At 67.8% G+C, this 203,790-nt stretch carries 206 protein-coding genes, 2 tRNA genes and 7 pseudogenes; 121 read left to right on the top strand and 94 right to left on the bottom strand.

Annotated features, from left to right (window positions below):
* Positions 1 to 149: 149 nt before the first annotated feature.
* The gene (locus JWQ81_RS19900; protein WP_297543677.1) at positions 150 to 1,334 is read right to left on the bottom strand and encodes a TetR/AcrR family transcriptional regulator; all 1,185 of its coding nucleotides are present in this window, start codon (positions 1,332 to 1,334) and stop codon (positions 150 to 152) included.
* Between the two features lie 129 nt (positions 1,335 to 1,463).
* Between JWQ81_RS19900 and JWQ81_RS19905 the strand changes: the two genes are divergently transcribed.
* Both JWQ81_RS19905 and JWQ81_RS19910 read left to right on the top strand, forming a co-directional pair.
* Complete coding sequence (locus tag JWQ81_RS19905; RefSeq protein ID WP_297543679.1) at positions 1,464 to 2,675, top strand: acetyl-CoA C-acetyltransferase; 1,212 nt, start codon at positions 1,464 to 1,466, stop codon at positions 2,673 to 2,675.
* An 11-nt stretch (positions 2,676 to 2,686) separates the two neighbouring features.
* On the top strand, positions 2,687 to 4,858 hold the full coding sequence (locus JWQ81_RS19910; RefSeq protein ID WP_297543681.1) for a 3-hydroxyacyl-CoA dehydrogenase NAD-binding domain-containing protein: 2,172 nt from the start codon (positions 2,687 to 2,689) through the stop codon (positions 4,856 to 4,858).
* Between the two features lie 60 nt (positions 4,859 to 4,918).
* On the opposite strand, the gene JWQ81_RS19915 is transcribed toward JWQ81_RS19910, so the two are convergent.
* The 3 genes and pseudogenes from JWQ81_RS19915 to JWQ81_RS19925 all read right to left on the bottom strand — a co-directional run.
* On the bottom strand, positions 4,919 to 5,290 hold the full coding sequence (locus tag JWQ81_RS19915; RefSeq protein ID WP_297543682.1) for a YciI family protein: 372 nt from the start codon (positions 5,288 to 5,290) through the stop codon (positions 4,919 to 4,921).
* Complete coding sequence (locus JWQ81_RS19920; protein WP_297543684.1) at positions 5,287 to 5,505, bottom strand: hypothetical protein; 219 nt, start codon at positions 5,503 to 5,505, stop codon at positions 5,287 to 5,289. Before JWQ81_RS19920 ends, JWQ81_RS19915 begins: the two co-directional genes overlap by 4 nt.
* Positions 5,506 to 5,666: 161 nt before the next feature.
* Positions 5,667 to 6,896, bottom strand: a pseudogene (locus JWQ81_RS19925) (MMPL family transporter); the annotation flags it as partial.
* Here JWQ81_RS19925 and JWQ81_RS19930 point away from each other — a divergent pair.
* Positions 6,841 to 7,254, top strand: coding sequence for a hypothetical protein (locus JWQ81_RS19930; protein WP_297543688.1), 414 nt, complete (start codon positions 6,841 to 6,843; stop codon positions 7,252 to 7,254). The pseudogene JWQ81_RS19925 and the gene JWQ81_RS19930 overlap by 56 nt on opposite strands.
* A 74-nt stretch (positions 7,255 to 7,328) precedes the next feature.
* On the opposite strand, the gene JWQ81_RS19935 is transcribed toward JWQ81_RS19930, so the two are convergent.
* From JWQ81_RS19935 to JWQ81_RS19950, 4 genes are all read right to left on the bottom strand, one after another.
* Positions 7,329 to 8,882: an acetolactate synthase large subunit gene (locus tag JWQ81_RS19935; RefSeq protein WP_297543690.1), complete on the bottom strand. Its 1,554-nt coding sequence runs from the start codon at positions 8,880 to 8,882 to the stop codon at positions 7,329 to 7,331.
* 21 nt (positions 8,883 to 8,903) lie between these two features.
* Positions 8,904 to 10,277 carry an FAD-linked oxidase C-terminal domain-containing protein gene (locus JWQ81_RS19940; protein WP_297543692.1) on the bottom strand — a complete coding sequence of 458 codons (1,374 nt, stop codon included), beginning with the start codon at positions 10,275 to 10,277 and terminating at the stop codon, positions 8,904 to 8,906.
* Positions 10,278 to 10,839: 562 nt separating this feature from the next.
* Positions 10,840 to 11,346, bottom strand: a complete 507-nt coding sequence (locus tag JWQ81_RS19945) for a DUF3830 family protein (RefSeq protein WP_297543694.1) — start codon at positions 11,344 to 11,346, stop codon at positions 10,840 to 10,842.
* Position 11,347: 1 nt separating this feature from the next.
* Positions 11,348 to 12,604, bottom strand: coding sequence for an aminotransferase class III-fold pyridoxal phosphate-dependent enzyme (locus tag JWQ81_RS19950; protein ID WP_297543696.1), 1,257 nt, complete (start codon positions 12,602 to 12,604; stop codon positions 11,348 to 11,350).
* 99 nt (positions 12,605 to 12,703) lie between these two features.
* Between JWQ81_RS19950 and JWQ81_RS19955 the strand changes: the two genes are divergently transcribed.
* The 3 genes from JWQ81_RS19955 to JWQ81_RS19965 all read left to right on the top strand — a co-directional run bounded on the left by JWQ81_RS19955 (position 12,704) and on the right by JWQ81_RS19965 (position 15,933).
* Positions 12,704 to 14,167, top strand: a complete 1,464-nt coding sequence (locus JWQ81_RS19955) for an NAD-dependent succinate-semialdehyde dehydrogenase (RefSeq protein WP_297543698.1) — start codon at positions 12,704 to 12,706, stop codon at positions 14,165 to 14,167.
* Positions 14,164 to 15,222, top strand: coding sequence for a tartrate dehydrogenase (locus JWQ81_RS19960; RefSeq protein ID WP_297543700.1), 1,059 nt, complete (start codon positions 14,164 to 14,166; stop codon positions 15,220 to 15,222). Before JWQ81_RS19955 ends, JWQ81_RS19960 begins: the two co-directional genes overlap by 4 nt.
* A 219-nt stretch (positions 15,223 to 15,441) precedes the next feature.
* Positions 15,442 to 15,933 carry a DUF4262 domain-containing protein gene (locus JWQ81_RS19965; protein WP_297543702.1) on the top strand — a complete coding sequence of 164 codons (492 nt, stop codon included), beginning with the start codon at positions 15,442 to 15,444 and terminating at the stop codon, positions 15,931 to 15,933.
* Positions 15,934 to 15,940: 7 nt separating this feature from the next.
* Here JWQ81_RS19965 and JWQ81_RS19970 read toward each other — a convergent pair whose 3' ends face one another.
* The 3 genes from JWQ81_RS19970 to JWQ81_RS19980 are packed head-to-tail and all read right to left on the bottom strand — an operon-like array spanning position 15,941 to position 18,122.
* A complete protein-coding gene (locus tag JWQ81_RS19970; RefSeq protein WP_297543704.1) occupies positions 15,941 to 16,612 on the bottom strand; it encodes a GntR family transcriptional regulator in 672 nt (223 codons plus the stop codon).
* A gap of 2 nt (positions 16,613 to 16,614) precedes the next feature.
* Positions 16,615 to 17,334: a maleate cis-trans isomerase gene (locus tag JWQ81_RS19975; RefSeq protein ID WP_297543706.1), complete on the bottom strand. Its 720-nt coding sequence runs from the start codon at positions 17,332 to 17,334 to the stop codon at positions 16,615 to 16,617.
* A gap of 47 nt (positions 17,335 to 17,381) precedes the next feature.
* On the bottom strand, positions 17,382 to 18,122 hold the full coding sequence (locus JWQ81_RS19980; protein WP_297543708.1) for an Asp/Glu/hydantoin racemase: 741 nt from the start codon (positions 18,120 to 18,122) through the stop codon (positions 17,382 to 17,384).
* 92 nt (positions 18,123 to 18,214) lie between these two features.
* Between JWQ81_RS19980 and JWQ81_RS19985 the strand changes: the two genes are divergently transcribed.
* Together JWQ81_RS19985 and JWQ81_RS19990 are read left to right on the top strand one after the other, a co-directional pair.
* The gene (locus tag JWQ81_RS19985; protein ID WP_297543710.1) at positions 18,215 to 19,201 is read left to right on the top strand and encodes a D-2-hydroxyacid dehydrogenase; all 987 of its coding nucleotides are present in this window, start codon (positions 18,215 to 18,217) and stop codon (positions 19,199 to 19,201) included.
* An 8-nt stretch (positions 19,202 to 19,209) separates the two neighbouring features.
* Positions 19,210 to 20,595 carry an amidase gene (locus tag JWQ81_RS19990; RefSeq protein ID WP_297543712.1) on the top strand — a complete coding sequence of 462 codons (1,386 nt, stop codon included), beginning with the start codon at positions 19,210 to 19,212 and terminating at the stop codon, positions 20,593 to 20,595.
* Positions 20,596 to 20,674: 79 nt separating this feature from the next.
* Here the strand turns inward: JWQ81_RS19990 and JWQ81_RS19995 are convergent, their stop codons facing one another.
* The 8 genes from JWQ81_RS19995 to JWQ81_RS20030 form a co-directional block, all read right to left on the bottom strand.
* Complete coding sequence (locus JWQ81_RS19995; protein ID WP_297543714.1) at positions 20,675 to 21,880, bottom strand: MFS transporter; 1,206 nt, start codon at positions 21,878 to 21,880, stop codon at positions 20,675 to 20,677.
* A complete protein-coding gene (locus JWQ81_RS20000) occupies positions 21,877 to 22,389 on the bottom strand; it encodes a helix-turn-helix domain-containing protein (RefSeq protein ID WP_297543716.1) in 513 nt (170 codons plus the stop codon). The genes JWQ81_RS19995 and JWQ81_RS20000 overlap by 4 nt, the downstream gene beginning before the upstream one ends.
* Before the next feature lie 106 nt (positions 22,390 to 22,495).
* On the bottom strand, positions 22,496 to 23,374 hold the full coding sequence (gene pqqB / locus JWQ81_RS20005) for a pyrroloquinoline quinone biosynthesis protein PqqB (RefSeq protein ID WP_297543718.1): 879 nt from the start codon (positions 23,372 to 23,374) through the stop codon (positions 22,496 to 22,498).
* Complete coding sequence (pqqE, locus tag JWQ81_RS20010; RefSeq protein WP_297543720.1) at positions 23,371 to 24,459, bottom strand: pyrroloquinoline quinone biosynthesis protein PqqE; 1,089 nt, start codon at positions 24,457 to 24,459, stop codon at positions 23,371 to 23,373. Before pqqE ends, pqqB begins: the two co-directional genes overlap by 4 nt.
* Positions 24,450 to 24,722, bottom strand: a complete 273-nt coding sequence (gene pqqD / locus JWQ81_RS20015; protein ID WP_297543722.1) for a pyrroloquinoline quinone biosynthesis peptide chaperone PqqD — start codon at positions 24,720 to 24,722, stop codon at positions 24,450 to 24,452. Before pqqD ends, pqqE begins: the two co-directional genes overlap by 10 nt.
* Positions 24,719 to 25,417: a pyrroloquinoline-quinone synthase PqqC gene (gene pqqC / locus JWQ81_RS20020; protein ID WP_297543723.1), complete on the bottom strand. Its 699-nt coding sequence runs from the start codon at positions 25,415 to 25,417 to the stop codon at positions 24,719 to 24,721. The genes pqqD and pqqC overlap by 4 nt, the downstream gene beginning before the upstream one ends.
* A 74-nt stretch (positions 25,418 to 25,491) precedes the next feature.
* A complete protein-coding gene (gene pqqA / locus JWQ81_RS20025; protein ID WP_297543725.1) occupies positions 25,492 to 25,590 on the bottom strand; it encodes a pyrroloquinoline quinone precursor peptide PqqA in 99 nt (32 codons plus the stop codon).
* Positions 25,591 to 25,816: 226 nt separating this feature from the next.
* On the bottom strand, positions 25,817 to 27,184 hold the full coding sequence (locus tag JWQ81_RS20030; protein WP_297543727.1) for a wax ester/triacylglycerol synthase family O-acyltransferase: 1,368 nt from the start codon (positions 27,182 to 27,184) through the stop codon (positions 25,817 to 25,819).
* 216 nt (positions 27,185 to 27,400) lie between these two features.
* On the opposite strand from JWQ81_RS20030, the gene JWQ81_RS20035 reads away from it, so the two are divergent.
* The 7 genes and pseudogenes from JWQ81_RS20035 to JWQ81_RS20060 all read left to right on the top strand — a co-directional run bounded on the left by JWQ81_RS20035 (position 27,401) and on the right by JWQ81_RS20060 (position 34,969).
* Positions 27,401 to 29,032, top strand: a complete 1,632-nt coding sequence (locus JWQ81_RS20035; RefSeq protein WP_297543729.1) for a thiamine pyrophosphate-binding protein — start codon at positions 27,401 to 27,403, stop codon at positions 29,030 to 29,032.
* On the top strand, positions 29,029 to 31,092 hold the full coding sequence (locus JWQ81_RS20040; RefSeq protein WP_297543731.1) for a hydantoinase/oxoprolinase family protein: 2,064 nt from the start codon (positions 29,029 to 29,031) through the stop codon (positions 31,090 to 31,092). The genes JWQ81_RS20035 and JWQ81_RS20040 overlap by 4 nt, the downstream gene beginning before the upstream one ends.
* The gene (locus tag JWQ81_RS20045) at positions 31,089 to 32,804 is read left to right on the top strand and encodes a hydantoinase B/oxoprolinase family protein (protein ID WP_297543733.1); all 1,716 of its coding nucleotides are present in this window, start codon (positions 31,089 to 31,091) and stop codon (positions 32,802 to 32,804) included. Before JWQ81_RS20040 ends, JWQ81_RS20045 begins: the two co-directional genes overlap by 4 nt.
* 2 nt (positions 32,805 to 32,806) lie before the next feature.
* On the top strand, positions 32,807 to 33,598 hold the full coding sequence (locus tag JWQ81_RS20050; protein ID WP_297543735.1) for an SDR family oxidoreductase: 792 nt from the start codon (positions 32,807 to 32,809) through the stop codon (positions 33,596 to 33,598).
* A 5-nt stretch (positions 33,599 to 33,603) separates the two neighbouring features.
* Positions 33,604 to 34,293: a GntR family transcriptional regulator gene (locus tag JWQ81_RS20055; protein WP_297543737.1), complete on the top strand. Its 690-nt coding sequence runs from the start codon at positions 33,604 to 33,606 to the stop codon at positions 34,291 to 34,293.
* Positions 34,294 to 34,397: 104 nt separating this feature from the next.
* Positions 34,398 to 34,709: pseudogene (locus JWQ81_RS45035) on the top strand (maleylpyruvate isomerase N-terminal domain-containing protein); the annotation flags it as partial.
* Between the two features lie 35 nt (positions 34,710 to 34,744).
* The gene (locus JWQ81_RS20060; RefSeq protein ID WP_297543739.1) at positions 34,745 to 34,969 is read left to right on the top strand and encodes a hypothetical protein; all 225 of its coding nucleotides are present in this window, start codon (positions 34,745 to 34,747) and stop codon (positions 34,967 to 34,969) included.
* Positions 34,970 to 35,061: 92 nt separating this feature from the next.
* Here the strand turns inward: JWQ81_RS20060 and JWQ81_RS20065 are convergent, their stop codons facing one another.
* Positions 35,062 to 37,038, bottom strand: a complete 1,977-nt coding sequence (locus tag JWQ81_RS20065) for an NPCBM/NEW2 domain-containing protein (RefSeq protein ID WP_297543741.1) — start codon at positions 37,036 to 37,038, stop codon at positions 35,062 to 35,064.
* A 177-nt stretch (positions 37,039 to 37,215) separates the two neighbouring features.
* On the opposite strand from JWQ81_RS20065, the gene JWQ81_RS20070 reads away from it, so the two are divergent.
* On the top strand, positions 37,216 to 38,385 hold the full coding sequence (locus JWQ81_RS20070; protein ID WP_366942320.1) for a CoA transferase: 1,170 nt from the start codon (positions 37,216 to 37,218) through the stop codon (positions 38,383 to 38,385).
* Between the two features lie 4 nt (positions 38,386 to 38,389).
* On the opposite strand, the gene JWQ81_RS20075 is transcribed toward JWQ81_RS20070, so the two are convergent.
* A complete protein-coding gene (locus JWQ81_RS20075; protein WP_297543745.1) occupies positions 38,390 to 38,782 on the bottom strand; it encodes a VOC family protein in 393 nt (130 codons plus the stop codon).
* Between the two features lie 58 nt (positions 38,783 to 38,840).
* The gene (locus JWQ81_RS20080; RefSeq protein WP_297543747.1) at positions 38,841 to 39,788 is read right to left on the bottom strand and encodes a ribose-phosphate pyrophosphokinase; all 948 of its coding nucleotides are present in this window, start codon (positions 39,786 to 39,788) and stop codon (positions 38,841 to 38,843) included.
* A gap of 126 nt (positions 39,789 to 39,914) precedes the next feature.
* On the opposite strand from JWQ81_RS20080, the gene JWQ81_RS20085 reads away from it, so the two are divergent.
* Positions 39,915 to 41,195: an aspartate aminotransferase family protein gene (locus JWQ81_RS20085; RefSeq protein WP_297544049.1), complete on the top strand. Its 1,281-nt coding sequence runs from the start codon at positions 39,915 to 39,917 to the stop codon at positions 41,193 to 41,195.
* Positions 41,196 to 41,284: 89 nt separating this feature from the next.
* Here the strand turns inward: JWQ81_RS20085 and JWQ81_RS20090 are convergent, their stop codons facing one another.
* Positions 41,285 to 42,019, bottom strand: a complete 735-nt coding sequence (locus JWQ81_RS20090) for an FCD domain-containing protein (RefSeq protein WP_297543749.1) — start codon at positions 42,017 to 42,019, stop codon at positions 41,285 to 41,287.
* 102 nt (positions 42,020 to 42,121) lie between these two features.
* Here JWQ81_RS20090 and JWQ81_RS20095 point away from each other — a divergent pair, with 102 nt between their 5' ends.
* The 3 genes from JWQ81_RS20095 to JWQ81_RS20105 all read left to right on the top strand — a co-directional run bounded on the left by JWQ81_RS20095 (position 42,122) and on the right by JWQ81_RS20105 (position 45,374).
* Positions 42,122 to 43,000 (top strand): carbon-nitrogen hydrolase family protein, encoded by an 879-nt coding sequence (locus tag JWQ81_RS20095; protein WP_297543751.1) that lies wholly within the window; start codon positions 42,122 to 42,124, stop codon positions 42,998 to 43,000.
* The gene (locus tag JWQ81_RS20100) at positions 42,997 to 44,325 is read left to right on the top strand and encodes an APC family permease (protein WP_297543753.1); all 1,329 of its coding nucleotides are present in this window, start codon (positions 42,997 to 42,999) and stop codon (positions 44,323 to 44,325) included. The genes JWQ81_RS20095 and JWQ81_RS20100 overlap by 4 nt, the downstream gene beginning before the upstream one ends.
* A gap of 125 nt (positions 44,326 to 44,450) precedes the next feature.
* Positions 44,451 to 45,374: a proteasome assembly chaperone family protein gene (locus JWQ81_RS20105; protein WP_297543755.1), complete on the top strand. Its 924-nt coding sequence runs from the start codon at positions 44,451 to 44,453 to the stop codon at positions 45,372 to 45,374.
* A 1-nt stretch (position 45,375) separates the two neighbouring features.
* Here JWQ81_RS20105 and JWQ81_RS20110 read toward each other — a convergent pair whose 3' ends face one another.
* From JWQ81_RS20110 to JWQ81_RS20120, 3 genes are read right to left on the bottom strand one after another with little or no spacing between them, the layout of a single operon-like run.
* Positions 45,376 to 46,056, bottom strand: coding sequence for a rhomboid family intramembrane serine protease (locus JWQ81_RS20110; protein WP_297543758.1), 681 nt, complete (start codon positions 46,054 to 46,056; stop codon positions 45,376 to 45,378).
* A gap of 56 nt (positions 46,057 to 46,112) precedes the next feature.
* Positions 46,113 to 46,625, bottom strand: a complete 513-nt coding sequence (locus tag JWQ81_RS20115) for a hypothetical protein (RefSeq protein ID WP_297543760.1) — start codon at positions 46,623 to 46,625, stop codon at positions 46,113 to 46,115.
* A gap of 38 nt (positions 46,626 to 46,663) precedes the next feature.
* Positions 46,664 to 47,044: a helix-turn-helix domain-containing protein gene (locus JWQ81_RS20120; protein ID WP_297543762.1), complete on the bottom strand. Its 381-nt coding sequence runs from the start codon at positions 47,042 to 47,044 to the stop codon at positions 46,664 to 46,666.
* A 96-nt stretch (positions 47,045 to 47,140) separates the two neighbouring features.
* Here JWQ81_RS20120 and JWQ81_RS20125 point away from each other — a divergent pair, with 96 nt between their 5' ends.
* The 3 genes from JWQ81_RS20125 (at position 47,141) to JWQ81_RS20135 (ending at position 49,527) form a co-directional block, all read left to right on the top strand.
* Positions 47,141 to 47,722 (top strand): hypothetical protein, encoded by a 582-nt coding sequence (locus JWQ81_RS20125; RefSeq protein ID WP_297543764.1) that lies wholly within the window; start codon positions 47,141 to 47,143, stop codon positions 47,720 to 47,722.
* Entirely contained in the window at positions 47,709 to 48,617 is a 909-nt protein-coding gene (locus JWQ81_RS20130; RefSeq protein WP_297543766.1) for a hypothetical protein, read from the top strand. Before JWQ81_RS20125 ends, JWQ81_RS20130 begins: the two co-directional genes overlap by 14 nt.
* A 70-nt stretch (positions 48,618 to 48,687) precedes the next feature.
* Entirely contained in the window at positions 48,688 to 49,527 is an 840-nt protein-coding gene (locus JWQ81_RS20135) for an LLM class F420-dependent oxidoreductase (protein ID WP_297543768.1), read from the top strand.
* Here the strand turns inward: JWQ81_RS20135 and JWQ81_RS20140 are convergent.
* Both JWQ81_RS20140 and JWQ81_RS20145 read right to left on the bottom strand, forming a co-directional pair.
* Entirely contained in the window at positions 49,520 to 50,137 is a 618-nt protein-coding gene (locus JWQ81_RS20140; RefSeq protein ID WP_297543770.1) for a maleylpyruvate isomerase family mycothiol-dependent enzyme, read from the bottom strand. The two genes, JWQ81_RS20135 and JWQ81_RS20140, sit on opposite strands and share 8 nt — an antisense overlap.
* Before the next feature lies 1 nt (position 50,138).
* On the bottom strand, positions 50,139 to 50,474 hold the full coding sequence (locus tag JWQ81_RS20145) for a YciI family protein (RefSeq protein WP_297543771.1): 336 nt from the start codon (positions 50,472 to 50,474) through the stop codon (positions 50,139 to 50,141).
* A gap of 216 nt (positions 50,475 to 50,690) precedes the next feature.
* On the opposite strand from JWQ81_RS20145, the gene crcB (JWQ81_RS20150) reads away from it, so the two are divergent.
* From crcB (JWQ81_RS20150) to JWQ81_RS20170, 5 genes are all read left to right on the top strand, one after another.
* Complete coding sequence (gene crcB / locus JWQ81_RS20150) at positions 50,691 to 51,158, top strand: fluoride efflux transporter CrcB (protein WP_297543773.1); 468 nt, start codon at positions 50,691 to 50,693, stop codon at positions 51,156 to 51,158.
* Positions 51,155 to 51,523, top strand: a complete 369-nt coding sequence (gene crcB, locus JWQ81_RS20155; protein WP_297543774.1) for a fluoride efflux transporter CrcB — start codon at positions 51,155 to 51,157, stop codon at positions 51,521 to 51,523. Before crcB (JWQ81_RS20150) ends, crcB (JWQ81_RS20155) begins: the two co-directional genes overlap by 4 nt.
* Positions 51,524 to 51,617: 94 nt before the next feature.
* Positions 51,618 to 52,391 carry a PadR family transcriptional regulator gene (locus JWQ81_RS20160; protein ID WP_297543776.1) on the top strand — a complete coding sequence of 258 codons (774 nt, stop codon included), beginning with the start codon at positions 51,618 to 51,620 and terminating at the stop codon, positions 52,389 to 52,391.
* A gap of 129 nt (positions 52,392 to 52,520) precedes the next feature.
* Positions 52,521 to 53,702, top strand: coding sequence for an SPFH domain-containing protein (locus JWQ81_RS20165; protein ID WP_297543779.1), 1,182 nt, complete (start codon positions 52,521 to 52,523; stop codon positions 53,700 to 53,702).
* Positions 53,703 to 53,707: 5 nt separating this feature from the next.
* A complete protein-coding gene (locus JWQ81_RS20170) occupies positions 53,708 to 54,856 on the top strand; it encodes a hypothetical protein (RefSeq protein WP_297543781.1) in 1,149 nt (382 codons plus the stop codon).
* A 188-nt stretch (positions 54,857 to 55,044) separates the two neighbouring features.
* Here the strand turns inward: JWQ81_RS20170 and JWQ81_RS20175 are convergent, their stop codons facing one another.
* From JWQ81_RS20175 to JWQ81_RS20180, 3 genes and pseudogenes are all read right to left on the bottom strand, one after another.
* Entirely contained in the window at positions 55,045 to 56,268 is a 1,224-nt protein-coding gene (locus JWQ81_RS20175; RefSeq protein ID WP_297543783.1) for a cytochrome P450, read from the bottom strand.
* A 586-nt stretch (positions 56,269 to 56,854) separates the two neighbouring features.
* Positions 56,855 to 56,905 (bottom strand): annotated as a pseudogene (locus tag JWQ81_RS45040) (hypothetical protein); the annotation flags it as partial.
* A 91-nt stretch (positions 56,906 to 56,996) separates the two neighbouring features.
* A tRNA-Arg gene (locus tag JWQ81_RS20180) sits at positions 56,997 to 57,072 on the bottom strand.
* 205 nt (positions 57,073 to 57,277) lie between these two features.
* Here JWQ81_RS20180 and JWQ81_RS20185 point away from each other — a divergent pair.
* Positions 57,278 to 58,201 carry a cation diffusion facilitator family transporter gene (locus JWQ81_RS20185; protein ID WP_297543785.1) on the top strand — a complete coding sequence of 308 codons (924 nt, stop codon included), beginning with the start codon at positions 57,278 to 57,280 and terminating at the stop codon, positions 58,199 to 58,201.
* Between the two features lie 27 nt (positions 58,202 to 58,228).
* Here the strand turns inward: JWQ81_RS20185 and JWQ81_RS20190 are convergent, their stop codons facing one another.
* Both JWQ81_RS20190 and JWQ81_RS20195 read right to left on the bottom strand, forming a co-directional pair.
* Entirely contained in the window at positions 58,229 to 58,954 is a 726-nt protein-coding gene (locus JWQ81_RS20190) for a DUF305 domain-containing protein (protein WP_297543787.1), read from the bottom strand.
* Positions 58,955 to 58,967: 13 nt separating this feature from the next.
* A complete protein-coding gene (locus tag JWQ81_RS20195) occupies positions 58,968 to 59,828 on the bottom strand; it encodes a DUF3105 domain-containing protein (protein ID WP_297543789.1) in 861 nt (286 codons plus the stop codon).
* Between the two features lie 153 nt (positions 59,829 to 59,981).
* Here JWQ81_RS20195 and argS point away from each other — a divergent pair, with 153 nt between their 5' ends.
* From argS to rho, 6 genes are all read left to right on the top strand, one after another.
* Complete coding sequence (gene argS, locus JWQ81_RS20200; RefSeq protein ID WP_297543792.1) at positions 59,982 to 61,640, top strand: arginine--tRNA ligase; 1,659 nt, start codon at positions 59,982 to 59,984, stop codon at positions 61,638 to 61,640.
* A 2-nt stretch (positions 61,641 to 61,642) separates the two neighbouring features.
* Positions 61,643 to 63,076: a diaminopimelate decarboxylase gene (lysA, locus tag JWQ81_RS20205; protein ID WP_297543794.1), complete on the top strand. Its 1,434-nt coding sequence runs from the start codon at positions 61,643 to 61,645 to the stop codon at positions 63,074 to 63,076.
* Between the two features lie 5 nt (positions 63,077 to 63,081).
* Positions 63,082 to 64,389 (top strand): homoserine dehydrogenase, encoded by a 1,308-nt coding sequence (locus JWQ81_RS20210; RefSeq protein ID WP_297543796.1) that lies wholly within the window; start codon positions 63,082 to 63,084, stop codon positions 64,387 to 64,389.
* Position 64,390: 1 nt separating this feature from the next.
* A complete protein-coding gene (gene thrC, locus JWQ81_RS20215; RefSeq protein ID WP_297543797.1) occupies positions 64,391 to 65,455 on the top strand; it encodes a threonine synthase in 1,065 nt (354 codons plus the stop codon).
* Positions 65,452 to 66,342: a homoserine kinase gene (gene thrB / locus JWQ81_RS20220; RefSeq protein WP_297543799.1), complete on the top strand. Its 891-nt coding sequence runs from the start codon at positions 65,452 to 65,454 to the stop codon at positions 66,340 to 66,342. The genes thrC and thrB overlap by 4 nt, the downstream gene beginning before the upstream one ends.
* Positions 66,343 to 66,728: 386 nt before the next feature.
* On the top strand, positions 66,729 to 68,804 hold the full coding sequence (rho, locus tag JWQ81_RS20225) for a transcription termination factor Rho (protein ID WP_297543801.1): 2,076 nt from the start codon (positions 66,729 to 66,731) through the stop codon (positions 68,802 to 68,804).
* Between the two features lie 158 nt (positions 68,805 to 68,962).
* On the opposite strand, the gene JWQ81_RS20230 is transcribed toward rho, so the two are convergent.
* Positions 68,963 to 69,550 (bottom strand): CHAP domain-containing protein, encoded by a 588-nt coding sequence (locus JWQ81_RS20230; RefSeq protein ID WP_297543803.1) that lies wholly within the window; start codon positions 69,548 to 69,550, stop codon positions 68,963 to 68,965.
* A 238-nt stretch (positions 69,551 to 69,788) separates the two neighbouring features.
* Here JWQ81_RS20230 and rpmE point away from each other — a divergent pair, with 238 nt between their 5' ends.
* The 16 genes from rpmE (at position 69,789) to JWQ81_RS20310 (ending at position 83,953) form a co-directional block, all read left to right on the top strand.
* On the top strand, positions 69,789 to 70,019 hold the full coding sequence (rpmE, locus tag JWQ81_RS20235; protein WP_297543805.1) for a 50S ribosomal protein L31: 231 nt from the start codon (positions 69,789 to 69,791) through the stop codon (positions 70,017 to 70,019).
* 89 nt (positions 70,020 to 70,108) lie between these two features.
* Positions 70,109 to 71,176, top strand: coding sequence for a peptide chain release factor 1 (gene prfA / locus JWQ81_RS20240; protein WP_297543807.1), 1,068 nt, complete (start codon positions 70,109 to 70,111; stop codon positions 71,174 to 71,176).
* Between the two features lie 140 nt (positions 71,177 to 71,316).
* On the top strand, positions 71,317 to 72,183 hold the full coding sequence (gene prmC / locus JWQ81_RS20245) for a peptide chain release factor N(5)-glutamine methyltransferase (RefSeq protein WP_297543809.1): 867 nt from the start codon (positions 71,317 to 71,319) through the stop codon (positions 72,181 to 72,183).
* Between the two features lie 22 nt (positions 72,184 to 72,205).
* The gene (locus JWQ81_RS20250; protein ID WP_297543811.1) at positions 72,206 to 72,856 is read left to right on the top strand and encodes an L-threonylcarbamoyladenylate synthase; all 651 of its coding nucleotides are present in this window, start codon (positions 72,206 to 72,208) and stop codon (positions 72,854 to 72,856) included.
* A gap of 354 nt (positions 72,857 to 73,210) precedes the next feature.
* Positions 73,211 to 74,365: a glycosyltransferase family 4 protein gene (locus JWQ81_RS20255; protein WP_297543813.1), complete on the top strand. Its 1,155-nt coding sequence runs from the start codon at positions 73,211 to 73,213 to the stop codon at positions 74,363 to 74,365.
* A gap of 791 nt (positions 74,366 to 75,156) precedes the next feature.
* A complete protein-coding gene (locus JWQ81_RS20260) occupies positions 75,157 to 75,645 on the top strand; it encodes a hypothetical protein (protein WP_297543814.1) in 489 nt (162 codons plus the stop codon).
* Between the two features lie 342 nt (positions 75,646 to 75,987).
* On the top strand, positions 75,988 to 76,782 hold the full coding sequence (atpB, locus tag JWQ81_RS20265) for a F0F1 ATP synthase subunit A (protein ID WP_297543816.1): 795 nt from the start codon (positions 75,988 to 75,990) through the stop codon (positions 76,780 to 76,782).
* Between the two features lie 68 nt (positions 76,783 to 76,850).
* Positions 76,851 to 77,108 (top strand): ATP F0F1 synthase subunit C, encoded by a 258-nt coding sequence (locus JWQ81_RS20270; RefSeq protein WP_297543818.1) that lies wholly within the window; start codon positions 76,851 to 76,853, stop codon positions 77,106 to 77,108.
* 29 nt (positions 77,109 to 77,137) lie between these two features.
* Positions 77,138 to 77,689, top strand: a complete 552-nt coding sequence (locus tag JWQ81_RS20275) for a F0F1 ATP synthase subunit B (RefSeq protein WP_297543819.1) — start codon at positions 77,138 to 77,140, stop codon at positions 77,687 to 77,689.
* 6 nt (positions 77,690 to 77,695) lie between these two features.
* Positions 77,696 to 78,514: a F0F1 ATP synthase subunit delta gene (locus JWQ81_RS20280; RefSeq protein WP_297543822.1), complete on the top strand. Its 819-nt coding sequence runs from the start codon at positions 77,696 to 77,698 to the stop codon at positions 78,512 to 78,514.
* A 72-nt stretch (positions 78,515 to 78,586) separates the two neighbouring features.
* Positions 78,587 to 80,230, top strand: a complete 1,644-nt coding sequence (atpA, locus tag JWQ81_RS20285; RefSeq protein ID WP_297543824.1) for a F0F1 ATP synthase subunit alpha — start codon at positions 78,587 to 78,589, stop codon at positions 80,228 to 80,230.
* Positions 80,231 to 80,241: 11 nt separating this feature from the next.
* The gene (locus JWQ81_RS20290) at positions 80,242 to 81,186 is read left to right on the top strand and encodes a F0F1 ATP synthase subunit gamma (RefSeq protein ID WP_297543826.1); all 945 of its coding nucleotides are present in this window, start codon (positions 80,242 to 80,244) and stop codon (positions 81,184 to 81,186) included.
* 1 nt (position 81,187) lies between these two features.
* Entirely contained in the window at positions 81,188 to 82,612 is a 1,425-nt protein-coding gene (gene atpD, locus JWQ81_RS20295; protein WP_297543829.1) for a F0F1 ATP synthase subunit beta, read from the top strand.
* 129 nt (positions 82,613 to 82,741) lie between these two features.
* Entirely contained in the window at positions 82,742 to 83,107 is a 366-nt protein-coding gene (locus JWQ81_RS20300; protein WP_297543831.1) for a F0F1 ATP synthase subunit epsilon, read from the top strand.
* A gap of 25 nt (positions 83,108 to 83,132) precedes the next feature.
* The gene (locus JWQ81_RS20305) at positions 83,133 to 83,567 is read left to right on the top strand and encodes a DUF2550 domain-containing protein (protein WP_297543832.1); all 435 of its coding nucleotides are present in this window, start codon (positions 83,133 to 83,135) and stop codon (positions 83,565 to 83,567) included.
* Between the two features lie 2 nt (positions 83,568 to 83,569).
* A complete protein-coding gene (locus JWQ81_RS20310) occupies positions 83,570 to 83,953 on the top strand; it encodes a RidA family protein (protein WP_297543833.1) in 384 nt (127 codons plus the stop codon).
* A 51-nt stretch (positions 83,954 to 84,004) separates the two neighbouring features.
* On the opposite strand, the gene JWQ81_RS20315 is transcribed toward JWQ81_RS20310, so the two are convergent.
* Complete coding sequence (locus JWQ81_RS20315; protein ID WP_297543835.1) at positions 84,005 to 84,577, bottom strand: cob(I)yrinic acid a,c-diamide adenosyltransferase; 573 nt, start codon at positions 84,575 to 84,577, stop codon at positions 84,005 to 84,007.
* Positions 84,578 to 84,638: 61 nt separating this feature from the next.
* Between JWQ81_RS20315 and murA the strand changes: the two genes are divergently transcribed.
* Entirely contained in the window at positions 84,639 to 85,913 is a 1,275-nt protein-coding gene (murA, locus tag JWQ81_RS20320; RefSeq protein WP_297543837.1) for a UDP-N-acetylglucosamine 1-carboxyvinyltransferase, read from the top strand.
* Here murA and JWQ81_RS20325 read toward each other — a convergent pair.
* Positions 85,910 to 86,509: a TetR/AcrR family transcriptional regulator gene (locus JWQ81_RS20325; protein WP_297543839.1), complete on the bottom strand. Its 600-nt coding sequence runs from the start codon at positions 86,507 to 86,509 to the stop codon at positions 85,910 to 85,912. The genes murA and JWQ81_RS20325 overlap by 4 nt on opposite strands.
* 93 nt (positions 86,510 to 86,602) lie before the next feature.
* Here JWQ81_RS20325 and JWQ81_RS20330 point away from each other — a divergent pair, with 93 nt between their 5' ends.
* From JWQ81_RS20330 to JWQ81_RS20340, 3 genes are all read left to right on the top strand, one after another.
* Complete coding sequence (locus tag JWQ81_RS20330; protein WP_297543841.1) at positions 86,603 to 86,998, top strand: nuclear transport factor 2 family protein; 396 nt, start codon at positions 86,603 to 86,605, stop codon at positions 86,996 to 86,998.
* Positions 86,991 to 87,824, top strand: coding sequence for an NAD(P)H-binding protein (locus JWQ81_RS20335; RefSeq protein ID WP_297543843.1), 834 nt, complete (start codon positions 86,991 to 86,993; stop codon positions 87,822 to 87,824). Before JWQ81_RS20330 ends, JWQ81_RS20335 begins: the two co-directional genes overlap by 8 nt.
* 182 nt (positions 87,825 to 88,006) lie before the next feature.
* Positions 88,007 to 88,237: a hypothetical protein gene (locus tag JWQ81_RS20340; protein WP_297543845.1), complete on the top strand. Its 231-nt coding sequence runs from the start codon at positions 88,007 to 88,009 to the stop codon at positions 88,235 to 88,237.
* Here the strand turns inward: JWQ81_RS20340 and JWQ81_RS20345 are convergent.
* A complete protein-coding gene (locus JWQ81_RS20345) occupies positions 88,234 to 88,863 on the bottom strand; it encodes a LysE family transporter (RefSeq protein ID WP_297543847.1) in 630 nt (209 codons plus the stop codon). The genes JWQ81_RS20340 and JWQ81_RS20345 overlap by 4 nt on opposite strands.
* A gap of 260 nt (positions 88,864 to 89,123) precedes the next feature.
* On the opposite strand from JWQ81_RS20345, the gene JWQ81_RS20350 reads away from it, so the two are divergent.
* Positions 89,124 to 91,148, top strand: a complete 2,025-nt coding sequence (locus tag JWQ81_RS20350; RefSeq protein WP_297543849.1) for a protein meaA — start codon at positions 89,124 to 89,126, stop codon at positions 91,146 to 91,148.
* Between the two features lie 170 nt (positions 91,149 to 91,318).
* Here the strand turns inward: JWQ81_RS20350 and dapA are convergent, their stop codons facing one another.
* On the bottom strand, positions 91,319 to 92,209 hold the full coding sequence (dapA, locus tag JWQ81_RS20355; RefSeq protein ID WP_297543851.1) for a 4-hydroxy-tetrahydrodipicolinate synthase: 891 nt from the start codon (positions 92,207 to 92,209) through the stop codon (positions 91,319 to 91,321).
* A gap of 70 nt (positions 92,210 to 92,279) precedes the next feature.
* Here dapA and JWQ81_RS20360 point away from each other — a divergent pair, with 70 nt between their 5' ends.
* A complete protein-coding gene (locus JWQ81_RS20360) occupies positions 92,280 to 93,179 on the top strand; it encodes a LysR family transcriptional regulator (RefSeq protein WP_297543853.1) in 900 nt (299 codons plus the stop codon).
* Positions 93,180 to 93,185: 6 nt separating this feature from the next.
* Here JWQ81_RS20360 and JWQ81_RS20365 read toward each other — a convergent pair whose 3' ends face one another.
* A complete protein-coding gene (locus tag JWQ81_RS20365; RefSeq protein WP_297543855.1) occupies positions 93,186 to 93,749 on the bottom strand; it encodes a cysteine hydrolase family protein in 564 nt (187 codons plus the stop codon).
* A 72-nt stretch (positions 93,750 to 93,821) separates the two neighbouring features.
* Here JWQ81_RS20365 and JWQ81_RS20370 point away from each other — a divergent pair.
* Together JWQ81_RS20370 and JWQ81_RS20375 are read left to right on the top strand one after the other, a co-directional pair.
* Positions 93,822 to 94,840 (top strand): annotated as a pseudogene (locus JWQ81_RS20370) (helix-turn-helix domain-containing protein).
* A complete protein-coding gene (locus tag JWQ81_RS20375) occupies positions 94,786 to 95,559 on the top strand; it encodes an enoyl-CoA hydratase-related protein (RefSeq protein ID WP_297543856.1) in 774 nt (257 codons plus the stop codon). Before JWQ81_RS20370 ends, JWQ81_RS20375 begins: the two are co-directional and overlap by 55 nt.
* Positions 95,560 to 95,578: 19 nt before the next feature.
* On the opposite strand, the gene JWQ81_RS20380 is transcribed toward JWQ81_RS20375, so the two are convergent.
* Entirely contained in the window at positions 95,579 to 96,118 is a 540-nt protein-coding gene (locus JWQ81_RS20380; protein WP_297543858.1) for an NUDIX hydrolase, read from the bottom strand.
* 37 nt (positions 96,119 to 96,155) lie between these two features.
* Here JWQ81_RS20380 and nucS point away from each other — a divergent pair, with 37 nt between their 5' ends.
* On the top strand, positions 96,156 to 96,815 hold the full coding sequence (gene nucS, locus JWQ81_RS20385) for an endonuclease NucS (RefSeq protein WP_297543861.1): 660 nt from the start codon (positions 96,156 to 96,158) through the stop codon (positions 96,813 to 96,815).
* Positions 96,816 to 96,828: 13 nt separating this feature from the next.
* On the opposite strand, the gene JWQ81_RS45045 is transcribed toward nucS, so the two are convergent.
* On the bottom strand, positions 96,829 to 97,200 hold the full coding sequence (locus JWQ81_RS45045) for a DUF4265 domain-containing protein (protein WP_366942318.1): 372 nt from the start codon (positions 97,198 to 97,200) through the stop codon (positions 96,829 to 96,831).
* A gap of 98 nt (positions 97,201 to 97,298) precedes the next feature.
* On the opposite strand from JWQ81_RS45045, the gene JWQ81_RS20390 reads away from it, so the two are divergent.
* The 9 genes from JWQ81_RS20390 (at position 97,299) to JWQ81_RS20430 (ending at position 105,752) form a co-directional block, all read left to right on the top strand.
* Positions 97,299 to 97,724, top strand: a complete 426-nt coding sequence (locus tag JWQ81_RS20390) for a hypothetical protein (protein WP_297543863.1) — start codon at positions 97,299 to 97,301, stop codon at positions 97,722 to 97,724.
* Positions 97,725 to 97,876: 152 nt separating this feature from the next.
* Positions 97,877 to 99,574, top strand: coding sequence for a sodium:solute symporter family protein (locus JWQ81_RS20395; RefSeq protein ID WP_297543865.1), 1,698 nt, complete (start codon positions 97,877 to 97,879; stop codon positions 99,572 to 99,574).
* 14 nt (positions 99,575 to 99,588) lie between these two features.
* Complete coding sequence (locus tag JWQ81_RS20400) at positions 99,589 to 99,858, top strand: hypothetical protein (RefSeq protein ID WP_297543867.1); 270 nt, start codon at positions 99,589 to 99,591, stop codon at positions 99,856 to 99,858.
* A 47-nt stretch (positions 99,859 to 99,905) separates the two neighbouring features.
* Positions 99,906 to 100,916 carry a hypothetical protein gene (locus tag JWQ81_RS20405; protein WP_297543869.1) on the top strand — a complete coding sequence of 337 codons (1,011 nt, stop codon included), beginning with the start codon at positions 99,906 to 99,908 and terminating at the stop codon, positions 100,914 to 100,916.
* Between the two features lie 77 nt (positions 100,917 to 100,993).
* Entirely contained in the window at positions 100,994 to 101,995 is a 1,002-nt protein-coding gene (dhaK, locus tag JWQ81_RS20410; protein WP_297543870.1) for a dihydroxyacetone kinase subunit DhaK, read from the top strand.
* Between the two features lies 1 nt (position 101,996).
* Positions 101,997 to 102,626 (top strand): dihydroxyacetone kinase subunit DhaL, encoded by a 630-nt coding sequence (gene dhaL, locus JWQ81_RS20415; RefSeq protein WP_297543872.1) that lies wholly within the window; start codon positions 101,997 to 101,999, stop codon positions 102,624 to 102,626.
* A gap of 28 nt (positions 102,627 to 102,654) precedes the next feature.
* Complete coding sequence (gene dhaM / locus JWQ81_RS20420) at positions 102,655 to 103,326, top strand: dihydroxyacetone kinase phosphoryl donor subunit DhaM (RefSeq protein WP_297543874.1); 672 nt, start codon at positions 102,655 to 102,657, stop codon at positions 103,324 to 103,326.
* 18 nt (positions 103,327 to 103,344) lie between these two features.
* Positions 103,345 to 103,863 carry a hypothetical protein gene (locus JWQ81_RS20425; RefSeq protein ID WP_297543876.1) on the top strand — a complete coding sequence of 173 codons (519 nt, stop codon included), beginning with the start codon at positions 103,345 to 103,347 and terminating at the stop codon, positions 103,861 to 103,863.
* Between the two features lie 116 nt (positions 103,864 to 103,979).
* The gene (locus tag JWQ81_RS20430; RefSeq protein WP_297543877.1) at positions 103,980 to 105,752 is read left to right on the top strand and encodes a 3-hydroxyacyl-CoA dehydrogenase family protein; all 1,773 of its coding nucleotides are present in this window, start codon (positions 103,980 to 103,982) and stop codon (positions 105,750 to 105,752) included.
* A 120-nt stretch (positions 105,753 to 105,872) separates the two neighbouring features.
* On the opposite strand, the gene JWQ81_RS20435 is transcribed toward JWQ81_RS20430, so the two are convergent.
* Positions 105,873 to 106,361, bottom strand: a complete 489-nt coding sequence (locus JWQ81_RS20435; protein WP_297543879.1) for an Lrp/AsnC family transcriptional regulator — start codon at positions 106,359 to 106,361, stop codon at positions 105,873 to 105,875.
* Between the two features lie 58 nt (positions 106,362 to 106,419).
* On the opposite strand from JWQ81_RS20435, the gene JWQ81_RS20440 reads away from it, so the two are divergent.
* On the top strand, positions 106,420 to 107,547 hold the full coding sequence (locus JWQ81_RS20440; RefSeq protein ID WP_297543881.1) for an aminotransferase class I/II-fold pyridoxal phosphate-dependent enzyme: 1,128 nt from the start codon (positions 106,420 to 106,422) through the stop codon (positions 107,545 to 107,547).
* On the opposite strand, the gene JWQ81_RS20445 is transcribed toward JWQ81_RS20440, so the two are convergent.
* Positions 107,544 to 107,750 carry a zinc ribbon domain-containing protein gene (locus tag JWQ81_RS20445; protein WP_297543883.1) on the bottom strand — a complete coding sequence of 69 codons (207 nt, stop codon included), beginning with the start codon at positions 107,748 to 107,750 and terminating at the stop codon, positions 107,544 to 107,546. The two genes, JWQ81_RS20440 and JWQ81_RS20445, sit on opposite strands and share 4 nt — an antisense overlap.
* Positions 107,751 to 107,794: 44 nt before the next feature.
* Between JWQ81_RS20445 and JWQ81_RS20450 the strand changes: the two genes are divergently transcribed.
* Both JWQ81_RS20450 and JWQ81_RS20455 read left to right on the top strand, forming a co-directional pair.
* Positions 107,795 to 108,922: an alkaline phosphatase family protein gene (locus JWQ81_RS20450; protein ID WP_297543885.1), complete on the top strand. Its 1,128-nt coding sequence runs from the start codon at positions 107,795 to 107,797 to the stop codon at positions 108,920 to 108,922.
* 321 nt (positions 108,923 to 109,243) lie between these two features.
* Positions 109,244 to 109,540: a hypothetical protein gene (locus JWQ81_RS20455; RefSeq protein ID WP_297543887.1), complete on the top strand. Its 297-nt coding sequence runs from the start codon at positions 109,244 to 109,246 to the stop codon at positions 109,538 to 109,540.
* A gap of 146 nt (positions 109,541 to 109,686) precedes the next feature.
* Here JWQ81_RS20455 and JWQ81_RS20460 read toward each other — a convergent pair.
* Positions 109,687 to 109,983, bottom strand: a pseudogene (locus tag JWQ81_RS20460) (aminoglycoside phosphotransferase family protein); the annotation flags it as partial.
* 136 nt (positions 109,984 to 110,119) lie between these two features.
* Between JWQ81_RS20460 and ctaD the strand changes: the two are divergent.
* The 4 genes from ctaD to JWQ81_RS20480 all read left to right on the top strand — a co-directional run bounded on the left by ctaD (position 110,120) and on the right by JWQ81_RS20480 (position 114,389).
* Positions 110,120 to 111,901: a cytochrome c oxidase subunit I gene (gene ctaD / locus JWQ81_RS20465; RefSeq protein WP_297543889.1), complete on the top strand. Its 1,782-nt coding sequence runs from the start codon at positions 110,120 to 110,122 to the stop codon at positions 111,899 to 111,901.
* 61 nt (positions 111,902 to 111,962) lie between these two features.
* On the top strand, positions 111,963 to 113,192 hold the full coding sequence (gene serB, locus JWQ81_RS20470) for a phosphoserine phosphatase SerB (protein WP_297543891.1): 1,230 nt from the start codon (positions 111,963 to 111,965) through the stop codon (positions 113,190 to 113,192).
* Positions 113,189 to 113,968, top strand: coding sequence for a peptidyl-tRNA hydrolase (locus JWQ81_RS20475; RefSeq protein WP_297543893.1), 780 nt, complete (start codon positions 113,189 to 113,191; stop codon positions 113,966 to 113,968). The genes serB and JWQ81_RS20475 overlap by 4 nt, the downstream gene beginning before the upstream one ends.
* 16 nt (positions 113,969 to 113,984) lie before the next feature.
* Positions 113,985 to 114,389: an OsmC family protein gene (locus JWQ81_RS20480; protein WP_297543895.1), complete on the top strand. Its 405-nt coding sequence runs from the start codon at positions 113,985 to 113,987 to the stop codon at positions 114,387 to 114,389.
* Between the two features lie 37 nt (positions 114,390 to 114,426).
* Here the strand turns inward: JWQ81_RS20480 and JWQ81_RS20485 are convergent, their stop codons facing one another.
* The 3 genes from JWQ81_RS20485 to JWQ81_RS20495 form a co-directional block, all read right to left on the bottom strand.
* On the bottom strand, positions 114,427 to 114,783 hold the full coding sequence (locus tag JWQ81_RS20485) for a hypothetical protein (protein WP_297543897.1): 357 nt from the start codon (positions 114,781 to 114,783) through the stop codon (positions 114,427 to 114,429).
* A 56-nt stretch (positions 114,784 to 114,839) separates the two neighbouring features.
* On the bottom strand, positions 114,840 to 116,888 hold the full coding sequence (locus JWQ81_RS20490) for an ATP-dependent DNA helicase (protein ID WP_297543899.1): 2,049 nt from the start codon (positions 116,886 to 116,888) through the stop codon (positions 114,840 to 114,842).
* Between the two features lie 114 nt (positions 116,889 to 117,002).
* Positions 117,003 to 117,587, bottom strand: coding sequence for a biotin transporter BioY (locus JWQ81_RS20495; protein WP_297543901.1), 585 nt, complete (start codon positions 117,585 to 117,587; stop codon positions 117,003 to 117,005).
* A 216-nt stretch (positions 117,588 to 117,803) separates the two neighbouring features.
* Here JWQ81_RS20495 and JWQ81_RS20500 point away from each other — a divergent pair, with 216 nt between their 5' ends.
* A complete protein-coding gene (locus JWQ81_RS20500; RefSeq protein ID WP_297543903.1) occupies positions 117,804 to 118,508 on the top strand; it encodes a choice-of-anchor P family protein in 705 nt (234 codons plus the stop codon).
* A gap of 2 nt (positions 118,509 to 118,510) precedes the next feature.
* Here the strand turns inward: JWQ81_RS20500 and JWQ81_RS20505 are convergent, their stop codons facing one another.
* From JWQ81_RS20505 to JWQ81_RS20515, 3 genes are all read right to left on the bottom strand, one after another.
* Positions 118,511 to 119,149 (bottom strand): bifunctional 4-hydroxy-2-oxoglutarate aldolase/2-dehydro-3-deoxy-phosphogluconate aldolase, encoded by a 639-nt coding sequence (locus JWQ81_RS20505; protein ID WP_297543905.1) that lies wholly within the window; start codon positions 119,147 to 119,149, stop codon positions 118,511 to 118,513.
* A gap of 67 nt (positions 119,150 to 119,216) precedes the next feature.
* Positions 119,217 to 119,789 carry an isochorismatase family protein gene (locus tag JWQ81_RS20510; RefSeq protein ID WP_297543907.1) on the bottom strand — a complete coding sequence of 191 codons (573 nt, stop codon included), beginning with the start codon at positions 119,787 to 119,789 and terminating at the stop codon, positions 119,217 to 119,219.
* A 52-nt stretch (positions 119,790 to 119,841) separates the two neighbouring features.
* Complete coding sequence (locus tag JWQ81_RS20515; RefSeq protein ID WP_297543909.1) at positions 119,842 to 121,140, bottom strand: nicotinate phosphoribosyltransferase; 1,299 nt, start codon at positions 121,138 to 121,140, stop codon at positions 119,842 to 119,844.
* A 75-nt stretch (positions 121,141 to 121,215) separates the two neighbouring features.
* Here JWQ81_RS20515 and clpS point away from each other — a divergent pair, with 75 nt between their 5' ends.
* The 11 genes from clpS (at position 121,216) to rdgB (ending at position 128,744) form a co-directional block, all read left to right on the top strand.
* Positions 121,216 to 121,515, top strand: a complete 300-nt coding sequence (clpS, locus tag JWQ81_RS20520) for an ATP-dependent Clp protease adapter ClpS (protein WP_297543911.1) — start codon at positions 121,216 to 121,218, stop codon at positions 121,513 to 121,515.
* Entirely contained in the window at positions 121,512 to 122,069 is a 558-nt protein-coding gene (locus tag JWQ81_RS20525; protein WP_297543913.1) for a DUF2017 domain-containing protein, read from the top strand. The genes clpS and JWQ81_RS20525 overlap by 4 nt, the downstream gene beginning before the upstream one ends.
* Positions 122,066 to 123,058 (top strand): P1 family peptidase, encoded by a 993-nt coding sequence (locus tag JWQ81_RS20530; RefSeq protein WP_297543915.1) that lies wholly within the window; start codon positions 122,066 to 122,068, stop codon positions 123,056 to 123,058. The genes JWQ81_RS20525 and JWQ81_RS20530 overlap by 4 nt, the downstream gene beginning before the upstream one ends.
* Before the next feature lie 53 nt (positions 123,059 to 123,111).
* Positions 123,112 to 123,519 (top strand): M67 family metallopeptidase, encoded by a 408-nt coding sequence (locus JWQ81_RS20535; protein ID WP_297543917.1) that lies wholly within the window; start codon positions 123,112 to 123,114, stop codon positions 123,517 to 123,519.
* Between the two features lie 67 nt (positions 123,520 to 123,586).
* Complete coding sequence (locus JWQ81_RS20540; protein WP_297543919.1) at positions 123,587 to 123,865, top strand: MoaD/ThiS family protein; 279 nt, start codon at positions 123,587 to 123,589, stop codon at positions 123,863 to 123,865.
* A 2-nt stretch (positions 123,866 to 123,867) separates the two neighbouring features.
* Positions 123,868 to 124,818, top strand: a complete 951-nt coding sequence (locus JWQ81_RS20545; RefSeq protein WP_297543921.1) for a cysteine synthase — start codon at positions 123,868 to 123,870, stop codon at positions 124,816 to 124,818.
* A gap of 71 nt (positions 124,819 to 124,889) precedes the next feature.
* A complete protein-coding gene (locus JWQ81_RS20550; protein ID WP_297543923.1) occupies positions 124,890 to 125,543 on the top strand; it encodes a rhomboid family intramembrane serine protease in 654 nt (217 codons plus the stop codon).
* Positions 125,544 to 125,678: 135 nt separating this feature from the next.
* Positions 125,679 to 126,485: a glutamate racemase gene (murI, locus tag JWQ81_RS20555; RefSeq protein WP_297543925.1), complete on the top strand. Its 807-nt coding sequence runs from the start codon at positions 125,679 to 125,681 to the stop codon at positions 126,483 to 126,485.
* A 30-nt stretch (positions 126,486 to 126,515) separates the two neighbouring features.
* On the top strand, positions 126,516 to 127,292 hold the full coding sequence (locus JWQ81_RS20560) for an MBL fold metallo-hydrolase (RefSeq protein WP_297543927.1): 777 nt from the start codon (positions 126,516 to 126,518) through the stop codon (positions 127,290 to 127,292).
* Between the two features lie 70 nt (positions 127,293 to 127,362).
* Positions 127,363 to 128,142, top strand: a complete 780-nt coding sequence (gene rph, locus JWQ81_RS20565) for a ribonuclease PH (RefSeq protein WP_297543929.1) — start codon at positions 127,363 to 127,365, stop codon at positions 128,140 to 128,142.
* The gene (gene rdgB / locus JWQ81_RS20570; protein WP_297543930.1) at positions 128,139 to 128,744 is read left to right on the top strand and encodes an RdgB/HAM1 family non-canonical purine NTP pyrophosphatase; all 606 of its coding nucleotides are present in this window, start codon (positions 128,139 to 128,141) and stop codon (positions 128,742 to 128,744) included. Before rph ends, rdgB begins: the two co-directional genes overlap by 4 nt.
* A gap of 100 nt (positions 128,745 to 128,844) precedes the next feature.
* Here rdgB and bcp read toward each other — a convergent pair whose 3' ends face one another.
* From bcp to JWQ81_RS20595, 5 genes and pseudogenes are all read right to left on the bottom strand, one after another.
* Positions 128,845 to 129,315, bottom strand: a complete 471-nt coding sequence (bcp, locus tag JWQ81_RS20575; protein WP_297543932.1) for a thioredoxin-dependent thiol peroxidase — start codon at positions 129,313 to 129,315, stop codon at positions 128,845 to 128,847.
* A gap of 20 nt (positions 129,316 to 129,335) precedes the next feature.
* Positions 129,336 to 129,911 carry a hypothetical protein gene (locus JWQ81_RS20580; protein WP_366942319.1) on the bottom strand — a complete coding sequence of 192 codons (576 nt, stop codon included), beginning with the start codon at positions 129,909 to 129,911 and terminating at the stop codon, positions 129,336 to 129,338.
* A gap of 194 nt (positions 129,912 to 130,105) precedes the next feature.
* On the bottom strand, positions 130,106 to 130,282 hold the full coding sequence (locus JWQ81_RS20585) for a hypothetical protein (RefSeq protein WP_297543934.1): 177 nt from the start codon (positions 130,280 to 130,282) through the stop codon (positions 130,106 to 130,108).
* Between the two features lie 54 nt (positions 130,283 to 130,336).
* Positions 130,337 to 130,733 (bottom strand): annotated as a pseudogene (locus JWQ81_RS20590) (NUDIX domain-containing protein).
* Positions 130,734 to 130,757: 24 nt separating this feature from the next.
* Positions 130,758 to 131,291, bottom strand: coding sequence for a hypothetical protein (locus tag JWQ81_RS20595; RefSeq protein WP_297543936.1), 534 nt, complete (start codon positions 131,289 to 131,291; stop codon positions 130,758 to 130,760).
* A 214-nt stretch (positions 131,292 to 131,505) separates the two neighbouring features.
* On the opposite strand from JWQ81_RS20595, the gene JWQ81_RS20600 reads away from it, so the two are divergent.
* On the top strand, positions 131,506 to 132,378 hold the full coding sequence (locus JWQ81_RS20600; RefSeq protein ID WP_297543938.1) for an ESX secretion-associated protein EspG: 873 nt from the start codon (positions 131,506 to 131,508) through the stop codon (positions 132,376 to 132,378).
* On the opposite strand, the gene JWQ81_RS20605 is transcribed toward JWQ81_RS20600, so the two are convergent.
* From JWQ81_RS20605 to JWQ81_RS20615, 3 genes are all read right to left on the bottom strand, one after another.
* Positions 132,311 to 132,745, bottom strand: coding sequence for a type II toxin-antitoxin system VapC family toxin (locus JWQ81_RS20605; RefSeq protein ID WP_297543940.1), 435 nt, complete (start codon positions 132,743 to 132,745; stop codon positions 132,311 to 132,313). The two genes, JWQ81_RS20600 and JWQ81_RS20605, sit on opposite strands and share 68 nt — an antisense overlap.
* Complete coding sequence (locus JWQ81_RS20610) at positions 132,742 to 133,044, bottom strand: hypothetical protein (protein ID WP_297543942.1); 303 nt, start codon at positions 133,042 to 133,044, stop codon at positions 132,742 to 132,744. Before JWQ81_RS20610 ends, JWQ81_RS20605 begins: the two co-directional genes overlap by 4 nt.
* A 136-nt stretch (positions 133,045 to 133,180) precedes the next feature.
* Positions 133,181 to 134,170, bottom strand: coding sequence for a DUF5937 family protein (locus tag JWQ81_RS20615; protein WP_297543944.1), 990 nt, complete (start codon positions 134,168 to 134,170; stop codon positions 133,181 to 133,183).
* 66 nt (positions 134,171 to 134,236) lie between these two features.
* Here JWQ81_RS20615 and JWQ81_RS20620 point away from each other — a divergent pair, with 66 nt between their 5' ends.
* From JWQ81_RS20620 to JWQ81_RS20630, 3 genes are all read left to right on the top strand, one after another.
* Complete coding sequence (locus JWQ81_RS20620; RefSeq protein ID WP_297543946.1) at positions 134,237 to 135,445, top strand: MFS transporter; 1,209 nt, start codon at positions 134,237 to 134,239, stop codon at positions 135,443 to 135,445.
* A 72-nt stretch (positions 135,446 to 135,517) separates the two neighbouring features.
* Positions 135,518 to 136,405: a helix-turn-helix transcriptional regulator gene (locus JWQ81_RS20625; protein ID WP_297543948.1), complete on the top strand. Its 888-nt coding sequence runs from the start codon at positions 135,518 to 135,520 to the stop codon at positions 136,403 to 136,405.
* A 75-nt stretch (positions 136,406 to 136,480) separates the two neighbouring features.
* Entirely contained in the window at positions 136,481 to 137,449 is a 969-nt protein-coding gene (locus JWQ81_RS20630) for a hypothetical protein (protein WP_297543950.1), read from the top strand.
* Positions 137,450 to 137,667: 218 nt separating this feature from the next.
* Here the strand turns inward: JWQ81_RS20630 and JWQ81_RS20635 are convergent, their stop codons facing one another.
* Together JWQ81_RS20635 and JWQ81_RS20640 are read right to left on the bottom strand one after the other, a co-directional pair.
* Positions 137,668 to 138,093: an SRPBCC domain-containing protein gene (locus tag JWQ81_RS20635; RefSeq protein ID WP_297543952.1), complete on the bottom strand. Its 426-nt coding sequence runs from the start codon at positions 138,091 to 138,093 to the stop codon at positions 137,668 to 137,670.
* Positions 138,090 to 138,425 carry a metalloregulator ArsR/SmtB family transcription factor gene (locus JWQ81_RS20640; RefSeq protein WP_297543954.1) on the bottom strand — a complete coding sequence of 112 codons (336 nt, stop codon included), beginning with the start codon at positions 138,423 to 138,425 and terminating at the stop codon, positions 138,090 to 138,092. Before JWQ81_RS20640 ends, JWQ81_RS20635 begins: the two co-directional genes overlap by 4 nt.
* A gap of 66 nt (positions 138,426 to 138,491) precedes the next feature.
* Here JWQ81_RS20640 and JWQ81_RS20645 point away from each other — a divergent pair, with 66 nt between their 5' ends.
* Positions 138,492 to 139,196 carry a DUF899 family protein gene (locus JWQ81_RS20645; RefSeq protein WP_297543956.1) on the top strand — a complete coding sequence of 235 codons (705 nt, stop codon included), beginning with the start codon at positions 138,492 to 138,494 and terminating at the stop codon, positions 139,194 to 139,196.
* 18 nt (positions 139,197 to 139,214) lie between these two features.
* Here JWQ81_RS20645 and JWQ81_RS20650 read toward each other — a convergent pair whose 3' ends face one another.
* The 4 genes and pseudogenes from JWQ81_RS20650 to JWQ81_RS20665 form a co-directional block, all read right to left on the bottom strand.
* Positions 139,215 to 140,330, bottom strand: coding sequence for a family 2 encapsulin nanocompartment cargo protein terpene cyclase (locus JWQ81_RS20650; protein WP_297543958.1), 1,116 nt, complete (start codon positions 140,328 to 140,330; stop codon positions 139,215 to 139,217).
* A 35-nt stretch (positions 140,331 to 140,365) separates the two neighbouring features.
* Positions 140,366 to 141,226: pseudogene (locus JWQ81_RS20655) on the bottom strand (geranyl diphosphate 2-C-methyltransferase).
* A gap of 46 nt (positions 141,227 to 141,272) precedes the next feature.
* Complete coding sequence (locus JWQ81_RS20660; RefSeq protein WP_297543960.1) at positions 141,273 to 142,661, bottom strand: family 2B encapsulin nanocompartment shell protein; 1,389 nt, start codon at positions 142,659 to 142,661, stop codon at positions 141,273 to 141,275.
* The gene (locus JWQ81_RS20665; RefSeq protein ID WP_297544053.1) at positions 142,658 to 144,079 is read right to left on the bottom strand and encodes a family 2B encapsulin nanocompartment shell protein; all 1,422 of its coding nucleotides are present in this window, start codon (positions 144,077 to 144,079) and stop codon (positions 142,658 to 142,660) included. Before JWQ81_RS20665 ends, JWQ81_RS20660 begins: the two co-directional genes overlap by 4 nt.
* A gap of 598 nt (positions 144,080 to 144,677) precedes the next feature.
* On the opposite strand from JWQ81_RS20665, the gene JWQ81_RS20670 reads away from it, so the two are divergent.
* Together JWQ81_RS20670 and JWQ81_RS20675 are read left to right on the top strand one after the other, a co-directional pair.
* Entirely contained in the window at positions 144,678 to 145,490 is an 813-nt protein-coding gene (locus tag JWQ81_RS20670) for a metalloregulator ArsR/SmtB family transcription factor (RefSeq protein ID WP_297543962.1), read from the top strand.
* The gene (locus JWQ81_RS20675; RefSeq protein ID WP_297543964.1) at positions 145,487 to 146,086 is read left to right on the top strand and encodes a dihydrofolate reductase family protein; all 600 of its coding nucleotides are present in this window, start codon (positions 145,487 to 145,489) and stop codon (positions 146,084 to 146,086) included. The genes JWQ81_RS20670 and JWQ81_RS20675 overlap by 4 nt, the downstream gene beginning before the upstream one ends.
* 138 nt (positions 146,087 to 146,224) lie before the next feature.
* Here JWQ81_RS20675 and JWQ81_RS20680 read toward each other — a convergent pair whose 3' ends face one another.
* From JWQ81_RS20680 to JWQ81_RS20695, 4 genes are all read right to left on the bottom strand, one after another.
* Entirely contained in the window at positions 146,225 to 147,640 is a 1,416-nt protein-coding gene (locus JWQ81_RS20680; RefSeq protein WP_297543966.1) for an aldehyde dehydrogenase family protein, read from the bottom strand.
* Positions 147,641 to 147,649: 9 nt separating this feature from the next.
* Positions 147,650 to 148,108, bottom strand: coding sequence for a nitroreductase/quinone reductase family protein (locus JWQ81_RS20685; protein WP_297543969.1), 459 nt, complete (start codon positions 148,106 to 148,108; stop codon positions 147,650 to 147,652).
* Between the two features lie 135 nt (positions 148,109 to 148,243).
* Positions 148,244 to 149,149 carry an AraC family transcriptional regulator gene (locus JWQ81_RS20690; RefSeq protein ID WP_297543971.1) on the bottom strand — a complete coding sequence of 302 codons (906 nt, stop codon included), beginning with the start codon at positions 149,147 to 149,149 and terminating at the stop codon, positions 148,244 to 148,246.
* 188 nt (positions 149,150 to 149,337) lie between these two features.
* The gene (locus JWQ81_RS20695; protein WP_297543973.1) at positions 149,338 to 150,171 is read right to left on the bottom strand and encodes an isocitrate lyase/phosphoenolpyruvate mutase family protein; all 834 of its coding nucleotides are present in this window, start codon (positions 150,169 to 150,171) and stop codon (positions 149,338 to 149,340) included.
* A 109-nt stretch (positions 150,172 to 150,280) separates the two neighbouring features.
* Between JWQ81_RS20695 and JWQ81_RS20700 the strand changes: the two genes are divergently transcribed.
* The gene (locus JWQ81_RS20700; protein ID WP_297543974.1) at positions 150,281 to 151,189 is read left to right on the top strand and encodes a LysR family transcriptional regulator; all 909 of its coding nucleotides are present in this window, start codon (positions 150,281 to 150,283) and stop codon (positions 151,187 to 151,189) included.
* On the opposite strand, the gene JWQ81_RS20705 is transcribed toward JWQ81_RS20700, so the two are convergent.
* The 4 genes from JWQ81_RS20705 to JWQ81_RS20720 all read right to left on the bottom strand — a co-directional run bounded on the left by JWQ81_RS20705 (position 151,186) and on the right by JWQ81_RS20720 (position 153,671).
* Positions 151,186 to 152,076, bottom strand: a complete 891-nt coding sequence (locus JWQ81_RS20705) for a hypothetical protein (protein ID WP_297543975.1) — start codon at positions 152,074 to 152,076, stop codon at positions 151,186 to 151,188. The two genes, JWQ81_RS20700 and JWQ81_RS20705, sit on opposite strands and share 4 nt — an antisense overlap.
* 138 nt (positions 152,077 to 152,214) lie before the next feature.
* Positions 152,215 to 152,688, bottom strand: coding sequence for an SRPBCC domain-containing protein (locus tag JWQ81_RS20710; RefSeq protein ID WP_297543976.1), 474 nt, complete (start codon positions 152,686 to 152,688; stop codon positions 152,215 to 152,217).
* A complete protein-coding gene (locus JWQ81_RS20715) occupies positions 152,685 to 153,020 on the bottom strand; it encodes a metalloregulator ArsR/SmtB family transcription factor (protein WP_297543977.1) in 336 nt (111 codons plus the stop codon). The genes JWQ81_RS20710 and JWQ81_RS20715 overlap by 4 nt, the downstream gene beginning before the upstream one ends.
* Before the next feature lie 69 nt (positions 153,021 to 153,089).
* Positions 153,090 to 153,671: a TetR/AcrR family transcriptional regulator gene (locus JWQ81_RS20720; protein WP_297543978.1), complete on the bottom strand. Its 582-nt coding sequence runs from the start codon at positions 153,669 to 153,671 to the stop codon at positions 153,090 to 153,092.
* Between the two features lie 123 nt (positions 153,672 to 153,794).
* On the opposite strand from JWQ81_RS20720, the gene JWQ81_RS20725 reads away from it, so the two are divergent.
* A complete protein-coding gene (locus tag JWQ81_RS20725) occupies positions 153,795 to 154,634 on the top strand; it encodes an alpha/beta hydrolase (protein WP_297543979.1) in 840 nt (279 codons plus the stop codon).
* Between the two features lie 468 nt (positions 154,635 to 155,102).
* Here JWQ81_RS20725 and JWQ81_RS20730 read toward each other — a convergent pair.
* Positions 155,103 to 155,176, bottom strand: a tRNA-Leu gene (locus JWQ81_RS20730).
* A 120-nt stretch (positions 155,177 to 155,296) separates the two neighbouring features.
* Here JWQ81_RS20730 and JWQ81_RS20735 point away from each other — a divergent pair.
* Positions 155,297 to 155,518, top strand: a complete 222-nt coding sequence (locus tag JWQ81_RS20735) for a DUF3618 domain-containing protein (protein ID WP_297543980.1) — start codon at positions 155,297 to 155,299, stop codon at positions 155,516 to 155,518.
* Between the two features lie 20 nt (positions 155,519 to 155,538).
* On the opposite strand, the gene JWQ81_RS20740 is transcribed toward JWQ81_RS20735, so the two are convergent.
* Both JWQ81_RS20740 and JWQ81_RS20745 read right to left on the bottom strand, forming a co-directional pair.
* Positions 155,539 to 156,030, bottom strand: coding sequence for a hypothetical protein (locus JWQ81_RS20740; protein WP_297543981.1), 492 nt, complete (start codon positions 156,028 to 156,030; stop codon positions 155,539 to 155,541).
* 243 nt (positions 156,031 to 156,273) lie between these two features.
* Complete coding sequence (locus tag JWQ81_RS20745; RefSeq protein ID WP_297544055.1) at positions 156,274 to 156,831, bottom strand: TetR/AcrR family transcriptional regulator; 558 nt, start codon at positions 156,829 to 156,831, stop codon at positions 156,274 to 156,276.
* Between the two features lie 122 nt (positions 156,832 to 156,953).
* Here JWQ81_RS20745 and JWQ81_RS20750 point away from each other — a divergent pair, with 122 nt between their 5' ends.
* Positions 156,954 to 158,420 carry an NAD(P)/FAD-dependent oxidoreductase gene (locus JWQ81_RS20750; RefSeq protein WP_297543983.1) on the top strand — a complete coding sequence of 489 codons (1,467 nt, stop codon included), beginning with the start codon at positions 156,954 to 156,956 and terminating at the stop codon, positions 158,418 to 158,420.
* 50 nt (positions 158,421 to 158,470) lie between these two features.
* Here JWQ81_RS20750 and JWQ81_RS20755 read toward each other — a convergent pair whose 3' ends face one another.
* From JWQ81_RS20755 to JWQ81_RS20765, 3 genes are all read right to left on the bottom strand, one after another.
* Positions 158,471 to 158,941 (bottom strand): helix-turn-helix domain-containing protein, encoded by a 471-nt coding sequence (locus JWQ81_RS20755; protein ID WP_297543985.1) that lies wholly within the window; start codon positions 158,939 to 158,941, stop codon positions 158,471 to 158,473.
* Positions 158,942 to 159,120: 179 nt separating this feature from the next.
* Positions 159,121 to 160,506, bottom strand: a complete 1,386-nt coding sequence (locus tag JWQ81_RS20760; protein WP_297544057.1) for an LCP family protein — start codon at positions 160,504 to 160,506, stop codon at positions 159,121 to 159,123.
* Positions 160,507 to 160,961: 455 nt separating this feature from the next.
* Entirely contained in the window at positions 160,962 to 163,148 is a 2,187-nt protein-coding gene (locus tag JWQ81_RS20765) for a phospholipase A2 (RefSeq protein WP_297543987.1), read from the bottom strand.
* A 410-nt stretch (positions 163,149 to 163,558) separates the two neighbouring features.
* Here JWQ81_RS20765 and JWQ81_RS20770 point away from each other — a divergent pair, with 410 nt between their 5' ends.
* The 3 genes from JWQ81_RS20770 (at position 163,559) to JWQ81_RS20780 (ending at position 168,695) form a co-directional block, all read left to right on the top strand.
* Positions 163,559 to 164,620: a hypothetical protein gene (locus JWQ81_RS20770; protein WP_297543989.1), complete on the top strand. Its 1,062-nt coding sequence runs from the start codon at positions 163,559 to 163,561 to the stop codon at positions 164,618 to 164,620.
* 134 nt (positions 164,621 to 164,754) lie between these two features.
* Complete coding sequence (locus tag JWQ81_RS20775) at positions 164,755 to 165,162, top strand: helix-turn-helix transcriptional regulator (protein WP_297543992.1); 408 nt, start codon at positions 164,755 to 164,757, stop codon at positions 165,160 to 165,162.
* Complete coding sequence (locus JWQ81_RS20780; protein WP_297543997.1) at positions 165,159 to 168,695, top strand: BTAD domain-containing putative transcriptional regulator; 3,537 nt, start codon at positions 165,159 to 165,161, stop codon at positions 168,693 to 168,695. Before JWQ81_RS20775 ends, JWQ81_RS20780 begins: the two co-directional genes overlap by 4 nt.
* Before the next feature lie 31 nt (positions 168,696 to 168,726).
* Here JWQ81_RS20780 and JWQ81_RS20785 read toward each other — a convergent pair whose 3' ends face one another.
* Entirely contained in the window at positions 168,727 to 169,956 is a 1,230-nt protein-coding gene (locus JWQ81_RS20785; protein WP_297544059.1) for a GGDEF domain-containing protein, read from the bottom strand.
* A 461-nt stretch (positions 169,957 to 170,417) separates the two neighbouring features.
* A complete protein-coding gene (locus tag JWQ81_RS20790; protein WP_297544061.1) occupies positions 170,418 to 171,632 on the bottom strand; it encodes an MFS transporter in 1,215 nt (404 codons plus the stop codon).
* Positions 171,633 to 172,018: 386 nt separating this feature from the next.
* Here JWQ81_RS20790 and JWQ81_RS20795 point away from each other — a divergent pair, with 386 nt between their 5' ends.
* Positions 172,019 to 172,921: an SDR family oxidoreductase gene (locus tag JWQ81_RS20795; protein WP_297543998.1), complete on the top strand. Its 903-nt coding sequence runs from the start codon at positions 172,019 to 172,021 to the stop codon at positions 172,919 to 172,921.
* A gap of 5 nt (positions 172,922 to 172,926) precedes the next feature.
* On the opposite strand, the gene JWQ81_RS20800 is transcribed toward JWQ81_RS20795, so the two are convergent.
* Positions 172,927 to 174,759: a long-chain fatty acid--CoA ligase gene (locus tag JWQ81_RS20800; RefSeq protein WP_297543999.1), complete on the bottom strand. Its 1,833-nt coding sequence runs from the start codon at positions 174,757 to 174,759 to the stop codon at positions 172,927 to 172,929.
* A 209-nt stretch (positions 174,760 to 174,968) separates the two neighbouring features.
* On the opposite strand from JWQ81_RS20800, the gene JWQ81_RS20805 reads away from it, so the two are divergent.
* The 3 genes from JWQ81_RS20805 (at position 174,969) to JWQ81_RS20815 (ending at position 178,219) form a co-directional block, all read left to right on the top strand.
* Entirely contained in the window at positions 174,969 to 175,619 is a 651-nt protein-coding gene (locus tag JWQ81_RS20805) for a transcriptional regulator (protein WP_297544000.1), read from the top strand.
* Between the two features lie 3 nt (positions 175,620 to 175,622).
* The gene (gene kynU / locus JWQ81_RS20810) at positions 175,623 to 176,798 is read left to right on the top strand and encodes a kynureninase (RefSeq protein ID WP_297544001.1); all 1,176 of its coding nucleotides are present in this window, start codon (positions 175,623 to 175,625) and stop codon (positions 176,796 to 176,798) included.
* Positions 176,799 to 176,974: 176 nt separating this feature from the next.
* Positions 176,975 to 178,219 (top strand): ThuA domain-containing protein, encoded by a 1,245-nt coding sequence (locus JWQ81_RS20815; protein ID WP_297544002.1) that lies wholly within the window; start codon positions 176,975 to 176,977, stop codon positions 178,217 to 178,219.
* 46 nt (positions 178,220 to 178,265) lie between these two features.
* Here JWQ81_RS20815 and JWQ81_RS20820 read toward each other — a convergent pair whose 3' ends face one another.
* Positions 178,266 to 178,847: a TetR family transcriptional regulator gene (locus JWQ81_RS20820; protein ID WP_297544003.1), complete on the bottom strand. Its 582-nt coding sequence runs from the start codon at positions 178,845 to 178,847 to the stop codon at positions 178,266 to 178,268.
* Positions 178,844 to 179,491 (bottom strand): dienelactone hydrolase family protein, encoded by a 648-nt coding sequence (locus tag JWQ81_RS20825; RefSeq protein ID WP_297544004.1) that lies wholly within the window; start codon positions 179,489 to 179,491, stop codon positions 178,844 to 178,846. Before JWQ81_RS20825 ends, JWQ81_RS20820 begins: the two co-directional genes overlap by 4 nt.
* 257 nt (positions 179,492 to 179,748) lie before the next feature.
* Between JWQ81_RS20825 and JWQ81_RS20830 the strand changes: the two genes are divergently transcribed.
* Positions 179,749 to 180,543 (top strand): SDR family oxidoreductase, encoded by a 795-nt coding sequence (locus tag JWQ81_RS20830; RefSeq protein WP_297544005.1) that lies wholly within the window; start codon positions 179,749 to 179,751, stop codon positions 180,541 to 180,543.
* On the opposite strand, the gene JWQ81_RS20835 is transcribed toward JWQ81_RS20830, so the two are convergent.
* Positions 180,537 to 181,196: an NAD(P)H-binding protein gene (locus JWQ81_RS20835; RefSeq protein ID WP_297544006.1), complete on the bottom strand. Its 660-nt coding sequence runs from the start codon at positions 181,194 to 181,196 to the stop codon at positions 180,537 to 180,539. The genes JWQ81_RS20830 and JWQ81_RS20835 overlap by 7 nt on opposite strands.
* Positions 181,197 to 181,455: 259 nt before the next feature.
* Between JWQ81_RS20835 and JWQ81_RS20840 the strand changes: the two genes are divergently transcribed.
* The gene (locus JWQ81_RS20840; protein ID WP_297544007.1) at positions 181,456 to 182,010 is read left to right on the top strand and encodes a TetR/AcrR family transcriptional regulator; all 555 of its coding nucleotides are present in this window, start codon (positions 181,456 to 181,458) and stop codon (positions 182,008 to 182,010) included.
* Here the strand turns inward: JWQ81_RS20840 and JWQ81_RS20845 are convergent.
* Entirely contained in the window at positions 182,007 to 182,642 is a 636-nt protein-coding gene (locus JWQ81_RS20845; protein ID WP_297544009.1) for a TetR/AcrR family transcriptional regulator, read from the bottom strand. The two genes, JWQ81_RS20840 and JWQ81_RS20845, sit on opposite strands and share 4 nt — an antisense overlap.
* Positions 182,643 to 182,824: 182 nt before the next feature.
* Between JWQ81_RS20845 and JWQ81_RS20850 the strand changes: the two genes are divergently transcribed.
* The 3 genes from JWQ81_RS20850 to JWQ81_RS20860 are packed head-to-tail and all read left to right on the top strand — an operon-like array spanning position 182,825 to position 186,369.
* The gene (locus JWQ81_RS20850; RefSeq protein ID WP_297544011.1) at positions 182,825 to 183,628 is read left to right on the top strand and encodes an SDR family NAD(P)-dependent oxidoreductase; all 804 of its coding nucleotides are present in this window, start codon (positions 182,825 to 182,827) and stop codon (positions 183,626 to 183,628) included.
* Positions 183,629 to 183,658: 30 nt separating this feature from the next.
* Positions 183,659 to 184,780: a DUF5938 domain-containing protein gene (locus JWQ81_RS20855; protein WP_297544012.1), complete on the top strand. Its 1,122-nt coding sequence runs from the start codon at positions 183,659 to 183,661 to the stop codon at positions 184,778 to 184,780.
* Positions 184,781 to 184,833: 53 nt separating this feature from the next.
* On the top strand, positions 184,834 to 186,369 hold the full coding sequence (locus tag JWQ81_RS20860) for a long-chain fatty acid--CoA ligase (RefSeq protein WP_297544014.1): 1,536 nt from the start codon (positions 184,834 to 184,836) through the stop codon (positions 186,367 to 186,369).
* Between the two features lie 221 nt (positions 186,370 to 186,590).
* On the opposite strand, the gene JWQ81_RS20865 is transcribed toward JWQ81_RS20860, so the two are convergent.
* Genes JWQ81_RS20865 through JWQ81_RS20875 form a run of 3 tightly spaced genes read right to left on the bottom strand, consistent with a single transcriptional unit; the run spans position 186,591 to position 189,264 of the window.
* Positions 186,591 to 186,737, bottom strand: coding sequence for a hypothetical protein (locus tag JWQ81_RS20865; protein WP_297544016.1), 147 nt, complete (start codon positions 186,735 to 186,737; stop codon positions 186,591 to 186,593).
* A gap of 9 nt (positions 186,738 to 186,746) precedes the next feature.
* The gene (locus tag JWQ81_RS20870; protein WP_297544017.1) at positions 186,747 to 188,564 is read right to left on the bottom strand and encodes a HAMP domain-containing sensor histidine kinase; all 1,818 of its coding nucleotides are present in this window, start codon (positions 188,562 to 188,564) and stop codon (positions 186,747 to 186,749) included.
* Positions 188,554 to 189,264: a response regulator transcription factor gene (locus JWQ81_RS20875; RefSeq protein WP_297544018.1), complete on the bottom strand. Its 711-nt coding sequence runs from the start codon at positions 189,262 to 189,264 to the stop codon at positions 188,554 to 188,556. Before JWQ81_RS20875 ends, JWQ81_RS20870 begins: the two co-directional genes overlap by 11 nt.
* A gap of 112 nt (positions 189,265 to 189,376) precedes the next feature.
* Between JWQ81_RS20875 and JWQ81_RS20880 the strand changes: the two genes are divergently transcribed.
* The 9 genes from JWQ81_RS20880 to JWQ81_RS20920 all read left to right on the top strand — a co-directional run bounded on the left by JWQ81_RS20880 (position 189,377) and on the right by JWQ81_RS20920 (position 197,416).
* Positions 189,377 to 189,982 (top strand): hypothetical protein, encoded by a 606-nt coding sequence (locus JWQ81_RS20880; protein ID WP_297544020.1) that lies wholly within the window; start codon positions 189,377 to 189,379, stop codon positions 189,980 to 189,982.
* Positions 189,960 to 191,108, top strand: a complete 1,149-nt coding sequence (locus JWQ81_RS20885) for an HlyD family secretion protein (protein ID WP_297544022.1) — start codon at positions 189,960 to 189,962, stop codon at positions 191,106 to 191,108. Before JWQ81_RS20880 ends, JWQ81_RS20885 begins: the two co-directional genes overlap by 23 nt.
* Positions 191,105 to 191,809, top strand: coding sequence for an ABC transporter ATP-binding protein (locus JWQ81_RS20890; protein ID WP_297544024.1), 705 nt, complete (start codon positions 191,105 to 191,107; stop codon positions 191,807 to 191,809). Before JWQ81_RS20885 ends, JWQ81_RS20890 begins: the two co-directional genes overlap by 4 nt.
* Positions 191,810 to 191,871: 62 nt before the next feature.
* A complete protein-coding gene (locus JWQ81_RS20895) occupies positions 191,872 to 192,456 on the top strand; it encodes a hypothetical protein (protein WP_297544026.1) in 585 nt (194 codons plus the stop codon).
* Between the two features lie 118 nt (positions 192,457 to 192,574).
* The gene (locus JWQ81_RS20900; RefSeq protein WP_297544028.1) at positions 192,575 to 193,555 is read left to right on the top strand and encodes a Gfo/Idh/MocA family oxidoreductase; all 981 of its coding nucleotides are present in this window, start codon (positions 192,575 to 192,577) and stop codon (positions 193,553 to 193,555) included.
* 368 nt (positions 193,556 to 193,923) lie between these two features.
* Positions 193,924 to 194,481 (top strand): hypothetical protein, encoded by a 558-nt coding sequence (locus JWQ81_RS20905; protein ID WP_297544030.1) that lies wholly within the window; start codon positions 193,924 to 193,926, stop codon positions 194,479 to 194,481.
* A gap of 14 nt (positions 194,482 to 194,495) precedes the next feature.
* Positions 194,496 to 195,842, top strand: coding sequence for a carotenoid oxygenase family protein (locus tag JWQ81_RS20910; RefSeq protein ID WP_297544063.1), 1,347 nt, complete (start codon positions 194,496 to 194,498; stop codon positions 195,840 to 195,842).
* Positions 195,835 to 196,983 carry an aminotransferase class V-fold PLP-dependent enzyme gene (locus tag JWQ81_RS20915; protein WP_297544032.1) on the top strand — a complete coding sequence of 383 codons (1,149 nt, stop codon included), beginning with the start codon at positions 195,835 to 195,837 and terminating at the stop codon, positions 196,981 to 196,983. The genes JWQ81_RS20910 and JWQ81_RS20915 overlap by 8 nt, the downstream gene beginning before the upstream one ends.
* A gap of 58 nt (positions 196,984 to 197,041) precedes the next feature.
* Positions 197,042 to 197,416, top strand: coding sequence for a VOC family protein (locus tag JWQ81_RS20920; protein ID WP_297544034.1), 375 nt, complete (start codon positions 197,042 to 197,044; stop codon positions 197,414 to 197,416).
* A gap of 38 nt (positions 197,417 to 197,454) precedes the next feature.
* Here JWQ81_RS20920 and ribA read toward each other — a convergent pair whose 3' ends face one another.
* Together ribA and JWQ81_RS20930 are read right to left on the bottom strand one after the other, a co-directional pair.
* On the bottom strand, positions 197,455 to 198,084 hold the full coding sequence (ribA, locus tag JWQ81_RS20925) for a GTP cyclohydrolase II (RefSeq protein ID WP_297544035.1): 630 nt from the start codon (positions 198,082 to 198,084) through the stop codon (positions 197,455 to 197,457).
* Positions 198,085 to 198,241: 157 nt separating this feature from the next.
* On the bottom strand, positions 198,242 to 198,718 hold the full coding sequence (locus tag JWQ81_RS20930; protein ID WP_297544036.1) for a helix-turn-helix domain-containing protein: 477 nt from the start codon (positions 198,716 to 198,718) through the stop codon (positions 198,242 to 198,244).
* Positions 198,719 to 198,817: 99 nt separating this feature from the next.
* On the opposite strand from JWQ81_RS20930, the gene JWQ81_RS20935 reads away from it, so the two are divergent.
* Positions 198,818 to 200,230: an MFS transporter gene (locus JWQ81_RS20935; protein ID WP_297544040.1), complete on the top strand. Its 1,413-nt coding sequence runs from the start codon at positions 198,818 to 198,820 to the stop codon at positions 200,228 to 200,230.
* Between the two features lie 3 nt (positions 200,231 to 200,233).
* Here JWQ81_RS20935 and JWQ81_RS20940 read toward each other — a convergent pair whose 3' ends face one another.
* The 4 genes from JWQ81_RS20940 to JWQ81_RS20955 form a co-directional block, all read right to left on the bottom strand.
* On the bottom strand, positions 200,234 to 200,449 hold the full coding sequence (locus tag JWQ81_RS20940; protein ID WP_297544042.1) for a hypothetical protein: 216 nt from the start codon (positions 200,447 to 200,449) through the stop codon (positions 200,234 to 200,236).
* 291 nt (positions 200,450 to 200,740) lie between these two features.
* Positions 200,741 to 202,129, bottom strand: a complete 1,389-nt coding sequence (locus JWQ81_RS20945; RefSeq protein WP_297544043.1) for a sugar porter family MFS transporter — start codon at positions 202,127 to 202,129, stop codon at positions 200,741 to 200,743.
* A gap of 295 nt (positions 202,130 to 202,424) precedes the next feature.
* On the bottom strand, positions 202,425 to 203,276 hold the full coding sequence (locus JWQ81_RS20950) for a class I SAM-dependent methyltransferase (protein ID WP_297544045.1): 852 nt from the start codon (positions 203,274 to 203,276) through the stop codon (positions 202,425 to 202,427).
* Between the two features lie 287 nt (positions 203,277 to 203,563).
* Positions 203,564 to 203,790 (bottom strand): HNH endonuclease (locus tag JWQ81_RS20955; protein ID WP_297544047.1); only part of this gene is annotated, 227 nt, incomplete at its 5' end.

Here is a 203,790-nt window from a genome sequence, read left to right on the forward strand (position 1 = left end):
ACCCCTCACCCCGAGACGTCCTGGGCCGGCCCAAGGGCCGACCCAGGACACACCGGTATGAGAAACTGTTCACGATGTCGTGGGACACATGTGTTCACGAAGTCCTGAGACAGCACAGCCGGTTCTAGCCGGTCTAACACTCACGAGTCCTACAACCCGACCACCGCGGTCAGCACCGTCGTCAGCTCGGCTTCCAGGCCCACCCGGCCGGCGACGCGGCGGGTGCGGGCGAGGTCGTTCGCGATGGTCAGGGCCGCGTGGACGGTGATCTTCGCTTCGCGTGCGGGCAGTTCGGGGCGGACGGCGGAGAGCAGGTCGGTCCACTGCTTGACGTAGTCGCGTTGGATGCGCAGCAGGTCGGCCTTGTCCTTGTCCGGCATCGCCACCGGGTCACCCGAGAACGAGACCACCAGCTCGGGCGTGTGCAGCAGCGTGTGGACGTACGAGGCGACCAGGCGCCGCAGTGCGTCGTGTTCGTCGGTGGCGCGCAGGGCCTCGTCGGCGGCGATCGCCAGGCGGTCCGCGGCACGACGTCCGATCGCGGCCAGTAGCGCGGCCTTGCTGGGGAAGTGGCGGTAGACGCTGGGGCCACTGATGCCCGCGGCGGCGCCGATCTCCTCGATGCTCACCGCGTGGAAGCCGCGCGCGCCGAACAGTGTCGTGGCCGCCGTGAGCAGCTGCTCACGGCGTGACGGCGTCCCGAGGCTCGCTGCCGGAGCTTCCGGAGGCTCGTCGACGCGCTCGGGCAGTGTGACATGCAGCACGCGAAGGGCCAGCTCGACGAGCAGTGCAGCGAAGCGCTTCTTCGCGACCGTCGTGTGGTGGACCGCGACGCTGCCGAACACGCTCAGCCCTGCCCAGCACAGCAGCTCGGCGTCCTCCGGGTCGAGTTCCGGCCGGAGCCCGAGCAGTGCCTTCGACCAGGCTGTGAGCACCGTGCTCGACCGACTGCGGATCTCGCGCTGGTCCTCTTTCGGCAGGTGCCTGCCTTCCCAGCGCCACAGCGCCGCGATCTCCCGGCGTTCCACCGCCTGCGCGGCCAGGCCACTGAGCAGGGCCTGGACCTGCGCGGGAAGCGGGGCGTCGAGGTCGGTCAGCGTCTCGGCAGTCGCGGCTTCCATGTCGTCGATCCCGGACAGCACGACGTAGGCGAGGATCGCCTGCTTGTCGGCGAAATGCCGATACAGCGCCGGCCCGGTGACCCCGGTCGCGGCGGCGATGTCGTTGATCCCGACCCCATGGAAGCCCCGGGCGCGGAACAGCTCCGCGGCGACCGCGGCCAGCTGGGCCTTGCGGTCGCGCGGACGTTGGGCGCGCACGGTCGAGTGATCCATAGGTGAACTAACCCTAGCGCGTGTTGACTCCATCGCAACCCATTGACACCATGGGGTTATCGAGGCATAAGTTAGTCAGTATTAGCATGAGCCCTCAGAATCACAACGCGGTGCGCGGAGGAGTTTTCAGTGAGTAGCGAGGCCTACATCTACGAGGCGTTGCGTACGCCTCGCGGTAAGAACAAGGGCGGTGCCCTCCACGGCACCAAGCCGGTCGACCTGGTCGCCGGCCTGATCAACGAGCTGAAGGTCCGGCACCCCAACCTGGACCCGGCCGTGATCGACGACATCATCCTGGGCGTCGTCTCGCCCGTCGGCGAGCAGGGCGCGGACATCGCTCGCACGGCCGCGCTGGTCGCCGGCCTGCCGGAGACCGTCGCCGGCGTGCAGCTCAACCGCTTCTGCGCCTCCGGGCTCGAAGCCACCAACATGGCCGCCCAGAAGGTCCGGTCCGGCTGGGACCAGCTGATCATCGCCGGCGGTGTCGAGTCGATGTCGCGGGTGCCGATGGGCTCCGACGGCGGTGCGCTGTTCACGGACCCGACCACGGCGTACGACAACTACATCGTCCCGCAGGGCACCGGCGCCGACCTGATCGCCACGATCGAGGGCTTCTCGCGTGAAGACGTCGACGGCTGGGCCGTCCGCTCGCAGGACAAGGCCGAAGCGGCGTGGTCCGGCGGGTACTTCGCGAAGTCCGTCGTCCCGGTCAAGGACATCAACGGCGTCACGATCCTCGACCACGACGAGCACCGCCGCCCCGGCTCGACCGTCGAGAGCCTCGGCAAGCTCAAGCCCGCCTTTGCCGCGATCGGCGAGATGGGCGGCTTCGACGCCGTGGCACTGCAGAAGTACCACTCCGTCGAGAAGATCAACCACGTCCACACCGGCGGTAACTCCTCGGGCATCGTCGACGGCGCGGCCGTCGTGCTGATCGGCAGCGAGCAGATCGGCAAGACGTTCGGCCTGACCCCGCGTGCCCGCATCGTGGCTACCGCGGCGATCGGCTCCGAGCCGACGATCATGCTCACCGGCCCGACCCCGGCCACCGAGAAGGTGCTCAAGACCGCCGGTCTCACCATCGACGACATCGACCTGTTCGAGCTCAACGAGGCCTTCGCGTCCGTGGTGCTCAAGTGGATCAAGGACCTGAAGCTCCCCGAGGAGAAGGTCAACGTCAACGGCGGCGCGATCGCCATGGGCCACCCGCTCGGCGCCACCGGCGCGATGCTGGTCGGCACCGTGGTCGACGAGCTGGAGCGCCGCGACGCACGTCGTGCGCTGGTCACCCTGTGCATCGGCGGCGGCATGGGCGTCGCGACCATCATCGAGCGGGTCTGAGGGATAACGACATGAGTGAAGCGAAAACCATCCGCTGGGAGCAGGACGCGGACGGCATCGTCCTGCTGACGCTCGACGACCCCAAGCAGTCCGCGAACACGATGAACGCCGACTTCCGCGAGTCGCTCGGCGTCGTCGTCGACCGCTTGGAGGCCGAGAAGGACGCCATCACCGGTGTTGTGCTCACCTCGGCGAAGAAGACCTTCTTCGCCGGCGGCGATCTCAACGACCTGATCAAGGCACAGCCCGAGAACGCGGCCGAGTTCACCGCCAGCAGCACCCTGATGAAGGGCCAGATGCGGCGGCTCGAGCAGCTCGGCAAGCCGGTCGTCGCGGCGATCAACGGCGCCGCGCTCGGCGGCGGTCTCGAGATCGCCCTCTCGACGCACCACCGCATCGCGGCCGACGCCAAGGGCAGCGTCATCGGCCTGCCCGAGGTCACCCTCGGCCTGCTGCCGGGCGGTGGCGGCGTGGTCCGCACCGTGCGTCTGCTCGGCATCCAGAGCGCGCTGCTGAACGTCCTGCTGCAGGGCACGCGGCACAAGCCGCGCAAGGCGCTGGAAATCGGTCTGGTGCACGAAGTCGTCGACACCGTCGAGGAGCTCGTGCCCGCCGCGAAGGCGTGGATCAAGGCGAACCCCGAAGGCGGCGTCCAGCCCTGGGACGTCAAGGGCTACAAGATCCCGGGCGGCACGCCGTCCAACCCGAGTTTCGCGGCGAACCTGCCCGCGTTCCCGGCGAACCTGCGCAAGCAGATCAAGGGCGCCAACATGCCTGCCCCGCGCGCGATCCTCGCCGCGGCGATCGAGGGTGCGCAGGTCGACTTCGACACCGCGATCCTCGTCGAGACCCGGTACTTCGTCAGCCTCGCGACCGGCCAGGTCTCGAAGAACATGACAAAAGCGTTCTTCTTCGACCTCCAGCGCATCAATTCCGGTGGTTCGCGGCCTGACGGCTACGAAAAGTTCACCGCGAAGAAGGTCGGCGTAGTCGGCGCCGGGATGATGGGCGCGGCGATCGCGTACGTCTCCGCGAAGGCCGGCATCGACGTCGTACTCAAGGACGTCACGCAGGAAGCCGCCGACAAGGGCAAGGGTTACGCGGTCAAGATCGAGGAGAAGGCGCTCTCTCGTGGCAAGACCACGAAGGAGCGTTCCGAGGCTCTGCTGGCGAAGATCAAGCCGACCGCCGACCCGGCCGACTTCGCGGGCGTCGACTTCGTGATCGAGGCCGTGTTCGAGAGCGTCGAGCTGAAGCACAAGGTGTTCAGCGAGATCGAGAGCGTCGTGAACGCGGACGCCGTCCTCGGCTCCAACACCTCGACGCTGCCGATCACCTCGCTGGCCGAGGGCGTGCAGCGGCAGGAAGACTTCATCGGGATCCACTTCTTCTCCCCGGTCGACAAGATGCCGCTGGTGGAGATCATCCGCGGTGAGAAGACGTCCGACGCCACGTTGGCGAAGGTCTTCGACTACACGCTGCAGATCAAGAAGACTCCGATCGTCGTCAACGACAGCCGCGGGTTCTTCACCTCGCGGGTCATCGGCACCTTCATCAACGAGGCCGTCGCGGCTCTCGGCGAGGGGGTCGAGCCCGCTTCGATCGAGCAGGCCGGTGCGCAGGCCGGGTACCCGGCGCCGCCGCTGCAGCTGATGGACGAGCTGACGCTGACCCTGCCGCGCAAGATCCGGCTCGAGTCCCGCGCGGCCGTCGAAGCCGAGGGCGGCACCTGGCACGGGCACGCGTCCGAGGCTGTCATCGACAAGATGGTCGAGGAGTTCGACCGCAAGGGCCGCTCGACCGGGTCCGGTTTCTACTCCTACGGCGAGGACGGCAAGCGCACCGGGCTTTGGTCCGGTCTGCGTGAGGCGTTCAACTCGGGCAGCGCGACTGTGCCGTTCGAGGACCTCAAGGAGCGGATGCTGTTCGCCGAGGCGCTCGAGACCGTCAAGTGCTTCGACGAGGGCGTGCTCAAGACCGTGGAGGACGCCAACATCGGGTCCATCTTCGGCATCGGGTTCCCCGCGTGGACCGGTGGGGTCATCCAGTACATCAACCAGTACTCCGGTGGCCTGGCCGGCTTCGTCGCCCGCTCGCGTGAGCTGGCGGAGCGCTACGGCGACCACTTCCTCCCGCCCGCCTCCTTGGTCGAGAAGGCCGAAAAGGGCGAGATCTTCGAGTAGTCCCAACCACAGCTCGTGAGTGTTCAGGCCGGTTCTATCCGGCCTGAACACTCACGAGCTCTAGAGGCCGAGGTGGCTGAGGTCCCGGACCGGGGTGACGTCGACCAGGCCGTAGGCCGCTTCGGGGATCTGCCCGGCGAGTTCCAGCGCGCGGTCCAGGTCCGCGCAGTCGACGAGGTAGAAGCCGGCAAGATGCTCCTTGACCTCGGCGAACGGCCCGTCCGTCGACATCGACTGCCCGGCGCGGGCCGGAACGCGCTTCGTCGTCGACGGGTCGTCCAGCGACTCGTGGGCGAGCACCTCCCCGGACGCCTCGAGCTTCTCGTTCAGCACGGCGTACGCGCGAGTGGCCTCGACGCGCTGTTCGTGAGAAAGCCTTTTCCAGTACTGCAGGGTCGCCTCGTTGCCGCGGATCAGGATCAGGTACTTCACGGCACGTCGGCGAGCCGCGAGGACAGGCTGGTGGGCCGCTCCGGCGGCCACCACACCGACCTGGGCGGCGCGGCCGCGTCGTCGTCGGGAAGGTCGATCGCGTCGTCGCCCTGCTGCCAGGCCGTCCAGTGCGGCGTGCACAGTCCTCGCCACAGTGCCGGTTCGGTGCATTCGTGACGACGGCATGTGCTGCCGTGGGCTTCTGCGTTCACCATGGGCCTTCCCCTCGTCGTGGACCCCTCCCCGAGTGGCGGGTCGACACTAATCCGGTTATCTGGTGAGACGCCGCAAGCGAGCAAGGTGTTACTGGAGATTGACGTGAGATCGGATTTTTGTCGAGATGCCCGGGAACCACCAGGCCAGGGACCCGAACAAAGGCCAGGCCGAGGCCGAACTGCTGCAGCATCCGCGACGGGTCCAGCAGGAACGCGCCGAACACCGCGACCATGATCGCGGCCGCCGCGGTGATGACCCCGCCCGTCGCCGCCAGGCCTTCGCGGACGGCAGCCCGCGCGTCGCTGTCGCGTCGCCACTCCTCGTGCATGCGTGACACCAGGAACACCTCGTAGTCCATGGACAGCCCGAACACGATCGCGAAGATCATCACCGGTACGTACGCCTCGATCGGTCCGGCCTGCGCGCCGAACAAGCCGTACCCGAACACCAGCGTGATCACACCGAGCGACGCCCCGATGCTCAGGAGGTTCAGTACCGCGGCTTTGAGCGGGATGAGGATCGAGCGGAACACGAACATCAGCAGCAGCGCGGACAAACCGACCACTACCAGGATGAACAGCGGCAACCGGCCGGCAACGGCGTCCGCGTAGTCGTCGGCGGCCGCCACCGATCCTCCTACCAGGTGTTTTCCGGGCAGTGAAGGCAAAACCTGAGTGCGCAACCGGGTTACCAGGTCGTAGGCCTGCCTGCTCGTGGACGACGTCGGGTCGGTGCCGGAGTCGGCGAACCCGAGCCGCATCCCGAGCGCGGGCAGGGACAGGGCCGCCAGCGCGACCACGCCGCATACCAGCGGTACCAACGGACGGCGTTGCACTCGATCGGCGAGCCGACGCCAACCGTTGCCCCGCTCTCGCGTTGCCTTTGCCGCGTGTCGCCGGATTCCCCGCTCGATACGGGCCCCGAAGAGCGACAGCAACGCCGGCAGTAGGGTGATCGACGCGAGCATGGTGACCAGGACCGTCAGCGCGACCGCGAGCGCGACACCCCGCAGCGAACCGAGTCCGAGCGCGAGCAACCCGAGCAGCGTGATCATCACCGTGCTTCCGGCGAATAGGACGGACCGCCCAGCCGTGTCCAGGGCCCGCCGAGCAGCGGTCTCGCGGTCGAGCCCGGCGAGGAGTTCGGTGCGGTAGCGCGAGAAAATCAACAACGCGTAGTCGACGCCGACGCCGAGCCCGACCAGCATCATCAGCGGTGCGGTGTAGGAGGCGATGTCGACGAAGTGGGAGACCAGGATGATCACGCCGAGCGTGCTGCCGACGGCGAACACCGCGGTGATCACCGGAAGCCCCGCCGCGAGCAGCGAGCGGAACATGAACACCAGGATCACCAGTGCGGCGAGCAGGCCGATTCCTTCGGACGCGCCGCCGCCGCAGGGACGTTCACTCGACGGCCATGCCGCGCTGTCGTTCGACGCAGCCGAGGTGATGATCACCGCGACCGCGTACCTGCGCGAAACCGCGGCGACGATCCCGGTCACGCCGGGCTCGATCTGGCGTGAGATCACCGCGATCCACACGTCGCAGCCGGACGCCCAGCAGACCAACAAGTACATCGAGGGCGTCACCGGCACGATCGACTACGGCGGCGACATCGGCCGAAACGTGCCGGAGAACAAGCCCGTCGCCGTCATGCGCGTCGAAGGCGGCGAAGTCGACCACCACATCCCCGCCTTCTGCGGCACCGCGAGCGGCCGACAACAGGACCCCTGGTGCCCCGCCGGATAGGACTCGTGAGTGTTCCGGCCAGCCCGGGTGCGGGTGTCCCGCAGGGCGCAGTAAGCGGCCGGAACACTCACGAGTCAGAACAGCGGCGGGATGATCGCGTCGATGAGGTGCGGGCCGGGCTCGGCGTAGGCGGCGGCGAGCTGCTCGGCGAGTTCCTCGGCGGTGGTCGCACGGGTGGCGGGGACACCGAGGCCTTCGGCGATCTTGACGAAGTCCATGTCCGGCCCCGAAAGGTCGAGCAGGGCCTTGGCCTTCGGGCCGGAACCCTCCGCGCCGACACGCTGCAGTTCCAGCCGCAGGATCGCATACGCGCGGTTGTTGAGGATGACCGTCGTGACGTTCAGGTTCTCGTGGGCCTGCGTCCACAGGGTCGAGATCGTGTACAGCGCGCTGCCGTCGGACTGCAGGTTGAGCACGGGCCGGTCCGGCGCCGCGACGGCCGCGCCGGTGGCGACCGGAATGCCGTAGCCGATCGCGCCGCCGGTCAGCGTCAGGACGTCGTGGCGGGGCGCGCCGGCCGTCGCGGTCGGCAGCAGCAGGCCGGACGTGTTGGCCTCGTCGGCGATGATCGCGTTCTCCGGCAGCGTCGCGCCGATGACGTCGACCCAGTTCTGCGGTGTCAGGTCGCCGGTCGGTAGCGCGGGTCGGCTTTCAGCCTGCAGCACGGGTTCGGTGCCCGCGGCGACCAGCTCGGCGAGGTCGGTCAGCGCGCCGACCATGTCCTCGTCGACCTCGGCCAGCACGTGTACCTTCGCGCCTTCGGGGACGAGATCGCTCGGCTTGCCCGGGTACGCGAAGAACGACACAGGCGTGCGCGTACCAGCGATGACGAGGTGCTTGATGCCGTCGAGCTGGTAGGTGACCTGCTCCGCGAGGTAGCCGAGACGGTCGATCGCCGGCACGCCCGCACCGCGCTCGAGCCTGCTCGGGAACGTTTCCACAAAGGACTTCGCACCGGTGGCGGCGGAAATCCGGCTGACCGCCCGCAAACCCTCTTCGCGGCACGCGCGGCCGCCGATCAGGACCGCGACCGATTCACCGCTCTTGAGGATGTCCGCGACCGCCTTGACAGTGGCCTCGTCGACCTTCTTCGGCGCGCGCGGCGTCACCGGCGAGCTGGTTTCCCCGCCCTCGCCCCAAGAAGCGTCCGCCGGCAGGATCAGCGTGGCGATGCGCCCCGGCGCGTCTTGCGCGGCGGCAACGGCCGCGGCGGCGTCGACCGCGACCTCGGCCACCGTCTCCGAGCGCTTCACCCAGCCCTTCAGCCAACCGGCCAGCGCGTCGATGTCCGACTCCAGCGGCGCGTCGTACTTCTTGTGGTAGGTCGCGTGGTCGCCGACGATGTTCACGATCGGCGAGTTCGCGCGCCGCGCGTTGTGCAGGTTGGCGAGCCCGTTGCCGAGCCCCGGGCCGAGGTGCAGCAGCGTGGCGGCGGGCTTGTCCGCGATACGTGCGTAACCGTCCGCGGCACCGGTGACCCCGCCCTCGAACAGCCCGAGTACGCCGCGCATTTCGGGGACGGAATCGAGCGCGGCGACGAAGTGCATCTCCGAGGTGCCCGGGTTGGAGAAGCACACATCGACGCCCGCGTCGACGAGGGTGCGGATCAGGGACTGCGCGCCGTTCATGGTTCTCCTAGAAAAAGGGGGTCAGTCGAACAGAACACCGGGGTTGAGGATCCCGGCGGGGTCGAAACTCGTCTTGAGGCGCCGCATGAGGTCGATCTTCGCCGGGTCCTCCAGCGCGAGGAAGTGTGCCTTCTTGGCGTGCCCGATCCCGTGCTCACCGGAGATGGCTCCGCCGAGTTCCATCGCGAAGGCGAAGATCCCGTGCAGCAGTTCGTCGCGCTTGGCGACGTCCTTCTGGAACACCGCCAGGTGCACGTTTCCGTCACCGGCGTGCCCGCAGCCGACCACGCCCGATCCCGACGCCGTGCCGAGTTCCCTTGCCTTGGTGAGGAACTTCGACATCGCGGAGCGGGGGACGACGACGTCGATCACTTCGTCGGCACCGGCGGACTTCGCGGTCCAGAAGGCGTTCTCTCGCGCTTCGATGAGTTTGCGCGCGGAGGGCCCTTCAAGCACGTAGACGTCTGCGGCGCCGAGTTCGCTCAGCAGCTCTCCGGCGATTTCGACGTCCACGTCGAGCCGGTCGCTGTCGCGGTTCTCGAGGCCGACGACGAGATACGCCTGCGACGCGTCGCGAACGGCGTCAGGGATGCCGAGCGAGAGTTCCGCCGTGTAGGTGATCGCGGCCATGGTGAACGCGTCGATGTACTCGAGGATGTGCGGCGCGAGCCCGCTCGAGATGATCCTCGGAACGGCCGTCATGACCTCGTCGAGGTCGTTGAACGGCGCCAGCAGTGTTGCGCCGTGGGCCAGCCGGGGGTGGAGCTTCACGATGACTTCGGTGGCGAGCGCCAGCGTGCCTTCGGAGCCGATGATCAGCTGGGTCAGGTCGTACCCGGTGGACGTCTTCGCGGACTTGCCACCGGTCCGGATGATCTCGCCGGTGGCCAGGACGGCCTGCAGGCCAAGGACGTTGTTGCGGGTCACGCCGTACTTCACCGCACGCATGCCGCCCGCGTTGGTGCCGACGTTGCCGCCGACGCTCGCGCTGAGCTCGCCGGGGTACACGGTGTAGCTGAGGCCGGCCGCGGAGGTCTTTTCGTCCAGTTCCAGCAGCGTCACGCCAGGCTGGACGACGGCGACGTGGTCGTCGGAGTCGATCTCGAGGACGGCGTTCATCCGTTCGAACGAGATGACCAGTGCGTCGTCGCTCGGCCTCGCGGCGCCGGAGAGGCCGCTGCCGGAACCGCGCGCGGTGACGGGGATGTTGTGTTCTGTCGCAAGCTTCAGCAGCGCGGAGACTTCTTCCGCGGTGGCCGGCTTCGCGACGTACGCGGGCTTACCCGGTTCGAGGGACAGGCCCTCGTCGTGCGTGAAGTCCTCGGGGATCGCGTCGCCTGCCAGCAGGTTCTTCTCGCCCACGATCTCGGCCAGCTGTGCCTCGACGGTTCCCATCGGCAGCCCTCTCCCTCACGCGCCCTTGCCTGGTTACCGCAGCGTAGTACGTACGCCGGACAGGCCGCCATGAAAGTGATTCATGTTTCGCCGGGAGGACTTTCGCGGGGAGGACTTTGCGGGGGCCGACCCGCGCCAACGCGCCGACCCCCGCCTAACTGGTGCCGCTAGATCAGACCAGCCAGCCGATCAGGTGCGCCACGCCGGCAAGGATGTTGGTGAGGATGTTGCCGCAGTGGTGCGCGTGCTCGAAGAACAGCTGCATGTGAGGGGCTCCTAAATCGGATTCGTGTGCAGAAATGCTTTCGAAAGCGAAAAGGAGATTTTCACCGCCGCGGCGGGTTGTCAAAGATCGTCGCGGGGCTCTCAGGTTGACTTCGGCGGCATGTTAAACACGTAACTCTTTCGGCTTTTACCCAGGGGTCGTCACTCGGTTGTGGACCACGTTCGGTGATCATTGTGACGGCGACCACCCCCGGTGATCCGGCGCATTGCCCGGCATCTGGGGGGCAGGCTGCCACGAACGGGTTTTTCCGTGACACGAAAGGTTAACCCTCCAGTATCACTCGTCCGAGTGACGGCGAAACGAAAGAGATTCGCCTTCGACCCCGCGGAGCCACAGATCCTGGGCTGCCGCGGCCATCTCGGCGAGCCCTTCGTCGATCGTGGCGAACACGTTTCCGGGCACCCACCCGGCGTCACCATTGATTAACAGATTGTTTCGGCCATAAAAAATAGCCAGATCTGTTGCCCCCTGATCACCGTGTGCTTCGCTCTCCGTTTCGTAGCCGTACGCGGGATTGCCGATTTCCCAGGCTTCGAACCCGAAATACACGACATCGCCGGGGATCGGCGTGACGGTCGGGTTCTCCCGGCCCGGTTTCGGCTCCGCGAAGGGCGGGACCAGCGTGTACACCTCGTTGCGGGCGTACTTCGCGTGATATGCCGAACCGCTGTGCGGCAGCGCGTCCCACACCGCCTTGCAGGTGCGCGGCGCCTCGGCGTCGAGCAGCCGGGCGCGGCACGAGACGCCGCGCTTGTCCAGGCTGATCGTGATGTACCGGCTCATTTCAGCTCCCCGTGACGGCGGCGACGGTTTCCGTCCAGATGGCCAGCGCGTCGTCGATCTGGCTCGCGTCGACGACCAGCGGCGGGATCATCCGGACGACGTTCGAGTACGCGCCGCAGGTCAGCAGGAGGAGTCCGCGTTCGGCGGCGGCTTTCTGGACGGCCGACGCGGTGGCGGGGTCCGGGTCGCCGTCGGGCGTGGTGAACTCCGAGCCGACCAGCAGGCCGAGGCCGCGGACGTCCCCGATCCCCGGAGTCTTGTCGCTGACCAGGCGGGCGCCGGTGATGAGCTGGCGACCGCGTTCGGCGGCGTTTTCGACCAGGCTCTCGTCCTGGATGACGTCGAGGGTCGCGATGGCCGCCGCGCACGAAACCGCGTTGCCGCCATACGTCCCGCCCTGCGACCCCGGCCACGCCTTGCCCATCAGCTCCTCGGACGCGGCGATGCCAGACAGCGGGAAGCCGCTGGCCAGGCCCTTGGCGATGAGGACGACGTCCGGGTGGACGTCGAAGTGGTCGTGGCCCCAGAACTTGCCGGTGCGGCCGAACCCGGTCTGCACCTCGTCCATCACCAGCAGGATCCCGTGGGCGTCGGCGCGCTCGCGCAGTCCGGCGAGGAACTCGGTGTTCGCCGGCACGTAACCGCCTTCGCCGAGGACCGGCTCGATGAAGAACGCGGCGGTCTCGTTCGGCGCACTGACCGTGGCGAACAGGTAGTCGAGCTCGCGCAGGGCGAACTTCGTCGCGGTCTGCTCGTCCCAGCCGTAGTGGAACGCGTACGGGAACGGCGCGACGTGGACGCCCGCCATCAGCGGTGAGATGCCCGCGCTGAAGCGGGTGCCGGACGTCGTCATGGACGCGGCGGCGACCGTGCGGCCATGGAAACCGCCCTGGAAGACGATGACGTTCGGGCGCCGAGTGGCTTGACGAGACAGGCGTAGCGCGGCTTCGACAGCTTCGCTGCCGGAGTTGGCGAAGAACAGCGAGTCCAGGCCCGCGGGCAGTACGCCGCCCAGCTTCTCGGTGAGTTCGAGGAGTGGCTTGTGCATGACTGTCGTGTACTGGCCGTGGATCAGCTTGCCGATCTGCTCGCGCGCGGCTTCGACGACGCGGGGGTGGCAGTGGCCAGTGCTGGTCACGCCGATGCCGGCGGTGAAGTCGAGGTGGCGGCGGCCTTCGGTGTCGTAGAGGTACACGCCCTCACCGTGGTCGACGACGACGGGCGTGGCCTGCTTGAGCAGCGGGGAGAGCTGGGCCATGGGAGCGTGACTCCTAAGTCTGCCGGGTTGGTTGTCGATTGTTGACAATATTCGTAGCATGGTCCCCGGCACACTGCAATGAACCGAGGAGCGGTCTGAATGAGCTCGATCAGCGAGTCAGGGGTAGTCGAGGCGGTCGGCAAGGAACTGTTCATCGGGGGCAAATGGACCGCGGCGGCCGGCGGGAAGACGTTCGCCGTGTCCGATCCGTCGACGGGGAAGGTGCTCTGCGAGATCGCGGACGCGTCGCCCGCGGACGGCATGGCCGCGCTCGACGCCGCTGTCGGCGCTCAAGCCGCGTGGGCCGCGTACGCGCCGCGTGAACGCGGGGAGATCCTGCGACGCGCGTATGACCTGCTGCTTCACCGCGCTGACGAGCTCGCCCTGCTGATGACGCTCGAGATGGGCAAGCCGCTCGCCGAGGCAAAGGGCGAGATCACCTACGCCGCCGAGTTCTTCCGCTGGTTCGCCGAGGAAGCCGTCCGCATCGACGGCGGGTATGCCGTGGCGCCCAACGGCGTCGGCCGGTTCCTGGTCACCAAGCAGCCCGTCGGCCCGACGCTGCTGATCACCCCGTGGAACTTCCCGATGGCGATGGGCACCCGCAAGATCGGCCCGGCGATCGCCGCCGGCTGCACGATGGTGATCAAGCCCGCCGCGCAGACCCCGCTGTCGATGTTGGCGCTGACCGGGATCCTCGTCGAGGCGGGGCTGCCCGAAGGCGTGCTCAACGTGCTGACCACGACCGACTCCGGCGGCGTGATGGAACCGCTGATCCGCGACGGACGCGCGCGCAAGCTGTCGTTCACCGGGTCCACCGCGGTCGGGCGCAAGCTGCTCGAACAGTGCGCGGACAAGGTACTGCGGACGTCGATGGAGCTCGGCGGCAACGCGCCGTTCGTGGTGTTCGACGACGCGGATCTCGACGCCGCGATCGACGGCGTCATGCAGGCGAAGATGCGCAACATCGGTGAAGCGTGCACGGCGGCGAACCGGATCTACGTGCAGAGCGGCATCGTCGACGAGTTCTCACGGCGGCTGACCGAGCGCATGTCGGCGCTGCCGATGGGGCGTGGCACCGAACCGGGCGTCGTCGTCGGCCCGCTCATCGACGAAGCCGCGGTGAAGAAGGTCAGCGAGCTGGTCAAGGACGCGACGGACCGAGGTGCGCAAGTGCTCACCGGTGGGTCCGCTGTGGACGGTCCTGGCCACTTCTACCCGGCGACAGTGCTGGTCGGGGTCTCCGCGGAGTCACGGTTGACGCAGGAGGAGATCTTCGGCCCGGTGGCACCGGTTTTCACCTTCGACACCGAGGACGAGGCCGTGACGGCCGCCAACAACACCGAATTCGGGCTGGTGTCGTACCTCTACACGTCCGACCTGAAGCGCGGGTTGCGGGTTTCCGAGCGGCTCGAAGCCGGGATGATCGGGCTCAACCAGGGCGTCGTGTCCAACCCGGCCGCGCCGTTCGGCGGGATCAAGCAGTCCGGCCTCGGACGTGAGGGCGGCACCGTCGGCATCGACGAGTTCCTCGAGGTCAAGTACATCGCGGTGAGCCTGTGAGCGACTACCGCATCGCGTCGATCCCCGGTGACGGGATCGGCGTCGACGTTCAGATCGAGGCACGCAAGGTCCTCGACACCGCGGCGCGGCTGCACGGGTTCGGTCTGAAGTGGACGGAGTTCGACTGGAGCTGCGAGCGGTACACGAAAACCGGGGCGATGATGCCGGCGGACGGTATCGAGCAGCTGTCGGCGTTCGACGGGATCCTGTTGGGCGCGGTCGGTTTTCCCGGGGTGGCGGACCATGTTTCGTTGTGGGGCCTGCTCATTCCGATCCGGCGCGCGTTCTCGCAGTACATCAACCTGCGGCCGGTGCGGTTGCTGCCGGGCACGACGTCGGTGCTGGGCGGCCGGTCGGGCGACGAGTTGGAGATGGTGATCGTCCGGGAGAACTCCGAGGGCGAGTACTCCGCGATCGGTGGGCGGCACAACGCCGGCCGACCGGACGAATTCGCCCTGCAGGAGTCGGTTTTCACCCGGGTCGGGGTGGAACGCGTCGTGCGGTTCGCGTTCGAACTGGCCCGCACGCGGACGAGTCGGGTGTGCTCGGCGACGAAGTCGAACGGGATCATCCACACCATGCCGTTCTGGGACGAGATTTTCGCCTCGGTGGCGAAGGAGTACCCCGATGTGGCCGCCGAGCAGTGCCACATCGACGCGCTCGTCGCGCGCATGGTGCAGGATCCGGGCCGGCTCGACGTCGTCGTCGGGTCGAACCTGTTCGGGGACATCCTGAGCGACCTGGCGGCGGCCGTGACCGGCGGGCTCGGGATGGCGCCTTCGGGCAACATCAACCCGCCTGGTGAGTTCCCGTCGATGTTCGAGGCCGTCCACGGCAGCGCGCCGGACATCGCCGGACAGGGCATCGCGAACCCGGTCGCGCAGATCCTGGCCGCCGCGATGATGCTCGACCATCTCGGGGAAACCGTTGCGGCGCAGGCGATCAACGCCACGGTGGAGCAGGTGCTGACCGAGGGTGCCGTGCTCACCCCCGACCTCGGCGGCCGCGCGACGACGTCCGACCTCGGCTCGGCGGTGGCGGCGGGACTCGGCTAGGGCGGCCGTTCGCGCACGTGCCGTTGTGTCGGATTCCGGTCTACGGCAGCAGGGGCTGGCCGGCCCCGGCTGACGTTACAGACCTAGCGAAATTGGCTGTGCGAAAGGGTGTCTCGCGCGATTTTCGGTGCGAGACACCCTTTCGTGACGCTGGGGGCCTGTTTCTGTCGGTGCCCGTCCGCACAGTGGTCGCACATCCACTACCGCGGAGGAGCACCGATGTGCTGGCAATGTGACAACCCCGAAGCGACGTATGGCGACTACCTCGACCATCTGGACGGCATCATCGCCAAGTGCGGCTGGGCGGTGCAGTGCATCCGGCGCGACAAGCTGTACCCGCCTTGGGCGTACACCGTCGGGCTCAGTGCGCAGGATGAGCCGGAGTTGGTGATCACCGGTCTGCACCATAAGAAGGCACACCGATTACTCAACAGCATCGCGCACACCGTCTTTGAGACCAGCTTCGCACCGGAACCCGGCCAACGGATCACGATGCACGGAGGCTCGGTGATCGAGATCGTCGAGGTGGCCGAGCCGACGGCGCATCTGCATACCGCGGTCAATATGTACGGGCCGTATATCGCCGCGATCCAACTGGTGTACACCGACGATCGCGGGCACTGGCCGTGGGACGTCGGCTACCGGGGTGGGAATGGGGGCCAGCCGGTGCTGGGACCGCGAGGATTTCCCGGCGCGAGCCCGGATTCCTGAGTCCTGGTCAGGAATGCAGGCTCGTGCCGGGCGCCAGTCGTTGGACAGCGTCTTCCATATGTGCTTCCAGTAACGAAAGGAGGGTTTCCAGGTCGTCGTCGCGAATGGCCTCGATGATCCGGTTGTGTTCGCTCACGCGTTCTTCGACGCGCTGGTAGGTACCCTGCAGCGCGGCGAGGCACATCCGGGTCTCGATCAGCAGCGTGCTCGCCATGCGGACCAGGCGTTTGCTCCCCGAGGCGTTGATCAGCGCCTCGTGGAACCGGAGGTCCGCCGCGGACAGCGCCGTCGGGTCGTCCTCGTCGGCGGCGGCGGACATCGCCGCCACGGTCTCGTCCAGCGCAGCCGCGGCGGTCTCCCGGTCGCCGCGCATGATGCGGAACGCCGCCGCGCGCTCGATGGCCCAGCGTGCCGAGTAGATGTCGAAGACGTCGCCGGGTTCGAGGTCGATCACGAACAGCCCGCGATGCCGTTCGCTGCGCAGCAGACCCTCCGAGACCAGTCGTTGCATCGCCTCACGCAACGGTCCCCTGGACACTTGGAACCGCGCGGCGAGCTCGGTTTCGCCCAGCTGCGTGCCGGGTGGCAGTGTGCCGGTCATGATCGCGTCGCGCAGTTGCCGCGCGATGATCCCGGCCGTCGACTCCCGGCTGACCGGCTCGATATCCGCCAAGGACATGGTCATTCGCCCCTTCGCCTGAACAGTGCGCCCAAGGTGCGCACGAGCCGGTGTTCGCCGAGAAGCCGCAGTCCTTCCCACACGGTGACCTGGTTGGCGGTCAGGACGGGTTTGCCCAGTCTGTCCTCGACGGTGTTGACCTCGGCCAGCGTGCGCATCGCGGTGTCCGGGACGAGCACGGCCTGCGCGTCGGGATGGTCGTGGGCCAGCGCCAGGTTCACCACGGCTTCGGGGGTCAGTCCGCCGACCTCCGCCGCGGTGGCGATGTCCGCGCTGGCCATCGAAACCACGTCGATCCCGGCTGAGCCCAGGAAGTCGACGAACAGCTTGGCGACGTCGTCGGGGTAGCTCGCCGCGACGGCGACGCGATGGATCCCGAGTGCGCGCGCCGCGTGCACGAACGCGAAGGAGGTGCTCGAAGCCGGTACCCCGGCCACGGCCGCCAGTTTCTCGACCTGCTCGCGGGCGCCGTCCCAGCCGTAGACAAAGCTGCCGCTGGTGCACGCCCAGATAACCGCGTCCGGTTGGTGTTTCGCCAGCAGCGACGCGCCTTCGGCGAGCCTGGTTTCGCTGCCGAGGTCCAGCAGCTCCGGCACGGCGTGCAGGTCGGTGCCGTAGATGTGTTCGACCGGCAGCGCGATGTCGTCCCCGAGCAGCCGTTGCGCGAGGAGGTACTCGTCCTCGGCGGCGTGGTCGGGGTAGATGAAGCCGATCGTGGCCATGCGCGCTCCCTGGGAATGAAGATTGTCGACAATCCTAGTAGGTCGGGTCAAGACACCTCGCGCAGCCACTTCCCCGGGCCGACGATGGGCAGGCCCATCCGTTTGAGGCAGGCCCACATGGTCAGCTGGTTGGCGGTCAGTACGGGTTTGCCGAGTGCGGCTTCGAGCGGCTCGATCACGTCGTAGGTCGGCAGGTTGGTGCAGCTCACGAAGATCGCCTCGGCGTCCGGGTGGTCGGCGGCAAGGATGCGCTCGGCGATGGTCCGGTAGCTGACCTTCCAGATCCCGCCACCGAGACCGAGGTGATCGCTCGACACCGTCCGCACGCCGAGCTCGGCGAGGAAGTCATGCAGCTTCTCGGTCAGGTCTTCGACGTACGGGGTGAGCACCGAGACGTTCCGCAGGTCGAGCTGGCCGAGCACCTCCGCGAGCGCGCCGGATGTGGTGACGGCGTCGGGGGCGCCGGCGTCGCAGATGGCCTTGGTGAGCGAGCGTTCGTAGTCGACGCCGTTGATAAAGCTCCCTGAGCTGCACAGATAGGCAACGACCTCGGGCTCGACGTGTAGGACGTCGCGCGTCGCGGCCGCCAGGTGACGGCTGTCGCTGACGAGCTGGGCCATCTCCATGCTCACCGGCACGGGTTCATACGGCGTACGCGCCAGATGCAGGGAGACCTCCATCGGCACCCAGCGCCAGAGTTCGCGTTCCAGCGCCAGGTCGAACGGCGCGATCACACCGATGCCCCGCTGGGCCAACGGGCCCTCGAACGCGAGTAGGTCGAATTCCAAGCTCCAGCCTCTCCGCCGAGGACGCGCTGCCGATTGTTGACAATCATACGAACCGCTCATACCGTGTCAATGTGATCGGCCCGGATTCCTCAATGCTTGTTTCCCCCTTGCGCGAGTCCCTGGTGCTTGCTGTGCTCTGCGGCGACCAGCGCCCACCGGACATGCACAGCATCGAAAAGCTCGCCTCGGTTCGTTACACCGACGCCGCCGGCTTGGCCGAGGCGCTGCGCGGAGCGGACGCACTGTTCGTCTACGACTTCCTCTCCGACGCCGTACCTGGTGCGTGGCACGCCGCCGATCGTCTTCGCTGGCTGCATATCGCGAGTGCCGGCGTCGATCCCGTGCTGTTCCCCGCGTTGCGCGAGAGCGACGTCGTCCTCACCAATTCGAAGGGCGTGTTCGACGACTCGATCGCCGAGTACGTCCTCGGCGTCGTGCTGGCCTTCGCCAAGGGCTTCGCCCGTTCGCTGGATCTGCAACGGGAAACCCGTTGGCAGCACAGGGAGAGCGAGCGGATCGCCGGCCGACGCGCATTGGTCGTCGGCACCGGGGGCATCGGCCGCGCCATCGCACGCCTGCTGCGCGCGGCGGGGATGACCGTCGCCGGAGCGGGCCGTCGCGCGCAGGACGACGACCCCGACTTCGGCACGGTGTACGCGGCAGACGAGCTCGACAAGCATCTCGGCTACGTCGACTACGTGGTCGCCGTGGCGCCGTTGACCGAGCAGACCAAAGGCTTGTTCGACGCGCGCGTGTTCGCCGCGATGAAGCCGTCCGCGCGCTTCGTCAATGTGGGCCGTGGCGAGCTGGTCGTCACCGCGGACCTCATCGACGCGCTGCGGGCGGGCAAACTCGCCGGTGCCGCGCTGGACGTCTTCGAAACCGAGCCGCTTCCCGCCGAAAGTCCTTTATGGACGTTGGACAACGTGCTCGTGTCCCCGCACATGTCCGGCGACTTCGTCGGCTGGCGGAACACGCTGGTCGAGGTCTTCGCCGCGAACTTCCAGCGCTGGCTGGATGGCAAACCGCTCGAGAACGTCGTGGACAAGAAGCTGGGCTACGTGCCCTCAGTGCGCTAGGGAGGCCAATGAACAACGTCGGCACCTCGTTGACGGCGAGCGAGCTCGTCGCCGCCTATTCGACCGGGGAGTTTTCGCCCGTCGAAGCCACCGAGCTCGCGCTCACCGCGATTGCCGAGCGCGATCCCGAACTCAACGCGTATTGCCTGGTCGATGCGGACGGCGCGCGAGAGCAGGCGAAGGCGTCCGAGGTCCGCTGGCGCGACGGCAACCCGATCGGCGGACTCGACGGCGTCCCGTCCTCGGTGAAGGACATGTTCCTCACCCAGGGCTGGCCGACGTTGCGCGGTTCGAAGTGCATCAGCCCCGATCAGCCATGGGAGGTCGACAGCCCGGTTACCGCGCGGATGCGGGAAAACGGCCTCGTGCTGCTCGGCAAGACCACCACCCCGGAACTGGGTTGGAAAGGCGTCACCGAAAGCCCGCTGACCGGCATCACCCGCAACCCGGCGGACCCGTCGAAGACGTCCGGCGGTTCCAGCGGCGGCAGCGCGGCGGCGGTCGCGACCGGGATGGGCGAGCTGTCGGTGGGCACCGACGGCGGCGGGTCGGTGCGGATCCCGGCGTCGTTCTGCGGGATCGTCGGGTTCAAGCCGACCCACGGCCGGATCCCGCTGTACCCGGCGAGCCCGTTCGGGCCGCTCTCGCACGCCGGTCCGATGGCGCGCTCGGTCGACGACGTCGCGCTGCTGCTCGACGTCCTCGCGACACCCGACTACCGCGATCCGGCGGCCCTCGCGCCGCCGGTCGGGACGTACCGCGAAGCCGTCCGGCGCGACGTCCGCGGGTTGATCGCGGCGTTCTCGCCGACCCTTGGCTACATCGACGTCGACCCCGAAGTCGCCCGGATCGTGGCCGACGCCGTCGCGGGACTCGGCGAGGCGGGGCTGCACATCGAGAACGCCGATCCCGGGTTCACCGATCCGGTCGATTCGTTCGGCGTGTTGTGGTCGACCGGAGCGGCGAAGTGGCTCGACACCTTTCCAGCCGGCTCGAAGGAGCTCGTCGACCCAGGTCTGCGCAAGGTCTGGGAGAAGGGCCGGACGTTTTCGGCGAGCGACTACCTCGACGCCAGCGCGGAACGGGCGGCGCTGGGCATCCGGATGGGCGAGTTCCACACCCGTTACGACGTCCTCATCACGCCGACCATGCCGATCACCGCGTTCGAAGCCGGGCACGACGTGCCGCCGGGCAGCGGGCTGTCGAGCTGGCCGGAATGGACGCGGTTCACCTACCCGTTCAACATGACCCAGCAGCCCGCGATCACCGTTCCCGCCGGTCGCACTGTGGCGGGTCTGCCCGTGGGCCTGCAGATCGTCGGTCCGCGCCACTCCGACGACCTCGTCCTCGCCGTCGCGAAACTCCTCGAAGAAACCCGCCCCTGGCCCACCTGACCCTTTCGCAACTCGCCGTCGAGTTGCGATAGGTAAGTACTGAGAGACCCCACAAAAGCGCAAAAGTGGGACGCCCGGGTCAGTGGCGGGTGAGCGTGCGGATGTCGCGGCTGAGGAGGGCCAAGAGCGTCGTCGCGACGACGAGGGCGGCACCAGCGAGCAGGGTGGTGCCGGTGCCGAAGTGGGCGGCGAGCGGGCCGACGGTGACCTGGCCCAGCGGCATCGCGACCATCGAGCCGAGCATGTCGTAGGAGTAGACCCTGGCGAGCTTGTCCTCGGGGACGTTCTGCTGCAGCGACACATCCCACGCGATCCCGAACTGCTCCATCGCCAGCCCGGTCACGAACATCGTGATCAGCAGCGCGAAAACCTGCGGCGCCTCGGCCAGGGTGACCATCGGGATCGCGTCGGCCAGCGTCAGCCCGACGCCGAGTAGCAGCGCCCGTCGCGGCTGCCACTTCGCTGCCAGGAACCCGCCGGCGAACGCCCCGGCGGTCTGCGCGGCGAGGATGAATCCCCAGCCGGCCCGCCCGAACGTCGAATCCGCGATGATCGGCCCGAGTATCACCACCCCGCCCACCGACACCGCGTTCACCACCATGAACTGCAGCACCACCACCCACACCCAGGTGCGTGATCTGAACTCGTGCCACCCTGCGGCGAGGTCGGCCAGCACTGAGGTTTTCGCTGGTTTGACCGCCTCGGGAAGCTGAACTCGACGGTAGAAGACTGCCGCGACAGCGAAAAGTGCGGCGTTGGCCGCGATCGCCCAACCCGAGCCCACCGCCGCGACCAGCACTCCGGCGAGCGCGGCCCCGGCGATGCGGCTGATGTTCGCGAGCATCCGCGCCAGCGCGTTGGCCGGCGTCAGCAGTTCGGTGGGCACGGTCTGCGGGGTGATCGCCGACGCCGCGGGCAGCGAAAGCGCGGCCACGCCGCCGTTGACGATGCTCAGCACAACCAGCAGCGGGATCGAGGAGAATCCACAGAGGACACTCAGGGCGATCATCGCCTGCGTGATCGTGGCCGCGACCTCGGTGCCCTGCAGGATGACCGAACGCGGCAGGCGGTCGGCCAGCATCCCGCCGAACAGCAGGAGCACAACGCTCGCGAGTGAGCGTGCCCCGACCACGATGCCGAGGTCGGTGGCCGAGCCGTTCAGGTCGAGCACCGCGAACGCCAGTGCCACCGGGGCGACGGCGTTGCCGAACACGGTGAACGTCCTGCCGGTGGTGAGCCGCCGGAAGTTCTTGTGCCGCAAGGGGGCGGAGAGTGCGGTCGTCATCGCATCGTGAACAACGAGACGGTGGCGCTGACGTGCACCGTGCCCTCGGTGCGCGGCGGTTGAGCGGCCGCGTGCAGCAGCCGGCTCAGCTTGCGGGCATGCTCGACGGCCTCGTCCCAGGTTGCCTGGTCGACCCACAGCTCAGCGTCGGTCATCGCGCCCTTTGTGCCCGCTACCCGGTCTGCGCTGCGACGCTGGAGTTCCTCGGACAACGCGGCAGCGAGGAGCCGTGCGTCGTCGGGCTCGCGGGGGCCCATCCGGCGCCCGCTGTCCGGATCGTGGCGGTAGCGCTTGGCTCGGCCGCCGCGGATTTCGACCTCCTCGACGACGTCGAGCAGGCCCGCGTCGTGCAGCCGCCGGAAGTGGTAGCTGATGTTCGCCTGCGTTTGGTCCAGCTCGCGGGCCGCTTCGGCAGCGCTCATCGCGACTCCGGTGAGCAGCGAAAGAATGCGCATCCGCAACGGATGGGCGAGCACACGAAGGCCGTCGAGCGGTGGTTCCCCAGTCATGCCGTCCACTATCGCGACCCGCCCGCCGACTGTCAAACAGTTATTTGGGGGTCGGAGAGTGCACACGCATGCTCGCGAAGTGCCCGCGAGCGCGCGTGGGATGCGCTCAGAGTGTGAACGCCGTGCCGTCGAGGGGGAGTTCGGCGCCGGCGGCGAGGACGATGGCGTGCTCGGGGGACGTCGGGTCGAGGACGGGGTTGGTGTTGTTGAGGTGCGTGTAGACCCACTTCGTCGCAGGCCGGGCGACGAGGTGGGCGGCAATGTGCGGCAGGCTGTCGACGATCGGGAGGTGGCCCATCGCGCGCTGGGCGTGGTCGGCGACGCCGGCGCGGGTGGCGCCGGACATCTCGCTCGGTGAGTAGAACGTGCCGTCGAGGGCCACCAGATCCGCGTCGGCGACGAGCTCGTCGAAGCCCTCCGGCCACTCCGCCAGGCAGGGCGCGTAGACGAACACACCGCCCGTCTCCGCGTCCTCGAACCGGTACGCGACGACCCACGGACCGTCCGCTGTGGACTCTCGCGCGTACTTCGGATGCTTGTCGCTCACCGGAAGCATGCTCACCCGCAGGCCGTCGATGTCCGGCTTCGAAATCCACTCCCAGCCGCCGTAGCCGTCGATGATCTTCCGCATCGGGAAGTCGTTCCGCAGCGTGTCGAGCACGGCGTCCGGCGCCCACACCGGCAGCCCGCCGCCCGCCTCGCGCAGCATCAGCAGCCCGAGCGAGTGGTCGAGTTCGGCGTCGGTGAGCAGCGCGCCGCGGATCGGGATCTCCCGCGGCCCCGGCCCGGCGGCCAGCTCCGGGGTCGACAGGAGCTGCGACCGGATGTCCGGTGACGCGTTGACGAGGTACCAGCCGCGCCCGTCCGCACTGACCGCGACGCAGTCCTGACTTCGTGGCGGCGAACCGGATTTGCACAGCCGGCACGCGCAGTTCCACTGTGGAAACCCGCCGCCCGCCGCGGTGCCCAGCAGCAGAACCTTCACCGCGCCACCGTCGGCTTCCGCATGACCAACGCGGGCGCGTGCTTCGGCTCGGCCAGTATCAGGTCGACGACGTCGCGCTGCGGCGACCTCGAGCACACGGGGTCGGTCGCGGCGGCGTCGCCGGTCAGCAGGAACGCCTGACAGCGGCAGCCGCCGAAGTCGAGTCCGCGCCTGTCGCAGGAACGGCACGTGTCGCTCATCCAGTCTTCGCCGCGATAAGCGTTGAAGGAGCTGGACTTGTACCAGATGTCGGCCAACGGCGTGTCGAGCACATTGTCCAGTTTCAGCGTCTCGATCGCGCTCGCCGCCGGGCACGGCAGCACGGTCCCGTCCGGCGCGATCGTCAGTTGCCGCGCGCCCCAGCCGTACATGCACGGTTTCGGGTACGGCTCGTAGTAGTCCGCGACGACGTAGATGACTTCCATCGTGCCGCGCAGCCGTTCGGTGGCCGCGCGCACGAGCGGCTCCGCGGTCTCCAGCTGCTCGGGCGTCGGCATCAGCGCGTCGCGGTTGCGCAGCGCCCAGCCGTAGTACTGGGTGTTCGCCAACTCAAGCCGGTCTGCGCCCATCCGCTCGGCCAGCGCGATGATCCCGGCGAGCTGGTCGTGGTTTTCCCGGTGCAGCACGACATTGACCGACAGCGGCAGCTCGGCCGCCTTGATCAGCGCGGCCACCGCGATCTTGTGGTCGTGCGCCCGCGTGCCGGCGAGCAGGTCGGCGCGTCCCGCCTCGGCGGCCTGGACCGACAGCTGGATGTGCGCGATCCCGCGATCGACCAAGTCCGCCAGCCGGGTTTCGGTGAGTCCGAGCCCGGACGTCACGAGGTTGACGTAACAGCCGAGATCGCTCGCGTGCTGGACGAGCTCGGGCAGGTCCGGACGCGCGAGCGGCTCGCCGCCGGACATGTGCACCTGCAGCACGCCCAGTTCGCGGGCCTGGGTCAACGTCGACTTCCACCGCTCGGTGGACATCTCGCCGTCACGCGCGATCAGTTCGAGCGGGTTCGAGCAGTACGGGCAGTGCAGTGGGCAGCGGTGCGTCAGCTCGGCCAGCAGACCGAGCGGCGGCTCGGCGGTCACGTCCATTCGACGACCCTCCGGTCGGCGAATCGGGTGAGTACGTCGAGCACATCCTGTTCCCGCACACCGGAATACCGGCCGCGCAAGACGTCCGTGACCGCGTCGACTGATGCCTTCCCGTCGCACAGCCCCAGCACCGCGGCCGCTGTCGCGTTGGGCACGAGGACTCCCTCCGGGAAGAGCAGGACGTGGGTGTCGCGGACGTGGTCGTACGTCAGCCGCACGCCGCGCCGCAGCCGCGGTACCGACGTCGGGCCGACGGCCGTCACGCCTTGACCCCGGCGCGTTCGATGGCGTCGAGCATCGACCACAGCACGTCGCATTTGAACGACAGCGCGGCGATGGCCTTTTCCTGCTGCTCACGCGTCACGCAGTGGCGGACGACGAGGTCGACGGTGGCCTTGCCCTCGCCGGAAACAGCGTTGATCCGGTTGGTGAAGTAGGCGAGGTCGGCCGGCGCGATCCAGGCGTAGTTCGCGAGCATGTCGGCGACGCGTTGCTGCATCAGGTGCCCGGCGAACATCTCCGTCAGCCCCGACGCGACCGCCTCCACCCACGGTTTTGTGCGCGCGAACGTGACGTATGCGTCGACGGCGAATCGCACGCCAGGAACGAGGTGGCGTTCGTCGAGGACCTCGTCGCGGTCGAGCCCGACGGCTTCGCACAGCCGCAGCCAACGCTCGGCGCCACCGTCACCGGCGGTCTTGCCGTCGTGGTAGACGATGCGGTCCAGCCATTGCCGCCGGATCTCCGGGATCGGGCAGTTGCTGATGATCGCGGCGTCCTTCTGCGGCAGGTTGCACTGGTAGTACCACCGGTTCGCCGCCCACATCCGCAGCTCGTACTCGGTCAGCTCGCCGTTGTGCAGCCGGTGGTGGAACGGATGCGTGCCCCAGTAACGGCTGGACAGAGCGCGGAGCGCGGCGACGAACTCTTCGCCGTTCATCGGCGTGACGGTGGACATCTCTTGCCTCCAACGGTCGATGCGACACGTGGGGGGCGGGGACCGGCGGAGGCCGATCCCCGCCGCTGCGCTCGTCACTCCATACGCGCCGCGTACGCGGTGACCTCCATCGGGACTTCGTATTCGACGAAGTCGGGGGTGGTCCAGACCTCGGATGTGCTGGGTTCGTTCATCTTGACTCCTCGGATCACGATCACCGGAGCTCGGGTGGGCCCCGTCACCCTAAGAGCATCGACAGTGGTTAGACCAGATGTTCGGCCGAATTCGGGCTCGTGTTCGTTAAGATTCCTTCCGATGGGCCAACGGGCCCGTGGAGAAGATCTACAGCGCGCGACGAGCCTCGGATGTACCGCAACTCGCCGTCGACTTGCGATCGCAAGTCGACGGCGAGTTGCGGAGCTAGCGGGTTGCGGCCTCGAGCTCGGCGAGGGCGGTGTCGAGATGGGTGAGGATGCGCTGCAGGTGGGGGACGCTGCGGCGGCAGCCGGTGATGCCGAAGTCCAGGTTGTCGCCGTTGCTGGTCAGCGTGATGTTGAGCGCCTGGCCGTCGAGTAGCACGGACGCCGGGTAGACGCCGTCGAGCTGCGCGCCGTTCCAGTACATCTGCTTGCGGGGGCCGGGCACGTTGGAGATGATGATGTTGAACGGCGGCCGGGTGTTGTTGACGACGCCGGGGATCGGCGAGATGCCGAGCTGCGCGACGTTGAGGCCGGAAAGCAGCATCGTCTGCAGCGGCGTGAGTTCGGAGAACAACCGCTTGCCGTTGCGCATCGACTGGTGGATCGCCGTGAGCCGCTGGGCGGGATCGGTCTGGTCGGTGGCGAGGTTGCACAGCAGCGCGCCGATGTTGTTGCCGGCCGCTTCGCCGGCGTCGGTCTTCCGCCGCAGCGAAACCGGCACCATCGCGACCATCGGCGCGTCCGGCAGCGCGCTCTGCTCGATGAGGTAGTCGCGCAGCGCGCCGGAACACATCGCGAGCACGACGTCGTTGCGTGACACCCCGGCCGCGGAAGCGATCTGACGCACCCGGTCCAGCGACCACGACTGCGCGGCGAACCTTCGCGCTCCGCCGATCGGCACGTTGAGCATGGTTTTCGGGGCCTGCATCGGCAGCGTCAGGGTGTGCTCCCGGAAGGCTTCCCCGGCCACCTTGAACGCGGCGGGCGCGACACCGGCAAGCTGGCTGAACGTGCGTCCGGCGGTCCGGAAGAACGAGCTCGGCGCTTTGCCGTTTCGCGCCGAAGGCTCCTTTTGGCGCGTTCCCCACGGTGGTGGGCAGTCGAGGTCGTCCGGGTCTTCGCTGAGCGTGCCCTGCAGCTGTTTGAGCGCCGAAACGCCGTCCATCAACGCGTGGTGGATCTTGGTGTAGATCGCGAACCGGTCGTCGGCCAGGCCCTCGATGAGGTGGATCTCCCAGAGCGGGCGATGCCGGTCGAGCAGGGTTCCGTGCCATCTCGACGTGAGTTCGAGCAGCTCGCGGATCCGGCCCGGCTGCGGCAGCGCGGAATGACGGAAGTGGTAATCGAGTTCGAGGTTCGCGTCCTGGGACCACCCGAGGTAACCGGCGGTGTTCACCGGGCGTGACGGGCGGCGCCGGAAAAGACTGCGCATGTTCGTACTGTCGAGCAGGTCGCGACGCAGATTACTGAGATAGTCCGGACCGGCGCCTTCGGGTTTCTTGAACAACTGCAAGCCGCCGACGTGCATCGGGTGCTCACGCGTCTCCACCAGCAGGAACATCGAGTCGGTCACGGGCATCAAGGGCATCGAGGACCACCTTCCGGGTACCGACGGCATCGCCGGCAACGCTGCCGATAACACTGCCGAGAACAGTGTTCACGCCGGACAGCCGAGTCTACGCACAGCGGGGCGCGGGCAAAGAAAAACTCATCCCGCCGACTGTGCGTGTTTCCCGGAATTTCCGCCACGGCCGACACCGGAACCCCCTGGCCTGATCGTTCAACGATCCACTACCCTCCGGACGTGCACACAACGCCTGCCCTCACCGGTGCCCGGCACCTGGTCGAAACCCTGACCGCACTAGGCGTCGAGGTGGTGTTCGGCCTTCCCGGGGTGCACAACCTGCCGGTTTGGGAGGCGTTGGCGCACACGGACATCCGGCTCATCGGGGTCAGACACGAACAGACCGCGGGCTACGCCGCCGACGGGTACGCCCGCGCCACCGGCAAGCTCGGCGTCGCCATCGTGACGACGGGTCCGGGCGCGGCGAACACGCTCGCCGCGGTCGGTGAGGCGAAGGCGTCCGGGTCGCCGCTGCTGGTCATCGCGACCGACATCCCGTCGACGCTGCGCCGCCCGGGTGTCGTCCGCGGGGTCCTGCACGAGACCTCGGACCAGCAGGCGATGTTCGCCCCGGTCACCAAGGGCGGGTTCACCGTCGGGAACGCCGACGAGATCGCCGGCACCGTCCGCAAAGCCGCCGAGCTCGCGCTCCGGCCGCAAAGCGGCCCGGTCTACCTCGGCATCCCCACCGACTTCCTCAAAAACGAGACCGTGGCGATCCCGTACACCCCGGACCCGGTTCGCGCGTTCGGCCCCGTGGACACCTGGCGCGCCGAAGACCTGTTGGCCAACGCCAAAAGGCCGCTGATCTGGGCCGGCGGCGGCGCGCTGCGGTCCGGCGCCGGGCCCGCGATCGGCGCGCTGGCCGAGCGGCTCGCGGCGCCGGTCATCACGACGTTCGCGGCGCGGGGCCTGCTGCCGGTCGACCACCCGTGCCTGGCGCCGAACCCCGTGCACGCGCCCGAGGTCGGCCGGCTGTGGGACGAGGCCGACGTGGTGCTCGGCATCGGCACCGACTTCGACGGCCTGATGACCCAGAACTGGCTGATGCCACCACCGCCGAAGCTCATCGTGATCAACGTCGACGCCGAGGACGCGGGCAAGAACTACCTGCCCGATGTCACACTCGTCGGGGACGCGCGCCAGGTCGTCGAAGCGCTGCACGTTCCGCAGCGGCGCGGGCTCGACGAGTTGGAACTGCGGCTCAAGAAGATCGCCGGCATTTTGCGCCACCGCGTGCGCGAGGAGGAGCCGCAGGCCGCGGATCTGTTGGCCACGTTGGAAGAAGTGCTGCCGAAAGACGCCACGGTCGTCGCCGACATGTGTGTCGCGGGGTACTGGCTCGGTGGTTTCCACCGGGTTCCGTCGGCCGGCCGGTTCGCCTATCCGATGGGCTGGGGAACGCTCGGGTTCGGGTTCCCGGCGTCGCTCGGCGCCGCCGCGGCGGGTGGCGGCCGGACGATCTGCGTCAGCGGCGACGGTGGATTCCTGTTCGCCTGCGGGGACCTGGCGACGCTCGCGCAGGAGGAACTCCCGGTAACGGTGATCATTGTGGACGATGGTGGCTACGGAATGCTGCGCTATGACCAAGATCGCGAGAACCTGCCGCATCGCGGGGTCGACCTCGACAGCCCGGACTTCGTCGGACTGGCCCGGTCGTTCGGTGTCCACGCGGAACGAGTCGCCGGGTTCGGACGCGCTTTCCGGCGGTTGCTCAGCGAGTTCGTCGAGGCCGACGAGCCGAACGTGCTGGTCGTGCGGGCGAAGCTCAACCCGCCGCTGAACACCTCTCCCCGCTGGTACCGGCGGTGACCGGCCTCCGAATCGGGGTCGACATCGGTGGCACGTTCACCGATCTGTGCGTGCTCGACGCGTCCGGGGTGGTCGCCGTCGGCAAGGTGCTCACCACGCATGACGAGCCCGCTCGCGCTGTCGAGCAGGTGCTCGTCGAAACGCTGCGATCGGCCGGACTGTCCACAGCGGACGTTGAGCAGCTCGTGCACGGCACGACCTTGGTGACGAACGCGCTGATCGAACGAAAAGGCGCGCGGACGGCGCTGCTGGCGACAGCCGGGTTCTCCGACGTGCTCGAAATGCGTCGTGAGCACCGGTACGAGCTTTACGACCTGCTCATCGAACTCCCGGTCCCGCTGGTGCCCAGGCATCTGCGGTTCGATGTCCCGGAGCGGATCCTCGCGGACGGAACCGTCCACACGAGACTTGACGAGGACTACGTCGCGCGGCTGGGACGAGAACTCGCCGAACGCGGGATCGAGGCGGTCGCGATCTGCTTCCTGCACGCCTTCACCGATCCGTCGCACGAACGCCGGGCCGCCGAAATCCTGCACGAGGTCGCACCCGGGCTCAGCGTCGCGCTTTCGTCCGAAGTGGTTCCGGAGATCCGCGAATTCGAACGGATGTCGACGACGGTGGCGAACGTCTACGTGCGGGACCTCACCGAACGCTATTTGCGCGATCTCGAGCGCCGGCTGCATGCCGTCGGTATCGGGCCGTCGCCGCACATCATGCTGTCCAACGGCGGAATAGCCACAGTGGACACCGCTGCTCGGTACCCGATTCGCATCCTCGAATCCGGACCGGCCGGGGGCGCGCTCGCGGCGTCGGCGTTCGGCGCGGTGGCGGGGGAAGCCGACCTCCTGGCGTTCGATATGGGCGGTACGACGGCGAAACTGTGCATGATCTCCGGTGGTGCGCCGCTGGTCACCCACGAGTTCGAGGTCGACCGGAAGTACCGGTTGCTGCCCGGTTCCGGCCTGCCGGTGAAGGTCCCGGTGACCGACATGATCGAAATCGGGGTCGGCGGCGGCTCGCTGGCCCGGATCGACGCGCTGGGCCTGCTGACGGTCGGCCCGGATTCGGCGGGGTCCGAGCCTGGGCCGGTGTGCTACGGCCGTGGTGGTACCGAACCGACCGTCACGGACGCCGATCTTGTGCTCGGCTATCTCGATCCCGGCTATTTTCTTGGCGGCGAAATGGCGTTGGACGCCGAAGCCGCCGCCGAAGCGATTCGAGTGCGGATCGCCGATCCGCTCGGTGTGTCCGTCGCCCAGGCCGCATACGGCATCCACGTGAGCGTCAACGAGGATATGGCGAATGCGGCTAGAGTCCACGCTGTTGAACGCGGGAAGAATCCCGCTGAGCTTCCGTTGTACACCTTCGGCGGAGCGGGGCCGGTGCACGGTGCCGGGGTTGCCAGGGCGCTCGGAGCGCCGAGGGTGGTCGCGCCGCCCGCGGCGGGGGTGATGAGTGCGATCGGATTTCTCACCGCGCCGCTGGCCTTCGACTTCGTCCGGTCCGCGCGGGCGAACGTTCGGGATCTGTCGTGGGACCAGGTCGACGCGCTGTTCGCCGAGATGGAGGACGAAGGCGCGAAGCTGCTTGTCGAGTCCGGAGTGGACAGTTCCGGCATCACGCACAGCCGGATTGCCGAAATGCGGTACGCCGGTCAGGGATATGAAATTCGAGTTCCGGTGGTCGCGACGAGCGGTACTTGGCCGGACGCGTTGATCGACGCGTTCACCACCGCGTACCGGGCGCTCTATCAGCGTACCGGGCCGCAAGTCGACGTCGAGGTGCTCAACTGGCGGGTGGTTTCCGCAGGACCCGTTCCCGAGGTGGCACTACGGTTGAACACCAGCGCCTCCGGTGAGGCGCGCAAAGGCTCACGCTCGGCGTACTTCCCCACCGTGGGTGGATTTGTCGACACCGCGGTGTTCGATCGGTACCGACTCGTGCCGGGGGACATTGTCGAAGGTCCGGCAATCGTCGAGGAACGTGAGTCCACTGTGGTCGTCCCGCCGGGGGCGAGTTGTTCGGTGCGGACCGATTCCAGTCTGGTGGTGACAGTGTGACGGTCGATCCGATTCTGGTCGGGGTCATCGGCAACCGGCTGCACTCCATTCTCGCCGAGCAGCAGAACGCGCTGGTCAACACGGCATTCTCTTCGGTGGTAAGGGAATCGTTCGACCTGGCCTGCGCGGTGTTCGACTCGAGCGGGCAGATGATCGGTCAGTCGATCGGTGGCACCCCGGGCCATATCAACGCGATGGCCACCGGAATGCGCCACTTCCTGGCCGCGTATCCGCCGGAGAGCCTGGTACCCGGTGATGTCCTGCTCACCAACGACCCCTGGCAGACAGCCGGGCAGATCAACGACATCACCGTGGCCACGCCGGTGTTCCTCGGCAGTACACTCGTAGCGTGGTTCGCGTCCTGCTGTCACTCTCCGGACATCGGCGGGCGGCTGGTTTCGGCTGAGGCGAGCGAGGTCTTCGAAGAGGGCTTGCGCCTGCCGATCATGAAGTTCCTCCGGGCTGGTGAGGTTAACGCCGATCTGGAACTGGTGATCCGGGCGAATGTCCGCACGCCCGAGGAAACGCTCGGTGATCTGTACGCGCAGGTGACCGGGAACGAGGTCGGCGCGGCCGGGTTGGTCCGACTGCTCGGGGAGTTCGGGCTCACGTCGTTGGACGGGATCGCCGCCGAAATCATGAACCGGTCCGAACGCGCGCTGCGTGACGCGCTGGCGGAAATCCCGGACGGCGTCTACACCAGCGAGTTGACTACCGACGAAGACATCGTGCTCAAAGTGGCGGTGACCGTCGCGGGCGAGGAAATCCACATCGACTTCGCCGGTTCGTCTCCGCAAAGCAGTCGTGGCATCAACGTCGTACTCAACTACACCCGGGCGTACGCGTCGTTCGCGGTGAAGGCGGCGATCGCGCCGGGTGTGCCACACAACGCCGGCTCGTTCCGGCCGGTCCACGTCACCGCGCCGGTCGGTTCCGTACTCAACTGCACCCCGCCGGCTCCGGTCGCCTCGCGGCATTTGATCGGACACTTCCTCCCGTCGCTGCTGATCAGCGCGTTGCACAAAGCGTTGCCCGGCAATGCTTTGGCGTACAGCGCCGATGCACTGTGGATGACCATCTGGCGAGGCGCGGAAGCGAACGGCCGCGAGTTCATGCTGACCGTGTTCCAGACCGGCGGCATGGGCGCACGGGCGATCAAGGACGGGCTGAGCACCACGGGATTCCCCAGTGGACTTCGGTCGACGCCGACCGAAGTCGTCGAGACCATGGCGCCACTGATCCATCGAGAACGAGTGTTGCGAGTGGACTCTGGTGGGGCCGGTCGGCAGCGAGGCGGGCTTGGCCAAGTCACGTCGGTAGCCGCACGGGGTGAGATCTCCTGGAGTGTCAACGGGAACATCGACCGGACACGCCGTCCGGCGTCCGGTGTGGATGGTGCCGGTCCCGGCGCGTCGGGCCGGTTCGGTCTGCTGGCGGGCGAGGAACTTCCCGGTAAGAGCCGGGTCGAACTCGGGCCGGACGACGTCGTCGAGCTTCTCCTGCCGGGTGCTGGCGGCTATGGTGACCCGCTGGATCGCGCCGTCGCCGCGGTGCTCGCCGACGTCGTCGACGGGTATGTGTCGATCGAAGCGGCGCGCGAAAAGTATGGCGTCGACGTACGGTACGTCGGCAATCCGGACGCGCTCGTCCGGTTGCCGGAGGACTACCGCGTCGACAGTGGACAGACAGCATTGCTGAGGGGAAAGGACTAGAAATGGGTCGGTTGGCCGATAAGGTCGCGGTGGTTTTCGGTGGTGCGCGGGGGATCGGTCTCGCGACGGTGAAGGAGTTCCTCGACGAGGGCGCCACGGTGTTCGCGAGTGACATCCGCGAGCCTGCCGAGGAGATCGACCACGAGAGCTATTCGCACGTGGTCGTCGATGCGACGGACGAGACGCAGGTCGACGAGTTCGTCCGCGGGGTGCTCGCGAAGACGGGCCGGATCGATGTGCTGTTCAACAACGTCGGCATCCACCTCGGGAAACCCCTTGCGGACACCACGCTCGCCGAGTTCGACAACATCTTCGCGTTGAACGTCCGTGCGGCTTTCCTCGGTACCCGGGCGGTTCTGCCGCACATGATCGAACGGAAGACCGGCAGTATCATCACCACCTCGTCGAACGGCGGCGTGATGGGCCGCCCCGGCGACCCGGTGTACAACGCCACCAAGCACGCGCTCGTCGGGATGACGAAGTCGCTCGCGGTCGCCCACGCGCATCAGGGAATCCGCGCCAATACGGTCAATCCCGGCGCCATCGACACCGACATGCTGCGCGGGACACTGAGTTCCCCGGAGGAGTTCGAGGCCAAGCAGCACCAGCTGGTCGCGAGCACTCCGGCGGCCAGGGTCGGCGAGGCGTGGGAGGTCGCGAAGGCCGTGGTGTTCTTGGCCAGCGACGAATCCCGGTTCATCAACGGGATAGTGGTCCCGATCGACGGCGCGAAGGCCGCGGGCGCGCTGCCGGGCAACCGCTACAGCTTGGACTTCGAACTCGGCGTGCAGTGAGCCCGGTGTCCACAGTGGAGGTTTCGACCGCACTGCGGGGCGCCAAGGAGCTGCTCGAGCGTTGCGGAACCGCCGAGCGTGTCGCGGCGATCCTGCGGGAGCGGATCACGGAGGGTGCGTTCCTGCCGGGTGCCCGGCTGTCCGAACCGGCCATCAGCACCGCGCTGGGCGTGTCTCGCAACACCTTGCGCGAATCCTTTCAGCTGCTGGCCCACGAGCGGCTTGCCGTGCACGAACTCAATCGCGGAGTCTTCGTTCGCGAACTGACCGCCGCGGACATGCGTGATTTGTACGCCATCCGCCGGGTTGTCGAATGTGGAGCGTTGCGTCGCGCGGAGGAGCTCGGCGATGTCGACCTCGGCGGGCTCGCGCGGGCGCTGGACGACGGCCGTGCTTCGGCGTCGCAGGAGGACTGGCAGGCGGTCGGTACCGCGAGCATCCATTTCCACCAGGCCATCGCGGACCTGGCGCGCAGCGAACGCGTCAGCACGACCATGCGTCAGGTACTCGCCGAGACCCGGCTGTTCTTCGTGGTCGCGGAAGGGACGCGGGCGTTCTTCGAGCCGTACCTCGACCGGCACGAGAGGATTCTCAGCAAGCTGGAACGCGGCCGGTTCGACACAGCGGAACAGGCGCTCGACAAGTATCTCCGTGATGCCGAGAAGCAACTTCTCAAGACCGCCCGAAAGGGCTGAGCTCGGTCGGCGGACTTGAACGGGATGCGCAAGCTCGGCATAGTCGGACGACGAATGACGTCTACCGCGGGCGGCTGGACACCCTTGAGCAGACCTGGCGGGTCTTGGCCGAGCTCGGCGACGCGCTGACCGAAGACCAATGGTCCACCGGAACCCGTTGTACCGGTTGGGATGTGGCCGCGCTGTACGCACATCATTCTCGTATCCCGCGGTTACTGAGTGGCACGCCGCCGGAGTCGGCCGAGGTCGGCGAACCGCAGTCGGCCGTCGAGCTTCTTCGCCGGTACAACGCTCCGGGCGGGCTCGCGCACACGATGGCAGGGCCGATTGAGGAAGGGGAAGTCGCCGAAGCTGCCACGCACACCAGAAGGCAGTTGGTGGACAGGTTCGGCGTGGACGGGCCGCGGGCAGTGAGTCGGCTGCGGCAGGTCGAGGCGACGCTGGTCGTGCCATGGGTGACGCGGTGGTCTTCGCGGTCGAAGCACTGCGGATCGTCCTGCTGGAAGCGACGGTGCACTTGCTTGACGTGCAGCGGGCGCTCGGACGTGCTCCGATCGTGCCGGAAGCAGCGCTCGACGAGACCGCGCGGCTGCTGGTCGAGGTCGCTCCGGCCGTCGAGTTCATCGAGGCCGCCACCGGCCGTTCGTCGTCCTCACCCTTGCCAATCCTGCGCTAACGCGACGCCCGTACCCGCAACTCGCCGTCGAGTTGCGATCGTTGGTGATCCCAACTATCGCAACTCGACGGCGACTTGCGGTGGAGCTGGGGTCAGCAGGTGAGGGTGGGGCGGGCCCAGTCGGCATGGTCGTAGCTGTTGCCGTCGCCGCCATCGGTCACGACGAGGTCGATCACCTGCACCCCGGCGAGGTCCGCCTGCAGGTGAGCGGCCGGCATCCCGGGCCGGAAGACGTCGGTGGCGGCGAGTAGTTTGCCGTCCCCGAGTATCTGGAACGAGACGCTGCCCTGGTTCTCCTCGTCGTCCAGGCCGGCCAAGGTGTCGAGCGACTTGCAACCGCCGCCGAGATAGAACCTGACGTCGGACGGCGCGTGCACACCGAACCCGTCAGTGAACACAGCGCCGTGGATGGTGATCGGGTGGCCATCACCCTGCGCCTGCTCACCGTTGCTCATGTCGCGTTCGACCGGACCCCAGCCGTTCGCCGCGGAGATCCAGGAGGCCTTGGACAACGCGTTCGTACCACTGGGCATCTCGGCCGCGATCGCCAGCGAAGCGTTGTCGGTGGCCGTTTTCGGGCCGGTGACGGTCAGGTAGTGGGCGGACGCCTTGACCGCGACCGAGGTTCCGGTCGGTGACTGCGGTCGCACGGTCCAGGTCTGCATCCACGACTTGCCCGGCAGCACCAGCGGAGTCCGCGCGTCGCTCTGCCCGCTGACGACCCAGCCCGAGGGGACGTCCAGGTGGACCTGGCCGGCCACGACGGGCGTGCTGCCGTCGTTGAACAGCTGCGTCGTCGCGGTGAAGGGCTTGTCCGCCGTCGTGTACTGCAACGCGCTGAGCGACAGCGTTGTCGCCGGTGACGCGGCCGGGAACTTCGACGGTGAGACGCGGTAGACGGCCGCGCCATGGGCCGGCACCGAGGCACGCAGCGTCCCCGTGCTCTCCGTGACGGCGTTCGACCACAGCTCGCGAACCTGGTAGTCCCGCGCCGAACCGAGGCCGATCTCCTTGGCGGTGCTGGAGATCGCGGCTGTCGTCTCGCCCCGGTTGAACAGCACGACGGTCGACGAACCGTCGGACATCGGCTTGGTCCAGACCTCCAGGTCGCCGTCGTCACGGACCTTGTGCCCCTGCACGCCGCCCCAGTCCTGGTCGACCGCGATGAGGTTCTTGTTCGTGAGGATCTGCTTGGTCGCGTCGCTCATCGAGGCCAGGTCGTTGCCGGCGATCAGCGGAGCGTTCAGCAAGGACCACAGCGCGAAATGCGCCCGGTACTCGGTGTCGGTCATCCCGCCGTTGCCGACTTCGAGCATGTCCGGGTCGTTCCAGGCGCCGGGCCCGGCGTACTTCTCCAGCCCGACCTGCTGGTCGAGGTTGCTCAGCATGCTGGACCAGTTGTCGGAGATGTCACCGGTGGTGCGCCACAACTGCCCGCCGACGTCCTTGCCCCACAGCCAGGACTTGTTCTGGCCCCATTCGCAGAGCGCGTAAACGATCGGACGCCCGGTGGCCTTCAGCGCGTCGCCCATCGCCTTGTACCGGTCGATCGCGGGGCGGTCCTGGTTGTTGCAGTTGTCGTACTTGACGTAGTCGACGCCCCAGTCGGCGAAGATCTGCGCGTCGGCCTGCTCGTGGTCGAGCGCGCCGGGCATGGTGTTGGCGCAGGTCATCGTGCCGGCGCTGGTGTAGATGCCGAGCTTGAGGCCCTTGCCGTGGACGTAGTCGGCGAGCGCCTTGATGCCGCTCGGGAAGCGCTCGTGGTTGGCGACGAGCTTGCCCTGCGCGTCGCGGTCGTGCTCGGCCCAGCAGTCGTCGATGTTGACGTAGGTGTAGCCGGCGGCCTTCATTCCGGTCGACACCATCGCGTCCGCGGCGTTCCGGATGACCTGTTCGTTGATGTTGCAGTTGAACTTGTTCCAGCTGTTCCAGCCCATCGGCGGGCTGTCGGCCAGTGTCGAGGGAGCTGCTTGGGCGGTCGCGGCGACTGCGCTGACCGCGCCGGCCGGGTTGGCGAGGATCGTTCCGGCCGCGACGGTGGCGGCGAGCAATCCAACAAGACGACGCATATTTCCTCCACGAGTGCGCAACTCTGCACAAACTCCCTCAATAATCACCATAAGGCGACGTTTGCCGTCAATGGGCCATTGGTAGGTAAGTTCCCGCTCCGACCGGTATGTCGGTCGCCGGGATGCGGCCTCGACGGCTGGTTGTCGCCGCGTGCGGGGTAGAAAGAGTCCATGGAGATGCGGGCGCTCGACGGGATCAAAGTCGTCGACCTGTCGCGCATCCTCGCCGGGCCGTACTGCACCCAGTACCTCGGTGAGATGGGCGCGGACGTCGTCAAGGTGGAACCGCCCGGCCACGGCGACGACACCCGGACCTGGGGACCGCCGTTCGTCGGTGACGAGGCCGTCTATTTCCTCGCCGCCAACCGGAACAAGCGCGGCATCGTGCTTGACCTCAAAAGCGAGCGCGGGCAGGACGCCGTGCGCCGGCTCGTGGCGGACGCGGACGTGCTGGTCGAGAACTTCCGGCCGGGCACGCTCGAACGCTGGGGGCTCGACTACGCGAGCTTGTCGGCGGTGAACCCGCGGCTGATCCACGTGTCGATCACCGGATTCGGCCAGACCGGGCCGTACCGCGACCGGCCCGGGTACGACCTCGTCGCGCAGGCTCTCGGCGGCGTGATGAGCCTGACCGGGGAGGCCGACGGCGCGCCCGCGAAGGTCGGCCTGCCGGTCGCGGACCTCAACGCTGGCACGTGGGCGATCATCGCGGTGCTGATGGCGTTGCAGGCCCGGCACATCACCGGCCGCGGGCAGTACCTCGACGTGTCCCTTTTGGACACTCAGCTGGCCTGGCACGTCTACGCCGCCGGAGCTACGTTCTACGACGCGAAACGGCCGCAGCGCATGGGTTCAGCGCATCCGAGCATCGTGCCGTACCAGGCGTACCAGGTATCGGACAGCTGGTTGATCATCGCGATCGGCAGCGAGAAGCTGTGGCGTGCGTTCTGTGCGACGGTCGGTCTCGACCTCGCCGAGGACCCGCGGTTCGTCAGCAATGCCGCGCGATCGGCGAACCGCGAGGTGCTGAACGCGATGTTGTCCGCGGTGCTGATCACGAGGACGTCCGCCGAGTGGATGGCGCTGTTCGACGCGGCGAGTATCCCGGCCGCGCCGATCAACACCATCGACGACGTCTACGCCGACCCGTGGACCGAGGAGCGCGAGCAGGTCGTGCGGTTGCCGCATCCGGGCATCGGGACCTACGTCGGCACCGGGTTCCCGGTCAAGGCGTCGGGTACCCCGGCCGCGCCGACGTCGGCCCCGCCGATGCTCGGCCAGCACACCGCCGAAGTCCTCGCCGAACTCGGCTACACCGAGGCGGAGATCGCCGGGTTTCTGGGGTAAGCGATCAGGCGCCTTCGAGTGGGGGCCAGCCCAGCGGGATGGCCTTGGTCAGGCAGAAGGGGTGGCCCGCGGGGTCCAGGAGGACGCGGAAGAGGTCCGGGTTGGGCTGCTCGTCGGTGACCTTCGCGCCGAGGCGGACGGCTTCGGCTTCGGCCGCGTCGAGGTCTTCCGCGGCGAGGTCGAGGTGGATGTGGTTCGGCGTCGGCCCACCCGGCCAGGTCGGCGGCTCGTAGCCGTCCACCCGCACCATGCTGATCGCGCCCCGGCCGGTGCTCACGATGGTGCCGTTTTCGCTCTCGTAGACGATCTTCCCGCCGAGCAGCTCGATCCAGAACTCGACCAGCGGAGCGCGCTCGGCGCAGTTGAGGGTGACGGATGCCAGAGACGCCAAAGTCATGGCGCCACGCTACCGAGAATCCGATGGCATCGAACGCCCTTTAAGGCAGACGTCGGGATCAGTGGTGGTCACCGAACAGCGCGCTGACGGACTCGCCGTTGTGGATGTGGCTCATCGCCTTCGCGATCGCCGACGCCACCGACAGCACCTGCAGCTTCGGGGTGCGCTTCTCCTCGGGGATGGGGACGGTGTTGGTGCAGATGATCTCCAGCACGTCCGGGTTGTCACCGATGCGGTCGAGCGCGCCGGCCGCGAACAGTCCGTGGGTGCAGGCGACCCGCATCGACTTGACGTCTTGCTCGCGCAGCCGGTCGATGAGCTCCAGGATCGTGCTGCCCCGGGCGATCTCGTCGTCGAGGATGATCACGTCGCGCCCGGCGACGTCACCGATGATCGAGCTGATGGCGACCTTGTCGTCGGCGAAGCGCTCCTTCGCACCGGCCGCGACGCCGACGCCGAGCATCCGCGCGAACGCCGACGCCGCCTTCGCGTTGCCGAGGTCGGGGGAGACGACGATCGAGTTGTCCAGGTCGTAGTCGCGGAAGTGGTCGGCCAGCTCGCGCAGCGCGTGCAGGTGGTCGACAGGGACACTGAAGAACCCGTGGACCTGCGGGGAGTGCAGTGTCATCGCGAGGACGCGGTTCGCGCCGGCCGTCACCAGCAGGTCGGCGATCAGCCGCGCGCCGATCGAAATGCGCGGGGCGTCCTTCTTGTCCGAACGGGCGTAGGCGAAGTGCGGCATGACGACGGTGGTCCTGGCCGCGGAGGCGCCGCGCGCGGCGTCCAGCATGAGCAGCAGCTCGACGAGGTTTTCCTGCACCGGCGGCACCAGCGGCTGGATGATGAACACGTCCCGTTCACGGCAGTTGGCCTGCAGCTGGACCTCGATGCAGTCGTTCGCGAAGCGGCTGATCCTGGTCGGTGACAACGGGACGCCCAGCTCGTCGCAGATCTCCTGAGCCAGTTCGGGATGGGCGGAACCACTGAAGATGGCGATCTCTCGCACCTGGCGTTCTCCTGTTCAAGGTGGCCGGTTCTAGCACGCGAGTTATCCACGATGGAGTGTTAGTCAAACACGTCTCGTGGGGTAAGGATGAGGGAACGAGAGCTTCCCGACGAATCGAGGACGACGATGGTGACCCGTGCGCAGCCGACCAACCCCCTGTGGCATCCCTTCGCCGACATGGGCGCGGTGGATGGGGACAGGGTGGTCATCACCCGGGGTGCGGGCTCGTACGTCTGGGACGACCAGGGCAACCGCTACTTCGACGCGACGGCGTCGCTCTGGTACGCCAACTTCGGGCACGGCCGCGACGAGATCACCACGGCCGTCACTGATCAGCTGCGCAAGCTCGACTCGTACAACCTGTTCGGCTATTACGCCAATGAACCCGCGCTAGAGCTGGCCGAGCGTGTCTCCGCGCTGGCGCCGACGCCCGGGTCGAAAGTGTTCTTCGGCTCCGGTGGCGGTGACGCCGTCGACACGGCCGTCAAGATCGCCCGCGCGCATTTCGCCCAGACCGGACGTCCGGAGAAGACCCACGTCATCGGCCGGGTGCAGGGCTATCACGGCACCCACGGCTACGGGACGGCCGTCGGCGGCATCCCGGTGAACGGCGCAGGCTTCGGGCCGCTCGCGGGCGACTTCTCGCACGTCCCGTACGACAGCGCCGAGGCACTCGACGCCGAGATCCAGCGGGTCGGCGCGGACAAGGTCGCGGCCTTCTTCTGTGAGCCCGTCATCGGAGCCGGCGGCGTCCTGCACCCGCCGGAGGGATACATCGAGGCCGTCGCGGACATCTGCCGTCGACACGGTGTGCTGTTCGTGGCGGACTGCGTCATCGCGGCGTTCGGGCGGCTCGGCACGTGGTTCGGCATCGACCGGTGGCCGGTGGAGCCGGACATGATCACCGTCGCGAAGGGCATCACCGGGGGCACCATCCCGCTCGGTGCGCTGATCGTCGCGCCGCATGTCGCCGAGCCGTTCTTCACCGGTGCGCCCGGCGCGCCGACGCTGCGGCACGGTCCGACGTACGCCGGACACCCGGTGGCGTGCGCGGCGGGCAACGCGACGCTGGACATCTACGAGCGCGACGGCCTGATCCCGCGCGGCCGCGAGCTCGAGAAGCCCCTCGCTGACGCGCTGGCCGGCGTCGCCGATCACCGGCTCGTCGGCGAAGTGCGTGCTGGGCTTGGGTTCCTGGCCGCTGTCGAGCTCGCTCCGGACGTCCTCGCCGCCGACCCCGGCGCCCCCGGACGTTGGCAGCGCACGTGTCGTGAGGAGGGGCTGCTGGTGCGTCCCGTCGCGAAGGGCATCGTAATGTCGCCCCCGCTCATCGCCGACGAGCCGGAGCTGGAACTCCTCGCTGCTGGCTTGCCCCGCGCTCTGGAGCGGCTGGCGAAGTCCCTTTAGCGGCGCTTGCGGCGTTTAGCGGCGCTTGCAAGTCTAGCGACCCCTCGGGGCCACCCCGAGGGGTCTTTGGACGCGGCGGACGGCGAGGCTTAACCCGGTTGCAGTCCGACGAACATGGTCCGGTGCAGGACTTCGACGTGCCGGCAGGTGACGTCGACAGCGGCGGCCGGGTCGCGAACGTCGAATGCGTCGACCAGTTCGGCGTGCTCCCGGTTGCACTCGCGCAGGAACTCCACGGGGTACGGCAGGTAGTAGCGGTACAGATCGTTCATGACTTCGCCGTAGCGACGCGCGGCCGCTTCGAGCCCGCTCGCTTCGGCCGCAGCCAGGTGGAATCGCGCGTCGAGCTCGTGGAACTCGGCCCAGCTCGTCGCCTTGTCCATCCAGCCGACGAGCCTGCGGAGTTCGTCGAGGCGCTTGTCGTCCCGTCGCAACGCGGCGAGGTGCACGAGCCCGCATTCGAGGGCGAGCCGGTGGTCGATCAGGTCCCGGACCTCGGACGCGGATTCGGTGTACACGGCCATCTCACGCACGCGGCCACGCGTCGGACGCTCGGCAACGAGGGTGCCGCCGGTGCGGCCGCGACGGCGTACGAGCACACCGTCGTCACACAGCGACACCAGCGCTCGGCGGACGGTGATCTCGCCTACGCCGAGTGCGCGGGCAATCTCGGCGTTCGTCGGCAGGCGCTCGCCCGGCGTGAGCAGGCCGAGGTCGACCGCGAGGGCGATCCGGGCCCGCACGGTGTCCAAAGCGGACAGACGCCGGATACCCGTCAGAGCCGGGGCGGCCAGCCCGGCCGGAGAGTCGCCGAGAGCGGCCATACGGGTTACGGTACCGGACATAACTGCTCATAGTGAGCACTCTTGTTAATGTGGTCAAGATGGACTATTTTTCGGCTACCCCTCTCCCCGAAAGGTGTGGTCGTGTCGGATTCCCTGCCGGTGGTCCTGGCTCAAGCGCTGCCCGTCCCCGCCGGACGCCCGGTGAGCGACTTCGCTTCCGACGTCGGGACGCTGCTCGTCGACCATCCTGAGGCGCGCCTTGTCGCCTACCCGGAGCTGCATCTTTGCGGTGTCAGCGGCACGGATGCCGAGCGGCTGGAGCAGCTCCAGGCCGCGGCCGAGCCCCTTGACGGCGAGCGCACGCGGCAGCTCGCGCAGCTCGCGGGGGACCTCAAGATCTGGCTCGCGCCGGGCAGCGTCTGCGAGCGCGGGCCCGCCGGTCAGCTCTTCAACACCGCGCAGGCCTTTTCCCCACAAGGGAAAATGGTCTCCCACTACCGCAAGATCTTTCCGTGGCGGCCGTTCGAACCGTACGACCCCGGCGACAGGTTCGTCGTCTTCGACGTGCCGGACACCGGCCGCGTCGGGTTCTCGATCTGTTACGACGCTTGGTTTCCCGAAGTCGCCCGGCATCTCGCCTGGATGGGCGCGGACCTCATTCTCAACCCCGTGCAGACCACGACACGCGACCGCGAGCAGGAACTCGTGCTGGCGCGGGCGAACGCGATCACCAACCAGGTCTTCGTCGTCAGCGTCAACACCGCCGGGCCGTTCGGATTCGGCAAGAGCATCGTCGTCGACCCGGAAGGCCGCGTGCTCGCCGAGGCCGGTGTCGAACCGGAGGTTTTGGCTTTGACGCTGGAACTCGGCGAAGTCGCGCGGGTGCGCCGGGAAGGCACCGCCGGGACCAACCGGATGTGGGACCAGTTCACCGAAAGCGATGCCCCGCTTGAACTTCCGCTCTATCAGGGACGTATCGACCCCGGCCGCTGGCGGCCGCGAGAAGGCGGCGAATCATGACTACCACGGCGAAGCCGAACCTGACGACGTTGACCCCGCATCTCGGCCTGCGCGGGGTCGTCCTTTTCGGACTGGCGTACATGGCGCCGCTGATCGTGCTGGGCACGTACGGCATCGTCGCGGACACCACGCACGGCACCGTGCCGACGGCGTACCTGCTCGCGATGGTGGCGATGCTGTTCACCGCTGCGAGCTACGGCAAGATGGCCGCCGCGTTCCCGGTCGCCGGGTCGGCGTACACCTATGTGCGCAAAGCGATCGACTCCCGCGTGGGGTTCCTGGTCGGCTGGGCGGTGCTGCTGGACTACTTCTTCCTGCCGATGGTGATCTGGCTGATCGGCAGTGCGTACCTGTCCGCGCAGTTCCCCTCGGTGCCGAGCTGGCTGTGGCTGGTCACGTTCATCCTGCTGACGACCGCGCTCAACGTGCTCGGCATCAAGGTCGCGGCCAAGGCGAACTTCGTGCTGATGGCGTTCCAGATCCTGGTGATCGCGTTCTTCGTGGTGCTGTCGTTGCGCCAGGTCGTCGTCGACGGGCACAGTCTCGCGAGCTCGACACCGTTCGGGCACAACGGTTCTTCGTTCTCCTCGATCTCGGCGGGCGCGGCGCTGGCGGCGTATTCGTTCCTCGGCTTCGACGCCGTCACGACCTTGACCGAGGAGACGATCGAACCGCGCAAGACGATTCCCCGCGCGATCCTGCTGACCGCGCTCATCGGCGGCGGGATCTTCGTGGTGCTGGCCTATTCCACCCAGCTCGTGCACCCGGGCAGCACGTTCGACGACCAGTCGTCGGCGGCGTTCGAGATCGCGAAAACCATCGGTGGCAACCTGTTCAGCTCGTTCTTCCTCGCCGGGCTCGTGGTCGCGCAGTTCGCCTCCGGGATCGCCGCGCAGGCCGGCGCGTCGCGGCTGATGTATGCGATGGGCCGCGACGGCGTGCTGCCGAAGAAGCTTTTTGGCTACCTGCACCGGCGTCTGCAGACTCCGGTGTTCGGGATCGTGCTGATCGGTGTGGTCGGGCTGGTCGCGCTGACCCTCAGCGTCAGCACGTCGACCTCGTTCATCAACTTCGGTGCGTTCACGGCCTTCACCTTCGTCAACCTCAGCGTCATCGCGCACTGGCTCCGCAACCGCGACGGCTCGCCGGTGACGCACGTGGTGTTCCCGGTCATCGGGGCAGTCGTCGACGTCTGGCTGCTCTTCCACCTCGACGGGATCGCCCTCACTTTCGGCCTGGTGTGGCTGGGGATCGGGATCGTCTACCTGCTCGTCCTGACCCGCTTCTTCCGCGTCCCGCCGCCGGAGATGACGTTCGAGGAGTAGTCGCGAGGGTTGACCTGCCTGTGCGGTGCCCCTGCGCCCTACACTTGTAGCTGCGGGATGGATTAGGTGCCGGTCCGCGTTACAGGCGGTAGCGCATTCATCGGTACGAACGGTAGGAGAACTTGGTGGCCCTGGATCCGGAGGAACTGTACGAGGTGGACTCCGACGTCCCCGAGTTGGACGGCGCGGTCCTCCTGCTCCAGTTCGACGGCTTCATCGACGCCGGATCCGCTGGTCAGCTGCTCGCGCAGCACCTGCTGAGCGAGTTCGAGCACCGGGTGGTCGCCCGGTTCGACGTCGACCGCCTGCTCGACTACCGGTCCCGGCGTCCGCCGATGACGTACGCGGTCGATCACTGGGAGGCGTACGACGCCCCTGAGCTGGTCATCCACCTGCTGCACGACGCCGACGGCATCCCGTTCCTGGTGTTCACCGGCCCCGAGCCGGACCGCGAGTGGGAGCTGTTCGCGAAGGCCGTCCGCTCGCTGATCGAGCGTTGGGGCGTCCGGCTCGCGGTCAATTTCCACGGCATCCCGATGGGCGCGCCGCACACCCGGCCACTGGGTGTGACCGGTCACGCGACCAGGAACGACCTGCTCGTCGGCGAGCACCAACCGTTGCCGAACCGCATGCAGGTCCCCGGCAGCATCTCGGGACTGATCGAGTACCGCCTCGGCGAGTCCGGCCACGACGCGATGGGCTTCGCCGCGCACGTGCCGCACTACCTCGCTCAGGCGACGTATCCGGCTGCCGCTCTGCAGTTGCTCCAGTCCGTGACCAGGTCCACCGGCTTGCGCCTGCCCGACGCGGCGCTGCGTGAGGCCGCTCGCGCCGCCGACACGGAGATCAACCGCCAGGTCGCCGAATCCGACGAGGTCTCCGACGTCGTGCGTGCCCTCGAGCGTCAGTACGACACCTTCGTCGAGGCCACCGGCAAGGAAAGCCTGCTGGCCGAGTCTGTGGAGCACATGCCGACCGCGGAAGAGCTGGGCAACCAGTTCGAGCGCTTCCTTGCCGAGCAGCAGGGCCACGGCGACACCTCGGAGTAACTCAGGCGTTGAGGTCCTTGGGCGGGATTCCGAGCAGCGTCGTCGGGTCGTCCAGTCCACTTTCGACTTTCTTCGGCCGCCGCTCGCGGAAGATCCAGCCGCCGACGATGCCGCCGAGGAACCCGAACAGGTGCGCCTGCCAGCCGACGCCTTCCTGTCCCGGCACCAGCGCGGTGAACTGGTAGGCGAAGCACAGGGCCATCACCAGCCCGATCACGATGTCGATGCGGTGGCGGTCGAACAATCCGCGCACGAGCACATACCCGAGGTAACCCATCACCAGGCCGCTGGCGCCCGCGCCGGTCGTGCCCGACGCCTGGGTGAACCAAGCGCCGATCCCACTGGCGATGATGATCAGGACGGTCACCGACAGGAATTTCTTGACCCCTCGATAGGCCGCCAGGAAGCCGAAAATGAACAGCGGCCCGGAGTTGCCCTCGATATGCGCCCAGCTGAAGTGCAGGAACGGCGCGGTGAAGATTTCGGGCAGCGACCCGACGTCTCGCGTCTTGAGGCCGTAATCGAAGCTGAGGTGATAGCTGTCGAACGCGTTGAAGATCTGCACGATCCAGATCACCGCGAGGAAGCCCACCATCACCCACAGTGCTTTCCTGGCTTCGGCGATCATCGCCTCGGCCGTCACCGGCCCAACTGCGGTGCTTCCCTTACCTGGCGCACTCATGATTACCCCCGTCCGCGGCACCAGCGGGCACCGACTTCTGCCAGCCTAACCGTGTGTTACACGGGGTCGGTAGTGGTCGGGCTGGTCATGGCAGGCGTAATGAGACCTACCAGCAGCGCGCCGACAGCGGTGGCGACCATCGAAGTCAGGATGAAGCCGCCGTTCGACAGCACGACCTGCCACGGTGAGCCGGGCATCGCGGTGAACCAAGCCGCCGCGGCGACCGCCGGCGCGATCACCTCCGGTCGCAGAAAGCTCGACAGGCCGACGGACTGCTTGTGTACCAAGGCTTTCCGTCGGTAGAGGCCCCACGTGATGACCGGGGTGGCCAGGATCCAGACGGCGTACCAGGCGAAGCGGAACGGCAGATAGGCGTGCGGGTCGGACGTCGTCGCGAGGCTGGTCGCGATGCCGAGCGCGGCGGTGTACACCGCGAGGACCTCCGACGGGATCGAGCTGACCAGGACCTTGGCCCAGGTGGCTTCGTTGTTGTCGACTTTGATCGTGCCCGCGGCCGAGGGCGTCATATCGCGGGTCACGGCGAGCGAGGTGACGGAGGAAACGCTCATGGCCACAGATCGTAGCGATGCCGGGTTACGGCCAGGGATCAGTGTTCGACGTCGTAGGTCTGGCGTGCGGCGGCGATTGTTTCGCGGTGCCGCTCGGCCCAGCCCGTCAGCTCCAGCAGCGAGGAGTACAGCTCGCGCGCCATGTCCGTCGCGCAGTACTCCACCTTCGGCGGCACCGTCGGATACACGGTCCGGATGAGAAGGCCGTCTCGTTCCAGGTTGCGCAACGTCAAGGTCAGCATCCGGCGGCTGATACCGCCCACGGACCGTTCGAGCTCGGTGAAGCGGACCGGGCCGTGGATGGTCTGCAGCAGGATCCCGATGCTCCATTTGCCGCTGACCCTGTTGAGTACTTCCAGGACCGTGCAGCCTTCGTTGATGACGGCCGCTTCGGCTTCGAGGTCCTTGATTTCCGGCACGCCTCCGATGGTTACACATCGTGTCTGCCGTAACAAGAGATGCACTCACGGCGTTGCTCAGGCAGTTCGCGCGTCGGAGCAAGTACTCTCCGCGACATGACGAAGCCCTCCGCGCGCCGGCCGAAGCCGGCCGGTGCCGGTGAACGCCGGTTCCTCGAGGAGCTCGAGGACAAGCGCCAGGACGTCCGCGACCTTCGGCGCGCGCTGAACCGGATCGAGCCCGCGAGCCCGGCGTGGAACGCCGCCGCCCAGCGGGTGCTGAGCGCGACCGGTGAACAGCTCGACTTCGAGGACCGCGCCACCACGCTTCGTTCCGAGTGGGCACGCGAGAAGTCGATGGGTGTGATCGGCTGGGTCATCGGCGCCGAGGTCGTGTGGGCCATGGTCTGCGCGGTGCTCGCCGGGCTGGGCACGGTCGCGTCGATGGGCTATTACGCCGCGCTCTTCATGATCGTGGTCGCCGTGTGGACCGGGGTTTCCCGGGCCGTGGCAAGGGTTCCGTTCACCACCGGCGTCGCGGTGGCCGCGGTCGTCGCGGTGGCGGGGCTCATCGTCACCACGGTGATGATGACTTGGTTCCCGTGGCCGGTGCTGAGCGCGCCGCTCGTGCTGATCGCGGGCGCGGCGTTCGCCCTGCAGCGCGCGGTGCCGGTTCGGGGGCCCGATGGACGAGGGTGAACTCGACCAGCTGCGCGACGACGTCGACCAGCTTTTGCGGGTGCAGGAGGACTTCTACGGCCCTGGCGAGCGCGATCAGCTGCGTAAGGAAGTCCGCGAACTGACCGAGCGACTGGCCGACGTTGAGTCGGTCGTGACCGACTTGGAGCGGAAGCTGGATCGCGTCCAGCGCCGGTCGGCTCGGGTCACCGGCATGGAGGTTGTGGATCTCGACGGCGTCGGCGCCGAAACGCGCCGGCTCGCCGAAGTCGCGGAAACCCTGCCGACCATGCGGACCGAGCTGCTCGACGAGTTCGCGCGGGCGAAGTTGGAGCGTGCCGCCGCGGCGGCGGCGCAGTGGCTTGCGCACTACGACGCCGAACTCGAGGCCGCACTGGAACTGTCCGAGTACCTGTCGTCGACCCCAGCGATTCTGATGGCGGCGAAGGGCCGACCCGGTCGGGTCACGGAGTTCCGCAATATCCACGAATCCCTGTTGGGTATGAACCTCGACCGGACGGGAGTTGCCGAGGACGAGAACCGTGCTCGCGCTGCTCTGCTCGCCGACGACGCGACCCGCGAGCGGATCGAACCCCGGCTGCGTGCCGCGCACCAGTCGGCGCGGGCCCTGCGCGAGCGGCTGCGGGCGTCCGTCAACGCTGCCGTGTCGGAGGACTGCCTGCTGCCGAAGTGGATCGAGGAGACGCTCGGTATCCCGCCGTCCGACCCGACACAGTGGATCGAGCGCGCGACGGAGGTGCTGGCGTACCGCGTGACCTATCGCGTCGCCGACCCACTGGACCCGCTCGGCCCCGCCCGGGACGCCACTCAGTCCCCGCCCCGCGAGCTGTGGCACCGCTGGCTGATCGACGCCATGTACCAACGCGGCGTTTTCCAGCCCCCCGCTTGGCTTTGAGGCACCCGACCTGGAGTTGATCCAGTGACAGAATGGAACCGACCCTGCCCCCTCAGTTCGAGGAGCCGTCGTGCGTTTCGCCTTCAAAACCGCCAACCAGAACTCCAGCTGGGAGAACATCCTCGCCGTCTGGAAGGAAGCCGACCAGATCGAGCTGTTCGAATCCGGCTGGAACTTTGACCACTTCTATCCCATCTACAGCGATTCGACCGGTCCGTGCCTCGAAGGCTGGTCGATGCTGGCCGCGCTGGCGCAGGCGACCACCAGGCTGCGGCTGGGCACCCTGGTGACGGGGATCCACTACCGCCACCCGGCGGTACTGGCCAACATGGCTTCGACCATCGACATCATCTCCGGCGGCCGGCTCGAACTCGGGATCGGCGCGGGCTGGAACGAGGAAGAGTCCGGTGCCTACGGCTTGGAACTGGGCACTCCCGGCGAGCGCAGCGACCGTTTCGAAGAAGCCTGCCAGGTGCTGATCAGCCTGCTGTCGAACGAAACCACGGATTTCGACGGCAAGTACTACCAACTCAGCGGCGCGCGCAACGAGCCGAAGGGGCCGCAGCAGCCGCACCCGCCGATCTGCATCGGCGGCAGCGGTGAGAAGCGCACGCTGCGCACGACCGCCCGCTACGCCCAGCACTGGAATTTCGTCGGCGGGACGCCCGAGGAGTTCGCGCGCAAGCGAGACGTCCTTTACGCGCATTGTGAGGATGTCGGCCGCGACCGGAAGGAAATCACCCTTTCGAGCCACGTCCGGCTGCACCCGGGTCAGGACGTGGCAGAGGTCGCCGAACAGGCCGCTGCCCTCGGCGAAGTGGGGCTGGACCTGGCGATCATCGTGCTGACGCCGCCGCACACCGCTGCCGTCCTCGCCCCGCTGGCCGAAGCCCTCGCCCCACTCAGCTGAACCGCGACTGGGCGTCGCCGTGCAGCCGTCCGGGCGGCAGCTTCCGGCCGCTGAGCACCAGGGCGAGATCCTGGGCCGCGCCGGTCAGCGGGGCTCCGGAGCCGAATGTCCACTCGACGTCGTCGGCGCGGAGTTCGATGCCGCTCAGATCCGTCCCGAAGTGCTTGAGTCCCTGGGATGTCGTGAGGCCGGACAGGACGACGCGCAGCCGGTCTTCGGGGACACGCCGGTCGAGGCCGAGTGCGACGGTGATGTCCAGACCGTGGATGACGTCGTGGGTCAGCGCGCCTTCGAAACCGCCACCGGGCGGCTTCCAGGGGTGGTTTTCGTTGGCACTGAGCGTGTCGGCGAGCTCGGCCGCTGTTTGGGACGCAGCGTCGCGCCGGGCGCAGCGGTCGGACATCCGGGTGAAGTTGCCGCGCGCCTTGGCCAGTTCGAACAGGAAGCGAGGCATCGAGTACCGGAACGGCATCGTCATATGCGCCACGACTTCCCGCACCCGCCAGCCTTCGCACAAGCTCGGCGCGTCCCAACTCCGTGAAGGGAGGGCGCCGAGTATTTCGGCCAGATCGCGGCGTTCTCCGGCGATCTGCTGCTGGATGTCGGTCATCTCAGTGCTCGGCGGGGAAAGTCAGCATCGGCCGGATTTCGATGGTGCCGTAGCTCGCGGCGGGGTGTTTCGCCGCGATCTCGATGGCTTCGTCCAGGTCCTCGCACTCGATCAGGCAGATCCCGCCGATCTGCTCCTTCGTCTCGGAGAACGGGCCGTCGGACAGCAGAACCTCGCCGGAGCGCACGCGGACGGTGGTGGCCTCGGCCGGCGGCCGCAGTCCGGCCCCGCCGCGCATCACGCCGCGACGCTCCATCTCCACGTCCCAGCCGCCGCAGCCGTCCTCGGCGTGGGCCGCGGCAGATTCGTCCCCGCAGATCAACAACGCGTAGTTCACAACGCCTCCTCAGTGGTCCTGAACTGGAGCCAGTCACCACTACGACGAAGCAGAACACGCCGGACGGACACCCGCCGATCGAAATCTCCACTCGGCTAAAGTGTTGATCAGCGGTGGTGGGGCTCGCCGCTCCGGGCTTCGGAGAACCGCGGTGCACACCGCCAACAGTCCCTACTCGAGTCCCGGCGACCACGTCGGGTTCAGTAGGAGGCCTGTGTGACGCACCAGTCCGAACCCATCGATTCCGACGTCGACCTGCGGATTCCTGCCCAACGCCAAGAGCACGGCGCAGTACTCGTCGTCATCGCCATCGGGGGCGGGCTGGGCGCATTGGCCCGGTACGGGCTGGCCCAGGCCCTCCCCACCCGGCCCGGGCTGTTCCCGTGGGGCACGTTCGTCACCAACGTCCTCGGCTGCTTCCTCATCGGCGTACTGATGGTGCTGATCGCCGAGGTGTGGTCCGCGCATCCGCTCGCCCGCCCGTTCTTCGGCGTCGGCATCCTCGGCGGGTTCACCACCTTCTCGACGTACGCGGTGGAAACCCGCGGCTTGCTCCAACCGGGCACGGTCGGCCTGGCGTTCGTCTACCTGGCCGGGACGTTGATCTGCGCGATGCTCGCGGTACTCGCCGGGGTCTGGCTCACCCGGACGGCCACGCGGTCACGGCTGGAGGCGCGGGCGTGACGATCGCGCTGATCTTCGTCGGCGCCATGGTCGGCGCTCCGCTCCGCTACCTGACCGACCGCTTCATCCAGCGACAGCACGAATCGCTGTTCCCCTGGGGCACGCTCACGGTCAACCTGGTCGGCTGCCTGATCCTCGGCGGCCTCAGCGGCGCCGGGCTAGCGCTCCCCACCAGTCTGCTCGCGTTGCTGGGCACCGGTTTCTGCGGCGCGCTGACGACGTACAGCACGTTCAGCTTCGAAACGCTCCGGTTGGTCGAGAGCAAGGCCTACTTCTACGCCGCGATGAACGTCGTCGTCAGCGTGATCGCCGGCCTGGGGGCCGCACTCATCGGCTACACCGTCCTCCACGCCTTGGTGAGCTAAGCCGATATATCGCCGTAATCACGCGTAGGGTTGCCACGAGACTCGTCGCGATATATTGTCAACGTGTTGCGTAACTGCGCGAAGGGATGGGGTCATGAACATTCACGGCAGGTCGGACATCGGTGCGGGCTGGGGCAGCGCGGACGAAACCTCGGGGCCGCTCGGCGGTTTCCCCGGTGCTGGGCCGCAGGGCTGGGGCGAATTCGGGGGCTTCCCGACCGCGAGTGCGGCCGGTGGTCCGCCGGGAGCGCCGCCCGGGGGTTGGCCGCCTCCGCCACCGCCACCACCACCACCGGGAGGGTTTCCTCCGCCCGGAGGCTTCCCGCCAGGGTTCCCGCCGCCCGGGTTCCCCCCTCCGGGTTTCGGGCCAGGGGGGTTCGGGCCAGGGGGGTTCGGCGGCGGGCGGGGTCGGCGCGGCAAGAACGTGCGGCGGGGTGACGTCCGCACGGCGATTCTGGTGCTGCTCGCCGAACAGCCTCTTCACGGCTACCAGGTCATCCAGCAGATCGAGGCGCACAGCGGGGGCGTGTGGCGACCCAGCCCCGGTTCGGTCTATCCCACCCTGCAGCAGTTGGAGGACGAAGGAATGGTCAGCGCTTCAGAGGTCGAAGGCCGCAAGGTCTACGACCTCACCGCCGGCGGAAAGGACCTCGTCGAGGCCAAGGCCGACGAGTTCGCGGACATCTGGAACTCGGTCACCCGCGACGTCGACGACGGGCTGATGGAGGTCAACGGCCTCGTCGGGCAGGTCGCGACGGCAGCCGCGCAGGTCACGCAGATCGGCTCGGACACCCAGCTCGCCGCCGCGGTGAAGATCCTGGCGGACACCCGCCGTCGGCTCTACCAAATCCTCGCCGAAGGGGAGTAGCCCAACCAGAACGCGGGAGCGGCCTTCGTAGCGAAGGCAGCTCCCGCGTCGCTCTGGAGGAAACCGCACGGCGCCGAGCGCGCGTTGCTATCGTCTTCGTGACGGGTAAGCGACTACGGGGGGAACCGGGTGGGACTGTTCGACAAGCTCCGCGGCGAGCTGATCGACATCATCGAGTGGACCGACGACAGCCGTGACACGATCGTGTGGCGGTTCCCGCGCTACGAGAACGAGATCAAGATGGGCGCGCGGCTCACCGTGCGCGAGTCGCAGGTCGCGGTCTTCGTGAACGAGGGCCAGGTCGTCGACGCCTTCGTGCCCGGTATGTACACCCTCGACACGCAGAACATGCCGCTGCTGTCGACGATCAAGGGCTGGAAGTACGGGTTCCAGTCGCCGTTCAAGGCCGAGGTCTACTTCGTCAACACCCGGCAGTTCACGGATATGAAGTGGGGTACGCAGAACCCCGTCATCGTCCGCGACCCCGAGTTCGGCGCGGTGCGGTTGCGGGCCTTCGGTGCCTTCTCGGTTCGGGTGGTCAACGCGCCCAGCCTGCTGCGCGAGCTCGCGGGCACCGACCCGCAGTTCCGGACCGAAGAGGTCGAGGAGTACTTGCGGCAGATCATCGTCGGCAGGCTCGGCACCGCGCTGGCTACCTCCGGGGTGCCGATGCTCGATCTGGCCACGCAGCAGGGCCAGATCGGCGACAAGCTCGGCACGGCGCTCACCTTGGAGCTGTCGTCCGTCGGTATCGAGATCCCGAAGTTCGTCATCGAGAACATCTCGCTGCCGCCCGAGGTCGAGGCGGCGCTCGACAAGCGCACCCAGATGGGCATCGTCGGGGACCTCAACCAGTACACGCAGTTCCAGAGCGCGAACGCCATCGAAGCCGCGGCCAACAACCAGGGCGGCGCCGGTGAGGGCCTGGGCGTCGGCCTCGGCATGGCGCTCGGGCAGCGTGCCGCGGGTCAGTACCAGCAGCCGCAGCAGCAATATCAGCAGCCGCAGCAGTACCAGCAACCCCAGCAGCAACAGCCCCAGCAGTACGCCCAGCCCCAGCCTCAACAACAGCAGGCACCGGCCGGGCCACCGCCGTTGCCGGTAGCCGAGCAGTGGTTCCTCGGCGTCGGCGGGCAGCAGGCCGGTCCGTACGACCACGCGGCGCTCGCGCAGCAGGTGTCCAGCGGCGCCCTCACGCGGGAAACGCTGGTCTGGCGTGCCGGGATGGCGCAGTGGGTGGCCGCGAGTCAGGTGCCGGAGCTGGCATCGGTCTTCGGCAGCACGCCGCCGCCGCTTCCTCCCCAGGGCTGAGCCCGATGACCGATCCCCACGCGCCCCAGACGGAGGCGCACACTTATCCCTGCGGTGGCTGTGGCGCCCGCGTCCAGTTCGCGCCGGGTACCAACGTGCTGCGCTGCCCGTACTGCGGTTTCCAGCAGCAGATCGCCGTCAGTGAACGGCAGATCCGCGAGATCCCGTTCGCGGAGCTGGCGACGTTGGCACGCAAGCCCGTCGGCAGCATCGGCACGTACGAGTACGTCTGCCAGCGGTGTGCCGCGCACACGCGGTCGAACGAGACGGCGAGCCCGTGTCAGTTCTGCGGTTCCCCGCTGGTGCTCGATTCCCGTGCCACCGGCCAGATCGTGCCCGAAGGCGTGCTGCCGTTCTCGCTCGACCGGAGCGCCATGCGAGCAGCGCTGGGCAAATGGACGTCGTCGCGCTGGTTCGCGCCGACAGCGTTGAAGAAGGTCAAGGAAGCGGAGTCCACCAAGGGTACCTACGTTCCACATTGGACATACGACTCGCAGACGGCGTCGTCGTACTCCGGTGCGCGCGGTGAGCACTACTACGTCACCGAGTCGTACACCGACAACAACGGGCAGCGGCGGACCCGTCAGGTCCAGCGCACCCGCTGGTACCCGGTGCAGGGCTCGGTGTGGCGCGCCTTCGACGACGTCCTGGTGCCCGCCAGCGTCCTCGTGCCGGTGAAGAAGCTCGACGGACTCGCGCCGTGGCCGCTGCCGAACGCCGTGCCGTACCAGCCGCAGTACCTCGCCGGCTACCACGCACTTCGCTACGACGTCGAACCTGAACCGGGCTTCGAAGAAGCGAAGGCGCGGATGGCGCCGGTCATCGAGGCCGACTGCCGCCGCGACATCGGTGGTGACGAGCAGCGGGTGGAAGCGGTCAACACCAACCACGGCAACGTCACCTTCAAGCTGATGCTGCTGCCGGTGTGGATCGCCAGCTACCTGTACGGGGGCAAGACCTTCCAGATCCTGGTCAACGCGCTCACCGGCGAAGTCGACGGCGAACGTCCGTACAGCAAGGCGAAGATCGCCATCGCGATCGCCATCGCGCTGGTGGTGGTGATCGGGATCGTCATCCTGATCGCGCACAGCAACCTCACTGGCTCGACGAGCCATCCCAGCACCACCCACACCACCACCACCCACCACCGCTAACACGCGCGTAACCCGCGCCCGCAAGCACCGCAACTCGCCGTCGAGTTGCGGTAATTGCGGACGCTAAGCACCGCAACTCGCCGTCGAGTTGCGATCAGGCGGGGCGCTTGCCAGGCGACCGCAGGGCACTTTTGGACAAGGGTGCCCTGCTTGAGACTTCACTGAGGGCACAAAAGTACAAAGTGCCCTCAGTAGGTGACGGGTAGGGAGGTCAGGCCGCGCAGGGCCATGTGGGGGCGCCGGGTCACCTCACCGGCGATCTTGAGCTTCGGGAAGCGCTTCGCCATGCTCTCCAGCAGCGTCGTCATCTCGAGCCTGGCCAGGGCGGCCCCGATGCAGAGGTGCAGGCCGTGCCCGAAGAACAGCCCGCGACCGTCGTCGCGGGTGATGTCGAGCCGGTCCGGATCTCCGAAGCGCGCGGGATCCCGGTTGGCCGCACCGCTCAGCACGAAGAGCATCGAGTTCGCCGGGATCGTGACCCCGCCGACTTCGATTTCCTCGACGGCGACCCGCTGGTTGGCCTGCGCGGAAGGGTCCCAGCGAAGGATTTCCTCGGTGGCGCCGGCTGCCAGCGACGGATTGCCGGCGAGCAGCTCGTACTGCTCCGGATTCGTCAGCAAGGCGTACAACCCGTTGCCCAGCGCGCCGGCCGTGGTCTCGTAACCGCCGCCGAACAGCACGATCAACGAGTAGAGGACGTCGTCGTCGCTCATCACCTCGGGATCGGCTTCGTGCTTGCCGATCAACGCGGACGTCAGGTCGTCCTGCGGCTCGGCCCGGCGCTGCTCGATCAGATCGACGAAGTACTTCTTGTACTCCACGGCCGCGTTGTCGCCGCGCTGGCGGTGTTCGTCGGAAACCTGCGCGTCCACCAGCCGGGTGAGCGCGTCGGTGAGGTCGCGGAACTTCTCGTGGTCGCGCTCCGGCACGCCGACGAGGTCGCCGATCACGGCCATGCCCAGCGGATACAGCACGACGTCGACGAAGTCGACCGGCTTCCCGCCCGCGCCGAGCTCGGCGAACCGGTCCAGCACGCGATCGGTCGCGCGCTGCACGGACGGCCGCATCGCCTCGACCCGGCGCATGGTGAAGTCGCGGGCGAGCAGACGGCGTTCGCGGGTGTGCTCGGGCGGGTTCTTCCAGGGCAGCAGCGAGGACAGGAACGTCGAGCCCGGCGAGTCCCGCCAGCCGGGAGTGTTGGCGTCCTTCCACTGCTCGTCGACGACCTTGACCCGCTGGGCGTCGGCGTACACCTGCTGGCAGTCCGCGAACCGGGTCAGTACCCAGGAATTCAGCGTGGGACTGTGGAAGACCGGGGCCAGCTCGCGCATCTTGGTGTAGGCGGGGTATGGGTCCCACACGCCCTCGGGGGCGAACAACGACATCAGGATCCGGTCGGCTTCGGCGGACATGGCTTCCCTTCGGAGTTCGGACCCAAACTCTCCCACGGACCGCGGACCGTTGGTACCACTGATTTGCGGTTCGCCAAGCCGCGGCCGGGGTGGCTGCAGCCATGAGGAAACCGTTGGGAAGCACCACGCTGACCGGCGCGGCCGCGATGACCTGCGACAAGTACAGCGCGTAAGACCGGTCGCCGAAGACTGGGCACCGCTGGTGTGGTCGGTGACCCTCGACGGTCCCTCCGTGGGCGTGGGCGATCTCGGTGGCGTGGCGCTTGGCGTTGTCGAGGAGGTTGCCGACCAGCCGCATGAGCTGGGCACGGTTCCCTTGCGCCACAGGGCTTCCAGCGACTTCGGAGGTGGTGGTCACGCCGTCGCGAGAGTGGCGGCTCGTGAGACAAGCGGCCACGACGTCTGCCATCTCTTCCAGAGCAAAGCTCTCGGGCGCCGCTCCTTCGAGCTTGCGAGCAGCAGGAGGTCGGCGACGAGGTCCTGCAGCCGGGTGGCGTCGAGAACGGTGTTTTCGCACGCCTGCGCCAGTCGATGCTGTCCGGGTGGGCCAGCTGACCTCCAGCTGGGTCCGCATCGAAGTGAGCGGAGTCCGCAGTTCGTGGGACGCGTCGGCGGTGAACTGGCGCTGCCGGGTCATCGCGGGTGTCCAGGCGGCCGAGCATTGGTGTTCATGGTCGCGCAAAAAACGGGCCCCCACCGCGTTTCCGCTGGTGAAGGCCCGTTGGTTGTGGTGCCCTGGGCAGGATTCGAACCTGCGACACCTGCCTCCGGAGGGCAGTGCTCTATCCCCTGAGCTACCAAGGCGCATTGCTGCGCAACGCAGATAAGCCTACCGCACGCCGATCGGAGGATGGATGGAGGTCGGTCTTGCCCGTTGGGAAGGCTCAGTTGGGGGATGTGGACCGGTTCGCCTCGGCGGTACGTTGTCAGCGGAGCAAGTTAGGGTTACCTTTATTGCAAGCATGCGCATGTCACTACGTATCGGCGCTGAGCACGGGAGGCGTAGGGGATGGGGCATGGACACGGGCACGGAACACTGCCTCCGGGGGGCAGCAGTGCGTCGGGTCGTTACGTGCGCAGCCTGACGGCCGCGCTGCTGATCGGCGCGGCGTTCATGGCGCTCGAGTTCGTGGTCGGGCTCACGACGTCTTCGCTGGCCCTGATTTCGGATGCGGCCCACATGTTCACGGACGTGCTCGGCACCGGGATGGCGCTGGCGGCGATCGTGCTCGCGCGGCGCAGCGGCCCGACGTTCAGCCGCACGTTCGGCCTGTACCGCTCCGAGGTGCTCGCGGCCTTGGCGAACGCGTTGCTGCTCTTCGGTGTCGCCGGATACGTGCTGGTGGAGGCCATTGGCCGGATCAGCGCTCCGCCCGAGGTGTCCGGGCTGCCCGTCATGCTCGCGGCGGCGGCCGGGCTCGTCGCCAACCTTGTCTCGTTCGGGCTGCTTCGCGCCGGCGCGAAGGAAAGCATCAACGTGCGCGGCGCGTACCTCGAAGTCCTCGCCGACCTCATCGGCTCGGTCGGTGTGCTGGTCAGCGGCGCGATCACGCTGCTGACGGGATGGCGGTACGCCGACCCGCTCATCGGTGTCGCGATCGGCCTCTGGGTGCTGCCCCGCACGTGCGTCCTGGCTCGGCGGGCGCTGCGCATCCTGTTCCAGCACGCGCCACAGGGCGTCGACGTCGGCGCGATCAGCACCGAACTCGCCGCGCTACCCGGGGTCTCAGACGTCCACGACCTGCACGTCTGGACGCTCACGTCGGGCATGGAGGTGGCGTCGGCGCACCTCACTGTCAACGCCACCGCGACACAGTCGGCCGTCCTCGCCGAGGCGCAGGACCTGCTCGCGAGCCGCTACTCGATCCAGCACGCCACGCTCCAGGTCGAAGCCCTCGAGTGCGCGAAACGCTGCGGCGAACTTTCGTGGTGACGCTGCGGCGCGCCGTGTCGCAATGCCTTACGGCGAGGGGAGGGGTTGGCCGCCGCGAGCGGCCAGCAGCTGGGTCATCGTGATCATCTCGGCGCCCTGTGACGTGAGCATGCTCTTGGCGAGGACCTGGACGGCGTTGAGGTTCGAGTGGTCCTCGGCGTACTGCGCCATCTCCGCGCCGCCCTGGTGGTGGCGCAGCATGAGCTGCAGGAAGTCGACGTCGAGAGCCTTGCCGGTCAGCGACCGCAGCTTGGCCAGTTCGGCCTCGTTCGCCATCCCGGGCATGGGCGCGCCGTTGGCCGGGGGCATCTGCATCGCGGGGGCGGTCGCGCCGTGGCCCATGTCCATCGGCCCGGTCATCCACGTCATGTAGGCGCCGGTGGTCTGCTCAGGCTGGTTCCACAGCATGAGCCAGCCCTTCATCCGGCCGATCTGCTCGGTCTGGTTGCTCTCGATGTCGAAGGCGAGCTGCTTGAGCGCGGGGTCGGTGGTGTGGTCGCGCTCCCAGCTGGCCATCGTGACCGCCTGGTTGTGGTGCACCGACATGTCCTGCGCGAAGCCGACCTCCACCGAGCCGGCTCCGGGCGTGGCCGCCGGGGCGGCGCTCAGCGTGTTCGTCAGGAACATGCCGAGCGTCGCTCCCAGCAGCAGTACGGCGACCATGGCCGCCCCGATGATGACGACCCTGGACCAACCTGGGCGCTCTTCCGCCTCGGTCAGCTCCTCGGTCTCGTCAGCAGTGTCGACGGCCATTCAGCTCACTTCTTTACTTGCTCGGGGGCGCGGTCGGGACGCTGGGCACGGGGGCGCTCGCGCCGCCCGCTCCCTGGTCGGCCTGGGCGCCAGTGGTGCCCTTGTAGTCCATGGACTTCGCGGTCGGTCCCGGCTTGGTCGGGTCGAACGGCGGCGGGTTGTCCGGGTCGAACTGGCCGGGGCCGAGCGCGTCACACGAGGCGCCGACCTCGGGGTAGACCCCGTTCGGGTTACTGCGCAGCGCGGCGATGAAGTCGTCGATGCGCGGGTCGCCGGCGTCGGTCAGCTTCAGCTGGTGGCCCCAGGACTGCAGCGAGATCGGCTTGTCGAGGCCGGGGTACGGCGACATGATCGTGAACGGCTTGCCGTTGACCTTGAGCTTCAGTGCGGAGACGTCGGCCGCGGAGACTTCGGTCGGGTTGTAGGCGATCCAGACCGTGCCGTGCTCGAGCGCGTGCACCATGTTCTCGGTGCGGACGGCCTTCGGGTAGACGATGCCGTTGCAGGCGGCCCAGGACTGGTCGTGCGGCCCGCCGAACGGGGGCGACTGGTCGTAGGCGACGCGCTCGGTCGGCAGGACGTGCACGCTGCCGGTGTACGTCTTGGTCACGATGCCGGGGATCTTCAGCGACGGGTCCGGGTTGCTCGCGGACGGCGCGAACGCGGCGGCGGCGGCTTCCTTGGCCGCCTGGTCGCGCTTGGGCGCGGACTGGACGATGTAGTAGCCGAACACGCCGCCGGCCAGCGCCAGCACTGCGACCACGGCGATGACCGTGCCCCAGGGGATACCCTTCCTGGAGACGACGGAACTGTTGCGGGACGCCTTGGTGTTCTTTTTCGGCGTCCCTTTCTTCTTCGTTGTCCCGTTCGCCATGGCTCCCGCGTTCTCATCCGGTGATCTGTGCCTCGACCAGTGTAGGGATACCGGGTCTGGTCTCGGTGAACAGGCGGAAGATCACCGGCCTGGAGTAGCGCCGCACTCACCCGCACGCCAGGCCCTCGGCGGCCCGCACCTAGAATTCGGCAGGTGACTCCCGCCGCTCTCGCCGATCTGGTCCGCCGCTGCGCCGTGCAGGTTCTTGCCGCTCGGGGCATAGATGACGCCGTCCTGCCCGCACAGGTGACGATCGAGCGTCCCCGCAACCCCGAGCACGGCGACTACGCGACCAACCTCGCCCTGCAAGTGGCCAAGAAAGCCGGGCTCCAGCCGCGTGAGTTCGCCGCCGCGCTGGCCGAGCTGCTGACCGCTGCCGACGGTATCGATGTGGCCGAGATCGCCGGTCCCGGCTTCCTCAACCTGCGGCTCGCCGCGGACGCGCAGGGTGAGCAGGTGCGCCTGGTGCTCACCGCCGGTGACGCTTACGGCCTCGGTGACGCGTTCACCGGCCGCAACATCAACCTCGAGTTCGTCTCGGCGAACCCGACCGGCCCGATCCACCTCGGCGGCACGCGCTGGGCCGCGGTCGGCGACGCGCTGGGCCGGGTGCTGGTCGCACAGGGCGCCCAGGTCACCCGCGAGTACTACTTCAACGACGCCGGCGCGCAGATCGACAGGTTCGTCAAGTCCCTGATCGCCGCCGCGAAGGGCGAGCCCGCGCCCGAGGACGGGTACGCGGGCGGATACATCTCCGACATCGCCGCCGAGGTGCTCCGCCAGGAGCCCAGCGCGCTGTCGCTGCCCGACGACGAACGCCACGAGACGTTCCGCCGGGTCGGCATCGGGCTGATGTTCACCGAGATCCGGCAGAGCCTGCACGAGTTCGGAACCGACTTCGACGTCTACTTCCACGAGAACTCGCTGCACGAGTCCGGCGCCGTCGACAGCGCGGTCCAGCAGCTCAAGGACTCCGGCAACCTCTACTTCGAAGAGGGCGCCTGGTGGCTGCGTTCGAGCGAGTACGGCGACGACAAGGACAGGGTCGTCATCAAGAAGGACGGCAACCCGGCCTACATCGCCGGTGACCTCGCCTACTTCCAGGACAAGCGCAAACGCGGCTTCGACCTGTGCATCTACATGCTCGGCGCCGACCACCACGGCTACATCGCCCGGCTCAAGGCCGCCGCGGCCGCCTTCGGGGACGACCCGGCCGTCGTCGAGGTCCTGATCGGGCAGATGGTCAACCTGCTCAGCGACGGTAAACCGGTCCGGATGAGCAAGCGCGCCGGTACGGTGATCACCATGGAAGACCTCGTGGAGGCAGTCGGGGTCGACGCCGCCCGCTACGAGCTCATCCGGTATCCGATCGGGTCCAGCCTGGACATCGATCTCGACCTGCTTCGTAAGCATTCCAACGACAACCCGGTGTTCTACGTCCAGTACGCGCACGCCAGGTTGTCCTCGCTGCAGCGCGGCGCGGCCGAACTCGGTATCAAATTCGACGTCGCGGATCTCGACTACGGCCTGCTCACCCGCGAGCAGGAGGGTGACCTGATCCGCACGATCGGCGAATTCCCCACGGTGGTCCGGAAATCGGCCGAGCTGCGCGAGCCGCACCGTGTCGCCCGGTACCTGGAAAACCTCGCCGGCGCCTACCACCGCTTCTACGACGGCCCCCGCGTGCTGCCGCAAGGCGACGAGGAGGCCACCCCGCTGACCCATGCCCGGCTCGCGTTGTGCGAGGCGGCGCGTCAGGTGCTCGCCAACGGTCTCAAGCTGCTCGGTGTCTCTGCTCCGGAACGGATGTAACCATGGCCCACCCCGCCGGCCCCCGGCACGCCGACGTCTATCCGCACGCCGACGCGTCGGGGTTCCCGCCGTCGAGTGCCGACGAACTCGACAAGCTGTACCCGAAGGTGTGGCCCCGCAACACTTATCGCGCGCCGGACGGGGTCGTGCGGATCGCCGGGGTGGACGTCCGCGAACTCGCCCAGGAGTACGGCACGCCGCTGTTCGTCATCGACGAGGCGGACTTCAAGTCCCGCTGCGCGGAGTACGCCGAGGCCTTCGACGACCCGGCGCTCGTGCACTACGCGTCCAAGGCGTTCCTGTCGGTCGAGATCGCCAAGTGGGTCGCCGGACAGGGGTTGAGCCTGGACGTCTGCAGCGGCGGCGAGCTCGCGGTCGCGCAGCGCGCGGAGTTCCCGCCGGAGCGAATCACGTTCCACGGCAACAACAAGTCCATGGATGAACTCGAAGCCGCGGTGAGTGCCGGCGTGGGCACGGTCGTGCTCGACTCGTACTTCGAGATCGCCAGGCTCGCCGACGTCGCGGCCCGGCTCGACGTCGTCCAGCAGGTGCTGATCCGGGTCACCGTCGGCGTCGAGGCACACACGCACGAGTTCATCGCGACGGCACACGAGGACCAGAAGTTCGGTTTCTCGCTGGCTTCCGGTGGTGCCGCCGAGGCGGTGCGCCGGGTGCTCAACGCGCCTTCGCTCAAGCTGATCGGCCTGCACAGCCACATCGGTTCGCAGATCTTCGACGCCGACGGCTTCGAGGTCGCCGCGCGCCGGGTCGTCGGCCTGCTGGCCGAGTTGGGCAAGGAACACGGCGAGCAGCTGCTCGAGCAGATGTCCATTGTGGACCTCGGTGGCGGCTTCGGGATCGCCTATACCGACAAGGACAACCCGCCGCCCCCCGCGCAGATGATCACCCAGATCCGCGAGATGGTCCGCAAGGAGTGCGCGTACGCGAACCTCCCGGTGCCGCGCATCGCCGGCGAGCCGGGCCGCGCGATCGCCGGTCCCGGCACGATCACGCTGTACGAGGTCGGCACCATCAAGGACGTCTCGCTCGGTGACGACGCCGTCCGCCGGTACGTCAGCGTCGACGGGGGGATGAGCGACAACATCCGCACCGCGCTCTACGACGCCGTGTACGACTGCCGTCTGGTCTCACGATCGAGTGATGACGGTGAATCCCCGGAGGTTCGGGCCGCATTATCCCGAGTAGTGGGAAAACACTGTGAGTCCGGTGACATCGTCGTCCGAGACTGCTGGCTACCCGACACGCTGGCTCCCGGTGACCTGCTGGCCGTGGCCGCGACGGGCGCCTACTGCTACGCGATGGCCAGCGGTTACAACCGCCAGCCGCGCCCGGCGGTGGTCGCCGTGCGCAACGGCCAGTCCCGGGTGCTGCTGCGGCGGGAGACATTGGACGACATGTTGCGACTGGAGGTTTAGCTAACGTGTCCAAAAAGGACGGACAGCCGATCAGGGTCGCGCTGCTGGGCTGCGGGACGGTGGGCAGTGAGGTCGCGCGCCTGCTCACCGAGCAGGCAGGCGAGCTGGCCGCCAGGGCGGGCGCGCCGGTCGAGATCGTCGGGATCGCGGTACGCCGCCCCGACAAGCACCCCGAGCTGCCGCAGGACCTGCTGACCTCGGACGCGGCCTCGCTGGTGGTGTCCGAAAACGTGGACGTCATCGTCGAGCTCGTCGGCGGTATCGAGCCGGTCCGCGAATGGCTGCTCGCCGGGCTCAAGGCGGGCAAGTCGGTGGTCACCGCGAACAAGGCGCTGCTGGCCGACCATTCCGCCGAACTGTTCGAAGCGGCCGACGCGTCCGGGGTCGACCTGTACTTCGAAGCGTCCGTGGCCGGTGCGATCCCGTTGTTGCGCCCGCTGCGTGAATCTCTGGCCGGCGACCGGATCACCCGCGTGATGGGGATCGTCAACGGCACCACGAACTTCATTCTGTCCGCAATGGACGAAACCGGCGCGGGCTACAGCGAGACGCTCGACGAGGCCAGCCGGCTGGGGTACGCCGAGGCCGACCCGACGGCCGACGTCGACGGGTACGACGCCGCGTCCAAGGCCGCGATCCTCGCCTCCCTTTCCTTCCACACCAGGGTAACCGCGAGCGACGTGCACCGCGAGGGCATCGCCGACGTCACGGCGTCGGACATCAGCGCCGCGCGACTGCTCGGCCGCGCGGTGAAGCTGCTGGCCATCTGCGAGCGCGTCCGCGACGACAACGGCGTCGAGTCGGTGTCCGTTCGCGTGCACCCGGTGATGATCCCGCTCAGCCACCAGCTCGCCCGGGTGAACGGCGCGTTCAACGCCGTCTACGTCGAGGCCGACGCGGCCGGCGAGCTGATGTTCTACGGCCAGGGCGCGGGCGGCGCGCCGACGGCCAGCGCGGTGCTCGGCGACCTCGTCGCGGTGGCGCGCAACATGGTCGGTGGCGGGCGCGGGCCGCGAGAGTCCGCGCACGCGGCGCTCCCGGTACGGCCGATGGGCCAGACTCCGACGCGTTACCACGTGAGTCTCGACGTCGCCGATATCGCCGGTGTGCTCGCTCAAGTGGCGCAGGTGTTCGCCGACCACGGCGTCAGCATCGCCGCGGTTCGCCAGCGGGACAGGCATTCCACCGCGAGCCTCGTGGTGATCACCCACCTGGCCCCCGACGCGGCCCTACAGTCCACTGTGGACGAAATAGCCAAGCTGGACGTCGTCCACGAAGTGGTCAGCGTGATGCGTGTCGAAGGCGAGGACTGACATGGGTCTCTCCACCGCGTGGCCCGGGATCATCGAGCACTACCGGTCCAGGATCCCGATCCCGCAAGGCGCCAAGGTCATCACGCTCGGCGAGGGCAACACCCCGTTGCTGCTGGCCGAGCACCTGTCGGAACTCGTCGGCAGCACGGTGTACCTGAAGGTCGAGGGCTCGAACCCGACAGGGTCGTTCAAGGACCGCGGGATGACCGTCGCGATCACCCACGCGCTGGCGAGCGGGCTCAAGGCGGTCATCTGCGCGTCGACCGGCAACACCTCCGCGTCGGCCGCCGCCTACGCCGCGAAAGCGGGCTTGACCTGTGCGGTTCTGGTGCCGCAGGGCAAGATCGCGATGGGCAAACTCGCGCAGGCGGTCCTGCACGGCGCCCGGATCCTGCAGATCGACGGCAACTTCGACGACTGCCTGGAGCTCGCGCAGAAGACCGCGATCGACTACCCGGTGACGCTGGTCAACTCGGTGAACCCCGTTCGCATCGCCGGCCAGAAGTCCGCCGCGTTCGAGATCTGCGACGCGCTGGGCCAGGCCCCGGACATCCACTGCCTGCCGGTCGGCAACGCCGGGAACATCACCGCGTACTGGGCGGGCTACGCCGAGTACGCCGCCGACGGTGTGGTCAAAAGCACACCGCGGATGTTCGGCTTCCAGGCGGCCGGCGCGGCGCCGCTGGTGCTGGGGCATCCGGTGGCCGAGCCGGACACGATCGCGACCGCCATCCGGATCGGCAGCCCGGCCTCCTGGGACGGCGCGATGAACGCGAAGAACGCTTCCGGTGGCCTGCTCGACGCGATCACCGACGCGAAGATCCTTGAGGCGTACCGGCTGCTGGCGAGCAAGGAAGGCGTGTTCGTCGAACCGGCGTCCGCCACCAGCGTCGCCGGGCTGCTGCTGACCGCTTCGGACGGCCGCATCCCGAAGGGCTCGACCGTGGTCTGCACGGTGACCGGCCACGGCCTCAAGGACCCGGCCACCGCGCTCGAAGGCAACATCGAGGTGGAACCCCTCGCCGTGGACCCGACAGCCGTCGCGGCCGCGCTGGCGCTGTCGTGAAACCGCACAACCTCGAGGTCCGGGTGCCGGCGTCCAGTGCCAACCTGGGCCCTGGCTTCGACGCGCTGGGCCTCGCGCTGGGGCTGTACGACGTCGTCGAGATCCTGGTCACCGACAACGGGCTCAAGGTCGAGGTGATCGACGCGGGCGCCGGCGGCGTGGCCGACGTGCCCACCGACGAAACCCACCTCGTGGTCCGGGCGCTGCGGCGCGCATGTACACACCTTGGGGTGAAACCGCCGGGCCTGCATCTGCGGTGCTTCAACGCCATTCCGCACGCCCGCGGGCTCGGTTCGTCGGCCGCCGCGGTGGTTTCGGGCGTCGCGGCGGGTTACGCGCTCGCCGAGCGGCCGCTGGACGCCGACGCGCTGCAGTTGGCCGCCGAATTCGAGGGCCACGCCGACAACGCCGCGGCGAGCCTGTTCGGCGGGCTGGTCATCGCATGGTGTGAAGGAAGCGGCCACTTCCGGGCCGAGCGGCTCACCCCGCACGCGGATATCCGGCCGCTGCTGGCCGTGCCGGGCGAGCGGTCGTCGACCGAGGCCACCAGGGGATTATTACCCGCACAAGTGCCCCATGTGGACGCCGCGTTCACCGCGGGCCGGTCGGCACTGGCGGTTCTCGCGCTGACTTCGCGGCCGGACCTGCTGCTGCCCGCGACCGAAGATCGGCTGCACCAGGACTATCGCGCCCCGGCGTACCCGGCGAGCGCACGACTGGTTGCCGACCTCCGGGCCCACGGGATCGCGGCGACCATCTCCGGCGCCGGTCCGACGGTGCTCGCGCTCACCACGGACGGGACGATTCCACCTGATGTGCCCGTTGCCGGTTTCGAGCTCACCGAACTGCCGGTGGATTCGGCGGGTGTCCGGGTTGCGGCTCGGTAAAGCGGTGCGCCACGCGGGGGGTGGTTGTTGCACCTCACTCCCGGGCGGTCTACCCTCGGGGGCGTTCGATCACCGTGCGTTTCCGCACCCGGTGCCGGTCCAGGGGGATCATTCTCCGGATCGCACATTTCGTTGATCCGCCAGTTCCGCACCGTGCTCCAAGCGGGTAGCGGGTTGACGTAGGCGGGTTCGGTGGTGGCACCGGTGTCGAATTACGTGTGCTCCATTTGGAGCACGCACATTCCCGTGCCGGCGGCTCTGCCGCTGTGATGCGCACGTCTCCGCTGGAATCTCCGGCATCGGGAACACAACGCCGTTTCGCAATTCGGACGCGGGCGGCATCCGCTGATCCGCCTGGAGGCGTGGATCGGTCAGGAAGGACATGTGTGAGCAACACCGATCTTTTGAGCGGCGACACGGACACCCAAGCGACGTCGGGGGATGAGTCCAATGGTGCGCCCAAGCGTCGTACCGGGGGTCTTTCCGGCATGGTGATCGCGGAACTGCGTGAACTCGCCGGCCAGCTGGGCGTGGGTGAGACCACTGGCATGCGGAAGGGCGATCTGATCGCCGCGATCCGCGAACGCCAGGGCAAGAGCAAGCGCCGCACTTCGGTCGGCGTGGCCGGCGCCGAGACGCTGCCCCTCGAGGGCATCGGCGAGGTCAAGCCCGTCGCGGAGCCGAAGACCCGCCCGGCACGTGTCCGTTCCGAGCCGGCGGCAGCCCCGCTGGCGAAGGTGGAGACTCCGCCCGCTCCGGTCGAGAGCCCCAAGGCAGCCGCTCCGGTGGAGACGCCCGCCGAGGCGCCCGTCCGCCAGGACAGGCAGCCGGCCGAGGGCCAGCAGCCCGCCGGTGAGGGCCAGCAGAACTCCGAGGAAGGCGGCCGTAGCCGTCGTCGTCGTGGTTCCAACCGCGCCGCGGGCAGCCCCGACACGGGCAACCAGCGTGGTGAGCAGCAGCCCGACCAGCAGCGATCCGGTCAGCGCGAGCAGAACCGCGAGCAGGGCCAGGGTCGTGAGCAGAACCAGGGTCGCGAGCAAGGCCAAGGTCGCGAACAGGGCCAAGGGCGCGAGCAGGGCCAGGGCGGCAACGACCGCGGTGGCCGGCAGAACGACCGCCAGGGCAACCGCGGCGGCCAGGACAACCAGCGCCAGCGCAACCAGCAGGACAACCGCGGCGGCCAGGACAACCGCGGTGGCGGTCTTGAGGACGACGCCGAGGGCGGCCGCGGCCGCCGCTTCCGCGACCGCCGTCGTCGTGGCGCCGGTGGCGGTACCCGCATCGAGGGCACCACCACCGACACCGAGATCCGCGACGACGACGTCCTGCTGCCGGTCGCCGGGATCATCGACGTGCTGGACAACTACGCCTTCGTGCGGACGTCCGGCTACCTCGCGGGCCCGAACGACGTGTACGTCTCGCTCTCGCTCGTGCGCAAGTACGGGCTGCGGCGCGGTGACGCCATCACCGGTGTCGTCCGCCAGCCGCGGGACGGCGAGCAGCAGCGGCAGAAGTTCAACCCGTTGGTGCGGGTCGACTCGATCAACGGTCTGGACCCGAGCGAGGCCAAGAACCGGCCGGACTTCACCAAGCTGACCCCGCTGTACCCGAACGAGCGACTGCGCCTCGAGACCGAGCCGCACAAGCTCACCACGCGCGTCATCGACCTGGTGATGCCCGTCGGCAAGGGGCAGCGCGCACTGATCGTTTCGCCGCCGAAGGCCGGTAAGACCACGATCATGCAGGACATCGCGAACGCCATCGCGACGAACAACCCCGAGTGCCACCTGATGGTCGTCCTGGTCGACGAGCGTCCGGAAGAGGTCACCGACATGCAGCGGTCGGTGAAGGGCGAGGTCATCGCCTCGACCTTCGACCGCCCGCCGTCAGACCACACCGCGGTCGCCGAGCTCTCCATCGAGCGCGCCAAGCGCCTGGTGGAAATGGGCCACGACGTCGTCGTGCTGCTCGACTCGATCACCCGCCTCGGCCGCGCGTACAACCTCGCGGCCCCGGCGTCCGGCCGGATCCTCTCCGGTGGTGTCGACTCGACGGCGCTGTTCCCGCCGAAGCGTTTCCTCGGCGCGGCACGCAACATCGAAGGCGGCGGCTCGCTGACGATCTTCGCCACCGCGATGGTGGAGACCGGCTCGACCGGTGACACGGTGATCTTCGAGGAGTTCAAGGGCACCGGTAACGCCGAGCTCAAGCTGGACCGCAAGATCGCCGAGCGGCGCGTGTTCCCCGCGGTGGACGTCAACCCGTCCGGTACCCGCAAGGAAGACCTGCTGATGCCGGCCGACGAGCTGGCGGTGATGCACAAGCTGTCGCGCGTGCTGACCGCACTCGACTCGCAGCAGGCCATCGACCTGCTGATCTCGAGGCTCCGCAAGACCAAGACGAACATCGAGTTCCTCATGCAGGTCTCGAAGACCGCACTGGGCTCCAACGACGACGACTAGTCGTCGCTTGCACGCACTGAAGGCCACCTCGGATTTCCCGAGGTGGCCTTCAGTGCTTTTCGCCCCGCCTTGGAGTCGAGCGGAAAAAGGAGAATGGCCTCACCAAGGGGGAGGCGGTGAGGCCATTCTCGTACCCCAGCTGGGATTACCGGGGTGTCCTAGTGGCGGGGACGGGCGGCCGGGGTCCAGCCGCGGTAGTTGTTGAAGTAGTGGACGCTGCTCGCATGGCCGATCTTGCCGCCGATGCTGGAGGCGTAGATCCCACCGCTGCCGTCGGCGATACCGACGTGGCCGTAGGCGCTGATGTTCCAGTACACGAAGGAGCCGAGTGGCGGGGTGCCACTGGTGTGCTTCGGGCTGGCGCCGTTCCAGTGCGCGTTGGCCGAGGCCCAGATGCCTGTGGTGCCGTAGGCGTTCTCGGCGGCCTTCTCGCAGTAGCCCTGGTAGGCCGTGCTGCCGAGGTGTGCCCTGTACCACGCGACGGCGCCGGCCGGGGTGCCGTCAGCGGAGGAGAACGCCGTCAGCACACTGGCGGGGACGGCGTCGGTGGTGGTGAAGGTACCGGCGGCCGGGTTGATGTCGGCCGCGGTGATCGCCGCGCTCGGAGCCGCCTGCTGGGCGGGGCTCGCGCCGGCGGCGACGGGTGAGAGGGCGAGCGCCGCGACGGCCAGCGCGGCGACAGCAGCCGGCTTGGCGATGCGGGAAAGCAGGTTCTTCGTGGAGTTGATCCCCAGGGAGTCGAACACGGTTCCGCCTTCTTTCTCAGGAGGTTCTCGAACTCCAGAACCCTCTCCAGCGTTCGTACAAGTTCTGTACATCGCGTACATTGTTGATAACTCAACGTGTGTTTCCGGGGCTGGAATATCGGTTGACCGGGGCATGTTGAAGCCCACGTCAGCGCATCTGGCAGAATCACCCGCTGAAGTCCGGCTGCGGTTCACTCCATCTGACGATGGGGACCCGGAGCCACCGAGAGAGGACACCATGAAGAGCGGTATTCACCCCGAGTACGTAGTCACCACTGTGACCTGCGGCTGCGGTAACACCTTCACCACGCGTAGCACCAAGACCTCCGGCGTGATCACCGCCGAGATGTGCTCGCAATGCCACCCGTTCTACACCGGCAAGCAGAAGATTCTGGACACCGGTGGCCGGGTCGCGCGTTTCGAGGCTCGCTACGGCAAGCGGACGAAGAGCACCGACGCCGCCAAGTAGCTTGATCAACGGCGCCTGTCCCCACGTGGGGGCGGGCGCCGTTTTCTTGCTCTCTTTTCACCCCAGGTTTCGAGAAAGAAGGTCCGGCCGTGGAATCGAGCTCGCTGAGGGGGCTGCTCGACGAGTACGCGGAGGTGCAGGAGCAGCTCGCGGACCCGGCCGTGCACGCCGACCAGGCCAACGCCCGCAAGCTGGGCCGCCGGTACGCCGAGCTGGCGCCGATCGTCAAGGTGATCGGTGAGCTCGACGGCGCCGAAGAGGACCTCGTCGCGGCCAAAGAGCTCGCGTCCGAGGACGAGGCGTTCGCCATCGAGGCCGCGGAGATCGCCGCGCGCATCCCGGTGCTGGAGAAGCGACTGACCGAGCTGCTGCTGCCGCGTGACCCGTACGACAGCTCCGACGTCGTCATGGAGATCAAGTCCGGCGAGGGCGGCGAGGAGTCGGCGCTGTTCGCCAGCGACCTGCTCCGGATGTACCTGCGGTACGCCGAGCGCCACGGCTGGAAGGCCGAAGTGCTCGACTCGGTGTACTCCGACCTCGGCGGTTTCAAGGACGTCACGGTGTCGATCAAGAGCCGGTCCGCCAACGCCGACGGCGTCTGGGCGCGGCTCAAGTTCGAGGGCGGCGTCCACCGCGTGCAGCGCGTCCCGGCCACCGAGTCGCAAGGCCGCATCCACACCTCCGCCTCCGGCGTGCTCATCTACCCGGAGCCCGAGGAGGTCAACGTCGAGATCGACCCCAACGACCTGCGGATCGACGTCTTCCGCTCGTCCGGCCCCGGCGGGCAGAGCGTCAACACGACCGACTCCGCCGTGCGCATCACGCACTTGCCCACCGGCATCGTGGTGTCCTGCCAGAACGAGAAGTCGCAGATCCAGAACCGGGCCCGCGCGATGATCGTGCTCCAGGCCAGGATGCAGGCGCTCGCCGAGGAGGAGGCCGCCTCGAAGGCGTCCGACGCGCGGAAGTCGCAGATCCGTACGGTCGACCGCTCCGAGCGCATCCGCACCTACAACTTCGCCGAGAACCGCATCGCCGACCACCGCGTGAACTACAAGGCGTACAACCTCGACCAGGTCCTCGACGGTGACCTCGACGGCGTCCTCGACGCGCTGGTCAACGCCGACCGCGAAGAACGGCTCGCCGAGCACGTCTGACGCCGCGTGTGCACTTCATGCGCGGGCGCGGGTACGTGACGCGCACCTGAGTGCAGACGGCGACGTACCGCGACGCGCCGAGCACTCGAACGGGGGATTTTCCTCGGGTATGTCAGGCTTGACCACGTGAGGAAGCAGCTGTGAAGCGTCAACCGTTACGTCTCGCGATCATGGAGGCGACCAGGATCCTGGAGCATGCCGGGGTGGCGTCTCCGCGGTTCGACGCCGAAGTGATCGCCGCGCATGTCCTGGGGGTGGAACGCGGCCGGCTGCCGATGGTCCCCCTGGTCGATCCGCCGGTCGTCGAGGCGATCGGGCAGCTCGTGACGCAGCGTGCGAAGCGGGTCCCGCTGCAGTACCTGACCGGGTGGGCCGCCCTCGGGCACATCACCGTCGACGTCGGCGCCGGCGTGTTCGTGCCGCGGCCGGAGACCGAGCTGCTGCTCGAATGGGGTGTGAAGCTCCTCCGCGGTCGGGAGTACCCGGTCGTCGTCGACCTGTGCACCGGCTCGGGAGCGCTGGCGCTGGCCATCGCGCACGACTTGCCCAACGCCGTTGTGTACGCCGTCGACATCGACCCGCAAGCGCTTGCGTGGGCGCGGCACAACGCCGACCTGCGCGTCGCCGAGGGGGACACCCCGATCCGGCTCTACTCCGGCGACATCGCCGACAGCACGATGTTCGCCGAGCTCGACGGCCTGGTCGACCTCGTCCTGTGCAACCCGCCGTACGTCCCCGAAGGCACCTGGGTGCCGCCCGAGGTCTCCGACCACGACCCGCCGCAGGCGGTGTTCGCGGCCGAAAGCGGGCTCGCGGTGATCCGGCACGCACTGTCCGTCGCCGCGCGCCTGTTGCGCCCCGGCGGCGGCCTCGCGATCGAGCACGACGACACGCACGGCACCGCCGTCCCGGCCATCGTCCGCGCGCGCCGCGTGCTCACCGAGGTCGAGGACCACCTCGACCTCGCCGGCAGGCCCCGCTTCGTCACCGCCCGCCGGGTGGAGTGAGGCCGCGACTACGCTTTCCGCCATGAGTGCCGTTTACGACTGCAGCAGGCGGGAATCCAGGGCCGACGGCTTGCTGGCCGCGGCGGGCGCGGTGCGTTCCAGCCGCCTCGTCGTGATGCCGACAGACACCGTGTACGGGATCGGGGCCGACGCGTTCGACGCCGGCGCCGTCCAGTCGTTGCTTCGGGCCAAGAACCGCGGTCCCGACATGCCGGTCGGGGTGCTCGTCGGCTCCTGGTCCACTGTGGACGGTCTGGTGCTGAGCGTGCCGCCGAAGGCCCGCGCGCTGATCGAGGCGTTCTGGCCGGGCGACCTGTCGATCGTGCTGCCGCACGCGCCGAGCCTGCAGTGGGACCTCGGCCAGTCCAAGGGCACGGTCATGCTCCGGATGCCGCTGCACCCCGTCGCCCTCGAGCTGCTTCGCGACGTCGGGCCGATGGCCGTGTCCAGCGCGAACGTGTCCGGCCGGGCGCCCGCTACCACCGCCGAAGAGGCCAAGGAGCAGCTCGGCGAGTCCGTCTCGGTGTACCTCGACGGTGGGTCCAGCGGTGAGCCGGTGCCCTCGACGATGGTGGACCTCACCGGCGCCGAGCCGGTCGTCCTCCGCGAAGGCGCCGTGAGCCGTGAAGCCATCGCCGAGGTCCTCGGCATCGCAGCCGAGTCCCTCGCGTAGCGCTGGTACCAACGACCCCTCGGGGTGTCGGTGGTTGGTCGGTTGAGGTGGCGGGTTCGGTTTTACTGCAGCAAGGACCGGGGCGAGTTGGTGTGGCTGGTGTGGGGTTGTGATGTGTCGTGAAGGCCACCTTCATGGCGTAAGGCGTACTCAGCTAGGCCTTGACGACCTCTCTGCTCTGCCGGGAGTGCCTTCGGGAGTCCCAGCAGTCACATCGCCATCACCAGCACCACCTGGACGACGTGACTGGCCTTCAGCTCCGCTACCAGCACCCTGCCCAACGCCGGATCCGGGCTTCACAGGCAGCGCGGTAGCGTTGCGCAGTGACCACGATCCCGGAGGCGTAACGAGCCCGTGCCTTCCCTCGATAACGAAGGTCTCCCCATCAGGGAGTACATACTCGTCGCGCTCACCGCGGCGGCGGTGACGTTCCTCCTGACCGGGATTGTCCGGCGCTTCGCGATCAAGGTCGGCGCCATCGCGAACCCCCGTGCCCGCGACGTCCACGTGACGCCGATCCCGCGCATGGGCGGGATCGCGATCTACCTCGGCCTGGTCGCGGCCATCGGCCTCGCCCACCAGCTGCCGGTGCTGCGCAGCGGCTTCCTCTCGCTCGATTCGCTCGGCGTGCTCGTCGCGGCCGGCCTGATCGTGCTGATCGGCGCGATCGACGACCGGTTCGAGCTCGACGCCATCACCAAGCTCTGCGGCCAGATCATGTGCGCGGGCATCCTGGTGCTCTTCGGCGTCCAGTGGGTCGAGTTCTGGGTGCCGTGGGGCGGAGGCGGCGGCTCGCTGGGCTCGGTGGTGGTGCTCGACAAGAACCAGGGCGCGGCGCTGACGGTCATCCTGGTGGTCGTCATGGTCAACGCGATGAACTTCGTCGACGGCCTGGACGGGCTCGCCGGCGGTCTCGGCTTCATCGCCGCGACCGCGACCTGCGCGTTCTCGCTCGGCCTGCTCAACAGCGCGGGCGGCGACGTCGGCGTGTACCCGCCGGCCCTGATCGCCGCGGCTCTGGCCGGGGGCTGTCTGGGCTTCCTGCCGTACAACTTCCAACCCGCGAAGATCTTCATGGGCGACTCCGGGTCGATGATGATCGGCCTGGTCCTCGCCGCGGCCAGCACGTCGGCGTCCGGCAAGATCAGCTACACCCGCTTCGGCGGCTCCGACGCCCTCGCGCTGCTCTCACCGCTGCTGGTCGTGGCCGCGGTGCTGTTCGTCCCGCTGCTCGACCTCCTGCTGGCCGTCGTACGCCGTACGCGCCGCGGCGAGAGCCCGTTCGCGGCCGACAAGATGCACCTGCACCACCGGCTCCTCGAGATCGGCCACTCCCAGCGCCGGGCCGTCCTGCTCATCTACTTGTGGGCCGGGCTGCTGGCCTTCGGGGCCGTGTCGGTGACCCTGTTCGACAGCGCCGCGGTGTTCTGGGTGGTCGGTCTCGGCCTCCTCTTCGCGATCGGCGTTTCGGTCATCCCCAGACTGAGGTCACGCAATCAGGCCAGGTGACACTGCTGGGGTTCGCAGGAACATCCTGACCCAATTGGCTCATTGACTTGTTGGAAACTTGCCACCGAAGATCAACTTGAGAGGTGGGCGACTGGGGAGTCACATTATTTTGATGCTGTTTTCCAGTAGGTTTTCTCATCTTCCGGTTTTTCGTTTCGAATTATCGGGAGGTTAATTCATGAATTCTCGAAAGATTGCAACTGCGGCTGCTGGATTAGCGCTTGCTGGGGCCTTGAGCCTGGTATTTCCGGGCACAGGCTCCGCTGAGTCGATGAGCGGCGGGACCGTGGCCGCGCCGGCTATGGGTCGGGTGAACTTCGTTCCTTCTGGCGGTGTCGCCTGCGGTGCCAGTGTTTCTGGCTGGGCGAGCTACTACCACCACTGTACGGCCGACGGGCAGTCCGTCGAGGTGCTCGCTCGGTTTGTCCTTGTTGGCAATACTATCGCGTGCGTCGGTCCTGATCAGGCAGTCAAGGTCAGTGTTGCCGTAATCTATTCTATGGATTGGAATGGCCGGACTTGCAATACGCCTGGGACTACGTACCCCGCGTGAGTCGATTGTGAAATAGATTCTGTGGGCAATGAAGAGGTCCTGAGGGTGCGGCGCTGGGCGTACCAGTGGTCGAACTCACCGAAGCATCCCGGTGATGTAAGGGTCGGGGGCGGATCCTTCGACGGCGGGCCTCGATGTGGTTGCCTGCCACTGTCCGGGTGGTCGGTCTCGGCCTCCTGTTCGCGATCGGCGTTTCGGTCATCCCTAGACTGAGGTCACGCAATCAGGGAGTTTCCAGATGAGTGACACCGAGGCAGGCCCGGTCGACGAGACCGCCAGCCAGGCGACCGACCAGGTAGAGCCCGAAAACCCGCACGCGCAGTCCGTACTGAAGCTCGCCTCCGCGATGCTGCGGATGACGCTGATCTTCGGCACCGGCACTACCGTGATCGCGATGATCGTGTTCACGATCATGTACGGCATGCACGGGCTGCTCAGCGCGCTCATCGGCGGGGCCATCGCCATGGCGTCTTCGCTCGCGACGATCGGGGTCATGCGGTTCTGTGCCGCGATGGACCCGATGATGGTGATGGCGATCGTGCTCGGGAGCTACGTCTTCAAGGTGCTCGTGCTGCTCGGTCTGATGACGCTGGCGAAGCACGTCGGCTTCATCGAGCGGTACGCGTTCGCGCTCACCATGCTCGCGGCGTTCATCATCTCCGCGGTCGGCGAGATGCGCGCCTTCCAGAAGACCAAGATCCCGACCATCATCCCGGCGACGAAGTAGCTGGTCGCTGGGCCATTCGGCGGCTTAGGAGTACGCCTGTACGGCGTGCGCCTCCGTGCTGGTATCGTCCGCAGTGTGGGAGGCGACCTCGGTCGGGCTCCCCGATGGCGAACCCGAAAAGCAACGTGGCGACCGTGTAGTTCCGCCGTGTCTCCGCTTCGTCGGTACCACCATCCGGGAGCGTCGAGCAGGTCCCCAAGCGTGTGCGGAACGTGAGCACGTGTTCATCACTCCGTGGGAGCCGCCTCCGACTGCCCGGCAGGCGTCGGGTACGTTAAGTCCAGATCGTGACGATTCCCCCGGCGGAGTGAACGCCGGCCGGGAGAACCGGAAGGAGCCCACTTGAGGGCGCTGGTACTAGCAGACGACAGCACGTTCGTTCCGCCGAACGCAGGGGACTTCAACCTCCCGCCCCTGTTCGGTTCGGGCGACTGGGCTTTTACGAAGCCCATCCTGCTCGTCTTGCTGTCAGTGGTCATCGTCGCCGCGTACTTCTTGCTGTCCTCTCGCAAGCTTGCGCTGGTGCCAGGTAAGAACCAATTCGTCGCTGAGTCGATCTACGACTTCAGCCGCAACAACATCGCCCGGGAACAGATCGGCTCGAAGGACTTCAAGCCGTTCATCCCACTAATTCTTGCGTTGTTCACCTTCGTACTGGTGAACAACATCTTCGGGGTCATACCCATCATCCAGTTCCCGACGCTGTCGCACTTCGGGTTCCCGGTGGCGCTCGCGGTGCTGGTCGTCTACCCGGTTTATCACTATGTCGGGTTCAAGCGGCACGGCTTCCGTGGTTATCTGAAGAACCAGCTGGCTCCGGCCGGTGTCCCCGGGTTCATCCTGCCGCTGTTCAGCAGCATCGAATTCGTCCAGAAGTTCTTCATGGCACCGCTCACGCTGGCGATCCGGGTGTTCGCCGCGATGTTCGCCGGACACCTCATCCTGCTGGTGTTCACCGCCGGTGGCGAGTTCCTCCTGCTGCACGCACCGGGTGCCCTTAAGCCGACCTCGGTCGTCGCGTTCGCCTTCTCGCTCGCGATGTCCTTGCTCGAAGCTTTCATCCAAGTTCTGCAGGCCTATATCTTCGCGATCCTGTCGGCCAGCTACATCGGCGCCGCGCTGGCGTCCGAGCACTGAGCCTGTCCGAGTAACACACAGAAGCCCCGATCCGCAGCATTGCGGACCGAGTCGAAAGGTAAGAGCAAGTGAGCAATCTTCTTCTTGCACAGCAGGCGGCAACGACCGTGGTCAACCTGAACAAGGGCCTGGCCGCGATCGGGTACGGCCTCGGCGCGATCGGCCCCGGTATCGGTGTCGGTCTGATCTTCGCCGCCGTCATCAACGGCACCGCGCGTCAGCCGGAGGCACAGGGCAAGCTGATGAACATCGGCTTCACCACCTTCGTGCTCACCGAGGTGCTCGCCCTGATCGGTATCGTCATCTACTTCATCGCCTCCTCCTGAGTTTTCGACTCATCAGTTAAGGAGACGTCGTGCTGAAGACCGATATCTTGCTCGCCGCCGCGGAGGCGGTGCCGCCGAACCCGATCATTCCGAACATCGCGGAAATCATCATCGGCTTCATTGCCTTCCTGATCCTGTTCTTCCTGCTCAAGAAGTTCGCGGTCCCGCGTTTCGAGGCCATGTACTCCGAGCGGGTCGAGAAGATCGAGGGTGGCATCGAGCGGGCTGAGAAGGCCCAGGCCGAGGCCGAAGAAGACCGCGAGAAGTACCGGGCACAGCTTGCCGAGGCGCGGTCCGAGGCGGCGAAGATCCGTGATGACGCCCGGCTCGAAGCCGAGCAGATCAAGGCGGAGCTGCGGGCCGAGGCCCAGGCGGAGGCCCAGCGCATCACCGCGCAGGCCCAGGCCGCGCTGCAGGCGCAGCGGGCGCAGATCGTCACCGAACTGCGTGCCGAGCTGGGTCGCAACGCCGTCGAGTTGGCCAGCCGGATCGTCGGCGAGTCGCTCGAGGACGAGGCTCGCCGTCGCGGGACCGTGGACCGGTTCCTGGCCGAGCTCGAGACCACCGGAGCGGGGAAGTAGACCGAAATGACGCTGCATGCCGCGAGCCGTGAGTCGCTCGCCCTCGCCGAGGAAACCCTCGGCGAGGTTCTCGGCGACCCGGGCACCGACCCGGCCACCGTCGGAGACGAACTGCTCTCCGTCGTCAGCCTGCTGGGCCGGGAGATCGGCCTGCGCCGGGCCGTCAGTGACGCTTCTTCGGAGCCGGACGCCCGCAAGGCGCTGTTCCGTTCGCTGCTGGGGGGCAAGGTCTCCGAGCAGACGCTGCTGGTGCTCGACGCCGTCGCGTCGAACCGCTGGTCCAGCCCGCGAGAGCTGGTCGACGGGATCGAGTCGCTCGGTCGTTCGGCGCTGCTGAGCAGTGCCGAGAAAGCCGGCGAACTGGACACCGTCGAGGACCAGTTGTTCCAGGTTGCCCGTATCGTGGCCGCTGAACCGGAGTTCGAGCGGGCGCTGTCCGACCAGGCGGCACCGGTCGATGCCAAGCGGAAGCTGATTCGCGGCCTGTTTGCCGATAAGCTGAACCTGGTCACCGAGTCCTTGGTCGAGCAGGTCGTCACGCGACACCGCGGGCACGGGGTCGGTGCCGGTCTCGAGGAGCTCGTCGAGCTGACGGCGCAGCGCCGTGGCCGCTCGGTCGCCCAGGTGACCAGCGCCAGTGAGCTTTCCGCGGAGCAGCAGGCCCAGCTGGCCGAGCAGCTCAAGCGGATCTACGGGCGCGAGCTCGCGGTGCACGTCGAGATCGACGCGAACCTCGGCGGCGGTCTCGTCGTCCGGGTCGGCGACGAGGTCATCGACGGCAGCACCGCCGGCCGCATCGACGCGCTGCGCAGGCAGTTCACGTGAGGGCCGCGGCATGAGTCGACGGTCACTACAGACTTTGCACACTGACAAGAACGAAGCGAGAGCGGGAACGACATGGCGGAGCTGACGATCTCCTCGGATGAGATCGCCCACGCGATCGAGAACTACGTCTCGAGTTACGCCCCGGAGGTCAACCGGGAAGAGATCGGCCTCGTCATCGACGCGGGTGACGGCATCGCCCACGTCGAGGGCCTGCCCTCGGCGATGGCGAACGAGCTGCTCGAGTTCCCCGGCGGGGTGCTCGGCGTCGCGCTGAACCTCGAAGCGCGCTCGATCGGTGTCGCGATTCTCGGTGACTCGGAGACGGTTGTAGAAGGCCAGCAGGTCAAGCGGACCGGACAGGTCCTCTCGGTGCCGGTCGGCGAGGGCTACCTCGGCCGCGTCGTAGACCCGCTGGGCAAGCCGCTCGACGGCCTCGGCGACATCGAGACCTCCGAGCGTCGCCCGCTGGAGGTCAAGGCAGCTTCGGTGGTCGAGCGCCAGCCGGTGAAGGAGCCGCTGCAGACCGGGATCACCGCGATCGACGCGATGACCCCGATCGGCCGCGGCCAGCGCCAGCTGATCATCGGCGACCGCAAGACCGGTAAGACCACGGTCTGCGTCGACACGATCATCAACCAGAAGTCCAACTGGGAGTCCGGCGACGAGAAGAAGCAGGTTCGCTGCATCTACGTCGCGGTCGGCCAGAAGGGCTCCACGATCGCCGCGGTCAAGAAGTCCCTCGAGGACGCCGGCGCGATGGAGTACACCACGATCGTCGCGGCCCCCGCGTCGGACTCGGCCGGCTTCAAGTGGATCGCGCCGTACACCGGCTCGGCCATCGGCCAGCACTGGATGTACCAGGGTAAGCACGTCCTCATCGTGTTCGACGACCTCACCAAGCAGGCGGACGCGTACCGCGCCCTGTCGCTGCTGCTGCGTCGCCCGCCGGGCCGTGAAGCCTTCCCCGGCGACGTCTTCTACTTGCACTCCCGCCTCCTCGAGAGGTGTGCCAAGCTCTCCGACGAGCTGGGCGCGGGCTCGCTGACCGGGCTGCCGATCATCGAGACCAAGGCCAACGACGTGTCGGCGTACATCCCGACCAACGTCATCTCGATCACCGACGGTCAGTGCTTCTTCCAGTCGGACCTGTTCAACTCCGGTCAGCGCCCCGCGGTCGACGTGACGATCTCGGTCTCGCGAGTCGGTGGTTCCGCGCAGATCCGGGCGATGCGCCAGGTCTCCGGTTCGCTGCGAATCGACCTCTCGCAGTACGAGGAGCTGAAGTCCTTCGCGGCCTTCGCCTCGGACCTCGACGAGGCGTCGAAGGCGCAGCTCGACCGCGGTGGCCGCCTGTACGAGCTGCTCAAGCAGCCGCAGTACTCGCCGGTCCCGGTCGAGGAGCAGGTCGCGATCGTGTTCCTGGGCACCAAGGGCTACTACGACTCGGTCCCGATCGAGGACGTGAAGCGCTTCAACGCCGAGTTCCTCGATCACGCCCGCCGTGCGCACGGTGAGCTCTTCAAGGACATCCGCGAATCCGGCAAGTTCTCCGACGAGACGTCCGCGTCGCTCGTGGAGGCCGTCGAGGACTTCAAGAAGGGCTTCACTGCCACCGACGGCAGCAGTGTCGTCACCGGCGCGGACGCCGAAGCCATGGACGCCGACAAGGTCGGGCAGGAGACCGTCAAGGTCAACAAGCCCGCGCCGAAGAAGTGACCGGGTAACCCATGGCCGCACAGCTTCGCGAACTTCGCTCGCGCATCAAGGCGACGAAGTCGATCGGCAAGATCACCAAGGCGATGGAGCTCATCGCCACCTCGCGCATCGCCAAGGCGCAGGTCAAGGTGGCCGCGTCCCGGCCGTACGCCGCGGAGATCACGAACGTGCTCTCCGCGCTGGCCGGCGGCGCGACCTCGTTGAACCACCCGCTACTGGTCGAGCGTGAGAACGCCACCCGGGCCGCCGTGCTCGTGGTGACCAGTGACAAGGGCCTGTGTGGCGGCTACAACTCCAACGTGCTGCGGGCCACCGAAGAGCTGCTCTCGTTGCTGCGTCAGCAGGGCAAGGAGCCGCAGGTCTACGTCATCGGGGCGAAGGGGTTGAACTACTTCAACTTCCGCAACCGCGAGGTCGTGGACAGCTGGACGGGCTTCTCCCAGCAACCGGCGTACAGCGACGCGGTGACCGCGGCGGAGACGCTGGTCCAGGCGTTCATCTCGGGTGCCGACGACCTCGGTGGCGGTGCCGGTGCGGATGGTGCCTACGGCGCCGACGAGCTGCACATCGTCTACACCGAGTTCCACTCGATGCTCACCCAGCAGCCCGTCGCCAAGCGCGTCGTGCCGCTGGAGGTCGAGTACACCGAGGAGACCGAGCCCAAGACGGGCGAGATCTCGTCGGCCTACTCGTTCGAGCCCAGCGCGGACGCACTGCTGAGCGCGCTGCTGCCCAAGTACATCAACACGCGGATCTACTCGGCGTTGCTGGAGTCGGCGGCCTCGGAGCTGGCGGCGAAGCGGACAGCGATGAAGGCCGCTTCGGACAATGCGAACGACCTGGTCAGCAACTTGAGCCGTGAGGCGAACCAGGCGCGCCAGGCCCAGATCACCCAGGAGATCAGCGAAATCGTCGGGGGCGCCAACGCGCTCGCCGGATCAGGAAGTGATGACTAGCATGACTGCCACACAAACACCGGCCGTTGGCCGCATTGTCTCGGTGACAGGCCCTGTCGTCGACGTAGAGTTCCCCCGTGGCTCGGTGCCCGCGCAGTTCAACGCGCTCAAGGTCGAGATCGAGTTCGAGCAGCTGCGCAAGACGGTGACCCTCGAGGTCGCCAGCCACCTGGGTGACAACCTGGTCCGGACCATCTCCCTGCAGCCGCAGGACGGTCTCGTGCGAGGCGCCCCGGTCACCGACACCGGCGGCCCGATCACGGTCCCGGTCGGCGACAAGGTCAAGGGCCACGTCTACAACGCGCTCGGCGAGTGCCTCGACGTCCCCGGTTACGGTGACGACCTCGAGCGCTGGGGCATCCACCGGAAGCCCCCGGCCTTCGACCAGCTCGAGGGCAAGATCGAGATGCTGGAGACCGGCCTCAAGGTCGTCGACCTGCTCACCCCGTACGTTCGCGGTGGCAAGATCGGCCTGTTCGGCGGTGCCGGCGTCGGCAAGACGGTGCTCATCAAGGAGATGATCACCCGAGTCGCCAAGAACTTCGGTGGTACCTCGGTTTTCGCCGGAGTCGGTGAGCGTACCCGTGAGGGTAACGACCTCTTCCTGGAAATGAGCGAGGACGGCGTCATCAACGACACCGCCCTAGTCTTCGGCCAGATGGACGAGCCGCCGGGCACTCGTATGCGCGTTGCCCTGTCTGCGCTGACCATGGCGGAGTACTTCCGCGATGTGCAGAACCAGGACGTGCTGCTCTTCATCGACAACATCTTCCGGTTCACCCAGGCCGGTTCCGAGGTGTCGACCCTGCTGGGCCGCATGCCTTCGGCCGTGGGTTACCAGCCGACACTGGCCGACGAGATGGGTGTGCTCCAGGAGCGCATCACCTCGACCCGGGGTAGCTCGATCACCTCGATGCAGGCCGTTTACGTCCCGGCGGACGACTACACCGACCCCGCCCCGGCAGCCACCTTCGCCCACCTGGACGCCACCACCGAGCTTTCGCGTGGGGTCTTCCAGAAGGGTATTTTCCCGGCTGTCGACCCGTTGTCTTCGTCCTCGACGATCCTCGACCCGGCGATCGTCGGCGAGGAGCACTACCGCGTCGCGTCCGAGGTCATCCGGATCCTGCAGAAGTACAAGGAACTCCAGGACATCATCGCCATCCTCGGGATGGACGAGCTGTCGGAGGAGGACCGCCTGACCGTGCGCCGCGCGCGCCGGATCGAGCGCTTCCTGTCGCAGAACATGCTGGTCGCCGAGCAGTTCACCGGCCAGCCCGGTTCGACGGTGCCGCTCTCGGAGACGATCGAGTCCTTCGACAAGATCAGCAAGGGCGACTTCGATACCTACCCGGAGCAGGCGTTCCTGGGTATCGGTGGCCTCGAGGACCTCGAGAAGAAGAACGCGGAAATCACCAAGAAGTGACTTGTGCGGACGGCGGGGTCGGTGTCCTTTGTGGACACCGACCCCGTCGTTCTCATAGTCGGACCTTGACCTACTACACTCGGTTGCCATCTACACTTGGTTAAGTGGCCCGAGGAGAAGGAGAGCGACGTGGCTGAGATTTCAGTCGAGCTGGTAGCCGTCGAGCGCCGGCTCTGGTCGGGCAAGGCCACCTTCGTCGTGGCCCAGACCACCGAGGGCGAGATCGGGATCATGCCTGGTCACGAGCCCGTACTTGGCCAGCTTGTCGAAGGCGGCGTGGTCAAGGTGACGACCACCGACGGCGAGACGATCTGTGCCGCGGTCCATGGCGGTTTCCTGTCGGTGACGGCGACCGGGGTCAGCGTGCTGGCCGAGACCGCCGAGCTGTCCGACGAGATCGACGTCGACGAGGCCAAGGCCGCGTTGTCCGACGACGACGGAACAGAGCGGGCCCGCGCAGCGGCCCGGCTTCGCGCGGCCGGTCAGTCGGTCTGAGCGCAGTGGCGAGCAGGAGCCGGCCGTGGATGTAGCGCTGGTTGCTCTTGCGGTCCTGCTCGTGCTCGTCGTGCTGGCCCTGTGGTACTCGCTGCGGTGGGTGCGGATGCGCCGCGGGGGTGGCGTCAGCGTCGCCCTGCGGTGGAGCCCGGACAAAGCCCGTGCCGGCTGGCACCTCGGGATCGGCCGTTATGTCGGTGACGACTTCGCCTGGTACCGCGTCTGGAGCCTGCGTGTTCGCCCGGACAGGGTGTTCGCGCGGGACAGCATGGAGATCGCCGACCGGCGGGATCCGTCCGGCTCCGAGGCGTACGCCGTCCCCGCCGGCTCCACGGTCCTACGCTGTGAGTCTGATACGCAGGAAGCCATCGAGATAGCGATGGGCCCCGGTGCCCTCACCGGCTTCCTCTCCTGGCTCGAGTCCGCCCCTCCCGGCCGCCGCCTCCGCCGCGCCAGCTAGCCGTGAGCACCCGGCGCGCGATCCTTTCGGGGTCGACCTTCGAAGACCAGATCGGTTACGCCCGCGCCGTCGTCGACGGCGACTGGGTGCACGTCTCCGGCACCACCGGCTTCGACTACGCCACGATGACGCTGCCCGAGGGCATCGTCGAGCAGACCGAACAGTGCTTGGCCAACATCGAGGCCGCCCTCACCGAAGCCGACGCCACCTTCGCCGACGTCGTGCGCGTGACCTACGTCGTCCCGTACCCGGCCGAGTTCGAGCAGTGCTGGCCCGCCCTGCGCCGCACGTTCGCCGCCGCCCCACCCGCCGCGACGATGCTTTCGTGCGGCCTGATGGACCCGCGCATGCGCATCGAAATCCAAGTCACCGCCCACAAATCCTGACCCCGCCCGCGAGTCCCACACTCAGGACCGCGAGTCCCACCTTCGCGCTGACTAGCGGCCGCCGCCGGGGGTCCAGAGGACGTCGCCGTCGGGGTTGGCGAGCCGGCCGAGGATGAACAGCAGGTCCGAAAGCCGGTTCAGGTACTTCACGGCGAGCGTGTTCGTGCGCTCGGCGTCGTCCTCGACGAGCGCCCAGCCGCTGCGTTCGGCGCGGCGCGACACCGTGCGTGCCTGGTGCAGGAAAGCGGCTCCGGGGGTGCCTCCGGGCAGGATGAACGACGTCAGCTTGCCGAGGCGCTCGTTGAACTCGTCGCACCAGCCTTCGAGGCGCTCGATGTACGGCTCAGTGATCCTCAGCGGCTCGTAGGGCGGATCGGGCACGATCGGGGCGCACAGGTCTGCTCCGACGTCGAAGAGGTCGTTCTGGACGGCCTGGAGGACCGCGGTGATCTCCTCCGGCAGCCCCCCGACGGCGATCGCCAGGCCGATGACCGAGTTCGCCTCGTCGACGTCGGCATAAGCGCCGAGCCGGGTGGACGTCTTCGGCACCCGCGAGCCGTCACCGAGCGCGGTGGTGCCGTTGTCGCCGACCTTGGTGTACACGCGATTGATCCGAACGACCATGACACGACTGTAGCCGCCCTGCCGCAACCCCGGATCGGCATGGAAGGCATGATTGGCGCCCATGAGCGAGCACTTCGACGTGCATGGCGGAGCACGGCTGGTCGGCGAGGTCGAGGTAGTCGGAGCGAAGAACAGTGTACTCAAACTGATGGCCGCGGCGTTGCTGGCCGAGGGCACCACGACGATCACCAACTGTCCCCAGATCCTCGATGTCCCGCTGATGGCGGACGTCCTGCGCAGCGTCGGCTGCGAGGTCGTCATCGACGGCGACACGGCGAAGATCACTACGCCGTCCGAACTTTCCTACCGCGCCGATTCGCCCGCGATGGGCAAGCTGCGTGCGTCGGTGTGTGTGCTCGGCCCACTGATGGGGCGCCTCAAGCAGGCCGTCGTCGCGCTGCCCGGCGGTGACGCGATCGGCTCGCGGCCACTGGACATGCACCAGAACGGGCTCCGGAAACTGGGCGCTACCAGCACGATCGAGCACGGCTGTGTCGTCGCCAAGGCCGAGGTATTGCGCGGCGCCCAGATCTGGCTGGACTTCCCGAGTGTCGGTGCCACCGAGAACATCCTGATGGCCGCCGTGCTCGCCGAGGGCACAACGGTTATCGACAACGCCGCGCGCGAGCCGGAAATCATCGACATCTGCACGCTGCTCGTCGAGATGGGCGCGAAGATCGAGGGCGCGGGCACGTCGACGTTGACCGTGACGGGCGTGGAAACGTTGAGCCCCACCGAACACCGCGTGATCGGCGACCGGATCGTAGGCGCCACTTGGGCTTTCGCGGCCGCCATGACCCGCGGCGACCTGACCGTGCGCGGGGTCAACCCGCACCACCTCGATCTCGTGCTCGACAAGCTGCGAGCCGCCGGGGCGGACATCACGCCCTTCGGCGACGAGGGTTTCCGGATCGTGCAGGCGGAGCGCCCGAAGTCGGTCGACTTCGTGACGCTGCCCTACCCCGGTTTCGCCACGGATCTGCAGCCGTTCGCGGTGGCGCTCTCCGCGGTGTCCGAGGGCACCTCGATGATCACCGAAAACGTCTACGAGGCCCGGTTCCGGTTCATCGAGGAGATGATCCGGCTGGGCGGCGACGCGCGCACCGACGGCCACCACGCCGTGGTCCGCGGCATCGAGCGCCTTTCCAGCGCGCCGGTGTGGGCGTCCGACATCCGGGCCGGCGCGGGGCTCGTGCTCGCCGGGCTGTGCGCGGACGGCATCACCGAGGTCTGGGACGTTTTCCACATCGACCGCGGGTACCCGCACTTCGTGGAGAACCTCAACCGCCTGGGCGCGAAGATCGCCCGAGTCGAAGGCGAGCCCGAGCGGGCCTAACGTGCGCCGAAGGCTCGCATGAGAAGCTCGGCCAATTTGTCGAGGTAGCCGGGCTCCAGCTCGGCGTGGCGAGCGATGAGCCGCCAGTGGATCGGCGCGGCGAGCAGGTCCATCGCCAGCTCGAGGTCGAGGTCCGCCGCTAGTTCACCGCGCTCGATCGCGCGCCGCAGCATGATCTCGCCGCGTGCCCGCCTCGGTTCGCCGATGGCGTGCGCGGTCGCGGCCGCCAGGTCCGGATTGCGGGCGGTTTCGGCGATCAGGTCCGGCATGATGCGGAAGAACTTCGGGTCGCTCAGCCAAGCCAGCACCCCGCGGAGGGCGATGTCGAGGTCCCCACGCAGCGAACCGGTGTCCGGCATCTCGGCCAGCGGCACGCTGATTGCCGAGATCGCCGCGATGACCATGTGCTGCTTGGACGGCCAGCGCCGGTAGAGCGCGCTCTTGCCCACTCCGGCGCGTCTGGCGACGGCTTCCATCGACAGCTTGCCGTAGCCCTGGCCAGCGAGTTCGTCGATGACAGCGTCGACGATGGTGGTGGTGATCTCCGGCTGGAGGACGGCCGCTCCGGTCGCGGCACGGCGAGGTCGCTCGGTCATGCGGCGAGTATAGCAACTGGACGGGACGGTCCCGTCCTGTGTATGTTGTGGATGGGACGTTACCGTCCCGTCCAAATCGAAAGGCACTGTGCGATGAAACCACTGGAACTCGTGGACCACGCGTTGAAACTGCTGGTGGAGAAGGACATGGCCGGGTTCGCCGGGCTCTGGGCCGTCGACGGGACGATGGAATTCCCGTTCGCTCCCGAGTCGTCTCCGCAGCGCCTCGACGGGCGCGCTGCCGTCGAGGACTACCTGCGTGACTATCCCGAGAAGGTCGACGTTCGGGCCGTCGTGTCGAAGCTCGTGCACGAAACGGCTGATCCCGAGGTGGTGATCGCGGAGTTCGAGGTCGAAGGCGTCGTGGTCGCGTCAACTCGGCCGTACCGCCTGAGCTACATAGCCGTCATCAGCGTGCGAGACGGCGAAATTCGGAACTATCGCGACTATTGGAACCCGCTCGCCGTCCAGGAGCTGCTCAGTGCCTGAGCCCGTCCTTGTTCTCGGTGCCACCGGCACGACCGGCAGTCGGGTCGTCGAAACCCTTACCCGACAAGGAGTCTCGGTTCGCGCGGCGACGCGCACGCCGACTGTCGAGAACCAGGTCCGGTTCGACTGGGCCGCACCTGAAACCTGGGCGGCAGCTTTGCGCGGGACAGCAGCGGTGTATTTGATCGCGCCGATCGGGGTGGCGGATCCGGTGCCGTTGCTGGAGCCGTTCCTGCGTGAGTCGGCCAGGCAGGGCGTGCGGCGCGTTGTACTGCTGAGCTCGTCCGCGGTGCCGGAAGGCGCTCCCGGGCTCGGCGCCGCGCACCGGCTTGTCCGCGAGCTGGCGCCTGAGTGGACGGTGCTGCGGCCGTCCTGGTTCATGCAGAACTTCACCGGCACTCATCCCCACGCTCAGGGCGTCGAAGCGGGTGAGCTCGTCACCGCGACAGGGCGAGGAAGGGTCGGATTCATCGACGCCGCGGATATCGCCGTCGTCGCGGCGCATGCCCTGACCGCGGAAGTCTCTTTGGACACCGAACTTCTGCTGACCGGACCCGAGGCGCTGGGCTATTCCGACGTGGCCGCGATCCTTGCCGAGGTCACCGGCCGCCCGATGCGGCATCGCTCCGTCGCCGTGGATGAGTTCGCCGCGAGACTCACGGAGTTGGGTTACCCGGCCGACTTTTCCGCGATGCTCGCCGCTCTCGACGGCGACATCAGGCGGGGCGCACAAGACCAGCTCACCTCGACCGTAACGGACTTGACCGGATGGCCTGCGCGCTCGTTTCGCGATTTCGCCCGAAAACAGTGGACGACCGCTCGATGAAGCAGTTGCTGTTCGGCGAAGATATCCCAGTTCTGGTTCGGGTCGCGCGCCCGTTCTGAGACTGCGCGAGGCTGTCGTCGTTCTCGGATATCGCAACGGCGGAGACCGAGCCAATGCGGTCAACCGGTGGCGTGTTCGCGCGGGGTTGCGATCCTTTGACAGCACGGAATCGCCGACACTTCTTGTCCTCAGTGGAGGGCCCGCGGCCGATCAAGATTGTTTCCCATTCCCTGCACGCCGAGAAGGCGCGCGCGTACCTGTGGCGGCAGCGCCCTGACCTCGCGGCCCGCCTGACGCGAGCCCGGGACTACCGCCTCGGAGAGTGGATTCTCGTCAAACCCGCGCTCACTGTGCTCAGGCTGTGGAAGCTGCGCCGCATCACGGATTCCCAGTCCCATGGAGACGCTCCTTAGCTCTCCAGAGCCAGTGCGGCGCCGAAGCCGATGAGTGCGGTGCCGGTGATGCCGTCGAGGGTGCGCCGGACCTTGCGCTTGCCCAGCCAGTCTCGCACCCGGTGCACGAAGAACATCAACACCAGCAGCCACAGCCCGCCGATAACGGCGACGGTGTAGGCGAGCAGGAGCGCGTCGAACGTCGTGGTCTTGCCGGGGGTGAGGAACTGCGGCAGCACCGATAGGTACAGCACGAGGACCTTCGGGTTGGTGATGTCGGACAGGAAGCCCTCGCGCCAGCGCCGGAACATACTGGTGCGGCCCTTGTGGACGGAGTCGAGGCCGCCTTCGTATCGGCCGCGCACGGCCCCGCGGATCGCTTGGATCCCCAAGTAGGCGAGGTAGCCGGCACCGAGCCACTTGAGAGTGATGAACAGGGGCTGCGAGCGCGCGATGACTACGCCGAGCCCGAGGGCGGCCGCCGTGCCCTGGATGAGGTTGCCGGTGACGATCCCGAGGCTCGCCATCAGCCCGCCACGGGTCCCGCCGGCGAGTGCGTTCTTGAGGACCACCATCGTGTCCGGCCCGGGCGCGAGTACTACGAGCACAACGACGACCAGATAGCTTCCGTACACGCTCCACGTCACGCCTGACCACGCTATCCGGTGACGCCGCCGCACCCCAGCGGTTTTCCGTCACAGTGTTACAGCCTGCACAGTGTTACAGCTTGGCGAATACCGGTGCCGCTCCGCTCGCCGCGGCGAGCGCATGGGGTCATCGTGCGGGCCCGAGACGCGGAGTCGGCGTGTATAAGTACTGGTTGATCCCCCTGAACGTGTCGGATTCCACTCGGTCGGAGATGTTACTGGCTAGTACACTCAGCGGGTCGTCCATCGGGAGGTACACCGTGCCCTATCCAACGGATCGTGAGCGGGACCGGCCTTGGGTGATGCGCACCTACGCCGGGCATTCCTCCGCAGCCGCGTCGAACGAGCTCTACCGCCGGAACCTCGCCAAGGGGCAGACGGGCCTTTCCGTCGCTTTCGACCTGCCGACACAGACCGGGTACGACGCCGACCATCAGCTTTCCAAGGGCGAGGTCGGCAAGGTCGGGGTGCCGGTGGCGCACATCGGTGACATGCGGCGCCTGTTCGACGGCATCCCGCTGGCCGAAGCGAACACGTCGATGACCATCAACGCCCCGGCGATGTGGCTGCTCGCGCTGTACGTCACCGTCGCGGAGGAGCAGGCCGAGGCGGAGGGGCGCGACGTTGAAGAGGTGCTCGCGAAGCTCACCGGCACCACCCAGAACGACATCATCAAGGAGTACCTGTCCCGCGGGACCTATATCTTCCCGCCGGCACCGAGCCTGCGGTTGATCACCGACACCATCGCGTGGACCGTGCACCATGTGCCGAAGTGGAACCCGATCAACATCTGCAGCTATCACCTGCAGGAAGCCGGGGCCACGCCGACGCAGGAGGTCGCCTACGCCCTGTGCACCGCGATCGCCGTGCTCGACTCGGTCCGTGACTCCGGCCAGGTCGAGCCCGCCGATATGGCGAAGGTCGTTTCCCGGATCTCGTTCTTCGTGAACGCCGGTGTGCGGTTCGTCGAAGAGATGTCCAAGATGCGCGCGTTCACCGCGCTCTGGGACGAACTCACCCTCGAACGCTACGGCGTGACGGACGCGAAGGCTCGTCGCCTGCGCTACGGCGTCCAGGTCAACTCGCTCGGCCTCACTGAGGCCCAGCCCGAGAACAACGTGCAGCGCATCGTGCTGGAGATGCTGGCGGTGTCCCTCTCGCGCGGCGCCAGGGCTCGCGCGATCCAGCTGCCGGCGTGGAACGAGGCGCTCGGCCTGCCGCGGCCGTGGGACCAGCAGTGGGCCTTGCGGATGCAGCAGGTGCTCGCGTTCGAGACGGACCTGCTGGAGTACGAGGACATTTTTGACGGTTCGCACGTGATCCAGGCCAAAGTGGACGAGATCATGGCCGGTGCTCGCGAGGAGATCAAGCGCGTGCAGGAACACGGCGGCGCGGTGGCCGCGGTGGAGAACGGGTACATGAAGTCGCAGCTCGTTTCCTCGCTCGCGGAGTACCGGCGCGGCATGGAGGACGGCGAGCGGATTCTGGTCGGGGTCAACAAGTTCGACACCACCGAGCCGAGTCCATTGCAGGCCGAAGGCGCGAAAGCGATCGAGACGATCGACCCGGCCGTCGAGAAGCAGGCCGTGGCCGCGCTCGAGGACTGGCGGCTCCACCGGGACAACGAGGCGACCGCCCAGTCGCTGGACAAGCTGCGTGAGGTCGCCAAAACCTCGGCGAACCTGTTCAACGCCACCGTCGACTGTGCTCGCGCCGGCGTGACGACCGGCGAGTGGGCTGGGGCGCTGCGCAAGGTCTTCGGTGAGTACCGCGCGCCGACCGGTGTCTCCGGTTCGGTGTCGCCCGGTGAAGGCAGCGCGGAGCTGCTGCGGGTACGTGACCGGGTTCGGGTGACCGGGGAGGAGATCGGCGAGCGGCTGCGCATCCTGGTCGGCAAACCGGGCCTCGACGGGCACTCGAACGGCGCCGAGCAGGTCGCCGTCCGGGCCCGCGATGTCGGGTTCGAGGTCATCTACCAGGGCATTCGGCTCACGCCGGAGCAGATCGTGGCCGCCGCCGTGCAGGAGGGCGTGCACGTGGTCGGGCTGTCGGTGCTGTCGGGCTCGCATCTCGAAGTGGTGCCACAGGTCGTCGACGGGCTGCGCGCGGCGGGCGCCGGGGACATTCCGGTGATCGTCGGTGGGATCATCCCGCCCGACGACGCGAAACTGCTCACCGACCGCGGGATCGCCAGGGTCTTCACGCCCAAGGACTACGAGCTGACCGACATCATGGACGGCATCGTCACCCTGATCAGGGACACCCACCACCTTCCGCGGGACTGACTTCCGAAGGAACGGTCTCAGCCGGCTCATCACCCGGCTCACTACGCTAAGTATTTTCCCCACGAACTCACCGTAGTGGAACGTTTGTTCGAGCGCCATTGCACGAACGGGTGATCATGCGTTGCCGGTTTCCTGGTAGCCGCTCGCCCCGGTCAGGGCGGCTGCACGGGTCAATTGTCCAACGCGCGCAGGAGGTTCAGCGCGGTGGCGACGGAGTCGGGACCGGCGGGCAGCATCGGCAGGCGGACGTCCGCGGTCGGGATCCGGCCGAGTTCGTGGAGCACGCCCTTGATCACCGACGGGTTCGGCTCGGCGAAGACGGCTTCGGCCAGTGGGGTGAGTCGGGCCCCGAGTTCCCGTGCCTTCGCGACGTCGCCGGCCTGCCAGGCGGACGCCAGGTCGATGAAGTGGCGCGGGCACAGTTGTGCCGCGGCGAGGATGCCGCCGGCCGCGCCGAGCGCGAGCAACGCCGAGTAGAACACATCCTCGCCGCAGAGCACGGCGAAGTCGGCAGGCGGATCGCTCACCAGCGCGACGGTGTCGCCGTCGATGCCGCAGACGGCCTGTTTCACCCCGGCCACCCCGGGAATCGCGGCGAGCGCACGAAGGGCGTCCACTCCGACGAGCTGCCCGGTGCGGTGCGGAATGTTGTAGACGATCAGGGGGACAGGGCTTCCGGCAGCCAGTTCGGCGAAGTGCGCGACGACTCCGGCTTCCGACGGACGCGTGAAGTACGGCACGGGTACCAGTGCCGCGGTCGTTTCCGGCCACTCGGCGAGGGCCTGAAGGGCGGTGAGACTCTGCCGCGTGTCGTTCGTTCCGGCGCCGACGATCAGTTCCGCGGTGTGCTCGCGGCACGCCTGCGCGCATATCTCGACGACGAGCCGCTTCTCGGTTTCGTCGAGTGTCGCGGCTTCAGCCGTCGTCCCGAGCGCGACGAGGCCGTCGGCGCCGTCGGCGAGCGTTGTGTGGGCCAGCTCGCCGAGGGCTTGCTCAGCGACCTTCCCGTCGGCGGTGAACGGCGTGATAAGGGGGACGTGGAGCCCGCGCAGTGTCTTCATGAAACCAGCCTGGACCAGCAAAATCATCAGGTCTAGTTCGTATTTGTGGAGATAACCGTAAGCTGAGTCGATGCTTGATGTCCGACGTCTTCGCCTGCTCCGGGAGCTCGCCCACCGGGGGACCATCGCGGCTGTCGCCGAAGCACTGACGTTCAGCCCGTCGGCGGTCTCCCAGCAACTCAGCGTCCTCGAACGCGAAGCGGGTGTGCCGTTGCTCGAACGCACGGGTCGTGGGGTCACGCTGACGCCCGCTGGTCGCAAGCTCGTCGAACACACCGAAGTCGTCCTCGAACGTTTGGAACAGGCCGCGGGCGACCTAGCCGACTCCCGTGAAGGCCTTGCCGGGCCGGTACGGATCGGGACTTTCCCCTCCGCGGCAAGAACTATCGTGGCGAGCGCGCTGATCGTGCTGGCGCGTGAGCATCCCGCGTTGGAGCCGTGCGTCGAGGAGATCGATCCGGCGGATGTCGGCGACGCGCTGCGAGCGGGCGAGCTCGACGTCGCGCTGGTGCACGAGTACGACTTCGTGCCTGCAGAAGACGCACCGGGAATGGACACCGAGCCGTTGCTGTCCGAACCGCTTTTCCTTGCCTCGCCTAGGGACTCTTTCGTGGCGTGGGACACCGGCGAGGCGGACCCGATCCGGCGGTGGCGCACGGCGCCGTGGATTCTGGCGAAACCGCGGACGATGTGTCACACCATGGCCGTGCGGGTGTGCCAGGCCAACGGGTTCACCCCGTCGGCCCGGCACCACGTCGACGATTTCGCGACCGTGCTGGTGTTCGTCGCGGCCGGGCAGGGCGTGGCGCTGGTTCCCCAGCTCGGCGCCGCGGATCCGCCCGACGGCGTCGTGCTGACCCGGCTCCCGCTGAGTCGCCGCACCGAGATCGCCTGCCGCCAGGGTGCCCGCCGGCACCCCGCCGTGGCGGCGTTCACCTCGGCCGTCCGCGCCTCTGTGCCGCGGGGATAGGCCTCGTCAGTCGAGCAGGGAGGTGAGGATTTCCTTGGTGCTGCTGACTTTCGCGAAGCCGCCGCCGTGCAGGGTGGTGGCGGTCGCGCGGCTGAGTTCGGCGGCGGTGAGGACGGCACCGTCCGGGCCGGCGAGGTCGAAGGTAAACGTAGCGTCCAGTGCGAAAGTGACGGCGTAGCCGAGGTTTCCGCCGACCCGAGCGGTGGTCTCGCAGCACATGTTGGTCTGGATTCCGGCGACCACGACGTCGGTGATTTCGCGTGCGCGCAGCCAGCCGTCGAGGTCGACTTCGCCGTGGAATGCCGAGTTCACCGTCTTCGTGAACATCAGTTCGGGGCGGACTCCGTCGAGTTCGGGCTTGAATTCGTTGCCGGATTGCCCGGTCCGCAGCGGCGATCCCGGGTTCACGGAGTCATGGCGCACCAGCACGATCGGCTGTCCGGCCGCCTGCCATGCGTCGAGCAGGGCCTTGATGTTGGCCTCGGCGCCGGGATTGTTGCGCGGACCCCAGAACTCGGTGTCGTCGAAACCCTTTTGGACGTCGATCATCAGGAGAGCAGTGGTGGTCATGACGTCGAGTCTGCCGGTGCGGAGGTGACCTCGGGGAGTGGCAAATAAGTCTCGATGAGGTACTTTTCTGCCATGCGTACCGTAGGTGTTCTCGTGCTGCCCGGCAGCCGTGTTTTCGACCTCGGCGTGGTCGGCGAGGTGTGGGGCGAAGACCGGACCGACGACGACATCGGGCCGTTCGAACTCCGGCTGTGTACCCCGGGAAGGACCGCGACGGCGATCCATCCGTACGGCCGGATTGCGCCCACGCATGGGCTGTCCGGGCTCGACGAGTGCGATCTCGTGGTCGTTCCCGGCCGGGCGGATCCCCACGCATCGGTGCCGCCCAACGCGGTCAAAGCGCTGCGGCGCGCACATCAAAACGGTGTCACCGTGGCCGCACTGTGCTCGGGCGCGTTCACCCTGGCCGCGGCCGGCCTGCTCGACGGACGGGACGCGACGACGCACTGGCGCCTGCTCGACGACCTCATCGCGGCTGCTCCGGCCGCCCGGGTCCAGCGTGACGTCCTGTTCACCGACGAGGGCGGCGTACTCACGTCCGCAGGTGTCGTCGGCGGGCTCGACCTGTGCCTGCACCTCGTCCGGCGCGAGCTCGGCGCGGGTGTCGCGGCGAAGCTGGCGCGCCGGATGGTGATGCCGCCGACCAGGGAAGGCGGACAGCGGCAGTACGTCGACACCCCGATGCCGCCGCGGCCGTCCCGGGCCGGCATAGCGTCCACAATGGACTGGGCGATGGGCAGGCTCGGCGAGTCGATCGGGGTGGACGACCTGGTCGGGCACGCCGGGATGAGCGCGCGAACGTTCCATCGCGAGTTCACCTCAGCGACCGGTGCGACGCCGGGACGCTGGCTGCGCGGCCAGCGGGTCCGGTACGCGCAACGCCTGCTGGAGGCCACCGAACTGCCGGTTGAGCGGGTCGCGCAGCGCGCGGGCCTCGGCACGGCGGCGAACCTGCGTCGGCGGTTGCGCGCGGAGGTCGGCGTCGGCCCGGATTCCTACCGCCGGACGTTCCGGCAGGAGGCGTAGCGTCAGGTTCATGGGCGAGTACGAGCACATCCTCGTCAAGCGCGAGGACGACACGATCACCGTGACGATGAACCGGGCGACGCGACGCAATTCCCTTTCCGAGCCGCATCTCGCCGAGCTGCTGGACGCGTTCCGCCAGGCAGGACGCTCCGACGCGACTGGCGTCGTGCTGGCCGGCGCGGGGCCGGTGTTCTCCGCGGGCCACGACTTCGGCGACGTTGCGAGCCGCGACCTGCTCGGCGTTCGCGAGCTGCTGCGGCTGTGCACCGAACTGATGCGCACGATGGAGTCGGTGCCCCAGGTCGTCGTCGCGAGAGTGCACGGATTGGCCACGGCCGCGGGGTGTCAGCTGGTGGCCTCGTGCGACCTCGCCGTCGCCGCCGAGTCGGCCGGGTTCGCCCTGCCGGGCGGCAAGGGTGGCTGGTTCTGCCACACCCCGGCGGTGCCGGTGGCCAGGGCGATCGGCCGCAAGAGGCTGATGGAACTCGCGTTGACGGGCGACGTCGTCGACGCGCCGACAGCGCTTGACTGGGGCCTGGTCAACCGCGTGGTCCCCGACGCCGAGCTGGACAACGCCGTCGCCGAACTGCTCGCCCGCGCGACCCGCGGAAGCCGGGCAAGCAAGGCCCTCGGCAAGCAGACGCTCTACGCCCAGCTCGACCGTCCCGAAGCCGACGCCTATGCGATCGCCCTCGAAGTGATGGCGTCGGCTTCGCAACTCTCGGGCGCGAAGGAAGGAATGGCCGCGTTCCTGGAGAAGCGGCATCCGGAGTGGCCGGATTGACGTTCAGTCAGCACCGTTCCTAGCCGCGTTCGTGGAGCAGCAGCAGGGTGTACGCGGCGATCGTCTGCGCGTCGAGGATGGTGCCGGACGTCAGCATCTTCTCGAAGTCGGAGCGGGTGAACCAGGCCGACCGCATGTCCTGCTCCTCGAGCTCGCGGTTCGGCTCGCCTTCGGAGAGGTCGGTGGCCAGCCAGACTGTCCCGGTCTGGCTGGCGAGCCCGGGCGCGACAGCGAGTTGGCCGATCTCGATCATGGTGGCCGCGCGCAGGCCGGTTTCCTCGGCGAGTTCGCGGGCGGCCAGTTCGGCGGGCGGGTACTCGCCGAGGCCGGGCGCGGTGCCTTGCACGAACTCCCAGCACCGCTGGCCGAGCGGGTAACGGAACTGCTCGACCAGGTGCAGGCGATCCTCTTCGAGCGCGATGACCAGTGCGTACTTCGGTTTGTCCACGACGGCGTAGATCCCGGCGGAGCCGTCCGGGCGGCGGATGTCGTCCTCGCGGAAGGACAGCCAGGAGTTCCGGTATACCTCGCGGGAGCCGACACGCTCGATGGGGTCCACGCACCCAGTATGCCGAGCGGTCGCCTACTCTCGCCGAGTGCGCCTAGTGATCGCTCGCTGCCAGGTCGACTACGCCGGCCGTCTGACCGCCCATCTTCCGATGGCCACGCGCCTGCTGCTGGTCAAGTCGGACGGGTCGATATCGGTCCATTCCGACGACCGCGCCTACAAGCCGCTGAACTGGATGACCCCGCCCTGCTGGCTCATCGACGAGGGCAAGACGTGGATCGTGGAGAACAAGGCCGGCGAGAAGCTGGTCATCACCATCGAGGAGATCTTCCACGACCACGCCCAGGAACTCGGCGCCGAGCCCGGCCTGCAGAAGGACGGAGTCGAGGCGCATCTGCAGGAACTGCTGGCCGAGCACATCGTGACCGTCGGCGACGGCTACACGCTGGTACGGCGTGAGTTCCCCACCGCGATCGGCCCGGTCGACATCATGGCCCGCGACTCGGACGGCGGCAGCGTCGCGATCGAGATCAAGCGGCGGGGCGACATCGACGGCGTCGAGCAGCTCACCCGGTACCTCGAGCTGCTCAACCGGGACCCGCTGCTGGCGCCGGTGCAGGGCGTGTACGCGGCGCAGCAGATCAAGCCGCAGGCCCGCACGCTCGCCGAAGACCGCGGGATCCGGTGCCTCACCTTGGATTACGACGCGTTGCGCGGCATCGACACCAGCGAGGGCCGCCTCTTCTAGGGACTCACGAGTTCTACCTGCGCGGGGACGTTCGCCAGCGGTCTCGTTCGAGCGGCGGCCTACGCAACTCTCCAGGCGTCCGTGGCGCATCCGACCTCGAAGTGCCACCAGCCTTCCTCCTGACCGCGGACCAAGAGCTGCTTGAGCTTGCCCAGCTCGGCCTCGGCAGGCACGGTGAACGCGACCAGCGGGAACTCGTCGCCACGACGTCGCCTTCGGCGATTCCATCCTGCAGGAACGGTACGTTCTCGATACGGGCGGTGTCCTCGTCAAGGAGTGTCGTCCACAGACCTTCAATGTCGTGCGGTAGCCAGCCTTCTCTCGGCTCGAACCGGAACCAGACCTTGATGCGCTGATCCCCGGCTATGCCCTGTTCTGCCGACATTTGACGACGTCATGGGGAACATGGTCGCGCATCGACGCGGCAGGGGCGTTCGCCAGCGGTCTCGTTCGGGTACTTGGGCTCTGGGGCGGCAACGTTCCGTGCGGTTGGCCCGATACCCCTATATGGCCTACCGCGGCAGGAAACTCTTCGCCGTCGTCCTCCTCGCCCCCGTCCTCGCTGCCTGCGCCCACGCCGCGCCGCCGGGTTCCGTCACGGGCACGCCGATCGCCCCGGCGACCGTCACCGCCACCATTCCGGTGACCGGCACGGGCCCGGCGCCCGCCACGCAGGCCGACACGCTCGCGACTGTGCCCGATGTGTCCGGGATGAACCACCAGCAGGCCCAGGACGCCATGCAGGCCGCGGGGTTCTACAACCTTCGCGAAGTCGACGGCAAAGGCCTCGGCCGGTTGCTGATCGTGGACCGGAACTGGGTGCAGACCGGGCAGACCCCCGCCGCCGGTTCGCGGGTCCCGGCCGGCACCGTGGTCACGCTGACGGCGGTCAAGTACACGGACAACTGAGCCGGATCAACCACGTTCCGACACCAGGATTGGTCTCTGTTGGTGAAGAACGGACTGTCGGCGTGCCGAGGCAGAAGGCATGCCGTATCGTCCGCGATTGACGACGCGGTGGCGTTTCTTGTTGGAAAATGTTGATTCCGGAGGTGGGTCGGGTGCACGTCCTTGCGGATGCGAACCTGCGACTGAACGCGAGCCCGATCGACTACGTGCTCCTGGCGTTCTACTTCGTGCTGGTGCTGGGTATCGGGGCACTCGCGCGCAGACAGGTTTCGAGCAGTCTCGACTTCTTCCTGTCCGGGCGATCACTGCCCGCGTGGGTCACCGGGCTGGCGTTCATTTCGGCGAACCTCGGCGCGGTCGAGGTGATGGGTATGTCGGCCAACGGCGCCGAGTACGGCCTGCCGACCGTGCACTACTTCTGGATCGGCGCGATCCCGGCGATGCTGTTCCTCGGCATCGTGATGATGCCGTTCTACTACGGTTCGAAGGTCCGCAGTGTCCCGGAGTTCATGCGGCGCCGCTTCGGCAAACCGGCACACCTCGTCAACGGCGTCAGTTTCGCCGTCGCGCAGATCCTGATCGCCGGCGCGAACCTGTTCCTCCTGGCCAGTGTCGTGAAGCTGATGCTCGGCTGGCCGCTGTGGGTGTCGATCGTCGCCGCCGCCGCCATCGTGCTCTCCTACACCGCGCTCGGCGGGCTCTCGGCCGCGATCTACAACGAGGTCCTGCAGTTCTTCGTCATCGTGATCGCCCTCGTCCCGCTGACGATCGTCGGCCTGGTCAAGGTCGGCGGCTGGCAGGGCCTGGTCGACAAGGTCACCAACAGTCCGGGCGGCACGCAACAGCTGCACTCGTGGCCGGGTGACAACCTGACCGGGTTCGGCAACAGCTTCCTGTCCGTCCTCGGCATCATCTTCGGCCTGGGTTTCGTGCTCTCCTTCGGGTACTGGACGACGAACTTCGTCGAGGTCCAGCGCGCGATGGCGTCGAAGAGCATGTCGGCCGCGCGCCGGACGCCGATCATCGGCGCGTTCCCGAAGATGCTGATCCCGTTCATCGTGATCATCCCCGGCATGATCGCCGCGGTCAGCGTGTCCGAGTACATCAAGGACAAGCCCGCCCTGCTCGCCGGCGGCAACGGGTCCACCGGGGTCACCTTCAACAACGCGTTGCTGCTGCTCATGCGCGACCTGCTGCCCAACGGCATGCTCGGCGTCGCGATCTGCGGCCTGCTGGCGTCGTTCATGGCCGGGATGGCCGCGAACCTCAGCGCCTTCAACTCGGTGTTCACCTACGACATCTGGCAGACCTACATCAAGAAGGACCGGCCGGACGGCTATTACCTGCGGCTCGGCCGGATCGCCACCGCGGCCGGCACGATCCTCGCGATCGGCACCGCGTTCATCGCCTCGAACTCCGGCAACATCCTGAACTACCTGCAGGACCTGTTCTCCTTCTTCAACGCCCCGCTGTTCGCGACGTTCATCCTCGGCATGTTCTGGAAGCGGATGACCGGGACGGCCGGCTGGATCGGCCTCGTGCTCGGCACGGCGTCCGCGGTGACGGTCTGGAGCCTGGCCCAGGCCGGGGTGCTCGGTTTGCACGGCCAAGGCATCAGCTTCGTCGCGGCCGGGGTGGCGTTCGTGGTCGACATCGTGCTCAGCGTCGTGATCTCGCTGGTGACCGCGCCGAAACCGGACAGCGAGCTCACCGGGCTGGTGTACTCGCTGACGCCGAAGGTCGACCGGACGCATGACGCCACCGGCGAGAACTCGGGCTGGTACCGCAAGCCCACGCTGCTGGCGGGCATCGTCCTGGTCCTGACCATCGGCCTGAACATCCTCTTCTAGAAGGAGACCCACACATGAGCACGGAAGCTCCGCGCCGCGCCGGTGCCTTCGACATCCGGCTGATCATCGCCTTGCTGCTGGGTGTCTACGGCCTGGTACTGACGGTCATGGGGATCTGGTTCACCACCGACGCCGACCGGGCGAAGGCCGCCGGCGTCAACATCAACCTGTGGGCCGGGATCGGCATGCTGGTGTTCTCGGCGCTGTTCATCCTGTGGGCGCTGACGCGACCGCTCCTGGTGCCCCCGCCTGCCGACATGGCCACTCCCGAACAGGGCGAATAGACCGGTTGTCGCCACACCGCGGGCCGGCTGCCGCTACCGTGCACGGCGTGTTCCTTCGCGCCCGAGGTAGCCGGCTCAGCCGTGTATTCGTCCCCCTGTCCGGCTTGCTCGTCTTGGCCGCCGTTTCGGCGTGCGGCCCGGACCTGAGCAAGGCGAACTTCCCCCGTACGACCATGACTGCACAGGCGTCGGCGGGCGCACCCGCGGCCGGTGCCGACGACCCGGCGTTCGGGTTGCCGGCGCAACGCCTGGTCGACACCTGCGCGCTCGTCGGCAAGGACGTGCTGGGGAGCATCGGCACGGTATCCGGTACGGCGGACGGCTTCGGTCTCGAAAAGTGCTCGAACGACGTCAAGGACGCCGGTGGCAAGGCGATGCACGTGGCGGTGGAGCTCGGGTCGCTGGTGATCGGCGGGACGACCAACGCCACCGGCACCGTGCAGGGCATGCCGGAGATCGTCGACAAATCGGTCCCGGCCGGCTGCACCGACACGGCTGTCACGTCCACCACTCCGCACGCCGTGGGCATCTCGGTCGACCTCGGCTACGACGGCGGTGGGGATCCGTGCCCGCCGGCGCACACCGTGCTCGACAAGATCCTTCAGCTCATCAAGACCGACGCGCCCAAGCTGGCCGACGCGTCCACGCCCGGTTCGCTGGTTCCCGTCGACCCGTGCACGAGCGCTGACGCCGCGGTCGCCGCGGACGTTTCCGGTGGGCAGGCGACGACATCTCCGACTGGACTGCACGGGTGCGGCTGGGGTGACAAGGTCCAACTGACCTTCTCGAACGCGATCCCGCCCAGCGAAGGCGACGGGTACAAGGCAGTCGACCTCGGTGGCGGCATTTCCGCCTTCCAGAAGACCTCGACCGCCGGGGTGGGCTGCGACGTCAAGTGGCAGCACCGGACCCTGCCAGGTGCCCAGGGCGAGACCGCGAAGGCTGAGATCGTCGACGTCAACTACAGCGACTACAGCGCGAGCGCGGCCAAGGTCGACGTCTGCCCGAAGGCCGTCCAGTTCGCCAAGAGCGTCGTCACCAAGCTGCCGAAGCCTTAGCGTAGCCAGCGGCCATGGCGCCCGGCGGCCAGGGACGGTAGGAAGGACCGGACACGACGACGTGCCGGAGGCCGAACATGAAGAAGATCATCAACGATCCGTCGACAGTGGTCGAAGAATCCCTGCGCGGGCTCGCCGCGGCACACCAGGACATCCTGCGGGTGCAGACCGATCCTGCCCTGGTGGTGCGTGCCGACGCGCCGGTGGCGGACAAGGTCGCGGTGATCTCCGGCGGGGGCTCCGGGCATGAACCGCTGCACGGCGGTTTCGTCGGGCTAGGCATGCTCGACGCGGCCGTGCCGGGCGCGGTGTTCACGTCGCCGACGCCGGACGCCGTCCAAGCCGCGGTGCTGGCGACCGCCGGCAGCGCGGGCGCGCTGCTGATCGTCAAGAACTACACCGGGGACGTGCTCAACTTCGAGACGGCCGCCGAACTGGCCGCGGCCGAGGATATCGACGTGCGCAGCGTGGTGATCGACGACGACGTCGCGGTCAAGGACTCGACGTACACAGCCGGCCGTCGCGGGGTCGGCGGAACGGTCCTGCTGGAGAAGATCACCGGTGCCGCCGCCGAACGCGGTGACTCGCTCGACGACGTGGAATCGCTGGCGCGCAAGGTGATCGGCCAGGTCAGGTCGATCGGGGTGGCGTTGACCCCGCCGACCGTCCCGCACGCCGGCGAGCCGAGCTTCACCCTGGCCGACAACGAGATCGAGTTCGGCATCGGCATCCACGGCGAGCCCGGCCGCGAGCGCATCCCGGCCGAACCGGCGGACGCGCTGGTCGCGCGGCTGGTCGACGCCGTCGTCGAGGACCTCCCCTTCACCAAGGGCGACCGGGTCCTGTTGTTCACCAACTCGATGGGCGGAACGCCGCTGATCGAGCTCTACCTCGCGCACGGGATCGCCGAAAAGCTGCTGGCGGAGCGGGGGATCGTGGTCGAGCGCAGGTTGGTCGGGCCGTACATCACGAGCCTCGAGATGCAGGGGATGAGCCTGACGCTGCTGAAGATCGACGACGAACTCACCGAACTGTGGGATGCTCCGGTCAACACGGCCGCGCTGCGATGGGGGATCTGACATGGGGTGCACCGCCGCGCAGGTGGCCGCCGCGCTGAAGGCCGCCGCGGTCGTGGTCGCCGAGCACCGGGCCGAGCTGATCGACCTCGACCGCGCGATCGGCGACGCCGACCACGGCGAGAACCTGAACCGCGGGTTCGCCGCCATCGTCGCGGCACTCGACGCGGCGTCACCCGAAACGCCCGGTGCGGTGCTGAAGCTGGCCGCCACGACGTTGATCTCGAAGGTCGGCGGCGCCGCGGGACCGTTGTATGGCACGGCTTTCCTTCGTGCGGCGACGAAGCTCGGCGACCGGTCCGAAATGGACGTCGGCGCACTGGTCGAGGTTCTCGAAGCGGCGCTCGGCGGGGTCCAGGCGCGGGGCAAGGCCGTCGAGGGTGACGCGACGATGGTGGACGCCCTGGTGCCGGCCGTCGCTGCCGCGCAGGCCGCCGCCTCGACCGGGGCCGACGTGGCAGCCGTGCTCACCGCGGCCGCCGACGCCGCGGACAAGGGCGCCGAGTCCACTGTGGACCTCGTCGCCCGCAAAGGCCGGGCGTCCTACCTCGGTGAGCGGGCGATCGGCCATCTCGACCCCGGTGCGCGATCGGCGGCCCTGCTGCTGCGGGCGTTCGCCGACGCTGCCACGTGACGGTTTTTCGCTCTTTCCCGGAGGTTGCATGAACACGGTCGGGCTCGTTCTCGTTTCCCACAGCGCCAAACTTGCCGAGGGACTGGCCGAACTCGCCGCCCAGATGGCGCCGGACGTGACCATCGTGGCCGCCGGCGGCCTGCCCGGCGGGGGGATCGGTACCGACTATGACGAGGTTGTCGCCGCGGTTCAGCGTGCCGATTCCGGTGCCGGGGTAGTCCTGTTGTACGACCTCGGCAGTGCCCAGATGACGGCCGAACTCGCGGTGGAGAGCCTGGCTGACCCGGATGCGGCCTTCGTCGTCGACGCGCCGCTCGTCGAGGGCGCGGTGGCCGCGGCGGTCGCCGCGCAGGGCGGAGCCGATCGGTCGGCCGTCGCGGCAGCGGCCGCGTCCGCGGGTGCGCCGCCGGACCTCGTCGACGTCTCGGGGGACGCGGGTGGGGCGACCGAGTTGACCCTGCGCAACGACGTCGGCCTGCACGCCCGTCCGGCCGCGCTGCTGGTCCGCAGCCTCGCCGGATTGGACGCCGAGGTCAAGATCCGGCTTGGTGACCACGAGGCGGACGCGCGCAGCGTCCTCGCTTTGATGTCGCTCGGGGCTCGCGAAGGCGACCGGATCGAGGTACGGGCGGTTGGTGCTCAGGCGAGCGAAGCCCTGCGTAAGGTTCAAGAACTGGTGGACAGAAACTTTGGGGAGTGAGTGGTGTTACGCAGGGGGATGGCGGTAGCCGACGCGGCGGGCTGTGTGCTGCTGGCGGGGTGTACGGCGACGGTGGCCGGGCAAGGCACGGCGGACCAGGGGATCAAGCACCTGAACTTCAACGGAATGCCGCTGGGCAAGCTGGACGCCTGTTCGCTGCTGGCCGACGACTTCGTCACCAAGCAGTTCGGCGCATCGCTGCCGAAGACAACGATGTCGTCGAAACACTACTGCGAATGGGGCGGTAGCGTGCATGACGCCGGAGATGTCAACTTGTCGTTCGCGGCGTACAAGCCCTCGGCCGGTCGGCCCGGGACGACGCAGGAGAACCTCGGAGGCCGTACGTCCACCGTCATACCGCTGGACGCGACGCTCTGCGGGATCGAGACCTCGCTCGGCGAGGACTGGGGACCGGGCGAGAGCGGCTCGAAGCAGATGGCCGCAATCGACGTGACGACCACGGACGGCAAAGATCCGTGCGCGGTGGCTCGTACGGTGGCCACAGCGGCCTGGCCGAAGCTGCCGGCGGTGTCGTGACTGTGTGGCGTGACCCTCGTCTTTCTCGATTCGGTAGGTGACGTTTCCGGCCGGTGGGGCTTTTCCGTGGCACTATCAGCGGGAAACTACTAGCGAGTAACCACCGGAGGCCGGTTGTGGCACGCGAATTCGCCAGTGTGGGTGTGGTCGGTCTCGGCACGATGGGCGCCGGGATCGCCGAGGTTCTCGCCAGGAGCGGCCTGTCGGTAGTGGCGGTCGAGGTCGACGACGCCGCCGTCACTCGCGGGCGCGGGCACGTCGAGCACTCCACTGAGCGCGCGCTGAGCGCCGGCAAGCTCGACGACGCCGAGCTCGCCGCGTTGCACGGCCGGATCCGGTACACGACGTCGTTGTCCGAGCTGGCCGACGTCGATCTCGTGGTCGAAGCGATCCCCGAGAACCTCATGGCGAAGGCCGAGGTGTTCTCGCAGCTGGACAAGATCACCAAACCGGAGACGATTTTCGCGTCCAACACCTCGTCCCTTTCGGTCACCGAGATCGGGGTGCACACCGCCCGGCCGGGCAAGGTCGTCGGCATGCACTTCTTCAACCCGGCGCCGGTGTTGAAGCTGATCGAGATCGTGCGGACCGTGGTGACCGAGCCGGACGTCGTCACCGACGTCGTGGCTTTCGCGGAGCGGCTCGGGAAGACCCCGGTCGTCATCGGCGACCGCGCGGGCTTCATCGCGAACTCACTGCTGTTCGGCTACCTCAACCACGCCGTGCGGATGTACGAACAGCGCTACGCCACGCGTGAGGACCTCGACGCCGCGATGCGGTACGGCTGCGGCTATCCCATGGGGCCACTGGCTTTGCTCGACCTGATCGGGCTCGACACGGCGTACGAGATCCTCGACACGATGTACCACCAGTCGCGCAACCGGTTGCACGCGCCGGCGCCGCTGCTCAAGCAGATGATCACCGCCGGGCTGCTCGGCCGGAAGACAGGCCGCGGCTTCTACACCTACGACACGCCGGATTCGCCGACCGTCATCGACGCGGCCAAACCCTCCATTGTGGAGGGTGCGGTGGTCAGGGAGATCCGGAAGGTCGGCGTTGTCGGCACCGGCACGATGGCGACCGGCATCGTCGAAGTGTTCGCCAAACGCGGCTACGAAGTCATCCTGCGTGCGCGCAGCTCCGAAAAGGCGGCGGCTTCGGTCTCGCGGGTCAAGAAGTCGCTCGACAAGTCCGTGGTCAAGGGGCGGATCTCCGAGGTGGACGCGGCGGCGGCACTGGCGCGCATCACCCCGGCCGTCGAGTTCGAGGAACTGGCCGATGTGGACCTGGTGATCGAGGCCGTCGCCGAGGAACTCGCCGTCAAGCAGGCCGTTTTCGCCGCGCTGGACGACGTCGTCAAACCCGGCGCGATCCTCGCCACGACGACGTCTTCGCTGCCGGTGATCGAGTGCGCGGCCGCGACCGGCCGCGGTTCCGACGTCGTCGGGCTGCATTTCTTCAACCCCGCCCCGGCGATGAAGCTCGTCGAGATCGTGTCGACCATCGCGACAGCGCCTGACGTCGTCGCCACCGTGCACGAGCTGTGCGGTGCGATCGGCAAGCACCCGGTCCACTGTGGAGACAGGGCGGGTTTCATCGTCAACGCGCTGCTTTTCCCTTACCTCAACGACGCGGTGAAGATGCTCGAAGGGCACTACGCGCAGGCGGACGACATCGACACCGCCATGAAGGTCGGCTGCGGGCTGCCGATGGGCCCGTTCGAACTTCTCGACGTCGTCGGGCTGGACGTCTCACTGGCCATCGAGCGGACCCTGTTCAACGAGTTCCGCGAAGAGGGCTTCGCGCCCGCGCCGCTCCTCGAGCACCTCGTCACCGCCGGCCGCCTCGGCCGCAAAACCGGCAAGGGCTTCAAGGACTACACCGCCTAGCAGGACTCCCCTCGAGGCCCTCCGCAAGGCGGGCACTTTTGTACGAGAGTGCCCTGCTTGAGAGCTCAACCAGGGCACGAAAGTACAAAAGTGCCCCCTCCGGCCGCCGGGGACCGCCGGCTAGGGGGTGGTGGTCGAGCCTGGTGGCAGGAGCGGGCCGCCGGCCCAGTGCTGGAAGACGAGGTTCGTGTGGACGCGGGCGACCTCGTCGCGGGCGGTGAGTTCGTCGAGGACGAGCCGCTGCAGTTCCGCGGCGGACGTCGTGGCGACGTGGGCGAGGAAGTCGTCCGGTCCGGTCAGGTGATACACCGCGCGCACCTCCGGCTGCGCCAGCAGGTGCTCGACGAACGGGAACACCAGTGGCCGCCGGTGCGGACGCACCTGGATGAAGAGGAACGCCTCCAGCGGACGGCCGAGCTTCGCGGCGTCGACCTGGGTGCGCTGCCCGGTGATCACCCCGGTGGTCCGCAGCCGGGCGACGCGGTCGAGGCAGGTCGACGCGGCGATCCCGACCGCGGCCGCCAGCTCCTTGTTCGAGACCCGGGAATCGTTCTGGAGGAAACGAAGAATTTCGAGGTCCACCGTGCTCAGTTCGACAGAATCTGACATGGCCGAATAGTAGCCGGATCTGTTGCGCCTACTCCGGTGAACAATCGACGATCAGTGCATGTCAGCAATGCGCACGAGAGCTGTCCACGCCGGCCGCGACGATCTCGCGGACCTGGGTGTGCACGCCGTCCCCCTCGATTTGTCGACAACCTATCCGTCCCGCGACAGCCGTGACGAAGCACGTCGGATCGACGTGTTCGCCACCGGCGCGGTCGATCCGGGCACGCCCATCTACGGCCGGATTTCGAACCCCACGGTCGAGCGGTTCGAGGAGGCGCTGGCCGAGCTCGAGGGCTTCGACCAGGCCGTCGCGTTCGCCAGCGGGATGGCCGCGGTGTCCGCGTGTCTGCTTGCCTGTGTCGCGAAGGGCAAGCCGCACGTCGTCGCCGTCCGCCCGGTTTACGGCAGCACCGACCACGTCCTGAGCTCAGGACTGCTGGGCACCGAGGTCACGTGGGCGTCGCCCGAATCGCTGGCCGCCGCTCTCCGCCCGGAGACCGGACTCGTGTTCGTCGAGACCCCGGCGAACCCGACACTGCGAGAGGTCGACATCGCCGCGTTGGCCGAGGCCTGCGGCGAGGTTCCGCTGCTGGTGGACAACACCTTCGCCACGCCGGTGCTGCAGCAGCCGGGCCGCCACGGTGCCGGGCTGGTCCTGCACAGCGCGACCAAGTTCCTCGGTGGACACGGGGACGTGATGGGCGGCGTCGTCGCGTGCGGCGCCGAAGAAGCCGCGCGGCTGCGGCAGATCCGCTTCGCCACCGGCGGCATCCTGCACCCGCTCGCGGCGTACCTGCTGCTGCGCGGGCTGTCCACGCTTCCGCTGCGGGTCGCGGCCGCCTCGGCCACCGCGGCCGAGCTGGTCACCCGCCTGCGTGCGCACCCACGGGTCCGGGCGGTGCACTATCCCGCGCTCGGCGGGCCACTGGTCGCGTTCGAAATCGACGGCGATCCGCACGCGGTGATCGGCAGCGTCCGGCTCGCGACGCCCGCGGTCAGCCTCGGCAGCGTCGACACGCTGATCCAGCACCCGGCGTCGATCAGCCACCGGATCGTCGGCGAGGAGGACCGGCACGACGCCGGCATCACCGACCAGCTGCTGCGGATGTCCGTCGGGCTGGAAGACGTCGAAGACCTGTGGAACGACCTCGAACAGGCGCTGAAGACGAGCTGGCGGGCCTGCTAACCGCAGCAACCGCCGCCGCAGCACCCACCGCCGCCGGCCGGTGCCGCACCGACCGCGGCACCGGTCAGCGCGACGGTCGTCAGGAGCTTGACGGTGTCCGCGTGGCCTTCCGGGCAGGACGCGGGCGCGCCGGACTCGCTCATCGGGCGGAGCACCTCGAAGGTCCCGGCACATTCGCGGCAGCGGTATGCGTAAGTCGGCATGCGGTGATTATCGTCGCCGCGCGCCCGGGTGGGAAGCTGGGTTCATGGATCTGCCCATGCCGGAGGACCGGCCCCACCTCGGTCAGGTAGTGCCGTCGGTGCTCGCGGCACTCGGCGTGGGCGAATTCGACAACTCGCTCGCGCTCCCGGAAATAAGCCGCGCGTGTGTGCTGCTCATCGATGGCCTCGGCTGGGAACTGCTCGACGAACACGCCGCGTACGCGCCGGTGCTCGCCGGGCTCGCGAAACAGCCGCTGCGGGTCGGCTACCCGTCGACCACCGCGGCCGGCCTCGCCGCGATCGGCACCGGGCTGGCGTCCGGCGAGCACGGGATGGTCGGGTACACGTTCGAGGTTCCGGGCACTGGCGTGGTCAACTCGCTGCGCTGGTGTGCCCATCCCGGCGGTGGGGACCTGCTCGGCACCCTCGAGCCCGAGGAGGTCCAGCCGCTGCCGACCACCTTCGAGCGCGCGGCCGCCGCGGGGATCACCACCAGCGTGGTGAACAACGCCGAGTTCGCCCGGTCGGGCATGACCCGCGCTGTCCAACGCGGAGGCCGCTACGCCGGGGTGCACGCGTTGGGTGACTTGGCCTCGGAAACCCTGCGCGCCTTGGAAAGCAGCCCGAGCTTCTGCTACTCCTACCACAGCCAGCTCGACATGCTCGGGCACCTGTACGGTCCCGGCTCGGCCGCGTGGCGGATGCAGCTGCGCCAGGTCGACAGGCTGGTCGAGTCCATTGTGGAGGGACTGGTGCCGGGTGCGATGCTCGCCGTCGTCGCGGACCACGGCATGGTCACCATCGCCGACTCGATCGATCTGGACGCCACGTCCGCGTTGCTGTCCGGAGTGCGGGCGCTCGGCGGCGAGCCGCGGGCCCGGCACGTCTACGTCGAGGACGGTGCGCTCGGCGACGTGCTGAGCGCATGGCGGGAAACGTTGGGGGACAACGCCTGGGTGCTTTCGCGTGACGAGGTGATCGAGGCGTGCTGGTTCGGGCCGGTGGTCAGCGACCGGGTGCGGCCGAGGATCGGCGACGTCGTCGCGGCCGCCACCGGTGGGTTCGGCATGCTGCGGAGAGAGGCCGAGAAGCTGGAGTCGAGGCTTGTCGGCCACCACGGTTCGCTGACGAGTGCCGAACAGCTGGTGCCGCTCGCGATCGCTTACGGCTAGCGATCTCCAGCACATTGTCGCCGACGTCGTAACCGTTGAGCTTGGGGCACTCCTGCGCGGGATCTACGCCGACCCGACGCGGTGTCCGGTCGGCTGGATGCTGCTTCGCGAGCGACTCGAGTACCTGACCAGCGAAGACATCGCCGAAGGCGCGCGGCTGCGGGCCGAAGCTGTCGAGTTCGACCCCGTCGACCCGCGCCGGCTCGCGGAGTTCGGCCACGAGGTCGGTGCGACCGAGCGGACGCTGTCGCGGCGTTCCGCCGGGCTGTCGGCGTACCTCCCGGCGAGTACTTCGGCGGTTAGGCCTCTACCGTGGACCAGGTGGGACGGAACAACCGGCGGAACCGAGGCGGCCGCGAGGAGCACCAGCTGGGCGCGTCCGTGGGCTGGGCGCGCTCGGAGGCGGCCCCGGACGGTGACTGGCTGGTCCGCAGCGTCCCCGGCGCCCGCGCGACGAAGCTCTACCGCTGCCCGGGCTGTGACCACGAAATCCAGGTCGGCACCCCGCACGTCGTCGTCTGGCCCGCCGACGAAACCGGCTCGGTCGTCGACCGGCGGCACTGGCACCGCCCCTGCTGGGAAGCCCGCACCCGCCGCACCCTCACCCGCCGCCGCTGACGCGAGTCCCACGCCCAAATCCGCGAGTCCCACGTTGGGAACCGGCGAGTCCCACGTTCAAGCCTTGCAGTCCCACGTTCGTGGCCGATCGCGCGCGACGCCGAGTGTGGGACTCGGCACTTTGAGTGTGGGACTCGCCGGGCTCGCGTGACCGGCAGGCCGCCGGCGAAGTGCGGTCCGGGCGGCGGGTCCGAGGTGGGTGAGACGACGCGCACACCCCGGGCGGCGACGTGCTGTGAAAGGGCCACGTCCCGGGTCAGCGCCTCGGCAGGCCGAGGCCGCAGCAGGCGGGTCGTCGCGGGCACCCGTGCGACCACCGAACCCAGTCTCACCAGCACATTCGACTTCTCGTGGAGTACTTCCGGCGCGTCCCGCGTCAGCCCGAAACGCCGCGCCACTTCCGTGGCGGCAGCCACCGCTGAGCGGGTGTATTCGTCAGCCATGCGGTGATCTTGGCAGCCGGTGCGAGCGGGGGGAGTGGTCGAGGGCTAACATCCCCGTAGCCGCCGGAGCGGGGCTCGCGCGCCCCGGTAGCACGTACTGTGCCCACCACAAAGTCTTTGAGTCCAGGAGGCAGGAGTGACGGCCGTAGCCCCCAAGCCGATCGCCACGCGTCCGTATCCGGCGCGCGAATCGGTGAAGGGTTCGTCCCTGCTGGCGTTGTTCCGCACGACGGACCACAAACAAATCGGCATCATGTACCTCGTGACCTCGTTCGCCTTCTTCATGGCGGGCGGCGCGATGGCGATGCTCATCCGGACGGAGCTCGCCCGGCCAGGGCAGCAGTTCCTCTCGCAGGAGCAGTACAACCAGCTGTTTACCATGCACGGCACGGTGATGCTGCTGCTCTACGCGACCCCGATCCTGTTCGGTTTCGCGAACTTCATCCTCCCGCTGCAGATCGGTTCGCCGGACGTGGCGTTCCCGAGGTTGAACGCGTTCTCGTACTGGCTTTACCTCTTCGGCGGCCTGATCGTGCTGTCGGGCTTCCTCACCCCGGGTGGCGCCGCGGACTTCGGCTGGTTCGCCTACACGCCGCTGTCCGACGCGATCCACTCCCCGGGTGTCGGCGCCGACCTGTGGATCTCCGGTCTGGTCGTCTCCGGTCTCGGCACCATCCTCGGTGGCGTCAACATGATCACCACAGTGATCTGCCTGCGCGGCCCGGGGATGACGATGTACCGGATGCCGATCTTCACCTGGAACATCCTGGTCACCAGCATCCTGATCCTGCTGGCGTTCCCGATCCTCACCGCGGCCCTGCTGGGGTTGCTAGCGGATAGGCACTTAGGCGCTCACGTCTTTGACCCGGCCAACGGCGGGGTGATCCTGTGGCAACACCTGTTCTGGTTCTTCGGCCATCCAGAGGTCTATATCGTGGCCCTGCCGTTCTTCGGGATCGTGTCTGAGATCTTCCCGGTCTTCAGCCGCAAGCCCGTGTTCGGTTACAAGGGCCTGGTCTGGGCGACGCTGGCCATCGCGGCGCTGTCGATCGCGGTGTGGGCGCACCACATGTACGCGACCGGCGCGGTCCTGCTGCCGTTCTTCTCCTTCATGACGTTCCTGATCGCGGTCCCGACCGGCGTCAAGTTCTTCAACTGGATCGGCACCATGTGGAAGGGGCAGCTCAGCTTCGAGACGCCCATGATCTTCTCCATGGGCTTCATCGTCACGTTCCTCTTCGGCGGGCTGACCGGTGTCCTGCTGGCCGCTCCGGCGATCGACTTCCACGTCTCGGACAGCTACTTCGTCGTCGCGCACTTCCACTACGTGCTCTACGGCACCATCGTGTTCGCCACCTTCGCCGGGATCTACTTCTGGTTCCCGAAGATCACCGGCCGGATGATGGACGAGAAGCTGGGCAAGTGGCACTTCTGGACCACGTTCATCGGCTTCCACATGACCTTCCTCGTGCAGCACTGGCTGGGCGCGGAAGGCATGCCCCGGCGGTACGCGGACTACCTGGCCAGCGATGGTTTCACCACGTTGAACACGGTCTCCACGATCGGCGCGTACATCCTCGGTGCCTCGACCCTGCCGTTCATCTGGAACGTTTTCAAGAGTTACCGGTACGGCGAGATCGTCACGGTCGACGACCCGTGGGGTTACGGCAACTCGCTGGAGTGGGCGACTTCGTGTCCGCCGCCGCGGCACAACTTCACCGAGCTGCCGCGGATCCGGTCCGAACGACCAGCGTTCGAACTGCATTACCCGCATATGGTCGAGCGGTTGCGCAACGAAGGTGAGATCGGCTTCTTCGGGAAGCCGAAGCTACATGGCGAGGGCGGCAACGCTCCGTCGCAGCTACTCACCAAGACCGCGACACCAGGTCACGAAGAAGACAACGCAAGCGAACAGTGACACCTCACTTCGCCCCACCGGCTTCGGCCAGTGGGGCGAAGTTGTGTCCAGGGGAGGCACCGTGAGCCAGACACCTGTCTTGATCACCACGACGGGCCCGGACAAGACCGGCGTTTCGTCTGTGCTCTTCGCGGCACTCACCAAACACGACGTCGATGTCCTCGACGTCGAGCAGGTGGTCATCCGGGGGCAGCTGGTGCTCGGCGTGCTGGTCGGCATCGACAGCGACCCCGAAGCGCTCCAGGAATCGGTCGAACAGGCCATGGCCAGCGTCGCCATGAACGTCGAAGTCCGCATCGGTTCGGCCATCGGTGACAACCCCTTCGCCCCCGATCACCACGGCTCTACGCACGTGGTCGTCGTGCTAGGCCGCCCGTTGTCGGCGCGGGCCTTCACCGACGTCGCCCGCCGGATGGCCTCGATCGGCGTCAACATCGACACCATCCGCAGCATTGCGGACTACCCGGTCACCGGGCTCGAGATCCACGTGTCCGTCGCCGGGGAAACCCCGGAAGCGGACGCCCAGCTCCGCACGGCGCTCGCCGACGTCGCCTCGAAGGTGGGGCTCGACGTCGCGGTGGAACACGCCGGGATCGCCAGGCGCGCCAAGCGGTTGATCGTTTTCGACGTCGATTCCACGCTCGTCCAGGGCGAGGTGATCGAGATGCTCGGCGCGCACGCCGGCGTCGAGCCTCAGGTCCGCGAGATCACCGAAGCCGCCATGCGTGGCGAGCTGAACTTCACCGAATCGCTGGTACGCCGCGTCGCGCTGTTGGCCGGGCTGCCGGCGACCGTGCTCGACGAAGTGGCAGCCTCGCTGGAGCTGACGGCCGGCGCGCGGACGACAGTGCGCACGCTCAAGCGCCTCGGGTATCGCTGCGGAGTCGTCTCGGGCGGATTCACCAGCGTCATCAACCACCTCGTCGAGGACCTGGGGCTCGATTTCGCGGCCGCGAACGAGCTCGAGATCGTCGACGGCAGGCTGACCGGGCGAGTCGTCGGGGAAGTCGTGGACCGTGCGGGCAAGGCCGTCGCGTTGCGGCGATTCGCCTCGGAATACGACATCCCGCTGTCCCAGTGCGTCGCCGTGGGTGATGGTGCCAACGACATCGACATGCTGTCCGCAGCCGGTATGGGAGTCGCGTTCAACGCGAAGCCGGCGCTGCGGGAGGTCGCCGACACCGCGCTCTCGCATCCGTACCTCGACGCCGTGCTGTTCGTACTCGGCGTGACCCGGGCCGAAGTCGAAGCCGCGGACGCCGCGGACGGGCTCACGTCCTTGCGGCCATGAGCATGCTTCTCGAGCCGATGGCGGCGCGCTACGCGTACTGGCTGGGCCTGCCTGCGGAGGACACCTCGGACACCGACGACGAAGACCCGGCCGAAGTCCGCGCAATGCCGGTCGTGCTGCGGATCGAGCGCGCGCAGCCGCCCGGACGTACTCCGCTGCTCGAAGCGGCGGCGTCAGCGGCGCTTGCCGTCTGCCTGGACGAACGCGCCCGACCCGGCGGCGAGTGGCACGAGAGCCTCCACGCCTGGATCGACGGCCGGATCCGCAAGGTCACCCGGCGCGCCCGGGGGGTGCACTGGGAAGCCGCGCAGCAGGTCCCCGGGGTCACCGTGACCGTCGATGGCGCGGAGGCCAGGGCACTCGTTCCCGGTCGCGTCGTGGACACGCCGAAGGTCATCAGCAGGCTGCAGATCTCCGGGAGCGAGCTCCCCGCCGACGAGCCTGGCCCGCCACCGCCCGAGCTGCCGAGGCTGCTACTCAACCCGTCGGTGCCGATGACCGTCGGCAAGGCTGCCGCCCAGGTCGGCCACGCCACGATGATCCTGGCTTCGCTGCTCGATCCGGTGGAGCTGGAGGTCTGGGCGAGTCGCGGATACCGCTGCTCGGTCCGCAAGGCGACCGTCGCCCAATGGAAGGAACTTCACCCCGGCGACGACCCCGCTGGTGCATGGTTGCAGAAGCGTGTCATCGCAGTGCGCGACGCGGGTTTCACCGAAGTCGACCCGGGAACGGTGACCGTTCTCGCCCAATGGTTTCAGGAACAAGCCCGCCCCTGACCCGGTTTCACCTGGTATGACACTTGAAGTGCAGCGCGAGGGTGAACACGAGTTCGTCGGCCGCAACGAGCGCGGTGCGGAAGTCCGGTTGGGCCGCAACGGTCAGCAGGGCTCGTTCTCGCCCGCCGAGCTGCTGCAGATCGCTACCGCCGGCTGCTCCGCGGTGACGGCGGAGAACCTGATCACCCGGCGCGTGGGCGAGGACTCGAAGTTCCGCGTCTCCGTCACGGCAGACAGGCGCGAAGGCGCCTCGGAGCTTGACGGCGTCCACGTCCGCTTCGACGTCGACCTGGCGAACCTCGACGCTGAGCAGCGCGAAGCCCTGGCGGCAGCCGTGGACCGTTCGATCGAGCGTCTCTGCACCGTCAGCCGGACCCTGAAGAAGGCCATCCCGGTGACCGAGGAGTTCCCGGTCGCCTGAGCGCTTTCCATAACATCCCCCCCGAGTCGCTGGGCGGTCAGGTCGAGGCGGGGGCGTCTTCCGAGCTCCAGACGACGTAGGCCTCGTCGGCGTCGGTGGTCATGGCCTCGATGAACTTCTCGTGGTCGAAGCCGGGCAGGGTCTGCAGGCGCTCGATGAGCGCGTCCGCGGCCGGGTCGGCGCTGGGGATCGCGGTGCCCTTGCCGTTCGCGCCCGCCAGCATGAAGAAGACGTCTTCCTTGGACAGGCCCTCGGGAATCACCCTGATGACGACCGCCGTCAGCTCCGCCCAGGTGACGGCTTCTTCGCTGCCGTCGGCGAGCTGCCGCCGCACGCCGGTGTCATCGACACTGACCGAGCGGGACTGTGCGCTGCTGGGCGAGTCCTGGGTCAACCCTGTCTCCTCAATCTTTGCGTTCCCAATACGGTAACCGGGGACGTAACTCCCCGTCAGGCGGGGGCAGCCGCGTCAAGTCTCCGCAGGGCTTCCCGTGCCACCTGGGGGTCCATCGTGGGCCAGAACGGCGGCAGTGAAGCGCGCAGGAAACCACCGTAGCGAGCCGTGGCCAGCCGTGAGTCCAGCACGGCGATAACGCCGCGATCGCTGACCGACCGGTGCAGCCTGCCGGTGCCCTGCGCGAGCAGTAGCGCCGCATGCGTGGCCGCCACGGTGAGGAAACCGTTGCCGCCACGCGCTTCGACGGCTCGCTGCCGGGCGGAGGACACCGGGTCGTCCGGCCGGGGGAACGGGATCCGGTCGACCAGCACCAGCTGCAGCGACGGGCCGGGGACGTCGACGCCCTGCCACAGCGAGAGGGTGCCGAACAGGCAGGTGCGTGGATCGTCGCTGAACTGCTGCACCAGCAGCGAGGTCGAATCGTCGCCCTGGCACAGGATCGGGTACTTGACGCGCTCCCGCAGCTCCTCGGCGGCCTGCTTCGCCGCCCGCATGGACGAGAACAGCCCCAATGTGCGGCCTCCGGCCGCCTCGACCAGCTCGACGATCTCGTCCATTGTGGACTTGGCCAGTCCGTCGCGCCCGGGGGCCGGCAGGTGCTTGGCCATGTAGAGGATGCCGTTGCGCTTGTGGTCGAACGGGGAGCCGACGTCGAGGCCGGTCCAGGGGATGACCTCGATGTCCTTCGGCGGCGCCTTGTCCGTCGCGGTGCCCTCGGCCTTCTCGGCCTTCGGCTGCGACGGGGGCAGTCCCCACTGCCGAGCCAAGGTGTCGAAGTTGCCGCCGAGGGTGAGCGTGGCCGAGGTCAGGACCGTGGTGTTCAGGCCGAACACCTTCTCGCGCAGCAGCCCCGCGACGCCCAGCGGCGCCACCTTCAGTGACGGCGGGCGAGGGTTCGCGGAGTACTGGTCGCCGGTGAGCCACACGACGTCCCGCTGGTGCGCCTGGTCCTCGTCGAACGCTTCCATCAGGCGGACGGCGGTGTCGTGGATCTCTTCGAGCAGAGTTTTCGCCAGCTTGCGGGCCGTGGCCTCGTCGACGTCTTCCTTACGATCCGAACCCAGCGCGCTGATGCACGCATGCGCCGAATCGCGCAGCGCCGGCAGCGTGCCCTGGAGCGGCCTCGGCAGCTGGTCCAGCCTCCCTGCCTCGATGTCGTCGAGGACGACGGCCAGCGCGTCACTGGACTCCATCAGCCTGTCGGCGATATCGGCGTCGATCAGCTTGCCGCAGCGCCGAACCGCGGCGGAGACCATCCCGCTGGTCAGCTCGGCGGTGGCGACCGAAGTGACCCGGTCGACGAGTTCGTGGGCCTCGTCGATGATCACCAGATCGTGTTCGGGGAGCACTTGGTAGCCCTGCAGCGCGTCGATCGCGAGCAGGGCGTGGTTGGTGACGACGATGTCCGCGCGCCCGGCCTCGCCTCGCGCGCGCTCGGCGAAGCAGTCCGTGCCGATCGGGCAGCGTGCGACGCCGAGGCATTCCTTCGCCGTGACCGACACCTGGCGCCAGGCTTGCTCGGACACACCGGGGACCAGCTCGTCGCGATCGCCTGTTTCGGTGTCCGAGGACCATTCGAACAGGCGCTTGACCTCCTTGCCGATGCGCGACACCGCGAAGGGGTCGAACAGGCCCTGCTCCTCCGGCTCGTCGGGGGCGCCCGTGTCCAGCCGGTGGAGGCAGAGATAGTTGCGGCGGCCCTTGAGGATCGCGAAGGTGGGCTCGCGGCCCAGCGGCTTCTTCAGCGCTTTCGCCAGCCGGGGGAGGTCCCTGTCGACAAGCTGGCGCTGCAGCGCGATGGTGGCCGTAGAGACGACGACCGTCGACTCCTTCTCCACCGCGTGCCGGATGGCCGGAACCAGGTACGCCAGCGACTTCCCGGTGCCCGTGCCGGCCTGGACGGCCAGGTGCTCGCCGGTGCGGATGGCCTTGCCGACGGCCTCGGCCATCTGGACCTGGCCCTCGCGCTCGGCACCGCCGACCGACTCGACCGCATGGGTCAGTAGCTCGCGGACACCAGGGAATTCAGCTCGGGACGGCACAGGGTCAAACGATAGCCGGGGGCACCGACAGGATTACCGGTACCGGCCGACGATGGGACGTGAAGGCCACCTTCACGGCAGCTCGCGCAATGAAGGTGGCCTTCACGTCCCGCGTCAGTCCTGGATTTTTCGGACGAGGGCCCAGGCGCCGGGCAGCAGGGCGGCCGCGACGACGATCTTGACCGCGTCGCCGATGAGGAACGGCACGACACCCTTGGCGAACGCGGTGGACAGGTCCATCGACGCCGCCGCCATCAGCCACGGCACACCGACGGCGTAGATCACGACGTTGCCCAGCACCATCGTCGACGCCATGCGCAGCGGGGTGCGGTCACCGCCGCGGCCGGCGAGTGCGCCGACGAGCGCCCCCGCGAGCACGAAGCCCACGACGTAGCCCGCGCTGGCCCCGGACAGGCCGGACGTGCCGCTGGAGAACCACGGCACGCCGACCGCGCCGACGAGCAGGTACACCAGCATCGACGCCGCGCCACGCCGCCAGCCGAGGGACGCGCCGACGAGAAGCGCGGCGAGCGTCTGACCGGTCATCGGGACCGGGGTGCCCGGGAGGTGCACCGCGACCTGCGCGGCGAGCCCGGTGAGCCCGGCGCCGCCGGCGACGAGCGCGAGGTCCCGGGCGAGCGCGCCCGGGATGAGGTCGGCCAGGACGGGCTTGCGGCCGGCGAGGGACAACGAAGACACAGGACCTCCAGCGTTAACGAAACTGCTCCGCATTATGGCTCCCGGCCACGGCCGGAAGCGGTGCGTTTGTGAGGTCTCTGACAGTTTGAGCGCACCCCGGGAGCCACACGTCCGGGTGGTGTGGGCCAGGTGAAACGGCATGGGGCGAGGGGGTGGCGGACGCTGGGCTGGGTCGGGATCAAGAGTGCGATCAAAGGTTCATCGAGGAGGCTGGGCGTGCCGAAGGGCAAGAAGATCGTCATGGCGGCGGTGATGTGCGGTGGGCTCGCGGCTTCGCCTGTCGCGTACGCCGACACACCGGGTTCACCCGCTTCGGCGGTCAAGGCGACCGCGACGGCGTCTTCCGGTTCGGTCGACGTGACCATCGACGGCACCAAGGTGTTCGCCGGGGCGGTCGGGCCCTGCAGCGCCGACGGACCCGTGATGGGCAGCACCAGAGGCGGCCTTGCCGGCACCATCGCGGAGTTCGGCAACGGCGAAGCGCTCTGCGGCCGCGGCACCGACGGCACGGCGGTCGGCCAGGCCAAGGGTGCCCGGTTCAAGACCACGGTGCTCAAGGCGTACGGCGGCCCGGAGATCGACGTCCGCACGTTCACCGCGCAGTGCAGCACCACCGCGGTCGGCGCCGGCGGGTACGTCGAAGTCGGCACGGTCACCGGCATCACGGTGCCGGCCAACATCCCGGCGAACTACACGATCACCGTGCCCGCGCCGGACCCGGGCGCGCCACCGCTGGCGGACGTCGTGCTCAACGAATCGGTCTCGCCGACCCCGCCGGACGGCAGCCTCACGACGAACACCCTGCACATCAAGCTGTTCCCGCAGGGCGGCCCCGCGAGCGGCGACATCTACGTCGGCACCGCCGCCTGCGACCCGTACGGCTCCAGCCGTAAGACAGCGAAGCCAGTACCCCAGCCCTAGCCCTAGCGCTGTCCGGCAGCCTCGGCGAACCGGGCAGCGCGGGTGGCGAGGTCGGTCATGCTCCCGCCGGACAGCACGTCGCCCAGCAGCGGCGTCGCGGCGGCGACCGCGAGCGCGCCCGCGGCCAGGTACGGGCCGACGTCTTCGAGTTTGACGCCGCCGGTCGGCACCAGCGCGATGTCCGGCATCGGGGCCCGGACGGCCTTGAGGTACCCGAGCCCGCCCAGGTTGGCCGCGGGGAAGATCTTCACCGCGGCCGCGCCGAGCTGCCACGCGTAGTCGATCTCGGTCGGCGTCATCGCGCCGCAGAGCACCGGAAGCCCGAGTTCGGCGGCCCGGCTCAGCACCGCCGGGTTGACCGTCGGCGTGACCAGGAAGGTCGCGCCCGCCTCGGCCGCGGTGTCGACGTCGGTCGCGGTCCGCACACTGCCCGCGCCGACCATGGCGTCTTCGCCGACGGACTGGCGGATCGCCGCGATCGCGGCCGGGGCGTCCGGCGTGGTCAGGGTGGCTTCGAGCACCCGGACTCCGGACTTGTAGAGCACCTCGGAGGCCTCGGCGAAGTGCTTCGAGTCGTCCGCGCGGAGGATCGCGACGAGACCATGACTGGCAACGGTGGCCCGGAATTGCTGATTACCCACGACATCCCATTCAGACAGCAGTCCAGGACTCGTGAGCGTTCCGGCCGGTTGTAACCGGCCGGAACGCTCACGAGCCGACGGTGGCGGTACCGGTGAACTCGATACCCGCTCGGGTGAAATCGGTCAATGTGTCCTCGACCGACGGCTGCGAGCCGCCGACGGTCAGATCGAGTAGCACCTTCACGGCGAAACCGGCTTTCGCGGCGTCGAGCGCGGTCGCCCGCACGCAGAAGTCGGTGGCGATGCCGACGAGCTCGACGGACGTGACGTCGCGCTGCCGCAGCCAGCCCTCGAGCTCTTCACCGGCATCCGTTTTGCCCTCGAAGCCCGAGTACGCGGCGCTGTAATGCCCCTTCGAGAACACCGCTTCGATCGGTGAGATGTCGAGAGCCGGATGGAAGGACGCGCCGGCCGTGTCGGCGACGCAGTGTCGCGGCCAGGTGTCGCTGAAGTTCGGTTCGTCGCTGAAATGCGCGCCGGGGTCGATGTGGAAATCCCTGGTCGCGACGACGTGCGAGTACCCGCCGGCGGCCAGGTGCCTCGAGATCGCGCCCGCCGCGGCGGCCCCGCCGGGCAGCGCCAGCGACCCGCCCTCGCAAAAGTCGTTCTGGACGTCGACGACGATCAGTGCGTTAGTCATGATTCCTCCGCTGAGAAGAACACGTCGTCAGTACTAGCCATGGACACTCCCTCTACAGGTAGACCGTCGGAATGGCAGGCTCGCCATGGGACAGCTTGAGCCCCTCCCACGGCAGGCTCACCAGTGCGCGGCGCAGCCGTTGCCTCGCGTCGTCCAGCGTGGGCAGGTCGTCGAGGGTTTGTCCAGCACGCACCATCGGAATCTGCAGCTGCCGGTCGAACTGGCCGGTCTCGGGGGCTTCGCCGGTGTAGATCACTTCCTCCACCGCGGTGCCGGTGCTCCGGTGGCGGCGCACGGCCGACTTCCGGCCGCCGCGCGACTCCTTCGCCACACTGCGCTTCGCCACCGGCCTGCCACCGACCTCGACCAGCTTGTAGACCATGCCGGCGGTCGGCGCGCCGGACCCGGTGACCACCGACGTGCCGACGCCGTACGCGTCGACGGGCTCGGCCCGCAGCGCGGCGATGGCGTGCTCGTCGAGGTCGCCGGAGACGACGATCCGCGTGTCCTTCGCGCCGAGGGCGTCGAGCTGGTCGCGGGCCTTGCGGGCGAGCGGGCCGACGTCGCCGGAGTCGATCCGGATCGCGCCGAGCTCCGGCCCGGCGACCTTGACCGCCGTCGTGATGCCGGCGGTGATGTCGTAGGTGTCGACCAGGAGCGTCGTGTCGGCGCCCATCTTGTCGACCTGCGCGCGGAACGCCTGCTCCTCGCTGTCGTGCAGCAGCATGAAGGCGTGCGCGACGGTGCCGCGGGTGGGAATGCCGTAGCGGCGTCCGGCCTCGAGGTTCGACGTCGTCGCGAAGCCGGCGAGGTAGGACGCCCTCGCCGCGGCCACCGCCGCGTACTCGTGCGTGCGCCGGCCGCCCATCTCGATGATCGGCCGCCCGTGTGCCGCCCCTGACATGCGTGCCGCCGCCGACGCGATCGCGCTGTCGTGGTTGAGGATCGAGAGTGCGACAGTCTCCAGCAGCACCGCTTCGGCGAAGGTGCCGGTGACCGTGAGGATCGGCGAGCCGGGGAAGTACAGCTCACCTTCGGCGTAGCCGTCGACGTCGCCGGAGAACGAGTAATCCGCCAGCCAGGCGAGGGTGGCCGAGTCCACTACGGCCGTCGATTCGAGCTGGCTGAGCTCGGCGTCGGTGAAGCGGAAGTCGGCGATCGCGTCCAGCACCCGCGCCGTGCCCGCGACGACGCCGTAGCGGCGGCCGTCGGGCAACCTCCGTGCGAAGACCTCGAAGACGCAGGGCCGGTCGGCGGTGCCGTCGGCCAGCGCGCTGCCCAGCATGGTCAGCTCGTAGTGGTCGGTGAGCAGCGCTGTGCTGGCACCTGTGGTCGGTTCCGGTGAGCCCATATCGGTAAGCCTATTCACCCACATGGCGGGCCCTGCCAGCCCGTCCGATACCAGTTCCGTGACACCATGGACGACATGTCCACGCCTGTCGCAGCCGAACAGACGCAGGTTGATCCGCTCGGGGTCGAGGTGACCTCGGAGGACAAGCCCTGGCGGACCGTCGTCTGGAACGACCCGGTCAACCTGATGTCGTACGTGACCTATGTCTTCCAGAAACTCTTCGGGTACAGCAAGGATCATGCGACCAAGCTGATGCTCGACGTGCACCACAAGGGCAAGGCGATCGTGTCTTCGGGGACGAAGGACAAATGCGAGGGCGACGTGGCGAAACTGCACGCCGTCGGACTCTGGGCGACCATGGAGCAGCCTTCGTGAAATCCTGGAAACTCAAGGGCACCACCGTCTCGGCCGGGTTCGAACAGCAGGAAGCCGCCGTGCTGCGCGGGCTCGTCAGCCAGCTCGAGGACATGCTGACCGCGCGCGCCGAAGAGGCCCCGCAGGACGAGCTCGCCGAGCTGACCGGCATCCGCACCGGCCCGACGGAGTCGCCGGACGACCCGGTGCTCTCGCGCCTGCTGCCCGACTTCCACAAGCTCGACCCGGACAACCCGTCGAAGGAAGACCTCGATTCGGCGGCGGCCATGCGCTCGCTGCACGAGCCCGAGCTTCTCGACGCGAAGGTCGGCGTCGCCAGGGTCGTCCTGGACACCCTGCCGCGCGACGGCGGGAAGGTGCAGTTGACGCTCGAGCAGGCCGACGCCTGGCTCAGCGCGCTCAACGACGTCCGACTGGCGCTCGGTACCGCGCTCGACGTCACCGAGGACATGCCCGACGAACTGCCCGAAGACGATGCGCGTGCCCCGCACCTCGGCGTCTACCACTGGCTGACCTTCGTGCAGGAGACGCTGATCCAGAGCATGTCCTCGTGAGCGGGCTGACCGACGTCGCCGGGGTGCTCGTCGGGCAGTACGAACGCGTCGGCGACGGCTGGGCCACCGGGACGACCGTGGTCCTCGTGCCCGAGGGCGCGACCGGCGCGGTGGACCAGCGCGGCGGCGCGCCCGGAACCCGCGAGACCGACCTGCTTCAGCCGGAGAACCGCGTCCGGCTGGTCAACGCCATCTGCTTGTCGGGCGGCAGCGCGTACGGCCTCGCCGCGGCGGACGGCGTGATGCGCTGGCTCGGCGAGCGCGGGCTCGGTTTCCCCGCCGGCAAGCTGCCGCACCACGTGGTGCCGATCGTGCCCGCGGCGGTCCTGTTCGACCTCCCGCACGGCGACTGGGGCAACCGGCCGGACGCGGCTTTCGGTTACGCCGCTTGTGAAGCCGCCTCGGCCGGGCCGATCGCGCAGGGCACGGTCGGCGCCGGTGCGGGCGCCACTGTCGGCTCGCTCAAGGGCGGGATCGGCACGGCGAGCGAGGTCGTCGAAGGGTTCACCGTCGGCGCGATCGCGGCGTTGAACGCCTACGGCGAGGCGGTGGACTTCGCCACCGGACGGCCGTTCGCCGCGGACCACGAAGTCGACGGCGAGTTCGGCGGGCAGTGGCCGGACCGGCCGGGAGCGGCCCCGGCCGCGCCCGCCCGGTTCAACACCACGATCGGCGTGGTCGCGGTGGACGCGGCGTTGTCCAAGGCCGAGGTGAAACGGCTTGCGGTGGCGGCGCAGGACGGTATGGCTCGCACCGTGCGGCCCGCCCACACGATGTACGACGGTGACACCGCGTTCGCGCTGGCGACCGGCGAACGGGAACTGCCGCCCATCGGGCCCGGCCGGCTGGGTGACGCGGACCGCGTGGCGACGTTGAACCTGCTGTGCGCGGCGGCGGCGAGGGCGTTCGCCCGCGCGATGGTGCACGGTCTGCTCTCCGCGACGTCTACCGCGGGCCTTCCGGCCTATCGCGACGTCTGGCCGGCCTAGTTCCGGAAATCTCAATATATGGACAAGTTGAGTCCACCAACTAGGATGTCGTTGTGCTTCAGATCCGCCGTGAACTCGTCGATGAGATTGTCGCCCATGCCCGCCGCGACCATCCGGACGAGGCGTGCGGGGTGATCGCGGGCCCCGAGGGTTCGGACCGCCCCGAGCGTTTCATCCCGATGCTCAACGCGGCCCGTTCGCCGACGTTCTACGAGTTCGATTCCGGCGACCTGCTCCGGCTCTACCGCGACATGGACGCGAAGGACGAGGTCCCGGTGGTGGTCTACCACTCGCACACCGCCACCGACGCCTATCCGTCGCGGACCGATGTCTCGTATGCCTCCGAACCGGAAGCGCACTACGTGCTGGTGTCCACCAAGGACGCCGACGCCCACCAGTTCCGGTCGTACCGCATCGTCGACGGGGTCATCACCGAGGAGCCCGTCAAAGTGCTGGACTAGTGCCACCGGAATAAAGCGCAGTGCCCCGAACGTAACCCCTTACAGTTGCCCTAGCGGAGGTAGAACCATGGCCGTCAGCGTTTCCATCCCGACCATCCTGCGGACCCACACGGGTGGCGAGAAGTCCGTCGAGGCGGCGGGCAAGACCGTCCTCGAGGTGATCGACGACGTCGAGTCCCGCCACGCCGGCCTCAAGGCCCGCCTGGTCAAGGAAGAGAAGCTGCACCGCTTCATCAACGTCTACGTCAACGACGAGGACGTCCGTTTCTCCGGTGGGCTCGAGGCCGAGGTCAAGGACGGCGACACGCTGACCATCCTGCCCGCCGTTGCCGGAGGCGCGCGCTAACGATGACTCGTTACGAGTCCCTGCTCGACGCGCTCGGTGGCACCCCGCTCGTCGGGCTGCCCCGGCTGTCGCCGACCGACGACGTCCGCCTTTGGGCCAAGCTCGAGGACCGCAACCCCACCGGGTCGATCAAGGACCGGCCGGCGCTGGCGATGATCGAGGCCGCCGAGCGCGAGGGGTTGCTGCGCCGCGGGTCGACCATCCTGGAGCCGACGTCGGGCAACACCGGCATCTCGCTGGCCATGGCCGCGAAGCTCAAGGGCTACGGCCTGGTCTGCGTGATGCCGGAGAACACCTCCATCGAGCGCAAGCAGCTGCTGCAGGCTTACGGCGCGCGGATCGTCTTCTCGCCCGCGGCGGGCGGCTCCAACGAGGCCGTGCGACGCGCGAAGGAGCTGTCGAAGGAGAATCCCGAGTGGGTGATGCTCTACCAGTACGGCAACCCTGCCAACGCCGACGCGCACTTCCGCGGCACCGGTCCTGAGCTGCTCAAGGACCTGCCGGAGCTAACACACTTCGTCGGCGGGCTCGGCACCACGGGCACGCTCGTCGGCGTCGGGCGGTACCTGCGCGAGGCGAAGCCCGGCGTGCAGATCATCGCCGCTGAGCCGCGCTACGGCGAGCTCGTCTACGGCCTGCGGAACCTCGACGAGGGGTTCGTGCCTGAGCTGTACGACCCCAGCGTGCTGACCAGTCGGTACTCCGTCGGAGCGTACGACGCGCTTCGCCGGACACGCGACCTGTTGGAGAACGAGGGCATCTTCGCCGGTATCTCGACCGGAGCCGTGCTTCACGCGGCGCTGGCCGTCGCGGAGAAGGCCGCCGCGAAGGGCGAGAAGGCCGACGTCGCGTTCATCGTCGCCGACGCGGGTTGGAAGTATCTTTCCACCGGCGCCTACAGCGGCTCTCTCGACGAAGCCGCCGCGCGCCTCGACGGGCAACTTTGGGCTTAGTGGGTTTGGCAGCCGCCGGATCAGGGTTTTTGCCGGAGGCGGCCCGGCGGGAGCAGCCGTAGCCTCAAGTGGTGAGTACATTGCCTGAGCCCGCCGCCAGTCCGGCTGAACCGGACGCCGCCAAGCGCATCCTGCCGGCCAATCCCAAGATGGCCGGGATCGTCGCGCTCGCCTTCACGGCCGTGCTGTACCTCGTCGAGCTGGTCGACGTCGTCACGCCCGGCAACCTCGACCAGGGCGGGATCCACTCCCGCAGCCTGTCGGGGCTCGAGGGGGTGATCTGGGCGCCGCTGCTGCACAACGGCTGGTCGCACCTGTTCGGGAACACCCTGCCGGTGCTGATCTTCGCCTTCCTCGCGATGGCGGCCGGGATCGGTCAGTGGGTCGCGGTCACCGCCACCATCTGGATCATCAGCGGACTCGGCGTCTGGCTGACCGGCCCGTCGCTCGCCGTCACCGTGGGCGCTTCGGGTCTCGCGTTCGGCTGGCTGGCGTACCTGCTGGTCCGTGGCCTGTTCAACCGCAGCCCCGGGCAAATCGGCGTCTCCCTGGTCCTGCTGTTCATCTGGGGCGGGATGCTGTGGGGAGTCCTGCCCGGCAACCCGGCGGTCTCCTGGCAGGGGCACCTCTTCGGCGCGCTCGCCGGCATCCTGGCCGCCTGGGTCGCCACGAAGACCGGCAAGTCGAAGGCGAAGAAGGTCACCGCCGCCGGCCTGGACGGTTAACCGGCGACGTGCGGACGCTGTCGCATCCGGCGTTCCCTCAAGGCCCCCTTGTGACGTGTCGTGAAGGCCACTTCACGGCGTAAGGCGTACTCAACTAGGCCTTCACGACGTCCCTGCCCCCGGTAGCCTCATGGGGTGACTACGCGCGCCGATCTCCCCATCGGTGTCTTCGATTCTGGGGTCGGCGGGTTGACCGTCGCCAGGGCGATCCTCGACCAGCTCCCGGCCGAGCAATTGCGTTACGTCGGTGACACCGCGCACAACCCGTACGGCCCGCTGCCGATCGCCAGGGCCCGTGAACTCGCGCTCGCGGCGATGGACGAGATCGTCGACAGCGGGGTGAAGGCCCTGGTCATCGCCTGCAACACTGCGTCGGCCGCGTGCCTGCGTGACGCGCGGGAGCGGTATGACGTGCCGGTCGTGGAGGTCGTCCTCCCGGCAGTGCGCCGGGCCGTCGCGGCGACGCACACCGGGCGGATCGGCGTGATCGGCACTGAGGGAACCGTCCGCTCGCGCGCCTACGACGACGCCTTCGCCGCCGCGCCGAATGCGCAAATCACCAGTGTCGCGTGCCACCGGTTCGTCGACTTCGTCGAGCGTGGGATCACGTCCGGCCGCCAGGTGCTCGGGCTCGCGCAGGGCTATCTCGAGCCGTTGCTCTCCGCACAGGTGGACACGCTCGTGCTCGGCTGCACGCACTATCCGCTGCTCACCGGCGTCTTGCAGATCGTGATGGGGCAGGACGTCATCCTGGTCTCCAGCGCCGAGGAGACGGCGAAGGACGTCGTGCGCGTACTCACCGAGCTGGACCTGTTCACCGATCGCGACACGCCGCCGCGGCACGAGTTCATCGCGACGGGCTCGGCCGAGCCGTTCGCGAAACTGGCCCAGCGGTTCATGGGATTCGCGCCCGGCAGCATCGCAGTGCCTACCGGCGGGTAGCGCGAGCGAATCCCGCATAGGGTGTCGGACGTGCGACTGACCATTCTCGGGTGCTCGGGCAGCATCCCCGGGCCGAACGCGGCGGCCTCCGGTTATCTTCTCGAGGCGGATGGGTTCCTGCTCGGGCTCGAGCTCGGCAACGGCACGCTGGCGCAGCTCCAGGCCGTGCGCGACCCGTTCGACCTCGACGCGCTGGCGTTCTCGCACCTGCATCCCGACCATTGCGCGGACTTCAGCGCGTTGACCGTCCTACGCAGGTATCACCCCGAGCCGCCGTATTCGCACCGGCCGCGACGGCTGCCGGTGTACGCACCGGGTGACGCGGCTTGGCGGCTGGCCAACGCCTACGCGCCCAACGAGACCGAACGCGCGGAGACCGACCTGACCGACGTCTACGAGTTCCGGGTGCTGGCCGCCGGACCTCTGACGATCGGCCCGTTCGAGCTGACAGCGGTGCTTGTGAACCATCCGACGCCGGCTTTCGGGCTCCGGATCACCGACGGCCGGTCCACCCTTGCTTACACCGGCGACACAGGACCGTGCGAGGAGCTCGACGGCCTCGCGCGCGGTGTCGACGTGCTGCTGTCGGAGGCGTCGTGGACCGACGCGCCGGACCGGCCGCCGGGTGTGCACCTATCCGGGAAGCAGGCCGGCGAGCTGGCCGCGCGTGCCGGAGTCGGGCGGCTGCTTCTCACACACATCGCGCCCTGGACCGACACCGACGCCGTGCTGGCCGAAGCCGCTACTGCTTTTCCTGGGGTTTCGGCCGTTTCGCAGGGTGACGTTTACGACGTCGTAGCGAGGTAGTCCGACAGCAGCGCGCGGCAGACAAGGTCCGCGAGCAGGCACCACCCGCCGGGGTTCTAGAGTGCAGTCCGTGGCGAGAAAAGATGGCAGGAACGACGACCAGCTCCGCGAAGTGAAGATCACCCGTGGCTTCCAGCAGTGGCCGGCCGGCTCGGTGCTCATCGAGTTCGGCAATACGCGCGTGCTGTGCGCGGCCAGTGTCACCGAGGGCGTGCCACGCTGGCGCGCCGGCTCCGGGCTCGGCTGGGTCACCGCCGAGTACGCGATGCTGCCTTCGGCGACCAACACCCGCAGCGACCGCGAGTCGGTCAAGGGCCGGATCGGTGGCCGGACGCACGAGATCTCCCGGTTGATCGGCCGCTCCTTGCGGGCGTGCATCGACCTCGCCGCGCTCGGCGAGAACACGATCGTGATCGACTGCGACGTCATCCAGGCCGACGGCGGCACCCGGACGGCGGCCGTGACCGGCGGTTATGTCGCGCTGGCCGACGCCGTGACCTGGCTCGGCGCGGCGAACCGGCTCAACGACCCGCAGCCGCTGTCCGCTTCGGTGGCGGCCATCAGCGTCGGCGTCGTCGACGGTCGCGTCCGGCTGGACCTCCCGTACGAGGAGGACTCCCGCGCCGAGGTCGACATGAACGTCGTCGCGACGGACGCCGGCACGTTGATCGAGGTCCAGGGCACCGGCGAGGGCGCGACCTTCGCGAGGTCCACTTTGGACACCATGCTGGACATGGCGCTGGCCGGCTGCGCGGACCTCACGCGCAAGCAGACAGAGGCGCTCGCCCTGCCCTACCCCGGCGAGCTGCCGGAGCCGAGGCCGGACAAGAAGTCCAAGGGCGCCAAGTGACCCGGGTACTCCTGGCGTCGCGCAACGCGAAGAAGCTCGGCGAACTGCGGCGGATTCTGGCGGCGGAGGGCATCGAAGGGCTCGAGATCGTGGGGCTCGCCGACGTCGAGGAGTTCCCCGAAGCGCCGGAGACAGCTCCGGACTTCGAGGGCAACGCGCTGGCGAAGGCCCGCGACGCGGCAGCAGCCACCGGCCTGCCCTCGATCGGGGACGACTCCGGTATCGCCGTCGACGCGCTCAACGGCATGCCGGGTGTGCTGTCCGCGCGGTGGTCTGGCCGGCACGGCGACGACGACGCCAACCTGGACCTCGTACTCGCCCAGCTGTCGGACACCCCGGACGAGCGGATGGGTGCGGGTTTCGTGTGCTCAGCGGCTCTTGTCGTGCCGGGCGGCGAGGAAACCGTGGTACGCGGCGAATGGCGCGGCACGCTCGTGCGCGAACGCCGTGGTACCAACGGTTTCGGCTACGACCCGATCTTCGTGCCGGAAGGGGAGACCCGCAGCTCCGCCGAGCTCGAACCTGCGGAGAAGGACGCGGTCTCACACCGCGGCCGCGCCCTGCAAGCATTGTTGCCCCACTTGAGGAAGCTCGCGGGCTAGCGCAGGTGGCTCGTGAGTGTTCCGGCCGGTTACTGTGCCCTGCGGGACACCCGCACCCGGGCGACCGGAACGCTCACGAGCCACGCTGGGTCGGAGCCGCTCAGAAAACCAGTTCGCGGAGGAGTTTCGCGACGTGTCCGGTGGCGCGGACGTTGTACATCGCCTTCTCGACCTTGCCCTCGGCGTCGATGATGAACGTCGAGCGGATGACGCCCTGGACGATCTTGCCGTAGTTCTTCTTCTCCCCGAACGCGCCCCACTGGGTGAGGACGGTTTTGTCCGGGTCCGACAGCAACGGGAACGTCAGTTTCTCGGCGTCGACGAACTTCGCCAGCTTCGCCGGCTTGTCCGGCGAGATGCCGAGGATCTGGTAACCGGCGTCGTTCAGCTCGGACAGGTTGTCCCGGAAGTCGCACGCCTGCTTGGTGCAGCCCGGCGTGCCGGCGGCCGGGTAGAAGTACACGACGACGGACTTCCCGCGGAAATCGCTGAGGGACACGTTCTTGCCCTCGGCGTCCGGGAGGGTGAAATCGGGGGCGGTATCGCCCGGGGATAGCCGCTGCTCACTCATGCCGCGAGCCTAAGGCATCGCTACGCCGGGCCGCAGAAGGTCACCATGGCCGGCTCTGCGCCCTCCGGTTTCAGCTGCAACCGCAGCTGCGTGGATGCGCTGGGCACGGCGAACGCCAGGTTCACCCAGACCGACTTGCCGGGCGGGATGTCGCGGCCGGCGTCGATGATGCCGGAGTAACCCTGCGTCGAGTCGACGACCTGGGTTGCCGGGATGCCCTTGACGAGCCCGGTCACGGTCAGTTCCGAGAGGCGGTACGGCTGGGTGCCGTCATTGCTCACGCCGATCTCGAACGCCGCGGCGCGGCCGGTGTGCGGGTACGCGCTCGCGCTCGGCTGGAACGACTTCGGATTGGACACCGTGATGCTCACGCCGTCGCTGAAGGTGTGCGAGTCGCCGAACGTCAGGTCGTGCTCCGGAGCGGAGACTCCCTTCGCCGGCTGCGCGGCGGCGACACCGGCTTCGACGGTCGCGGCCCCGCTCGCCTGGTGCACACCGCAAGCGGCTGCGGCGGCGAGCACGCAGCCGGCCAGCACGAGCTTCAGTGTGCGCGCGGGCGCCATTGTGGTTACTCCAGTCGCGACGGGTGTTGTCATCCGATCGGCGTAGGTACTTCTGCCGAACCCGACCCACTCTGACTGTCCCGGCTCGACTAAACGAGCGTGACAGCCGTGTTGACGCGCACCTGGTGTACAGCCGTGGCCGATCCGTGATCGGAGCGGCACTGGTAGTGACAGTCATCACCTGGATGCCACTTTTAAGCGTCTGCTTACATCGGGCTATCGCGCGGTCAGAGCGCGAACGCGAAGAAGAGGACGAACACGCCGAGACCGACGAGCCAGGCGATGATCAACCACCCGAAATCACGCCAGGGGTTCACCGCGCGCGTCTCTTCACCCGGGACGTAGACACCGCGGGCTTCGAACCAGTCGGCCCACCGCGCCAGGAAGCCCACCGGGTTGCGCATGCGCGTTGACCTCACCTTCGCGTCGGCTCGACGTGGCCAGGGTACGGCGCCAGGCTAACGCAGCTCGCCGGTCTGCTTGAAGTGGTCGAAAATGAGCTGGACGACCGCGGACGCACGATCGCGGTCCGCGTAGGTCAGCCAAGCGAATTCTTCGATTTCGTTGCCGGGCTTGAGCGTTCCCTCGTAGTCGGCGGTGTAGCAGGTCATACGCACCTCGACGTCGCTCTCGCGGCCGTCTGCCTGGGCTTGGAAGGTGCCGGCGTGGATCGCGCTTCCTGGGGGGATGACGACGTCGAGTTCCTCGCTGATCTCGCGGACGAGGGTTTCGACATCGCTCTCACCGGACTCGCGCTTTCCGCCTGGGAGGTAGTACGCGTCTTTGCCGCGTGACCGTGTGCCGAGGATTCCCGTCTTCGAAACGGATCCAGGCGATCTTGTCGATGGTCTTCACCGGGTCGACGCTAGCCCAAGGTTTTCAGGCCTTGCCCAGGTAGACGGCCTTGTCCGAGCCGACGTCCGGCTGGAACGTCAGCTGGAGTTCGCCTGGCTGCGGTCCCACCGCGTAGGCGGCGTCGTAGCTGAAGGTCTTCCCCGGCAGGATGGTCGCCGAGCTGATGCCGCCGTCGCCGCAGGAGCCGCCGGCGTCGTAGACCGCCTCCGCCTTGGCGCCGTTGAACTGGGCCGCACTGCCGATCGTGCTCATCGCGGACGCTTCGTACTGCGATTTCGTGCCGTTGACGATCGTCACGCGGAGCTTCACCGCGCGGATGACGTTACGCGGAGACGCGGACTGGCCGGGCTTGCACGCGACCGGGGAGGCGACTTCGACGGCGAGCCCGGTGGACCAGGTGAACCGCTGGCCCCAGGTCGGTGTCCCGCCCTTCGCGGCCTGGGCCGTACCGGAACCGTCACTGACAGTGCCCGTGCTCGGGGTCGTCGATCCGCAGGCTGTGACCATTGTCGTGATGCCGACCGTTACGACAATGAGCAGAGCGTTACGTGTCTTCACAGGTACCCCTCATTGGGTCAAGTTCCCTGCTCAGTCGGTCTAAGGCGGCCCACCGTTACCTGATTCGGCAACAGTGATCAGACGGTGACAATCGGGCGAACGGGTGAAGCTTGTATCAGCGGGAACCGTCTTCTCGGTGGTCACCGTCGTAGGACCGTGAGAGCGCTCTGTGAGTGCGGGACCGTGGGTGGGGAACAACCAGGCGGTCACTGTCATGTCCGATACGCCAGGGTCGGCGAATGCGTCGGCGTCACAGCCTGCGCCGGACTCGGATACGCCGGCCGGTTACCTCACGCCCGAAGAGCAGAAGCGCCGCGACGCCCAGGACAAGCAGGCCGACGTCGGCCTGAACCAGAACCTGGCGAACCAGTACCGGAAGCGCGCCGCCCAGGACGACGCCGCCACGCTCACCGTGCTCGGACGAGCCGGGCGCGAGCTCTTTGCCACGGCGGAGAAGCCCCGGCTTGACGTACCGGCTGCAGGTTTGCGCAAGTGGCCAGGACGCGCCGTGCTCGCGTGCTACGTCCCCGCCAGCGGTCAGGTGTTCCTCCGTCCGGCTCGGGCGGACGCGCTGGGGGAAGACCTCGTCAACGAGCTACCGGAGGGCTTCCCCGGCGAGGGCTTGGCGTTGTCGGTCCCGGAATCCGACCTTCGCCGGGCGATCGACGGCGCGCCGGCCCGTCGGGATCTCCGTCGGGTGCTGGACATCGTTGCGCTGCCCAGGATCGGCGGCGGTCAGCTCACCGCGGGCTACCGCGAAGGTGTGCGCACCTACCGCCAGACCGGCGACAGCTGCTGCACGTTCTACGACACCGACCGCGAGCGGTACGTCTTCACCGAGGAGCCCGGGTACGAGCGATACGTCAATGTCGCCCAAGGGCGGCCCGGACATCCTCGTCAGCAAGGCATACGAGCTGCTGGACCAGTTGGTGGCCAAGCGCTAGAACCCGAACGTCTGCTGTTCAATGCCGAAAACCGTTTTGGCATAACGCTTTGCCGCGGCGGTAGTAACGACCGTCTTATTCAGGCTGTTCAAGTGGAAGTCCGGCGAGTGTCGCAGCGCGGGCAAGGATTTTGTCGTAGGTGATGAATGACGTGAGTTCGGGACCGACTTCCAGGGCGCAAACGAGGTGGATGGCGTCGAGGGGGCCAAGGAAAGGATCGTCGGTAGACATTCCGGCGCGGAGGAAAGTCGTTGTGTCGACGATGATGCGGTCGATTCGGTCGAGCAGATCGCTGGCCGTGGAGAGTCGCTTGTCCAGCGTGGCCTGGTCATTCTTGAGCTGACGTTGGGAGTCGTAGCACGACCGGCGGACCACGCGCACGAGTTCGGTGATGGCGAGTTCGGAGGTGACGATCTCCGATTCGTGTCCACTGAGGCGAGCCTGGAGCGCTGGAGTTTCTTTCTCCGTAACGATGAGCTTCACCAGAGCACACGAGTCCAGATAGATCACGCGCGTTCCTGTTCGCGCAGCTGGAGCAGCAGTTCCGAGAGGGTGGGCTCATCCTCGCCCCGTGGAAGCGGCACCCAGTCGGTCAACCCGTGCGGGCGGCCTGGCTTCAACCTGCCGCTCGCGATCATCTCGGCGCGGCGACGTTCGCTCGGGCTGAGGGGAACCAGCCAGGCCACGGGGAGGCCATTGCTGGTCACCGGGACCACGTGATCAAGCTTTTTCACCTGCTCGGCGGTCAGCTTGCCCAGCTCTCGCATAGTGACCGACGTCAGCTCCGGAGATGCGCTCGAGTCTGTCATGTCCAACACTTTATCACGCTGTCCGACACCGGAGAAAAGTGTGGGACAGTCGGACGTCTCCGAGCTGCTGGACCAGTTTGTGGCCCAGGTATAGGACTCCTGAGTGTTCCGGCCGCTTAGAAGCCAGCCGGAACACTCACGAGCCCGGCCCGCTCAGCGACGTTCCGAGCGCGGTCGTCAGGTAGAGCACGTTGCGTCCGGCGCGCTCCCGTGCGACCAGCCCGTTCTCCAGCAGGACGCGGAGGTGTTGCGACACCGCGCTGGGCGTGACGCCGAGCGCGCGGGCCAGGTCCGTAGTCGTCGCGGGGGAGCGCAGCGCCTCGAGCAGTTCGGCTCGTGCTCGGCCGAGCAGGCGGACCGTGCCGCCCGAGGGTGCCTGCGTCCCCGCGGTCCACAGCGCACCAACGCCGCGCGCCGGGTACCGCACGGTGGTCTGCGTCGGCGTATGCCCCTTGATCATCACGTGTGACGAGCCGAGGGCGACCGGGATGAAGACCAGCCCGCCCGGGCCGAGGTGCACGGTGCGCTGGGTCCGCAGCCGTGGCCCGTCCAGCGTCAGGCGGCCGTCTTGCCAGCGCAGGTCCGGGTGCAGGTCGGTGAACAATTTCTCGACACCGCCTGCCGCCAACTGTTTGGCGCGATAGGCGACGTCGGCGTCGAGCACGGCCCGGATCCGTGACCAGTGCGGGGCGATGAGCCGGTCGTACGCCGTCCGTAGCTCGGTCGCAATCGTGCGCAGACCTGCCGCTGGTTTTGCGGCGAGCTCGGCGACGTCGGCCGGGAGTTCGTCGCCGAAGACGCGTTGCAGACTTGATCTGACGTAACGAGCAGTGGTGCCTCGCATCGCCGCCAAATCATCCTCAATGGACTCTCCGGTGCCGCGTGGGGCGGGGATGAGGAATCCGGGCCAGCTCGACCGGTCGTTCACGATCAGCGGCCAGGTACGCGTGAGGTCGAGCGGGTTCCTGACGACCTCGTCCTCCGCCCAGCGCAGCCAGCGCAGGTTGACCGCACGTCGAGGGTGGTTTCCCAGCTGCTGCAGGCCGGACACGGTCTCGGACAGCGGGGAGACCGCGAACCGCGTCGCCGCCAGTTCCGCCACGCCGAGGTCGATCGTCAAGGTCACCGGATCGAGTATGTAGCACTGGGCTAAATGCTGTCCTCGGAACACCAGGCCCCGGACGATTCCTGTATGACGCGAACGGACGCCGAGCCACGTTTGTCCTCCGCCTACTGGCGGCTCTGGTGGGCTGCGGGCATCGACAACATCGGCGATGGCGCGTTCGCCGCGGCCGTTCCGCTGCTCGCCGTCACGATCACACGCGATTCGCGGTTGGTCTCGGTGGTGTCCGCGGCGACGTACCTGCCATGGCTGCTGCTGTCGCTTCCCGCCGGCGCGCTGGTCGACCGGCACGATCGTGTCGGCCTGATGTGGCGTGCGCAGACGTTGCAGGCGGTGATCGCCGGCGTTGTCGCGATCCTCGCCCCGTTCGGGCACGTCGGCGTCACGACGCTCGCGATCACGGCCTTCGGACTGGGCGCCTGCGATGTCGTCTTCAGCAACGCGGCGCAGGCGATCCTGCCGGACATCGTCGCGAAACCCTTGCTGCACAAGGCGAACGGCAATCAGCAGACCGTCACCATGATCGGTCAGCTGTTCATCGGGCCGCCGGTCGGCAGCCTGCTGTTCGCGGTTGCCGTCGCGCTGCCGTTCGGGACGGACGCCGGTTCGTTCGCGCTGTCCGCCGCGCTGCTGGCGACACTGCCCAGGCGCCCGAAGCGGCAACTTGACCACCCGCCGATGCGCACGGAGATTGTGGACGGCCTGCGCTGGCTGGCCCGGCACCGCTTGCTGCGTACCCTCGCCCTGCTGCTCGGTGTCAACACCTTCTGCGGCCAACTCGGCAATGCGACACTCGTCCTGCTGGCGACTCAGACCTTGCATCTCGACGCGCGCGGCTACGGCCTGCTGCTCGGCGGTTCCGCGCTCGGCAGTGTCCTCGGTGGACTGGTCAACGCCCGGGTCGTGGCCAGGATCGGTGCCCTGCCCGCGTTGTTCACCGCGCTCGCCACGAACGTCGTCGTCTTCATCGGGATCGGGCTGAGCCCGGACGCGATCGTGCTCGGCGCGCTGCTGGCCGTCAACGGTTTCGTCTTGACGCTTTGGAACATCGTGACAGTCAGCCTTCGCCAGCAGATCGTGCCGCCTGACCTGCTCGGCCGAGTCACCAGCGTCTACAAGCTGCTCGGTTGGGGACTCATCCCGCTCGGCGCGCTGACCGGGGGGCTGGTCGCTCACCGGTTGGGCCTGCGTGCGCCGTTCCCCATCGCCGGTGCGGTACGCGGCATCGCCCTGCTGCTCGCGGCCCCCGTCCTCGCCCGTGCCGCGAAGTTCGAGTAATCGTCCTATTCCCGCTGTGCCTATCCCCCGGAGGGAAGGGCTATCTGGTACGCGGGGATGCATACTCGGATCATGAGCGACAGAGGCCAGTTGGGGGACTTCCTCCAGACACGGCGATCCCAGCTGCGACCCGAGGATGTCGGGTTGGAGACCTATGGGGACCGCCGCCGTGTTGCGGGCCTGCGCCGGGAAGAACTCGCGCTGCTCGCCGGGGTGAGCGTCTCGTACTACACCCGCCTCGAACAGGGGCATTCGCTCAACGCCTCACCCGAAATCCTCGACGCCATCGCCAAGGCACTGCGTTTCAACGATTCCGAACGTCGTCACCTGCAAGCTCTCGCGGCGACGCCGAAACTCCGCGGCGGCACTCGACGTCCACCACCTGAACGTGTCGCCGCGGCGACCTCCGAACTGCTTGCCGCCCTCGGCGATGTGCCGGCGATCGTGCTCGGGCGCCGCACCGATGTACTGGCCTGGAACCGGGCCGGGCATGCCCTGTTCGCCGGGCATCTGGACCCCGACGGGCCCAGCCGTCCGGCGGAGCGGCCGAACATGGCCAGGCTGGTGTTCCTGGACGCACACACTCGCGAGCTCTACGCGGACTGGCCCAGCAAGGCCAGGGCGATAGTGGGCAATCTTCGCCTGGCCGCCGGCCGGCACCCGGACGACGCCCTGCTGGCCAAACTGCTCGGTGAGTTGAGCATGGTCAGCGGCGAGTTCGCCTCGATGTGGTCCGACCACCGGGTGAAGGCCGACACCGCGGCAGGCTACGAGTTGTGCCATCCGCTCGTCGGCTCGCTGATCCTCACCCTGCAGACCCTGCACACCGACGTGGCGAGTGAGCAGTACATCGTCGTCGCCACCGCCGCGGTCGGTTCCTCTTCGCAAGCCGCTTTGGGCTTGCTCACCCAGGCCACCACGGATTCCGCGCGACCCGGCGTCGACGTCCACACGACCTGACCGAACGGCCGAACCGGCCCACTCACCCCATGCGACACAGCTCGCTGCCGCATGCCCGAAAAAAGTGAAGGAACCATGGTTACCACCTCTTTGAAGACCGTTCTGTCCGCGGCCGCACTGACCGCTGTCGTGATGGCTGCCGGGACGACCCCGGCACTCGCGTCCGTCCCGTTGTCCGGCACTCGGATCGCGGCGCATTTCGACCTGGCGCAAGGCCAGCAGCCGGAGAACATCGTGCTGGAACCCGACGGCACCGCGGACATCACGTTCGCCAAGGCCCGCCAGGTCGCCCAGCTCACCCCGGCCGGCCATATCCGGATCCTGGCCACCCTGCCGGCGCCCGCTGATGGCGGCGTGAAGACGCCGGCCTTGGGCTTCGCCCTGACCAGTGGGATCGTCAGGGTTCCCGATGGGACGCTGTACTTCCTCTACGCCACCGGGACCGCGGATCTCACCGGTCTGTGGCGGCTGCGTCCGAGCGGCACTCCGGAGCGGATCGCCGCGCTGCCGGCTGACGGCTTGCCCAACGGGTTGGCTCTGGACCCGCACACCGGTGCCTTCTACGTCACGGACTCGGTACTGGGCACCATCTGGCGGGTGCCCGCGGGCGGCGGAACCGCACAGGCCTGGTCGACCGCGACGGAGCTGGCCGCGACGGGATTCTTGGGCGCGAACGGCCTGAAGTTCCACGGCAATGCGCTCTGGGTGACCAACTTCGACAAGGGCACCGTGCTGCGGATCCCGGTCGGTCGTGATGGGCGGCCCGGGCCAATCGCGACCAGGGCGACCGGCTTGGCCGGCATCGACGACTTCGCCTTCACCGGCCAGGGCGACCGGATTCTCGCCGCGCTGAACGCCCCCAATGTCGTCGCGCTCATTCAGCCCGACGGGACTCACGCGGCCGTCCTGACTTCGGCGGATGGACTGCAGGGCCCCACCTCGATCGCGCTGCGCGGGAACACCGTGTACATCCCGAGCGCGGCGTACCTCACGGCCAAAGACCCGAACCTCGTCCTGACCCACCTGGGTTGCGACGTCGGCTAGTCGTGTCTGGCGTACCGGTGCGAGGACCCCTGCAGCAAGGACCGGCGCTGGTGTGGCGTGGTGACCTGACGTGAAGGCCACCTTCATGGCGTAAGGCGTACTCAACTAGGCCTTGACGATGTCTCTGTCCTACTTAGAGTCCCAGCAGTCACATCGCCATCACCAGCGCCACCTGCACGGCGTGACTGGGGGCACGCCGCGCTAGCCGCGCAGACCTCCTAGCCGAGGGTCAGTGCGAGTTTGTCCGCGATGCCGGACCAACCGTCGTGATGGTTGTCCAGCTCTTCGGCACTGGGCAGCCCGCGATGCGTGATCACCATTCGCGTGCCGGTGTCGAGTTCCGCCAGGTCGATGGTGACCTCGGTGTCGGCCAGGCCGGTTCCGAGGCTTCGCCAGGTGAACACCAGCCGGCGCGGCCGGTCGAGTTCGAGATAGCGGCCGGTGTGCTCGAACGCGCCGTCGTCGTTGATCATCACAATGCGGAACGCGCCGCCGACGCGCGCCTCGCACTCGGCGTCCGCGACGGTGCTCGCCCCGGGCGCCATCCACACGCGCAGGCTGGCCGGGTCGGTCCACGCGTCGAACACCACGTCCGGCGTGACAGGTAGCACCCGCTCGACCCGCACCACATCGTCGTCGGTCACGGTTTCACGCGATTCGCCAGGTGCGCGGCCAACGCGTCGGCCCGGGATTCCCAGAAGTCACGGTAGTGGTCGATCCAGTCGCTTGCGGGCAGCAGCGCGGCCGGCTCCGCGATCAGGAAATGGTTGCGGCCGCGGACTTCCCGGCGGACCAGGCCGGCCCGTTCCAGTATTCGCACGTGCTTGGACACCGCGTTCAAGGAGACCGGGAAATGCCGGGCCAGGTCGGTGACGCGCTGCTCGCCGCCGCGCAACAACTCCAGGATCGCGCGACGGGTGGCGTCGGCGAGCGCACCGTATGCCGAGTCCAGCACGGCCGTCCGTTGCTCAACCATATGGGTTAGCGTACTCTCACTCAATGTTCAACGATATGGTTGAATGTCATCGACGGGAGGCGCTCCATGGCTGACGTGGGAACGACGGAATTCGCGATCACCAACCTGACCCAATCGAGCGCGTACACCGCAGCGCGCGCGGGACTTCAGCAGGCCGAGATCGCGCTGATGCGGCAGCGCGAGCACGTCGCCGGACTGCGTCGCCAACTGCCACCCGGTCCAGCGCTGCCGGATTACGTGCTCCAGGAGGGGCCGACCGATCTCACCGCCGGTGACACCCCTGTCCGCGGGGTCCGGCTGAGCGAATTGTTCACCGCCGACGACCGGCCGTTGATCGTCTACCACCTGATGTACGGCAAGCGGCAGACTCGTCCGTGTCCGATGTGCACCCTGTGGGTCGACGGGCTCAACGGGGTCGCGCACCACCTGGCCCAGAACGTCGACTTCGCAGTGGTGGCCGCTGCCGGGCCGGCCGAACTGCGCGACTTCGCCCGCGAGCGCGGCTGGTCGCGGCTGCGGCTGCTCAGTGCCGGCGACAGTGCGTTCATGTACGACCTCGGCGCCGAGGATGCCGAGGGCAACCCGGACTCCACCGTCTCGGTTTTCACCCGTGACCCGGACGGCACGGTCCGGCACCGCTACTCGACGCACCCGCGCATGTCAGCGGACATCCAGGAACGCGGCATCGACCTGTTCAACCCGGTCTGGCACCTCCTCGACCTCACCCCGACCGGCCGCGGCGAGTGGTACGCGGGACTCGACTACTCGTGATGGTGCCGTGCGTCGGTGTCAGCTTTGGTAGCGCGGGCTGGTGGAGTGCCATTCGAAGCCGCCACCCATCCACGCTCGTAGCCCGCGTATGAACCGCTGCAGTTCCGGGGACGGCACCGCGAGGAGTTCTTGGTGGGCGGCCTGGAAATCGCGGACCAGTTCATTGTGGACTTCGACCGTGGTCGCGGTCGCTTCCTCGATCGAGCAGTTCCGGTCGGCCGCGATCTGCAGGACCATGTTGCAAGGCGGGTTCTCGTCCGCGAGATCTTTGGTTACCGAGTGCAAATCGTTGACGAGAACGGCCGCGGTTCCGGCCTGGATGGCGGCGCGACGGACGCGGGGTTCGTAGTAGAGGTTCGCGGTGAGCTCGTAGCCACCGAGGACGTCGATCAGCGTCATCGATGTGTAGAAACTGTCGTGTTGGCGGGCGGCAAGGTATTCCCACGCCGGAGGGTATTCCCCGGCGTGTTGCCAGGCCGCGTAGGCGGTCCAGGACACGAACATCGCGAACGTCGAATAGTTGACCCGCTGGACCTGCGCGGGCGTGCTGTAACTCTGCAGATAATCAACGCCGGAACGCAGCGCGACGAGGACACGGTCGCTCTGCAGCGTTTCGTCGAGTTCTGGCGTGAATTCCCCGACGGACGGCAGCGGGTCCATCGCCGCCATTGCCAGCGCCAGCCGAGGCGGGAGCTTCTCGGGCACGGCCCCGAGCGCGGTGTCGTCGGCGTAGAGATCGTCCGCGGCCCACCATGCCGCATTGAGCTTTGCCGAGATCAGGAGCCGGTCGGCGTCTTGGCAGTCGGGGTGGGCGAGCGTGACCAGTCGCCCGAACCCGGCTTTGCCGAGCTGTTCTCCTTCCTGTTCGGAGAACCCGCATTCGCCTGCCCAGGCAATCAGCCGTCGGTCGACCTCGACGCCCAGCGCCTCGTTGATCGGCTCGGTGACAGGACAGTACAACGGTGGTGCTGTCCCGTCACCCCAAGGCCGGTAGGCGTATGCGGGGTCGAGCTCGGGAGCCTCCGGGGGATCCGCGTGAACCCGCGTGACCCTGGCCGCGAACCGCGCGGCCGACGTGCCCAGGCCGGTCGGGCCGGCCAAGAGGGTGGACAGGGCGCCGCGCGGGTCCGTCATCGCTTCTTCCTCCGGTGCGTCCTCGTGAGCAGGGATCAGATGCGGTCGGCGGCGATGAGCAGGTAGTGGAAGCTGCCTTCGCGATAGGCGGTGAGGAACGGACCCTCGATGCCGGTCGCCACCGAGGACTTGGCGCGCAGTTCCCAGTAAGGGATCGTCTCCGCGGTCAGGTCGACGACCGAGATCGGGACGAGGTTGTTGGCTGTCATGGCTTTGAAGTACTCGCTGCGGGGGTGGATGTTGCAGGTGTAGTGCTGGTCGATCTAGGCAACCGCTTTGGACCGGCCGCCGGTGACGTCGTTGTAGCAGCCGGTGATGGTGACGTAGCGGCCGCCGAACTGGAGCTGCCGGGCGTGTTCGGCGAACAGTTCGTGCAGGTCGACGTACATGGTGCTCTCGTTGTTCCAGCTGGCGCGCCGGGATCCGGTCTCGAACCCGGTGTCGAGCATGTTGCGGAAGTGATAGCGCACCTTGTCCGCCACTCCCCGCAGGTCCGCCTGGTGGTTGGCGAAGTCGACCTGCTTCTGCGAGATCGACACGCCGTCGACCTGGCAGCCGAACCGCCGATTGGCCATGATGCTGCTGCCGCCGCGCCCACAACCGGCGTCGAGCAGCCGGTCTTCCGGCGTGATGTCACCGAGGGCGTCGAGCAGGACTTCGGCCTGCGCGGTTTCGAGCCGGTGCATCTCGGCGATGATCCGCTCGTCGCGGGTGGCCTCGGGGCCTTCCAGCACCGACAGGTCGACCTCGCCGATTCCGTAGTGGTGGTGGTAGAGACCGTCGACATCGCCGAGGCGCAGGTTGACCGGGTCCTTTTCGGCGTTCCAGTAGGACGCGACGGACTTCTGGTAGTCGGTGCGGAGCACCTCGGCGGGGCCTGTGTGGGTGACGGTCACGGGTGTGCGTCCTTTCCTGGAAGCATGTTCGGGGATGTGTTCGGGACTAGCGGGCGATCTCGACGTTTTCCAGGACGCCGAGCGCGTCCGGAACCAGCACCGCGGCGGAGTAGTAGGCGCTGACCAGATAGGACGCGACGGCCTGGTCGTTGATGCCTTGGAAGCGCACGTTGAGGCCCGGCTGGTACTCGTCGGGCAAGCCCGTCTGGTGCAGCCCGATGACGCCGTTGTCGTCCTCGCCGGTCCGCATCGCGAGGATCGACGACGTGCCGGCGTCGGTGATCGGGATCTTGTCGCACGGCAGCAGCGGCACCCCGCGCCACGCGGTGACGGGCTTGCCGTCGACGACGGTGCCTTCCGGGTAGAGACGGCGTTTGGTGCATTCCCGCCCGAACGCGGCGATCGCGCGGGGGTGGGCGAGGAAGAACTTCGTCTTGCGGCGCCGGCTGACGAGCTCGTCCATATCGTCGGGGGTGGGTGGGCCGGAGCGTGTCTGGAACCGCGACGTGAGGTCGGCATTGTGCAGCAGGCCGAACTCGCGGTTGTTGATCATGTCGTGTTCCTGCCGCTCCCGCAGGGCTTCCACGGTGAGGCGGATTTGCTCGTCGAGCTGGTTCATCGGTCCGTTGTAGAGGTCGGTGACGCGGGTGTGCACCCGCAGCACGGTCTGCGCGACGGCCAGCTCGTACTCGCGCGGCGAGGTCTCGTAGTCGGCGAAGGTGCCGGGCAGGATGGGTTCGCCGTCGTGGCCTGACGACATCCCGATCTCGGCCTCACCCTTCGCGTTCTGCGGGACGTCGCCGAGCGCGAGGGCGTCCTGCACGTGCTGGCGCATCGCTTCCGAACGGCCGTTGAGGTCGGTGAACGCGTCCGAGCGCAGTTTCAGCACGATGACCGGCGTGACGGCCTTGGCGGTGAACGGCCAGTTCCGGTTGATACCGCTGAGCATCTCGTCGCCGAAGTGGTCCCCGTCGGCCATAGTGCCCAAGGTGATCTCGTCCGCGTACTCACCGGGGGCGACCTTGGCGACCTTGCCGTGCGCGACCAATACGACTTCGTCGAGCGGGCTGCCGTGCGCGACGATGACCTCGCCGGGGGCGTATTCGTGCTGGACGAACCGGTCGGCGAGCGCGGTGAGCGTGTCTTCGTCGTCGAAACCGCGCAACAGAGCCAGTTCCGCCAGTTCCTGTGGCACCACTCGGACGTCGGCACCGACGTTGGTGAAGCTCACCCGTCCGTCGCCGACGGTGTACGTCAGGCGCCGGTTGACCCGGTACGCACCACCCGCGGCTTCCACCCAGGGCAGCATCTTCAGCAGCCACCGGGGCGTGATGCCCTGCATCTGGGGCCGCGTCTTGGTCGTGGTCGCCAGGTTGCGGGCGGCGGCCGTGCCGAGGCTCAGCTGCCGATCGAGGTCGGGCTCGGTAGTGGTCATGACTCGCGGCCGACTTCCGCGGCCTCGAGCACGGCCAGCGCGTCCGGCACCAAAACGGCGGCGGAGTAGTAGGTGCTGACGAGGTAGGAGAGGATGGCGTGCTCGGAGATGCCCATGAAACGGACGTTCAGGCCGGGCTCGTATTCGTCGGGCAGCCCGATCTCGCGCAGCCCGACGACACCCTGGTTCTGTTCACCGGTGCGCATCAGCAGCACGGAGCTGGTCCGCGTGGTGCTGACCGGAATCTTGTTGCACGGGTAGATCGGCACTCCCCGCCACGCCGGTACCTTGTGGCCGCCGACGTCGACGCCGGTCGGGTAGATGCCGGCTTTGGTGCACTCGCGGCTGAACGCGGCGATCGTGCGCGGATGCGCGAGGAAGAACCCGGGTTCCTTCCAGACCAGGGAAAGCAGGTCGTCGAAGTCGTCCGGGGTCGGCGGGCCGGTGCGGGTCGGGATGCGCTGGGAGAAATCGGCGTTGTGCAGCAGCCCGAAGTCGGTGTTGTTGACCATCTCGTGCTCTTGCCGCTCGCGCAGCGCTTCGATGGTCAGCCGCAGCTGCTGCTCGGTCTGGTCCATCGGCTGGTTGTACAGGTCGGAGACGCGGGTGTGGACCCGTAGCACGGTCTGGGCGACGCTCAACTCGTACTCGCGCGGGGAAGACTCGTAGTCCACGAAAGTGCCGGGCAGCACCGGTTCTCCGTCGTGGCCGGACGAGATGTCAATCTCGGCTTCACCGGAGTCGTTGGCCGCGGCGCCCGTCCGTGACGTGTTTTCGATCTGCGCCCGCAGCGTTTCCGACTGCTCCAGGATCTGCTCGAACACCTGGCGGGACAGGGTCAGTACGGTGCCGGCGGTGACCGCTTTCGCGGTGAACTCCCAGATCCCGTCGGCGGACACCAGTGCCTGCGCGCCGAAGAAGTCTCCGTCCTTCACCACGCCGAGCGCTGTGTCCTCGCCATAGGCGCCGGGGCCGGATTTGGTGATCTTGCCGTGCGCGATGAGGAAGACCTGATCGGCCCGGTGCCCGAACTCGACCAGCACCTCGCCGGGCTCGACCTCTCGCTGCACGAACCGGCGGGCCAGCTCCGGAAGGACCTCCTCGTCGTCGTACCCGTTGAGCGGCGGCAGTTCCCCGAGTTCCGCCGGGATGACCTTGATCTGCGCGCCGGTCTTCTCGAAGGTCACCCGCCCGTCGCCGACGGTGTAGTTCAACCGCCGGTTGACCCGGTACGTACCGCCGTTGACCTGGGTCCATTCGAGCATCTTCAGCAGCCAGCGCGAGGAGATGCCCTGCATCTGAGGGACGGACTTGGTCGTGGTGGCCAGGTTGCGCGCGGCGGCCCGGCCCAAGCTCAACTGCGGATGTTCGGCGTCCGGCGAGGCGCCTGGAGAGGTGTCCGATTCGGTTACGGTCACAGCGATGTCCACCCATCGATTATCGTGAAACGAAAACCAGGAATCAGCTGAATGTGTGACCCGAATTCGGCGGGTCAGTATTCAGCAAGTCAGCGAAACCGAGGTAAACCATAGCAAGCGCGCACTGTTGTGCAAGCACACTTTTGGGTCAGGAAAAAGAGTCACTCGAATGCCGAATCTGAGCTGGTCAGGATCAATTTTGACGAATTGTCACCTGGTGTCACGCCTGAATGCACGTTCGGCCTAGTGGTGGGGCGGACGAGTTATGGAGGTTCTCGCTAAGTCGACTGAATGGCGATTGCCGGCATCGATCGGACGAAACCGGTTTTGTTCAGGTGTCGCTCGAATGAATCTTTCTCGACAGTTCCGTTGTTCTACTAAACGGTAGTGACGCCCGCGCGGCGGACGTTGCCACGCGTGACTCGCCACCTTGACCGTCCCGTCTGCTCAGTCAGGCCGCGAGACCGCCGAGGAGCGCCACGACGCCGAAGGCGCCGAGGCGATGGCCGAGCGAACTCCGCGCCCAGCGCTGGCCGACTCATGACGTTGCCAAGATATTCCTTGACAAGAATATTCTAAGAGGTGAATACTCTTGGTCATGGACGGGATCGCATCAGCACTGGGAGACGGAGCGCGGTGGCGCATCGTCGAGCTCCTCGCGGAGCGGCCGCGGTCGGTCGGCGAACTGGCCGAGCTGACCGGTTTGCGGCAGCCGCAGACCACCAAGCACCTCCAGACGCTCGCCCGCGCCGGCCTCGTCACGGTTTTCCCGCTCGGGCAACGTCGTGTCTACGCGGTCGAGCCCGCACCACTGAACGCTCTTGCGCACAGACTGCGGGAACTGGTCGGTGCAATCGAGGCCCATGAGGGCGAGCGAGACGTCCTCTCGCGGTACCGCGCCACCATCGACGTGGACTTCGCGGCCGCGGACCGGGAACGGTGGGCGGACGGGCGCACCTTCTCGTTCGAGCGCGTTCTGCCCGTGCCCCGGGACGTCGTCTGGCGGTTCTGGGGCGACCCGGACCTGCTTGCGTCCTGGTGGGCCCCGCCGTCGATGGCAGTCACCGACTGCGTTCTCGAGCCGAAGCCGGGTGGTCGCGTCGTCCTCGAATACCGCGACGCCGAGGGCCGGTACCGCTCGGAAGGGCGGGTCCACACCGCAAACAAGCCCGAGCACCTCGTGTTCGACCTTTCGGTGCTGGACGCGGCGGGGGCGGTCTCGTTCACCGGCCACTACGACCTGGCTTTCGCTGCCGTCCAGGACGGCACCCGACTGCAACTCGGCTTGCACATCACCGAAACGACCGTCGAGGCCGCGCCCTATATCGCCGGAATCGAAACCGGCTGGGGCCAGGTGCTCGACAACCTCGTCGCTGCAGTACAAACAAACCGAAAGGAATCGTCACCATGACGAACTCGACCAGCCGCAGAGTGACCGCAAACCTGAGCCTCACCCTTGACGGGCGCTACAGCGGCCCGGGCGGGCCCGGCGACCTGGGGGCGATCGTCCCGTACGCGGTCACCGAGGTCGGGCGAAACCACCTCGCCCGGATCTGGGAAGGCGCGACGACGGCGCTGTTGGGCCGGCTCAACGCCGAGGGGTTCTTGGGGTTCTGGCCGTCGGTCGCCGAGGACGAGAACGCTGATCCTCGCGATCGCGGATACGCGAAGTGGTTGGTGGACACGGAAAAGGTGGTCCTCTCGAGCACGTTGACAGAGGCGCCGTGGGAACGCACGCGCGTGCTGAACGCCCCCGCCGAGGACGTCGTCACCGAGCTCAAGGCCACCGGCGAGGGCGACATCCTCGTCAACAGCAGCGTGAGCGTCATCAAGGCGCTGCTTTCGGCGGATCTGGTCGACCGGCTGTATCTCATGATCTGTCCCGAGATCGCCGGCGGTGGGCAGCGGCTGTTCGACGACGGCTTGCCCGCTTCGAAGTGGACGCTCACCCACCTGGAAACCGGTGACCTGGGCGAGATCGCCGTGGTCTACGACCGCGCCCGCTAGCTGTGACCCCTCGCAAGTCGCCGTCGAGTTGCGGTGCTGGTGGAGCCGGGTGTGGGACTCGGCTCCGTCAGCGTGGGACTCGCCGCCGGCGAGTGTGGGACTCGCCGGCGGCACAATCCGCACCCGAAGGCGCCGCCGCTACACCATCACGGAGCGCGGTTCGAGGAAGCCCTCGAGGCCGAAGGCGCCGTATTCCCGACCGATGCCCGACTGCTTGAATCCGCCGAACGGCGACAGCGGCTCGTAACCGCCGTTGATCGCCACGCGGCCCGCCTCGAGCCGCGACGCGATGCGACGAGCTCGTGCGAGATCCGACGAAAAGACGTAGGCGTGCAAGCCGTAGTCCGTGTCGTTGGCGATCTCGACGGCGTGGTCCTCGTCGCGGTAGGTGAGGATCGACAGCACCGGCCCGAAGATTTCCTCGCGCGCGATCCTCATGTCGTTGGTGACGCCCGCGAACAGTGTCGGCCGCACGAAATACCCGTCCGCAAGTCCTTCCGGCCGACCGGGGCCGCCGACGACGATCCGGGCGCCTTCCTCGACACCGAGACGGATGTAGCTCTGGACGCGCTCCCACTGCTGTTCGCTCACCATCGGACCGATGGCGGTCGCCGGGTCGCGCGGATCGCCGCTGGGGAAGTCGGCCATCTTCTCCTTGGCGACGGCGAGCACCTCGTCCAATCGGCTCTCCGGGACGAGGATGCGGGTGCCGGCGACGCACGCCTGGCTGCTGTTGGCGAACCCGGCCATGAATGCCCCGGTGACAGCGGTCTCCAGGTCGGCGTCGTCGAGGATGATCGACGGGGACTTGCCGCCGAGTTCGAGCGTCAGGCTCTTCAGGGTGTCGGCCGCCTCACGGAAGATGGTCTTGCCGACCGCGGTCGACCCGGTGAAGGAAACCTTGGCGACGTCAGGGTGCCGGGTGAGCGCGGTCCCGACGACATCGCCGCGGCCGGTGACGATGTTGAAAACACCCTTCGGCAGTCCGGCTTCGTGGAGTGCTTGGGTCACGACCTGGGTCTGCGTCGCGCTCATCTCGCTCGGCTTGATGACGACGGTGCAGCCGGCCGCCAACGCGGTCGCGAGCTTGTCGCTGATGAAGAACACATCGGAGTTCCACGGCGAGATCAGGGCGGCGACGCCGACCGGCGCCATCTCCACGGTGGCTTTGCCGACCTGGTGGGTGAAGTCGAATTCTTCCAAGGTCGTGATCATGTCGGCGAACGCACCGATGGCGCTGTCGGCCATGAACCCGTTGCGGACCGGGGCGCCGAACTCCGTGATGATGGCATCGAACATTTCGTCCCGGCGCGCGGCGACCGCGTTCTGAAGTCGGCGCAGCGCGTCGATCCGCTCTTCCTTTGACGTCGCGGACCAAGCCGGCAGCGCACGCTTTGCCGCTGCGATAGCCGCTTCGGTATCCACCTCGTCGGCAAGCCGGACCTGACCGATCGTTTTCCCGGTCGCGGGGTTGAAGAGATCGAAGAGTTCTGTGCCGTGCGGGGTGACGAATTCCCCGTCGATGTAGATCTTGTCGATTACGTGGTGTTCCATCGTTTTCTCCTAGAGTTTTTCGGGCGGGCTCGAGGACGCCGTCCGCAGCTTTTTGTCGTCGAACACGATTTCGATCAGCGGGCTGTGCGCGAACCAGTCGTCGAAGTTCTCCCGCGGGCGCCCCCGCGCTACGAGTTCGGGGCTGTTTTGCAGTTCGAGGACCGCGGTGATCACCCGTCGCCGGGTTGTCTCGTCGACCGGTACGGCGGTCGCGGGCAGATCGGCGGTGACCCCGTGCTTGAGATGCACGGTGAAGCGCGGATTGGCTTGCACGTTCACATACCAACTACGGGGTGCCGGCATACCGGTGATGTACCAGCGGCCGTCGACGCGATGGAACCAGACCTCGATGCGGCGGGGGATACCGCTGCGTCGGCCCAACGTCGTGATGTCGATCGTGCGCTCGGCATAGGAGGAGTCCGGCCCGATGGCGAGGGCGCGCATGACGGCGTCGTAGTCGTACTCCATGTCGTGCCTCCTGCGTTGTTCTCACTGTCCCGGAATCGTTGGTGCTTTCCGGTATCTCCATGAAAACAACGTCACCGGGCTCGGGCCAGCAAGATCCTCTCGCCTGGTTGCACAATCCTCTTTACTTGGTCTGTTTCATGGCATCGAGGCACCAGCCGGGCTGGCCCCGCTGCGCATGCGTTCCGCGTCGAGGCTGGGCGGGGCGCCGAACTGGCGTCGGTATTCCCGGCTGAACTGGGACGGACTGTCGTAGCCGACACGATGGCTGACGCCGGTGATGTCGTTCGGCCGGTTCGCCAGCAGCAATCGCGCAGACTGCAGCCGGATGTGCTTCTGGAACTGGATCGGGGTCATCGTGGTCACCGTCTGAAAATTGCGGTGGAAAGCGGAGACGCTCATTCCCGAGATCTGTGCGACGTCCTCGACCCGGAACGGGCTGGCGTAGTTTTCCCGGATCCACTGCACGGCACGTCTGATGTGCGTCAGGCTGCTGTCGGCCAGGCCGAGCTGGCGTACGACGTCACCTTGTTCGCCGGTGATCAACCGCCAGAGGATTTCGCGCTTGACCAACGGGACCAGTGCCTTGCGGTCCCGTGGCTGATCGAGCAGGCGCAGCAGCCGCACAACAGCGTCGAGCAGCTCGTCCGGCGCGTCGCTGACCGTGATTCCCGGCGGCGCGGTGTTGGGGGACTTCGGCAGGTCACCGGGCTCGGCTTGCAGCAGCACCTCCGCGACGTCGGCAGGTTCCAGGGTCATGCCGAAACCGAGCGTGGGATGGCCCGGGGCGGCGTCGAGGAAGTGTCCCGTCACCGGGAGGTCGACCGAAGTGACGAGGAACTGACCAGCGCCGTAGTCGTAGACGCGGTCGCCCAGCGCCAGCCGCTTGGTGCCCTGGGCGACGACCGCCAGCGACGTACCGGACATCCCGGACGCCGGCGGAATGGGGTGGTCGGCCACGCAGACCCGGACACCGTCGATGGCCGTCGTCAAATCCGGCCGCACATGCCGTTCCAGTAGTTCGCGAAGCTCGTCCAGAGACATACCACGATTTCAGCACAAACCCCGCTCTTGTGTCGTGCGAGCGACGCGTGGGCGCTTTTGTACTTTTGTGCCCTCGTTGCATGCGCGTGTAACCCGCGCACGCAAGGACCGCAACTCGACGGCGACTTGCGGTCTCTTAGAAACTAAGAGACCTCGCAAAAGCGCAAAAGTGGGAAGCCGGCGACCCGTCAGCGTGGGTGGCTGAACGCCTGGTGCAGGTCGGCGATCGGGAGGATGTCGGTGACGAACTCGAACCGCCCGGCCCGCATCTGCTGGGCGCCATCGAGGAAAGAGCGCAACGCGAGCCTGGACAGAGCGGCGCCGATACTCACCCGTCGCACGCCGATCTCGGCCAGTTGGTCCAGGGTGATCGAGGGGTCGGCGAAGCCCATCACGACGTTGACGGGCTTGCTGACCGCCGACACCACGGTTCGCATCTCCTCAAGGGTGCGCAGTCCCGGTGCGTACAGCACGTCTGCACCGGCGGCTTCGAATGCCTGCAGGCGCTTGATGGTGTCGTCGAAGTCGAGGCCGAAGAGCAGGTTTTCCGCTCGCGCGGTGAGGACAAAGGGGATGGGCAACGCGCGTGCGGCTTCCACCGCGGCCTGAACGCGTTCGACGGCGAGTCCGAAGTCGTAGACCCGCGTGGAATGGTCGACTGAAGCAGCCACAGCGTCTTCGGCGTCTTCGATGGATGCCCCGACAGCGCCGGCTGCGTAGGCCATCCCGATCATCTTCGCGGCTTCGTCGGGGCTGTCGGCGAAGCAGTTCTCCAGGTCGGCGGTCACCGGCAGCGGTGTGGCCTCGCTGATGGTGCGGCAGTTGTCCAGGATCTCCTGTTTGCCGGCTCGCGCGCGGCCGTGCGTGTTCGCCAGACCGAGACTCGTCGTGCCGAGGGCCTCGAAGCCGAGTCCGGCCAGCAGACGGGCCGTGCCGGCGTCCCAGGGATTCGGGAGCAGCAACGGCTCCGGCCGCTCGTGCAGGGCCTGGAAGTGCGCGGCCTTGGCTGCCTGATCGGTCATGAGGTGTTCCTCCCGGGCGTGAGTTCGCGTGCGGAACTCACTGTGCCCGCCTCTCAATCATCCGTCGAATGCATTGAAAGGATCATTCCCATCAGGAATACTGATATGAGTGACGTTCGACGAGATCGAGGCTTTCTTCTGCATCGCGGACCAGGGCGGATTCACGCAGGCAGCCCGGCAGCTCAATCGCTCCCAGCCCGCGATCAGCCGCCGGATCCACGAGCTGGAGAACTCGCTGGACGCGGTGTTGTTCGAGCGGGTCGGTCGACGCGTGGTGCTCACCGACGCCGGAAAGGCCCTGCTGCCCCATGCCGAAGCCGTCCTCGCCGCGATCCGGGACGGTGAGCGGGCCGTCCGCGACCAGGCAGGTGGCGGGTCGACGCTGCGTCTGGCCATCGTCGGAACCCTGGCCGATTCGCACATCGTCGACGCGCTGCGTACGTTCAAGTCGCGGTTCGAGCAGGTCTCGGTCGAGTTGCGGACCGCGACCAGCCGCGAGGTGAGCACACTCGTCCGAAACGGCGAAGCCTGCCTGGGCCTTCGGTACTACGCCGACGCCGATCCCAAACTGGAGTCGATCCCGCTCGGCGAGGAGAAGCTCTTCGTGGTGGTACCGGCCGCGCACCCGGTGACCGCACGCAGCCTGCCGGATCTGCACGCGCTGCGGGACGAGAAATGGCTCGGCTTTCCCGTGCGGCAGCGTCAGCCGGACTCCTTCGGTGACGTGCTCGAACGGCAGCTGACGGCGTCCGGACTCGAGAATCCCGCCATCACGAGGGTCGACAGCCTCACCGCGCAGAAGAGGCTGGTCGAGGCCGGTCTCGGGATCGCCCTCATGCCGACGAGCAGCGTCCGGGAGGAGCTGCGCCTCGGCAGCCTGCGCATGATCGACGTCGCCACGATGAACGCGCACCTGCCCGTGGTCGCCGTCCGGCGGGCCAACGGTTACCACAGCCCGCTGGCGTCGGCGTTCCTGGAAGTACTGGCAGATCACACCTCGGAGCTGTCGAGCAGCTAGCCGAGCATGCCGTTGCGCTGCAGGATCGAAACGGCGCTCACGGTGGTGTAACCGCGCCATTCCAAGCTGGCCGCAGGGGAGTAGCTGGCGAAGTCGACGGACCAGCCCCCGTCCTGCTGCTGCCGATCTGCCAGCCGACGAAGATCGGCATCGACCACTGCCGGTGCGAACAGGTTTCGCGCCGGCCGGTCAGGAAGGGGAGCGAAGTCCAGCGGGCGCATCACTTCGTCCTCGGCGCCGCCCGCGACAGGGAGGATCCCGTTCTCAGGGACGTATTCGCGCAGACGTTCCAGCAGTGTGAGCGCCTCCGGGTAGGTCTCGTGCGCGGCGTCGAGGAACCGCACGGCAAAGGCAAGGACGAGAGCGTGCGGCTGGCCTTCGAGCTTGCGGACAGCGGACTGGCAGTACTCCGTGATCCGGGCGAGCCAAGGATGATCGGCGACGGCCGGGACACGGGCGGCCACACGGTGGGCGGTCGCCGCGACGATCGCGGAGATCTGCAGCGAGGACGCGGTCGAGTCCGCGTCAGCCCAGAAGGGCGCGCAGCCGGCGGGGTCGCTGACCGGCAACGCGAACGGCAGCCCGCCGTCGGGCAAGGTCACCGAGGCCAACCAGTCGCACAACTCGACAGCTCGCGGACTCCCGACTGGCGCGATGTCGGCGAGCACCTCGAACGCGTGCAAAGCCGGCCCGGGTTGGCTCTCGGTGGACCTCAAATCGGGCTCGAGGCCCCAGCCGAAGCCGCCGTCGGGGTTGCCGTACGCATCTAGCGCGGCGAGGGTGGCTTCGGGATCACCCTCGCCCAGCAGGTGCTGAAAGCGGTGGCGGTCGAGAAGCCGGGCGTGCGTGGCCAGGAAGGCCGTGGCCGCGGAAAGGTCGATGGGCATCCGCTCATCATGGCCGGTGCCGACGATCTTGGCTTGAACAGTTCGGACATCGCACTAAACACCTGCGAGCTCGGGCTGGTTGAGGACGTCGACCCCGGCCGCGACGCCTCACGGGTCCGCAGGTAGTCGACGAAGACGCTAACCGTTGAGCTTCTCGGCGAGTTGAGCGAGTTGAGCGGTGACGGTGCCCCAGCCGTCAGCGAAGCCCAGTTCAGCGTGCCGGGCGCGGGCGGCGGGGTCGCCGTGGCGCACGATGACCCGGTAGTCGGTGCCGTCGGGATGGTCCCGCAGCACGACCTCGGCGGTTATCGCGACGGGCGCGGGGCTCGCTGGACGCCATTCGCTGTCGATCGAGTTGGTGAACACGATCCGCTCATACTCGTCCACCACAAGGAAACAGGCGTTCAGGTGCGGGACGAACGTGTCGCCGTCGTCACTCATCGACGTGACGAACGCGCCGCCAGGCCGGACGTCGAGGCGCTCGACGCGGCAGCGCATCGGGGCGGGTATCCACCACTGCGCCAGGTTGGCCGGATCGGTCCACGCGTCCCACACCTGCTTGCGGGGTGCGTGGATGACCCGGTCGATGCCCAGGTCCAGGTCGGGGTTCATGGATTCTCCTTGGGATTGGTGACGAACAGTTCCAGACGATCGGTACGGTCCGCCCAGATGTCGCGCTGCTCCTCGAGCCAGCCCTCGACGAGCGCGAACCGCTCCCGGTTGAGTTCACAAGTGCGTACGCGGCCGGATTTCGCCGTGCGGATCAGGCCGTTCGATTCGAGCACCCGCACATGCTTCATGAACGACGGCAATGTCATCGGGGCCTCGTCGGCGAGGTCGCCGACGCTCATCGGGCCGCGACCGAGCCGCCGGAGGACCGCGCGCCTGGTCGGGTCGGCGAGCGCGGTGAACACGCCGTCGAGCACTGCCGAATACTGTGCCATGAGGCTAAGTATTAGCCCGCGGCAACACTTAGCGCAAGGGCTAAGTGTTGCCGGGTTCTGGCGTCGCTGTCAGCGAGTTTCGGTGATGGCGTCCATGACCGTGTCGAGAGTGGACTCCAGTACGGCGCGAGCCTGGTCGCCCGCGGGCAGTGCCCGTGCGATCGTGACCGCGCCGACGATCGCGGCCACCATGGCCCAGGCCCGCGTCTCTCGCTCTTTCTGCGGGCCCCGCATTGCAGGGGTCAGAACGCCCACCAACTCCACCATTCGGCGTCGATACGCCTCGCGCACAGCCTCGCCTGCCCTTGACACATCCGAGCTCAGCGACGGCATCACGCACCCTGCGGCGACGTGCTCGCGGTGCATGTCGCTGAGGTACATGCGCAGCACCTCCTCGAGCCGGCGTCGTCGCTCGGCCGGGTCGTCGTCGACGATGACGGCGAACTCGTTGCCGAGTTGCCCGGCGATCACCTCTTCGAGGACTGCTTCCTTGTTGGCGAAGTTCGAGTAGAGCGCGCCAGAGGTGACTTTGGCCGACGCGGCGAGCTGGTCAACGCCGACGCCGCGGAAGCCGTTCTCCTTCAGGGTGCGGGAGGCCGACTGCAGGATCGCCGCCTTGGCCTGCGCTTTGTGATCTTTCGAGTACCTCATGTGAGAGTCGCTCCCTTGCTTCCGCCTGCCCTCCCATCATAGGGTAGCGCTCGTTATATAACGACTGCTATCCTATGAATCTCGAGGTCAAACGCGGCACAAAGCCGAGAAAAGAGAGCAACCATGTCTGTGAACATCAACGAAGCGCCCACCAAGACCCTGAACGTCGACGGCACGCCCTTCGCCTACCGTGAAGTGGGCGTCGGCACCGGTACCCCGTTGCTGTTCCTGCAGCACGTCACGGGATCGCTGGACGACTGGGATCCCGCGGTGGTCAACGGCCTTGCGGCCGGGCGGCGCGTCATCCTGCTCGCCAACCGGGGTGTCGGCGGCTCCGGGGGCGTAACGCCCGACAGCATCGAGGCCATGGCCGACGACGCGGTGGCGTTCGTCGAGGCGCTCGGGCTGGACACGGTCGACTTGCTGGGCTATTCCCTGGGCGGCATGGTTGCCCAGGCGTTCGCCCAGCAGCGGCCCGAGCTGGTCCGCCGGATCATCCTGGCGGGCACCTCACCCGCGGGCGGCGAGGGCGCTGCCGCGGTAGGCGCGGTGCTGGGGGCCGCCACCGAGAAGGCAGGCGCCGAGGGCAAGCACCCCAAGCACTTCCTGTTCTTCACACCGAGCGCGAGCAGTCAGGCGGCCGCGAACGCCTTCCTCGGCCGGCTGGACGAACGCACCGAGGACCGGGACGCTGCCGTGTCGAACGAGACGATCGGCGCCCAGTTGGCCGCGATGGCGAAGTGGGAGCAGGGCTCCTCGCCCGCCGGCCTGGCGACCCTGGACAAGCCTGTCCTGGTTGTCAACGGCGACGACGACACGATGCTGAAGACGATCAACTCGTTCAAGCTCGCGCAGCTGCTACCCAACGCCCAACTGGCCGTCTACCCCGACTCGAACCACGGCGCCATCTTCCAGTACCACGAGCTGTTCGTGCAGCAGGTACAGGACTTCCTGCGCAACTGAACGGCGCTTGAGGGCCGCGCGTGTGGCGCCTTACGCCACAAGGGTGGCCCTGAAGGGTCGTCCGGTGGTTGGTCTGTCGTGAGGGCCCCCTTCACGGCGTAAGGCGTACTCAACTAGGCCTTGACGCCGTCTCTGCCCTGCCGAAACTGCCTTTCGGAGCCCCAACAGTCACATCGCCACCACCGGCACCACAAGCGCACCGCAACTGGCCCTCAACCCCGCGACCAGCACCCACTCGCCTCGGTCCTTGCTGCTCTGCACAGAACCCGACCACCCCGACCCCGCTCAAGTCCAGGCATTGGGGTCCGGCCCCATATCGCAAACCGCAGCGGAGGCCGGGGACGCAACCGCCGGCAGGGGGTCCGGGGGCGAAGCCCGCCGGGCGGGGTCTGGGGGTTGCACCCCCAGGAAACACGACGAGAGATCGCAGCGAGCGCTCTCCGCGAGCAGGGATCACCGAATCTCGAGTGGGCCCGGAGAGACTCGAACTCTCACTGGCACGGACCTAAACCGTGTGCCTCTGCCAATTGGGCTACGGGCCCGACGTGGGAAATCGTATCGCGGGTGAGTATCGGGGTGTTCTCGGCGTGGCCTGTGCGGCGGGTCGTGGGTCGGTGATCTAACGTGGGGCGCCTGCACAGGCATGCCGGCGAGGAGGAAACGTGGCCCGCGATCCCGACACCATCGAGCGTGAGATCGAAAACGCCAGGAACGCTCTGGCTTCGACGCTCGACCAGCTCGGCACCAAGGCGAACCCTCAGCGTCTCGCCACCGCGGCGAAGACGAGCGTGAGCGCCAAGCTCAACGAGCCCAAGGTCAAGTACACGCTGATCGGCGTCGGCGCGCTGATCGGCGCGTTGTTGCTGCGCAAGCTCCTGCGTTAGGTCGCGAAACCCCGCGAAGGCTAGGCCTTGGCCGCGGGCATCGCGCCGCCCGGTTTCCCACCGAGTGCGCTGCCGATGTCCGCGTATTCGGCCTCCGGTCCGGGGCTGTTCTTCGGCGTGGACTTCGGGGCGGCCGCTGCCGACTTCCTGGCCTCGACGGCTTTCGACAGCTTCTTGCCCGGGGGAATCGGCGGTTTCGCCGTGGCCGCGGCCTTGGTCGAGGAGCCCGGTGGGGGGATCTCCAGCGGCGCCGGCGGGCCTTCGGGGCGGCTTAGCCGGGCGGTCATGTAGGCCTCGGTGAAGTCCAGCGCGCTGCCGTTGAGCAGGTGCACCACCGTCGGCTTCGTCTTCGGTTCGGCGTCCTCGAGACACTTCTCGACCAGCTGGTCGGTGGTGTCCCTGGCCGCGATGATGCCGGGCGCCCGGGCGGTGAGCTCCTTACCCAGACCACTCACCGTGATCGTCCAGTCGTCGTTCTCGTGCACGTAGATCGCCGTAATCGCTTCCGCCATCTGTCTCACCCCTCTCACTCGCCATGCTCTTCTAGGCTGGACGATGCCACGGGCGTCTCATGACGTCAGAATCCGATTAACCCGTTCGGACAAGATCGCTTCGAGTGCCGTCCAACTTTCTACAGTGTCATCGATACAGCAAGACGACTCTGTGTCACAAGTAACGGAGGCACTCACGCTCTGAGTGACGACCGGATGGCCTAATGCACGAGCATCTTCACGCGCGTGTGACGTACACGTCGTTCAGACGGCGCGCGGGGCCAGGCCGTTCCAGAGGAGGTCCATCGCGTAGGCGGTGACGGTGTCCGGTGCGACCTCTTCGTGCCGTTCGCACCAGATGGCGAGTCGCTCGCAGGCACCGACGACGAACTCGGCGGACGCGTCGACCTGAAGCTCGGACCCGGAGTCGAAGTAGCCGCTCATCAGCGCGGCGATCAGGTCGGTCTGCTGACGCCTGGTCTCTTCGATCTCGTCGGCCGCGGGCGTGCCGATCAACGCCATCTCGTGGCGCAGCAGTGACCAGGCCTGCCGCCGCTCGCGGATGAAGACGAAGAACGCCAGCAGGCCGCGACGCAGGGCGTCCTCGGCGTCGACGGCGCCGACTGTGGCTTTTTCCGTGACGAGCCGGAGTTCGGCCCGCGACTGACGGATGCAGCCGAGCAGCAGGCCTTCCTTCGAGTTGAAGTACTCGTACAGCATCGGCTTGGAGACGCCGACCCGCTCGGCGATGTCGTCCATCGACGCCGCCGCATACCCGCGCTCGGCGAACACCACCTCGGCGATGTCGATCATCTGCCGCATCCGCTCGGCCCGGGGCATGCGCTTGCGCTTCGCGGTGGTCACCCAATTTACTCTACCGGTAGTAACCTACCTTGAGTAAGGTAACTGGCGAGTAGGTAGAGACTTCGGCGAAGGGCTGGCACATGGGCAAGCGGACCGAGACCGGTGTCGTCATCGTCGGGACCGGCTTCTCCGGCCTCGGCATGGCGATCCAGCTGCGCAAAGAGGGTCGCGAGGACTTCGTGATCCTCGAGAAGGCCACCGACGTCGGCGGCACCTGGCGGGACAACACCTATCCAGGGTGCGCCTGCGACATCCCGTCGCACATGTACTCGTTCTCGTTCGAGCAGAACCCCGGCTGGTCGCGCGCCTACTCACCCCAGCCCGAGATCTGGGCCTACATGCGCGGGGTTGCGGACAAGTACGACCTCCGCCGCTTCATCCGCTTCGGCCAGGAGATGACCGGTGCCCGCTGGGACTCCGACGAAGCCCGCTGGCACGTCTCCGCCGCGTCCGGCAACGAGTTCGTTGGCCGGTTCCTCGTCGCCGGGGTCGGTGCGTTGCACCTGCCGCAGATCCCCGAGCTGCCTGGGATCGAGAAGTTCCAGGGCGCCAGCTTCCATTCGGCGCAGTGGGACCACGACTACGACCTCAAGGGCAAGAAGGTCGCTGTGGTCGGCACCGGCGCCAGTGCCGTCCAGTTCGTCCCGGAGATTGCCCAAGACGTGGCGAAACTGAGCCTGTTCCAGCGGACGCCGCCGTGGATCATGCCGAAGGCCGACCACGAGATGCCCGGGTGGACGCGCCGCGCGTTCAAGGCCGTCCCGTTCCTGCAGCGCGCGTACCGCGACTTCCTGTATTGGACGCTGGAGGCCCGCGCGATCGGCTTCAACGGCCACGCCGGCGTGATGAAGCTCGGCCAGCGCCTCGCCCAACGCAATATCGACAAGGCCGTCAAGGATCCGGAACTGCGCGCGAAGCTCACCCCGGACTACACGATGGGCTGCAAGCGGGTGCTCGTGTCGAACGCCTACTACCCGGCGCTGATCAGGGACAACGTCGAGGTGGTGACGGACGGCGTGACCGAGGTGCGGGAACACTCCATCGTCGACGCCGCCGGGGTCTCCCACGAGGTCGACGCGATCATCTACGGCACCGGATTCCACGTCACCGACGCGTTCGACGACCTCGACATCATCGGCACCGGGGGCCGTAACCTCGGCAAGGAATGGGCCACCGAGGGCATGAACACCCACCAGGGCATCACCGTGTCCGGCTTCCCGAACCTGTTCTTCCTGCTCGGTCCGAACACCGGCCTCGGCCACAACTCGGTGGTCTTCATGATCGAGGCCCAGATCTCGTACGTCGCCGAGGCGGTCCGCATGGTCGAGAAGGCCGGCGCGAGGTCCCTCGACGCGCGGTCCGGCGCTCAGGCCCGCTTCAACGCCGACATCCAGCGCAAACTGGAGAAGGGCATCTGGACGCAGGGCGGCTGCAGGAGCTGGTACCTCGACGCGAAGGGCGTCAACCGCACGATCTGGCCTGGCTTCACCTGGCGCTACTGGCTCGACACCCGCTCAGTCCGCCGCGAGGACTTCGACCTGGTGTAGGACTCGTGAGTGTTCCGGCCGGCTAGAACGAGCCGGAACGCTCACGAGCCTTAGGCGCTGGCGAGGCGGCGGAGGCGGCCGATCAGGTCGATGGTGGGGATGCGGCAGAGCTCGGCCATGCGGTCCAGCGCGGGCAGGTCGAACTGGACTTCGTAGGACGACGAGCCGGCGTCTTCGGCCAGCCGTCCGGTTGCCCACCTGCGCAGCGACTCCAGCTCGGGCTGGTCGTCGGCGATCACCTTGCGCAGGTCGACGCGGACTCGGCCCGGCTCGTCGACGAACACGCGGCGGTGGACCTTCGCGAGCAGGTCCTGCGGCAGTTCGTCCATGGCGACGCACAGTTCGACCAGGCGCACCACCGAACACTGGCGGGTGCCGAGTTCGTAGGTGGCCAGTGTCTGCAGCGAGATCTCGCTCTGCAGATGCTGGTTGAGCTCCTTGCGCGTCCAGCCGCGCTGGCGTCGGAGCTTGCGGAGCTCGTCCCCGAGTATCCGCTGATACGTCTCGGCGTCGATCAACACTCCTCGTCCCCTGCCTGGCCACGGATGTCGTCGCGGGAAACGCGACTTGTCTTCACGTGTATGTAAGTCGGCAGATGCTCGCGCATTACGCGGTTTCGGGGATGTGTTTCATACCGATTTCGACGGTTGGGCCGAAGAGTGGATCTCCGTTAGACCATTCGGGGGTACGCCGAGGCTGGTCAGTTGACGCAGGTCACGCCGTTGGCAGTGATGGTCTGGTCGTCGGACGGGGGAGCCGCGGGCGAGCTGACCGGCGGCGCGGCGGGAGCGTCGGCCTTGACCGTCGGCGAGTAGTCGCTGCCGACCAGCACCAGCGCGTGCCCGACGAGCACCGCCTTGTCCTCGACGACGACCGCGTTGGACCCGAGCGCGGTCGCCACGGCCTGGCCGACGCTCTTCTGCCCGATCGGCACGTGCACCGCGGTGGTCTTGCGCGCGTTGGCGTTCGCCGTCTGGCCGCCGGTGAAGCCCTTCGCCACCAGTGCCTGCGACACGCTGGCGGCGAGCCCGGACTTGCCGGTGCCGTTGTCGACGTCGATCGTGGTCGCCTTGTTCGGGTTCGCCGCCGGCGCTCCCGGCGCGGCGGTGGTGCCCTGGACGAAGGCGCGCACGGCCTGCGGGTCGATCTGGACCGCCGAACCGTCGTGGGGGGTCGAGTAGTCGGGGTTGACCACCGGAATGGTCTGGAATTCGAGCTGGCCGCCGGTCAGCCCCTTCATCTGCTGGGCGAAGCTCAGGATGTCCCAGTTCTGGTTGAGCACCACGGACTTCTTGATCGAGTCGATCAGGCCGGTCAGCTTGCCAGGGTTGACCAGCGTGCCCGCCGACAGGACCTGCTTGGCCATGCTCGCCATGAACACCTGCTGGCGCACCACTCGGTCGAGGTCGCCGCGGGGCAGGCCGTGCCGCTGGCGGACGAACTGGAGCGCCTGCACGCCGGAGATCGTGTGCTCGCCCTTGGTGAAGTTCGCGCCGGAGTACGAGTCGTTGACGTTGTCCTTCAGGCACACCTGGACCCCGCCGATGGCCTTGGTGATGTCGCTGAAGCCGAGCAGGTTGATCGAGGCGTAGTTGTCGATCGTCGAGCCGGTGAGCTGCTCGATCGTAGCGATCAGCAGCTTGGCGCCGGCCTGGTTGCTCTGCTGGATGATGTCCTTCTGGTCGGTGTCGCCCTGCTTCGTGAGGGCTTCGCGCTGCTTGACGTACCCGTCGGCGTACGCGGAGTTGATCTTGTGCTGGCCGTAGCCGGGGATGCTGACGTAGGAGTCGCGCGGCAGGGAGATCGCGACGGCTTTGCTGCCGTCGTTGGGGATGTGCACCATGATCAGCGTGTCGGTGTTGAGCTCGCCGTCCGACTGGCCGGCGTTGAGTTCGTCGAGCACTTCCTGCGACAGCGGGTTGCCCTGCGCGTCCGTCCGGCTGTCCATCCCGACCAGCAGGATGTCGCGCGCGCCGTCGGCGGGCTTGTCCCCGCCCGCCGCGGCGTTCGAGTCGATGACGTCGGTCACCGAGAGCCCGTTGACCAGGCCCTGCATCGCGGCCCATGCGTACCCGGTCAGCGACATCACCAGCACCGAGACGATCCCCAGCGCGACCTTCGGGCCTCGCAGGGAGCCACGGCGTCGTGGCGGCGGCGAGGGCCTGGACCTGGGCGCCTGCGGGCTGCGCGGCGGCGGATCCTGTGGTGGCCGGCGGCTGCCGGTGGAGCCACTCGAGGCCGTGCGGCGCGGCTCGCCCGGGCGGAGGTCGCGGCCGGATCCGGCCCGGCGCGAGGGCGACTGGCCGCGGCGTGGCGCGGAGCCGTCGTCGTCCTGCCAAGGTCGGGCAGGACGTCCCCGGTCGGGTGGGTACTCCACGTCGGTTCCTCCTTCCGCTCCTACGGCCTTCAAGGTTGGACGCATCGTCGCGTGCCGGGGTTGTCGTAGGGTTACACATCCCCCCGAAGATGTGGCGCGCACCACCCTGGGCGAGTCTTCGCACTACCTCGATGGGTATTTTGGCCCGATTTTCGGCAGTTCGCTCAGGGACGCGCCGGTCTTGCGGCACGCGCGCCGGGCCAGCGGGTCCACGCCACCGCGACCAGTGCCACCCCCGCCGTCACGAGGTGCAGCGTGAGGCTGACCGGGTCGGCGCCGCTGCCGTCGGTCGCGAACAGCAGCGACGGTACGCACGCCAGCCCGCACAACAGCCAGGTCCCGGTCCGGCCGCTGGTCCCGATCCGGACCGTGTGCAGCAGGAACACCCCGAGCAGCAGGTGGATCAGGCTCTGGATCGGGTCGAGTTTCAGCCCGAGCATGCTCGCCTCGGAGTCGCCCCCGCCGAACCTGGTCAGCGCGAACCCGAACACCCCAAGTGTGGCGAAGGTGAGTCCGAACGCCGTCGCGGCCCGGCCGAGCAGTGCGCCGAGGAAGCCGGTGGCAGCCGTGTCCGGCAGCAGGTGGTTCCGTTCGTGCTCGAACCAGCGAGGCCGCTCGAACCACCAGAACACCAACGCCGCGGGCCCGGCGAGCAACGCGAGCGCGAGCGCTGTCTGCGGCCGCAGGAGCCAGTGCAGGCTCTCGTCCGGCAGGTACACGATCGCGACGAGCAGCAGCATCGCGGAAAGGAAGCCGAGATAGAGGCTCATCGGCGCGCGCAGGGCGAACCGGACGACGCGGGTGACCGCCGCCCGGTCGGCGATGCGGCACAGGGGCTTCGCCAGCAGGCCGAGCACGCTGAGCTGCGCGATGCCGAGAATCAGCACCTCCCACGCCGGCGCGCTCAGTGCGGGCGGGGAGCCTTCGCCACCGAGCAGGACCAGCGGTGAGCCGGTCAGCACGCTCGCGGCGGCCAACCCGAGCAACCCGATCGTGGCGCCGGCGAGGAGCCGCCGACGGCTCGGCCGGACGCCGTCCGCGTGGGAGAACGCGACCTGCTGGGCCAGCAGGACTACCCCGAACGTGGCGACGTAGTGCGGCACGGCCGAACCGAACCAGTTCGCGGACACCTCACCGAGCACGACGACGCCGAGCAGCCCGGCGATCGTGGCGACGGGGCTCCGGCGCTGCGCCGCGAGCATGACCGGCGTCGACACCAGTGTCAGCAGGTAGAGCCCGAGCAGCCACAGCGGGTGCAGCGCAATTCGCATGACCGCCGCGCTCGTGCCGGACGGGACGCCGAGCAGCTCCAGCGCCAGCGGGACGACCAGCGCGACCACGGCGAAGATCAGGGCCGGGCGCAGCAGCCAGCTCGCCCGGTGCGCGAGGAACCCGCGGTAGCCGCCGCCGGTGGCGAGCGCGGACCGCCAGCCGGCGGCGTTCGCGCGTCCGCCGGCGAAGAAGTACAGCGGCGCGAGCTGAGCCAGCCAGGTCAGCGGCCAGAGATCACTCCGGTCGGTGCCGGCCCAGTCCAGCAAGGCCGTGGCTGATTCACCCAGCATCAGCAGGACGACAGCCGCAACGCCGAGCAACGTCCAGCGGTCGACCGGTCCGCGAGCCGCCGGCGCGGGATCGCCCGCCCGGACCGGACGCGGGGTACGTCGGGCACGCAGCCAGCCGCTCATCCGGAACATCAGCAGCAGCGCGATGGCAGCGACCCCGGCGAGCATCGGCCCGAGCGGATCGCCGACCGGCGGGCCCCAGCGCTGGTGCCAGGAGTTGACCACCAGTCCGGCCGAATACAGCGAGGCGACGACCTGGCAGCTGGTTTCCGAGTTCATCGGGTTGAGCCCGCACGTCGCGTGCATGTCGGCGGAGAGGCGGTTGTCCAGCGCCGCCCGGACCTCCGGTCCCAGCGGATGCCCCTTGCGGTCCGCGTACCGGAGCAGGTCGTAGCCGAGGTCGTGCGCCTTGCACGGCACCGAGTAGTCCCACTTGGTGTTGTCGTCGCCCCACGGCGCCGAGCAGCCGCCGTCGGTGTGCACGGCGCGCACGGTACCGTCCTTGGCCCCGAGGATGCCCGGGGTGACGCCCATGACCGCGGTGAAATCCGGCGGGAGCTTGGCGAGCGCGGTGGGAGCCGGTCCGGGGTGGACGAGTGCCTCGATCGCGTTCTGCGCGGCCAGCACGTCGCCCTGCGGCGGTCCCTGGTCCGGCGGCGCGGGCGGGCGGGACGCGACCATCCCGAAGCCCAGTACGACCAGCGCGAGCATCAGGAACCACGCCGAAGTGGACAGCGGGCGCCGAACGCGCGCCGGCCGCTCTTCGACGGTCTGTGCCAGGGCTGTCATGTTCTCCAGGGTCTCAGTCCGGATCCGCTGCCGACATCCGGTAAACCCCCGGACTTGGAGTGCGCCAGGCTACCGGGTCGGCCAAAGCTGCCGGGTCCGGCGGGCCGCGGGGCGCCGACATGCACTCGAACTTGCCCCTTGGTCGTCCCCAATGGGAGGTGTTTCCAGGTTTGCGCAGTTCAAGGTCATATACCTGGGGTGATTCAGGGCTCGATCGTGGCGGAAAGGGCTCCAGCCGAACTACACCACCGCGGCGTTAGCGTGGCCTTTCACCGGGCAATTCGTGCCCGGCACCGACCGGCCAGGAGAAGGAGTTCCGTGTCTCGCAGGGGTTTTCAAGTTTCCGTCACCGCCCGCCGGGTCTGATTCGCCCGTTTCCTACTGCTTCCGGTCGTCCGCATGAGGTGCAGATGGAGTTAGCCACGTCCGCCCGGTCGGCCCTCGCCATGCCGTTGGACAGCGCCATCGCGGCGTTGCGGAACCTGCCGCCGGGCACCTCGCTCCGCGAACCCGAGACACCGGACCTCCGTCTGCTCGCGGAGGCCGTGCGGGCCGTCCCGGAAGGTCGCGATGTCGCCGAGTGGCTCTGGCAGCACCACCCTTCCGCGGTCTCCGCGACCGTCCTGCGGGCCCAGCTCGCCGCGCTGAGCCGCGCGATCGTCGGGTTCTCCGGAGCCGCGTGGGAAAGCGTCTTCGCGCCCGAAGCCGGGCTGAAACTGGCCGGGGTGTCGAACTCCGCGGGCGGCCGATGGCGGTCGGTGTTGCGGCACAGCGACGCGGTGGCCGTGCTCGACTACCTCCGGGAAGACGCCGAGCTGTGCGAAGCCGTCGCGGAATGGGCGGACACCGTCGAATACGGAGCGCTCGCTCATGCGCTGCGCTCGACCGGCCTCCTCGAGGACCCGACGGCAGGCCGAGGCGTCGAGCGGCTGAGGATGCTGCGCGACGACGAGCTGCGGCTGGCCACGACGATGGCGGTCGCGGCCCAGGTGCCGGCGATGGCCATCGAACTCAACCTGGACGACGTCGTCGCGCATCGGCAGACCGCCGGCGTCCGCGAGGGTGTACCGGTGGTCGAGCTCGTCCTCGATTCGGTGGCGGTGGGCGACTGGGGGTTCGCCGTCGCCGTCGTCGTCCGCGCCCCGGAGGACGTCCACCGCACCGGCACCTCGATCTCGATCAGGTCGATCCGCTGGAACGGGCTCGCGCGGATCAGCGATGACCTCGGGCACGAGTACCTCATCGTCGACCGCGAGCACTACCCGCTCGGTGCCGAAGCTGGTCAGGGCAAGGAAAGCGTCGTCCACTGGTGCTATCCGAAACCGCACCCGGACGCCACGTCGCTGTATGTCGAATCGGCTGGGCACCGGGTCGAGAGCATGAGTTTCGACACCGTCGAGGAAGCCTGGCCGACCCGGTCCATCACGCAGGTCGAGTCCGCTTCCGTGCTCAAGGCGTCACTCGTCCGCTGAGTCAGGCCGGTCCCTCCGGGTGATCAACTTCGGTGGATCCTGGGAATTCCCGCGCCCTCGACCACGCCGTGTTGCATGATGACCTCCAGTCGGCCAACTGGCGGCGGAGAGGTTTCAGCGGGCGGGGAGCCCCTTTGGCACAAAGTCCGATCACTTTTGGGCAGGCGCTACGGGCGTCCCGCCTTCGTGCGCGGCTCACTCAGCGGGAACTGGCGGAGCCGGCGGGGGTAAGCCTGCGCACTATTCGTTATATCGAACTCGGCCAGGTCGAACGGCCGCGCCGGGAATCCATCGAGCGGCTCGCCGAAGTGGTCGATTTGCCCGTGTCCGGATATACCCTGCCGGCTGGGGACGAGGTGGCCGCGACGGTCCACATCGGAGTGCTGGGCCCGCTCGCGGTCACCTCCGGTGGGGCCGCGTCGGGCGATCACGACGGCGCCCGTGCCGACTGGACTTCGGCGCTGGCCGAGTTCTCGGCGATCGGCGCACCCGAAGCCGAGGAGATCGAGATCCTGTTGCAGAAATCGGGTCGCCCGTGGTGACTGGTTCGCACCAGACCGAAAAGGACGATAGATCGCCGGTATTCGGCGAGGCGCTCAGAGCGTCGCGGGTGCGCTCCGGCTTCAGCCAGCGTGAGCTCGCCGAGCGTGCCGGAGTCAGCCTGCGTGCGATCCGCTACCTCGAACAGGGCCTGGTCGAACGGCCTCGGCACGACACCGTGCTGAAGCTCGCCACCGCACTCGGAAACGACTTCGGTGAGCTGATTTCGTCCCGTGCGGACAACTCTGGGCAAGCTGGTCCGAACCGGTTCCTGATCGGTGTGCTCGGTCCGCTCGTAACCAGGCTGGGGTCGGATCCGGTCCACATCGGACCGTTGAAGCAGCGCACGGTTCTGGCACTGCTCGCCCTGGAAGCCAACAAGGTCGTGCCGCGGAATGAGATCGTAGACGTGCTGTGGGGAGACCGGCCTCCATCGAGCTGGCTGAACCTGGTGCACACCTACGTCTCCGGTCTCCGCAGGGCGCTCGATGCGGAGCGGCCGCTGATTTCTTCGGTGGACGGCGGCTACCAGCTGACCGTCGACGTCGAAGAACTTGACCTGCTGAGGTTCGATGAACTGGCAGCCACCGCTCGCAGGCAGGAACCGGAAGGCGCCTTGCTGCGCTACGAGACCGCGCTGGCCCTCTGGCGCGGCCCGGTGCTCGCCGACCTTCCCGCATCCCTGGGCGAGCATCCCGCGGCCGTCGCCGCCGCAAGCCGGCGGGTGGCGGTAGCCATGACATATGCAGATCTGGCACTCCCGCTCGGCGGCACCGAGCAGGTCGTCGAGCACCTTCGCCGAGTCGCTCGTGACAATCCGCTTCACGAAGGCTTGCAGGCGCGGTTGATGCTCGCGCTGGCCGGCTCCGGTCAGCAGGCCGCCGCCCTCGACCTGTTCACTGGCATGCGACGGCGGCTGGCCGAGGAACTCGGTGTCGGTCCCGGTACCGAGCTGCGGGACGCCCACCTCCGGATTATCCGTGACGACCCCGCCGAGCAGATCGGGCTGGGGCTCGGCACCGGAGCGCCGCCGGCCCAGCTGCCTCCGGACATCGAGGGGTTCGTCGGTCGCGACGGCCACCTGGCACGGCTCGACGCGACCTGTCTTGATGCACGCCGTTCCGGTCAGACGGCCGTCGTGATCTCGGCGATCGCCGGGACGGCCGGCGTCGGCAAAACCGCGCTCGCGGTGCACTGGGCTCATCGCGCCCGTGAGCACTTCCCGGACGGGCAGTTGTACGCGAACCTCCGCGGGTACGCGCCGGGATCGCCGGTCCGGCCGGTTGAAGTGCTGACCAGGTTCCTCCGGGGACTCGGGGTTTCGGCGGAGCGTGTTCCCACCGACGAGGACGAAGCGATCGACCTGTACCGCACGATGCTCACCGGCCGTCGGGTGCTCGTGGTGCTTGACAACGCCGCCAGCGTCGAACAGGTACGGCCGCTCCTGCCCGGCAGCTCCAGCTGCCAGGTGCTGGTCACCAGTCGCGACCAATTGACGGCCCTGGCTGCGACCACCGGCGCCCGGCGCCTTGTCCTGGACGTGCTGGAGCCCGCCGACGCCGAGGCGTTGCTGACCGGGATGGTCGGCGAGGTCCGCGCGGAGGCTGAGCCGCAAGCCGTCGCAGCACTGGCGAAAACGTGTGCCTACCTGCCGATCGCGCTGCGGATCGCCGGGGCGAACCTCGCTTCGGCACCGTTGGGCAGTGTCAGCGCTTACGTCGGCAATCTCCGCGAACGAGGACGGCTGGCGGAGCTCGCGATCGACGGTGACCCCGAGGCTGTGGTGCGAACTGCGTTCGACCTGTCCTACGAGAGTTTGGAACCGGGCGCCCGGCGGCTCTTCGGGCTCATCGGGCTGGTACCCGGCCCCGATTTCACCGCCGCGGCGGCCGCGGAGTTGACGGAGACCACGGCGCCGGTGGCCCAGCGCGCCTTGACCAGGCTCGTCGCGGCGAGCCTGGTCACCGAGTATTCGGCCGGGCGGTACCAACTCCATGACCTGCTTCGCGAGTACGCCGCGGACCGGGCGCGGACAGACGGGACGCCCAGCGAGATCCAGGCAGCCACGGCAAGGCTGTTCGACTACTACCTGCAGACCGTCGACGCGGCGACGAGCCTCCTTTATCCGCAGGCCGAGTGGATGCCGCTGGGGCCGGGACGGCGAGGAGTCCCGCTCGAACCGCCGAAATCCGCGTCCGAGGCGACGGACTGGCTCGATGCCGAACGTACCAACCTGTCCGCCGCCGTCATCCGATCGGCCGAGTACGGGGTTCGTTCCTACGCCTGGCGGATCACCGACGCGTTGCGCGGATACCTGTGGACGCGGGGCTACGCGGGTGAAGGGATGGCCGCGTGTCAAGCGGCTCTTCGTGTCGCCAAGGAAAACGGCGACAAGGCGGCCGAAGGATCGATGTCCAACGTCCTCGGGTTGATCCACTACAACGTGAGTGACTACCGGGCGGCGCTGATCTGTCACACCCGGGCGCTCGTGCTCAGCCGTGAGATGAAGAACCGGCCCGCCGAGGCCAGCTCTCAGCACAACATCGGCCGGGTGCATTCCCAGCTGGGGCAGCCGGCCCAGGCCGCCCACCACTACGAACAGTCGCTGGTGATCAGCCGGGAAACGGGAAACCCGCGTGGTGAAGCCACCGCGCTGAACTACCTCGGGGCCGCCGCGCTCTCGGCATGCCAAATCGGCAAAGCCGAGTCGTACGCCCTTCGCGGCCTTGAGCTGACTCGCCGGATCGGCGACCGCGATACTGAGGCCAGGACACTGCACTGCCTCGGCCTGATCCATTGGGCGCGAGGAGATCTCCTGGCCGCGCTGGAGATGTACACACTCTCCCTAACACTCGCGAGAGCTGTCGGTATCCGCTACCTCGAAGCGGGCGCGGCCGTGGTCATGGCCGAAACCTATTGCGACGCGGGCAGGTTCGACGAAGCCGAAGTCGCGGCGCAGCTCGCTATCAAAGAAGGCCGGAAGGTGGGCGAACGGCGCCAGGAGGTCGGCGGCCTGGACGTGCTGGGCACGATCCGCCAGCGTCTCGGCGATCCTGAGTCGGCGGTCCGCTACTACGAAAGCGCTTTGACGATGGCGGTGGAGACCTCGTTCGGTTTCGGCACCGCCTCCGTCCTCATCGGACTGTGCGCGGCTCGCAGGGCGGCAGGCCTGCCCGAGGAAGCTGTGCGGGACGGCCTCGAGGCGCTCGCGCTGATGCAGGACAAGGGGATGCGGTTGCTGGAGGTCCGTGCGCTGACCGAGTTGGCCCACGCCTACCTCGATGCCGACGACCAGGCCGCCGCGGAGAGTCATGCCGAACATGCGGTCACGCTGGCCAGAACCCGGGAGCAACGGCTCGGTGAAGCCAGAGCGCTCCTGGTTCTCGGTCACGTGCGTGACGCGACCGGAGACGACGCGGCCGCGAGGACGCACTGGGCAGCCGCCTTGGTGATCTTCTCCGGGATAGGCACCGACGAGGCCGGTAAGGCCCGCAGGCTGCTCGGAGCGGCAGGCTCTCAGCTGCGCTCGTTGTGACGTCCCCGTCGCGTTCGGCCGGGCGAATCGGCTACGGGAGGATTGACCGTCCGGCGGTGTCCGGGTCCTGGAAGTCGGTGGACGATGCGAAGCGCACCTGGTTCCGGCCCGCCTCTTTTGCCTGGTAGACGGCCGCGTCCGCGGCCTGAAGCAGCGCTTCCAGCGTCCCGCCGTTCGCGGGGGAAAGGGCTACCCCGATCGACGCCGTCCGACCAGCGATGGTCGTCGATCCGCCGCGTTTGTCGGTCGTGTCGATGCGTAGCTGTTCGATCGCGCTGCGAAGCCGTTCGGCGGCGAGTTTCGTGGTGGTCTCGTCGATGTCCGGGAGCAGGACGAGGAACTCCTCTCCACCGAACCTGCCGACGAGGTCGGCGGGCCTGGTGACCTCGTCGAGTGTCTGAGCCACGGTGCGCAACACGTCGTCACCGGCGGGATGGCCGTAGGTGTCGTTGATCCACTTGAAGTGGTCCAGGTCGATCATGAGCACGGCCAGCCCGTCTTCGGAGCGCGTCGCGCGGCCGAACGCCCGCTCCGCGGACTCCGACCAGCCACGCATGTTGAAGACCCCGGTCTTCCAATCCGTGCGCACGTCGTCCCGAAGCTGGTCCAGCTCGGCCAACCGGTTGAACACGACGGTCACCATCGCCATCACGGCCACGGCCGGGGGCATCACGATCAGCAGAATCGCGGTGATCGCACCCAGCCCGGTGGTGATGGCTTCGAGCAGGTTGTCGGCTTTGCTGCCGAGGATATTGCGTAGTTTCGGGCGGGTGGAACTGCCGAGGGCGATGATTCCGCCGACATAGACGATTTGTACGCCTTCATATACGAGACCGGCGAGAATGATCATCGAGAATTCCCGCAAAGAACCCAATGCGGTCAGCGAACCCCAATTCCTCGGGCCGAGGGACAGAAAGGCGAGATGGGCGAGTACGGCCGCGATGCTGTGCGAAATGGAAGCGAAGATGAACGTGTTCGCCGGCCGTCGTGCGGTGTACCAGCGTTGCGCGCGAATCAGTGCGATAAGCAGTACCGTCAACGGGGTCGGCAGGGTGAGAACGGCCGGGAAGACCCATACCGCGGTGAGGTCGATAAGGACGGTGTTGGTGCCGGCCCGACGCCGTTCCTCCTGGCGCTGGGTCAATTGAATGTGCACCGTCGCGCCGGCGGCGAGAATGGCGAACCGAATCCAGTCGCGACCCTGTGAGAGGGTGGAATCGGAGAAGGCGAGAACGAATACCACGACTGCCAGCGCATCCATGACCAGCAGAAACACCACCACGCGCCGCGGGTGCCGCCAGAGCGCCCAGCCGCGTGGATCGTAGGAGGCGAGTTCCGGCGCCGCAGTCGCCACGTCGCCGCTCACCGGCGACTGGTCCACTGTGGGCTGTGATCGCGGCGACACCCCTTCGTCGGACGCTCCCGAAAGAGGTCGATCGCGGGCTCTGCGTGGCACCCGCATCTCCTCTCGCCGTCCTCCCCTCGACGTCGGTGATCTGTTCGATACCTGCGCAAGTGTCGTTCACTTTCTCTGACCGCTATCATCTCAGCTTAGTGGTAGTACCGCCTCGGTGGAGGTCGAACGGGTTTGCCGTTTCCTCATCCGTCAGTCCAGAGTCCAGCTAGGAGGCGCGCCGATGTCCGCTCGTGACTGGTGATCGTTCACCGTGGGGTAACCATTGGGGTTCACTGGGTGACCACTGGTACCTATCCGTGTTTCGATTAAACGATCTTTCCTTTTCCCGTGGTTGGCACGTCGTCGGCGATGTTCGCCGTTCTCGCTCGCGCCCACGAGACCGCGATCGGCAGGGCCACCGCCGTCCCGACCGCACCGGCGATCGCGATAGCTTGCGTGGCTGAGCCGATGAGCTGGGTGAGCGCACCGCCCAGCGCTACGCCGATTCCCTGCACCACCCGAAGGCCGGTGCGGTAGACCCCGCCGGCCCCGCCGCGGATCTCGTTCGGGACCCAGGTGATGAATGTGACACCAACAGTGATGAAGTAGGCCCCGGCCGCCCCGGACAGGCCCAGCAGGAGCAGGGACACCACGAAGTTCGGGTGCGCGGCGAAGCCGATCAAGAACGCCGGCGGTGCGATGGCCAGCACGCCGAGGGCACGTTCGCGCCCTTCTTTCGACACATAGCGTGACAGGATGAAGGTTCCGACCACGAATCCCAGCGGGTCGGCGGCCAGCAGCCAGCCGACGGCTTGGTCGGACATCCCCAGTTCCCGGCTCAGCGGTGCGACGACCCCTTCCGGGATCACCGTGAACCCGACCAGCCACGAAAGCCAAATGAGGACGCGCAGCCGTCGCTGGCCGAACACCCACCGGATCGCACTGAACCAGGTGTCGCCGGCGCGCCCCGCGGCTGCCCTTGGTACCACCGAGCCCTGCACCACCAGCGCGCTGACCAGGAACGACGCCGCGTCGATGGCCAGCGCCCACGAGGTGCCGATCTGGGTCACCAGCAGGCCACCGCCTGCCAGGCCGAGCAGGATCGCGGTGTTGGACGTGATCCCGCGGAGGTCCTGGCTGCGGAGGTAGACCTCGTCGTCGGTGAACACCTCTCGGGCGAGTGAATTCTGGGCGGCGTTCCCCGGCGCCGCCACCAGCTTCGCGAACACGATCAATACGCAGAGCACGGCGATCGGGCTGTGCGGGATGGTCATCAGGCCGATGAAGACGGCCTGGATCGCCGACGTGACGACGACCACCGTGCGTCGGGGGAAACGGTCCGCGAGCTGGGCGAGACCGAGCCCGCCGGCGAGTGCAGGCAGGAAGGTCAGTGCGTAGACGGTGGCGGACCAGAGCGCGGACCCCGTCTGGTTGTAGACCAGGATCGCCAGTGCGACAACGGTGAGCTGGTCGCCGACGAGCGACTGTGTTTCGGCGAGCCATAGCGCGCGGAACTCGCCGTTGGTGAGAGCGGCGCGCATGGGGGGTGCCGCGTCGGTCGCCACTTTCTCACCACTTTCGCCTGATCGGGTGAACGTCATCCACTCGCATTCTGACTGCGGCGGCCCAACGGATCCGGGGGAGGTCCTGACTTTCGACCCGCTGACGACGTTGAGTATGCCTCCGACTACAGGAACCGTAACAATCGAACCGCGCCGGCTAATCCGTTCGGACCGGCTGGTTACGCCGGGTGAATGAAAGGGGGGCGGGTTCCCCTGACCTGTCCGGCGGTACCTCCGCACTGATCAACTCTCACCCCTTGGCGCAAGTCGGGCACCGTTCGTCGTGGGGGAGGTTTGAGCCGGGACGAATCGGCCGACACTAAGGGCATGAGCAGTGTCAGGGCCGGCAGTGGGGAGAAAGAGTCATGAACAGGCTGCTGGAGGGCAAGGCCGTCGTGGTGACCGGGGCCGGGCGCGGGCTCGGCGAGGCGTTCGCGGTGCACGTCGCGCACGCCGGCGGGGCGGTGGTCGTCAACGATGTCGACGTCGAACTGGCCGAGCGGACCGCGGCCGGGATCCGCCAGCACGGCGGCCGCGCGGTGGCGAGCGGGCACACGGTCGCCGACCCGGCGCAGGCCCAGGCGATCGTCGACCTCTGTGTCGAGGAGTTCGGCGCGATCGACGGGCTGGTCAACAACGCCGGGCTCAACTACGAAGCGTTCCCGTGGGACGACGACGTCGACCGCATGCGCGAGCTCGTCGAGGTCAACGTCCTGGGCGTGATGTACACCGGCATGGCCGCGGTCAAGGCCATGCGCGGCCATGGCGGCGGCTCGATCGTCAACATCTCCTCCGGTGCCTCGCTCGGCCAGCGCAAGCTCGGCGTGTACGCGGCGAGCAAGGGCGCGGTCGCGTCGCTGACCTACTCGTGGGCCCTGGACCTGGAGGAATGCGGTATCCGGGTCAACGCGGTCTGCCCGCTGGCGCACACCCGGATGGTCTGGAAGTCGGAGCGGTCGCTGCGCGCTTGCCCGCCCGACCGCACCCCGTCGAGGATCGCTCCGGTCGTGCTGTTCCTGCTCGGTGACGGATCCGACGGCATCACCGGGCAGATGATCCGCTGCAACGGCCCGCAGCTGCACATCATGGGTCAGCCGTTCCTCAAGCAGCCGATCCTGGAACGCCCCGCGTGGGACACCGAGACCGTGCAGCGCGCGTTCGACGAGGTGTTCAGCGCGCACCTGGAGAACTACGGCCTGGAGAAGCGTGTCCCACCGCGCCTGCGCAAGTGGACCGAGACGACGTCGACCCCCCTCCGCACCGCCTAGCGCAGCTAGGCGGGGTAGAGGTCGGCGATGTTCGGGCCGTAGCGTTCGTTGATCACGCGGCGCTTGAGCTTGAGGGTCGGCGTCAGCTCGCCGCTCTCGGCGCTCCACGGCTGCGTCAACACCTGGTACCGCTTGACCTGCTCGATCCTCGCCAAGCGGCTGTTCGCGGACTTCACCGCGGCCTCGATTTCCTCGATGACCCGCGGGTGATCGGCCAGCGATGCGCCTTCGCCGACGTCGACGCCGTTCGTGGCGGCCCAGGCGGGGGCAATCTCGTCGTCGAGCACGATCAACGCCGTCACGTACGGCCGGTCGTCGCCGATAGCGACCGCCTGCCCGATCAGGATGTGCTCCTTGAGCATGCCCTCGATCTTCGTCGGCGGGATGTTCTTGCCGCTCGACGTGATAATCAGTTCCTTCTTGCGGTCGGTGATCGAGACGAACCCGTCGGCGTCGATCGTGCCGATGTCACCGGTCGCCAGCCAGCCGTCGGGGTCGGTGTCGGGTTTGATCGAGCCGTCGGTCTGCAGGTAGCCGAGGAACACGACCGGTCCGCGGACCAGCAGCTCGCCGTCCTCGGCCGTCTTGACCTCGATGCCTTCCAGCGCGCGCCCGACGGTCCCGGCCTTGAACGCGGACGCCGTGTTCGACGTGATCGCGCCGGTGGTCTCGGACAGCCCCCACACTTCCTGGATCTCGATACCGAGCCCGGCGAGGAAGTACAGGATCTCGACCGGCAGCGCCGCGGCGCCGCTGGACGGCAGGATCAGCTGGTCCAGGCCCAGCATCGCGCGGATCGGCGCCAGCGCGGCCTTGTCCGTCTGCTCGATCTTCGCGGCGAGTTCGGCGGGCACTTCCTTGCCCGCGCTGCGAAGTTTGTACCCCTCCTGGAGTAGCCCGTTCGCCGCGAGCAGCGCCTCACGCCGGTCCTCCGGGGCGGCACCGAGCATGTTCTTCATGCCCGCCACCATCTTTTCCCACACCCGCGGCACCCCGAAGAAGCCCTCCGGGTGCACCTGCCCCAGCGCCGCGACGATGCCGCCCGGGTCGGCGAGCGTGTGCACGTGTCCGGCGAAGACGACCGGCATGTACACCGACAGCTCGCGCTCGGCGATGTGGGCGAGCGGCAGGTAGGCGATGGTCCTGGTGTGCAGCGGGGTCCCGTGCAGCCCGTGCACGGCCAGCGCCTCGTAGACGACGTTGCGGTGGGACAGCACGACGCCCTTCGGGTCGCCCGTGGTGCCCGAGGTGTAGATCATCGACAGCGGGTCGTCCGGCCGGATCCCCGCCCAGGAGCGTTCGAACGCGTCGGGGTCGGCAGCGTGGAGCGCCGCACCCTTCTCGCGCAGGGACGCGAGTGAGACGAACCGGCTGTTGCCGTCCGGGATCGCGTCGACGTCCATCACCACGATGTGGCGCAGCGCCGGCAGGTCGTCGAGGACCTGCGACCAGCGGCTCAGCTCGGTTTCACCCTCGAGCACCACGATCTCGGCAGCGCTGTGCTGTGCGACGTAGCGGATCTGGTCCGGGCTCAGCGTGGCGTACGCGGTGCAGGAGATCGCGGACAGGTGCGCCGCGGCGAGGTCGACGATCAGGTGGTCGGGGCTGCCGGACGCCATGATCAGCAGCCGCTTGCCCGCCGTCAAGCCGAGTTCGGCGAGCCCTCGCGAGACAACGGCGATCTGCGTCCGGAATTCGGCCCAGGTCAACGTCGGGTGGCCGTCGATGTCGAGCGACGTCACGGCCGGCAGATCGCCGTACTCCGTGGCGTTGCGGTGGAGCAGACTGGGGATGGTTTCACTGGCCGCCTGCTCTGCGACTGACTGCGGGGTGGTCAACACTGGCCTCCTCGAAACTGCCTCGATGTCGCCACTGTAAGGGCATCGGCGGGTTGACGATAGAGAATCGCGGCCAGCGGGCGAGGCCGCGAACCCCCCACCCGGCCCGCCGCGATCGGGTCGGAAGCGGACCTCGTTGGCCGCGTGGGGGTGCCGCAGGCTTGAATAGGCTGGCCATGATCACCTCGACCCGGGGAAGTGAAAAGCAGATGACCCGTTCGGCACGTGAACTCTTCGACGCCGTACAGACCGAACTGGCTCCGCGCGACGACGAAAACCAACTCGTGCCGCTGATCGCCGAAGGCAAGGCGCCGCGCTCGGTGTTCGCCGCGATCGCCGCCGAGGAGCTTCGGATCGTCCGCAGTGACTGGCGGAGTGTGCTCACCCTCGCCTCCCGCTCGGAGGATAAGAGCGCGCGAGCGTTCTTCGCCGGGCTGGCGCAGGGCGAGGCCGCCGCGCTGGAGCAGCTGCCTGCGCTGGCGGCCGCGACGGGCCTTGACGACGCCGCGCTCGAGGCGTACCAGCCGCTCGCCGGGTGCCAGGGCTACCCGGCGTACTTCGCATGGATGGCACTCAACGGTGAGCCCGCCGACGTCATCGTCGCGCTCATCACCAACTTCGCGGCTTGGGGCCGTTACTGCGCCACGATCGCGACCGCGATGCGCGAGAAGTACGGCTTCGAGGACGAGGCCTGCGGGTTCTTCGACTTCTTCGCGGCGCCCTTCGACGAGACCGAAGCCGTCGCGGCCATCCAGTCCGCTATCGACGCCGGCAAGGTGACGGACGCGGCCTGGACGTACGCCCGGCACTTCCAGAGCTTCGAGCTGATGTTCTGGAACACCCTCGCTCAGGCGGAGTAAGAGATGAGTTTTGCCATCGAGGCCGCCGAGCTCGACGCGGCGGATCCGCTCGCCGCCAAACGTGCCGAGTTCGATCTCGACCCGGCGGTGACCTATCTCGACGGCAACTCGCTCGGCGCTCCACCGCGTCACGTCGCCGAGCGGCTGGACGAGGTTGTCCGTGAGCAGTGGGGCCGCGGGCTGATCCGGTCGTGGAAACAGGGCTGGTGGGACGCGCCGGAGCGGATCGGGGACCGGATCGCCCCGTTGGTCGGCACCGGCCCGGGGCGGGTCGTGGTATGCGACTCGACGAGCGTCAACCTGTTCAAGGCACTCGCCGCCGCGATCCGGCTCCGGCCGGGCCGTCCCGAGATCCTCGTCGACGCCGCCACTTTCCCCACGGACGGTTACATGGCGGCCGGGCTCGCGGGCCTGAGCGGGCACACGGTTCGCCGGGTCGCGGCGGGGGAGATGGCAGCGGCGGCGAGTGAGCGGACGGCGGTCGCGTTGATCAACCACGTCGACTACGTCACCGCCGAACTGCGTGACATGGGCGCGATCACCGGCGCGCTGCACCGCGTCGGGGCGCTTGCGCTGTGGGACCTCTGCCACAGCGTCGGCGCGCTGCCCGTCGAGCTCGACGCACACGACGTCGACCTTGCCGTCGGATGCACGTACAAGTTTCTCAACGGCGGCCCGGGTTCGCCCGCATTCCTTTACGTGGCAGGGAAATGGCTCGACGGGTTCGAGCAGCCGCTGAGCGGCTGGGCCGGTCACCGCGATCCGTTCGGCATGACCGAGACGTACGAGGGCAAGGCCGGTATCGGGCGTGCGCGCTCGGGCACGCCGGACATCCTGTCGTTGCTGGCATTGGACGCGGCACTTGATGTCTGGCGCGATGTTTCACTGGTCGAACTTCGGCGGAAGAGCTTGTCGTTGGGCGACTTTTTCGTGCGCTGCTTGGAAGAGCTGATTCCCGACGTGCGTATTCTGACGCCTCGGGGACACGGCCGCGGTAGCCAGCTGTCGGTGGCCGGGTCGGAGAAAACGATGGACGAGTTGATCAGTCGCGGGGTCATCGGGGACTTCCGGCCACCGGCCGTGCTCCGGTTCGGGCTGACGCCGTTGTACACCCGGTATGTCGATGTCCTGCGCGCGGCTAATGAACTCGCGCAGCTCACCGAAAGTAATGAGGTCTAGACCAAAAGGCTTACCTCTCTTTACCTGAGCTGTGAACGGCGTTAATTTACGACTTGAACTTTCACTTGACGGAGCCCTTGGGGCGCCGAAGGGACGGTCCAATGTCGCTCAGACCGAGATGTCGAACCTTCCGCAAACTCGCTCAGGCACTGGTTTTCCTCTGCGCGTGCCTGCTAGTGACTTCTGCTCCCGCCTATGGTGGGACGAATGCGAAGGCCGTCCCCGCGGCCACCCCGTTCAAGGTGCTCGCGCTCTACAACGGCACCTACGATCCAGCCCATATCGCCTACGACAACGAAGCCAAGACGTGGTTCCCCCAGCAGGGTGCGGCGAACGGCTATACGTTCACCGCGTCGACGAACTGGGACCTGCTCAACAACATCACCACGTCGCAGTACCAGGTCGTGATGTTCCTCGACGACGCGCCGCACTCGGCGAGCCAGCGCAGCGGTTTCCAGACCTATATGCAGAACGGCGGCGGCTGGTTCGGGTTCCATGTCTCGGCGTTTGTCGGGAACGCGTCGGACTGGGACTGGTATTACAATCAGTTTCTCGGCTCGGGCGCGTTCGCTTCCAACACCTGGGGGCCGACGACCGCGGTGCTCAAGGTCGAGGACCGCAATCACCCGTCGACTGCCGGTCTGCCGGCGACGTACACCTCGGCGGTCAGCGAGTGGTACTCGTGGGCTCATGACCTGCGGACCAACCCGAACATCGACATTCTGACCTCGGTGGACCCGTCGAGCTTCCCGCTCGGCAGTGATCCGAACCAGCAGTGGCACAGCGGCTATTACCCGATCATGTGGAGCAACAAGAACTACAAGATGATCTACGCCAACTTCGGGCACGACGCGATGGACTATCCCAACAACATCCCGCTGTCGTCGACGTTTGCCAGCGCGCAGCAGAACCAGTTCATTCTTAACGGTCTCAAATGGCTCGGTGGCGCCGGCGGCTCGACCACCCCACCGCCGCCCGGTCCGATCTCGGCCACTGCCTGGTACGCCGTCGCGGACAGTGCTAGCGGCAAATGCATCGACGCCCGCTCAGCGGCGTCGGTCAATGGGACCGCGATTCAGCAGTACACCTGCAATAGCACGCAGGCACAGCAATACCAGTTCCAGTCGACGGACAGCGGTTATGTGCGGATCAACAACCGGATCAACGCCGCACAGGTTGTCGACGTGAGTAATGTATCCACCGCGGACAATGCTCCAGTGCAACTATGGGCGTACGGAAATGGGAACAACCAGCAGTGGAAGCCGGTGGCTGAGACGAGTGGTGCGTACCATTTCGTCAACCGCAACAGTTCCAAGTGCCTGACGGTACCCGGAGCGTCCACCGCGGACAGTGTCCAGCTGGTGCAGCTGACCTGCAACGGCTCGGCATCGCAGTCGTTCTCGCTGACCCAGCAGCCCTGATCCGCAACTCGCCGCCGACTTGCGATCGCAAGTCGGCGGCGAGTTGCTAGGCCGTTGGGTCGGGGTTGATCAGGCGGGACACGCCGACGACGACGGCACGGCGGCAGGCTGCGAGGGCCACCGGATCGTCCTCGGCCGACATCGGTATCTGCGTGCCCTCGCTCCAAGTCTGCGCCAGCGAAAGGACCATAGGCAGGAGGTGCTCCGGCGAAAGTCCGGCGTACAAAGTTCCCGCCGCCTGCGCCGCGGCGATGGCCTTTCCCTTCCGGTACCCCGATTCCACGGTGATCGGCAGGGTTCGCAGCTCGCCGGGCCGTTCGAGGCTGTGCCACGTCGCCAGCCTGACAAGCTGCGGGTTGGCGATGTGGAAATCGAACAGCGCTCCGGCGTAGGCGGGCAGGTTCTCCGCGTCGAACGGCGCCGCCTCGACGAGCTCGGCGATCGAGGCCGCGAACACCGCGTCGAACAGCAAGTCCTTGCTGCGGAAGTAGATGTAGATCATGTTCTTGTTGCAGGCCGCCGACGCGGCGATGCGGTCGACCCTGGCGCCGGCGATGCCGTGCGCGGCGAACTCCTCGGTCGCGGCCTTGAGGATTTTCGCCTTGGTCGCCGCGGCGTCCCTGGTCACGCCGGGTCCGTCGTCAACTGCTTGCGCAGGAACTCCACCATCCGCTCGCGGGCGAGGAGCGCGGGGTGGCCGGGGGTTTCGCGAACTTCGCCGGTGACGACGGAGTGCGCGCTCTTCTTGAAACCGGCAGCGTTGCCTGGCGACGAGTCCAGTTCGATGACCTCGAAGGCATCGCCGAGCTTCTCGGTGAGCGCGGCGAACCGGTCGCGCGGGGCGAGTCCGTCCTCGCTGAACCGCATTCCGAGCACGCACAGGTTCGATTCGGTCGTCCGCTCGACCACCCGGTCCAGTTCCGCGGGGGACATCCCGACGTCGGCTCGTCGTGCCGCGCCGAGCGAGAACGGAACCGACGGCTGGCTGAGCACGGGCGCGAGCACGACGTCGTCGACAGCGGCGGCGAGGGCGAAACCGCCGGTGAAGCACATGCCGATGACGCCGACCCCTGGCCCCGGGGTGCGCGCGGCGAGGTCGCGGGCGACGGCGCGCAGGTAGTCGCTGATCGGCCGGTGGGCGTTGGTCGCGAACGCGCGGAACTCCGCTGACACGCACAACCGCGAGATCACGCGGAGCACATAACCGACCGACATGTCCTTGCCCGGCACGCCGAACGGGGAGGGGACGACGACGGTGAAGCCCTCGTCCACCAGGTGGTCGGCAGGGCGAGGACCTCCGGGGTGATCCCGGGGACCTCCGGGATGAGGATGACCCCGGGGCCCTCGCCCTTTTCGTAGCAGTCGTAGGTGATCCCGGCGCCGGTGAAGGGGGCCTTCTGCCAGCCGGTCAAAGTGGACGTGGGTGCCGAGTCGCTCATGGTCGTCCGATCTTGTGGTTGATTGGTCGGGAAGGTTGTAGAGTCATTTTGAACTATCTAGTTAGTCAGATGCTACGGGAACGGAAGCTCATGGATCTGGGACTTGCCGGAAAGCGCGCGGTCGTCACCGGTGCGAGCCGCGGGATCGGGTTCGCCATCGCGAGTGCGTTGGCGGGTGAAGGGGTGGACGTCGTGCTGGCGGCACGGGATTCCGCCGCGCTCAAGGAAGCCGCCGCGCGGATCGACGGGCCAGGCCGGGCCGTCCCGGTCGTCACGGACACCAACGACGATGTCTCCGTACGCGCCCTGTTCGAGCGCGCCGCCGAGGAGTTCGGGGGTGTGGACATCCTGGTCAATGCCGCCGCGCAGCCTTCGCAGCCGGGTTTCGGCGGCAAGCTCGCGGCCGTCACGGACGACGCGCTGCGGGGCGAACTTGAGACGAAAGTGCTGGGGTACCTGCGTTGCGCGCGAGCCGCGGCGCCGTACATGACCGCACAGGGCTGGGGTCGCATCATCAGCGTCAGCGGGTTGGCGGCGCGGCAGACGGGCTCGATCATCGGCTCGATCCGCAATGTCGCGGTCGCGGCGATGACCAAGAACCTCGCGGACGAGCTCGGCCCGTCCGGCGTCAACGTCACCGTCGTGCATCCCGGGATGACCGTCACCGAGCGGACCCCCGTGCTCACGGCCGCTATTGCCGAGCGCCAGGGCGTCAGCGAGGACGAGGTCGCGCGGAGCTTTGCCGCGGCGACCAGCATCGGCAGGGTGGTGACGGCTGCCGAGATCGCCGACGTCGTGACGTTCTTGGCGTCGCCGTTGAGCGTCGCGATCACCGGTGACGCGATTGGCGTCGGCGGCGGCGCGAAGGGCGCCATCCACTACTGACTCGCGGCCAGGCGGTTGATCTCGGTGTTGCCGAGGATCCGTTGTCCGGCACCGGACTCGGCGACTCCGATCATCGCCCGGCCCACTTCGGCGTTCGTGGTCACCAGCTTGGGCACGACCGCGCGGATGAGCGGGAACAGCGGCGTGGTGATCCGGTAGATCAGCCGGTACAGCTTGGTTTTGGACACGATGCCGCCGGTCGGCTGGATGTAGCCGGGCCGGAACAGGTACGCGTCAAGCGGGGAAGCCAGCAGCGCGTTTTCGGTTTCCCCCTTGACCCGTGCCCACATCATGCTGCCATGGGCGTCGGTGCCCGCGCCCGACACGTAGATCAGCTTCATGCCGGGGTTCGCCGCGTTCAGGATGCCGGCGACGGAAAGCGTGAGGTCGTACGTGACAGCGCGGTAGGCGGCTTCGGTCATCCCGGTCGCGGAGACGCCGAGGCAGAAGAAGCACGTGTCGTACCCGCTGAGCTCGTCCTTTACCGCGGGTAGGTCGTCGAGATCGTGGACGAGCTGACGTAGTTTCGGGTGCTCCCCGGGTGTCGCGCTCCGGCCGACGGCGAGGACGGCGTCGACACGCGGATCGGCCAGGCATTCCCGCAAGACGCCCTGCCCGACCATCCCGGTGCCGCCGAAAAGGATGACCTTCATGCTGTTCCTCTCTGACTAACCAGATAGTCACATTACCCCGCGCACCCCCGACTTCGCACTTTTGCGCTTTTGTGGGGTCGATAAGTACTTAGTCAGGGCACAAAAGGACAAAAGTGCCCTCCTTTGGTCGTGCGCGTGGGTCGCGAGGGCGGAGCCGAGTCCGGCACCCGGTTACGCATGACCGCAACTCGACGGCGAGTTGCGGGATTTCTGGCTGGTACGGTAGTGGGGAGTCCCCCATTTTGCCAGAAGGAGCTGGATGTCACCGGATCGGCCCCGCCGCGCGGACGCGCAGCGCAACTACGACCTGCTGCTGGCCGCCGCCAAGAAGATCTTCGCCGAGCGCGGTGTCGATGCGCCGCTCGACGACATCGCGAAGCTGGCCGGTGTCGGCAACGCCACGATGTACCGGCATTTCCCGACCCGCAGCGATGTGATCGTCGCCGTCTTCTCCGACGAGGTGGCCGAACTCTGCGCACAAGGCGAGGCGTTGCTCGGCGAGAGCTCCTCAGCGGACGCGCTGTTCAGCTGGCTGAGGCTGTTCATCGCGCACGTGGCCGGAAAACGGGAGCTGGCACTGGCTGTCGCGGACGACCGTGGTGCTCAGCAGTCCGGTCTGTTCGCCAGTTGGCACAAGGCGATGGTTTCGGCGGCGTCGGCGTTGCTCGCCACGGCTCAGCATGACGGCGTTGTCCGCGCAGACGTCGAAGTCCTCGACTTGCTGACCCTGGCCAACGGGCTTTCGGTGACCGGTGCCGACCCCGTGCGCGTCGAGCGGCTCGTCGCCCTCATCCGCCGCGGCACGCAACACTAAGCCTGCACGACCAGATCCGCCAGTACGCGCTCCACATTGGACTGGAGTTCGCCCGCGGCGTCGCCGCGGCCGGAGAGGTGGCGCAGCAGGCCTTGCTGGAACAAGCCGTCGAAAATGCCGTACGCCGTGCCGCACGGCATGGACACCGGGACGCCGGCGAGTTCCGAGTACTGGCTGACGATCCGCCAGATCATCCGCTCGAGCGTCTCGTCGATCTCGCTGACGTCGTCGCGGAACGACTCCTCGAACAGGCTCTGGTTCCGCAGGTCGTACCAGAGCCGGTGCATCGCGGCGTCATCGCGCAGGGTGCCGGCCATGGCCGCGCCGAAACCGACGCGGAGCTCCTCGGCGGTGGTCGCGGTGGCGACGATTTCGTCGTAGCGCTTGACGCACTCCGCCTTGTAGAGCTTGACGCAGTAGGTGATCAGCTCGACCTTGTCGCGGAAGTAGTAGTGCAGCACGCCGTGGGAGAACTCGGAGTTCTGCGCGATCTCCCGCAGGCTCGTGCGCGCGTAACCGAGCTCGGACAGGGTCTGCAGCGCGGACATCGCGAGCTGCGCGCGCCGCTCCGCGAACTTGTCCACCTGCCGGCGCGAGATCCTGTCCCGGCTCCGGTCCGCCACTTCGGTCACAATCGAACTTCCTGTCGATGTCGGTGCTTGGTCACCCAACACTAACGGAGTCTAACCGGTTTGCCGGGGCGGTCCCGCAAAAATCTTGACAGTCGTCCAAGAAAGTCTTGACGACTGTCCAAATCTGGCTACGCTCAGGACCCAGGTCACCGTTGCCCTTCATCTCAAGGAGGAGATGTCCCATGAGTGTGTACGACTTGACCGGACGAAAAGCGCTGGTCACCGGGGGTGCGCAGGGTCTCGGCGCCGGCATGGCCAAGGCGCTCGCCCGAGCGGGCGCGGCCGTGGTCATCGGCGACCTGCAGGAGGACCTCGGTAAGGAAACCGCCGACGCGCTCCGCGATTCGGGTGCCACCGCGGGGTTCGTCCCCCTCGACGTGACCGACGACGCGAGCTGGGAATCCGCCATCACCGGCACGGTCGCCGAGCTCGGCGGTCTCGACATCGTGGTCAACAACGCCGGGGTCGAACTGTCCGCCCTGGTCATCGATCTCGACCCGCGCGACGTCCGCAAGATGCTCGAAGTCAACGTTCTCGGCACCGCACTCGGCATCAAGCACGCCTTCCGCGCGATGCGGCCGGGCGGCCCGGCGGGTAACGGCGGCGCGGTGGTCAACATCTCGTCGGTGGCCGCGACGATCCCGTTTCCCGGTATTTCCGGCTACTCCGCGACGAAGTCCGCAGTGGACAGACTGACCAGGGTCGCCGCGATGGAATCCGGCAAGCTCGGTTACGGCGTCCGCGTGAACTGCGTCTACCCGGGACTGGTCGCGACGCAAATGGGCCTCAAACTCGCCGAGGACATGGTGACCCTCGGCCTCTGGCCCACTGTGGAGGGTGCGATCAGCGACGTCATCGGCCTGACCCCGCTCGGCAGGCTCGGTGAAGTCCACGACATGGCCGACGTCGTGGTGTTCCTCGCTTCCGACGCGGCGCGGTTCATGACCGGTGCCGGGGTACCGGTCGACGGCGGCATGGGCATGTGACCAGAGAGTTCCTGGAAAGGCGTTTGTGTTATGAGCACCAATAAACCTGTCGTCGTCTACGGCGCCTCCGGTTACACCGGCCGCCTCGTCTGCGAATACCTGCGTGAGCTCAATGTCCCGTTCATCGCCGCCGGGCGCGACAAAGCCCGGATCCAGGAGGTACTCGACCGGGTACCCGGGATCGACACCGTCGACCACGAGGTCATCGAGGTCGAGCACGCCGTCGGCCCGCTGACGGAACTGTTCCGCGGGGCCAAGGTCGTCAGCAACATGGTCGGCCCGTTCATCAAGCACGGTCCGGAAGTGGCGGAAGCCGCGCTCGCCGCCGGTTGTCACTACCTCGATACCACCGGCGAGCAGGACTGGGTCCTCGCCGCGCAGGCGCGCTTCGGCGACAAGTACGCCGAGGCGGGTCTGCTGCTTTCGCCCGGTGTCGCCCAGATGTACACCACGGGTGAGATCGCCGCCAATATCTGCCTGGAGACACCTGGGCTGGACACGCTCGATATTCTGGTGCTGTGGAAGGGTTTCCCCACCTACGCCTCGACGCAGACGATTTTCACCATCCTGACCGCCGACTGGTTCTACCTGGAACAGAACGAATACAAGCAGTGGGACAGGCAGACGAAGTTCGAGATCGCCGTCCCCGGCGCGCACGAGACGGCGCTGGCCGTGCCGTGGGGCGGGACGAGTCACCCGGTGTGGTTCAAGAACGACCCACGGGTCGCGAACGTCAAGGTTGCGGGCGGGGTCTTCGACCGTGCCGTCGTCCAGGGCGTGGTCGACACGGTGAAAATGGTGGACGCGCAGATCATGACTCTGCCAACCGAACAGCGGGACGCCGAGATGGCGAAGATCGCCGCTTCGGTGCAGGCCGGAATGCCGCCAAGGGAGAACCCCCGGATCAATACCTCGGTGGACTCGGTACACGCTTCCGGGCCGCTCGGGCGCGCACACTGCGTCATCCATGGGAACAGCAACTACAAGCAGACCGGGCTTTTGCAGGCGTATGCGGCGTATTCGCTGTTGCAGCAGGCGCCGAAGCGCGTCGGGCTGGCTTCGGCCTGTCAGGCGTTCGGCCATCGCGAGCTACTCGGCCAGCTGAAGGCCTTCGGGCTCGTGCTCGACCCGGTACTCACCGTCCACAAGTGACACGCGTGGGGACCCCTCGGTGGGGGGGTCCCCACGGGGAACCGAGGATTCCTGTGCTGCTGTACGACTATCTCGACAAAGGTGTCTCGCTGGGAGCGGCGTCGCCGTGCCTGACGATGGACGGTGTCACGCTGACGTACGGCGAGGTCCAGGAACTGTCGTGGAAGGTGGCGCGGGCGCTGGACCGGTCCGGTGTGCGGCCGGGCGACAAGGTGGCGATCCTGTCGGCGAACGACCCGATTGCCTTCTCCTGCGTGTTCGGCATCGCCCGCGCCGGCGCGGTGTGGTGCCCGGTCAACCCCCGCAACGAGGCTGCGGAAAACCGGGACCTGCTGGACTTCTTCGACTGCACGTGCTTGGTTTTCCAGCGTGCGTTCGCGCCGTTGGTCGACCGGATCCTGCCCGATCTCCCGCGGCTGACGACGCTGGTCTGCCTGGACGGCGAGAGCGCGTCGGCCGTGTCCTTTGAGGACTGGATCGGTGGTGTGCCTGCCGAGCCTTGGGAGGCCGACGTGGTCGACGACACGATGCTGCTCGTCGGCACCGGTGGCACCACCGGGCGGCCCAAGGGTGTGATGCTGACCGGCGGCAACATCGAGACGATGTCGGCCTTGACGTTGATGAGCTATCCGTTCGAACCGCGTCCGGTGTACCTCGCGCTCGCGCCGCTGACGCACGCGGCCGGGGTGCTGTGCTTTCCGATCATGACCCTCGGCGGTGAGATCGTCATCATGAAGACGCCGGATCTCGCCGAGTTCCTCACGCTGGTCGCTCGACATCGGGTGACACACACCTTCCTGCCACCGACGTTGATCTACATGCTCCTTGGCAAGGCCGATCTGTCCACTTCGGACCTGTCGTCGCTGCGGTGCTTCTGGTACGGCGCCGCGCCGATGTCGGCGGCCAGGCTGGAGGAGGCCATCGAGAAGATCGGGCCGGTGATGGCGCAGCTCTTCGGGCAGAGCGAGGCACCTATGATGATCTCCACCATGGCCCCGAAAGACCATTTCCACTCCGACGGGACACTCGCGCGGGAGCGGTTTTCCTCGGCGGGGCGGCCGTCGCCGCTCGTGCGCGTCGCGATCATGGACAAGAACGGGAACCTGCTGAAAACCGGCGAACGCGGCGAGATCGTCGTGCGGGGTTCGCTGGTGATGAAGGGCTACTACAAGAATCCCGAGGCCTCGGCGGAAGCCGGGCGGCACGGTTGGCACCACACAGGCGATATCGGTTATCTCGACCCGGACAACTATCTGTTCATTGTGGACCGGGCGAAGGACATGATCATCACCGGTGGCTTCAACGTCTACTCCGCCGAGGTCGAGCAGGCGCTGATGGCGCACCCGGACGTCCAGGACTGCGCCGTCGTCGGGCTGCCGGACGACAAGTGGGGCGAACGCGTCACCGCGGTGATCCAGCCGCACGCCGGACACGACGTCGATGAGGCGGAACTGCGGGCGTTCGTGAAGGCCAGGGTGGGCAGCGTCAAGACCCCGAAGCAGGTCGAGAGCTGGCTGGACCTCCCGCGCTCGAAGGTCGGCAAGGTTCTGAAAGCCGAGGTCAAAGCGCGGTTGCTGGAGGGCGAGTAGCGGCATCAAAGACGCCTCAAGGCCACGACATGGCGACCCTCGCGGTGCGTTGGACGCCGATGCGTGGAGTCGGTTGAGGTGGCGGGTTCGGCATTACTGCTGGTGTGGCTGGTGTGGCGTTGTGACGTGTCGTGAAGGCCACCTTCACGGCGTAAGGCGTACTCAACTAGGCCTTCGCGACGCCCCAGCCCTGCCGAAAGTGCCTCCAGGAGCCCCAACAGTCACATCGCCATCACCAGTACCACCCGCGCGAAGTGACCGGCCCTCAGTTCCGCTACCAGCACCCATTCGCCCCGGTCCTTGCTGCTTTGGACCGAACCGACCACCCCCGCCCCCCTGAAGTTCCAGGCATTGGCGTTCAACGCCACGCTGGGACGTCAGTCATCCGGGGAAAGCGGGAACCGGAGGGTGAAGGTCGAGCCTTGGCCGGGGATGCTGGTGGCGCCGGCGGAGCCGCCGTGGGCTTCGGCGAGTTGACGCACGATCGCCAGGCCGAGGCCGCTCCCGCCGGACTGTCGGGTGCGCGACTTGTCCGCGCGCCAGAAGCGATCGAACACCCGCGGTAGGTCGTCCGGGTCGATGCCGATCCCGGTGTCGGCGATCTCGAACACGGCTTCGACGCCCTCTCGACGTCCGCGCAGTGCGACCGTGCCGCCGGCCGGGGTGGCCCGGAGCGCGTTGGACACCAGGTTGTCGATCGCCTGACGCAGCCGCACGGGGTCCGCGACCAGGTCCAGTCGGTTCTCCGTGTCCACGGACAGCGTGACGTCGGCGGCCGCGGCGCGGGGGGTGTGCGCGGCGGCGACCTGGGCGAGGATGTCCGCGCCGCTCACCGGTTCCGGGTGCACACGCAGCTTCCCGGCGTCGGCCATGGACAGGTCCTGCAGGTCGTCGACGATGTGCTGCAGGTGCAGCGCCTCCTCCAGCAACGACGTGACGAGCTCGTCGTCGAGCGTGCTGATGCCGTCCTGGGTCGCTTCGAGCCAGCCGCGGATGTTGCTCAGCGGGGTGCGCAGCTCGTGCGCGATGTCGCTGACCATCGCTTTGCGCGTCGCCTCGAGTCGTTCGCGGTTCTCGGACATGTTGTTGAACGCCACCGCGAGCCTGCCGATCTCGTCCTTGCTCTTGACGTCGACCCTGGCCGTGACATCGCCTTCGCCCATCCGCCGCGCCGCGCCGGTGAGCGCCCGCAGTGGCCGGATCAGCCGGGCGCCGGCCAGGACGGTGAACGCGATGGTCAGCAGCAGGACGCCACCGGCGACCCCCGCCACCCGGATCTTGTTCTCGCGGGACAGGCTGAACGTGGCCGGCGTGGCAGCGCCGTTGGACGTGGTGATGAACAGCAGCGCCGGCGGCGACACATACGGCGTCAGTTGCTCGTGCCGTGAACTGGTGATGCACGACTGGACAGCCGGGTCGGGCACGTTGGCCTGAGCCGGGACCGGACCGCTCTGTGCCGCGGACGGCTCCGGGGTCAGGCTGGAGCGCACCGCGGGCAGCGGCGTCCAGCCGAAGTCCAGTTGGACGGCGACCGGTTCATGGTGCTGACGGGACAGGCAGTCGTTGACCAGTTTGTCGAGCTGGTCCAGCGCGGTCTGTTCGGTTTTGACGGGCTGCTCGAGGTTGTTCTCCTTGCAGTTGAACAGGCTGTACGCGTCGGAGCTGACGACACTGGGCCTGCCGTTGGGCGCGGTGGTGATCGTGCCGCTGCCGGTCCGGTTCTGTACGCAGGTGAGCACGCGCGAGGCCAGCGCGGCCAAAAAGCCGACGTCGTCGGCATTCAGCTTGAACGGCCCGACGGCGCCGACGTCGATGCGGTCGGCGGTCGCGTTGGCCACCAGGCCGGGGTCCACTGCCAGCGGGTCGACCACCGCGGACGCCTTGTTCGGGAGCGGGTCGGCCTTCGGCGCGGAGTCGGCGATGGGGACGCGGTTCGGTGTGGTCAGCGCGACCCGGTGGCCGGTGATCTGCGCGTAGGCGGTGACGAGCCGGCCGACGCCGCCCCAGTTCGGATGGGTCGAGGCGTATCCGAGGATCCCCTGGTAGATCTTGCTGTCGTCGGAGAGCGCCTGACCTTGTTCCTGTTGGATCGCGCCGGACGTCGTCGTCGACGCGAGCCACGCGGTGGCCGCGATGGCGCACACCGCCACCAGCACGGACACCGCCAGCAGCCGGACGAGCAGACTACGATGCACCGGCTTGCTTCTCCCGCCCGGCCGTCAGCTTGTAGCCGACGCCGTAAACCGTCACCAGCCGCGTGGGTTTGCGTGGCTCGGTTTCGATCTTCTTGCGCACGTTCATCACGTGGACGTCGATGGCGCGGGTGGTGATGTACCGGTCGAAACCGTGCAGGTGCTCGAGAAGCTGCCCGCGGGTGAACACCCGGTCCGGATGCGCGGCCATCACCTCGAGCAGCCGGAACTCGCCAGGGGTGCAGTCGATCGGGGTGCCGTCGCTGCTCACCTCGTGCCGGACGGGATCGACGACGAGCGTGCCGACGTGCAGGCGCGGGTCGGCCGGCGTCGTCTCTGCGCGGGTCCGCCGCAGCAGCGTCCGCACGCGCGCCATCAGTTCGCGCGGGCTGTACGGCTTGGTCACGTAGTCGTCGGCGCCGAGATCGAGGCCGAGGAGCAGATCATCCTCTGTGGACCGCGCGGTCAGCATCAGCACCGGGATCTCGGACTCGGCCCGCAGGATGCGGCAGACGTCGAGCCCGTCGACCTTGGGCAGCATGATGTCGAGCACCAGCAGGTCCGGCATCAGCCGGCGCACCTCGTCGATCGCCGCGCGGCCGTCGGTCACCACGACCACCGTGTGCCGTTCGCGTTCGAGGTAGCGCCGGACGAGCTCGGCCTGCTTCTCGTCGTCCTCGGCCAGCACAATCTGCGCGCACATGGCTCCGATCATAGGTCGGATCCTCCCCGCCCACCCGATTCGGCGCCAAGGACCATAGGAGTCGTACCGGCTGCTGACAATTCCCTGACATTCCTTGGTGATAGTTGCCGCCATGAAGCCTTTCGCCGATACCGCCCGCTCCCGGCGCCGAGCCGCGCGTCCGGCGTTCGCCGCCGTCCTGTTCGCCACTGCCGCGGTGTTGAGCGCCTGCGGCGGCGCTGCGAACTCTGCTGCTCCGCAGGTGGCGTCGCTGCCGGGTTCCGGCGCGCCGTCCGCGTCAGCGACGACGTCGAGTCCCTCCACAGTGGACCAATCGCAGCGGCCGCAGTTGCGGTTGGACAGTACACAGGAGGAGATAGTCGCGGCCGGCAAGCCGTACGACATCTGCCTCAAGGAGCACGGCCACAAGATGATCGCCGGCCGCGGCGACGGCAACTCGCCCGACCAGCACGACGACACTGATACGGCGAAGGCGGCAGTTGCGGCGTGCGCGGGAAAGCTGCCAATCCAGCCGCCGGAAATGGACCAGTCCACCAATCCGCACTTTCTCGACGACTATCACGACTGGATCACCTGTCTGAACGCGAAGGGGGTGCCGGTGACGCCGACCGATCCGTTCGGCAGTGGCTGGACTTTCACCTCGCAGCCGACCGTCGGCGAGGCGCAGGAGCAGAAGATCGAACAGGACTGCAAGATTGGCGCGTTCAGTGGAAAGTGAGTCGATCTCCGGCGAGTTGACGCCGGAGGAACCCGGCCGGAACCGCAAGAAGCTTGTCATCTCCGCGGTGTCGCTTGTGGTTGTCGTCTTTCTCGGCGGCGGCGCGTTCGCGGTGATCCGCCACGGGGAGAGCAAGGCCGCGGTCGCGCCCGCGGCGGCGGCGGTGACTACGATCGCGGTGGCGAAGACCGACCTGACCGACACCCAGTCCTTCACCGGCACGCTCGGTTTCGGCACCCCGCAATCGCTCAAAGGTGCCGGCCAGGGCGTGGTGACCAAGCTTCCCTTGACCGGTGACATTGCTGAGCGCGGCAAGCCGCTCTACTCGGTCAACGACGTGCCGGTGCCCGTTTTCTTCGGCGCCACACCGATGTTCCGCAAGCTCGACAACCCGGACCTGCAGGGTTCGGACATCGCGATGGTCGCGGACAACCTCGCCAAGCTCGGCTACAGCGTCGGCACTCGCGCGAAGGACCCGGGAAAGGCGGCCTTCACCCCGGCTCTGGTCGCGGCGCTGAAGAAATGGCAGAAGCACGCCGGACTCGACGACACCGGCACCCTCGACGTCGGCCAGATCGTCGTGGTCGCCGGCGCGGTGCGGGTCAACAGCGTGTCCGCGCAGCTGGGCGATCCGGCGGCGGGCCCGCTGATGACCGTGACGCCGACGGAGAAGGTCGTCACCATTCCGGTCGCTCCCACCGACGTCGGCTCCATCAAGACCGGTGCCGCGGTAACCATCGTGCGTCCGGACAACAAGAACGTGCCGGGGAAGGTGGTGTCGATCGGCACCACTGTGGACGGTGGACCGGACTCCGGTGGCACCGGCTCGTCGGGCGGCGGTGCCCAGAACCCGCCGAAGGTGAGCATCATCGTCGCGCCGGACGACGAGTCGCAGGTGTCCGATTTGGACTCCGCGTCGGTACAGGTGCAGGTGACCACGCAGACCCACGCCGGGGTGCTCGCGGTACCGGTCGGTGCGCTGGTCGCGCTGCGGGAAGGCGGCTACGCCGTCCAACTGCCGAACGGGACGCTGAAAGCGGTCCAAACCGGAATGTTCTCCAAGGACCTGGTCGAAATCAGCGGTACTGGGATCACCGCCGGACTGTTGGTGGTGACGACCTCATGACCGGAATGACCGAACCCGTTCCCGTACTGGCATTGCACAGCGTCAGCAAGATCTACCCCGGCAATGTGGCCGCGCTCGACAACGTCTCGTTGTCGGTCCACGAAGGCGAACTGCTCGCCATCGTCGGGCCATCGGGCTCGGGCAAGTCCACTTTGCTCAACATCGTCGGCACCCTCGACCTCCCTACCCACGGCACGGTCGAGATCGGCGGACAGGACGTCACGTCGTTGTCCGATCGGCGTCTTTCGGCGCTGCGCGGGCGATGGCTGGGGTTCGTGTTCCAGCAGTTCCACCTCACCGACGGGCTCAGTGCGGCCGACAACGTCGCGACCGGCCTGCTCTACGCCGGGGTGCCCAGGCGCAAGCGGCGAGCGATGGCGCTCGAAGCGTTGGACCGCGTGGGGCTGTCGCACCGCGTCGGGCACCTGCCGCACCAACTGTCCGGCGGCGAGAAGCAGCGGGTCGCCATCGCGCGGGCGGTGGTCAACGATCCCGCGCTGGTGCTGGCCGACGAGCCGACCGGCGCGCTGGACACCGCCAACGGCCGCGCGGTACTCGACTTGTTGACCGGCCTGAACAACGACGGCACCACGATCGCGATCATCACGCACGACCGGGACATCGCCGCGGGGTTGCCCCGCCAGGTCGAGTTCCGTGACGGGCGCATCGTCGCGGACACCGGTGCCTGGATCCCGGTATGAGCCACACACGAAGCTGTTCTTTCGCTGACAGGTTCGTTAAAAGTGCTGGTCATGCTAGGTCCATGACGTTCATTACCGCCGCCAAGCGGCCGTTGCTGCAGTCGGGGTTGCTGGCAGCGGCCGGACTTGTGTTTATCGCGGGCTGCTCGTCCAGCCCGGCGAAAGCGCCCGAAGTCGCGTCGATCGCCACACCAGGTTCGATCGCCGCGAGTACAGCGTCCACAGCGCCGACGGGTGACGCTGTCGAGGCAGGCCGTCCGCGTCACCGGGTGGACGAAACGCCGGAGGATTCGCAGAAGCTGATCGCGCCCTGGACCGCGTGTATGAAGGCGCACGGCGCGGACATGGACCAGCAGCCCAACTCGATCGCCGGAGCGGAAGCCTGGTCCGCCGCGCATGCCGATGCGGGCAAGGCGTGCCTGCCCAAGCTCCCGCTGCTGCCATGGGGTGAGGACAGCGCGAACCCTGCGCACAAGGACAACCTGCACAAGTGGGTCCAGTGCATGACTTCGCAGGGGATGAGCGTGGTGGAGACGCCGGACGACTCGGAGTCGCCGTGGCACTTCGGTGACGGCAAGCAGCCGCCGAACTCGGACAAGATCGAGCAGACCTGCGAAGTCCAGGTCATGGGTCCCAGCGATAAGTAAGCCGCGATAGTTAGCGTGCGCAAGGACCCCGCAAAAGCGCAAAAGTGGGAAGCCGGTGACCCCACTCGGCGGCGAGTTGCGAGGCCTCGCGAGTAGGTCGCCTACTAGGGTTGTTCGCATGCTTCGAATCGGCGTACTCGGCGCGGCGCGCATCGCGCCCAACGCGATCATCAAGCCCGCTGCGGCTTCTTCGGATGCGAGGGTCACGGCCGTCGCGGCCCGGGATCGCGACCGGGCCAACGCCTTCGCCGCGAAACACGGCATCCCGACGGCGTATGGCGACTACCCGGAGCTGCTCGCCGACCCGGCGATCGACGCGGTCTACAACCCGCTGCCGAACGGCTTGCACGGCCGCTGGACGCTTGCGGCTCTGAAGGCCGGAAAGCATGTCCTGTGCGAAAAGCCGTTTACCGCCAACGCCGACGAAGCTCGGACGGTCGCCGAGGCGGCGCGGGCGAGCGGGCTGGTCGTGATGGAGGCGTTCCACTACCGCTATCACCCGCTTTTCCGGCGCGCGATGGAGATCGTGGCGGGCGGCGAGCTCGGGCGCGTCCGCCATATCGAGACGGCGTTCTCCTTCCCCCTGCCCAAGTTCTCCGACATCCGCTACAACTTCGACCTCGCCGGCGGCGCGCTGATGGACGCCGGTTGTTACGCCGTCCACATGGCACGTTCGCTGGGCGGGTCGGAGCCGGAGGTCGTTTCGGCGCACGCCAAACGGCACACCGCCGACGTCGACCGCGCGGTGCGTGCCGAGCTCAAGTTCGAAGCCGGTCACACAGCGACGGTGTCCTGCTCGATGTGGTCGAAGTCGGTGCTGCGGATGTCGGTGAAGGTGGTCGGCGACGCGGGGGAGATGCGGATCTTCAACCCGCTCGTACCGCAGATCCTGCACCGGATGTCCGTCCGAGCCGGTGGGCATCGGCGCGTCGAGCACTTCGACAAGCGGCCGAGCTACGCCTACCAGTTGGATGCCTTCACCGGCGCGGTGCAGCGGGGCGAGCCGATCCTGACCTCGCCCGACGACTCGATCGCGAACATGACCGTCATCGACGCCATCTACACCGCCGCAGGCCTCCCCCTCCGCCACCCCGCATAACCCGCTTCGCCGCTGCTCGCTTGGGTAGCGACCCCTCAAGGCCATCCTGATGGCCAGCCTCGCAGTGCGTTCAACGCACCATGCCTGGAACTTGATGGGTTGGGGTGGTCGGTTCTGTTCAGGGCACACTCCCGGTAGGGCAGAGACGTCGTCAAGGCCTAGTTGAGTACGCCTTACGCCGTGAAGGTGGCCTTCACGACACGTCACAATGCCACACGTTCCAGGCATTGGCGTTCAACACACACTGCGAGGGTCGCCATGTCATGGCGTTGAGGGAACGCCGCTCACTCACTTGACCGGTCATAGTTGACATGTCGCCTGCGTATGTTCTAGGTTTGACATGTCGAAACCGGAACAGAGAGGTCGCCATGAACTACCTGCGCGGATTCATCCCGTGGATCGCCTTCGCCGTCGTCTCCGGCTTCAGCTGGCAGTGGGCCGCGCTGACCGGACTCGTGCTGAGTCTCGGACTGCTGGTCCAGGCCCGCCGGTCGAAGATCGCCCTGGACTCCCAGATCCTCGAGCTCAGCACGCTCGTCTACTTCGCCGCGCTGACCGTCGTCGCCTTCTCGCTCACGGACTCGCCGCTGAGGCACTACACCGGCTCGATGTCGATGGTCTGGCTGGCGCTCACCGCCTGGGGCGGGCTGGCCATCAGCCGGCCGTTCACGCTCGGCATCGCGAAGCGCCAGACGCCGGAAGCACTTTGGAGCTCGCCCGTCTTCGTCAAGGTCAACGTCGTCATCACGACCGCCTGGGCCGCCGCGTTCACCGTGACCGCGGTCGTACTGGCCGTACTGGCCGCCTCGAACGTCGGCTCCGCCGGCTCGATCCCCGTCCAGGTCGCCGGGTTCGTCATCCCCGCGATCTTCACCGCCCGATACCCGGAGCGCATCCGCGCCCGCTACGCCGCTCAGGAGCTGTGAACACCATGGCCGACATGACTGTCCCGGCCTACCTCGCCGGAAACTACGCCCCCGTCACCGACGAACTCACCGCCGTCGACCTGAAGGTCACCGGCACCATCCCGCCGGAGCTCACCGGCTGGTATCTGCGCAACGGCCCCAACCCGCACGACGCCGCGTCCAGCCACTGGTTCCTCGGCGACGGCATGGTCCACGGCGTCCGTCTCGAAGCGGGCCGGGCCACCGCCTACCGCAACCGCTGGGTCCGCACCCGCGGCACCAAGGTCTACGACGAGCACGGCAACCAAGACCTCACCCAGGGGGTTGCGAACACCCACGTCGTCCGGCACGCCGGCCGCACGTTCGCCCTCGTCGAGTCGTCGTTCCCGTACGAGCTCGACTGCCGCCCCGGCCACGAGCTCGAGACCGTCGGCCCGTACGACTTCGATGGTCGCCTGACCACCGCGATGACCGCGCACCCCAAGACCTGCCCGACCACGGGCGAGCTGCACTTCTTCGGCTACGGTGGGTTCAAGCCGCCGTACGTCACCTATCACCGCGCCGACGCCAGTGGGCAGCTCGTCGTCAGCCGCCCGATCGACGTCCCGGCGCACACGATGATGCACGACTTCAACCTCACCGCCGGCCACGTCGTCTTCATGGACCTTCCGGTGGTCTTCGACGCCGAACAGGCGAAGACCGGCCGCGGGATGCCCTACACGTGGGACAACAACTACGGCGCCCGTCTCGGGGTCCTGCGTCGCGACGATCCGTTCGGTGAAGTCCGCTGGTTCTCGGTCAACCCGTGCTACGTCTTCCACACCCTGGGCGCCTACGACGACGGAAACCGGATGGTCCTGCACGTCGTGCGCTACCCGTACCTCGACGACCCGACGCGTAAGCCCGCGCCTGCCACGCTCTGGCGTTGGACGATCGACCTCGTGAGCGGCAAGGTCGCCGAGGAGCAGCTCGACGACCGGCCCTGCGAGTTCCCGCGGATCGACGACCGCCTCGCCGGCCTCGCGACCCGCTTCGGCCATGCGACGAGCACGAGTGGTCCGGACCAGCCCGAGCGGCCCAACGCGCTGCTGCGGTACGACCTCGAATCCGGCGACGTCGTCCGGCACGATTTCGGCCCGGGACGCACTCCGGCCGAGGCGTCGTTCGCTCCGGCCGATCTTCGTCCCGGCGGCCCCGGTTGGCTGATCACCTACGTCTACGACGCCGCCACCGACACCAGCGACGTCGTCATCCTCGACGCAGCTGACCTGGATGCGCCGCCGGTCGCGGAAATTCACCTGCCACAACGGGTCCCGTTCGGGTTCCATGGGAACTGGATGCCCGACGAGCTGCCGACCCTCAGGAGTGCCCACGGTGACTGACGAACTGCCGCACGAGACGCTCGGTGCCCGCTGGTCCGGGTTGCGCATGCCGGCGAAAGGCCTGCACGCCGACACCGCCGCGAGCGGCCGGACCAGCACCGCGGTGCGTGCGGCGGTCGCCAGCCACCTGGATCTCGAAGCCGAGTTGGGCGCCTATGTCGCCGAAGGTGCTGCCGCGGAGCAGCTCACCGAAGTCCGCCGGCGTCTCGGTGGGCTGCTGGGCTTCGACGCGGACGACGTCGCGCTCGTGGAGAGCGGGTCGGCAGCACTCGCCCAGCTGCTCGCCGCCTGGCCGCTGCAACCGGGCGATCGGGTGTGGGCGGTGCCGAGCGAGTGGGGGCCGAACCTGTCGGCGTTCGCGGACTTCCGGCTGGAGGTCGGCTGGCTCGACGTCGACGATTTGGGCCGGGTCGACCTGGAGGCGTTGCGCAACCGGCTGCGCACCGATCGGCCGGCCTTCCTGCACCTGACCGCCATGGCTTCGCATCGGCCGCTCGTCCAGCCGGTCGAGGAATGCGCCGAGATCTGCGCCGCGGCGGAGGTGCCGGTGATCGTCGACACGGCGCAGTCGCTGGCGCAGGTCGAGTTCATGCCAGGCGCGGCGGCCGTCTACGGCACCGGCCGGAAGTTCCTGTGCGGCCCGCGCGGGGTCGGTTACCTCGCGGTCCGCGACCCGTGGCAGGCGAACCTCGTCCCGCGCTTTCCGGCGTTGCCGCCGGGGATCTGGCCGGGACAGGGGAGTCCGATGCGCACGTTGGAAAGCCGGGAGGCGTTCGTCGCCGGCCGGATCGGGCTCGGCACCGCGTTGCGTGAGTACAGCGATTTGGGCCCGCGGCAGATCCACGAACGGCTGCACGGAATCGGCAGGGCCTTGCGGGCCGAGCTCGCCGAGGTGCCCGGCTGGGTCTTGACGGCTCCCGTCGACGCGCCTGGCTCGATCACGTCGCTGCAGCCGGAGGACGAGCATCTCGACGTCGCTCAGGTGCGCGCTGAGCTGCTTCGACGTGGTGTGGTCAGCACGGCCTGCGGTCCGGAACGGGCTCCGGGCGACATCACCCGACCGTTGCTGCGGTTCAGCCCGCACCTCGACCTCACCCTCGACGGCGTCCGCGAGCTGGCCGCGCATCTTCGCGAGACCTAAACTCCGTACGGTGTACAGTTAAAGTCAGAGGTACCGGCTCTGGTCTGGGAGGCCTTCCGTGCAGGTCAGTTCATCCACTGTCTCGCTCACCGTCGACGACGTCGAGCAGTCGCGTGTCTTTTTCGTCGATCACTTGGGATACAAGGAAAAGATGTCCGCCGACGGGTTCGTTTCGCTGGGCCGGGAGGATGCCGCGGTGAACCTCGTGTTCCTGCGGCGCGGGCTCGAGGTGCTGCCGGAAGGATTCCGCGACGTGCATGCGGCCGGGGTCATCGTGGCGCTGGTCGTCACCGATCTTGACGCGGAGTTGGCCAGACTGACCGGTGAGGGGGTCGCGATCACGTTGCCGCTTCGCGAAGAGCTGTGGGGTGAGCGACTCTTCCAGGTCGCCGACCCCAATGGCGTCGTGGTCGAGTTCGTCCAGTGGGCCTGACCACCGCAACTCGCCGTCGAGTTGCGGTAGTCGAAGGCTCAGCCGGCGAGGGTGAGGGTGTGCCCGGTGTGGTCGACTTTCGCGCGCAGATAGCGGATGTTGCTGTCGGTCGCGAACACTCCGGTGGTGACGCGGTGGTGGATCCCGACACCGTTTTCGCTCAGCTGCGCCTCTTTGTCGGGGTTGTTCGAGAGCAGGTCGATCTCGGACACCCCGAGCGCGCCGAGCATCTGGGCTGCGGCGGTGTAGTTGCGGCTGTCCTCGGGCAGGCCTAGCGCGGTGTTCGCGGCGTAGGTGTCCAAGCCGTCGTCCTGGAGCGCGTAGGCGTCGAGCTTGTTGTAGAGGCCGATGCCGCGCCCTTCCTGGCGCAGGTAGAGCAGGTAGCCGCCGGTTTCGGCGATACGCTCGACGGCTTCGCGCAGTTGGGCGCCGCAGTCGCAGCGGGCGGAGCCGAAGACGTCGCCGGTCAGGCATTCAGAGTGGAGACGGACCAGCGGCACGTCTGGGGAGGACAGGTCTCCGAGAACGAGCGCGAGGTGTTCGCCGCCATCGGTCAGGCCGCGGAAGGTGACCATGTCGGCTTCCGCGGTGAACCCGTCGGCGAAGCTGAGCGGGACGTGCACGCGGGTCCGCACCTGCGCCGGAACTGCGGTCGTCTTCGCGGTCATGGTCGTCCTCGATTCTCCCGGATCACTGCACAAGTCGATCATGCCCTCAACTGGATGATTGAGAGTTGAACTACCTGGCTGACAACCCTACAACCTTGTGTGACGTCGTTAAGGCGAGATCGACGGCAGCGTTGGTGTGGTTGTTCTCACAGCGTGGCTACTGGGCGCTGACTTCTTCGCGGGGAGCGGCGGCCGCAGTGGCGGCGACCGTGTTGGCGGCGTCCAGCGGTTTGCCGCAGCGGTCGCACTGCAGACGTCCGTCCGGCTGCCCGCCGCAACCGGCGTGCACGGCTGTGCGCGGTGAGCCGTTCGGTGCGCGGTAGTACTCGTCGCCCCAGTGCTTCAGGTGCATGAGGATCGGCCAGAGCTGCCGTCCCTTTTCCGTGGCGCGGTACTCGTAGCGCGGGGGATGTTCCTGGTAGGCCTCGCGTTCCAGGACACCCTCGGCGACCAGGAACTCCAGCCGCGTCGCGAGCACGCTGCGGGTGATGCCGAGCCTCGACACGAGGTCGTCGAAGCGCGTGACGTCGAACAGGGCGACTTCGCGCACGATGAGCAGCGACCAGCGCTCGCCAAGGATCTCGAGCGCCTTGGCGATCGAGCAGGTCTGGGTGTCGTACTCACGGCGAAGCATCCGTCACAGTCTAGCCGGGTGAGTTTGATGAAGCGACCCGCTACACTCCGGTGAGTTGCTTCATCAAACTCACTCTCCCTCCCCGGATCGGACGACAGCATGACGAAGACGGGTACGACCAGACCGGGCCTGGTGCTCCTGCTGGTTTCGGTCGCGTCCTTCCTGGCCAGCCTCGACCTGTTCATCGTGAACATCGCCTTCCCGGCGATCCGGGTGGCCTTTCCGGGCGGTGACCTGGGTTCGATGTCGTGGATCCTCAACGGCTACACGGTCATGTTCGCGGCGTTCCTCGCGCCGGCCGGCCGGCTGGCGGACCGCTACGGCCGGCGGCGGCTCTTCCTGATCGGGGTGGCGATCTTCACCGCGGCGTCGGCGGCGTGTGCGCTGGCCGGGTCGATCCCGATGCTGGTGGCGTTCCGAGCCGTGCAGGCGATCGGGGCCGGGCTGGTGATGCCGACGTCGTTAGCGTTGCTGTTGACCGCTTTCCCGGCGGCCAAACGCTCTGCCGCGGTGGGCATGTGGGCGAGCGTCGGCGCCGCGGCTGCCGCGCTGGGTCCGCCGTTGGGCGGACTGCTCGTCGAGGCTTCCTGGCGATGGGTGTTCCTGGTCAACGTGCCGATCGGCGTGCTGGCGCTGGTTTTCGGGCCGATCTTGCTGCGGGAGAGCAAGGACACGACGACCGGGGTGCCCGACCTGCTGGGTGCGTTGGGATTGCTGGCCGGGGTTGGCGGGTTGACGTTCGCGCTGGTCGAGGCGCCTGACGCGGGTTGGACGAGCGGGCGCGTGCTCGGCGGGTTCGTGGGCGGAGTCGCGGCTTTGGCGTGGGCGGTGTTCCGCGCGAAACGCCACCCCGTCCCCGTGCTCGACCTTCAGTCGCTCAAGGTGCCGACGCTGTGGCTCGCTTGCGTGGCGATGGCCCTGTTCGCCGCCGGGTTCGCCGCGATGCTCTTCGGGAACGTGCTGTTCCTCGTCGGCATCTGGCACGACTCCACCGCGATCGCCGGCCTGTCGCAGAGTGCCGGCCCCGCCACCGTGGTCGTGGTGTCGATGTTCGGCGGCCGGCTCGCCCACCGGTTCGGGCCGGGGCCGGTCGCGGCGGTCGGTGCGCTCAGCTTCGGCTTGGCCTCGGTGTACTGGCTCGCGCAACTCAGCGCGACGCCGGACTACTGGGCCGACATGTTGCCGGGCCAGCTTCTGTCCGGCCTCGGTGTCGGGCTCCTCATGCCGAGCCTGTCCTCGGTGGTGGCGACCGTGCTGCCGCCGGACCGCTGGGGAGCCGGTTCGTCGATGATCAACACGTCCCGGCAGGTCGGCACCGTGCTCGGTACGGCGATCCTGGTCGTCATCTACGGCGGGACGCAGGATCTCGACGCGTTCCGGCACGGCTGGATCTTCATCGTGGCGACGTCGGCCGCCGCCGCGGTGACCGGCTGCTTCATCGCCGCCCGCCGCGGCACGGTGGACCACCATGTCCAGCCCGCCGCCGAGTCGGCCCGGGTTTCGGTGTCCTAGCGGCTATTCGGTCTTGGCTTCGGGATCTTTGGCGGTGTCTTTGGCGTCTTTGTGGTGGTGGCCGAGGTGTTTGAGCTTCTCGACGGCGTCGTGCGCGAGATCCTTCACTTCGTACACCGTCTCCCACGCGGCCAGCTCGGCGTCGTCGGCCGTCTTGGCCAGCTCCTCCTCGACCTTTTCGCGGGTGCTTTCGTCCTTGTGATGAGCGTTCTCGGTCATGGGTTCCTCCCCGTGGGTTGACGTCCGGTCAGCCTTCCCCACCGGTCCTACCCGGACAACTCAGGGTAGCGACCGCGCGTGGAAGGCGTGCACGTGCTGTGCCGGGCCGCCTGCTTTCGGCGGCTGAGTGTGGGACTCGGCGCCGTGAACGTGGGACTCGCGCCCGCCCCGGTCCCTCAACCACCACGGACCCACGCAGACAACACCAGAGCCACAAGTGACAAATGAAAACGGCCGGGTACGGGGACTTTGCGCCCGTACCCGGCCGTCGGCCGGAACCCCTCGTGAAACTCAGGCCTTGGTGCGGACCTTGGTCCGTGCCCGCAGGTCGAGCTCGATCTGCTCCAGGCTGCGTCCCTTGGTTTCCGGGACGAGCCACTTGGTCAGCCCGAACAGCACGACGTTGATCCCGGCGAACAGGAACATCGAGCCGCCGATCCCCAGCGAACCGGGGGCGGAGATGATCGGGAAGACAGCGCTGACGATGCCGGTGGCCGCCCACAGGACGACGCTGCCGATGCCCATGCCCGCGGCGCGGAACCTCAGCGGGAACACCTCGGACATCATGACCCACACGACCGCGCCCCAGCCGAGCTCGTAGCCGACCAGGTAGAGGACCATCATGATCAGCATCAGCACCCCGCGGGTGCCGGTGTCGTGCACGTTCAGCACCACGATCCCGGCCGCGGCCAGGGTGATGACCATGATCACGTTGCCGATGAGCAGCAGGGGCTTGCGGCCCCAGCGGTCGACGACGAAGACGACCCACGCGGTGAACAGGAACTTGGTGATCCCGAGCAGCACACCGGAAAGCAGCGCCGCCTGGGTGGCGAAGCCGAGCCCGATGAGCATCGTCGGGAAGTAGGCGTTGATCGCGTTGACCCCGCTGAACTGCTGGCCGATGGCGAGCAGCATGGCGACGATCAGCATCGGGCGGACCCAGGGGAGGAACAGGTCGCGGATGCGGCCCTTCTCCTCGGTGTCCATCCGGATGACTTCGCGGATGGTGTCGAGTTCGGCGTCGACGTCGTCGGACTTGCCGTGGGAGCTGACGAGGACCTCACGGGCCTCCTCCACACGGCCGTTCTTCAGCAGCCAGCGCGGTGTCTCGGGCAGGAACACCAGCCCGGCGAGCAGGATGACGGCGGGGATGATCGCGCCCGCCAGCATCGCGCGCCAGTTGGATGTCGGGCCGAGCCAGTAGTCGACCAGGAACGCGATCAGGATGCCGAGGACGATGAAGATCTGGTTCAGCGCGCCCATCGCCCCGCGGAGCCGGGCGGGTGCAAGCTCGGACAGGTAGACCGGGACCGTCGAGGACGACAGGCCGATTCCGAGCCCGATGATGAACCGCGAAATGATCAGTAGCTCGAACGACGGCGAGAAGGTCGCCGCCAGCGTGCCGATGATGACGATCACGGCCGCGACCATGATCGTGCGCCGCCTGCCGAGCCGGTCGTTCGTCCTGGCGGAGAACGCCGCGCCGAAGATGGCACCGACCGACAGGCTCGCCGTGACGACGCCCTTGTCGAAGCCGGTCAGATGCCAGACCTTGGTGATGAACGGCAGGACACCCGAGATGACCCCGAGGTCGTAACCGAACAGGATCCCGCCGAGCGCACCAAAGAAGTACAACGTCGTTCTGTTGATTTGCCGTCGGGTCGGCGCTGTCTGCGTCATTGCCGAATCGCCCTCGTTTCCTGGGTCTTACCTGCCGGGTCGGTTTCGCGAAGTCTCCGGGTCCGGCACCGTCGGGGAGTGGTCAGGTCAGTGCGGTACTTCGTCGGGTTGGCCTGGTGGCCGGCCCGGCGGTGGTTCGTACCAGTGCCTCCGCCGAGATGCGGTGTAAACAGTCACACGCCCGTAACGCACGGACAAGACAAACGCTGATAACGATTCAGACACGTGATCGCCATTCACATATGTGACAGTGGCGAAGTGTGCGGGCCAGCCGGTCCGGACGGGAAACCGCTGGCTAGCTGAGGTTGCTCGTCGCGCGGCCCGCCGACGTGGCCTCGACGATCCAGGAGCGCGAGTCGAACAGCACGCCGTCTTCGGTCTCGTGCGCGGCGATGGAGTTGTAGACCCGTTCCAGGGCATGCTCTGCCGCTAGCGGATCCAGGGTGACGAGGAGGTCGTTCGTGCTGCGTAGTTCGCGTACGAAGCTGTACGTCGTGTCGACGTCGGAGCCGTAGGAAATCGGGACTTGCACGTCGGTGAACTTGATCCCGCCGAAGCCGGCGGCGTCGAGGATGCCTGTTACGGTCGCCTGGTCGGAGAGGGAGAACGGGCTCGCGGACATGGCTGTTTCCTTGACCGGCCCGAGCGCGTCGCGGACCACGTTCGCCCACTCGTTGTTTCCGCGGCTCTGCCAGACCATCATCACCAGGCGTCCTGCCGGGCGCAGTGCGCGTGCGAGGTTGCTGAACGCCGCGAGATGGTCGTCGAAGAACATCGTGCCGAACCGGCTGATGACGACGTCGAACCCGGCTGGCGCAAACGTGTGCACCTGAGCGTCTGCCTGCTCGTAGGTGACGTTGCGCAGCCCGTCGGCGTCGCTGAGTTCGCGGGCACTCTCAAGCATCAGCGACGAAAGGTCCACGCCGAGCACGCTCCCCGACACGGCCGCCCGCGCGGCGTCGCGCGTGGACTGGCCGGTGCCGCACCCGACGTCGAGCACCCGGTCGGACGCCATGATCCCGGTGGCAGCGCGGAAGGCGGCGTTCTGCGCACGGGCTCCGGCGTCGATGGTGGCGGCGTGCCGCACGCGATGTTCACCGGCCGCGCCGTCCCAGGCGGCGGTCTGCTCGGCGTTGGAGTTCCGCATCTCCTGACGCTAGCGCAGACAGGAGACGGTTGAGGTGAGCCGAGGCCGCGGTCGGCGCCGTTGTGCGACGAATTGCGGAGTGTGACCGGCGATGTGTCCTGACGCTTTCGGTCGTGCCTGGATTGGGTTTCAAGCTGGCGCCGGATGGGTGTTTCCGCTCCACGTAAGGGCTCTGGTGGTGTTCGGTAGCGGAAACACCCACCCGGGACGGAACCTCTGGTCACCACACGCGCGTCGTCGAGGTCCTCGGGTGATCTTGTCTACCGAGGTGTGTCGTGGTCGGTGGTCTAGATGCGTTGGTGGAGGGTGTTGCGGCGTGGTGTGCGTGTCGGGTCAAGGAATGCTGGTGGGATGAACTCCGGGAGCCCGTCGCGGGCGATGCGGACGCGCCATTCCGAGTAATGCATGAGATTGTGGTGCGCGGCGCAGAGGAACACGAGGTTCGAGATGCGTGTTTCCCCGTGGTGGGCCCACAAAACGATGTGGTGCCCGATGCATCGCTGCGGTGGTGCAT

This window comes from Amycolatopsis sp., assembly GCF_025464955.1.
GTDB lineage: Bacteria > Actinomycetota > Actinomycetes > Mycobacteriales > Pseudonocardiaceae > Amycolatopsis.

Bases quoted from the DNA above. Each gene is read 5' to 3' on its own strand.
- JWQ81_RS19900 (WP_297543677.1), bottom strand. From the start codon at position 1,334: ATGGATCACTCGACCGTGCGCGCCCAACGTCCGCGCGACCGCAAGGCC.
- JWQ81_RS19910 (WP_297543681.1), top strand. From the start codon at position 2,687: ATGAGTGAAGCGAAAACCATCCGCTGGGAGCAGGACGCGGACGGCATC.
- JWQ81_RS19920 (WP_297543684.1), bottom strand. From the start codon at position 5,505: ATGGTGAACGCAGAAGCCCACGGCAGCACATGCCGTCGTCACGAATGC.
- JWQ81_RS19930 (WP_297543688.1), top strand. From the start codon at position 6,841: ATGAACACCAGGATCACCAGTGCGGCGAGCAGGCCGATTCCTTCGGAC.
- JWQ81_RS19935 (WP_297543690.1), bottom strand. From the start codon at position 8,882: ATGAACGGCGCGCAGTCCCTGATCCGCACCCTCGTCGACGCGGGCGTC.
- JWQ81_RS19940 (WP_297543692.1), bottom strand. From the start codon at position 10,277: ATGGGAACCGTCGAGGCACAGCTGGCCGAGATCGTGGGCGAGAAGAAC.
- JWQ81_RS19945 (WP_297543694.1), bottom strand. From the start codon at position 11,346: ATGAGCCGGTACATCACGATCAGCCTGGACAAGCGCGGCGTCTCGTGC.
- JWQ81_RS19950 (WP_297543696.1), bottom strand. From the start codon at position 12,604: ATGGCCCAGCTCTCCCCGCTGCTCAAGCAGGCCACGCCCGTCGTCGTC.
- JWQ81_RS19955 (WP_297543698.1), top strand. From the start codon at position 12,704: ATGAGCTCGATCAGCGAGTCAGGGGTAGTCGAGGCGGTCGGCAAGGAA.
- JWQ81_RS19965 (WP_297543702.1), top strand. From the start codon at position 15,442: ATGTGCTGGCAATGTGACAACCCCGAAGCGACGTATGGCGACTACCTC.
- JWQ81_RS19970 (WP_297543704.1), bottom strand. From the start codon at position 16,612: ATGTCCTTGGCGGATATCGAGCCGGTCAGCCGGGAGTCGACGGCCGGG.
- JWQ81_RS19975 (WP_297543706.1), bottom strand. From the start codon at position 17,334: ATGGCCACGATCGGCTTCATCTACCCCGACCACGCCGCCGAGGACGAG.
- JWQ81_RS19985 (WP_297543710.1), top strand. From the start codon at position 18,215: ATGCTTGTTTCCCCCTTGCGCGAGTCCCTGGTGCTTGCTGTGCTCTGC.
- JWQ81_RS19990 (WP_297543712.1), top strand. From the start codon at position 19,210: ATGAACAACGTCGGCACCTCGTTGACGGCGAGCGAGCTCGTCGCCGCC.
- JWQ81_RS19995 (WP_297543714.1), bottom strand. From the start codon at position 21,880: ATGACGACCGCACTCTCCGCCCCCTTGCGGCACAAGAACTTCCGGCGG.
- JWQ81_RS20000 (WP_297543716.1), bottom strand. From the start codon at position 22,389: ATGACTGGGGAACCACCGCTCGACGGCCTTCGTGTGCTCGCCCATCCG.
- pqqE (WP_297543720.1), bottom strand. From the start codon at position 24,459: ATGGACGTGACCGCCGAGCCGCCGCTCGGTCTGCTGGCCGAGCTGACG.
- pqqC (WP_297543723.1), bottom strand. From the start codon at position 25,417: ATGTCCACCGTCACGCCGATGAACGGCGAAGAGTTCGTCGCCGCGCTC.
- pqqA (WP_297543725.1), bottom strand. From the start codon at position 25,590: ATGAACGAACCCAGCACATCCGAGGTCTGGACCACCCCCGACTTCGTC.
- JWQ81_RS20030 (WP_297543727.1), bottom strand. From the start codon at position 27,184: ATGCCCTTGATGCCCGTGACCGACTCGATGTTCCTGCTGGTGGAGACG.
- JWQ81_RS20050 (WP_297543735.1), top strand. From the start codon at position 32,807: ATGGGTCGGTTGGCCGATAAGGTCGCGGTGGTTTTCGGTGGTGCGCGG.
- JWQ81_RS20060 (WP_297543739.1), top strand. From the start codon at position 34,745: ATGGGTGACGCGGTGGTCTTCGCGGTCGAAGCACTGCGGATCGTCCTG.
- JWQ81_RS20065 (WP_297543741.1), bottom strand. From the start codon at position 37,038: ATGCGTCGTCTTGTTGGATTGCTCGCCGCCACCGTCGCGGCCGGAACG.
- JWQ81_RS20070 (WP_366942320.1), top strand. From the start codon at position 37,216: ATGCGGGCGCTCGACGGGATCAAAGTCGTCGACCTGTCGCGCATCCTC.
- JWQ81_RS20075 (WP_297543745.1), bottom strand. From the start codon at position 38,782: ATGACTTTGGCGTCTCTGGCATCCGTCACCCTCAACTGCGCCGAGCGC.
- JWQ81_RS20085 (WP_297544049.1), top strand. From the start codon at position 39,915: ATGGTGACCCGTGCGCAGCCGACCAACCCCCTGTGGCATCCCTTCGCC.
- JWQ81_RS20090 (WP_297543749.1), bottom strand. From the start codon at position 42,019: ATGGCCGCTCTCGGCGACTCTCCGGCCGGGCTGGCCGCCCCGGCTCTG.
- JWQ81_RS20100 (WP_297543753.1), top strand. From the start codon at position 42,997: ATGACTACCACGGCGAAGCCGAACCTGACGACGTTGACCCCGCATCTC.
- JWQ81_RS20110 (WP_297543758.1), bottom strand. From the start codon at position 46,056: ATGAGTGCGCCAGGTAAGGGAAGCACCGCAGTTGGGCCGGTGACGGCC.
- JWQ81_RS20115 (WP_297543760.1), bottom strand. From the start codon at position 46,625: ATGAGCGTTTCCTCCGTCACCTCGCTCGCCGTGACCCGCGATATGACG.
- JWQ81_RS20125 (WP_297543764.1), top strand. From the start codon at position 47,141: ATGACGAAGCCCTCCGCGCGCCGGCCGAAGCCGGCCGGTGCCGGTGAA.
- JWQ81_RS20130 (WP_297543766.1), top strand. From the start codon at position 47,709: ATGGACGAGGGTGAACTCGACCAGCTGCGCGACGACGTCGACCAGCTT.
- JWQ81_RS20140 (WP_297543770.1), bottom strand. From the start codon at position 50,137: ATGACCGACATCCAGCAGCAGATCGCCGGAGAACGCCGCGATCTGGCC.
- JWQ81_RS20160 (WP_297543776.1), top strand. From the start codon at position 51,618: ATGAACATTCACGGCAGGTCGGACATCGGTGCGGGCTGGGGCAGCGCG.
- JWQ81_RS20170 (WP_297543781.1), top strand. From the start codon at position 53,708: ATGACCGATCCCCACGCGCCCCAGACGGAGGCGCACACTTATCCCTGC.
- JWQ81_RS20175 (WP_297543783.1), bottom strand. From the start codon at position 56,268: ATGTCCGCCGAAGCCGACCGGATCCTGATGTCGTTGTTCGCCCCCGAG.
- JWQ81_RS20185 (WP_297543785.1), top strand. From the start codon at position 57,278: ATGGGGCATGGACACGGGCACGGAACACTGCCTCCGGGGGGCAGCAGT.
- JWQ81_RS20190 (WP_297543787.1), bottom strand. From the start codon at position 58,954: ATGGCCGTCGACACTGCTGACGAGACCGAGGAGCTGACCGAGGCGGAA.
- JWQ81_RS20195 (WP_297543789.1), bottom strand. From the start codon at position 59,828: ATGGCGAACGGGACAACGAAGAAGAAAGGGACGCCGAAAAAGAACACC.
- lysA (WP_297543794.1), top strand. From the start codon at position 61,643: ATGGCCCACCCCGCCGGCCCCCGGCACGCCGACGTCTATCCGCACGCC.
- thrC (WP_297543797.1), top strand. From the start codon at position 64,391: ATGGGTCTCTCCACCGCGTGGCCCGGGATCATCGAGCACTACCGGTCC.
- rpmE (WP_297543805.1), top strand. From the start codon at position 69,789: ATGAAGAGCGGTATTCACCCCGAGTACGTAGTCACCACTGTGACCTGC.
- JWQ81_RS20250 (WP_297543811.1), top strand. From the start codon at position 72,206: ATGAGTGCCGTTTACGACTGCAGCAGGCGGGAATCCAGGGCCGACGGC.
- JWQ81_RS20260 (WP_297543814.1), top strand. From the start codon at position 75,157: ATGAGTGACACCGAGGCAGGCCCGGTCGACGAGACCGCCAGCCAGGCG.
- JWQ81_RS20280 (WP_297543822.1), top strand. From the start codon at position 77,696: ATGACGCTGCATGCCGCGAGCCGTGAGTCGCTCGCCCTCGCCGAGGAA.
- atpA (WP_297543824.1), top strand. From the start codon at position 78,587: ATGGCGGAGCTGACGATCTCCTCGGATGAGATCGCCCACGCGATCGAG.
- JWQ81_RS20290 (WP_297543826.1), top strand. From the start codon at position 80,242: ATGGCCGCACAGCTTCGCGAACTTCGCTCGCGCATCAAGGCGACGAAG.
- atpD (WP_297543829.1), top strand. From the start codon at position 81,188: ATGACTGCCACACAAACACCGGCCGTTGGCCGCATTGTCTCGGTGACA.
- JWQ81_RS20315 (WP_297543835.1), bottom strand. From the start codon at position 84,577: ATGGTCGTTCGGATCAATCGCGTGTACACCAAGGTCGGCGACAACGGC.
- murA (WP_297543837.1), top strand. From the start codon at position 84,639: ATGAGCGAGCACTTCGACGTGCATGGCGGAGCACGGCTGGTCGGCGAG.
- JWQ81_RS20325 (WP_297543839.1), bottom strand. From the start codon at position 86,509: ATGACCGAGCGACCTCGCCGTGCCGCGACCGGAGCGGCCGTCCTCCAG.
- JWQ81_RS20330 (WP_297543841.1), top strand. From the start codon at position 86,603: ATGAAACCACTGGAACTCGTGGACCACGCGTTGAAACTGCTGGTGGAG.
- dapA (WP_297543851.1), bottom strand. From the start codon at position 92,209: ATGAAGACACTGCGCGGGCTCCACGTCCCCCTTATCACGCCGTTCACC.
- JWQ81_RS20360 (WP_297543853.1), top strand. From the start codon at position 92,280: ATGCTTGATGTCCGACGTCTTCGCCTGCTCCGGGAGCTCGCCCACCGG.
- JWQ81_RS20365 (WP_297543855.1), bottom strand. From the start codon at position 93,749: ATGACCACCACTGCTCTCCTGATGATCGACGTCCAAAAGGGTTTCGAC.
- JWQ81_RS20375 (WP_297543856.1), top strand. From the start codon at position 94,786: ATGGGCGAGTACGAGCACATCCTCGTCAAGCGCGAGGACGACACGATC.
- JWQ81_RS45045 (WP_366942318.1), bottom strand. From the start codon at position 97,200: ATGTCGGCAGAACAGGGCATAGCCGGGGATCAGCGCATCAAGGTCTGG.
- JWQ81_RS20400 (WP_297543867.1), top strand. From the start codon at position 99,589: ATGAGCACGGAAGCTCCGCGCCGCGCCGGTGCCTTCGACATCCGGCTG.
- dhaK (WP_297543870.1), top strand. From the start codon at position 100,994: ATGAAGAAGATCATCAACGATCCGTCGACAGTGGTCGAAGAATCCCTG.
- dhaL (WP_297543872.1), top strand. From the start codon at position 101,997: ATGGGGTGCACCGCCGCGCAGGTGGCCGCCGCGCTGAAGGCCGCCGCG.
- dhaM (WP_297543874.1), top strand. From the start codon at position 102,655: ATGAACACGGTCGGGCTCGTTCTCGTTTCCCACAGCGCCAAACTTGCC.
- JWQ81_RS20425 (WP_297543876.1), top strand. From the start codon at position 103,345: ATGGCGGTAGCCGACGCGGCGGGCTGTGTGCTGCTGGCGGGGTGTACG.
- JWQ81_RS20435 (WP_297543879.1), bottom strand. From the start codon at position 106,361: ATGTCAGATTCTGTCGAACTGAGCACGGTGGACCTCGAAATTCTTCGT.
- JWQ81_RS20440 (WP_297543881.1), top strand. From the start codon at position 106,420: ATGTCAGCAATGCGCACGAGAGCTGTCCACGCCGGCCGCGACGATCTC.
- JWQ81_RS20445 (WP_297543883.1), bottom strand. From the start codon at position 107,750: ATGCCGACTTACGCATACCGCTGCCGCGAATGTGCCGGGACCTTCGAG.
- JWQ81_RS20450 (WP_297543885.1), top strand. From the start codon at position 107,795: ATGGATCTGCCCATGCCGGAGGACCGGCCCCACCTCGGTCAGGTAGTG.
- JWQ81_RS20475 (WP_297543893.1), top strand. From the start codon at position 113,189: ATGAGCATGCTTCTCGAGCCGATGGCGGCGCGCTACGCGTACTGGCTG.
- JWQ81_RS20480 (WP_297543895.1), top strand. From the start codon at position 113,985: ATGACACTTGAAGTGCAGCGCGAGGGTGAACACGAGTTCGTCGGCCGC.
- JWQ81_RS20510 (WP_297543907.1), bottom strand. From the start codon at position 119,789: ATGACTAACGCACTGATCGTCGTCGACGTCCAGAACGACTTTTGCGAG.
- JWQ81_RS20515 (WP_297543909.1), bottom strand. From the start codon at position 121,140: ATGGGCTCACCGGAACCGACCACAGGTGCCAGCACAGCGCTGCTCACC.
- clpS (WP_297543911.1), top strand. From the start codon at position 121,216: ATGTCCACGCCTGTCGCAGCCGAACAGACGCAGGTTGATCCGCTCGGG.
- JWQ81_RS20540 (WP_297543919.1), top strand. From the start codon at position 123,587: ATGGCCGTCAGCGTTTCCATCCCGACCATCCTGCGGACCCACACGGGT.
- JWQ81_RS20545 (WP_297543921.1), top strand. From the start codon at position 123,868: ATGACTCGTTACGAGTCCCTGCTCGACGCGCTCGGTGGCACCCCGCTC.
- bcp (WP_297543932.1), bottom strand. From the start codon at position 129,315: ATGAGTGAGCAGCGGCTATCCCCGGGCGATACCGCCCCCGATTTCACC.
- JWQ81_RS20580 (WP_366942319.1), bottom strand. From the start codon at position 129,911: ATGACAACACCCGTCGCGACTGGAGTAACCACAATGGCGCCCGCGCGC.
- JWQ81_RS20585 (WP_297543934.1), bottom strand. From the start codon at position 130,282: ATGCGCAACCCGGTGGGCTTCCTGGCGCGGTGGGCCGACTGGTTCGAA.
- JWQ81_RS20600 (WP_297543938.1), top strand. From the start codon at position 131,506: ATGTCCGATACGCCAGGGTCGGCGAATGCGTCGGCGTCACAGCCTGCG.
- JWQ81_RS20610 (WP_297543942.1), bottom strand. From the start codon at position 133,044: ATGACAGACTCGAGCGCATCTCCGGAGCTGACGTCGGTCACTATGCGA.
- JWQ81_RS20620 (WP_297543946.1), top strand. From the start codon at position 134,237: ATGACGCGAACGGACGCCGAGCCACGTTTGTCCTCCGCCTACTGGCGG.
- JWQ81_RS20625 (WP_297543948.1), top strand. From the start codon at position 135,518: ATGAGCGACAGAGGCCAGTTGGGGGACTTCCTCCAGACACGGCGATCC.
- JWQ81_RS20630 (WP_297543950.1), top strand. From the start codon at position 136,481: ATGGTTACCACCTCTTTGAAGACCGTTCTGTCCGCGGCCGCACTGACC.
- JWQ81_RS20640 (WP_297543954.1), bottom strand. From the start codon at position 138,425: ATGGTTGAGCAACGGACGGCCGTGCTGGACTCGGCATACGGTGCGCTC.
- JWQ81_RS20645 (WP_297543956.1), top strand. From the start codon at position 138,492: ATGGCTGACGTGGGAACGACGGAATTCGCGATCACCAACCTGACCCAA.
- JWQ81_RS20650 (WP_297543958.1), bottom strand. From the start codon at position 140,330: ATGACGGACCCGCGCGGCGCCCTGTCCACCCTCTTGGCCGGCCCGACC.
- JWQ81_RS20660 (WP_297543960.1), bottom strand. From the start codon at position 142,661: ATGACCACTACCGAGCCCGACCTCGATCGGCAGCTGAGCCTCGGCACG.
- JWQ81_RS20670 (WP_297543962.1), top strand. From the start codon at position 144,678: ATGGACGGGATCGCATCAGCACTGGGAGACGGAGCGCGGTGGCGCATC.
- JWQ81_RS20675 (WP_297543964.1), top strand. From the start codon at position 145,487: ATGACGAACTCGACCAGCCGCAGAGTGACCGCAAACCTGAGCCTCACC.
- JWQ81_RS20680 (WP_297543966.1), bottom strand. From the start codon at position 147,640: ATGGAACACCACGTAATCGACAAGATCTACATCGACGGGGAATTCGTC.
- JWQ81_RS20685 (WP_297543969.1), bottom strand. From the start codon at position 148,108: ATGGAGTACGACTACGACGCCGTCATGCGCGCCCTCGCCATCGGGCCG.
- JWQ81_RS20690 (WP_297543971.1), bottom strand. From the start codon at position 149,149: ATGTCTCTGGACGAGCTTCGCGAACTACTGGAACGGCATGTGCGGCCG.
- JWQ81_RS20695 (WP_297543973.1), bottom strand. From the start codon at position 150,171: ATGACCGATCAGGCAGCCAAGGCCGCGCACTTCCAGGCCCTGCACGAG.
- JWQ81_RS20705 (WP_297543975.1), bottom strand. From the start codon at position 152,076: ATGCCCATCGACCTTTCCGCGGCCACGGCCTTCCTGGCCACGCACGCC.
- JWQ81_RS20710 (WP_297543976.1), bottom strand. From the start codon at position 152,688: ATGAACCCCGACCTGGACCTGGGCATCGACCGGGTCATCCACGCACCC.
- JWQ81_RS20715 (WP_297543977.1), bottom strand. From the start codon at position 153,020: ATGGCACAGTATTCGGCAGTGCTCGACGGCGTGTTCACCGCGCTCGCC.
- JWQ81_RS20720 (WP_297543978.1), bottom strand. From the start codon at position 153,671: ATGAGGTACTCGAAAGATCACAAAGCGCAGGCCAAGGCGGCGATCCTG.
- JWQ81_RS20725 (WP_297543979.1), top strand. From the start codon at position 153,795: ATGTCTGTGAACATCAACGAAGCGCCCACCAAGACCCTGAACGTCGAC.
- JWQ81_RS20740 (WP_297543981.1), bottom strand. From the start codon at position 156,030: ATGGCGGAAGCGATTACGGCGATCTACGTGCACGAGAACGACGACTGG.
- JWQ81_RS20745 (WP_297544055.1), bottom strand. From the start codon at position 156,831: ATGCGGCAGATGATCGACATCGCCGAGGTGGTGTTCGCCGAGCGCGGG.
- JWQ81_RS20750 (WP_297543983.1), top strand. From the start codon at position 156,954: ATGGGCAAGCGGACCGAGACCGGTGTCGTCATCGTCGGGACCGGCTTC.
- JWQ81_RS20760 (WP_297544057.1), bottom strand. From the start codon at position 160,506: ATGTCGCTGACCGGGTACGCATGGGCCGCGATGCAGGGCCTGGTCAAC.
- JWQ81_RS20765 (WP_297543987.1), bottom strand. From the start codon at position 163,148: ATGACAGCCCTGGCACAGACCGTCGAAGAGCGGCCGGCGCGCGTTCGG.
- JWQ81_RS20770 (WP_297543989.1), top strand. From the start codon at position 163,559: ATGGAGTTAGCCACGTCCGCCCGGTCGGCCCTCGCCATGCCGTTGGAC.
- JWQ81_RS20785 (WP_297544059.1), bottom strand. From the start codon at position 169,956: ATGGATGCGCTGGCAGTCGTGGTATTCGTTCTCGCCTTCTCCGATTCC.
- JWQ81_RS20790 (WP_297544061.1), bottom strand. From the start codon at position 171,632: ATGCGCGCCGCTCTCACCAACGGCGAGTTCCGCGCGCTATGGCTCGCC.
- JWQ81_RS20795 (WP_297543998.1), top strand. From the start codon at position 172,019: ATGAACAGGCTGCTGGAGGGCAAGGCCGTCGTGGTGACCGGGGCCGGG.
- JWQ81_RS20805 (WP_297544000.1), top strand. From the start codon at position 174,969: ATGACCCGTTCGGCACGTGAACTCTTCGACGCCGTACAGACCGAACTG.
- kynU (WP_297544001.1), top strand. From the start codon at position 175,623: ATGAGTTTTGCCATCGAGGCCGCCGAGCTCGACGCGGCGGATCCGCTC.
- JWQ81_RS20830 (WP_297544005.1), top strand. From the start codon at position 179,749: ATGGATCTGGGACTTGCCGGAAAGCGCGCGGTCGTCACCGGTGCGAGC.
- JWQ81_RS20835 (WP_297544006.1), bottom strand. From the start codon at position 181,196: ATGAAGGTCATCCTTTTCGGCGGCACCGGGATGGTCGGGCAGGGCGTC.
- JWQ81_RS20840 (WP_297544007.1), top strand. From the start codon at position 181,456: ATGTCACCGGATCGGCCCCGCCGCGCGGACGCGCAGCGCAACTACGAC.
- JWQ81_RS20850 (WP_297544011.1), top strand. From the start codon at position 182,825: ATGAGTGTGTACGACTTGACCGGACGAAAAGCGCTGGTCACCGGGGGT.
- JWQ81_RS20855 (WP_297544012.1), top strand. From the start codon at position 183,659: ATGAGCACCAATAAACCTGTCGTCGTCTACGGCGCCTCCGGTTACACC.
- JWQ81_RS20875 (WP_297544018.1), bottom strand. From the start codon at position 189,264: ATGTGCGCGCAGATTGTGCTGGCCGAGGACGACGAGAAGCAGGCCGAG.
- JWQ81_RS20880 (WP_297544020.1), top strand. From the start codon at position 189,377: ATGAAGCCTTTCGCCGATACCGCCCGCTCCCGGCGCCGAGCCGCGCGT.
- JWQ81_RS20890 (WP_297544024.1), top strand. From the start codon at position 191,105: ATGACCGGAATGACCGAACCCGTTCCCGTACTGGCATTGCACAGCGTC.
- JWQ81_RS20895 (WP_297544026.1), top strand. From the start codon at position 191,872: ATGACGTTCATTACCGCCGCCAAGCGGCCGTTGCTGCAGTCGGGGTTG.
- JWQ81_RS20900 (WP_297544028.1), top strand. From the start codon at position 192,575: ATGCTTCGAATCGGCGTACTCGGCGCGGCGCGCATCGCGCCCAACGCG.
- JWQ81_RS20905 (WP_297544030.1), top strand. From the start codon at position 193,924: ATGAACTACCTGCGCGGATTCATCCCGTGGATCGCCTTCGCCGTCGTC.
- JWQ81_RS20910 (WP_297544063.1), top strand. From the start codon at position 194,496: ATGACTGTCCCGGCCTACCTCGCCGGAAACTACGCCCCCGTCACCGAC.
- ribA (WP_297544035.1), bottom strand. From the start codon at position 198,084: ATGACCGCGAAGACGACCGCAGTTCCGGCGCAGGTGCGGACCCGCGTG.
- JWQ81_RS20930 (WP_297544036.1), bottom strand. From the start codon at position 198,718: ATGCTTCGCCGTGAGTACGACACCCAGACCTGCTCGATCGCCAAGGCG.
- JWQ81_RS20935 (WP_297544040.1), top strand. From the start codon at position 198,818: ATGACGAAGACGGGTACGACCAGACCGGGCCTGGTGCTCCTGCTGGTT.
- JWQ81_RS20940 (WP_297544042.1), bottom strand. From the start codon at position 200,449: ATGACCGAGAACGCTCATCACAAGGACGAAAGCACCCGCGAAAAGGTC.
- JWQ81_RS20945 (WP_297544043.1), bottom strand. From the start codon at position 202,129: ATGACGCAGACAGCGCCGACCCGACGGCAAATCAACAGAACGACGTTG.
- JWQ81_RS20950 (WP_297544045.1), bottom strand. From the start codon at position 203,276: ATGCGGAACTCCAACGCCGAGCAGACCGCCGCCTGGGACGGCGCGGCC.